The organism is Algoriphagus lutimaris (assembly GCF_017051705.1).
Classification (GTDB): Bacteria; Bacteroidota; Bacteroidia; order Cytophagales; family Cyclobacteriaceae; genus Algoriphagus; species Algoriphagus lutimaris.
This window is the reverse complement of record NZ_JAFIDJ010000003.1, coordinates 1-230,686: the sequence shown is the minus strand read 5'-3', so window position 1 is coordinate 230,686 and position 230,686 is coordinate 1. Positions and strand designations below refer to the sequence as shown.

Annotated in this window: 190 protein-coding genes, 4 tRNA genes, 1 other RNA gene, 1 pseudogene and 1 riboswitch (1 of these 197 cut by a window edge); of the genes and pseudogenes, 110 read left to right on the top strand and 86 right to left on the bottom strand. The window is 38.0% G+C overall.

All coding sequences use genetic code 11. The features are described 5' to 3' along the window. Positions 1 to 977 carry the 5' portion of a glycoside hydrolase family 10 protein gene (locus JYB62_RS18300; protein WP_243431635.1) on the bottom strand. It extends 466 nt beyond the left edge of the window, so only the first 977 of its 1,443 coding nucleotides appear in the window; its start codon is at positions 975 to 977; its stop codon lies off the left edge, out of view. 200 nt (positions 978 to 1,177) lie between these two features. Next, positions 1,178 to 1,843: an N-acetylmuramoyl-L-alanine amidase gene (locus JYB62_RS18295; RefSeq protein ID WP_205646845.1), complete on the bottom strand. Its 666-nt coding sequence runs from the start codon at positions 1,841 to 1,843 to the stop codon at positions 1,178 to 1,180. Positions 1,844 to 2,147: 304 nt separating this feature from the next. Between JYB62_RS18295 and JYB62_RS20140 the strand changes: the two genes are divergently transcribed. From JYB62_RS20140 to JYB62_RS19945, 3 genes are read left to right on the top strand one after another with little or no spacing between them, the layout of a single operon-like run. Beyond that, the gene (locus tag JYB62_RS20140; protein WP_394369701.1) at positions 2,148 to 2,291 is read left to right on the top strand and encodes a DeoR family transcriptional regulator; all 144 of its coding nucleotides are present in this window, start codon (positions 2,148 to 2,150) and stop codon (positions 2,289 to 2,291) included. A 26-nt stretch (positions 2,292 to 2,317) separates the two neighbouring features. Next, complete coding sequence (locus JYB62_RS19950) at positions 2,318 to 2,539, top strand: DeoR/GlpR family DNA-binding transcription regulator (RefSeq protein WP_243431633.1); 222 nt, start codon at positions 2,318 to 2,320, stop codon at positions 2,537 to 2,539. A gap of 54 nt (positions 2,540 to 2,593) precedes the next feature. Next, on the top strand, positions 2,594 to 2,770 hold the full coding sequence (locus JYB62_RS19945; RefSeq protein ID WP_243431631.1) for a DeoR/GlpR family DNA-binding transcription regulator: 177 nt from the start codon (positions 2,594 to 2,596) through the stop codon (positions 2,768 to 2,770). Positions 2,771 to 2,844: 74 nt separating this feature from the next. Here the strand turns inward: JYB62_RS19945 and JYB62_RS18285 are convergent, their stop codons facing one another. Beyond that, complete coding sequence (locus tag JYB62_RS18285; protein WP_205646844.1) at positions 2,845 to 3,834, bottom strand: c-type cytochrome; 990 nt, start codon at positions 3,832 to 3,834, stop codon at positions 2,845 to 2,847. Between the two features lie 237 nt (positions 3,835 to 4,071). On the opposite strand from JYB62_RS18285, the gene JYB62_RS18280 reads away from it, so the two are divergent. Beyond that, complete coding sequence (locus JYB62_RS18280; RefSeq protein ID WP_205646843.1) at positions 4,072 to 5,493, top strand: amidohydrolase; 1,422 nt, start codon at positions 4,072 to 4,074, stop codon at positions 5,491 to 5,493. 14 nt (positions 5,494 to 5,507) lie between these two features. Further along, the gene (locus JYB62_RS18275; RefSeq protein ID WP_205646842.1) at positions 5,508 to 7,856 is read left to right on the top strand and encodes a patatin-like phospholipase family protein; all 2,349 of its coding nucleotides are present in this window, start codon (positions 5,508 to 5,510) and stop codon (positions 7,854 to 7,856) included. Here JYB62_RS18275 and JYB62_RS18270 read toward each other — a convergent pair. Continuing rightward, entirely contained in the window at positions 7,837 to 8,937 is a 1,101-nt protein-coding gene (locus JYB62_RS18270; protein ID WP_205646841.1) for a glycoside hydrolase family 43 protein, read from the bottom strand. The two genes, JYB62_RS18275 and JYB62_RS18270, sit on opposite strands and share 20 nt — an antisense overlap. 176 nt (positions 8,938 to 9,113) lie before the next feature. Here JYB62_RS18270 and JYB62_RS18265 point away from each other — a divergent pair. From JYB62_RS18265 to JYB62_RS18255, 3 genes and pseudogenes are all read left to right on the top strand, one after another. Continuing rightward, a pseudogene (locus JYB62_RS18265) lies at positions 9,114 to 9,263 on the top strand (GMC oxidoreductase); the annotation flags it as partial. Between the two features lie 37 nt (positions 9,264 to 9,300). Beyond that, positions 9,301 to 10,161, top strand: coding sequence for a sugar phosphate isomerase/epimerase family protein (locus JYB62_RS18260; RefSeq protein WP_205646840.1), 861 nt, complete (start codon positions 9,301 to 9,303; stop codon positions 10,159 to 10,161). Positions 10,162 to 10,262: 101 nt separating this feature from the next. After that, complete coding sequence (locus JYB62_RS18255) at positions 10,263 to 11,681, top strand: sulfatase (RefSeq protein WP_205646839.1); 1,419 nt, start codon at positions 10,263 to 10,265, stop codon at positions 11,679 to 11,681. A gap of 13 nt (positions 11,682 to 11,694) precedes the next feature. On the opposite strand, the gene JYB62_RS18250 is transcribed toward JYB62_RS18255, so the two are convergent. Together JYB62_RS18250 and JYB62_RS20075 are read right to left on the bottom strand one after the other, a co-directional pair. After that, positions 11,695 to 12,378, bottom strand: a complete 684-nt coding sequence (locus JYB62_RS18250) for a response regulator transcription factor (protein ID WP_205646838.1) — start codon at positions 12,376 to 12,378, stop codon at positions 11,695 to 11,697. Further along, a complete protein-coding gene (locus tag JYB62_RS20075) occupies positions 12,375 to 13,898 on the bottom strand; it encodes a sensor histidine kinase (RefSeq protein ID WP_205646837.1) in 1,524 nt (507 codons plus the stop codon). Before JYB62_RS20075 ends, JYB62_RS18250 begins: the two co-directional genes overlap by 4 nt. A 112-nt stretch (positions 13,899 to 14,010) precedes the next feature. Between JYB62_RS20075 and JYB62_RS18240 the strand changes: the two genes are divergently transcribed. The 5 genes from JYB62_RS18240 (at position 14,011) to JYB62_RS18220 (ending at position 21,170) form a co-directional block, all read left to right on the top strand. Beyond that, a complete protein-coding gene (locus JYB62_RS18240; RefSeq protein WP_205646836.1) occupies positions 14,011 to 14,844 on the top strand; it encodes a GLPGLI family protein in 834 nt (277 codons plus the stop codon). 30 nt (positions 14,845 to 14,874) lie between these two features. Next, positions 14,875 to 17,553 carry a carboxypeptidase-like regulatory domain-containing protein gene (locus JYB62_RS18235; protein WP_205646835.1) on the top strand — a complete coding sequence of 893 codons (2,679 nt, stop codon included), beginning with the start codon at positions 14,875 to 14,877 and terminating at the stop codon, positions 17,551 to 17,553. A 129-nt stretch (positions 17,554 to 17,682) separates the two neighbouring features. Then, complete coding sequence (locus tag JYB62_RS18230) at positions 17,683 to 18,780, top strand: Gfo/Idh/MocA family protein (protein ID WP_205646834.1); 1,098 nt, start codon at positions 17,683 to 17,685, stop codon at positions 18,778 to 18,780. A gap of 272 nt (positions 18,781 to 19,052) precedes the next feature. Further along, on the top strand, positions 19,053 to 20,036 hold the full coding sequence (locus tag JYB62_RS18225; RefSeq protein WP_205646833.1) for a c-type cytochrome: 984 nt from the start codon (positions 19,053 to 19,055) through the stop codon (positions 20,034 to 20,036). A 144-nt stretch (positions 20,037 to 20,180) separates the two neighbouring features. Beyond that, a complete protein-coding gene (locus tag JYB62_RS18220; protein ID WP_205646832.1) occupies positions 20,181 to 21,170 on the top strand; it encodes a cytochrome c family protein in 990 nt (329 codons plus the stop codon). Position 21,171: 1 nt separating this feature from the next. Here the strand turns inward: JYB62_RS18220 and JYB62_RS18215 are convergent, their stop codons facing one another. Next, complete coding sequence (locus JYB62_RS18215; protein WP_205646831.1) at positions 21,172 to 22,266, bottom strand: Gfo/Idh/MocA family protein; 1,095 nt, start codon at positions 22,264 to 22,266, stop codon at positions 21,172 to 21,174. Between the two features lie 84 nt (positions 22,267 to 22,350). Here JYB62_RS18215 and JYB62_RS18210 point away from each other — a divergent pair, with 84 nt between their 5' ends. After that, positions 22,351 to 22,911, top strand: a complete 561-nt coding sequence (locus JYB62_RS18210) for an aspartyl/asparaginyl beta-hydroxylase domain-containing protein (RefSeq protein ID WP_205646830.1) — start codon at positions 22,351 to 22,353, stop codon at positions 22,909 to 22,911. A 3-nt stretch (positions 22,912 to 22,914) separates the two neighbouring features. Here the strand turns inward: JYB62_RS18210 and JYB62_RS18205 are convergent, their stop codons facing one another. Further along, positions 22,915 to 23,385, bottom strand: coding sequence for a hypothetical protein (locus tag JYB62_RS18205; RefSeq protein WP_205646829.1), 471 nt, complete (start codon positions 23,383 to 23,385; stop codon positions 22,915 to 22,917). A 121-nt stretch (positions 23,386 to 23,506) separates the two neighbouring features. Here JYB62_RS18205 and JYB62_RS18200 point away from each other — a divergent pair, with 121 nt between their 5' ends. Further along, positions 23,507 to 25,144 carry a M28 family metallopeptidase gene (locus JYB62_RS18200; RefSeq protein ID WP_205646828.1) on the top strand — a complete coding sequence of 546 codons (1,638 nt, stop codon included), beginning with the start codon at positions 23,507 to 23,509 and terminating at the stop codon, positions 25,142 to 25,144. A gap of 135 nt (positions 25,145 to 25,279) precedes the next feature. Here the strand turns inward: JYB62_RS18200 and JYB62_RS18195 are convergent, their stop codons facing one another. The 6 genes from JYB62_RS18195 to JYB62_RS18170 all read right to left on the bottom strand — a co-directional run bounded on the left by JYB62_RS18195 (position 25,280) and on the right by JYB62_RS18170 (position 36,590). After that, a complete protein-coding gene (locus tag JYB62_RS18195) occupies positions 25,280 to 25,846 on the bottom strand; it encodes a DinB family protein (protein WP_205646827.1) in 567 nt (188 codons plus the stop codon). Positions 25,847 to 25,864: 18 nt separating this feature from the next. After that, entirely contained in the window at positions 25,865 to 26,248 is a 384-nt protein-coding gene (locus tag JYB62_RS18190; protein ID WP_205646826.1) for a VOC family protein, read from the bottom strand. A gap of 5 nt (positions 26,249 to 26,253) precedes the next feature. Beyond that, positions 26,254 to 28,140 (bottom strand): DUF4153 domain-containing protein, encoded by a 1,887-nt coding sequence (locus JYB62_RS18185; RefSeq protein ID WP_205646825.1) that lies wholly within the window; start codon positions 28,138 to 28,140, stop codon positions 26,254 to 26,256. A 59-nt stretch (positions 28,141 to 28,199) separates the two neighbouring features. Further along, entirely contained in the window at positions 28,200 to 30,485 is a 2,286-nt protein-coding gene (gene tamL, locus JYB62_RS18180) for a translocation and assembly module lipoprotein TamL (protein ID WP_205646824.1), read from the bottom strand. Then, complete coding sequence (locus tag JYB62_RS18175; RefSeq protein WP_205646823.1) at positions 30,475 to 35,427, bottom strand: translocation/assembly module TamB domain-containing protein; 4,953 nt, start codon at positions 35,425 to 35,427, stop codon at positions 30,475 to 30,477. Before JYB62_RS18175 ends, tamL begins: the two co-directional genes overlap by 11 nt. Positions 35,428 to 35,990: 563 nt before the next feature. Beyond that, positions 35,991 to 36,590 carry a hypothetical protein gene (locus tag JYB62_RS18170; RefSeq protein WP_205646822.1) on the bottom strand — a complete coding sequence of 200 codons (600 nt, stop codon included), beginning with the start codon at positions 36,588 to 36,590 and terminating at the stop codon, positions 35,991 to 35,993. A gap of 513 nt (positions 36,591 to 37,103) precedes the next feature. Between JYB62_RS18170 and JYB62_RS18165 the strand changes: the two genes are divergently transcribed. Next, positions 37,104 to 37,643, top strand: coding sequence for a hypothetical protein (locus JYB62_RS18165; RefSeq protein WP_205646821.1), 540 nt, complete (start codon positions 37,104 to 37,106; stop codon positions 37,641 to 37,643). 52 nt (positions 37,644 to 37,695) lie between these two features. Then, complete coding sequence (locus JYB62_RS18160; protein ID WP_205646820.1) at positions 37,696 to 38,808, top strand: endo-1,4-beta-xylanase; 1,113 nt, start codon at positions 37,696 to 37,698, stop codon at positions 38,806 to 38,808. Positions 38,809 to 38,888: 80 nt separating this feature from the next. Here JYB62_RS18160 and bla read toward each other — a convergent pair whose 3' ends face one another. From bla to mltG, 10 genes are all read right to left on the bottom strand, one after another. Continuing rightward, positions 38,889 to 39,647: a subclass B1 metallo-beta-lactamase gene (gene bla / locus JYB62_RS18155; protein ID WP_205646819.1), complete on the bottom strand. Its 759-nt coding sequence runs from the start codon at positions 39,645 to 39,647 to the stop codon at positions 38,889 to 38,891. Positions 39,648 to 39,749: 102 nt separating this feature from the next. Then, the gene (locus tag JYB62_RS18150) at positions 39,750 to 42,758 is read right to left on the bottom strand and encodes a PVC-type heme-binding CxxCH protein (protein WP_205646818.1); all 3,009 of its coding nucleotides are present in this window, start codon (positions 42,756 to 42,758) and stop codon (positions 39,750 to 39,752) included. Between the two features lie 165 nt (positions 42,759 to 42,923). Then, positions 42,924 to 44,708 (bottom strand): hypothetical protein, encoded by a 1,785-nt coding sequence (locus JYB62_RS18145; RefSeq protein ID WP_205646817.1) that lies wholly within the window; start codon positions 44,706 to 44,708, stop codon positions 42,924 to 42,926. Positions 44,709 to 44,911: 203 nt separating this feature from the next. Beyond that, positions 44,912 to 47,575 carry a DUF7133 domain-containing protein gene (locus JYB62_RS18140; RefSeq protein ID WP_205646816.1) on the bottom strand — a complete coding sequence of 888 codons (2,664 nt, stop codon included), beginning with the start codon at positions 47,573 to 47,575 and terminating at the stop codon, positions 44,912 to 44,914. Positions 47,576 to 47,799: 224 nt separating this feature from the next. Continuing rightward, complete coding sequence (locus JYB62_RS18135) at positions 47,800 to 49,182, bottom strand: purple acid phosphatase family protein (protein WP_205646815.1); 1,383 nt, start codon at positions 49,180 to 49,182, stop codon at positions 47,800 to 47,802. A gap of 289 nt (positions 49,183 to 49,471) precedes the next feature. Then, positions 49,472 to 49,556, bottom strand: a tRNA-Ser gene (locus JYB62_RS18130). Positions 49,557 to 49,769: 213 nt separating this feature from the next. Continuing rightward, entirely contained in the window at positions 49,770 to 51,590 is a 1,821-nt protein-coding gene (locus JYB62_RS18125; RefSeq protein WP_205646814.1) for a DUF885 domain-containing protein, read from the bottom strand. 103 nt (positions 51,591 to 51,693) lie between these two features. Further along, positions 51,694 to 52,677, bottom strand: a complete 984-nt coding sequence (locus JYB62_RS18120) for a YihY/virulence factor BrkB family protein (protein WP_205646813.1) — start codon at positions 52,675 to 52,677, stop codon at positions 51,694 to 51,696. A gap of 12 nt (positions 52,678 to 52,689) precedes the next feature. Beyond that, positions 52,690 to 53,094 (bottom strand): acyl-CoA thioesterase, encoded by a 405-nt coding sequence (locus tag JYB62_RS18115; protein WP_074226439.1) that lies wholly within the window; start codon positions 53,092 to 53,094, stop codon positions 52,690 to 52,692. A 1-nt stretch (position 53,095) separates the two neighbouring features. Then, positions 53,096 to 54,139, bottom strand: a complete 1,044-nt coding sequence (mltG, locus tag JYB62_RS18110; protein WP_205646812.1) for an endolytic transglycosylase MltG — start codon at positions 54,137 to 54,139, stop codon at positions 53,096 to 53,098. Between the two features lie 89 nt (positions 54,140 to 54,228). On the opposite strand from mltG, the gene JYB62_RS18105 reads away from it, so the two are divergent. The 4 genes from JYB62_RS18105 to JYB62_RS18090 all read left to right on the top strand — a co-directional run bounded on the left by JYB62_RS18105 (position 54,229) and on the right by JYB62_RS18090 (position 58,583). Further along, on the top strand, positions 54,229 to 54,660 hold the full coding sequence (locus JYB62_RS18105) for a (deoxy)nucleoside triphosphate pyrophosphohydrolase (RefSeq protein WP_205646811.1): 432 nt from the start codon (positions 54,229 to 54,231) through the stop codon (positions 54,658 to 54,660). A 3-nt stretch (positions 54,661 to 54,663) separates the two neighbouring features. Further along, positions 54,664 to 55,293, top strand: a complete 630-nt coding sequence (locus JYB62_RS18100; RefSeq protein ID WP_205646810.1) for an L-threonylcarbamoyladenylate synthase — start codon at positions 54,664 to 54,666, stop codon at positions 55,291 to 55,293. A 50-nt stretch (positions 55,294 to 55,343) separates the two neighbouring features. Further along, a complete protein-coding gene (locus JYB62_RS18095) occupies positions 55,344 to 55,964 on the top strand; it encodes a WbqC family protein (RefSeq protein WP_205646809.1) in 621 nt (206 codons plus the stop codon). An 84-nt stretch (positions 55,965 to 56,048) separates the two neighbouring features. Continuing rightward, a complete protein-coding gene (locus JYB62_RS18090) occupies positions 56,049 to 58,583 on the top strand; it encodes an ATP-dependent Clp protease ATP-binding subunit (protein WP_205646808.1) in 2,535 nt (844 codons plus the stop codon). 74 nt (positions 58,584 to 58,657) lie between these two features. On the opposite strand, the gene JYB62_RS18085 is transcribed toward JYB62_RS18090, so the two are convergent. Continuing rightward, the gene (locus JYB62_RS18085; protein WP_205646807.1) at positions 58,658 to 58,945 is read right to left on the bottom strand and encodes a hypothetical protein; all 288 of its coding nucleotides are present in this window, start codon (positions 58,943 to 58,945) and stop codon (positions 58,658 to 58,660) included. A gap of 53 nt (positions 58,946 to 58,998) precedes the next feature. Next, positions 58,999 to 60,666, bottom strand: coding sequence for a DNA polymerase/3'-5' exonuclease PolX (locus JYB62_RS18080; RefSeq protein ID WP_243431629.1), 1,668 nt, complete (start codon positions 60,664 to 60,666; stop codon positions 58,999 to 59,001). 149 nt (positions 60,667 to 60,815) lie between these two features. Here JYB62_RS18080 and JYB62_RS18075 point away from each other — a divergent pair, with 149 nt between their 5' ends. Genes JYB62_RS18075 through JYB62_RS18060 form a run of 4 tightly spaced genes read left to right on the top strand, consistent with a single transcriptional unit; the run spans position 60,816 to position 64,345 of the window. After that, on the top strand, positions 60,816 to 61,214 hold the full coding sequence (locus JYB62_RS18075; protein WP_205646805.1) for an EVE domain-containing protein: 399 nt from the start codon (positions 60,816 to 60,818) through the stop codon (positions 61,212 to 61,214). Continuing rightward, positions 61,211 to 62,833, top strand: coding sequence for a transcriptional regulator (locus JYB62_RS18070; protein WP_205646804.1), 1,623 nt, complete (start codon positions 61,211 to 61,213; stop codon positions 62,831 to 62,833). Before JYB62_RS18075 ends, JYB62_RS18070 begins: the two co-directional genes overlap by 4 nt. 34 nt (positions 62,834 to 62,867) lie before the next feature. Next, positions 62,868 to 63,416, top strand: a complete 549-nt coding sequence (pyrR, locus tag JYB62_RS18065; protein WP_205646803.1) for a bifunctional pyr operon transcriptional regulator/uracil phosphoribosyltransferase PyrR — start codon at positions 62,868 to 62,870, stop codon at positions 63,414 to 63,416. Between the two features lie 2 nt (positions 63,417 to 63,418). Then, positions 63,419 to 64,345 carry an aspartate carbamoyltransferase catalytic subunit gene (locus tag JYB62_RS18060; protein WP_074226449.1) on the top strand — a complete coding sequence of 309 codons (927 nt, stop codon included), beginning with the start codon at positions 63,419 to 63,421 and terminating at the stop codon, positions 64,343 to 64,345. Positions 64,346 to 64,430: 85 nt separating this feature from the next. Here the strand turns inward: JYB62_RS18060 and JYB62_RS18055 are convergent, their stop codons facing one another. Continuing rightward, on the bottom strand, positions 64,431 to 65,042 hold the full coding sequence (locus JYB62_RS18055; RefSeq protein WP_205646801.1) for an outer membrane beta-barrel protein: 612 nt from the start codon (positions 65,040 to 65,042) through the stop codon (positions 64,431 to 64,433). Between the two features lie 104 nt (positions 65,043 to 65,146). On the opposite strand from JYB62_RS18055, the gene JYB62_RS18050 reads away from it, so the two are divergent. From JYB62_RS18050 to JYB62_RS18035, 4 genes are all read left to right on the top strand, one after another. Next, positions 65,147 to 65,863: an ABC transporter ATP-binding protein gene (locus JYB62_RS18050; protein WP_205646800.1), complete on the top strand. Its 717-nt coding sequence runs from the start codon at positions 65,147 to 65,149 to the stop codon at positions 65,861 to 65,863. Continuing rightward, positions 65,856 to 67,487 carry a putative ABC exporter domain-containing protein gene (locus JYB62_RS18045; protein ID WP_205646798.1) on the top strand — a complete coding sequence of 544 codons (1,632 nt, stop codon included), beginning with the start codon at positions 65,856 to 65,858 and terminating at the stop codon, positions 67,485 to 67,487. Before JYB62_RS18050 ends, JYB62_RS18045 begins: the two co-directional genes overlap by 8 nt. Positions 67,488 to 67,588: 101 nt before the next feature. Continuing rightward, a complete protein-coding gene (locus JYB62_RS18040; protein ID WP_205646797.1) occupies positions 67,589 to 68,956 on the top strand; it encodes a pyridoxal-phosphate dependent enzyme in 1,368 nt (455 codons plus the stop codon). Between the two features lie 9 nt (positions 68,957 to 68,965). Continuing rightward, complete coding sequence (locus JYB62_RS18035; RefSeq protein ID WP_205646796.1) at positions 68,966 to 69,625, top strand: hypothetical protein; 660 nt, start codon at positions 68,966 to 68,968, stop codon at positions 69,623 to 69,625. 105 nt (positions 69,626 to 69,730) lie between these two features. On the opposite strand, the gene JYB62_RS18030 is transcribed toward JYB62_RS18035, so the two are convergent. Continuing rightward, positions 69,731 to 70,450 (bottom strand): lysophospholipid acyltransferase family protein, encoded by a 720-nt coding sequence (locus tag JYB62_RS18030; protein ID WP_205646795.1) that lies wholly within the window; start codon positions 70,448 to 70,450, stop codon positions 69,731 to 69,733. 312 nt (positions 70,451 to 70,762) lie between these two features. Here JYB62_RS18030 and rpsA point away from each other — a divergent pair, with 312 nt between their 5' ends. Beyond that, positions 70,763 to 72,538, top strand: coding sequence for a 30S ribosomal protein S1 (gene rpsA, locus JYB62_RS18025; protein ID WP_205646794.1), 1,776 nt, complete (start codon positions 70,763 to 70,765; stop codon positions 72,536 to 72,538). Between the two features lie 871 nt (positions 72,539 to 73,409). Here rpsA and JYB62_RS18020 read toward each other — a convergent pair. Further along, positions 73,410 to 73,483, bottom strand: a tRNA-Cys gene (locus JYB62_RS18020). Between the two features lie 364 nt (positions 73,484 to 73,847). On the opposite strand from JYB62_RS18020, the gene JYB62_RS18015 reads away from it, so the two are divergent. The 21 genes from JYB62_RS18015 (at position 73,848) to JYB62_RS17915 (ending at position 100,582) form a co-directional block, all read left to right on the top strand. Next, the gene (locus JYB62_RS18015) at positions 73,848 to 75,110 is read left to right on the top strand and encodes a c-type cytochrome (RefSeq protein ID WP_205646793.1); all 1,263 of its coding nucleotides are present in this window, start codon (positions 73,848 to 73,850) and stop codon (positions 75,108 to 75,110) included. Between the two features lie 39 nt (positions 75,111 to 75,149). Continuing rightward, positions 75,150 to 78,236 (top strand): TAT-variant-translocated molybdopterin oxidoreductase, encoded by a 3,087-nt coding sequence (locus JYB62_RS18010; RefSeq protein WP_205646792.1) that lies wholly within the window; start codon positions 75,150 to 75,152, stop codon positions 78,234 to 78,236. Between the two features lie 17 nt (positions 78,237 to 78,253). Beyond that, positions 78,254 to 79,618 (top strand): NrfD/PsrC family molybdoenzyme membrane anchor subunit, encoded by a 1,365-nt coding sequence (gene nrfD / locus JYB62_RS18005; protein WP_205646791.1) that lies wholly within the window; start codon positions 78,254 to 78,256, stop codon positions 79,616 to 79,618. Between the two features lie 2 nt (positions 79,619 to 79,620). After that, positions 79,621 to 80,151 carry a DUF3341 domain-containing protein gene (locus tag JYB62_RS18000; RefSeq protein WP_205646789.1) on the top strand — a complete coding sequence of 177 codons (531 nt, stop codon included), beginning with the start codon at positions 79,621 to 79,623 and terminating at the stop codon, positions 80,149 to 80,151. A 13-nt stretch (positions 80,152 to 80,164) separates the two neighbouring features. Continuing rightward, positions 80,165 to 80,794 carry a c-type cytochrome gene (locus tag JYB62_RS17995; RefSeq protein WP_205646788.1) on the top strand — a complete coding sequence of 210 codons (630 nt, stop codon included), beginning with the start codon at positions 80,165 to 80,167 and terminating at the stop codon, positions 80,792 to 80,794. A 2-nt stretch (positions 80,795 to 80,796) separates the two neighbouring features. Continuing rightward, complete coding sequence (locus JYB62_RS17990; RefSeq protein WP_205646787.1) at positions 80,797 to 82,089, top strand: quinol:cytochrome C oxidoreductase; 1,293 nt, start codon at positions 80,797 to 80,799, stop codon at positions 82,087 to 82,089. A 23-nt stretch (positions 82,090 to 82,112) separates the two neighbouring features. Beyond that, on the top strand, positions 82,113 to 83,132 hold the full coding sequence (locus JYB62_RS17985) for a cytochrome c oxidase subunit II (protein ID WP_205646786.1): 1,020 nt from the start codon (positions 82,113 to 82,115) through the stop codon (positions 83,130 to 83,132). 28 nt (positions 83,133 to 83,160) lie between these two features. Continuing rightward, positions 83,161 to 85,047, top strand: coding sequence for a cytochrome c oxidase subunit I (locus JYB62_RS17980; protein ID WP_205646784.1), 1,887 nt, complete (start codon positions 83,161 to 83,163; stop codon positions 85,045 to 85,047). Next, positions 85,031 to 86,107, top strand: coding sequence for a COX15/CtaA family protein (locus JYB62_RS17975; RefSeq protein WP_205646783.1), 1,077 nt, complete (start codon positions 85,031 to 85,033; stop codon positions 86,105 to 86,107). Before JYB62_RS17980 ends, JYB62_RS17975 begins: the two co-directional genes overlap by 17 nt. A gap of 2 nt (positions 86,108 to 86,109) precedes the next feature. Further along, entirely contained in the window at positions 86,110 to 87,015 is a 906-nt protein-coding gene (gene cyoE / locus JYB62_RS17970; RefSeq protein ID WP_205646782.1) for a heme o synthase, read from the top strand. Position 87,016: 1 nt separating this feature from the next. Next, complete coding sequence (locus JYB62_RS17965) at positions 87,017 to 87,598, top strand: cytochrome c oxidase subunit 3 (RefSeq protein ID WP_074226468.1); 582 nt, start codon at positions 87,017 to 87,019, stop codon at positions 87,596 to 87,598. A 27-nt stretch (positions 87,599 to 87,625) separates the two neighbouring features. Beyond that, positions 87,626 to 88,402, top strand: a complete 777-nt coding sequence (locus JYB62_RS17960; protein ID WP_205646781.1) for a cytochrome c oxidase subunit 3 — start codon at positions 87,626 to 87,628, stop codon at positions 88,400 to 88,402. 19 nt (positions 88,403 to 88,421) lie between these two features. Then, on the top strand, positions 88,422 to 88,751 hold the full coding sequence (locus JYB62_RS17955) for a cytochrome C oxidase subunit IV family protein (protein WP_205646780.1): 330 nt from the start codon (positions 88,422 to 88,424) through the stop codon (positions 88,749 to 88,751). A gap of 72 nt (positions 88,752 to 88,823) precedes the next feature. After that, entirely contained in the window at positions 88,824 to 89,492 is a 669-nt protein-coding gene (locus JYB62_RS17950; protein ID WP_205646779.1) for an SCO family protein, read from the top strand. After that, positions 89,479 to 90,033 carry a DUF420 domain-containing protein gene (locus tag JYB62_RS17945; protein ID WP_205646778.1) on the top strand — a complete coding sequence of 185 codons (555 nt, stop codon included), beginning with the start codon at positions 89,479 to 89,481 and terminating at the stop codon, positions 90,031 to 90,033. The genes JYB62_RS17950 and JYB62_RS17945 overlap by 14 nt, the downstream gene beginning before the upstream one ends. A 32-nt stretch (positions 90,034 to 90,065) precedes the next feature. Continuing rightward, positions 90,066 to 90,317 (top strand): hypothetical protein, encoded by a 252-nt coding sequence (locus tag JYB62_RS17940; protein WP_205646890.1) that lies wholly within the window; start codon positions 90,066 to 90,068, stop codon positions 90,315 to 90,317. Positions 90,318 to 90,373: 56 nt separating this feature from the next. Continuing rightward, the gene (locus JYB62_RS17935; RefSeq protein ID WP_205646777.1) at positions 90,374 to 94,075 is read left to right on the top strand and encodes an ATP-binding protein; all 3,702 of its coding nucleotides are present in this window, start codon (positions 90,374 to 90,376) and stop codon (positions 94,073 to 94,075) included. Positions 94,076 to 94,121: 46 nt separating this feature from the next. Next, positions 94,122 to 97,586 carry a hypothetical protein gene (locus tag JYB62_RS17930; protein WP_205646776.1) on the top strand — a complete coding sequence of 1,155 codons (3,465 nt, stop codon included), beginning with the start codon at positions 94,122 to 94,124 and terminating at the stop codon, positions 97,584 to 97,586. 63 nt (positions 97,587 to 97,649) lie between these two features. Further along, a complete protein-coding gene (locus JYB62_RS17925) occupies positions 97,650 to 98,354 on the top strand; it encodes an SDR family oxidoreductase (RefSeq protein WP_205646775.1) in 705 nt (234 codons plus the stop codon). Positions 98,355 to 98,356: 2 nt separating this feature from the next. Then, positions 98,357 to 100,339 (top strand): (E)-4-hydroxy-3-methylbut-2-enyl-diphosphate synthase, encoded by a 1,983-nt coding sequence (ispG, locus tag JYB62_RS17920; RefSeq protein ID WP_205646774.1) that lies wholly within the window; start codon positions 98,357 to 98,359, stop codon positions 100,337 to 100,339. Between the two features lie 48 nt (positions 100,340 to 100,387). Beyond that, positions 100,388 to 100,582 carry a DUF6728 family protein gene (locus tag JYB62_RS17915; protein WP_205646773.1) on the top strand — a complete coding sequence of 65 codons (195 nt, stop codon included), beginning with the start codon at positions 100,388 to 100,390 and terminating at the stop codon, positions 100,580 to 100,582. 62 nt (positions 100,583 to 100,644) lie between these two features. Here JYB62_RS17915 and JYB62_RS17910 read toward each other — a convergent pair whose 3' ends face one another. Together JYB62_RS17910 and JYB62_RS17905 are read right to left on the bottom strand one after the other, a co-directional pair. Beyond that, positions 100,645 to 101,748, bottom strand: a complete 1,104-nt coding sequence (locus JYB62_RS17910) for an acyltransferase family protein (RefSeq protein ID WP_205646772.1) — start codon at positions 101,746 to 101,748, stop codon at positions 100,645 to 100,647. Positions 101,749 to 101,857: 109 nt separating this feature from the next. Further along, positions 101,858 to 102,748 carry a sterol desaturase family protein gene (locus JYB62_RS17905; RefSeq protein ID WP_205646771.1) on the bottom strand — a complete coding sequence of 297 codons (891 nt, stop codon included), beginning with the start codon at positions 102,746 to 102,748 and terminating at the stop codon, positions 101,858 to 101,860. 145 nt (positions 102,749 to 102,893) lie between these two features. Here JYB62_RS17905 and JYB62_RS17900 point away from each other — a divergent pair, with 145 nt between their 5' ends. Then, positions 102,894 to 103,244 (top strand): MmcQ/YjbR family DNA-binding protein, encoded by a 351-nt coding sequence (locus JYB62_RS17900; RefSeq protein WP_205646770.1) that lies wholly within the window; start codon positions 102,894 to 102,896, stop codon positions 103,242 to 103,244. Beyond that, positions 103,241 to 104,200 (top strand): ABC transporter ATP-binding protein, encoded by a 960-nt coding sequence (locus tag JYB62_RS17895; RefSeq protein WP_205646769.1) that lies wholly within the window; start codon positions 103,241 to 103,243, stop codon positions 104,198 to 104,200. Before JYB62_RS17900 ends, JYB62_RS17895 begins: the two co-directional genes overlap by 4 nt. 58 nt (positions 104,201 to 104,258) lie before the next feature. On the opposite strand, the gene JYB62_RS17890 is transcribed toward JYB62_RS17895, so the two are convergent. From JYB62_RS17890 to JYB62_RS17875, 4 genes are all read right to left on the bottom strand, one after another. Further along, positions 104,259 to 104,678 carry a c-type cytochrome gene (locus tag JYB62_RS17890; protein WP_243431628.1) on the bottom strand — a complete coding sequence of 140 codons (420 nt, stop codon included), beginning with the start codon at positions 104,676 to 104,678 and terminating at the stop codon, positions 104,259 to 104,261. A gap of 86 nt (positions 104,679 to 104,764) precedes the next feature. Beyond that, positions 104,765 to 105,289: an FKBP-type peptidyl-prolyl cis-trans isomerase gene (locus tag JYB62_RS17885; RefSeq protein WP_205646768.1), complete on the bottom strand. Its 525-nt coding sequence runs from the start codon at positions 105,287 to 105,289 to the stop codon at positions 104,765 to 104,767. 7 nt (positions 105,290 to 105,296) lie between these two features. Further along, positions 105,297 to 106,013, bottom strand: a complete 717-nt coding sequence (locus tag JYB62_RS17880; RefSeq protein ID WP_205646767.1) for a class I SAM-dependent methyltransferase — start codon at positions 106,011 to 106,013, stop codon at positions 105,297 to 105,299. After that, positions 106,000 to 108,411 carry a YfhO family protein gene (locus tag JYB62_RS17875; RefSeq protein ID WP_205646766.1) on the bottom strand — a complete coding sequence of 804 codons (2,412 nt, stop codon included), beginning with the start codon at positions 108,409 to 108,411 and terminating at the stop codon, positions 106,000 to 106,002. Before JYB62_RS17875 ends, JYB62_RS17880 begins: the two co-directional genes overlap by 14 nt. Positions 108,412 to 108,572: 161 nt before the next feature. Between JYB62_RS17875 and ffh the strand changes: the two genes are divergently transcribed. After that, positions 108,573 to 109,907, top strand: a complete 1,335-nt coding sequence (ffh, locus tag JYB62_RS17870) for a signal recognition particle protein (protein WP_205646765.1) — start codon at positions 108,573 to 108,575, stop codon at positions 109,905 to 109,907. Between the two features lie 30 nt (positions 109,908 to 109,937). Here ffh and JYB62_RS17865 read toward each other — a convergent pair whose 3' ends face one another. Together JYB62_RS17865 and JYB62_RS17860 are read right to left on the bottom strand one after the other, a co-directional pair. Beyond that, on the bottom strand, positions 109,938 to 110,687 hold the full coding sequence (locus JYB62_RS17865; protein WP_205646764.1) for a LytR/AlgR family response regulator transcription factor: 750 nt from the start codon (positions 110,685 to 110,687) through the stop codon (positions 109,938 to 109,940). Then, positions 110,684 to 111,766, bottom strand: coding sequence for a sensor histidine kinase (locus tag JYB62_RS17860; protein ID WP_243431626.1), 1,083 nt, complete (start codon positions 111,764 to 111,766; stop codon positions 110,684 to 110,686). Before JYB62_RS17860 ends, JYB62_RS17865 begins: the two co-directional genes overlap by 4 nt. A gap of 257 nt (positions 111,767 to 112,023) precedes the next feature. Between JYB62_RS17860 and JYB62_RS17855 the strand changes: the two genes are divergently transcribed. Next, positions 112,024 to 114,552, top strand: a complete 2,529-nt coding sequence (locus JYB62_RS17855) for a TonB-dependent receptor domain-containing protein (protein ID WP_205646763.1) — start codon at positions 112,024 to 112,026, stop codon at positions 114,550 to 114,552. A 134-nt stretch (positions 114,553 to 114,686) separates the two neighbouring features. Here JYB62_RS17855 and JYB62_RS17850 read toward each other — a convergent pair whose 3' ends face one another. The 3 genes from JYB62_RS17850 to JYB62_RS17840 form a co-directional block, all read right to left on the bottom strand. Beyond that, a complete protein-coding gene (locus tag JYB62_RS17850; protein WP_205646762.1) occupies positions 114,687 to 115,664 on the bottom strand; it encodes a pyruvate dehydrogenase complex E1 component subunit beta in 978 nt (325 codons plus the stop codon). 82 nt (positions 115,665 to 115,746) lie between these two features. Continuing rightward, entirely contained in the window at positions 115,747 to 117,117 is a 1,371-nt protein-coding gene (locus tag JYB62_RS17845) for an NAD-dependent succinate-semialdehyde dehydrogenase (protein ID WP_205646761.1), read from the bottom strand. After that, positions 117,114 to 117,515, bottom strand: coding sequence for a rhodanese-like domain-containing protein (locus JYB62_RS17840; protein WP_205646760.1), 402 nt, complete (start codon positions 117,513 to 117,515; stop codon positions 117,114 to 117,116). The genes JYB62_RS17845 and JYB62_RS17840 overlap by 4 nt, the downstream gene beginning before the upstream one ends. Before the next feature lie 67 nt (positions 117,516 to 117,582). Between JYB62_RS17840 and JYB62_RS17835 the strand changes: the two genes are divergently transcribed. Continuing rightward, positions 117,583 to 118,086: a metallophosphoesterase family protein gene (locus tag JYB62_RS17835; protein ID WP_205646759.1), complete on the top strand. Its 504-nt coding sequence runs from the start codon at positions 117,583 to 117,585 to the stop codon at positions 118,084 to 118,086. Positions 118,087 to 118,439: 353 nt separating this feature from the next. Next, on the top strand, positions 118,440 to 119,807 hold the full coding sequence (gene hisS / locus JYB62_RS17830) for a histidine--tRNA ligase (RefSeq protein WP_205646758.1): 1,368 nt from the start codon (positions 118,440 to 118,442) through the stop codon (positions 119,805 to 119,807). Here the strand turns inward: hisS and JYB62_RS17825 are convergent. Continuing rightward, entirely contained in the window at positions 119,804 to 120,085 is a 282-nt protein-coding gene (locus JYB62_RS17825) for a hypothetical protein (protein ID WP_074226493.1), read from the bottom strand. The two genes, hisS and JYB62_RS17825, sit on opposite strands and share 4 nt — an antisense overlap. A gap of 194 nt (positions 120,086 to 120,279) precedes the next feature. Here JYB62_RS17825 and JYB62_RS17820 point away from each other — a divergent pair, with 194 nt between their 5' ends. Together JYB62_RS17820 and JYB62_RS17815 are read left to right on the top strand one after the other, a co-directional pair. Then, entirely contained in the window at positions 120,280 to 120,615 is a 336-nt protein-coding gene (locus tag JYB62_RS17820) for a YbaB/EbfC family nucleoid-associated protein (protein ID WP_205646757.1), read from the top strand. 88 nt (positions 120,616 to 120,703) lie between these two features. Continuing rightward, positions 120,704 to 121,711, top strand: a complete 1,008-nt coding sequence (locus JYB62_RS17815) for a glycosyltransferase family 2 protein (protein ID WP_205646756.1) — start codon at positions 120,704 to 120,706, stop codon at positions 121,709 to 121,711. On the opposite strand, the gene JYB62_RS17810 is transcribed toward JYB62_RS17815, so the two are convergent. After that, complete coding sequence (locus tag JYB62_RS17810; RefSeq protein WP_074226496.1) at positions 121,708 to 121,926, bottom strand: PspC domain-containing protein; 219 nt, start codon at positions 121,924 to 121,926, stop codon at positions 121,708 to 121,710. The two genes, JYB62_RS17815 and JYB62_RS17810, sit on opposite strands and share 4 nt — an antisense overlap. A gap of 80 nt (positions 121,927 to 122,006) precedes the next feature. Here JYB62_RS17810 and JYB62_RS17805 point away from each other — a divergent pair, with 80 nt between their 5' ends. The 4 genes from JYB62_RS17805 (at position 122,007) to JYB62_RS17790 (ending at position 132,946) form a co-directional block, all read left to right on the top strand. Beyond that, positions 122,007 to 123,773, top strand: a complete 1,767-nt coding sequence (locus JYB62_RS17805; RefSeq protein WP_205646755.1) for a tetratricopeptide repeat protein — start codon at positions 122,007 to 122,009, stop codon at positions 123,771 to 123,773. Between the two features lie 474 nt (positions 123,774 to 124,247). Next, positions 124,248 to 127,502, top strand: coding sequence for a SusC/RagA family TonB-linked outer membrane protein (locus JYB62_RS17800; protein WP_205646754.1), 3,255 nt, complete (start codon positions 124,248 to 124,250; stop codon positions 127,500 to 127,502). A gap of 52 nt (positions 127,503 to 127,554) precedes the next feature. Continuing rightward, on the top strand, positions 127,555 to 129,285 hold the full coding sequence (locus tag JYB62_RS17795; RefSeq protein ID WP_205646753.1) for a RagB/SusD family nutrient uptake outer membrane protein: 1,731 nt from the start codon (positions 127,555 to 127,557) through the stop codon (positions 129,283 to 129,285). 139 nt (positions 129,286 to 129,424) lie between these two features. Then, positions 129,425 to 132,946, top strand: a complete 3,522-nt coding sequence (locus tag JYB62_RS17790; RefSeq protein ID WP_205646752.1) for a VCBS repeat-containing protein — start codon at positions 129,425 to 129,427, stop codon at positions 132,944 to 132,946. Between the two features lie 47 nt (positions 132,947 to 132,993). Here the strand turns inward: JYB62_RS17790 and JYB62_RS17785 are convergent, their stop codons facing one another. Continuing rightward, positions 132,994 to 133,383, bottom strand: coding sequence for a creatininase family protein (locus JYB62_RS17785; protein ID WP_317194686.1), 390 nt, complete (start codon positions 133,381 to 133,383; stop codon positions 132,994 to 132,996). A gap of 486 nt (positions 133,384 to 133,869) precedes the next feature. Between JYB62_RS17785 and JYB62_RS17780 the strand changes: the two genes are divergently transcribed. From JYB62_RS17780 to JYB62_RS17770, 3 genes are all read left to right on the top strand, one after another. Beyond that, a complete protein-coding gene (locus JYB62_RS17780; RefSeq protein WP_205646751.1) occupies positions 133,870 to 137,079 on the top strand; it encodes a SusC/RagA family TonB-linked outer membrane protein in 3,210 nt (1,069 codons plus the stop codon). A 12-nt stretch (positions 137,080 to 137,091) separates the two neighbouring features. Continuing rightward, positions 137,092 to 138,831: a RagB/SusD family nutrient uptake outer membrane protein gene (locus tag JYB62_RS17775; RefSeq protein ID WP_205646750.1), complete on the top strand. Its 1,740-nt coding sequence runs from the start codon at positions 137,092 to 137,094 to the stop codon at positions 138,829 to 138,831. Between the two features lie 83 nt (positions 138,832 to 138,914). Beyond that, positions 138,915 to 142,472 carry a VCBS repeat-containing protein gene (locus JYB62_RS17770; RefSeq protein ID WP_205646749.1) on the top strand — a complete coding sequence of 1,186 codons (3,558 nt, stop codon included), beginning with the start codon at positions 138,915 to 138,917 and terminating at the stop codon, positions 142,470 to 142,472. A gap of 1 nt (position 142,473) precedes the next feature. On the opposite strand, the gene JYB62_RS17765 is transcribed toward JYB62_RS17770, so the two are convergent. Next, positions 142,474 to 143,235, bottom strand: coding sequence for a creatininase family protein (locus JYB62_RS17765; RefSeq protein WP_205646748.1), 762 nt, complete (start codon positions 143,233 to 143,235; stop codon positions 142,474 to 142,476). Positions 143,236 to 143,324: 89 nt separating this feature from the next. Here JYB62_RS17765 and JYB62_RS17760 point away from each other — a divergent pair, with 89 nt between their 5' ends. The 4 genes from JYB62_RS17760 (at position 143,325) to JYB62_RS17745 (ending at position 147,183) form a co-directional block, all read left to right on the top strand. Beyond that, positions 143,325 to 144,302, top strand: coding sequence for a N(4)-(beta-N-acetylglucosaminyl)-L-asparaginase (locus JYB62_RS17760; protein ID WP_205646747.1), 978 nt, complete (start codon positions 143,325 to 143,327; stop codon positions 144,300 to 144,302). A 1-nt stretch (position 144,303) separates the two neighbouring features. Then, positions 144,304 to 145,050 (top strand): copper homeostasis protein CutC, encoded by a 747-nt coding sequence (locus JYB62_RS17755; protein ID WP_205646746.1) that lies wholly within the window; start codon positions 144,304 to 144,306, stop codon positions 145,048 to 145,050. After that, complete coding sequence (locus JYB62_RS17750) at positions 145,047 to 146,600, top strand: FG-GAP repeat domain-containing protein (RefSeq protein WP_205646745.1); 1,554 nt, start codon at positions 145,047 to 145,049, stop codon at positions 146,598 to 146,600. Before JYB62_RS17755 ends, JYB62_RS17750 begins: the two co-directional genes overlap by 4 nt. Before the next feature lie 121 nt (positions 146,601 to 146,721). Then, positions 146,722 to 147,183 (top strand): CBS domain-containing protein, encoded by a 462-nt coding sequence (locus tag JYB62_RS17745; protein ID WP_205646744.1) that lies wholly within the window; start codon positions 146,722 to 146,724, stop codon positions 147,181 to 147,183. A 54-nt stretch (positions 147,184 to 147,237) separates the two neighbouring features. Here JYB62_RS17745 and JYB62_RS17740 read toward each other — a convergent pair whose 3' ends face one another. From JYB62_RS17740 to JYB62_RS17725, 4 genes are all read right to left on the bottom strand, one after another. Continuing rightward, positions 147,238 to 148,410, bottom strand: coding sequence for an O-succinylhomoserine sulfhydrylase (locus JYB62_RS17740; RefSeq protein ID WP_205646743.1), 1,173 nt, complete (start codon positions 148,408 to 148,410; stop codon positions 147,238 to 147,240). Positions 148,411 to 148,520: 110 nt separating this feature from the next. Then, positions 148,521 to 148,622: riboswitch (SAM riboswitch) on the bottom strand. Between the two features lie 58 nt (positions 148,623 to 148,680). Next, positions 148,681 to 149,241: an aminoacyl-tRNA hydrolase gene (gene pth / locus JYB62_RS17735; protein ID WP_205646742.1), complete on the bottom strand. Its 561-nt coding sequence runs from the start codon at positions 149,239 to 149,241 to the stop codon at positions 148,681 to 148,683. A gap of 81 nt (positions 149,242 to 149,322) precedes the next feature. After that, a complete protein-coding gene (locus JYB62_RS17730) occupies positions 149,323 to 149,901 on the bottom strand; it encodes a 50S ribosomal protein L25/general stress protein Ctc (RefSeq protein WP_205646741.1) in 579 nt (192 codons plus the stop codon). Positions 149,902 to 149,928: 27 nt separating this feature from the next. Then, positions 149,929 to 150,855, bottom strand: a complete 927-nt coding sequence (locus tag JYB62_RS17725) for a ribose-phosphate pyrophosphokinase (RefSeq protein ID WP_205646740.1) — start codon at positions 150,853 to 150,855, stop codon at positions 149,929 to 149,931. A gap of 429 nt (positions 150,856 to 151,284) precedes the next feature. Between JYB62_RS17725 and JYB62_RS17720 the strand changes: the two genes are divergently transcribed. Beyond that, positions 151,285 to 154,005, top strand: coding sequence for a M14 family metallopeptidase (locus JYB62_RS17720; protein ID WP_205646739.1), 2,721 nt, complete (start codon positions 151,285 to 151,287; stop codon positions 154,003 to 154,005). 150 nt (positions 154,006 to 154,155) lie between these two features. Continuing rightward, a complete protein-coding gene (locus JYB62_RS17715) occupies positions 154,156 to 154,875 on the top strand; it encodes an EcsC family protein (RefSeq protein WP_205646738.1) in 720 nt (239 codons plus the stop codon). 28 nt (positions 154,876 to 154,903) lie between these two features. Here JYB62_RS17715 and JYB62_RS17710 read toward each other — a convergent pair. Beyond that, positions 154,904 to 154,976 (bottom strand) — tRNA-Gln (locus tag JYB62_RS17710). 312 nt (positions 154,977 to 155,288) lie between these two features. Between JYB62_RS17710 and JYB62_RS17705 the strand changes: the two genes are divergently transcribed. Then, entirely contained in the window at positions 155,289 to 155,534 is a 246-nt protein-coding gene (locus JYB62_RS17705; RefSeq protein ID WP_205646737.1) for a hypothetical protein, read from the top strand. 56 nt (positions 155,535 to 155,590) lie between these two features. On the opposite strand, the gene rplI is transcribed toward JYB62_RS17705, so the two are convergent. From rplI to JYB62_RS17685, 4 genes are all read right to left on the bottom strand, one after another. After that, complete coding sequence (rplI, locus tag JYB62_RS17700; RefSeq protein WP_074226514.1) at positions 155,591 to 156,034, bottom strand: 50S ribosomal protein L9; 444 nt, start codon at positions 156,032 to 156,034, stop codon at positions 155,591 to 155,593. A gap of 39 nt (positions 156,035 to 156,073) precedes the next feature. Next, positions 156,074 to 156,325 carry a 30S ribosomal protein S18 gene (rpsR, locus tag JYB62_RS17695; protein WP_074226515.1) on the bottom strand — a complete coding sequence of 84 codons (252 nt, stop codon included), beginning with the start codon at positions 156,323 to 156,325 and terminating at the stop codon, positions 156,074 to 156,076. After that, the gene (rpsF, locus tag JYB62_RS17690) at positions 156,322 to 156,693 is read right to left on the bottom strand and encodes a 30S ribosomal protein S6 (RefSeq protein WP_074226516.1); all 372 of its coding nucleotides are present in this window, start codon (positions 156,691 to 156,693) and stop codon (positions 156,322 to 156,324) included. Before rpsF ends, rpsR begins: the two co-directional genes overlap by 4 nt. A gap of 125 nt (positions 156,694 to 156,818) precedes the next feature. Further along, positions 156,819 to 157,748, bottom strand: a complete 930-nt coding sequence (locus tag JYB62_RS17685) for a hypothetical protein (protein WP_205646736.1) — start codon at positions 157,746 to 157,748, stop codon at positions 156,819 to 156,821. 25 nt (positions 157,749 to 157,773) lie between these two features. On the opposite strand from JYB62_RS17685, the gene JYB62_RS17680 reads away from it, so the two are divergent. Continuing rightward, entirely contained in the window at positions 157,774 to 158,364 is a 591-nt protein-coding gene (locus tag JYB62_RS17680) for a methyltransferase domain-containing protein (protein ID WP_205646735.1), read from the top strand. Here the strand turns inward: JYB62_RS17680 and JYB62_RS17675 are convergent. Beyond that, positions 158,353 to 159,156, bottom strand: a complete 804-nt coding sequence (locus tag JYB62_RS17675) for an O-methyltransferase (RefSeq protein ID WP_243431625.1) — start codon at positions 159,154 to 159,156, stop codon at positions 158,353 to 158,355. The genes JYB62_RS17680 and JYB62_RS17675 overlap by 12 nt on opposite strands. Continuing rightward, positions 159,134 to 159,520, bottom strand: a complete 387-nt coding sequence (gene apaG, locus JYB62_RS17670; protein ID WP_205646734.1) for a Co2+/Mg2+ efflux protein ApaG — start codon at positions 159,518 to 159,520, stop codon at positions 159,134 to 159,136. The genes JYB62_RS17675 and apaG overlap by 23 nt, the downstream gene beginning before the upstream one ends. Positions 159,521 to 159,584: 64 nt before the next feature. On the opposite strand from apaG, the gene ung reads away from it, so the two are divergent. Further along, positions 159,585 to 160,247 (top strand): uracil-DNA glycosylase, encoded by a 663-nt coding sequence (gene ung, locus JYB62_RS17665; protein ID WP_205646733.1) that lies wholly within the window; start codon positions 159,585 to 159,587, stop codon positions 160,245 to 160,247. A gap of 40 nt (positions 160,248 to 160,287) precedes the next feature. Here ung and lepB read toward each other — a convergent pair whose 3' ends face one another. From lepB to JYB62_RS17630, 7 genes are all read right to left on the bottom strand, one after another. Then, complete coding sequence (gene lepB, locus JYB62_RS17660) at positions 160,288 to 161,364, bottom strand: signal peptidase I (protein ID WP_205646732.1); 1,077 nt, start codon at positions 161,362 to 161,364, stop codon at positions 160,288 to 160,290. Positions 161,365 to 161,380: 16 nt separating this feature from the next. After that, a complete protein-coding gene (dapB, locus tag JYB62_RS17655; protein ID WP_205646731.1) occupies positions 161,381 to 162,103 on the bottom strand; it encodes a 4-hydroxy-tetrahydrodipicolinate reductase in 723 nt (240 codons plus the stop codon). 1 nt (position 162,104) lies between these two features. Next, complete coding sequence (locus JYB62_RS17650) at positions 162,105 to 162,656, bottom strand: DUF5683 domain-containing protein (protein WP_205646730.1); 552 nt, start codon at positions 162,654 to 162,656, stop codon at positions 162,105 to 162,107. 57 nt (positions 162,657 to 162,713) lie between these two features. Next, positions 162,714 to 163,625 (bottom strand): ParB/RepB/Spo0J family partition protein, encoded by a 912-nt coding sequence (locus JYB62_RS17645; RefSeq protein WP_205646729.1) that lies wholly within the window; start codon positions 163,623 to 163,625, stop codon positions 162,714 to 162,716. A 2-nt stretch (positions 163,626 to 163,627) separates the two neighbouring features. Beyond that, entirely contained in the window at positions 163,628 to 164,410 is a 783-nt protein-coding gene (locus JYB62_RS17640; RefSeq protein WP_205646728.1) for a ParA family protein, read from the bottom strand. A gap of 309 nt (positions 164,411 to 164,719) precedes the next feature. Further along, the gene (gene yidC, locus JYB62_RS17635) at positions 164,720 to 166,522 is read right to left on the bottom strand and encodes a membrane protein insertase YidC (protein WP_205646727.1); all 1,803 of its coding nucleotides are present in this window, start codon (positions 166,520 to 166,522) and stop codon (positions 164,720 to 164,722) included. 45 nt (positions 166,523 to 166,567) lie between these two features. After that, on the bottom strand, positions 166,568 to 168,187 hold the full coding sequence (locus JYB62_RS17630; protein WP_205646726.1) for a CTP synthase: 1,620 nt from the start codon (positions 168,185 to 168,187) through the stop codon (positions 166,568 to 166,570). Between the two features lie 794 nt (positions 168,188 to 168,981). On the opposite strand from JYB62_RS17630, the gene JYB62_RS17625 reads away from it, so the two are divergent. Continuing rightward, positions 168,982 to 169,389: a hypothetical protein gene (locus tag JYB62_RS17625; RefSeq protein WP_074226527.1), complete on the top strand. Its 408-nt coding sequence runs from the start codon at positions 168,982 to 168,984 to the stop codon at positions 169,387 to 169,389. A gap of 47 nt (positions 169,390 to 169,436) precedes the next feature. On the opposite strand, the gene JYB62_RS17620 is transcribed toward JYB62_RS17625, so the two are convergent. After that, the gene (locus JYB62_RS17620; protein WP_205646725.1) at positions 169,437 to 169,844 is read right to left on the bottom strand and encodes a hypothetical protein; all 408 of its coding nucleotides are present in this window, start codon (positions 169,842 to 169,844) and stop codon (positions 169,437 to 169,439) included. Continuing rightward, positions 169,841 to 170,416 (bottom strand): RNA polymerase sigma factor, encoded by a 576-nt coding sequence (locus tag JYB62_RS17615; protein ID WP_205646724.1) that lies wholly within the window; start codon positions 170,414 to 170,416, stop codon positions 169,841 to 169,843. The genes JYB62_RS17620 and JYB62_RS17615 overlap by 4 nt, the downstream gene beginning before the upstream one ends. Before the next feature lie 115 nt (positions 170,417 to 170,531). Here JYB62_RS17615 and JYB62_RS17610 point away from each other — a divergent pair, with 115 nt between their 5' ends. The 4 genes from JYB62_RS17610 (at position 170,532) to JYB62_RS17595 (ending at position 173,627) form a co-directional block, all read left to right on the top strand. Next, on the top strand, positions 170,532 to 170,876 hold the full coding sequence (locus JYB62_RS17610; protein WP_205646723.1) for a DUF6249 domain-containing protein: 345 nt from the start codon (positions 170,532 to 170,534) through the stop codon (positions 170,874 to 170,876). Positions 170,877 to 170,973: 97 nt separating this feature from the next. Then, complete coding sequence (locus JYB62_RS17605) at positions 170,974 to 171,462, top strand: hypothetical protein (protein WP_205646722.1); 489 nt, start codon at positions 170,974 to 170,976, stop codon at positions 171,460 to 171,462. Next, positions 171,459 to 172,910: a CCA tRNA nucleotidyltransferase gene (locus tag JYB62_RS17600; protein ID WP_205646721.1), complete on the top strand. Its 1,452-nt coding sequence runs from the start codon at positions 171,459 to 171,461 to the stop codon at positions 172,908 to 172,910. Before JYB62_RS17605 ends, JYB62_RS17600 begins: the two co-directional genes overlap by 4 nt. 12 nt (positions 172,911 to 172,922) lie before the next feature. Next, positions 172,923 to 173,627 carry a tetratricopeptide repeat protein gene (locus tag JYB62_RS17595; RefSeq protein WP_205646720.1) on the top strand — a complete coding sequence of 235 codons (705 nt, stop codon included), beginning with the start codon at positions 172,923 to 172,925 and terminating at the stop codon, positions 173,625 to 173,627. A 412-nt stretch (positions 173,628 to 174,039) separates the two neighbouring features. Here JYB62_RS17595 and JYB62_RS17590 read toward each other — a convergent pair whose 3' ends face one another. The 7 genes from JYB62_RS17590 to JYB62_RS17560 all read right to left on the bottom strand — a co-directional run bounded on the left by JYB62_RS17590 (position 174,040) and on the right by JYB62_RS17560 (position 179,118). Continuing rightward, entirely contained in the window at positions 174,040 to 175,269 is a 1,230-nt protein-coding gene (locus JYB62_RS17590; RefSeq protein WP_205646719.1) for a S8 family serine peptidase, read from the bottom strand. A gap of 159 nt (positions 175,270 to 175,428) precedes the next feature. Further along, the gene (locus tag JYB62_RS17585) at positions 175,429 to 176,823 is read right to left on the bottom strand and encodes a S41 family peptidase (protein ID WP_205646718.1); all 1,395 of its coding nucleotides are present in this window, start codon (positions 176,821 to 176,823) and stop codon (positions 175,429 to 175,431) included. Positions 176,824 to 176,882: 59 nt separating this feature from the next. Further along, on the bottom strand, positions 176,883 to 177,593 hold the full coding sequence (locus JYB62_RS17580; RefSeq protein ID WP_205646717.1) for a cell division ATP-binding protein FtsE: 711 nt from the start codon (positions 177,591 to 177,593) through the stop codon (positions 176,883 to 176,885). Between the two features lie 3 nt (positions 177,594 to 177,596). Next, positions 177,597 to 177,800 carry a fructose-6-phosphate aldolase gene (locus tag JYB62_RS17575; RefSeq protein ID WP_205646716.1) on the bottom strand — a complete coding sequence of 68 codons (204 nt, stop codon included), beginning with the start codon at positions 177,798 to 177,800 and terminating at the stop codon, positions 177,597 to 177,599. Positions 177,801 to 177,846: 46 nt separating this feature from the next. Continuing rightward, entirely contained in the window at positions 177,847 to 178,506 is a 660-nt protein-coding gene (gene fsa / locus JYB62_RS17570; protein WP_074226539.1) for a fructose-6-phosphate aldolase, read from the bottom strand. A 182-nt stretch (positions 178,507 to 178,688) separates the two neighbouring features. Then, positions 178,689 to 178,775: signal recognition particle sRNA small type (ffs, locus tag JYB62_RS17565), an RNA gene on the bottom strand. 115 nt (positions 178,776 to 178,890) lie between these two features. Continuing rightward, positions 178,891 to 179,118, bottom strand: coding sequence for a hypothetical protein (locus JYB62_RS17560; protein ID WP_205646715.1), 228 nt, complete (start codon positions 179,116 to 179,118; stop codon positions 178,891 to 178,893). Positions 179,119 to 179,362: 244 nt separating this feature from the next. On the opposite strand from JYB62_RS17560, the gene JYB62_RS17555 reads away from it, so the two are divergent. The 13 genes from JYB62_RS17555 (at position 179,363) to hisIE (ending at position 191,349) form a co-directional block, all read left to right on the top strand. Continuing rightward, entirely contained in the window at positions 179,363 to 180,775 is a 1,413-nt protein-coding gene (locus JYB62_RS17555; protein WP_205646714.1) for an anthranilate synthase component I family protein, read from the top strand. Between the two features lie 45 nt (positions 180,776 to 180,820). Continuing rightward, positions 180,821 to 181,390 (top strand): anthranilate synthase component II, encoded by a 570-nt coding sequence (locus JYB62_RS17550; RefSeq protein ID WP_205646713.1) that lies wholly within the window; start codon positions 180,821 to 180,823, stop codon positions 181,388 to 181,390. Between the two features lie 30 nt (positions 181,391 to 181,420). Beyond that, a complete protein-coding gene (trpD, locus tag JYB62_RS17545) occupies positions 181,421 to 182,431 on the top strand; it encodes an anthranilate phosphoribosyltransferase (RefSeq protein ID WP_205646712.1) in 1,011 nt (336 codons plus the stop codon). Between the two features lie 6 nt (positions 182,432 to 182,437). Continuing rightward, positions 182,438 to 183,256 (top strand): indole-3-glycerol phosphate synthase TrpC, encoded by an 819-nt coding sequence (trpC, locus tag JYB62_RS17540; RefSeq protein ID WP_205646711.1) that lies wholly within the window; start codon positions 182,438 to 182,440, stop codon positions 183,254 to 183,256. Further along, positions 183,256 to 183,888 carry a phosphoribosylanthranilate isomerase gene (locus JYB62_RS17535; RefSeq protein WP_205646710.1) on the top strand — a complete coding sequence of 211 codons (633 nt, stop codon included), beginning with the start codon at positions 183,256 to 183,258 and terminating at the stop codon, positions 183,886 to 183,888. The genes trpC and JYB62_RS17535 overlap by 1 nt, the downstream gene beginning before the upstream one ends. A 22-nt stretch (positions 183,889 to 183,910) precedes the next feature. Next, positions 183,911 to 185,089 carry a tryptophan synthase subunit beta gene (gene trpB / locus JYB62_RS17530; protein ID WP_205646709.1) on the top strand — a complete coding sequence of 393 codons (1,179 nt, stop codon included), beginning with the start codon at positions 183,911 to 183,913 and terminating at the stop codon, positions 185,087 to 185,089. Positions 185,090 to 185,173: 84 nt separating this feature from the next. Beyond that, the gene (gene trpA, locus JYB62_RS17525; RefSeq protein WP_205646708.1) at positions 185,174 to 185,947 is read left to right on the top strand and encodes a tryptophan synthase subunit alpha; all 774 of its coding nucleotides are present in this window, start codon (positions 185,174 to 185,176) and stop codon (positions 185,945 to 185,947) included. A 70-nt stretch (positions 185,948 to 186,017) separates the two neighbouring features. Continuing rightward, positions 186,018 to 187,037: a bifunctional 3-deoxy-7-phosphoheptulonate synthase/chorismate mutase gene (locus JYB62_RS17520; RefSeq protein WP_205646707.1), complete on the top strand. Its 1,020-nt coding sequence runs from the start codon at positions 186,018 to 186,020 to the stop codon at positions 187,035 to 187,037. Between the two features lie 355 nt (positions 187,038 to 187,392). After that, positions 187,393 to 188,175 carry a phenylalanine 4-monooxygenase gene (locus JYB62_RS17515; protein ID WP_205646706.1) on the top strand — a complete coding sequence of 261 codons (783 nt, stop codon included), beginning with the start codon at positions 187,393 to 187,395 and terminating at the stop codon, positions 188,173 to 188,175. 147 nt (positions 188,176 to 188,322) lie between these two features. After that, entirely contained in the window at positions 188,323 to 188,919 is a 597-nt protein-coding gene (hisH, locus tag JYB62_RS17510) for an imidazole glycerol phosphate synthase subunit HisH (RefSeq protein WP_205646705.1), read from the top strand. A gap of 154 nt (positions 188,920 to 189,073) precedes the next feature. After that, positions 189,074 to 189,790, top strand: coding sequence for a 1-(5-phosphoribosyl)-5-[(5-phosphoribosylamino)methylideneamino]imidazole-4-carboxamide isomerase (gene hisA, locus JYB62_RS17505; protein ID WP_205646704.1), 717 nt, complete (start codon positions 189,074 to 189,076; stop codon positions 189,788 to 189,790). Positions 189,791 to 189,819: 29 nt separating this feature from the next. Beyond that, positions 189,820 to 190,575 carry an imidazole glycerol phosphate synthase subunit HisF gene (gene hisF / locus JYB62_RS17500; RefSeq protein WP_205646703.1) on the top strand — a complete coding sequence of 252 codons (756 nt, stop codon included), beginning with the start codon at positions 189,820 to 189,822 and terminating at the stop codon, positions 190,573 to 190,575. 177 nt (positions 190,576 to 190,752) lie between these two features. Continuing rightward, complete coding sequence (hisIE, locus tag JYB62_RS17495) at positions 190,753 to 191,349, top strand: bifunctional phosphoribosyl-AMP cyclohydrolase/phosphoribosyl-ATP diphosphatase HisIE (protein ID WP_205646702.1); 597 nt, start codon at positions 190,753 to 190,755, stop codon at positions 191,347 to 191,349. A gap of 80 nt (positions 191,350 to 191,429) precedes the next feature. On the opposite strand, the gene JYB62_RS17490 is transcribed toward hisIE, so the two are convergent. Both JYB62_RS17490 and JYB62_RS17485 read right to left on the bottom strand, forming a co-directional pair. Continuing rightward, complete coding sequence (locus JYB62_RS17490; RefSeq protein WP_205646701.1) at positions 191,430 to 192,749, bottom strand: S41 family peptidase; 1,320 nt, start codon at positions 192,747 to 192,749, stop codon at positions 191,430 to 191,432. Between the two features lie 58 nt (positions 192,750 to 192,807). Then, on the bottom strand, positions 192,808 to 193,200 hold the full coding sequence (locus JYB62_RS17485) for a Dabb family protein (RefSeq protein ID WP_205646700.1): 393 nt from the start codon (positions 193,198 to 193,200) through the stop codon (positions 192,808 to 192,810). Positions 193,201 to 193,355: 155 nt separating this feature from the next. Here JYB62_RS17485 and JYB62_RS17480 point away from each other — a divergent pair, with 155 nt between their 5' ends. After that, entirely contained in the window at positions 193,356 to 194,342 is a 987-nt protein-coding gene (locus JYB62_RS17480; protein ID WP_205646699.1) for an aldo/keto reductase, read from the top strand. Between the two features lie 180 nt (positions 194,343 to 194,522). Here the strand turns inward: JYB62_RS17480 and typA are convergent, their stop codons facing one another. Beyond that, on the bottom strand, positions 194,523 to 196,328 hold the full coding sequence (gene typA / locus JYB62_RS17475) for a translational GTPase TypA (RefSeq protein WP_205646698.1): 1,806 nt from the start codon (positions 196,326 to 196,328) through the stop codon (positions 194,523 to 194,525). 234 nt (positions 196,329 to 196,562) lie between these two features. Between typA and JYB62_RS17470 the strand changes: the two genes are divergently transcribed. Then, positions 196,563 to 197,477: a glutaminase gene (locus JYB62_RS17470; RefSeq protein WP_205646697.1), complete on the top strand. Its 915-nt coding sequence runs from the start codon at positions 196,563 to 196,565 to the stop codon at positions 197,475 to 197,477. Positions 197,478 to 197,501: 24 nt separating this feature from the next. On the opposite strand, the gene JYB62_RS17465 is transcribed toward JYB62_RS17470, so the two are convergent. Further along, positions 197,502 to 198,164 carry a GDSL-type esterase/lipase family protein gene (locus tag JYB62_RS17465; RefSeq protein WP_205646696.1) on the bottom strand — a complete coding sequence of 221 codons (663 nt, stop codon included), beginning with the start codon at positions 198,162 to 198,164 and terminating at the stop codon, positions 197,502 to 197,504. 241 nt (positions 198,165 to 198,405) lie between these two features. Between JYB62_RS17465 and JYB62_RS17460 the strand changes: the two genes are divergently transcribed. Continuing rightward, on the top strand, positions 198,406 to 199,521 hold the full coding sequence (locus JYB62_RS17460) for a DUF4407 domain-containing protein (RefSeq protein ID WP_205646695.1): 1,116 nt from the start codon (positions 198,406 to 198,408) through the stop codon (positions 199,519 to 199,521). 38 nt (positions 199,522 to 199,559) lie between these two features. On the opposite strand, the gene JYB62_RS17455 is transcribed toward JYB62_RS17460, so the two are convergent. From JYB62_RS17455 to JYB62_RS17435, 5 genes are all read right to left on the bottom strand, one after another. Then, the gene (locus JYB62_RS17455; RefSeq protein WP_205646694.1) at positions 199,560 to 200,315 is read right to left on the bottom strand and encodes a DUF5995 family protein; all 756 of its coding nucleotides are present in this window, start codon (positions 200,313 to 200,315) and stop codon (positions 199,560 to 199,562) included. A gap of 2 nt (positions 200,316 to 200,317) precedes the next feature. Then, complete coding sequence (locus tag JYB62_RS17450; protein WP_205646693.1) at positions 200,318 to 201,043, bottom strand: VIT1/CCC1 transporter family protein; 726 nt, start codon at positions 201,041 to 201,043, stop codon at positions 200,318 to 200,320. After that, the gene (locus tag JYB62_RS17445; RefSeq protein WP_205646692.1) at positions 201,043 to 202,206 is read right to left on the bottom strand and encodes a dipeptidase; all 1,164 of its coding nucleotides are present in this window, start codon (positions 202,204 to 202,206) and stop codon (positions 201,043 to 201,045) included. The genes JYB62_RS17450 and JYB62_RS17445 overlap by 1 nt, the downstream gene beginning before the upstream one ends. Before the next feature lie 62 nt (positions 202,207 to 202,268). Next, complete coding sequence (locus JYB62_RS17440) at positions 202,269 to 202,667, bottom strand: DUF779 domain-containing protein (protein ID WP_205646691.1); 399 nt, start codon at positions 202,665 to 202,667, stop codon at positions 202,269 to 202,271. 78 nt (positions 202,668 to 202,745) lie between these two features. Then, on the bottom strand, positions 202,746 to 204,272 hold the full coding sequence (locus JYB62_RS17435; RefSeq protein WP_205646690.1) for an aldehyde dehydrogenase family protein: 1,527 nt from the start codon (positions 204,270 to 204,272) through the stop codon (positions 202,746 to 202,748). A gap of 179 nt (positions 204,273 to 204,451) precedes the next feature. Between JYB62_RS17435 and JYB62_RS17430 the strand changes: the two genes are divergently transcribed. Further along, the gene (locus JYB62_RS17430; protein ID WP_205646689.1) at positions 204,452 to 205,375 is read left to right on the top strand and encodes an AraC family transcriptional regulator; all 924 of its coding nucleotides are present in this window, start codon (positions 204,452 to 204,454) and stop codon (positions 205,373 to 205,375) included. A gap of 831 nt (positions 205,376 to 206,206) precedes the next feature. Here JYB62_RS17430 and JYB62_RS17425 read toward each other — a convergent pair. Then, positions 206,207 to 207,232, bottom strand: coding sequence for a glycosyltransferase family 4 protein (locus JYB62_RS17425; protein WP_205646688.1), 1,026 nt, complete (start codon positions 207,230 to 207,232; stop codon positions 206,207 to 206,209). Positions 207,233 to 207,334: 102 nt separating this feature from the next. Continuing rightward, entirely contained in the window at positions 207,335 to 210,262 is a 2,928-nt protein-coding gene (locus tag JYB62_RS17420) for a leucine--tRNA ligase (RefSeq protein ID WP_205646687.1), read from the bottom strand. Positions 210,263 to 210,435: 173 nt separating this feature from the next. Here JYB62_RS17420 and JYB62_RS17415 point away from each other — a divergent pair, with 173 nt between their 5' ends. The 7 genes from JYB62_RS17415 (at position 210,436) to JYB62_RS17385 (ending at position 218,779) form a co-directional block, all read left to right on the top strand. Next, the gene (locus JYB62_RS17415; RefSeq protein ID WP_205646686.1) at positions 210,436 to 212,037 is read left to right on the top strand and encodes an amidohydrolase; all 1,602 of its coding nucleotides are present in this window, start codon (positions 210,436 to 210,438) and stop codon (positions 212,035 to 212,037) included. Between the two features lie 96 nt (positions 212,038 to 212,133). Beyond that, positions 212,134 to 212,571: a GNAT family N-acetyltransferase gene (locus JYB62_RS17410; protein ID WP_205646685.1), complete on the top strand. Its 438-nt coding sequence runs from the start codon at positions 212,134 to 212,136 to the stop codon at positions 212,569 to 212,571. 111 nt (positions 212,572 to 212,682) lie between these two features. Further along, on the top strand, positions 212,683 to 213,309 hold the full coding sequence (locus JYB62_RS17405; protein ID WP_205646684.1) for a 7-carboxy-7-deazaguanine synthase QueE: 627 nt from the start codon (positions 212,683 to 212,685) through the stop codon (positions 213,307 to 213,309). Positions 213,310 to 213,313: 4 nt separating this feature from the next. Then, positions 213,314 to 215,236 carry an OmpA family protein gene (locus JYB62_RS17400; protein ID WP_205646683.1) on the top strand — a complete coding sequence of 641 codons (1,923 nt, stop codon included), beginning with the start codon at positions 213,314 to 213,316 and terminating at the stop codon, positions 215,234 to 215,236. A 348-nt stretch (positions 215,237 to 215,584) separates the two neighbouring features. Beyond that, positions 215,585 to 216,004, top strand: coding sequence for a 6-pyruvoyl trahydropterin synthase family protein (locus JYB62_RS17395; RefSeq protein ID WP_205646682.1), 420 nt, complete (start codon positions 215,585 to 215,587; stop codon positions 216,002 to 216,004). Positions 216,005 to 216,089: 85 nt separating this feature from the next. Next, a complete protein-coding gene (gene lpxB / locus JYB62_RS17390; RefSeq protein ID WP_243431623.1) occupies positions 216,090 to 217,208 on the top strand; it encodes a lipid-A-disaccharide synthase in 1,119 nt (372 codons plus the stop codon). A gap of 41 nt (positions 217,209 to 217,249) precedes the next feature. Continuing rightward, positions 217,250 to 218,779 (top strand): glycoside hydrolase, encoded by a 1,530-nt coding sequence (locus JYB62_RS17385; protein WP_205646681.1) that lies wholly within the window; start codon positions 217,250 to 217,252, stop codon positions 218,777 to 218,779. An 85-nt stretch (positions 218,780 to 218,864) separates the two neighbouring features. Here JYB62_RS17385 and clpX read toward each other — a convergent pair whose 3' ends face one another. From clpX to JYB62_RS17365, 4 genes are all read right to left on the bottom strand, one after another. Continuing rightward, the gene (gene clpX / locus JYB62_RS17380; protein ID WP_205646680.1) at positions 218,865 to 220,091 is read right to left on the bottom strand and encodes an ATP-dependent Clp protease ATP-binding subunit ClpX; all 1,227 of its coding nucleotides are present in this window, start codon (positions 220,089 to 220,091) and stop codon (positions 218,865 to 218,867) included. Positions 220,092 to 220,094: 3 nt separating this feature from the next. Then, a complete protein-coding gene (locus tag JYB62_RS17375) occupies positions 220,095 to 220,766 on the bottom strand; it encodes a ClpP family protease (protein WP_205646679.1) in 672 nt (223 codons plus the stop codon). Positions 220,767 to 220,841: 75 nt separating this feature from the next. Further along, on the bottom strand, positions 220,842 to 222,170 hold the full coding sequence (gene tig / locus JYB62_RS17370) for a trigger factor (RefSeq protein WP_205646678.1): 1,329 nt from the start codon (positions 222,168 to 222,170) through the stop codon (positions 220,842 to 220,844). Between the two features lie 86 nt (positions 222,171 to 222,256). Further along, positions 222,257 to 222,341: transfer RNA gene (locus JYB62_RS17365), tRNA-Leu, on the bottom strand. A 165-nt stretch (positions 222,342 to 222,506) separates the two neighbouring features. On the opposite strand from JYB62_RS17365, the gene JYB62_RS17360 reads away from it, so the two are divergent. From JYB62_RS17360 to JYB62_RS17335, 6 genes are all read left to right on the top strand, one after another. Next, entirely contained in the window at positions 222,507 to 224,720 is a 2,214-nt protein-coding gene (locus JYB62_RS17360) for a RelA/SpoT family protein (protein WP_205646677.1), read from the top strand. 54 nt (positions 224,721 to 224,774) lie between these two features. Continuing rightward, positions 224,775 to 225,245 (top strand): Fur family transcriptional regulator, encoded by a 471-nt coding sequence (locus JYB62_RS17355; protein ID WP_074226581.1) that lies wholly within the window; start codon positions 224,775 to 224,777, stop codon positions 225,243 to 225,245. Further along, the gene (locus tag JYB62_RS17350; protein WP_205646676.1) at positions 225,242 to 225,589 is read left to right on the top strand and encodes an STAS domain-containing protein; all 348 of its coding nucleotides are present in this window, start codon (positions 225,242 to 225,244) and stop codon (positions 225,587 to 225,589) included. Before JYB62_RS17355 ends, JYB62_RS17350 begins: the two co-directional genes overlap by 4 nt. 155 nt (positions 225,590 to 225,744) lie before the next feature. Continuing rightward, positions 225,745 to 227,016: an adenylosuccinate synthase gene (locus JYB62_RS17345; RefSeq protein ID WP_205646675.1), complete on the top strand. Its 1,272-nt coding sequence runs from the start codon at positions 225,745 to 225,747 to the stop codon at positions 227,014 to 227,016. Positions 227,017 to 227,163: 147 nt separating this feature from the next. Continuing rightward, positions 227,164 to 229,443 carry a PKD domain-containing protein gene (locus JYB62_RS17340; protein ID WP_205646674.1) on the top strand — a complete coding sequence of 760 codons (2,280 nt, stop codon included), beginning with the start codon at positions 227,164 to 227,166 and terminating at the stop codon, positions 229,441 to 229,443. Next, positions 229,440 to 230,459, top strand: a complete 1,020-nt coding sequence (locus JYB62_RS17335; protein WP_317194685.1) for a PorP/SprF family type IX secretion system membrane protein — start codon at positions 229,440 to 229,442, stop codon at positions 230,457 to 230,459. Before JYB62_RS17340 ends, JYB62_RS17335 begins: the two co-directional genes overlap by 4 nt. The last annotated feature ends 227 nt before the right edge of the window (positions 230,460 to 230,686 follow it).

Below are 230,686 nucleotides of genomic sequence, written 5' to 3'. Positions count from 1 at the left end.
TTATCTGCATTGTCCCGGATTTTATAAGGACCATTTCCTATATAAATATTCGTTTGATGGCTATTGTTTGACCACCAATCATTCAATTTTCTATAGCTAGCCAATTCATAGTCCATGCTCCAATAGACTTGTGGGATCAAGTAGTCTATCCACCCATTTTTCATCCAAGTGATTGGGTCCGCAAAAAGATCGTCATAATTAGTTTGCCCTGCCCTGGTAGGGGAACCCTTAGGGTCTTTATCTTGATTTCTCCAAACCCCAAAAGGGGAGATTCCAAATTGAACCCAGGGTTTAGTAGCCTCAATAGTCTTATGAACAGCAAAAATTAAATCATTGATATTTTGTCTTCTCCAATCTTCTAAAGTTTGACCTGGAGATTTAAATTGATTGAACGTACTGATATCTGGAAAATACTGATTTTCCACTTTGTAAGGATAAAAATAATCATCGAAGTGAACGGCATCTAAATCGTAATTGGTAACCAATTCCTTGATGACAGAAGTTAAATGAGATTTGACCTCAGGAAGTCCCGGATTGTAATAGTATTTGGTCCCGTATTTCAGCATCCAATCCCGATGGAGATTATAATCATGCGAGGGACTTAGTAATTCTGTTTTCAAATCAAAGGTGGCGCGGTAGGGGTTCAGCCAGGCATGAAACTCCATACCTCGAGCATGTGCTTCTTTAATCATCCAAGTCAATGGATTTTCCGAAGTTTCAGGGGCTTTTCCTTCTTTCCCGGTTAGATATTTGGACCATGGAGCGAGATTACTTGGGTAGAAAGCATCTCCTGCAGCGCGAACCTGGACAATGACTGCATTGAAATTTAAGGACTTGTAGTAGTCTAGAAGTTTTAGAAAGTCAATTTTTTGCTTTGCAAAAGAATCTGACGGTGATGTAGGCCAATCGATGTTAGCCACAGTAGCGATCCAGACTCCTCTAAATTCCCTAGGGATCTCCGGTAATTGATAATTCAATGGTTGCAAATGAACTGCTATCGGAGAGGTTTTCTTTTCTGGGAATTGGTCTTTGGGGCTTGGGGTTGAAGTTCGGGGTAACTCTTTCTTAGTAGTATCAGTCCCAATTTTTTTTGATTTACAGCTAGCAAAAGCAAAGATGGAAATCAGTAAAATGTAAAGAAAATAATGGGTGTTCCGCATAAATAATCGCGAGGTAATCAAAGCGAAGGTATAGGTTTCAAATTCAAGTCAGAGAGGTTTTTTCGAAGCTTTTCCATAAACTCAACTCCCGGGTCTGTTTTCACAGTTCTATAATCAGGGTCATATTCTTTCCATAAGTCAGTTTCTTGGAAATTTTGATATTCATAATGACCTATAACATACTCGATTTCATACTTTTTTCTCAAATGCCGGATGAGCATTTCATTGGCTTTCAGTTGTTCCTTTGTTAATGGGTCATTTGGACCACCAATATTTTCTATTCCAATGGCGGTGTAATTTAGACCAATGGTATGCCTTGCAAAAGTGGTTTCTGGTAAAAGTCTAAAAATTGTGCCATCCCGATCAATTAAAAATTGACTCGAAACATTCAGATTGCTTGCTCCGGTAAGATCTGCTCTTCCTCCTAAGGTAGGAGAATCAAACACATCAAAGGTAGATTCAATGGAATTGACAGCAGTCCAATGAACGACCACCATGGTGGGATTGATAGTGGCTTCTGTTTGATCCAAGCCATGCCTTTCTTTCAAGTAGTTGAGTGAAAGCTCTTCGCGCTCCTGATTCCAAGTAATTGGTTTTTCAAAGATTCGAAAAGTAGATTTAGAGCTACAGGAAATTGAGGCGATGAGGAGTATACAAAATGGTAATTGCTTCAAAAGTCTCATAATAATCAAACTTGAAATTAGGATTAGATATTGCTTAAAGAACCGGGATTTCTGACATGAATTTAAGGATGATTGCTGATCGCCGAAATATGTAAGCTAAACTAGTAGGAAATTAGGGTAATCAGGGTATTGAGGCGCAATTATTTGCTGTATTTTTCAGATTCCTGATAATCTTGCATGGTCTTGCAGCTCTAGCTAGTTTAAGACCTCAATCCAAAAAGAATATGCTAAAAGAGGAAAGGTAAAAGTTCATCTTAGATCAAGTAAATCTTCATCAGCGGGTATTGTTGGTGGATTTATCAGAATGCTTAATGTTTCCATTAGAAGGGATGTGAAGGAACTGGCTAAGGATCGGAAATTAAAGAAAGTCCATGGTGGAGCCACTTCTTTTGGATTTATGAATTTCCGTAAGGAAGAAGGAAATGTATACTTACAATCAAAAAAATAGCCATTGCAGAGAAGACTGTTTCCCTGTTGTCCGAAGGTCAAGTGATTTTAATAAGTGGAGGTACCACTTACATGGAAGTGGCGAAAATGATTCCAAAGAAACTTCCGCTTACTGTTTTTACTCCCAGTCTTCATGTGGCCATGGAGTTTTTGGAGCATCCAGTAGTAGAAATGATTTTTTTAGGAGGGAAGTTATTACATGATGCCAAATTTGCAGTGGGAGGCATGGTGGTGAATTCCTTGTCTTAACTCAGAGTAGACCAATGTATTTTAGGTACTGGTTATTTGGATGCCGAATATGGGATGATAGAATTTGATTGGGAGGTTATTCAAGTGAAACAAGCCATGATACGTGCAGCAAAAAAGAGGGTCATTCTTTCTGTTTTTGACAAATTACATTCAGTACAAAAATACAAAGCATCCGATATGTCTACTGTTACTGAGTTGGATCCTTCGGACCAACTTTTGGATGCCTTCTGACCTTTTAAATTTAACTTTAGTAAAAAAAGCTTCTGAAGAGATCTTCAGAAGCTTAAATATGAGTTCCATAAAATTTATTCTGAAGCCATTGCTGGAGTGAATTTCACTACTTGATTGGCAATTGGCTTTATAGTTTTTAAGTAGGCATAAATCGCTTTCAAATCTTCTTCTTCCATACCTGAATACATGGTCCAAGGCATAATGGTGTTAAATTCTCCAGGTTGAATTTTAGGGATAACATATCCGGAGTCTTGGTATTGTTTAAATTGCCTTACAAATCTTGTTTCATCCCAGGATGCCAAACCGGAAAGATCTGGAGTAATATTAGATGATCTTAAGACAGATCCATCAGGATTGCCAAATTCTCTTCCTCCCGAAAATGCCATTTCTGGAATGATTTGACCTTGAGGCGTCACTGGAGTATGGCATTCAATACAGCCAGCAGCATTGGTCAAGTAAGCTCCGTAGGCTACTTGATCACTTGGATCTGGGATTTTTTCAGGAGTAGCTTCTGTTGGGATGGTCCTCAAAATTAGATTGACAGGAAAGTCTGCCTTTGAATCTGGAACCTGGTAATCTATTGGGTCTAAAGATCTGATATACGCAATGATGGAATAAATATCCTCTGGATCCATTTTTCCATAATATAGATAGGGCATTAGTGGAAACATTGGCCTACCATCATTGGTAACCCCTGTAGTGATCACACGGTATAGTTCTCCGTCGGTATAATCAGAAATGCCTGTAGGTGTGATGTTTTTAGCATAGAATACGCCGGGGAATCCCATGCTATGATCAAATTTATCCCCTCCTTTCCCAATGGTTCCGTCTGCAGGAGGTCCTGAGAATAGTGAGAAATCTCTGGTAGAGTGACAATCCATGCAGACTGTCACATGGTTTGCTAGGTAGGCTCCTCGTTCGATTCGATTCTGACTGTATTCTAAATTTAATTCTGCAGGTTCGGCCACGCTTGGAAATGCTATTTGAAGGTATGCAAGAGTCCCGATTACAAAGATGACAATGATACCAAAGAGGTATCCAATGATTTTAAATAGTTTTTTCATAAAAAGTGCTTAAGGTTGGTAATTATTAAATTATGTAAAAAATAATTTTTACAAAAAACAACAACATGAAAAGCGTTTTTATACATTTGAAATGTTTAAAAACCTCATTGATAGGTACTGAAACGGCAGAGAGCAACTTATTGAGGTAAAATGAAATTTCACTTTCTGTAGTTCCTTCATACTATTCTACTATTCAATACGTATTTTCGGAATCAAATCAACCACAACCCTTAAGAAATGAAAAATTTAATTACCCTATGTTTTTTATTCCTAGCTTTTATAGCAAATGCTCAGGAAGATGTACTGAAAAAACTGGATGAAAAGGCTTCTTTTTATTCTGAAGTATCCCAGCAGATTTGGGATTATGCAGAATTGGGATACTTGGAAACAAAGAGTTCTGCTTTATTACAAAAAACGCTATCTGATGCTGGATTTAAAGTTACCACAGGAGTAGCTGAGATCCCAACTGCCTTTGTTGCGGAATACGGTTCAGGGAAACCTGTAATAGGAATCATGGCAGAATTTGATGCTTTGCCTGGTGTATCTCAAAAGGCAGTTCCTTTCCGTGAGCCAGTTGTAGAAGGTGGTGCAGGTCATGCTTGTGGACACCATTTATTTGGCACTGCCTCCGTGGCTGCAGGAATCGCTGCAAAAGAATGGATGATAGAAAATAACATTCAAGGTACGATCAGAGTTTATGGAACTCCAGCTGAAGAAGGGGGTGGGGGAAAAGTATATATGGCAAAATCGGGTATAATGGATGATGTAGATGCCATGCTTCATTGGCACCCTTCTTCTGCAAATAATGCAGGTGCAAATTCCTCTTTGGCTAATATTTCTACCAAATTTAGATTCTATGGGGAAGCTTCTCATGCTGCTGCAGCTCCTGATCGCGGCAAATCAGCCTTGGATGCCGTAGAGGCCATGAACTTTATGGTGAATTTGATGCGTGAACACGTACCAATGGAAACCAGAATGCATTATGTTATTACTCGAGGAGGAGAAGCACCTAATGTGGTGCCGGCATTTGCAGAGTCTTATCATTATGTAAGACATCCTAATGCCATGAAAGTAAAGGAAATTTTCGCTAAAATGATTGATGCTGCAGAAGGCGCTGCTTTAGGTACTCAAACCAAAATGGAATATGAAATTATCAATGGGGTTTATAATTTACTTCCTAACGAAACACTAGCTTCTGTGATGCATAAAAACCTTGAGGCAGTAGGAGGTGTTGAATATAATGCCGAAGAAACCAAGTTTGCTGAAGATATCATTAAAACTTATCCCGCTGGTGTGATAGTTTCTCCGGAAGATGCCAAGAAGATTGCTCCTTTCGAAGTAAATGAAAAAGGTTCAGGAGGATCAACAGATGTTGGGGATGTAAGCTGGCTAGTTCCCACTGCAGGATTAGGAACGGCAACTTGGGTTCCGGGTACTTCTGCACATACCTGGCAGGCTGTAGCCGCAGGAGGAACTAGTATTGGTAAGAAAGGAATGATGGTAGCGGCAAAAACACTTACCTTGACTGCGATTGATATTTTCAAAGACCCTTCTATAGCTGAAAAAGCGAAGGTTGAGTTGGATCAAAGAAGAGGAGCTGATTTTAAATATGAGGCACTAACAGGAGAACGAAGTGCGCCTTTAGATTATAGAAAATAATTAAAATTACAGAGATGAATAAGCAAAGAGTTTGTTTACTTTTTTTCACGATCATTTGTTTTCATTTCTCTGTAGGTAAATTACTTGCCTTTCAACAAATTCCCACGGACGAAACCAGACCTAAAATAGGTCTGGTTTTGAGTGGTGGAGGAGCCAAGGGAATGGCTCATGTTGGAGTTATTCGATATTTAGAAAAAGCTGGGATTCGACCCGATTATGTGGTGGGTACCAGTATGGGGTCGGTAATTGGGGGCTTGTATGCATTAGGATATAATGCGGATGAACTAGAAAAAATTATTCTCAGTATCGATTGGGATTTGTTGATTTCCAATAGAGTAGAATTCAACTCCATCTCTTTTGAGGAAAAGGAGTATTACAATAGATACCTCTTGGAGCTTCCATTAAAAGATGGTAAAATATCCATTCCTTCTGGGTTGATTGAGGGGCAAAAATTATCAGAAGTTCTCCATTATTACACTTGGCCCGCCAATGAATACAAAAGCTTTGATGAATTTCCCATCCCATTTAGATGTATAGCAACAGACATCTCTACTGGAGAACCCATTATTTTTGACAAAGGGTATCTACACGATGCCCTAAGGTCCAGTATAGCGATTCCAACTGCCTTTACCTCATTTTCATTGGACTCAACTCAAGTGGTTGACGGAGGTGTTGTCAATAATTTCCCCGTGGATATAGCCCAAGAGATGGGTGCAGATATTATCATTGGAGTAAATGTTTCTGATGAAGATTTTTCAAAAGCAGATGAGCTTGGTGGCTTTGGAGGTATTTTGATGCAAGTAGCTATGGCAAGATCACTTGCAAAAACAAAGGGTGCGATTGAAGAATGTGATATTTACATCAAACCTGATTTGGGAGAATATTCCACAGGTAGCTTTGGGAATTATAAGGAAATTTTAGAATTAGGAGATCAGGCTGGTCAACTTCATTTTGATGATTTCAAGCAGTTGGCAGATAGTCTTGGAAGAAAAGATGTGATGTCTGGTTTGGGCTTCGAGCCCTCTCCGATTTTGGTAAATGACATCGAGTTTGTAGGGAATAAATTATTCTCTGATAACCTACTTCAATTAAAGTTAAATATCAGAAAAGGTTCGAAAGTAAACAGGGACCAATTAGAAGATGGCATAGAACGCGTATATGGGATCAATGGCTTTTACAAAGTTGATTATACCTTGATTCCTTTAGGTGAGAATAGGTACAATCTGAAAATTAGACTCAAAGAGAAACCCTCATCCTTGATTAGTACGGCCGTACATTATGATAATCAGTTTTCGGCTGGAATTCTATTTAACTTTACTAAAAGGGACCTGATCGGGCGAAATAACAGGACGGTGTTTTTGCTCGACGTTTCGGAAAACCCGAAAGCAAGGGTAGATTATTATAAATATTTTTCAAAAGAAAATAACTTGGCCTTTAACGTTCGATTAAATCTCCTTAGGCAACAATTGCCTGATTATGAAGAGGGGGAAGAATTGGATGTTGTCATCGCCAGGAATAATAAATTAGTGGCTCAAGTAATGACTACTGGCTCACTGAAACAATCTTTTGCTATTGGAGCAATGTATGAGGAGACCAAATCAAGATTCCGTTTTAATGTTGGAATTTCTGATGGATTGAAAAATGCTAAACAAAGCTCTTTGGCGGTTAGGTTTCGATATTTCCGAAACTCACAGGATAACAGAAATTACCCCACCAGAGGTGCAGAGGGTATTGTGGAAAGTAAATTTCATTTTAATAACCGATTGGCTTTTAACTTGAGGTCCGGGGTAGATACATTATTTATTGATACTGAAAATGGGCAAATTCCTATCACCAAAGAGCAACTAGATCTATTGACAGATATTTTCAACCCAGATCCCTATCTATCTTTATTTTTTAAATATTCCAAATTTCTGCCATTAGGCCCGAAATTTCAGTTTAGACCTGAAATAGCCTCCGGAGTTGTTTTAACTAGTTCGTCTGGAAAAGTTCACCAAGACTTTTTAGTTGGGGGATATCAAACGATTCGATTCAATGATATTAAATTTTGGGGGTTAAATTACGCTGAAGTACAAAGCCCCAATTTTTTAAAGGCTGGACTTGATCTTCAAGTAGTCCCTTTTAAAAAAATCTATCTTAGAGCTGGGGTTAATGTATTAGGATTTAGTTCCAGCTATTCATATAAGGGAAATGAATACCTCAAGAGTGTTTTTAGTGATGACCAATATGCAGGATATGGAGCTGATTTGACATACCAGTCCTTTATTGGACCTATAACAGTAGGGATATCAAGTAATACCCAAGATAAGCAACTTAGGTCTTACATTTCTTTGGGATACTCCTTTAATTATTCGGATCGATAGTCTGAATAGACCCGTCAGGCAAATGTGTCAGAGGAGTCATTTTGATATTTCTCAGATGCGTTTCTCCAGACAATTGGGTGTCATGATAGAAGAGATACCATTCACCATTCACTTTTACGATAGAATGATGGTTTGTCCAACCTTCCACAGGATTCAGCACGATGCCTTGGTAAGTAAAAGGCCCATAAGGATTGTCTGAAGTAGCGTAAGCAATGAAATGGGTGTCACCTGTAGAATAAGATAAATAATACTTACCACTGTTTTTGTGAACCCAAGCGGCTTCAAAGAACCTTTTCTCATGGTCTCTACTCAAAATTGGATCTCCATTTTGATCCAAAATCTGGATTTCTTTGGGAGTCTCAGCAAATTCCAATAAGTCCTCGCTCATTTTAGCGATGATTGGACCTAGAGCAGGTTCCTCAGCTGCTGGAATTCCATCTGTAGGAGCTGGGCCTTTGTCATCAAATTTATTGTTTCTATATTTTTGCAATTGACCTCCCCAGATTCCTCCAAAATACATGTAATAAGCACCATCAGTGTCCTCAAAAACTGCTGGGTCTATACTATAACTGCCTTTGATCGGGGCAGGCTGAGCAGTGAATGGACCAGTTGGTGAGTCGGCCACTGCCACACCTATTTTGAAGATATCCTGCTCATCTTTCGCAGGAAAAAATAAATAATACTTCCCGTCTTTTTCTGCAGCATCCGGGGCCCATAGTTGTCTCTTTGCCCAAGGAATATCTTCCACACCCAATATCTTTCCTTCGTCCACTACAGAGGATGTAGGAGAGTCCATGGAATACACATGGTAATCCATCATATTAAAGTGGGAACCTAAATCATCTTGAGGTACGTCCGATTCGATGTCATGGGAGGGATAGATATATATTTTCCCTTCAAAAACATGCACGGAAGGGTCAGCGGTGAATTGATCTGTAATCAATGGTTGGGAAAGGTATTTGGAAGTGGATTCTTCTGACTGAATCTCCTCCACCGAATCTGCAGGATTGGTGGATTTATTGCAAGAGGCAAAGGTGAATACAAGTATTAATGCTAAATAAAATCGAAATAGGTTATTCATAATTAGGTTGGTTTGAAAATCAAGACTTTAAGATAAATTGAAATAAAGATATTTCAAGTATTCCATGAGCAAATAAGGGTTCTGGGGTAGACAGATCTTTGGGAAGACCACTGATCCAAAGGTTTAACGACAGAAAGTATTGTCTGTTTTTATATTGCCATAGTGATTGGTTCAGGAACCAGCTACATCATTGCAAAAATGTATTTGTTACAGATGGTGCTTGTATGACTAGTACCCATACTCAAAATCCGACCTTAACTTTGATGGCATTAACAGTAAGAGCTGCCAACTATGCGGTAGAAGAATTGAATAAACAAAACCTTTGATTTATTTCCTTTGACTTTTAAGAACTTAAATTGATTTATGAAAAATAAACCTATTATGCTGATCCTTGTCTTCATTGGGATAGCAATTTCTTTTGATTCCTTTGCCCGGAAAAAAGGTGATCCTTTGTTTCAAGCTCCTTTGGGTATTGCCGCATATACTTTTAGAAATGAATTTCCTAAAGGAGTGGAGCATACCTTAGATATCATCCAAGAAATGGGATTTACAGAATACGAAGGTGGAACGGCAGGACGTGCCCCAGAGGAATTCAAAAAACTATGTTCAGAAAGGGGAATAAGTATTCCTTCCACAGGTACTGGTTTTGAACAATTGGAGGAAGATCCTCAGGCGGTAGCTGATCGGGTGAAGGCTCTAGGAGCGAAGTATGTCATGTGTGCATGGATTCCACATAAAGGAGATTTCACAAAAGCCAATGCTGATCGGGCTATTAAAGCCTTTAATGAAGGAGGAAAAGTCTTAAAAGAAAATGGGATTATTTTCAAATACCATGTTCATGGGTATGAATTCCAACCCTATGGAAATGGGACTTTATTGGATTACATCATTGAAAATACGGACCCAGCATACGTCTCTCTTCAAATGGATGTCATGTGGACGCATTTTGGAGGGGGAGATCCTGTTGCTTTATTAAAGAAGTATGGAAACAGATGGGTGTCCTTACACCTAAAAGATTTTAGGAAGGGTACTCCAAAAGATATGACGGGATTGACAGGTTCGGAAAATGATGTTCCCTTAGGAACCGGTGAATTGGATATCCCAGGGATTTTGAGAGAATCTAATAAGATTGGGATCAAACATATGTTTATTGAAGACGAAAGTGATCATGAGCTTGGGAACCTCCCAAAGAGTATTGCCTATTTAAAAAGCTTGAAGTACTAGCTGAGTATTTATGAAAGGTTTTTGATACTGACTTTGAAAAGAATAATCATGAATTCCGGGTTTTCACTCGGAATTTTTACTTTTAGGTAAATTTTACCCTAATGAATAAAATAGTACTGATTGCCACTCTTTTAGTTTTTCATGCCTTTTCTTCTTTAGCCCAAGAAGCTAGAGATTTCAACGTTTTGATCATTCATGTAGATGATTTGGGTTGGGCCGATATTGAACCCTTAGGCAGTGATTTTTATGAAACACCTCATATCAATGAACTTGCTTCTAACGGGGTTTTATTTACAAATTCGTATGCAGCAGCAGCGATTTGTTCACCGACAAGAGCCGCCATGCTCACTGGTAAATATCCGGCCAGATTAGGTATAACTGATTGGATTCGCGCTAAATTTCAAGGAGTAACTACCTCAGGTTTACCTGGTGAATATGAAGTCTTTGAAGGCAGACCTTTAAAAACCCCTAAAATTCAAGGCTTTTTGCCTTTGGAAGAAGTGACTATTGCTGAAAGGATGAAGTCAAAGGGATATGCTACCATGCATGTCGGAAAATGGCATTTAGGAGAAGAGGGATTTTATCCAGAAGATCAAGGTTTTGATGTCAATGTAGGTGGGAATGATTTGGGACAGCCCCCTAGTTATTTCGATCCTTATCTTCCAGAAAAACCAAGGAAGTTTTATGAAATCACTACGTTGAAACCAAGGAAAACTGGTGAATTTTTGACAGACAGAGAAGGGGATGAAGTAGTATCATTTATGAAGGCTAAGAAAAATGAGAAATTCTTCATTCACTGGGCTCCTTATGCGGTACATACTCCAATCATGGGTAAACCGGATTTGGTAGAGAAATACAAACAAAAAGAACCAGGAAACCAGCGAAATCCTACCTACGCTGCTTTAGTAGAAAGTGTAGACCAAAATGTGGGAAAAGTAATTCAGGAGCTGGAACGATTAGGTTTAAGGGAACAAACATTAGTGGTTTTCACCTCGGATAATGGTGGATTGATCGGGAATTATGATAATCACATCACCAATAATTACCCCTTAAAATCGCAGAAAGGTTATCCTTACGAGGGCGGAATCAGAGTCCCCACCATTGTGAGTTGGCCCGGTACCCTGCCAGAAGGAGTCATCAATGAAAACCCAATTATCACCATGGATTGGATTCCTACCATATTGGATTTTATGGATGAAAATCCTGTTCAGAATGGCTTGGAGGGCATTTCCCTGAAGGAAACACTGATGAATCCTCAATCAAAACTGGAGCGGGATTTGTTTTGGCATTTTCCCCATTACCGTTTGGATGATATTGTCCCCTATGCTATTGTGAGATCTGGGGGTTATAAACTGATCCATTATTTTGATGGAAGCGAAGGAGAACTTTACAATTTGAATTATGACATGGAGGAAAAAGTAAATGTCATCTCTACCCGAAAAGCCATTGCAGAGGAATTGCAAAGCAAGCTAGAACATTGGTTAGAAGAAACGGGAGCTAGATTACCTGTGGGAAAATAGCCTTTACTCAGATTTAGCAAACTAACTTGTAGCCATACCCTCTGATATTTAAGATTTGAATTTCGGGATCATCTTGAAGTTTTTTTCGAAGTTTTGTGATAAAAACATCCATACTTCTAGCATTGAAAAAGTCATCTGCTCCCCAGATTTGATTCAAGATTAAACTTCTGTCAGTAATGTCATTACAGTTTTCCAATAGGATTTGTAGTAATTGGGATTCTCTTGCGGTAAGTGGAGATTCAGTGGTTCCAAATTTCAACAATTGCCGGGTTGGATGAAATTCAAATTTTCCCAATTCCAACCAGTCACTTTGTTGGGTTTTTAACTGTTTTCGATTCAATTGGGCTTTGATTCTTACGATCAACTCCTCCATACTGAAAGGCTTTCTAATGTAGTCATTGCCTCCTTGTCCAAATCCTTTGACCACATCTTCTGTTTGACCTTTCGAGGTCAAAAATATGATGGGAGTGAATGGATCAATTTTTCGGATTTCCTCTGCAAGAGTAAACCCATCCTTCTTGGGCATCATCACATCCAAAACCAAGATTTCAGGTTTGGTGGCTTTGTATTTTTCCCATGCGATCTCTCCGTTGGAACAAAGAACTACTTCAAAATCTCTACTTTCCAGACTTTCCTGAATAATCATTCCCAGGGAGATTTCATCTTCAGCTAATAGTACTTTTGTTTTGGTATTCATGGCCAAATGGTTGTAAATGAAGTGCTTTTTGGAGCGGTGTCCAGTTCGATGACTCCTCCATGTTTTTCGATAATCTTTTTGACATAATAGAGGCCAATTCCAAAGCCCTTCACGTCATGAACATTGCCTTGAGGAATCCTGTAAAATTGCTCAAAGATTCTTTCTTTTTGACCTGAAGCTATTTTCCCACCGCTGTCCCAAATTTTAATTTTGGTTTGGTTGCTTTGATCTAAACTGATTTTAATATGATCTCCCCCGTACTTGATAGCATTATCCAGTAGGTTAGACAAGACATTCTCAAAATGAAAGGTGTCTACTAAAATAGGTTTAATGTGAGCAGGAAGCTGGAGTTCTATTTCCTTTTCAGGAGCCAAAGTCTGGTATTTCTGCAGGAGAGAACGGAGAATGGGTTCGGGATCGATTTCTTCCATTCTTAAAATCAATTGTTCAGAATCCAGGGTAGCTGTTTCCAATAGTTTTTCTACCATCAAATTCAATTTGTGCAATTGAACTTTTGAAATACCCAGATAGCGTTTATTCTTTTCTGGATCGTTGGTAGGATTGAATTGCTCTATTCCTTCAATTGCTGAAAGGGTAGTAGCAATAGGGGTTTTGAATTCGTGGGTAATATTGGAAATCAAGTCCTGTTTGATCTCCGCCACTTCTTTTTGGTTTTTGATGGTGTGATAGAGATAATAAAAAGCGTATGAAATGATACCTAAAAACAAGAGGGAGGTAAGGAGTTCAAAGACACCTCTTTTTAGAATATTGAGGGCTGTATTCTCAAAATACAATTCCAGGTATTGACCTCTTGGCAAAAAGGTGGATTTGGTAACGGTTTTGAAAGGCATGTCCAACAGTGCCGGATAATTATAGGAGCCGGAAATGGTGTCTTTGGCAAATTGAAGTAAACCATAATTGATACTGATTCCTTTTCGATCTAAATCAGATTGGAAAAGCTCGTTGATTTTTCCGAAATCCAAAGAATCCCTGGTTATAGAAATGATGATGGTGTGAGTCAATGCCTTGAGCCGATGAATACTGTCTGCAGACTCTAATCCTCGAAAAATATTGATCTGGTGCTGTTCATCTACTGCCAGGTTAGTAGCTGAATCAAACTTTAAATTATTGTATAAATGAATGGATTTAGAGGAATCAGAAAAAGACCAGGAGGAAGAATTGGAGTCTATGCCTTCTAAAGTTTCAAAGGATTTATAAACCATTTTACTTTTTCCTACGCGATGAAAAAAACTGCTCTCCAAACTGTCTGTTTTTAGGGAATCAGATACTGTGAAATCGAGTTGAAGGGGCTTTCCATCTGTCAAAGTGACCACATCTGTTTTGGCCAAATCTGCAAAATATGCTTCTAGTGCATTGTCTAAACTGACCTGAATATCCTTGGTCAGTTGAGTTTCTATTTGTTTGAATTGAGAGATATTTCTATAAATCTGTACACCGATGGAGACCAACAGTGTAAAGCCTATTAAAATACCTATCCGCTTGAATTGTAGCTTTTTCACAATGCTAAATTAGTAGCTAATGAATTGAAAAAACCGAATGTTAACACACGTTAACACTGCTTAACTTAGTTATTTAGGCTGTTTTTATTGGTTTGCATCAAAGAAAATACATATGAAAACCAAAATTTTACTCCTCGGATTTATTGTTTTTATGGGCTTGGTAAGTACTACCAAAGCTCAAGGATTAACTGGGATTGCCCACTACAAATCCTCTTCAAGTATCAAATTTTCAATGGATAGTTCGAAAATGGCTCCAGAGGCCATGGCTGATATTCAAAGGCAGTTGAAGAAACAACTGGAAAAAGAATATCTGCTTACTTTTAATCAAGGTGAGTCTAATTGGAAACAAGCAGAAAGCCTAGGAGCCGGGCCAGTTACCGCTTCCTCAGGAGGTGCTACTATTGTTATTAACACCGGTGGAAGCGATTTAGTCTTGTATAAAAACTTGGCAGAACAGAAATACCTGGAAGAGAAGGATTTGATGGGGAAAGAGTTTTTGGTCAAAGATGACCTGAAAGTATTTGACTGGGAACTTACTGGAGAGACCAAGACCATTGGTAATTATACCTGCCAAAAAGCGACCTATACCAAAATTGTAGACAGCAAAAGATTCTCTACAGGGATGGAAGAAATGGAAGAATTCAAGGATACCGTACAAGTGGTCGCATGGTATACCGATCAAATTCCTGTTAGTCATGGACCTTCTGAATACTGGGGACTTCCCGGATTGATTCTCGAGTTACAAAACAATGGTACTACCCTGATCTGTGAAAAGATTGTGTTGAACCCAGAGGAAAAGTTCGAGCTCATTGTTCCTAAAAAGGGAAAAGAAATGACTGCTGACGAATATAGGACCCTTTCAGATGAGAAGATGCAGGATATGATGAAAAAATACCAAGGAAAGCCAGGAGGAGAACATCAAATGACCATTAAAATCGGTAATTGAAACCATTTGTTTCAAGAAAACTAAACCAACATGAAATTGATTTTTAGGATTTTTGTAGGATTCTTCCTTTTGACGTTCCTTTCTACTTCTTCTTACTCCCAAACAAAAAATCTGGTGGGACAGGTGCTGGATACATTAAATCAGCCGATCGGTTACACAAATGTAGTAGCGGTAAATCAGACTACTCAAAAGATTGGAGCATTTGCTATCACCAATGGGGATGGACGATTTAAACTGGCCTTAGCTCCGGGATCTGAGTATTTACTCAGAATTTCATTTGTTGGGTATAAGAAATTTGAACGTACCATTTCAGATTGGTCTCCAGACGAGTCTATACAAGTGATTTTATCCACTGACGAAACCATGTTGGAACAGGTGGAAGTCGTTACTGAACTTCCTGTTACCATGCAGGGAGATACACTGACCTATAAGACAGATGCCTTTACAACCGGAACAGAGCGTAAGTTAAAAGATGTCCTGGAAAAACTTCCCGGTTTTGAAATAGATGAGGATGGAGGGGTGAAAGTTCAGGGGAAGAAAGTAGATAAAGTCATGGTAGATGGGAAAAACTTTTTTGATGGGGATACAAAATTGGCCTCCAAAAATCTTCCTGCAAATGCAGTAGATCGGGTTCAGGTCTTGAAGAATTTTAATGAAGTGGCTCCTGTCAGGGGATTGGATACAGACGAATCCCTGGCTTTAAACATCCAATTGAAGGATGGTAAAAAGCAGATGGTATTTGGAGATTTGACAGGAGGAGCTGGTCCTAAAGAAAGATATTTGGGGCATGCCAACGCTTTTTACTACTCTCCCAAGTTAAACTTGAACTTAATAGCTGATGGTAATAATGTAGGAGAGTTGCCTTTTACGCTTCAGGATTATTTTCGATTTAGTGGCGGAATGGCAGGACTTGGAGGAAGGACAGGATCTTCAATTTCCTTAAGCGGTGATGATATGGGTATACCCATGGCTCAACGAAATAATGCGGCCTCTTTAGAGACTGCGTTGGGAGCATTTAATTTCAACTTTCATCCTAGTCCTAGATGGAGGCATTCCGGATTTATTATTGGTTCGGGCTCTAAAAACAAATTGGGAAGTAATTCTCAGAGGACCTATTTACGGGATGATGAAAATAATCAGGAGATTTTGACCTCCGCGAGTACTGTGGAAAATGCCTCTGGGTTAATGAAATATGCAGCAACTTATACTCCCAGAGAAGAGACGTATGTAAAGTATTCGATTTTTGGAAAATCGTCGGATATCCAGAATAGAAATATCATGGATTCGGATTTTGGAACCTTCAGGCAACAACTAGATAATATTCAAACTCGAAGGCCTTATAGTATTCAACAGAAAGGAGAGTGGTATCATGCTCCATCTGAGAAACGCGTTTTTTCTATGGAAGTAAATTGGGAAAAGAAATACCAAGACCCTTTGTATGATTTGACTACCAATCAAAAGCCGTTTGTCAATCTACTCCCCATCATGGATCAAGAAAAATACCGCTTTTTGCAACAGCTGGAAGTTCATTCAAGAACCATGGAAGGAGCTTTTAACTATTACCAAATTTTAAATGCGACAAATCATGTGAATTTGAGCTTAGGCTATTCAGATACCAGGCAGGATATGATTTCCAGCTTAAGTCAAGTTGCTACGGGAGATAGTTACTCCGAATTTGAAAATGATAATCGATTTGGGATTCAGGATCTTTATTTAGGTTTGACTTATAAAACCAAATGGAAAGATTTTATTATAAGTCCATCTTTATTTACCCATCGATATGCTTGGCAGGACAGACAATTTGAGGACCAGTCAGAGCAGGATAAGATTCTATTCTTACCTGGAATGTATGCCAAGTGGGAAATCAAGTCCAATAAATCTTTGACTTATAGGTACCAGGCAACAGCCAATTTTATGGATGTACAGCAATTGGCAGAAGGCTATATCATTCAGGACTATAATTCAATTTTTACTGGAAATAGAATGCTTGACAATGGGTTTTATTCTAATCATTCCTTAAACTATAATCATTATGATTATTTCTCTTCAATGAATGTTTATGGTTCCTTAAACTGGCAGAGAAAAAGGAATGATATGGTGACTACCACTGATTTTAGAGGGATCAATAGATTTCTTACCGTGCTGAATATTGATCCAGTGAATGAAACAGTGAATGGGAATATTAATCTGGATAAGAAGTTCAATACTTTCAAAATTAGCGGTGGAGGAAGATGGAATGCATTTACAACTAATAATTTGATCAACGATGTAGTCAATCAAAATAGACAGTTTTCCCAAACCTATGAAGGAAAGGCAACTACGACTTTCTTTAAAAAAGTGGAAGTGGATTTAAGTTATACTTTCTCTACTAATCAATACAAAGGGCAAAGTACCCAAAACACCTTTAATACCCATACTCCAAAAATTGAATTGGATTGGGATATATGGAAAGGATTGAAATTAAACACTGATTATGCTTTGAATACTTACAAAAATAAAGGAGCAGGAACAAGAAGTGAATTTGATTTTTTGAATGCGTTTATCAGCTATCAAGCTAAATCCAGTCCGTGGGAATTTAGATTGACTGTTTGGAATATTTTGGATACCAGGTCTATTCGAAGAGATAGCTTTACAGATAACTTAATCAGTACTTATTCCTATTTAGTACAACCAAGATATGGTCTCATTACGGTCAAGTGGGATATTTAAAAAGGAGAGATTGGAGTAATTTCCAATCTCTTTTCTTTGATTAATTCAATTCTCGGAATTTTTGTGGAGTTAGTTTTTCTCTTAACTTAATGAAAAACAAAATTTTACCTCCAACCCTAATCTATTTTTATGAACATTATTTCGAGAAGAGATGCGATCAAAGGTTTGTCTATTGTAACTGGGGCAAGTTTAGTTTCTCCAAATTCATTATTCGCGGGAAGCGCAAAAGCTGAACCACTTGGAGTGGCACTTGTTGGTCTGGGATATTACAGCTCAGATTTACTGGCCCCTGCATTACAAAAAACGAAGAATTGCTATTTAGCGGGAATAGTGACTGGTACCCATTCTAAAATTCCCGTTTGGAGAGGGAAATATAATATTCCTGCATCCAATGTTTATAACTATGAAAATTTTGATTCCATTGCTGATAATCCTGATATCGATGTGGTTTATGTGGTTTTACCCCCTTCTATGCATAAAGAATATGTGATTCGAGCTGCCAAAGCAGGTAAGCATGTATGGTGCGAAAAACCGATGGCTGTTACTGCCGAAGAATGCCAGGCCATGATTGATGCTTGCAATGAAAATAAGGTGAAACTTTCAATAGGATATCGATGTCAACATGAGCCAAATACAATTGCTTTTCAAAAAATTGTGGAAGAGAAGCAGCTAGGTAAAGTGATGCACGTGGACTGTGCCGCAGGTTATAGAGAGGATAGAACCAATCATTGGAAACAAAAACGGGAAATGGGAGGTGGAGTGATTTATGATATGGGCGTGTATTCTATTCAAGGTGCCCGGCTAGGAACTGGGATGGAGCCAATCGCAGTGACCTCTGCAAAAATTTGGGCAGAAAGACCAGAGATTTACAAAAATGGTTTAGGGGAAATTGTGGAGGCAGAATTGGAGTTTCCTAATCAAGTTAAGGCGCGAATAAAAACCTCATTTTATAAGCAGACCAATTTTTTAACTATTCAATGTGAAAATGGATCAATTGAAATGGAGCCTTTTTCAAGTTATAGTGGGATTAAAGGTAATAGTCCGCTCGGAGAGATAAATTTTCCATATAGAGTTCCTAATCAACAAGTTTTACAAATGGACCATGATGCTCAATGTATAATGGATGATGTTCCGGTGTTAGTTCCTGGAGAGGAGGGACTTAGGGACATTAAGATTGTTCAGGCAATTCTAAAATCAGCAGATACCGGAATGCCTGTCTTTATTTAGGAATATTTCTTTCATGTATTTTAAAAGCGGTTTCTTTAAATAAGGCCGCTTTTTTTGTTGTCTTGTAATTTTTTTTCGAATAACTAAAAATAGTGCAATGTTTTATCTAAAAATTATATTTAACTTATAAACGCTGAAAAATGAATTTCAAGTATTTAAAAGTGTTTTTCAAGATTCAGTTTTTAGTTACTCGATAGGGCTGTAAGATTTTTTGGATTTGGGCCTCTTGAGAGCAGAGTGAAAAAAATAGTAGCCATCAATTTTATACTCGTATGAATAAATTAGTTAAGTTTTTAGGATGGGTGATCGGGATTTTAGGTCTGGTAATTTTAGCTTTTGTGAGTTTTGTGTATCTGACTTGGGATAAAAAATATGAAGCCCCTTATCCTGAAGCCAGGGCAAGTACTGATTCTGCCATGATAGCTAGAGGTAAATATTTAGTTTTTGGCCCTGCTCATTGTGCGGGTTGCCATAATACACCAGAAAGGTCTTCTCAAGTGGATTTGGGGATGGATCTAGAGTTAATAGGAGGAGCTGAGTTCGTATTTGAACCAGGGGTTTTAAGATCTAGGAACTTGACCCCTGACAAGGAAACAGGAATAGGGAACTTAACAGATCAAGAAGTTGCAAGGGTGATGAGATATTCCATAGGGCATGATGGTAGACCAATTTTTCCATTAATGCCATTTCAAAATATGTCTGATGAGGATGTCAATGCTGTAATTTCTTATTTGAGATCCCAACAGCCAGTGAATAATTATATTCCACCCACTGAATATAATTTTATGGGGAAGGCCATCTTAGCCTTAGGGTTAATTAAACCGGAAGGTCCCGAGGGAACTCCTCCAAAAAGAGTGAAAGTAGAAGCATCTGAAGTTTATGGAAAGTATTTAGCGAATTCAGTCGCAAACTGTGTGGGGTGTCATTCTCCTAGAGACTTGATGAGTGGGGAATTTATTGGTCCAAAATTCAGTGGAGGACTCTTGTTTGAAGAGTCTCCTGGAGCAAGCTTTATAACTCCAAATCTTACTCCAGACCCTGAAACAGGATACATTGCAAATTGGACCGAAGACACTTTTGTGGAAAGGTTCAAAACAGGAAGAATTTATGAACATTCTCCAATGCCTTGGGGAAGTTTTTCGAGAATGGATGAGGTAGATTTAAGAGCATTGTACCGGTATTTAATGTCCTTAGATCCCGTATCCAATAAAATTGAAAAGACAGAGTATATGCTTCAAGCTGCCGGTTCCAATTGATAAAATGGAATCTGATTTTTAAAAAGTAGACCAACCTATTTTTAATTGAACATGTTAATTTTCGTTTTTGGATCCTTATAGAAATGAGGTGAAGGGATGAGTCTTGCCACAATGATTTCAATAACGTTTTAAACCCAAGACCTCATGAAAAAATTGATTATTGTATTATCGGGAATTGTGATAATAGGAATAGTTTCCTTGTTTGTTTTTGTAGAATCTAGATGGGATAGAAAGTATGATTTACCCTACCCGGAAATCACTCATAGTTTGGATTCAGCTGTAATCGAACGAGGAAGGTACCTGGTGTATGGTCCAGCGCATTGTGCCTCATGTCACATTAGCTTAGATGATTATGAATCGATGGAAGCAGGAGAATTGGTTCCTTTGCGTGGTGGGGAGGTTTTTAATTTGAATTATGGAGTGGTAGTTTCTTATAATCTTACTCCAGATGTAGAGACAGGTATTGGAGGTTTTACGGATGGGGAGATTGCCAGAGCAATGCGTGAGGCTGTTGGGCATGATGGTAGAATTCTACCGAATTTTATGCCATTCAAATTGATGACAGATGAAGATGTTATTGCAGTAATTTCTTTTTTGAGATCTCAAAAGCCAGTAAAAAACCCAATACCAAAGCCAGTTTACAATTGGAGCGGTAAATGGAAAATAAGTACTGGAAAGATACGTCCTAGAATTATCCATGGTACTACCCTGCCTTCTATCAAGCGAGAGGCATCTGTAGAATATGGAAATTATTTGGTGAATAATGTTGCCAATTGTGTGGGATGTCACTCTATGGCAACCGTTGAATATGGGGAAAAGAAATATAGATTTGGTCCCCTTTCCGGAGGAGTAAGATTTGGTGGGAATAATGTAAATAATACCCGATATGTAACGCCTAATTTAACTCCCGAAAAACAGACAGGCATGATTGCCAATTGGGATGAAGATACATTTGTTAATAGATTTAGACAGGGGAGGGTGTATGAAACGTCTCCTATGCCTTGGGGGAGTTTTGCCAGAATGGATGAAGTGGATATTCGTGCGATATACCGTTATTTAAAATCCATTAAACCTATCGCAAATAAGATTGAAAAAACAGTATATCAGCCTGGAGAAGAAATTGAAGGAAGCTAATTTATTGGAGGAAAACAGTTTGATGGGTTTTTGAACTTTTGACTGCTGCGTCCAGGATTTCGACTACTATCAAATTGTTTTCCAAAGAGCTTAAATCATAAGGCTTTACTTCGATTTCATTTCTAATTACTGCAATTAGGTATGAAAAAGGATCATCAAAAGGAGCTTCTCTAGATTCAAAAGAAAGTGTTTCTTCATCAAAGCCATCGTAGCCTTCTGCCATTCGAATTCTTAATGTTCGTCCGTTGTCAGCGAAAATAGCTCCGGTGAGACCGTAGATTTCCATGTCTTTTCTTCCAATTGGCCAATTCCAGGAAGGTTCCAGTATGGTTTGGGAATCCTCATAGGTTAAGATGATTGTGGCATCGTCATCTACTTTGGGGTTGTTTTCAGATTGTAATTGCTGGGTGACAGCAGTGACGGAAATTGGCCTTTTTCCACCCTGTAGCCAAGTAGAAAGGTTTGCACCATAACAACCAAAGTCAATAATCGCTCCTCCTCCATTTAATTTTGGATCGGTCAACCATTCCAAAAACTCAGGATTAACCCCAATTTTCTTTGGCCCCCGATGTCCATCTCTGACAATTAGTTTTCTCATTTCTCCTACTTTTCCTTCTTCCAATAACTGCTGGGCTTTTTCTACGGAGGGGTACCATGTGGTTTCATAGTTGGTAAGAAGATGGATTCCATGTTTTTGGGCTAATTCTGCCATTTTTTTTGCGTGGTCTAAATTCACCGCCAATGGTTTCTCCACCATCACGTGAATTCCTTTGGGAGCAGAAGCCTCTACCACGGACAAATGATCAAAAATATTTCCAAAGGCGGTAACTGCTTCAGGTTGGGTAGTAATCAACATCTCCTCCAAATCATCAAATACCAAATCCATGGAAATACCGTATTGGGAAGTTAGTCTCTCTGCCAATTCTTGGTTCGGCTCGGCAATTCCAACAATTTCAATGTCCGCTCTTTTGTTGGCATCTAAAATCCAACCTACATGTCCATGCGTCAGCCCTGCAACTCCAATTTTTAATTTGTTTTGAGAAAAAGATGGAAAGGTCTGGAATAGGACCATCAAGAAAAATAAATAGCGTAACATGAGATCAAGAGTTTATTCAATTGGAAATTGACCATAACTAATGTTAATTACAAATTATTTTTTTTAGAGGAATTCAAATAAAGGATGTTTCAAAAAGATAGGATCAAGTTGCCCTTTCAATTTGATGTGCAAAAATTACAACAAGAGGTAAAGGCGCTAAACCATATAGAATGGATTGGACATTTTGTAACTTCTAATTACGAAGGGGACTGGTCGGTGATCCCATTGACTGCTCAGGAGGGACGAACTCACCCTATTCTTATGGCCTCAGCCATTCCAGGAGATTTTAAATTTATTCCTACTCCTTATTTAGCTCATTGTCCTTATATCGCATCAATTTTAGAAGAGTTTAAATGTGAGAAAAGCTCCATTCGTTTGATGAAATTGGCTGCGGGATCTGAGATAAAAAGGCATCAGGATTATGATTTGGATGATCAGGAAATCCGAGTACATATTCCAATATTTACCAATGAAAAAGTTAAATTTTTGGTAAATGACCTTGCCGTGAAGATGAAGGAAGGAGAGTGCTGGTATTTGAGGCTATCAGATCCACATCAAGTCAAAAATCAAGGGGAATCGGACCGAATTCACTTGGTAATGGACTTAAAAATTAATGATTGGTTGAATCGTTTGCTGATCCAATAATCCTCATTCTCGAACCCATTTTTTCATAGTTGGAAAACCTTCATAATCACATAGTCCCATCCAAACCAACAAGGGTAATCCAATGTATTGACCATTTTGAAACCCCATGATTAAGGTTTGGGAATCTCCTTTGTACCCATCTGGATGGAACACAATTTCAGGTGGGATTCCCAAGTGAGTCAGGGCTGCAAAAGTCCAACATAAAACACCCATTTCATCCTCATTGCCCGGTTCTCGGAATTCGCTTACACTTCCTACGATTGTCTTCTTTTCTTCCGTCGTCATTAGGGCAATATGTCCTGCTTCATGTAGGATGTCTCCTGGGTATTTTAATTTTTCCGGATCATAATAAAGAGTTCCTCTGTCGATTTTTAATCCTGGTAGAAAGCAATCGTCATTTAGATTTTTTTGTTTTAATGGAATGCCAATTTCGTTTAGGAAGGATTTAATGGATTCGAAATAGGGCGTGTTCATAAATAAAAATGGTTTCTGGACTAATTTATCAGAATATTTTATTGTAAAAAACTATCTCAGTCTAAAGGGTATTTCTTATTCACAAATTGGGTAAATTTAGAATCATCCAACCTTAATAAATATGCATTCAAAACTGCTTTTCTTACTTCTTTTTCTTGGAATCTTAGGAAGTTGTCAGACAAAAGAGAGAGATACTTACAAGTTTGAAGTTTCTGATTTGGAACCCCAGTTAGCCAAACTTGCTTCCGATGAATTTATGGGTAGAATGCCCTTTACGGAGGGAGAGAGGGTTACTGTCAATTATTTGGAAAAAGAATTTAAGGCGATGGGCTTGGAACCAGGAAATGGAGATTCCTATTTTCAGGATGTTCCTTTGGTATCCATTCAAACCCTTCCCGCAGACCAAATGACGGTAAGTTCATCTAGCCAGACCATCCTGTTAGAAGGGCTAAAAGATTATGTTCTATGGTCTCAGAGAACAGATCCTGAAGTCAGTTTCCAAGATGCCGAAATGGTATTTGCCGGCTTTGGAATTATCGCTCCAGAGTATGGTTGGGATGATTATAAAAATATAGATGTCAAAGATAAAATTGTGGTTGTTCTCGTGAATGACCCTGGTTTTGGAACAGATGATGAAAGCTTTTTTAAGGGCAATACCATGACCTATTACGGTCGATGGACCTACAAATATGAAGAAGCAATCCGGCAGGGAGCTTTAGGTTGTTTGATTGTTCACAATACCATCCCTGCAGGATACGGCTTTAATGTCATCCAAAATAAATGGGATGCTTCCTTATTGTATTTAGACGACAGGGGGAATGATTCCTTCAAAACAGCATTTGAAGGATGGGTGACCTTACCAACAGCGAATAAACTTTTTGAAATGGCAGGCTTAGATGGGAGGAAGCTTTTGGCTGATGCGAGAAAGTCGGATTTCCAGGCTATACCGATGAATCTTAAAGCAAGCTCTTCTATGCAGGTAATTGCTAAATATGATGTCTCTAAAAATGTTGTAGCCAAAGTTACTGGTTCCACCAAACCAGAAGATGTGATCATATATACTGCTCATTGGGATCATTTTGGTTATGGAGCACCTGATGAAACGGGCGATAGTATCTACAATGGTGCTTTGGATAATGCATCGGGAACTGCAGCATTGTTGGCATTGGCAAAAGCTTTTAAAACGGACCCGCAACCTGAGCGTACAGTTTTGTTTTTGGCCGTAACTGCCGAAGAACAAGGACTATGGGGCTCTGCATACTATGCCCAAAATCCTATTTACCCGAAAGAGCATACTGTAGCCAATATCAATATGGATGGAATCAATCCTTATGGTAAAATGAAAGATGTTTCTCTGATTGGCATAGGACAATCCGAGATGGAAGATTTGCTGAATGTGGAACTGGAGAAAGTTGGAAGGTATTCCGCTCCAGATCCCACTCCATCTGCAGGATATTATTTCAGGTCAGATCATTTCAATTTTGCTAAAATCGGTGTTCCCGCGCTTTATTTCAGTAATGGTATTGACCATGTAGAAAAAGGAAAGGAATACGGGAAGGAATTGGAAGATTTGTACGTTCAAAATTATTACCACAAGCCTTCTGATGAATACGATCCCAGCAGATGGAATCTAGATGGAGCGGTGGATGATGTTCAGGTACTTTATGAGGTAGGAAGAAGCCTGGCCAACTCAGATAATTGGCCCAAGTGGAAGCCAAATTCAGAGTTCCGGGCAATCCGTGAGTCCTATATGAAATAAGATAAGTACCGCTCAAAACGAAGTTTAAGTCCAAGCTGCCTATATATAATCTGACCGCAGTAGTAACAAACAGCAAGAGCTCTCAAAGGCAATTTGGGAGCTCTTGCTGTTTAATGGTCTTGTATTACGCATTTTTTATTGAGGAAGTCTGGACCTTAGTAAGGCAATTTGCCCCATATGGTTTGATTGATGCTCCATTACGTGGAACCAAGCCCAGTAATTATTCATCTCAGTTCCTGCTGCCTTTGAAGTAAACCATTTATCGTCTTTTTCCTTCAGCAAAGCTTTGGTTTGTTCCCTTACTTCATCCCAAATTTCGAAATAATATGAAATTGGCTTTCCTTTATACTCTTCCCGGGCATCCTCTCCAAGCATTAACCCTTTCATCCATTTGGCCTCTTCGGATTCATTAAACTCTCTATTTTCAAATGTATAAACCTGATAGAATGCTTCGGTTGCTGCCAAGTGCAAAATCATGGCTCCGATTCTATTGGCTTTATCATCCAAAAGAAAATCTACCTGTTCCTGATTCATGGAACTAGTGATCCTATAAATTCTCCCTTTGATGTCGTCTAACATGGCGACCATATTTCCAATGTCATGGGAATATCCTTTTGGAGGTTCGATCACTTGAGCATTGGAAACAGCTGGGAGGAAAAACAGCGTGAAAAATGTGAGGGTAAGAATTTGTATTCGTTTCATAGTGGATATAATTAAGTGTTAGATAGTGAGTTCAATATGATTTCCTTCCGGATCTAAAATGACACTTTCAAAATAGCCGTCGCCGGTGGTACTGGGTTCGCCGACGATTTCAAAACCATCATTTCTCAACTTTTCTGTTAAACTAAGAACCTTTTCTTTACTTCCTGTTGAAAGGGCAATATGAGTATACCCAAAGGAATGATTTCGTTGTTCTGGAGTAAATACTTCCTGTTTGTGCATCAGTTCAATTCTTGCCCCTGATTCAAATGATAAAAAGTAGGACGTGAAGTTTTTAGAAGGGTTATGGTATTTTTCTCCTGCGGTCATGGCAAAGTATCTACAATAGAAATCCTTCATCTTTTCCAGGTTTTCAACCCAAATTGCCAAGTGCTCAAGTTTCATAAAAATTATTTTTTACCTAAAAGTATGATGCCATGAAGCTGGTCCACCACCTTCTCAGATTCCGGGTTTTTTGATACGCTTTGAAATACTATTTGAATCCTCATAGAGTTATTTGGGATTTCAAAACTCATGTCTGCCGGACTTATATTTTGGACATAACCTTGCCCATATAAATTTTCAATTTCGTTTTTAAATTCGATTAGATCCACTTGACTCTTTACATTCCCAATTTCTACATGAAAGGTTGAAAGGTCTTCGTCTAACCAAATTTTTGCTATCCCGATCTCGGGAATCGGCCAAGTCTTATCCCGATCGGTTTCCAAATTCAAATCAAAAGCCAGTTCATAATCATATCCAGAAATCGGTCTAACCTCTTGAAATTGAATTTCCCAAGTAAAATGAATAGGTAATTTATCGTTCAATTGAATTTGGAGTTCATTGGCATAAGTTAATCCCATGGATTCCACTATGAATTTGCTATAGTTTAAGGAGATATTTCTTTTTTGAGGGTCATCAGCTTCCTGAAAAAGAGTGGCTAAATCTTGCTCGAACCAAGGTAGAATAGAGTTTAATCCATGATAGGTTTCCAAGTATTGAATGATGGAATTAACATCATTTTGTTCCTTTGGAGGTATTCTATTTGTGTTTTTTTGGACTATAGGTCGTAGCGTTCCTTTCTCAGAAATTTCCCAAAAAACTTCATTTTGGATTTTTCCATTTTGAAGAATTTCTGATTGGGTCAAAATTTGCTCAAGTCTTTTGATTTGGTTGGACTCACTCAAACTAAACATGCCCCAAGGACCGAAGGAACCCAAAATCATAAAGATTGCAAGAGATATGGGGATGGTCTTAATTTTTCCAGGTCCAATTATAAAATAACCTGCTATAAATGTGAGCCAGACCCCCAGAAGTAGCACAATATACCGGTTGACCGTCAATCCATATTCCTTCACTCGTATTCCGATGGCTAGGAATAAGATGATAATTAAAGGGATGACCAAAAAATAAAATGCTTTGTAGAATGTCCTGATCCAGCTACTTTCTTTCTGGTCTTGTATAGGGAATAATAGAAGATTGGTAAATATCCCCAATACTGAAATCGCAATGATCATATAGCTGACGATTCCTTTTGGCCAGTCCCATGTGAAAATGATTTTTCCTCCATAGAGATAGAGAATGGTCATGTAAACGAGCAGTAGGGGGATCAGTATAAACTGGGTGAAGATTTTTAATCCTTTTGGATAGTTGCTCAGGGAAACTCCGGCCTTAAAATCTTTGGGTGCACCTGCTAAAAAGTACCAAGTATTAAAAATCCCAATGGATAGAATAAAAATGTAAAAGTAATTTTTAGGATCAATCTCGATGGAAAAAAGAAGAGATACAGCTCCTAAAGCCAATGAGATACCCGTATGGATCACCAAAGAATAAAAGATTCCAGTAACTAAGCGGAGGAAAATATTTTCATTGTATTTCCAAAAAGACTCATCGCTTTGATCATTCCAATAAGATAGAAAGGCCACCAATAAATGGGCTGTAAGATTATAAACCAGGTAGCGTATATATGGGATTCTTGTATTGGTAAATGTGTTTTCAGAAGGAAATGAAAAATAGACAAGGCCTAACAAAATGATCACTACAATCCAGCTAATCTTTCTTTTTATTGGAGAGAATAGATGTTTTTCACCATAAATGTCTACACAGAAGAAAAGAGGGATTCCCAGCATCAATACCAGAAGGAGATTGATAAGCTGTATTTCTTGGTCGAAACGGTCTATTTCAATTAAATAGATCAGTAAAGTAGAAGCTAAAAAAGCCGTGACTAAGCTCAACGGGAATCTCTTAGCACTCCGGATTGCATCCTCACTTAATTGTTGTAGTGATGGAAATTTCATGCTGAGGAAGTTTTAAAAGTAAGTTACGGATAATCCTTTCTATGGGAAAGTCTAATTGGTTAGAAAGGATATCCTATGGCAAAATTGAAAATAAGGTTTTCTCTTCTCCAAGTTTTACTGCCTATATCAAAGGTGTTTCCCCATCTCTGGCCTTCTGGTAAAAATGGCTTTCTTAATGGCGTAGCAAAATCAAATCGTATCACAAAGAATTGAATGTCAATTCTAAACCCTATCCCGGTTCCTACCGCAATTTCATTCCACCAGCTAGAGCTGAATTTACCTCCTGGTAAGGCTTCATTTTCATTCATTAACCAAATATTTCCTGCATCCAGAAAGAGAGCACCTTTTAGGAGAGACACCATAGGGAATCGATATTCCAAATTACCTTCTAGTCGAATATCACCTGATTGATCAAAGTAGGAATTTAAGTTAGTTTCTTCAGGCGCATAACTCCCAGGTCCAATCGATCGGATTCTAAATGCTCTTATACTGTTTGGACCACCAGAGAAATACTGTTTTACATAAGGCAAGGACGAAGAATTTCTGAAGGGTACACCCACTCCAGCAAAAAGCCTTGAAGCGATGGTTTGGTTTTTATTTATATTAAAATGATACCTAAAATCAAGGTCAGCCTTACCATACTGGGCATATTCCAAACCAAAGATCTTTCCATTGCCTTCTCCTACCCATTTGTCAATTCCATAGACTAAGTTTCCTGCGAAGTCTAAACCTAAACCAAAGAAGTAGCCATGCTTCCGGATAGGATCATTGATTTTATTGTAATTGAAAATATAATTGATTCCAATGATGAAGTTTTGTTCGAAACTCCGTCTTAAAAATGGGTTTTTATCCAGAATTTCTTCAAACTCCGGAGATGATTTAGCGAGGTTGGTAATGTTGATATTGATTGGGTTAATCTCGTGGTAGGCAAACCTGTTGGCATTCCAGAAATAGCCATAGCTGGTATAAAAGGAATTAAGTGTATATAAGCCACCTCTGCTCAGATAATCTGTACCCAAACTGATTTTGGTTTTAGGAACTGAATAACTGAATTTCTCTTCTATTGGAACAAAAAAGATTACCCTTGGGAATATCAAATCTCCTCTCAGTCCTAATTCAAGGGAGTGCAATCCTGTCAAGTCTCCGCCGGCAATCTGAAATTCGTAGCCGATTTTTGCAGAAATATTGAAATTTTCACCTCCCTTAAATAAGTTCCTGTTTCTATATACCAGGTTGAGTGCCGGACCTGCAAAGTTGTTGGATTTGGATACTCCCAATAATTCTGCCCTTACAGATCTTTTAGTCATGGGAGAGAGTAAAAAACTGGCAGCAAGATGTCCTAAACTATCTTCATTGATCAGTTCATCGTATCGTAAATTGACATATTGGTAATTACCTATTGAACTTAGACGGTTGCTTGAAAGTCTGGATTTATTGGGGTTATAATATTCCCCGTTCTCAATTAAAATGTATTGGTTTAACAATTCTGGTTTGAAAACGACACCGTTTTGAATAAACTCTTTTCCGTCAAGTTGAACGGTGTCTGCTTGGTCGGTATTTTCATCTAAGGAATAATTGGGGAATACCTGAATCTGGTCAATTTGATATTTTACCAAGCTGTTTTTTGGGACGTTGGTTTTTAGCCGAAGGTAAAGGTTAAACTGCCGGGCACTGTCGGAGATATTGGTGTCCGCTTCAAATATTAAGAAGTCGTTATTGAAATTGTAATACCCTTTTTGCTTTAGGCCTTGGTCAAGCCTTTCCCTTTCGGAGTTCAAGGTGTTTAAATCAAATCGGTTGCCTGGTTGAAGTAAAGTTTCTCCTAGTAGACTTTGAATTTCATGTTCAATCTCCAGTGAATCTCTTTCCAGTTGGAGTTCTTTCAAGACATAAGGTTGGCCTACTTTAGCAGTGTATTTTACTTCAGCAAACTTTTCACCTCTTATACTTTCAGAGCTAGCCTGTCCATAAAAAAAGCCTCTGTTTTCCAATCTATTCAAAATCAACTCTTCCGTGCGCTCCGTATTTACCTGGCTAAAATAAATGGGCTCTTGACCAAATTTTTTATTGAGAAAGCGATTGATGAATCCAGGTTTTTCTTTTTCTCCTTTGTAGTGGGCCCAGAGGCCAAAATACATTCCGAGAAACTTCGAATTAGGCTCTGGTCTGAGCAAGTCATTTAATTCAGATTCAATTTTCTTTAAGTCTTGAACTTCTGGAGCCTCTAGGTCCAAAGTGGCTCCCGTATAAAGTAGCTCCCCTTCGGGAATATGTTTCTTTATTTGACAACCAGTAATGGAGATCAGGAAGGCTAAAAAGAAGAAAATGCTTTTATTATTTTTCATTTTCCTCCTTTCCTTTATTGGTAGAATCCATTGTTTTTGACTCCTCTGGCATTTTCTCGGCTTTTTTCCATAGTTCATAAAACTCATTGAACTCCCGGTTGAAAATTAATCCTCCTCCAGTCACTACAAGCTGCCCATCAATAATACTTTCATATTGATTCTTTCTAAAGACTCTAATCCTCCATCTACCATCTTCGGTGAGTATATATTCGAAACTGACATTCGCCAAAATAGCGTTGGATTGCTCTGGTTCTTGTGAACTTCCTTCCAGTCCAACTTGACTACCCACTTCCACGATCAGTCTATCATTGAAGAGAGTTTGTTGTGCATTGATATTAAGATCGGTTCGGTTTTGACTACTTCCTGATTGGTAATCCTCATAAGTGTCCACATCAAATCCCAATTGAAAACCACTATCCCCGAATAGCTTGCTGGATAATGCATTCATCTGATCGGATAGTATTTGGCTTGCGCTACTTCTAGCAATTGTTTCTGCACCTCCATTGGAACCATCACTTCCTCTGGAAGGGAAGAATCTATTCAATACCAAGAGTGAAAAAACTTGTTTGTTTAATTCGTCTTCCTGGTCATTGATTTGAAGTACTTGGGAGTAAACATTTCCTCCAAATGCTCCCCGTTCGTTTTCAGGCATATCCAATGCAAATGAAATTTCAGGCCTCAATAACTCCCCATCCACATTTAAATACACTAAAAATGGTAATCTTCTTTGGTACTGGGATTTGGTACTTTGGCTACTGCCTGTCAACTGGGAAGACATCAATGCTGAGGCGGAAGCATCAACTTCATAAATGGCTCGAATGTCCATATTAGCATCCATAGGATCCCCATTCCAAGTTATTCTACTTCCAGGGTTGATTAGGAATTTTTTACTGATCAGGTTATATAAAGACATTTCATAATGTCCATTAGATATTTCATAATCTCCAGAGAGTGTGATTCTTCCATTTGGAGTAATGTCCATTCGCAAATTAGCACTTCCTGATATCAATAAATTATCCCCGGTTTTAGGATCTATGATTACTGTAAATTTTGCTTTAGGGTCTGTTTTAAGGGAAGCTTGTATATCATACCCTAAAAATGCAGTGGTGGATTGCTCTGTTTGGGAAGTAAGAATGTCATCTGGATTTTCCTTGTTTACAAATAACACCACTCCGTCACGCTCCACCAGATCCAGTTGAGACTCTGGAATCAGCATGGTCAAATTGGTATTTTCCTTGACGTTTAAATTAGCTCGAACGATAGGTAAATTTAGATCTCCTTCGATGGTCACATCTGCATCGATGGTACCTCTTCCATATAGCAGCTCATTGTCTTGATTTGTGGAATTGACCACCATAAAGTTTTTGGCTATTAAGTGAAGATCAAAGCCAGGGTTGCTGATGTCAGTGGTAGTCACCGTCCCATCAATTATAAAAGTATTGTCGTCGGTGTCTTTGACGGTAAATTGGTCTAGATATATTCCATCATTATCTGCTTGGATTTTCTCGTCGGAAAGTATGTATTTGGTGCTCAGTTGGGCTGGCACAAAGGAAGTTTCGTGGAATTGAAATTCACCTTGATAACTAGGACTACTGGTGGTACCACTGGCACTGATTGTGCCTTGTAAATAGCCAGATGCATCTAAAATCTGATCGTGAGAAAGTGCAGCTATTTTTTTCATTTCAGCTTTTATCAAGTCCAATTTTAAGTCAATTTCTCCACCAGACTCATTCGCTACAAATTGACTATTGACATCCAGATCAATACCGTCATCTCGTAATTTCAAAGCTAAATTGTAATTTCCTAAACTTTCTGCAGTTGCGTCTAAGGATAAGTTTCCTATGGAAACCCCCACTGCTTGTAGGCTGTCAATTTTTAAATTACCCATTAATCCTATCGCTCCAAATGGGTTTTCGACAACTAGCTGCCCATTCATTTTACCACCTACAAGAATTTCTTCAGGATTTAGTAAACTGGTAAATGTGGATAGTCTGAAGTTTTGGAAAAGCACTGCAATATTTTCATCCGTAAAACCCTCAATGTTCTTTTTAATACTAAGCTCTTGTCCGTTCTGAGAGAAGCTGAAATTTTGAAAATCAAGATTGTTGTTAGCGTATAAGACTTGGTTGTTTTCCGGAATTACCCATAGGTTTTTTTTCAACAATAAATTCTCTGGGTTTATATGAAAACTAATGGTATCTCCCAAGAGTCCCAGGTCGGAGGAAATGTGAAATACTTGTTCGGTTTCGTTATAAGATGCGAAATCAAAGTATATTCTTGAATCCTCCATTACTCCAGTTAATGAAGTCTTATCCATATTTAACGGTCCTGCAATCAAATTGAGGAAGCCCAATTCCATGTTTAAATTGGATAAATTGGAATGGACATTGAATTCCAAACTATCGACTTCTGTGCCTGAAAAATTAATATATGGGAAGCTTACAAGGGCATCTAAAGAGTCCAGATCTTGAAAAAAAGCTAATTGCACCCGACCGGAATCCAGCTGCTCCAGTCCTTGTAGCAGTACCTCGTTCAACAAGGGAGATTCAAAAATGGAAAGATCCATATTCATGACTATCCCACTGTCCAGTTCTGTATTGGAACTATCTTTGACGGCTATATAATTCAAGAAATGATTTTCTAGCGCAACCCCTAAGGAGGAAGGGTTGGTATTGGTTTGGACAAATCCTCTAACGATATCACTTTCTATGGTCAGACTGGTGGAGTCTGGTTTTACTAGGCTTTCTAAATTTAAGAAGCCGATAGGATAGGTTTTTTTGTCATAAAGTACCAAGCCATTACTTAATGCGATTGTTGTTTGAAATTCATCAGGATTTCCTTCAAAATTTCCTTCTATTTTTAATCGCGCCCGGAATTCTTTGGAAGAGAAACCTAACTTATAAAAATCAGCTCCTTTTAAATCTAAATTCAATCTAACTTTTGAGTTTATGGAATCGAGCTGGATGGAACTGATTAAATCAAAATCCAGGTATTCAGAATCCAAGATTAAGTTGATATCTCCATCTCCTTCCACCAATTGTCCATTGAGTTGAAGGCCTGAATAGTCCGACCCATATAGGTTTAATTGGTCAAAATGGGATTCAAGTTGGGCGGTTAGATCATATATGGAACTTCCCTGACCCTTGGCATTGATTTCCATGGATAAGGTGTCCAAATCAGAGTTTTGAAGTAGGGTTCCCAATAAGAGTTTTTCAACTTGGAGATTCACATCAAATTCCAATAACTCTTGATCCTTATAAGCAGCATCCAAAAGCACTTGTCCTAAATCAGTTTGCAAATCCAAAGAGGCAATGAGTTCGTTCATAAACCCTTTTGCATGAGCCGTAATATCAATCTTATTTGGGAATGCAATGCCGAAGTCGGACTCACTGACAAAAAGTTGAAGGGAATTCTTATTGGTACTCAATTCAATTTGAGGGAAATCTACATAGAGTGAGTCTAGCTCGAGTGGTGAACGCACAGTTCCCTTGGTATAAAAATCGGTTTCACCCCAATTCAGTTGGAAGGATGGAATTTCTAAATTTGAAAGACCTCCGTTGATAGCTAAATTTCCTACAAACGGTGCTTTAGCCAATTCCTGAATTAAAGTGTCTTTAGCAAGATCGGGAACAAAAAAGTAGCTGTCCCTTACATCCAAAGAGAATTGATCAACAGAAAGGTTGACTAGTACTTCTTCTGGAAAATCTATGAGCTGCTGGATGGAACGATAAGTAAAATTCCCTGTAGATTTAAGTTGACTGTTATTTGTAGAAACAAAGAATTGATTGATCTCAGCCCCATTATTTCCTACGGAACCATTCAGAATCAAATCCCTAACTCGGAAACCACTCCCTTCCAGAAAAGAAAGTGATTTCACATTCAAGCTTACTTTCTCATTTTCCAATAAAATATCGGAGATTTCTAAACCTAAGTCTTCAAGTAGAAGGACTTCAGGATTGAAGACTCCTTTGGTGATTTTACTATCTGAGGTTTTATAATCGATGGTATTATTCTCCAGAACCAACGAGCTTAATTTCACTCTCCAGTCTGGCCAAGAAAATGGGGCAGAATCTTGCGGCTTATCTGAAGAAGCAGTGCTTGGAGAAAAATCATGGAAGAGTACTTTTGAATCAGATAACTGAATAGACTCGACCAAAATATGGTGGTTTACCAAGTCAATAAAAGGGGCCGAAATTCCAAAATCATCGATTTCCAATTCTGCAAATTGCTGGTTCACTTGATTATCATAAATAAGTGAAATCTCATGTAGACCAAGATTTTTAATTTTTATTATGGGCAAGGTTGAATCTTCTGAACTAGCTTCTGAGGGAGGAAAGACTTTGGTTTGTTTATACTTGATTTGTGTTTTGGAAAGCTGAATGTCTTCTATCCCAAATGAAAATGCATTTAGATCTAATTCTGGAATGTTTAATTTTAAATCTCCAAGTACTAAGGAAGTTTCAATACCGAGAACCTCATCTTGATACATAATGTCAAAATCCTGGAAGCTAATCGGAGATAAAGTAATGTTGAGGGAAGTGGAGTCTGATTCAGAACCCGCTATAGTGCTACTATCTGCTTCGGTAGAAGCAAAGGAATTGAGAATGTAATCAAAGTTGAATGCGCCAGTATCCTCAGATCTTTTAATTCTAGCTTTGAGACCTTCCCATTCAAATTTGCTGACATGGATAGCCCCAGTTTGAATCAAAGGAATAAATGCAACCCCTGCTTCAAGATTTCTGGAGTAGACTAAAGTGTCTCCATTGACATCTGAGATGTAGAAGTTTTCTAAAAAGATGTTTCCTGAAAATGTGACAAATAATCGGTCAATGCCTACTTGGGCTCCTGTTTTATCCTCAAGATAAGAGATTGCCTTATCCACAAGAATCCCCTGACCCCAAGGGCTCCGAATAAATAGGATCACTGCTAGTAAAAGAATCATTAGACCTGCTAATGAAAACCCAATGACCTTTAAAAATTTTATTAGAATTCGTTTAATAATTACCGGTTAAAGAATTGGTCAAAGACGAAATTTGAATATCCTAGTTTAATGACCAAGAAGTAGGCCAGAATGTTACAGATATAATAGATGGAAGTCCATTTTCCCTTATAAAAGTTAAAACAATCATAGGAATAACCATGTAATTCTCAAGAAATTAACTGGGGGAAATAAAGTCCTTCAACAAATAGGAAATGTTTTTCCTTCATCTATTCAGGTTATATTGGACATGATTCGCGTTTAATCGATGTTTTGTCGAATTACTAAGGAGCTATTATCAGTATCCCTAAAAAAGATAAACTTATCCATAAATCCTTCGCCGGACTTATTGGTAAGGATGTGACTATCTCCTGCTTTATCAATACTTTCTTGATTTTCATGAAAAAAAGCGAGTGTGGACTCAATGTCCTCTTGTAAAAATTCATTGCTTCTTTAGCTTGATTGTCAAAATTTAAATTAGGCTGAATTTTCATGATATTTTGACTTAGTATTTAAAAATGAATGCATTACATTTTCGTGGTTTTGCTTGTGTTTTGGTCTGTTTTAAAACTCAAATATGACAACACCAGTCCTATAATGACTACCGTACAAGCTAAGATCCAATTGAAATAAGAAATCTGAATAGAGATAATTTGTAAGGCTAAACCTGCTAGCCAAACTAAATGTCCAACCCGGGTTTTTTGCGGTCTCTTTTTCACATCATATCGGGTATTGCCCTCATCAATTATAGGGCGAAAAAAATCTTTGTATTGGACCAATAAAATTAAATCCATCAACAGTAAAAATGCTAAAACCAATGGAGTCCCTTTCCAATTCAATGAAATAGTAATCATCAATATGTTACCGATCATAGGAATCATCATGATGCTACCCAAAAGTTTATAGCGTGTGGTTACTAAAAGATACCCAATAATAATTTGGCAATAGGCAATAAAGACCCCATATAACCCCAGACCATATTTTGCTAATTCATCAATTAACCAAACTGGACCAATCCATCCAAAAAACTGGTGTTCATGATAAAGTTTTGCCATTCCGGCTCCCCAAAAAGTAAAGCCGAGAAAAATGGAAATTCCTTGAATGAGGTAGTAGGGTATTCTTTTCATGGAAGTCAATGTCATCCTTCTAATAAATATAGTGTTTGTTAGTGAGGAGTGCTTTAAAATGATAAAAGATTGATGGAGAGGAAGTTTGGTTTTTGATCCTGAAAATACCAATCAATATGAATTTGGATTCAAAACCAATTTACTGGAGGATAAATTGTAGCAACAGCAAGTTATTACAATCTCACATAAGTAAACGAGTCATGACTGATCAAACCAACGTAAACAATTCTGTTCAGGAGAAGTCTTGAGCATTGGAATCGAACTGAGTGTGATCATTGCTTCCTTGCCAGTGATAAGTTTTTGATTTGGTGGGGGAGGAAGAAAAAGGATAAAAGAGGACAAACGAAAGCAAGAAAGGAAGTGGGATTAACGAATGTTTAAATCGGTTTTGATCTACTTTTCCATAGACGAGCCTAAAATACGACGAAGGATTTTTTTCTTCGCCGTTTGTAATTTTTCCACCTGACTAATTCTTCTAAAATCATTATTTTGATTTCCTAAATCTTTTAAAATATGGCATTAGCAAGTGAACTAGCTCCAGGAAGTAAACTCAATCATCCTAAGTTTGGAACAGGAATGATTTTATCAGTGGATGAAACCTATTACAAAATCTATTTTTACAACACAGAAGAAGTTAAAACTTTGGCAAGGGAGTATGATGGGTTTACCGTAGAAGAAGCGAAAGTTCCTGATTTTCCAATGTTGACTATGAAGGATGTGGAAAAAGCCATTCGAGAGGCTTTGATTCAAACTTCGGAACGAGCTCCTATTGTCCCTCTAGGAGGAAAATGGATGGGTGGAAATGTGGTTTTTGAACCTAATGATAAAAACCTCCAGGCCAAAGAGATTCCAATGGCTACTTTCTTTCATAAAATTGTGATGGTCAGGGAGAAACTACGGGTATTAGAACAAAACATCAATAATCATCCTAAATTGGATGATGAAGACCGGGTACATTTACAGCAATACATCACTCGTTGCTATGGTTCTTTGACGACATTCAATGTGCTCTTTGCTTACAAAGAAGACCAATTTAAGGGTAGTGGATCTTAGGTGGTAGGATTTGTGAACCAAGATTTTAAAAAAACATTAAACCTATTAAACCATGATTAAAAATACCTTTGTTTTTTTAGCAATGGCTATGCTTTTGACATCTCAAAAGCCCAATGAGCAAGGTTTGAAAGATATTTTTAAAGATAGCTTTTATATAGGAGTAGCATTGAATTCTCGGCAGGTTGCTCCCGAGGCAACTCAAGAGTTTGGCTTGATTAGTTCCCATTTTAATAGCTTAAGTCCTGAAAATGGATTGAAATGGGCTTTGGTTCACCCCCAATCTGATACGTATAACTTCCAGTTTGGAGATGAATATGTGGCATTAGGAGAAAAACTTGGAGCTTTTACCATTGGGCATTGCTTGGTTTGGCATCAGCAGATTCCGGAGTGGGTTTTTGAAAGCGAGTCTGGGGTATCACTGGGCAAAGATGCTTTGATCAGCCGAATGGAATCGCATATCGAAATAGTAATGGGTCGATACAAGGGAAAGATAAAAGGGTGGGATGTGGTCAATGAGGCTTTTAATGAAGATGGCTCTTTCAGACAATCTAAATGGTATGAAATTGCCGGGAAGGATTTTATCAAAGCTGCATTTAGGAAGGCGCATGAAGTAGATCCGAAAGCCGAACTTTATTACAATGATTACAATGTTTGGAAAGCTTCCAAGCGAAAGGGAATTCTCGATTTTGCAAATGAAATGAAAGCGGAGGGAATTCAAATTGATGCCATTGGAATGCAAGGTCATTATACTGTAAATGGACCATCCATTGAAGAAATTGAAAAAGGAATTTTAGAGATTTCCGAGGCTGGTTTTCAAGTAGCAATTACCGAATTAGATGTGGATGTATTGCCTAGACCAAGAAATTCCGAAGGGGCAGATTTAACTATCAATTATGCTAATTCTCCTAAATTCAATCCCTACAAAGAAGGGATCACACCGGAAGGAAAGGCGCAACTTGCGAAACGATATGAGGAACTGTTCAAGTTATTTGAAAAGCACAAGGATAAAATCAGTCGGGTTACTTTTTGGGGATTGTATGATGGTAGATCCTGGTTGAATAATTTTCCGGTGCGTGGTAGAACCAATTATCCCTTACCATTTGATAGAGATATGAAATTGAAAGAGGATGTATACAATGGTATCAAAAAGGCTGTTGAACACTGATTTTGTTTACTATGCTTCCATATCTGCCCAAAATGTAATTACCTAAAGATTAGAAGAAAAATTGAGTCCTTTCATGTTTTTTATTTATCCGTAGTCGTGATTTTTTTCGAGAAAAGTTCAATGGTATAATCCAGCAATTCAACTCCTCCGATTTTGCCATGGCCTGGAATGACAATCTGAGTTTTCGGGAATGTGCTTTTAACTTTCTTTACTGTTTCAGGCCATGAAGGAACATTAGCATCTTCCAAATTTCCATTCCCTGCTCCAAGGGTTTTGATCATGCATCCTCCAAAGATGACTTGATCCGAAGGAACGTAGGCAACAAAGTTGTCCTTTGTATGACCTTCTCCAAGGTATTGATTGGTGACTTTCTGATTTCCAACCTGAAGTTTTAATTTATTCTTAAAGCCATTTTCTGGGATAGGATAAGCAGCTTTTTTTGCCAATTCGATGTTTTTTTCGGATGCATAAGAAGGAATTCCTTTGTTATGAAACTCATTAAGTCCTCCCAGACAATCCCAATGAAAATGAGTAGCAACTACCGCTTTTACTTTTACTTTTTGCTCATTTTCTAACCAGTTGATTAATTCATCGCTTGCTTCTCCATTAGCTGGCGTGTCGAATACTAAGGCTTCATTTTGGTTAATCACCATCATTCCATTACAGGACACCTTTCCAAAATCATCTGTGTTGAGGTAACTGGTATGGACGAAAGTATGGGGTGCGATCTGTTCGATCTGTAGCGTCTCGGATTCGTAAATAAAGTTTTTCTCTTGGCTTTGTCCGCTGCTTATTTCAAAGAGTGCGAAAAAGAAGAAGCTAAAAAGTAGCGTTTTCATAGTGGTGTAAGATTGACACGGATTTGAATTGAATCGATTATTCCAAAACAAAATCCCAGCCTATTTTTATAAACTGGGATTTGAAAACCGTTTTTTGGAAACTTATTTCCGCAATGTTTCCAGGTAACTAACCAAGTCTACTAATTCTGTTTCAGATAGTGGGAATTTTGGCATCAATGATTCATCCAATTGGGAGACACTTTCTACCTCAGCCAGCTTATAAATTTTTTGTTCATTGCTACCCACCAATTTTACAATCAGGTCATTTTCCGTCTTGGAATTGACGATGCAAGTGAATTCAGTTCCATCTTTCATTTTTACTAGTTGGGTTTCATAGCCAAAACCCATTCCTTCAGAAGGATTAATGATGGCATTGAAAAGTCCCTCTTTAGAAAGCTTATCTCCAATTTCGGATAAACCTGGGCCAAAATCAATTCCTTCGTTTCCTATTTTATGACAGGCCACACAATAATTGGAAGCTATTGTTTTTCCATTTTCAATTGATCCGTCTGAGGCAACTAATTTGGCCATATCATATTCCGATCCAGCAGCATTTCCAAACAATTCATTGGCCTCCGCCCGAAGATTTCCATTCCATGAGGAAAGCAGAATTTTCTGGGCAATCGGCAGAACATCCGAAGGTATTTTTCCCGCCTTAGCCAATTCCATCAAATAAGGTTCGGAATTGTATCCTTTTGCAGATTCCATTGCAGCCGTTCTAATTTCTATGGGCTTGGATTCATCGGTATAATATTGAGCTAATAGTTTGGCCATGTTTTCGTTGTCTATGGTTCCAAACTTCTCTATTGCGGAGCTGATTTTTACCTGATCTCCATTGTCAAACTCCTTTTTGATATCATCCAATCCATAAAGCGATGCATAAATATTTGCCGCCATTTGAGAATGTCGGTTGTTGTTGGATTGATAGACCAGGGATTTCAATCTCTCTTTTTGGTCTGTTATCCCATATTTGCTGAGGATATCCAGAAAGTCGCGATCATCAACGATGTCTCCTGAGGTTTTCTTTGCTAAAGCAAGAAGTTCTCGGTCAGGAGATTTAGGGTCAAAATTGATTTGTCTTAAGATAATTAGCTGGTCTTCTTCAGGTGCAGAGGCTAATAGAGATTTCAATACTCTGGTTTTACTAGTTGGATCTTGAAAGTCCAAGGCTCTATAGTAGCGCTGATTATTTCTCCCAGGTTGTGAGAGAATAATTTTTCCTAACAATTCAGGAGTTTGGCTACTTCTAGATCTCCATACTATATCTGTTGCCTCAGGGATTTTCATCCAAGAATCCTCTTTATTTTCTAAGTAAGCATTTAAATATTCGTCCCAGAATCCATCAGCGGCAATTCCCAATGCTTCCAAAAACCAGCGATCTCCAGACTGATATGAATTAGCAAGTTTAAGCCAAACATCCTCATTATTTTGATAGCGAATAGCCAAAGCCACCTCTCTTCTTACTTGAATATCATTATCTTCAGCCATTCCTACTAAGAAATCAGGATCGTTAAGCTGATTGATTCTTGAGGCCCTAACAGCTGCTACACGGATAGTTGGATCCGGATCTGTAGAAGCTAATTGAATGAAATTGTTTCCCCCTGGAAATTTAGTCAACACCCAGAATGCTCTTGCTCGCATTCTGGAATCCCCATTGGTATATAATTTTTCCAATGCTTCTTTCGCCTCTTCCCCTTTTTCTATCAAGGCCATAAATGCTTTGAAATGAGTAGCCCTATTTGGGTTTTGAAGAAGGAAAATTAAAGATTCGATGCTGTTATAATTATGTTTAGGCAGATTATAATCCACTCCATGTGGTGCCAGTCGATAAACTCTTCCTCTTTCCTGATCTCCCATGGCATGACCACCTACTCCTGGATCGTACCAATCTGATATAAATAGGGAACCATCAGGTGCTACGGTTACATCAGAAGGTCTAAACCAGTTGTCTCTTGAATTGCCATCCATTAAATTTTTGATTGTCGCTGAAAATCCAGCACCATCAGGGGAGGGGATATATGCTCTTACTATGTTTGGGCCGGCATCGGAGTGAATAAGTTGGTTTTGATATTCTTCTGGCAATAAATCACCTTCATATACGAGAATTCCTGTTGGAGAACCTGCGTAGGTTTGAAGCATATTGGGAACTACTCCAGGGTCATTTAAATGCCAATGTTGGAGAGGAATAGAGTCTTCCATGTTGATTCGACGGGTTCTCCAATCTGCACCAGTCATTTCATCTTTGAACCCATAATTCCCGTAATCCATCACGTAATTTATTCTAGTCCCTCTGTTTCCATCATCATCATTATCTGACTGCCACATTCTTCCATAACTATCCACTGCTACTTCGTAGTTATTTCGAAAGTTCCAGGCCAAAACTTCTACATCTGTACCGTCAGGATTCATTCTGAAAACCATTCCTTCACGGTAGGGGTGTGTTTTACTATTTACCGGTCTTCTAAGTGGGTCCAAAATCGGTGAGCCATCTGCATAATGAATACCTTTTCCTTCATTTCCATAGTTGAAATAGAGTTTGCCATCTGGCCCAAAGGTGAAAGCATGGATTCCATGATCATGTTGAACTCCACCTACTCCTTCAAATAGGATTTCTTTTTTCTCGGGCACATCATCTCCATTCGAATCAGTAAAAACATAAACATAAGGACTAACAGAAACGTAAACTTTCTCTCCCAATACAGCAATCCCTAATGCGGCATTGATGTCATTTCCTTGGTAAAACACTTTTGATTCGTCTGCCACACCATCTCCATTGGTGTCTGTCATGATTAAAATTCGGTCCCCTTCTTCTTTGGTCGGGTTTCTAGGGTTTAAGTGGGATCTATAATTATAGGCTTCCGTGATCCAAACTCTTCCACGATCATCTACATCCATATTGGTAGGGTTGATCATCATGGGTTCAGAAGCAAATAAAGTCAACCCGAGTCGCTCATCTTCTACCACAATGCCATCGAGGGCGTGTTCATAAGATCTTTTTTCTTCTTCCGTCAATTGAGCGTATTGGGCATCTGTAAGTTTGGAATTTTGTGTCTTTGAGCAAGAAAAAATAAGACTCCCTGCAAACAGGATGCAATAAATAGGTCTTTTCATTTTGAATAGGTATATGGGCATCTTTTTGGATTAAATCTAATCCAACTTCTAAAGTAGAATTTTTAGGTAGGTTAGCCAATCTACTTGCAGGTTTTTAGAAGGTTATGAAAAAAAATATAGTGAAAAAATATCCCTGTTTAAGGTAAACAGGGATATGATATTCAATTAGGCTACTGTGGGTTTTAATACACTGAGTTCCTGCTGAAGGTTTTTTAATTGAACTTTCATTTTTTCAAGCATTTCTTCTGAATCTAGCTGTACAGTTTGGATTAAGTGTTGGTAATACTCAATTCCTTGGTCTAGATTTTTTTGAAACTTATCTAGGTAATTTTCTTGCTTGCTGGAAGGACTAGCGATGAGATTTTGAAATTCCTTTTTCAAATGGCTGACATACAATTGGGCTTCTTTCACAAATACATGAGGTCTTTCTGAATCCAGATTAAGGCTTAATTTTCCGTAGATATGAGAGGCCATTTCTTTTAAGCTAAAGGTGCCTTTGAAGTATGCAAGGTTAGGGCCAGGACAAATAGTCACTGCATTTAGGTTTCTCCTTGGAGTGGACCCGTTTGATAAAATAGCAGGAGCACTTAAGCCTTCACACAAACAGTCTTTTTCAGCTACTTCATTCCATTCTTTTTCTGAAATTTCACCATTATGAAATTGCTTACTTTTCAGATTTTGGTATTGTCTGGAAGCAGTGCAAATAGGTTTCTCGGTAAACTCTGTACTAAAGGACAAGAACTTTTTATAACAAGGGCTTCCAGGTCTATTTCGCTCCAATCTTTCTTTGCGTTGGTCTTCTCCACTGCTGGTTTTTAGATTGTTGAAAGGAACTCCAAGTGGTGATGCATTGCTCAGGTAAAAGTCAGATTTTTTCGCTTTTAAGATTCTTTGAAGCGTGTCTTCATCGACTGAGGTTGCCTCAGGAACCAATAAAAATGGGCTTCCCCAACCTGTTCCATCTAATTGATAATAATTTCTCAAGAAACTATCCTCTTTGGATGTTCCAATTCCTCCTTGATAAGTGATTTTTATGCCAGGTGTTTGTTGTAAGCTTATTCCTTTTGCTTCCAGGGCTTTTTCGTAAACCTCCATCAATGAGGATTGCAGTTCTTTTTTGTTGGCTTTGAATTCTTCTAAAATAGGACCGACCAATAACCCGTCTGTGGCAAATGCATGACCTCCGCAATTTAATCCTGATTCAATCCTAAATTCAGAAACCCAAAGCCCTTTTTTAGCTAGAAATTTACCTTGTATCAAGGCCGATCTGTAATCAGAAACTTTTAGAATAATACTTTTTGAATTTGGTTGTTCAGGCGTAGGAAAAAAGCAATCAAATTGCTCTGCATAGCTATAGAGTGCTGGATTAAGTCCAGCAGAAAAAATCACGGAGCTAGATAATTTACTGTTAGCAAAACCTCTTAAAGCTGCCAAAGCATCTGAGAATTCCCTTGGAAGCAAATCACCGTTTTGGTCATAATTCATCTTGTCTACCTTGGTCATGATGTTAACATCAATTGCTCCTGGAAGAATCATAGATTGTATGGTTTCTACCTGTTGAGAGGTAAAGTCTTGATGCATTAATTCCTGAGCTAAGTACTTCAAAGGATGGGCTTCAGGAAGTAGATCGATGTAATTTTGGAATAATTGGCCTTTCTCGGGAATAGCATTTTTGATTTCCTGGATTTGTTTATCCACCAGCAATTGGGTCAGGTCTAAAAATGCGGTTGTTCTTTTGGCTTTGAAGTCATCTTCTTTTTCGGAAATAGGAGAATAGGGAAGATCGAATTTTTCAGAATAAATTCTTCTCATATCTTCCAAAAGATGGTCATCCATGATGGAAATGACACTGGAGATACCAAACTTGGCAACTTTGATCGGACTGTCCACAGTAAATCCTAATCCCATCACAGGAATATGAAAAGAATGAGGAGAGATAGCTTGATTCATATTATTTCCAATAAAATTTAGGTTCAAAAATACCAAGGAAATCTCCTGTAATGGTGTGATAAGGGGGTGCCATTAATCAGCGTCAGATGTGATTTAAATCATGTTTTTCAATAGTAGTATTGAAGAAATATCCTCAAGGAAATAAAAAAGGTCTCAATTAGCTCTTGCTATTGAGACCTTTAAAAGTGAAATAAACTTGAAGTTTATTTTTGCTGCTGAAGATAAGTTACCAAAGAAGCTAATTCCTCAAAAGAAAGTGAATTGGCCAGACCAGCTGGCATAATTGAATTTTCCATCTCTTTTCTACTTCTGATATTATTCTTTATGATGGTCGTTGCCTTTCCTGTAATATCTCTAAGAGTTAATTCATCTGCAGATTCAGCAGTGATAAAGCCCATATAAGTTTCCCCATCTTTGGTGTCAATCATAAAGGAAGCAAATCCTTGCGAAATTGATGCATTTGGTTTCATGATGGATTCAGTGATCTGATCACGATTCATGATCGAACCAATTTGTCCCATAAACGGACCTTTCATCACCTCACCTTTTTCGACGCTATGACATGCAATACAGCCTTGGCTAGTGAACAATGCTTTTCCTTTTACTGGATCACCTTTGACAGCCGCGACAGCTAAAATCACGTCTTCGATAGAAGATTCTCCTACCTGACCTTTTTTGTTTTTGATAGCTTCAAAGTCTACTTGTGCGTTTTCTTCGACAATTACTTCCTCCGACACTGTGCCTAGTTCAGAGATTTCCATTCTATTTCGATCATTTAATCCTGCAAAGAAATTCTTTTTGGAAGGGTTAGACTTTTCAAATTCCTGAATCAGGAAGGTTTTGATTTTATCAGAAGATTCCCAAGTAATTCCTTTATAATAAGGACCATGTGTGTCAGGTCTAGTACTCCACCACCAGCTGCCATCATAGGGAGCTTCTTCCATATAAAGTCTAGCTAAAGTGCTTAGGATTTCATCTTTTAATTCTTGGTCATTTGAACCTTCATAAGCATCCATCAAGCCTTCTATGGCCTTCGAATCATGCATGTATCTTAAGGCCCAAAGCGCCAATTTTGAGTTTGTTTTGATGGCATCTACCGTTTCGTCCACTGCGTCTAGTTCTACCAAAGACTTCACAGCCAAGTGTGACAAGATAATATCTGAATTTGGGGTAGCATGTGGACCTTCTATTCCTGGTTGAGGTATTTTGGCAGAAGCAGGAACAGCAATTTCGAGCAATGTTTTCGCTGCATCTTTCTTGCCTAATCTGCCTAAACCTACAATTGCTGCCACTTGTACTCTTGGGTTAGCATCATGCACCGCAGCGAGGAACGGTTCCTCTGGTACAGAGCTCAAACATGACTTTCTATCAGTCAGGGCTCTTAATGCGAATTCGCGGATTTTATCTTCTTCGCTAAGCTTCAATAATTCTTCTGCCCCGTTTACACATGCCGCCTGGGCATAAGTGAAAATACCAGCCACACGGTTTTGAAGCGGTAGGGATTTGTCTTGCGCGATTTTCAAAGCTTCCATGGCTGCTTCTTCCAAAGGTCTTTTTAAAAGCTCTTGCTGCGCATGGAAACGAGTTACAGAATTGCCTGCTTTCAACAATTCTCCAAGTTCAGCGACTGAGGCAGCTTTCAAATCAGGAAATGCTTCGTAGGTCCAATCTTTAGGAACTACTTTCACTACATATCCTTTTTCAGGGCTTCCTTTATAGCCAGCGCCATCCCATGCCGCCATGAACATTCTTCCCGAACCATCTACATCCACATCAGTGATCTGTGAAAGCTTGATAAATCGTTCATCTTGCTGGGTGAAACCTGGGCCATCCATGGTCACTCTGTGGATGAAAAGTTGGCTTCTACCCCAATCAGCCATCATCGGTACATGATTGAATTCCGCTGGCCAACGGTCATCATCCATGAAGTAGGAACCGGTTCCTGAACCACCTCCTAGATCAGCTAATGCAGGAATGATTTCGTCTGTAAAGTTTTTGAATAAGCTAGGATAGCCATACTCACCACTTTGCACATAATGGATAAAGCGAATGTTCCATCCACCACCATCATTTGTATTTCCTCTAGTATAAATATTCATAAATGGGTCAATGGCCACATCGTAAATATTTCTGGTACCGTGCGCATACACTTCCATCTCTGTTCCGTCAGGTCGTACTCTCACGATCCCGCCCCCAAGCATGGTCATCTTTTTACCGCTTCTATCTTCTGCTTCATGGAAACCAAAGTCGCCCACCGCAACATAGATCCATCCATCAATACCCATTCTGATACCATTGGTGGCGTGGTCCGTCCCTCTGCTTCTCAAGGATGCTGGGGAACAAATATTTTTGATTAAGGGATTAGCAGGTCCATCCGCAATTCCATCATGATCTTTATCTACAAATTCTACCAAATCCATTCGTTCGGCTTCACCGGTGGATTCGTTGAATACTGTATGCAAGACAAAAACCTGATCCCCAACAGGCATGATACCACGAGGATTGTCTGTTTTTGCGAACTCAGTCACGGTTTCATAAACACCATCATTATCTGAATCAACTAGCTTGACAATACTTCCTTTACCAGGTTCTTTTCCTAATGAACCCATCATATCCACACCCACGAAAACTTCTCCAGTTGGCAATACTGCCAAGCAAGCAGGACTTGGTACGATATCTGGCCCTGCAATATTGGACATGTCCAACACGGTGCTGTCAGCAGGGATATTGTTGGGGTCGAAATTGGTAGGGCTGAAATAGGCTTTCAGTTCCTCATTATCCACTGTGGTGGCAGGTTTGTATTTATTACAACTAAAAAGCAGCCCAAGAGCTAGGACGCTCAATAGGGGGGTCTTTATTTTAGACATGCTAAAATCTGGGTTAGGTTTAAATATTGAAATTAGGCTTCAAAAAGCAACTTCAAATATAGACTTTTCAAAACCTTTAAGACCTAAAATCCCGATTATCATAATAAAATCTGATCTGGCTTTTTGATGAATGGTGAAAGATTAGGAGGACTTTTCTTTTGAAAACAAACTAAAGTTTTATCACTCCACTTAATTTGGGGATTGAGGTGATTTAGACTTTTGAATTATTGATCTTTTGTGACTCGCTCATCGATCGCCTTAGCTCTTAACTCAATGAATTTATTTGGTCCGTCTTCGGTCTTGATCAATTCAAAAGAATCATACAATTCGCCTACTGCGGTATAGCTTTCAAAAAGAAGATGATCTCCCTCTATTGTGATGACCTGAAATAATTGGGTGTTTTCCCCACTTCGATCTTTGGTGGCTCCTAACTCGGTCCAGTCTCCTCCCACGTTATACATTTTTCCTCCACTGACGGAAACCACGTAAACAGTTCCTGTTTGATCTCTGAGATTTACCCCTTCTAACACATTTTCTCCAGGGGACACCCTTCCTCTAGCATAGCTATGGTCATGTCCTTGTAAGGCAAGGTCGACCTTGTATTTGTCAAAAATTGGTTTCCAGATTTCTCTCAAGGTGGGGTTGTCTCTTCCTGAAGAAGCTGAATACATGGGGTGATGGTAGGTGACAATGATCCACTTTTGAGTGGTTTTTTGAAGTAAATTTTCTAACCATTCTGCCTGGATCTCGAGTTCACGATTGCTGTTTAAAGAAATGATTCTTGCATCTTGGTAATCCATGTAATAGACTGTTTCTTCTAACCCTTCAGGACCGTTTTGAGGGAGAGTAAACTGTGGATTCCATTGAATGGATAAACTTCTTTCTTTTGCAGCATTTTCTAAGGAATCTTTGGCTCGATATTCATGATTTCCCGGTGTAGGGACTGCAGGAATCATACTATGGATGAAACCTCCTGCGGTAAACCATTCGTGCCAATCTTGCTCTTTATGAGCGGTATTAACTAAGTCTCCAGCATGTATAAAAAATTTGGCCTCAGGAGCAGTTTTAAATCCCTCTCGAATAAGCCTGGACCATAATTCCAAAATGTAATTTTGGGCATCGCCTACATATAAAAAGGAGAATTTATCATCCAATTGGTCGGAGGCAGTTTCAAACTGGAACCATTCACTCCATCGCTCTCCATCCCCAACTCGATATCCATAGATTGTTTTAGGTTCTAGGTCTTTTATTTCCAAGGAATGGTAATGGGCCAATACTTCTGCAGTTTCGATGGTGTCGGCATCTAGAACCTCCGTGTTGGCTAATAGAGTCTCTTTGTTTTCCCAAAATTTGGGATCACCTGTGGCTTTAGCAATTTCAACATAAGCAGTATCGATTTCTTCATTGGTTCTCCAAGTAACACTGATTTCGCTGGCTGGGTTAGCTCCGAAATTAATAATGATTCGATCAGGATACAGATTGGGTTTGCTCCAGTCTAAATCAAATATTGGGGCTGTGTATGGAATAGGCTCTTGAGAAAAGGATTCGAAAAATAAAAAAGAGAAAAGAAGTGAAAAGAATAATGGTTTTAATTGGGAATGGTTCATACAGTAAAGCTTTTAAATAATTGTTTCCCAAGATAAAAGTTTCTTTTAGTGAAAGAGACTTTCTCAAAAAGAAATAGCAATCTCCTAACCATGGGTTAATATGAATTAAGGGATGGATCGTTTGTTAAAAAAAGCCTGACACTTTTCAGTATTAGACTTGGTGTAGAGGAGTAGAGGAAAAAGCGTTAATTGACAGTCCAGTGGACTGTTTCAGCCAAGGGCCAGATAGCGGTTAGCCCCGACGACTTAAAACAAAAAAGCCTGACACTTTTCAGTATCAGGCTTAGTGCAGAGGAGGAGGGATTCGAACCCCCGGTACCTCGCGGTACAACGGTTTTCAAGACCGCCGCATTCGACCACTCTGCCACTCCTCTATGTGGACTTAAATTGACTTTGAAGTTTTCAGAACGCCGCTCCACGATAGCTATCGGGACGTACACTCTGCCACTCCTCTAGGTCGGTATCAGGTTTTATTCCCTGATTAGGATTGCAAAAGTAGGGGAATTCATGTGTTTTGCAAAACAGATTCTTTCTTTTTGTTCTAAGATGCTGATTATTTGAGAGAAAAATTTTCTTAACATCAAAAGTTATTTGCCTGACTGTGTTTCGGTAATCCAAAGATTGATTTCTTCTTCTAGCAAATTCAGAGGAAGGGCTCCTTGTTCCAAAATCTTATCATGGAATTTTTTGATGTCAAATTGATTTCCTAACTGACTTTCTGCCTTTGCTCTGAGTTCCTGAATTTTTAGCATTCCGATTTTATAACCGGTAGCTTGACCTGGAATTACCATATATCGACGTACCTCTGCTTGGATAGCTCCTGGGGCAATAGAAGAGTTTTCTGCAAAATAGTTGATGGCATCTTCTTCTGTCCAACCTTTGGCATGTAGCCCCGTGTCTGTAACCAATCGAATTGCTCTCCAAATCTCATTGACTAAGCGACCAAAATCGTAGTATGGATTTTTATATTGCCCCATTTCCTTCGCTAAAGCTTCTGAATATAAGGCCCAACCCTCCACGTATGCATTGAAAAAGAACTGTGTTCGGAATTTTGGAATACTTTCCAATTCTTGCTGAATCGAAATCTGCATATGATGCCCTGGATTTCCTTCATGATAGGCGACACCTTCCATAGTGGATTTAGGCATAGATTTCATATCGGAAAGGTGAACATAATAGGTTCCTGGTCTACTTCCGTCTGGAGTTCCTTGAGAGTAATGTTGTGGAGCCCCATCTTGCTCCCGAAATGCTTCTACTCTTTTTACTTCCAATTGAGCTTTAGGAAGGATTCCAAAGTAGTCAGGTAGTTTTTGAGTAATGGTGTCCAAAAATGCTTTTGAATCATTAAGATACCCCATTCTGCCCTCATCTGTATTAGGATAAAAAAACTGTGGGTCGGTATTAATAAATTCAAAAAACTCTCTCAAATCTCCTTCGAAGCCAACTTGGTCTTTGATGGCAAGCATCTCCTTTTGAATTCTAGCCACTTCTTGTAATCCGATCTCATGGATTTCTTCCGCAGTAAGATCAGTGGTGGTGGAGGTTTTCAAACGGAAAGCATAATATTCCTTCCCGTTATCATGCCGGCTAAGACCAGTAGGCTTATCTTCAAGGTATTCCAGCTCTGATTTTAACCAGGAAATCAATTCTTCGTAGGCAGGTTTGAAGCCATTTATTAGAGATTCTTTTGCCTCACCCAAAAGTTTTTCTTCCTGTTCTTCATTAATTTTTCCCTCTTCCTTTAATTTTGAAATTTTTGAAATGGCGTCATTCCATAAGGCAGAGTTTTTATCACCTTCCATGAAAGGTTGTCCCTGAATTAGGGATTCAGATTGTTGAATTACATATTCATAAGCGAATTTGGGAGGCCTGTATCCTGATTCTGCTTGAAGCTTGGCTCTTTGTATCAGTTGTTTGATTGCTCGGCCTACTTCCGTGTACCTAGTAAACAAGGCTTCCGCATCTGCAATGGAATCTACCTTGTGAAAATTGATGAGCATCTGAGGCAGCGTAGAATGCATGCTATTCATTTGATTGAAAATGTAGCCCGATCTTCTAAACTCCCAACTCAACACAGCCTGTTCATATTGGTATTCCCATAGTTTCCAAGAAAGTTGAGCCTCTTTGTTTAGCTGATCGAAAGAAAATTGCTCATGCATTTCTTCCACACTATTCTTCAACCATTCCAATGTTTTGTTTTCTGCCTCTTCGCTCATATCATCGATTTCAGAATAATGATCTTTTCTTCCTTGAGCAGTCAGTTGGAGAGGGCTCATTTGTAGAAGTTCCTCATATTCCTCGTCAAACCAAGCATTGATTTGGTTAGATTGATCTAAGGGTACATTGTTTGTTTCGCAGCCTGCTAGCAGTAGGCAGGTGATAATTGGAATAAAGAAGTGGGGTTTCATTGGAATTTGATTGGTGATGGGCCTTAAAACATGATTAACTATCTAAATATAGTCAATCAAAATAAAAGGAAACTTTTACTCATATAGAAAGGGGGCTACAAGGCTAATCTTTATTCTTAGTGATGATAGGCTCATATGCCTCTTCCTCCTCAAATTCCCTGAGTTTCTTCTCCTCCTCGACTAAGTCTAGACTGACGTTGACTTCAAAACAAACCAATACAATCAGAGAAGTAATTAATAACCAAAGCATCAAGGCAATCAAGGTGCCGATGGAGCCATATAGTTTATTATAGCTAGCGAAATTATTTAGGTAAAAAGTAAAACCATAGAATCCCAGCGTAATCAATAATCCGCCCAATATTGCTCCTATAGAAGAGAATTTCCATTTATCATGTACTACTGGAGCAAACCTAAAAATAAATGCAGTTGCTATGTAAAACATAAATAGTAAAACCAGAAACTTTAACGTCGAAAAAAGGAAGATCATAAATCCAGAATCAAACATCTGGAGCTCATCTACCCGTTGAATGATCACGCTGCCTAGAATCATAACCGTACTCGCCGCTACAATGGTCAAAACCAATAGAAAAACGATACTGGCAGCAATAATTCTGGATTGAAAAAAACCTCTATTTTCCTTGGTTTGATATACTGAGTTGAAAGAATTCATCATGGATACTACCCCTTGAGTGGAAGAGAAAAGGGCAAAGAAAAAACCCAAGGAAATCAAGCTTTGTCTAGGTCTGGATACAATATCCATAATCGTGGTTTCCGCCTGGGAATACAGTTCTCCAGGTAATATTTCCTGAACAAAAGTCAGGATGTTTTGAGTAGTAACAATGGGGAAGATGTCCTGTAAATAAGGGACAATGTTTAAAAGAAACAGTATTAGAGGGAAAAGCGCCAAAGTAAAGCTAAATGCTACTGAGCCTGCTCTTTCCACAATGTCATCTTTTTGAAGCTGTTGTATGAAAATCCGTCCTACATCGTATAGGTTTTTATCGGGATCTCCAAAATGGACCTTTTGAAAATACTTAGCCTTTTTTTCCAGGCGATTCTGAAATAGTCGAATCTTTTCTTTGACCACAAGTTGCTTTTTCTAAAAATATGGATTTAATAAAGCTAATAAATTCTGTGGAGGTCTTGTAGGCTGATGGCTGTCTTTTTTTAAAAAGGCCAAAGAAGTCCAACCTTTGGTAATCAGTTCGTTTTGTTCATTAAATACTTCGTACTCAAATTTGATTTTTACACCAGGCATTGTTGGGATGGTGGTACGAATGGTTAGAAGTTCATCGTATTTTCCAGGTTTAAGATAGGTGTAATGACTTTCCAGTACTGGCATCATAACTCCATTTTCTTCCATTTCCTTATAGCTAAACCCAATATTTCTCATGGCTTCAACCCGACCTACTTCAAAATACATGGCATAATTCCCGTAATACACATAACTCATTTGGTCAGTTTCGGCGTATCTAACTCGAACTTGTGTTTCTGAAGTATACATCCTAATAAATTTTGGCAGCGTTCAGTGCGGCTTGGTACCTTCTCGCATTGGCATTATGTTGTGCTAAATTAGTTGCGAAGGCATGGTATCCGGAAAAATCTTCTTTTGCACAGAAATAAAGATACTTGTGGTCTTCAGCATTCAGTACAGCTTCTAAAGAGTTAATATCTGGCAAATTGATAGGCCCAGGAGGAAGGCCCACGTATTTGTACGTGTTGTAAGGACTTTCTATTTCTTTGTGCACATTCAGCACTCTTTTGATCGTGAAATCTCCTAATGCAAAAACCAGAGTAGGGTCTGCCTGAAGGGGCATATTTAAGCGAAGTCTATTTAAATAAACTCCGGCAATCTTTGGTCTTTCATCTGATTTTTGACTTTCAGACTGGACGATTGAAGCCAATGTGCTAACCTCCTTTGGACTAAGTCCAATGGCTTCGGCTTTGGATTTTTTTTCTGCAGTCCAAAACGCTTGATACTCCTTAAACATTCGATCAAATAAAGACTCAGGGCTTGTGTTCCACCAAACTTCATAGGTATTTGGGATAAACATGCTCATGATGGTTTCTTCATCGAAATCAAATTTTCGAATATAAACAGAGTCCTCTAGCAGGCTCAAAAACCGGTCTTCGTTAATTTCCAGGTTTTTGGTGATCCTTTCTGCAAGATCTTCTTTGGTTCTGATATTGTTAAATGTAATTCTAACCGGAGCCTGGTTACCTGAGCGCAGATGTCTCACCAATTCTATATTGGTCATCTTTGGACTAATGATGTATAATCCTGGCTTCACGGCTTCTTGATACCCCATTACTTTAGAAACAAATGAAAAGCTTACTACGTCATTGATTACTTTGTCATCATACAGCTGATTACTCACTTGTTTGAAAGTGGAATTACTAGGTATTTTTAGTGTATAGCTTTGATCGGTTTCCAATAAAGCATTAGGACTGAAAAATACCTGATAAAAGTAAAAGGACATAGAAATGGCCAACACCGAAAAGGATATGATCAGTACCAGGAATAGTTTGTTCTTTTTATCTGTTTGCATTTGGCTTCAAAAATAGGGAAAAATCCTTTCCTAGGAATTACCTGTCAATTCCTACTTTGAATCTTTTTCCTTACTTTATATTTAACTTCATGAAAACCATATCAGTTTCTTGTGCGATTATAATTCACTTAAATAAAGTGCTTGTAGCCAAAAGGTCTTCCTCCATGAGCCAACCCGGGATGTGGGAATTTCCTGGAGGAAAGCTAGAGGAAGGAGAAAGTCTAGAAGAAAGCTTAATCCGGGAAATTAAAGAGGAATTGGGTATAGAGATTTCTGTAGGTTCCCAATTGACAGTTTCTAAGTTTACTTATTCCGAGGAAAAAATAGTAGAATTAACTCCTTTTATATGTGCTTGGGAATCAGGAGATATTCGTGTTTTAGAGCATGAAAGAGTCGTTTGGATGGAAATAGGAGATTTAAGTGTATTAAATTGGGCACCTGCTGATATTCCAGTTTTTAATGAACTTTTAGAAAACTGGCAGGCTTTTCGAAGTAGGAATACTAACAAGGCTAAAAATTAACCGATGGCTGCTGAATTTATTCGTTTGTATGAAGAAAATCCTGATCCCAGAAGGATAAGTCAAATCGTAAATATCTTAAGGGATGGGGGAGTGATTATCTACCCAACAGATACTGTTTATGGATTGGGTTGTGATATCACAAATTTGCGAGCGGTAGAAAAAATCTGTCGAATTAAAGGAATCAACCCCAAGAAGCATAATTTCTCTTTTATTTGTGCAGATCTCAGTAACATCGCCCAATACACAAAAGTGATTTCCAAGCCGGTTTTCAAAATGATGAAAAAAGCTTTCCCGGGCCCTTTTACTTTTATTTTGGAAGCGAATACCCAAGTTCCTAAGATCTTACATAGCAATAAAAAGACCGTTGGAATCCGGGTGCCAAATCATTCGGTACCAAAAATGATCGTGGAGGAGTTAGGACAGCCCTTATTATCTACCTCTATTAGAGATGAAGATGAAGTGATTGAGTATAGCACCGACCCAGAGTTGATATTTGAAAAATATGAGCATTTAGTAGATGTAGTGATTGATGGAGGGTATGGTCAAAACGTAGGTTCCACGATTCTTGATTGCTTGGGAGACGAAGTGGTAATTGTCAGACAGGGACTAGGGAATGTGGATGATATCATCTAAATCCTATTAAAGGTTTCCTGTTCAAAATTAGAAAAAGCACATCCAGATTTATGAAGAGAGTCGCAGTTGACTTACATTTTATACCTTGTTTAGAGTTTTTTACAGCTGTCGTAGATGCAGATGAAATCCTCGTTTCTCCCTTTGAATTATACCAACGGCAATCCTATCTTAATAGGACCAGAATTCGTTTGGCAAATAAAGTTGAAACCCTGAGTGTACCTATTCAAGGTAGGAGGCCACGTGTTGCTTTAAGCAAGGTTTCAATAGATTATTCTCAGAATTGGCAGAAAATTCATGTGAGAGGAATCCAGTCTGCCTATGGAAAAGCACCTTTTTTTGAATTTTTTTTTCCATATATCGAACCTGTTTTTGGGAAAAAACATGCCAGTTTATGGGATTTAAACTTAGAAATGCTGACAATATGTCTCAAGCTATTAAGGTGTTCTGGCAAGCTGACTGTGTGCCAAAATATAAATGAAGAACAGGTGGATTTGGACTTAAGAGGGCAAATTAAGCCCTCAGGCTCGTTTTTAGAGCGGGAACTTTACTCGCCAGTACCATATAACCAACTTTTTGGCTCAGACTTTGAGCCAAATTTGAGTGTTCTGGATCTGTTGTTTTGCATGGGAACAGAAGCAAAAAAGCTTTTGTTAAGTTCTGTAAAAAATTAATGAACAATCCTCAAAAGGATTGTGTTTTTAAAACAAATTCGGTAACATACGTACAGGAATATTAAACAATCAGAAAGGAATTAAATGGAAGCTAAATTTTCAAACAGAGTTAAAGAGGTGATCTCTCTCAGCCGTGAAGAAGCGCTTCGCCTGGGACATGATTATATTGGTACAGAACACCTCTTACTGGGGATGATACGCGAGGGAGAAGGTGTAGCTGTTTCCATTCTAAAAAAACTAGGAGTGCCTTTGGATGAATTGAGAGGAGCGATAGAAAGAGCCGTAAAAGGTACCGCAAATCACAATGTGAAAAATATGGCCAACATACCGCTGACCAGACAGTCGGAAAAGGTGTTGAAGATTACCTATTTGGAAGCCAAAATATTTAAAAGCCAACTTATTGGCACAGAACACCTATTGCTTTCCATTCTTAGAGATGAGGATAACATTGCCACTCAGATATTAAATAAATTTGATGTCAATTATGACTCTGTGAAAGAAATGTTGGAGATGCAATCCGATGGAGGTGCCTCACCAAGAGCAAGAGCTGAAGCAGAAGATGGTGATGAGGATGGATCCAAATTATTTGGTTCTACAGGAAGTGGTTCTGGAAGCTCCAAAGCGGGGGCTGAAAAATCCCGAACTCCGGTATTGGATAACTTTGGCCGTGATCTTACTAAGATGGCGGAAGACGATAAATTAGACCCAATTATCGGTAGAGAAAAAGAGATTGAGCGAGTAGCTCAAATTCTTTCCAGAAGAAAGAAAAACAATCCAATCCTAATCGGTGAACCAGGAGTAGGTAAAACTGCTATTGCAGAAGGTCTTGCACTTAGAATTGTGCAGAAGAAAGTTTCTAGAGTCTTATTCAATAAGCGAGTAGTTACTTTGGATCTAGCTTCTTTGGTAGCAGGTACCAAGTATAGAGGTCAATTTGAGGAGAGAATGAAAGCAGTGATGAACGAGCTGGAAAAATCCCCAAATGTGATCTTATTTATTGATGAGCTTCATACCATAGTAGGAGCTGGAGGAGCATCAGGTTCATTAGATGCGTCAAATATGTTCAAACCTGCTTTGGCCAGAGGAGAAATCCAATGTATCGGAGCAACTACTCTGGATGAGTATAGACAATACATTGAAAAGGATGGAGCCTTGGCACGTCGTTTCCAAATGGTTATGGTAGATGCTACTTCACCTGAAGAGACGATCCAAATCCTGAATAATATCAAGGATAAGTACGAGGATCACCACAATGTGAATTATACCGATGCGGCTATTGATGCTTGTGTGAAATTGTCCGATCGCTATATCTCAGATCGTTTCTTGCCGGATAAAGCAATTGACATTTTAGATGAAGCGGGTGCAAGAGTGCATATCAACAATATTCATGTTCCAGAAGAAATCCTAAAACTGGAAGCTGAAGTAGAAGATATCAAAACAGAAAAGAACCGTGTTGTTAAATCTCAGAAATATGAAGAAGCAGCACAGTTGAGAGATAAAGAGAAGAAGTTGTTAGAGCAACTTGATGCAGCTAAGATCAAATGGGAAGAAGAAAGTAAGTCAAAAAGATTTACAGTCGATGAGGAGCATGTTGCAGAGGTGATCGCAATGATGACTGGTATTCCAGCGAAGAGAATCGCTCAAAATGAAGGAGCAAAACTGCTCAACATGAATGAGGAATTGGCTGGAAAAGTAATAGGTCAAGATGAAGCCATCAAAAAATTAACGAAGGCAATTCAGCGAACTCGAGTAGGACTTAAAGATCCTAAAAAACCAATTGGTTCCTTTATTTTCTTAGGACCAACAGGTGTAGGTAAAACTGAGTTGGCCAAAATGTTGGCTACCTACCTATTCGATAAAGATGATTCCTTGATTCGAATAGATATGTCTGAATACATGGAGAAATTCTCCGTATCCAGATTAGTAGGAGCGCCTCCGGGATACGTCGGCTATGAAGAAGGCGGTCAGCTTACTGAAAAAGTAAGAAGAAAGCCTTATTCCGTAGTATTGCTGGATGAAATTGAAAAAGCGCACCCAGATGTGTTCAATATCCTTCTACAAGTGTTGGATGATGGAATATTAACAGATGGATTGGGTAGAAGAGTAGATTTCAGAAATACCATCATTATCATGACTTCCAATATTGGGGTTCGTGACTTGAAGGATTTCGGAGCAGGAATTGGCTTTGCCAACAAGGCTAAGCAAGATAACATGGATGATGTGGTTAAATCTACCATCCAGTCTGCTTTGAAAAAGGCCTTCAGTCCAGAGTTCCTGAACCGTTTGGATGATGTTGTTGTCTTCAATTCATTGACTCAGGAGCATCTGTTCAAAATCATCGATATCAGTTTGAACAAGCTGTTCTCCAGAATAACTGATTTGGGCTACCAAATTGAGTTGACGGAAAAGGCGAAAGCGTTTTTAGCCGAAAAAGGATATGACCAGCAGTATGGTGCACGTCCATTGAATCGAGCCATTCAGAAATATCTGGAAGATGCCATCGCAGAAGAAATTCTAAAAGGTGATTTGTCGGAAGGGGATATCATTACAGCTGATTATCCTGGAGAAGGTTCTGAATTGATTATTTCAGTAAATAAAAAGAAAGAAAAGGCAGATTAATTTTGCCATGAGTATAAAATAAAACCCCGACTCAGAAATGATTCGGGGTTTTTTAGTTTTGTTGAAATTTGAGGTTACATAGAAAGAATAAAAAACAAAAATGCGGCAGCTAATACCACAATCATTTTTTGAGCTTTCTCTTTTATGTTAGGGTCGACTTTTCTTTTTCTTAATACCAATATAGCCAAGCTTATCGCTACCAGCTGTAATGAAAAGCTCACCCCATTTAATGGGCCCATGGGGGCGTCAACCAAATAAAACTTGCTATTTAATATTGATAAAGTTCCCAGAACAATTCCTACTATTCCAAAAAGGAATGACCTTTCCAATAATACAGAGTCCGGTTGATTTGTCCACTTCATAATTGATTTCTTAACTGAAAGGCGAAGATAGGTAAAGAATGCGAAGACTGAGATTATTTGCTTTTAGATTTAATCGAAGCCTTTCTTTTGGAAAAGTAAGAGTCAACCTCTTCTCTCGAAAGCGCATTTAAGGTCATGTCTTTTGTGAGGCCACCTTTTCTACCTGTCAATACCCCGTATTTCATGTCTGAATACCCATCCATTTCATGTGCGTCTGGGTTGATTGAAAGCATGACGCCTTGGTCCATCGCGTATCGTACCCATCTCCAATCAAGATCTAATCTCCAGGGGTTGGCATTGATTTCGATGACCACCTTATTCTTTGCACATGCATCGATGATGGTTTTATGGTCAATAGGATATCCAGCTCTTCTCAATAATAATCTGCCAGTAGGATGACCCAAGATGGTAGTATATGGATTTTCTATGGCTGTCAACAATCTATTTGTAGCCTTTTTAATATCCATGTTTAAAATAGAATGAATAGAAGAAACGATGAAATCAAAACTCTCCAAAACATCATCAGGATAATCCAGACTTCCATCAGGCAATATGTCACTTTCTATCCCTTTGAAAATTTTGAATGGGGCCAATTCCTTATTTAGTTCATCGATTTCTTGATGCTGCTTGATGATCCGTTCTACCTCCAGTCCTCCTGCATAAAAAGCAGTTCGGCTATGGTCAGAAATTCCCAGGTATTCATAACCTAAGTCTCGGCAATATTCTGCCATTTGTTTCAAGCTATGCTTTCCATCGCTGTAGGTAGAATGATTATGAAGAATTCCTTTTAAATCCGAGTCCTCTAATAGTACCCCAATCTTATGTTCTTTGGCCAGAGCTACTTCCCCAAAACCTTCCCGCATTTCAACTGGGATAAATTCCAACTTGTGATTTTTGAAAAATTCTTCCTCACTTGAATAGTCTTTTTTATTCAGTAGATCACCCACATTTTCTTTTTCGGTGATCAGTTCACCTAAGAAAGCGGGGGAGGAGCTGAGTAGTATTTTTTTCCAGAGAAATTCTTTTTTGCTACAAAAGTGTACCGTAACCATGAGGTCCAGATCATTGACTTTCCCTCTCCAAGCAAATGGTCCGGAAGCTGACATATCCCAAGTAATGGTTTTCCAATTTTTTAGCTTTTCCTTGCCACCAAATAAAGATTCCATCCCAATTAGCCATTCTGCACTGGATATGATTTCCATTTTTCTGGCAAAATCTGCTACAATCGCAATTTCAGATCCCTGATAAAGAACTTCCAGTTCTTTCGTTAGTGTAAGAATGGTAGCTTCAACATCTGCATACAACCATTTACCTTCGTTTGAGGCCTTAAACTCCAAATTTTCAATGATGGTCTGTTGTGTTTTTTCTCCAAATCCTTTGGTTTTGGCAACTTTACCGGATTGACAGGCTTCCATTAACTCATGGGTGCTGGTGATTCCTATTTCCTGCCAGAGCACTTTTACTTTTTTAGGGCCTAGTCCTTTTATTTGAAGGATTTCCAATACCCCTGAAGGAGTTTTTTCCAGAAGTTCTTCTAAGGCAGGGAAAGTTTCTGTCTCCTTTAACGAAAGAATCGCTTCCAGAATACTTTTTCCAACTCCGGGTATTTTTTGTAATTCGTCTTCGCTTAGGTCCATCAAATCTTGGTCTCCACGCTCGAGGGAATTGAGTGCACTTTGGTAACTTCTTATTTTAAATGAGTTCTCCTCATGAAGCTCCATGAGTTGAATACACAACTTTAATTTTTTCAGGATAGTCTTGTGGTCCAAAATCTTTTCTTTATATGTTGGAATGAGACAAATGTCTTTAATTATTGTTTCAAATTAAAGGTCGAAACCTTAACTTAAAATTGAAATTTAATTCTAAAGAAATGAATTATTGGATGGTAAAATCAGAACCAGGGGCATATTCCTGGGAAGATTTCAAAAAAAAGAAAGAAGATGTTTGGGATGGAGTGAGGAATTATCAAGCCCGTAACTTTTTACGTGATATGAAGTTAGGTGATTTGGTTATGTTTTATCATAGTGGGAAAGAAAAAGCAGTAGTAGGGATAGCGGAAGTTTCAGAAGAAAGTTTTCCTGACCCTACGAATAAGGATTGGTTAGCTGTGAGATTGAAAGTGAACAGGGACTTGAAAAATCCCGTTTCATTAAAAGAAATCAAATCAGAAGATGCTTTATCCCAAATGTTAATGCTTCGGCAATCAAGGCTTTCTGTGATGTCTCTACAAAAAGATGAATTTGACATTATCCTTAAGATGAGTTCATGAAATTATCCCTTACAAGTATCTTTTTTTTATTCCTCGTTGGTTCGCTGTGGGCACAGGTAAAGTTCATTGAACGGGTTGAAGTGCCTTCGGAAATGTATGAGCCAAATTTTGAAATGACCAGACTTGATGATGGCCTTGTGGCTTTTCGTACCGTTCCCGAAAAAGGTCTGAATTCCAGGAGGAAGTTGCAGTATTTCAAAAGCGATTTCGATTTAAATAGTACCGGAGTCGTTGAATTCCCGGTAAAAGAGGGCTTTGATATTGTTGGATTTGATGTGGATCAGGATTTTTTGTTCCTTCTATTACAAAAAGGGTCTTCAGTAAATTCAGACAAGTATATTTTTAAGATCAATTTGGAGACCAATAAAGGTTTGGAGGTAGATGCCAATAATTTATTGGATATGGAATTGGTGGAGTTTTTAGTACTGGAGGATAAGGCTTTGTTTTTAGGGATTTCAGAAAGAAACCCAGTGCTTCAGATTTTCGATCTCAATTTAAATTCAGTTCAGACAGTGCAAGGGATTTATAATCCTAATACCCAGGTATTACAACTTCGAAAAATCCCAGAGTTGAAGGAAATAGAACTTGTGATCAGTAGAGAAGTAAAAAATAGAAGGAAGGAGATTTTGCTGAATACCTATGATCTTCAAGGGAATTTGATGCGGGAAATCAAAGTGGATAATTTTGGAGATTCGGAGGAAGATATTATGGATGGTTTGTTGTTGCCTATGTCCGGATACCAACAGGCCATGATTGGCGCTTATGGGTATGATAAAAGGGGTGTGTATTTAGGGATGTATATCATGGATATCAACGAGTTTGGTGAGTATCAATTCAAGAAATACACATTAGAGGATTTTCCGAATTTTTTTAACTACCTCGATGAGAAGGATAAAGAAAGGAGAGATGCAGAAGTGATCAAAAATCTTGAGAAGGAAAAAGTGCCAACGATTCGAAATATCTATTCCATTCGGGATGTTTACTCTACAGAGGACTCCTATGTGGTTTACTTCGATCATTACAACATAGTCAATTCTCGGGGTAATACTCGACCTGGCGTTTACTCAGGTTCGAGTGCTTACCGATATGATCGATTAAATAGGATGGGTTATACTCCTTATTTCGCGGATCCTTTTTACCAAACCACCTATCCCTATAGCAGTAATTTTCAAGTGTCTACTGAGTTTAGATATGTGTCAGCTCATTTTGCGAAGATTGCAAAAGAGGGGAATGTACTATGGGATAATTCAAATACCTACGATGATTTTACTACCACCTATTCGGAGCCATTTGGAGAAATGGCGGTGGTAGGAGATGATGTTTACCATGTTTATGTAGAAAATTTGGACGTGGTGTTAAGTTTTTTTAGGAAAGGTGAAAAAATACTTGAGAATCAGCACTTTGAATTAGAGCTGGTCAATGAAAATGAACGCATAAAAGATACTGATCCGGGAAGCTTGAAATTTGTCTACTGGTATGATCGGTATTTTTTACTGAGTGGAAATCAGAGAATTAGATATCAAGATGAAAGTGGGAAAGAACAGGTTCGAGATGTTTTCTTTGCTACAAAAATTTTGGTGGATGGTGATTTGTACCAGCCAGAAGAGTCTCTGGACTAGAATTTCTTCCTATATTTACCTCCAAATCTTACCCATGCAAAAAAGGCTAGTCTTAGACGAAGGACAGATTGCCATCACCCTGAGGAGATTCTGTCATCAACTCATCGAAAATCACGACGATTTCGAAAATACGGTACTTTTAGGATTACAACCCAGAGGCACATTGCTGGTTGATAAGATTGTTTCCTTGCTTGAAGAAATTTCAGGAGTAAAAGTACCATCAGGTTATTTGGATGCTACATTTCATAGAGACGATTTCCGTAGAAGGGATTTACCTCTAAAGGCCAATGAAACCAAAATTGACTTTTTGGTAGAGGGCAAAAAGGTGATTGTGGTAGATGATGTGCTTTACAAAGGTCGATCAGTGAGAGCAGCCATGGATGCAATGATTGCTTTTGGCAGGCCTCAAAAAGTAGAGCTGATGGTGCTTGTCGACAGAAAACTTACCCGGGATTACCCCATTAGGCCAGATTACTACGGTGTTCGAATCAATACCCTTGAAAGCCAATATGTAATCGTAGAATGGAAGGAGCAAGGGCACGAAAAAGACGCAATTTGGATCACAGAGAAAGATAAAAATTAATCATGTCTCAACTCAGCACCAAACACCTGTTAGGAATTAAAAACATCACAGAAAGTGATGTTCAATTGATATTAGAAACAGCGGCAAATTTCAAAGAAGTGATCAATAGGCCCATTAAAAAGGTGCCTTCATTGCGTGATATTACCATCGCTAATGTTTTTTTTGAAAATTCGACCAGGACCAAACTTTCCTTTGAATTAGCAGAAAAGCGCTTGTCTGCCGATGTGGTGAATTTCTCCTCCAGTAATTCTTCAGTAAAAAAAGGGGAAACCCTGGTAGATACTGTGAATAATATCTTGTCTATGAAAGTAGACATGGTAGTAATGAGACATTCCAGTCCAGGTGCCCCTCATTTCTTGAGTAGAAATGTAAAGGCAAATATTGTAAACGCCGGAGATGGTACCCATGAACACCCAACCCAGGCATTATTGGATTCTTTCTCTATCAAAGAAAAACTTGGAGACGTTGCGGGGAAGAAAGTGGCTATTATTGGAGATATTCTTCATTCTAGAGTAGCCCTTTCCAATATTTTCTGCCTTCAGAAACTTGGAGCTGAAGTCATGGTTTGTGGTCCCATTACTCTTTTGCCAAAATATGTAGAAAGCCTAGGTGTTAAGGTGGAATTGGATGTAAGAAAAGCACTTCAATGGTGTGATGTTGCAAATGTCTTGAGAATTCAGTTGGAACGTCAACAAATCAAATACTTCCCAAGCTTAAGAGAATATTCACTCTACTATGGGATCAACCGAAAAATGTTGGAGGAGCTGGATAAAGAGATTGTAATCATGCATCCAGGCCCTATCAATAGGGGAGTGGAGCTTAGCTCAGATGTTGCTGACTCGGAGCACGCTATTATATTGGAACAAGTTCAAAATGGTGTGGCAGTTAGAATGGCTGTACTCTATTTACTCGCTGGAGCTAGAAATTAAACGTTATTCTTCAAAAATAAACGGCTGTCACCCACTAGGGGACAGCCGTTTATTTTTTTCAGCTTTTAAACTTTGCTTTCAACCTTTACATTCCTCTCCATCTTCCTCCACCTACATAGAATCCAAGCGTAAATCCAAAATATTGGTTGACTGCTTCGCCAATGATATTTCCTGAAGCGTTTTGCAGGTTACTTTTTGGGACGAAGTTATATTCTGCTCCCATTCTAAATTTACCTAATTCCACGCCTGCTCTGACCATAGGAGCCCACTTAAAATCAGCCTCCAGATCACCGAAATTATCAGGCATATCAAAATCCCCATTATTAATTTGGACACTGCTCAACGTATAATATCCAAAACCAGCTCCTATGTAAGGAGCCAATTGAGTCCCTCCTTGATTGAAATAATAATCAAAGGTGCCTGAAATAGAGAGGTTGGCAGATATTTCTCCCTCATAATCTTCTGTGAAATCATAATAGGTCACATCTTTTGCGAGCGCAGCAATGCCAAACCGAATTCCAACATTTATGTTGTCCTTTAAATTGATTTTGGGTTCTAAGCTTACCAATGCGCCTAAGCCGCTTCCTTTTGGAATAGCAGCACCTAAATCCATCCCCATTCTAAATCTTCCGGCATGCTGAGCCATGGCGTATTGGCAGAGGGTTAGCAAGAGTGCGATTACAAAAAGTTTTTTCATTGTCTCTGGTTTAATTGAATGTGATTTCAAAGAATAACAAAAAAGATTCCAAATTTTAGAAACCTAGCCTAGTTCGCATTAGTTTTAAGTTCAAATTCACTTTTATGCTAATAGTCAATAATCTGGTAAAAAAGTACGGCAAACAGAATGCAGTGGATGATCTCTCTTTTGAATTGCAGGGGGGGGAAGTAGTAGGCTTGTTGGGTCCAAATGGCGCAGGGAAAAGCACCACTATGAAATGCATAGTTGGGCTATTGAGGAAAACTTCTGGAGAAATTACGATCGGTGGGTATGACCATTTATCAGTAGAGGCTAAGAGACTATTTAGTTATATTCCTGAGACCCCTTATGTATATGATCTTTTGACTGTGAAAGAACATTTTCAATTCATTGGGCAAGCCTATGGAGTACCTAACTGGAAAGAAAAAACAGATGAGTTGGTACAGCTATTTGAACTTGAAGATAAACAGGACAAGCTAGGAAGGGATCTTTCTAAAGGAATGAGGCAAAAAGTGTCTATTGTTTGTGCTTTGATTCCTGACCCTCAAGTTTTGTTTTTCGATGAACCAATGATCGGTCTGGATCCAAAAGCCATTAAAAATACCAGGCAAATTTTCAGGAATCTGAAGGAAGCAGGAAAAACCATTTTAGTGAGTACCCATTTGATTGATAGTGTGGAGTCTATTGCAGATAGAATTATGATCCTGAAAGAGGGGAAAATTGTAGGGAATGATACGATTGCCAATCTTAAGCAACAGTTTGTTCAAGAGGAAGGGACTTCATTAGAGGATTTGTTTCTAGAACTTACCAAAGATGTTTGAATTCCGAATACTCCTTAGAAAGGATATTTTAATCCTACTCAACAATATCAAACTAATCCTGAGAAATCCTCTTAGGCTTCTGCCATACGGAGGATTGTTGGCGTACTTCTTTTTTATTTACACTATGCGGATGAGAAGAAGAACAGAGGAGTCTGGAATGCAAGCTCCAGATTTGGAGGGTATTCCGGAAGTGAATTTTGCCATGCAAAATGTGGTCGGAGGAATTACAATTCTAGCCTTGTCGTTTTTTGTTTTCCAGCTTTATCGCGCGACGAAAAAGAACATCAGTTTCTTTAAAATGGCGGATGTGAATTTATTGTTTACCGCACCAGTCAAACCGGAAAATATTTTGATTTACTATATGGCAAGATCAATACTTCCTGCATTGGGAGGTAGTGTGTTGTTTTTGTTTTATGGAGCTAGCCAACTAGCTGATCAATTTGAACTCACTGCGGGCAACATCATTTTCTTGATTTTGGGATTTGCCCTCTTCTTTTTTATGATTTTCCCCCTGAGATTTTTGATCTATACACTGCATACCAAGTATGGAATCATGAATTACATCAAAACCGGAGTATCTATACTAGGTGTGGCTTTAGGTTTGATGATTTTAATTCCTGGTCTTATGGCAGAGAAATTCTGGCAAGGGATGTTTTCATGGGTGAGTTCCCCTTGGTTTAACTTCTTTCCAATTGTGGGTTGGAGTAGGGGAATCATGAGCTACGTATGGGATCAGAATCTCATTTTATCGTCATGCTTTTTGGTGCTTTATGCACTGGCTTATTATACCATAGTGAAATTGGTGATTCAGTTTTCTGGTTATTATTATGAAGATGTACTGGAAGCTACCAAATCCAATGAGGAAAAAATTGAGAAAGTAAGAGGGAAAAAGCAAGCTTCTGAAGCTTCCTTTAGTATGAATACAAAGAAGCAATTGGCATTACCTGATTTTGGAGTAGGGGCAAAAGCATTTTATTGGAGGAATTATGTGCATAGTTCCAGACAGGATTTTCATCCTCTTTTTGGAATCTATTCAATCATCATGACTGGATTGGGAATCCTATTTGCCGTCCTTTCTCGGTTTGATTGGTTTTCGCACAAGATGTTTTATGGATACTTGATGGTGCTTTTTGTGTTTTACTTTATGGCTGGTATTGGAAGAGCTTCTGTTGGAGATTTGAAAAAGCCATTTTTCATATTAATTCCTGCTAGCTGGTCAGCAAAATTCTGGAATATGATCAAACTAGATCTCTATCAGATTTTGCTGTTTTCTGGATTAATGATCATTCCTTCGGTATTTATTGCCGGGTTAAATTGGGCTTTAATCCCTTTGTTTTTATTGGGGATGTTAGGGTTTTATTTAATCGGTTTTTCCATTAATCTGATTCCTCAAATCGCTTTGGATGAAAGTTGGGATAGGATTTTAATCAAGCCTTTGCTCATTGGAGGAATATTCATTTTTGGGATCATTCCTTCAGGAGTAGCCAGCATTCTAATTTTTGTTCTGACAAAAAAGTTTGTGTTTGGTTTATTGACATTGGTACTGGGATTGGCATTTGTTACCGCTATTTTACTTCATGTAACCTTGGATGTGATTAAAAAGGTGGAATTTAAAGAAGTCTAGAAAAAAGAACTTTTTAGCTCAGAATTTTATTTTGTTTTTAGGTGAAGCGGACAGGAGGGCAAGAAATTTCCTGTATTTTTGAATACCAAATATAACTGACTATGATCTATAATTCCATCATTGAAACCATCGGGAATACCCCGATGATCCGATTGAATAAACTTGCCAAAGGAATCAAAGGCGATGTTTTAGTAAAGGTTGAATATTTTAATCCTGGCAATTCTATGAAAGATAGAATGGCTGTGAAGATGGTGGAGGATGCTGAAAAAGCAGGGCTATTAAAACCGGGAGGTACGATTATAGAAGGTACCAGTGGAAATACGGGGATGGGATTGGCCTTAGCTGCTGTGGCAAAAGGCTATAAATGTATTTTTACCATGGCTGACAAGCAGTCAAAAGAAAAGATAGATATCCTCAAGGCGGTAGGAGCAGAGGTAATCGTATGTCCCACTAATGTTTCCCCAGAGGATCCTAGGTCTTATTATTCGGTCGCGAAGAAATTAAATCAAGATATACCAAATTCTTTTTACCCGAACCAGTACGATAACCTTTCCAATACTGCAGCGCATTATGAAACAACAGGGCCTGAAATATGGAAAGATACAGAGGGTAAAGTAACCCATTATGCTGCTGGAGTAGGGACAGGAGGATCTATGTGTGGTACCGCTCAATATTTAAAAGAACAAAACCCAGATATTGTTACAGTAGGGATTGATACCTATGGTTCAGTGTTTAAAAAATATAAGGAGACAGGGATCTTTGATGAGAAAGAGGTGTATCCATATTTGACGGAGGGAATTGGAGAAGATATTCTCCCAAAGAATGTCAACTTCGATGTGATAGACCACTTTGTGAAAGTAACAGATAAGGATGCAGCAGTAATGACTCGTAGGTTGGCCAGAGAAGAGGGGCTTTTTGTTGGTTGGTCTTGTGGATCAGCTGTTCACGGAGCATTGGAATGGGCCAAAGAGAACTTGAAAAAAGGAGATCAAATGGTGATCATCCTTCCAGACCATGGGACTCGATACCTAGGGAAAGTCTATAATGACGAATGGATGAGAAACCATGGTTTCTTGGAAGATAAGATATTCGCTACAGCAAGAGATATTATTTCTGGAAGAAAAGGCAGCTACCATTTGGTGTCTACCCTCAAAACAGATTCAGTGAGAAACGCCATTGGTTTGATGAATAAAACCAGTGTTTCCCAAATCCCTGTCATGGAAAATGAAGAGGTAGTTGGATGTCTTACCGACAATAAATTATTGGCAAAAATTATTGAGAACCCAGAATTGAAGGATGCCAACGTCTCAGATGTAATGGAAGAATCCATGCATTTTGTGGCATTAGATAGCACGCTGGATGTGCTGTCTTCCATGGTAGAAAAGGAAAAAGCAGTTTTGGTGAGAGATGAGAACAATCAGATTCACATCATCACCAAACATGATATTTTGGAGGCGTTTACGAATTAATTACCTAGAATGGACCAACTTAAACTTCAAAGAATCATTGATTCTGGAGTAGATTTTAATATTTCGAATATCATAGATAAGGCCTGGGAAATGTTCAAAGCCCGGGCTATATTTCATATTGGTTTTGCTTTTCTAATTTCTACTATACAGCTGATTTTCACCCTATACCTGGAGGATTTTGCATTTATTTATTCTATATTTCTATCCCCTCCTTTGGTTGCTGGATTTTATTTGGTTGCCAACCGAATGAGTCAAAAAGAGTATGTGGATTTCCAGAATTACTTTGATGGCTTTAAATATATTTTGCCTCTAATCATCGTAAACCTCATCACTGCGATTTTTATTGTAGCAGGTCTTGTAGTGTTTATTTTGCCTGGGATTTACCTGGGGGTGGGATATGTGTTCAGCTTATTGTTTGTTCTATTCGGAGGATTTGATTTCTGGCCGGCAATGGAGTACAGCCGAAAATTAGTACACACCAATTGGTGGAAATTCTTTGGATTTTTGTTGTTGCTTTTGCTTATCAACATTGGCGGTTTCCTTTGCTTGATTGTAGGCTTATTGGTAACTATTCCGTTGACTTACTTGTCTATTTATATCCTTTTTGAAGAGTTGACCATTGATGCTGCAGAGGAGGAGGGAGATGGTTTTGTGGTGGATAAGGAGTAAGTGAGATTCTTTTAAATTCGCTCGCTTAGGGAATCATTTTTAGTATTGTTAAAATCAGGGGTTTCTAAGCTTTCACTTTTTCAGTTCTTTGGAAGGGAATTCTTGTTATTCATGACTTAGAATAATAGCTTCTAATCTATTTCTGCATTTCTCAGTTAATTCATCTATTGAGTTTTGATCAGTGGGATAAATCGGTTTTGAGAAATAGACTTTTACTTTTCCAGGGCTCAATAAAAAAGACCCTCTTTTGTGAATCGTGTCTGCACCGATGATCGCAAAAGGTAAAATAGGGATGTCCGTTTCAATAGAAAGCCTGAATGCCCCTTTTCGAAATGGTAACAATACATTTTCGCTATTATTCCTGGTGCCTTCGGGAGCTACCACAATAGAGATTCCTTTTTGGAGAAACTTGATAAGTTTAGGGATGCTTTCTTTTCGAGATTCAGGATTGTCCCGGTCTACCCATATGGCAAATTTGGCTACTACCCAACCAAAAATAGGGATTTTGGATAGTTCTTTTTTTCCAAGTGCTCTCACTTGCTGTGGGATTGCAAGGGGAATAATTGGAGCATCAAAAAAAGATCGGTGATTAAAAATATAGATGTAAGGCTGATTGGGGTTGATGTACTCCTTCCCACGTATTTCAAACCTAAATCCCGAAAGCCCGGACCAAATCCTTGCCCATAGCCTGATAAAGAAAAAAGATAGGTTTCCGGCCCGATCACTGATTAACACGGGAATGATAATAAACAAAGCGAAAACCAGCATTAAAACAGCAAAGATTACTAGTGAGTAAATGGTAAAAATTACTTGAAGGATTTTCATACTACCTGAATATTGGTAATTTTGAATACAAATTTAATCTTAACTCTTTGCTTGCATAAGCCCCGGAGCGTTCTGGGGCTTTTTATTTCAATTTAAGCTTCCATATTTTATTTTTCTAATTCCTCATGAATTAAGGAGCTTTTATATAATTCATTTTTTAACCAAGCATTTACGAAATAAAAGAAAATACGTACCTTTGCAGTCCGTTCGGGTGATCGGGGTGTTTTAGAACTATCTAAAGCATTGATTTACAACTAAAAACCCTTAGTCTCCTGACTCGAGGACTGATGGGATTTCAGAGTCAATACTATTATGTCTAATAAAGAAGATTTTAACTGGGACAACTTCGAAACCAAAGGTTTTGGAGAAGGCTATTCCAAAGAGCAAAAAGCTCAGATGGAAGCAATGTATGCTGGTACACTAAATGAAATCACTGAGAAAGAAGTGATCAAAGGTGTAGTAGTAGGAGTGAATGACAAAGATGTGATCATCAACATTGGCTTCAAATCTGACGGTTTGGTTCCTTTAAGTGAATTCCGTGATCTAGATGGCATTAAGCCAGGTGATGAAGTAGAGGTATTCATTGAGGAGCAAGAGAATGCTTTGGGTCAATTGATCCTTTCCCGTAAGAAAGCCAAGATCGTACGTGCATGGCAGGACATCGAAGATGCGCTTGAGCATGACAACGTGATCGAAGGTTTGGTGAAGAGAAGAACCAAAGGTGGTTTGATCGTAGATATCTACGGTGTAGAAGCTTTCTTGCCAGGTTCTCAAATCGACGTGAAGCCTATCAGAGATTTTGATATCTATGTAGGTAAGAAGATGGAAGTGAAAGTGGTGAAAATCAACCACGCTAATGATAACGTTGTAGTTTCTCACAAAGTATTGATCGAAAAAGATCTAGAGAAGCAAAAGGCGGAAATCCTAAACAACCTAGAAAAAGGACAAGTATTGGAAGGTGTGATCAAGAACATGACCAATTTCGGTGTATTCATCGATTTGGGTGGTGTAGATGGTCTACTTCACATTACAGACATTTCTTGGGGACGTATCAATCATCCAGAGGAAGTATTGCAGCTTGATCAGAAAGTTCAGATTGTGGTTCTTGACTTTGATGATGATAAGAAGAGAATTTCTTTGGGCATGAAGCAATTGACTGCTCATCCATGGGATTCTTTGGCTTCTAACCTTGAAGTTGGTTCTAAAGTAAGAGGAAAGATTGTAAACGTGGCTGATTACGGTGCATTCTTGGAGCTTGCTCCAGGTGTAGAAGGATTGATCCACGTTTCTGAAATGAGCTGGTCTCAGCACTTGAGAAACCCTGCTGACTTTGTAAAAGTTGGTGACGAAATCGATGCAGTAGTATTGACTTTGGATAAAGACGAAAGAAAAATGTCTTTGGGTATCAAGCAATTGACTGAAGATCCTTGGACTAAGAATGATATGGGTACTAAGTATGCCGTGGGTACTAAGCACACTGGTGTAGTTAGAAACTTGACTAACTTCGGTCTATTCCTTGAAATGGAAGAAGGTATCGATGGTTTGGTTCACGTATCTGATCTCTCTTGGACTAAGAAAATCAAGCATCCATCTGAATTCGTTAAAGTAGGAGATGAGCTAGAAGTAGCTGTTCTTGAACTTGATGTTGATAACAGAAGATTGGCCCTAGGTCATAAGCAATTGGAAGAGAATCCATGGGATACTTTCGAGAATGTGTTCCCAGTAGGATCTGTTCACAAGTGTACTGTAGTTTCAAAGAATGATAAAGGTGCTGTTCTTGAGCTTCCTTACGGTTTAGAAGGTTTCGCGACCATCAAAAACTTGGAGAAAGCAGATGGCTCTTCTGTAGAAGCAGGTGACTCTGAAGACTTCAAAGTGACTGAATTCTCTAAAGACGATAAGAGAATCGTTCTTTCTCATACTGCTACATTCAAAGAAGAGGCAAAGCCAGCTAAGAAAGAGGCGAAGAAAAAATCTGAAACTTCTTCATCTTCTTCTTCTTCTTCCGCTCCTGCTGAGAAGTCTACCCTAGGTGACTTGGATGCTTTGACTCAATTGAAAGAGCAAATGGAAGGTGGGAAAAAGTAAGAAATTGATTTCTTAACTTATTCATATTGAAAACGCCGGCTGTAAAGTCGGCGTTTTTTTTCTTTAATATTTTTGGAGGGTTTTATTTTTAGTTTCGTAATAAATTCGGCTGATGTTTCGACTATTATACTTTTTAATTAGTTTTCTTTCTTATGAAAAAACCTACTTTTTATATTCTTCGTTTTTTGTTGTTTTAATTCTGTTTGGACTCAATCTTGAATAGAGCTCAAATGTTAGTTTTGGATTTCTGGTACTCAGTTAGCAAAGTATTTCTTGCAGGATCGAGTTTGGTGAGCATGGAAAACCTATCTGAATTTGGGTGGGTATTTTCAAAGGGTTTAGGATCAAAAATTAGGCCTAACGAATGTGAATTATACCTTAGTCCAGGTAGGTTATAAGCCTGCTCCTTATCCTAACTGTGAAATGGAGAATAATTCATCCTCCGTTCATAATGTGGATTTTGAAATATTTACGACTCCAGTTTAAGTAGCGTATACATTTTTGAAATTCCCATTTGCGGCAGAGGTCCCTTTATTAGGTTTCCAGGCCTCTCATAACCATAATTTCACATATCAAAGCGGGGTAAGGTATGTGGAGGAGCGGGGGCTAAGTATACGACAAATAAGATGGTGTTTTCAGTTTCCCCTCGTTATAAGCGGGGCAATATTATTCCTTTTGAAGAAAGGAATAACAAGTATTTGCCGGAGGAATTCGGACTTTAGTTTGGGATAGCTTATCGGTTTTAAGATATACCTAATTCTTTCCAAAACCTTTGGGATTTTAAAATTTCAAAGGGTTTTTAATTTAAGGCAGCCTAGTTTTGAAAACTGTTTTAAAATAAAAAAGCATTCGCAAACGCGAATGCTTTTTGTGGAGGTCGCGAGCGGATTCGAACCGCTGTACAAGGTTTTGCAGACCTCTGCCTAGCCGCTCGGCCACGCGACCATTTATGAAATGGAATGCAAATTTAGAGATTATCTTTCTCGATGCAATAGAGACTTCATTTATTTTCTGGATTTAAGGTAAGGTATTCCTCAAAGTATTGATTTACACCTTAAAAAAAATCTAGTAACGACGAATTATTTTTAAGTTCTATCCAGAATTTATTTCTAACTTATTTATAACGATTCTAAATAAAATAACTTCAATAAAAAGTGATGTAAAATATTGAAAATCAGTCAGGTAAACTGGGTTTTAGCCCTTAGTTCCCCCGGTTATTTGAATTGAATTCTTGTTTGAAAAATTGAGCCCGGGTAGTACCTTTGCAAGGGTTATTGAAAACCGCATAAACTATTTAATTAGCTATAATATGTTATCCAAACGCTCGTTAGTAGGGGTTCGATGGAATTTCCACACACTGGCAGTGCTGTTTTTCATGCTGATAGGAATTCAGGCTTTTGCCGCGGATCCTGCAGTTGATAGTAGCGATGAAGCAGTAGCAGCAGGTAAGGCTGTATTCAATGCAAATTGTAAAACATGCCACAAATTAGATCAAAAATTAGTTGGTCCCGCATTGAGAGGTGTTTCTGATAGAAGAGAAATTCCTTGGATCAAATCTTTCATTAAAAATTCACAGGCATTAATCGCATCTGGGGATAAAACCGCAAATGATCTCTACAAGGAGTACAATAATACTGCGATGCCGGCGCATGAATTTTTATCAGATGATGATTTAAATAATTTACTGTCCTACATCGAATTTGGTGACAAGGTAGATCCGGCTGCAGCTGCAGCTGTAGAAGGTGGTGCTGAAGGTGCTTCCGCTGCAGGAGGGGGGATACCAAGTGAGTACCTGACAGTGATTCTTGCTGTTTTGGTAGTTGTATTGTTATTGATCTTGGTAGTATTGGGATTGATTATCTCTGTTTTAACCAAGTACTTAAATAAGCAGGAGCTAGATGAGGATGATAAAGAGTTTGTTACTCAGAAATTCAACTTAGGTAAAGTATTTAAAAGTGACGGTTTTATCATCATTGTTACTGCCTTGGTAGTAGCGGTAGTTGCTAAAACAGCCATTGACGGACTTTATTCAGTTGGTGTTCAGCAAGGTTACGCTCCAACCCAGCCGATAGCTTATTCTCATAAATTACACGCTGGTACCTTAGAAATCGAATGTCAGTATTGCCATACTGGGGTTGAGATTGGTAGATCAGCGAACATTCCTTCTCCTAATATCTGTATGAACTGTCATACGCACGTGCAGAATGTACAGGGTAAAGAAGGTGTTTCTCCAGAAATTCAGAAAATCTATGATGCTGTGGACAACAATACTCCTATTGAATGGGTGCGTGTTCACAACCTTCCGGATTTAGCTTACTTCAACCACTCTCAGCACGTGAAAGTGGGTGGAATTGAGTGTCAAACTTGCCACGGCCCTATTCAGGAAATGGAAGTGGTAGGTCAGCATAGTGCTTTGACTATGGGCTGGTGTATTGATTGTCACAGACAAACCGAAATTGCTACTGAAGGCAATGCCTATTATGATAAGTTGGTACAGATTCATGTGGATTCAAAAGATGCCCTAAAGGTGAAAGACATCGGTGGGCTTGAATGTGCTAAGTGCCACTATTAATTCATTATCCTTTTTGCAAATTCATTCCTAGATCATAAAATGAAGGAAAATAAAAAAACCTACTGGAAAGGGCTAGAGCAACTTAGCAACGATCCGGAGTTTGTAAAGCATGCCGATAAGGAGTTCGCAGAACTTCCATCTTCTTTGAATGAAGACGGTAGTGCCTCCAGAAGAGATTTTCTCAAGTTGATGGGATTTAGCTTAGCAGCTGCATCTTTGGCAGCTTGCGAGGCTCCGGTAAGAAAGGCGATCCCTTATGTTAACAAGCCGGTTGATATCAATCCGTCTATCCCTAATTATTACGCATCAACCTTCTCTTCAGGAGGTGATTATGCGTCAATAGTTGTAAAAACAAGAGAAGGTCGTCCTATTAAAATCGATGGAAACGAACTTTCTCCTATTAATAAAGGTAAGGTCAACGCGATCGTTGAGGGATCTGTCCTTTCGCTATACGACAAGCAGAGACTAACTGGACCTTATATAGCTGGTGAGAAAACTGACTGGGCAACACTTGACTCTCAAGTAAAGTCTAAACTTGCTTCTGCTGGTTCTGTTAAGATTGTTTCAAATACCATTCTTTCTCCTACTACCAATAAAGCACTTCAGCAGTTCTCTGAAGTATTTGGTGGGGCTGAAGTGATCCAGTACGATCCAATTTCCAATTATGGTATTTCAAAAGCTGCGGAGACTTACTATGGTACTGCAGTCATTCCTTCTTACTCATTCGATAAAGCAAAAACCATCGTTTCTTTTGGAGCTGACTTCTTAGGAACTTGGATTTCACCAATTGAGTTTGCAGGTCAATATGCCAAGACCAGAAAGATTTCGAAGGAAAAGCCTGAAATGTCCAGGCATTATCAGTTTGAATCCAACCTTTCTTTAACTGGTGCCAATGCAGATTATAGAACTCCAATCAAAGCTTCTCAAAGTGGATTAGCAGTTTTGGCATTGTATAATGCCATTGCAAAAAAAGCAGGTGCAGCTACTGTTTCAGCTCCAGCTGTAGAAATAGCACATTTAGAAAAAGCAGCAAACGACCTTTGGGCAGCTAAGTCTGCTGGTTTGGTAGTTTCTGGTTCTAATGATCCTAATGTTCAGGTTGTAGTAAATGCCATCAATGAGCTTTTAGGAGCAAATGGAACTACAGTTGATTTCAATGCGCCAGTTCATTTCCGTAAAGGAGATGATGCCCGCATGAATCAATTTGTGAATGAATTGAAAGCTGGACAAGTTGGAGCAGTAATTTTCTATAACTGTAATCCGGTATATGACTTCGCTAGAGGTGCTGAGATCGCTGAAGGTATCGCAAAAGCCAAAGTGAGTATCTCCACTAACGGAACGATGGATGAGACCGCTTCTTTGGTACAAATGGTTGCTCCAGATCACCATTTCTTGGAATCCTGGAATGACTTCGAGCCTAAGAAAGGTCATTATTCTTTGGGCCAGCCGACCATCTCTCCTCTTTTTGATACTAGACAAGCGCAGGATTCATTCTTAACCTGGTCTGGATCCACTTCCAATTTTTATGAATTCCTTCAGCTTAACTGGGAATCTGAGATTTTCACTCAAGTTGAAACTGGAACTGATTTCCAAGAATTCTGGGATCGTTCTTTATATAATGGTGTTTTTGCAATTACACCTGCGGCTACTGAGGCTTTGGCTCCTATTGGAGATGTAAGTGCTGCTGCTGCAAGTGTAGCAAAAGCCTACTCCGCTTCTAATACTGGTGCTGAATTGGTATTGTATACCAAAGTAGGTATCGGTAGTGGTGCATTTGCAAATGTGCCTTGGCTTCAGGAAATGTCCGATCCAATCACCAAAGCTACTTGGGATAACTATTTGACAGTTTCTCAAAAATGGGCTTCTGAAAATGGAGTGACCATGATTGAAGGTGAAACTTCAAAAGCTTCCATTACAGTGAATGGAAAATCTTTACTAGTTCCTATTTTGGTTCAACCAGGTCAAGCAGAAGGTACTTTTGGACTTGCTGTAGGTTATGGTAGAACGAAGGCTGGTCGGGTTGCAAATGGTGTGGGTGTGAACGCTTATGAATTGGCGGATACATCTAAAGGATTTGTGAACTTTGATATTACAGCGGGTGTAGAAGTAGCCGCTACTGGTGAGGCATATAGAATTGCTAGAACACAAACTCACCAGACCTTCATGGGTCGTGAGAACGTGATCCAAGAAGCCACTCTTGCAGAGTATAAAACTGATGCAAGTGCAGGTAGATACCATCCCGAAATATACAAAGACGGTGAATTTGTTAAACCAAGCAAAATCTCTCTTTGGTCAGGTCACCAATATTCCCAGCATCATTGGGGACTTGCAATTGACATGAACTCTTGTATTGGATGTTCAGCATGTTCTGTTGCTTGCCAGGTTGAAAACAACGTGGCAGTAGTAGGAAAGCAAGAAGTATTGAACAGAAGAGAAATGGCTTGGATCAGAATTGATCGCTATTATTCTTCTGATGCTCCTGCAGATGATTTGAGAGGTATGGAAGTAGCTTCTGAGAATCCAGAGGTGACATTCCAACCAATGATGTGTCAGCAATGTAACAACGCTCCATGTGAGACAGTTTGTCCTGTTGCTGCTACGACTCACTCTTCAGAGGGTCTTAACCAAATGACTTACAACAGATGTATTGGTACAAGATATTGTGCAAATAACTGTCCTTATAAAGTACGTCGATTCAACTGGTTCAAATACCATGACAACAAAGATTTCGCAGGTGTAAACGTTGCACAAAACGATGATTTGGGTAAAATGGTCTTGAATCCAGATGTAACTGTAAGAGCACGTGGTGTAATGGAAAAATGCTCAATGTGTGTGCAAAGAATTCAGGCTGGTAAACTAGCTGCTAAACGTGAGAAGCGTAAAGTTCAGGATGGAGAAATCAATGTGGCTTGTGCAGTCGCTTGTCCTACTGACGCCCTTGTGTTTGGTGATATGAATGATGCTAACTCTAAAGTTTCTCAGTTGTTGAAAATCAAAGAGAACAATACTTCTGCTTTGAAAGAAGTAAATGAGGAAAGAGCATACCACGTATTGGAAGAGATCAACGTGAGTCCAAACGTTTGGTACTTTACCAAAATCAGAAATAAAGACAAAAACGAAGCGTAATCATAATTTTATAAACTATGCAGGTTACTTCATCCGTACGTGAGCCGTTAGTTACCGGAGGTAAAACCTACCATGATGTGACACATGATGTGTCCCGTCAGGTGGAAGGAAAACCAACTTTACTTTGGTTTCTTGCCTTCTTAACAGCCGCCGGTACTTTGGCTATAGGATTAATTGCAGTGACGGCCACCGTTTGGGAAGGCATCGGGATGTGGGGATTGAACAAGACAATAGGTTGGGCTTGGGATATCACCAACTTCGTTTGGTGGGTTGGTATTGGTCACGCAGGTACTTTGATTTCAGCAGTATTGCTACTTTTCAGACAGAAGTGGAGAACTTCTATCAACAGAGCAGCTGAAGCAATGACAATTTTTGCGGTTATTTGTGCGGCAATGTTCCCGGTTCTTCACATGGGTAGACCATGGTTGGGAGCATATTGGGCGCTTCCGCTACCAAATACCTTTGGTTCGCTTTGGGTAAACTTTAACTCTCCTCTTCTTTGGGACGTATTTGCGATTTCTACTTATTTCTCAGTTTCATTGGTATTCTGGTATATAGGTTTGATTCCTGATTTTGCTACCATTAGAGATAGAGCAACAGGATTAAGAAAAGTGATTTATGGAGGCCTTTCTTTCGGATGGGACGGAGCGGCAAAAACTTGGATGAGATATGAGTCTGTATCCTTGATTTTGGCTGGTTTGGCAACTCCATTGGTACTTTCGGTTCACACGATTGTATCCTTTGACTTTGCTACCTCTGTTATTCCAGGTTGGCATACGACTATCTTCCCTCCATACTTTGTGGCTGGTGCGATTTTCTCCGGTTTCGCGATGGTACTGACGCTAATGATCATTACCAGAAAGGTGTTCAAATTGGAAGATTACATTACCATGACCCACATTGAATTGATGAATATTGTAATTATCATCACAGGTTCAATTGTAGGTATTGCCTATATCACTGAATTCTTTATCGCTTGGTACTCTGGCGTTGAAGCAGAACAATATGCATTTATCAATCGTGCTACTGGACCTTATTGGTGGGCTTACTGGTCAATGATGACTTGTAATGTGATCTCTCCACAGTTATTCTGGTTCAAGAAAATTAGAACTTCTATCATTGCGACTTTTGCCTTGTCCATTGTTGTAAATATAGGTATGTGGTTTGAGCGTTTCGTAATTATTGTAACCTCGCTTCACAGAGATTACTTGCCATCTTCTTGGGCAATGTTCTACCCATCCATTACTGATATTGGAGTTTACTTATTCACCTTTGGTTTGTTCTTTACTTTATTCTTCTTGTTTGCCAAATTCTTCCCGGTAATCAACATGGCTGAAGTAAAATCAGTATTGAAGTCTACATCTGAAAAAGTTCGTAAATAATCATGGAAAGAGATAAGAATTTTATTTTGGGAGTTTACGACGATGAAGACGTATTGCTCCATGCTGTTTCTGAAGTAAGAACTAGCGGTGTCAAAATACATGAAGTATATACTCCTTATCCAGTTCACGGATTGGAAGATGTACTAGGTTATAAAAGAAGCCGATTACCGATCGCTGCATTCCTTTTTGGATTGCTCGGTACTACCTTGGCTTTGACCATGCAGTTGTATATGATGAGATTTGACTGGCCAATGATTATTGGAGGTAAGGATTTCGCTGCGATTCCTGATTTTATACCAGTTACATTTGAATTGACTGTATTGCTTGCAGCATTTGGAATGGTGGGTGTATTTATGATCAGTTCTGACTTGAAGCCATGGGCTCAGCCTCGAATCTTTGATTTGAGAAGTACTGATGATAAGCATATCATGGCAATTGATATTGCAAATAACACGAGTATGGAAGTAGCAAAAATTCAGGAGATCCTTAAGTCTTCCGGTGCTACAGAGGTGAATAATAAAAGTTTTGAATAGTAATTCTGGAAAAATGAAGATTGCTAAAGCACTAAGTTTATTGGGGTTTGCTGTTGCTGGAATCACTTTAGCTGGTTGTAGAGCCGGTGGTGATAACCAGGGATTGGAATATGCTCCACAGATGTATCACTCTGTAGCATACGAGCCATTGACTCAAATCAAAGACGAGTCTCAAGGAGATTGGTTATCTAATAGAGAAGATGAGAAAGGTGAGTTTTTCAACAGTAACGTTCATAATCCTCATGGAATGAACATGAGAGAGCCAGTTGAAGGAACAGTTCCTAGAAATAAAGGTGGATATCTTCCATACAGATACAAAGCTTTCGAAGTAGAAGCTGCTGCTACAAATTTGACAAACCCAGTTGAATTGACAGATGAAGTGTTGGAAGATGGAGAGAGATTGTTTTTACAATATTGCTCTGCTTGCCATGGAAAAGGTGGACAAGGAGACGGTAAAGTAGGAGAAATTATTGGTGGTGTGGCTAACCTTACTGGTGGCGCTTACATCAACCTGCCGGAAGGACATATTTACCATGTAATCACTAAAGGAAAAGGAAGAATGGGAGCTCATGCTTCTCAGATTTCTCCTGAGAGAAGATGGAAAATTGTTCACTATGTTAAACAAGTAATTCAGAAGCAATAATCATGGCTCACGACGTACAGCATTATAATTTGGATCAAAAATTTGATTTTACCGCTGCGACTAAGAAGTCGGTTTTCACGGTATTGATCATTGGTGCAGCATTGTTGGTCATTGGTATTGTGATGGCAATGTTTGGTGGACACCACGAAGAAGCTGCTGAAGCAGGAGGACATGCATTTCATTGGTACGAGCGTTTATATGCTAACCTTTGGATCAACAATGTCTACTTTACAGGAATAGCAATTATCGGAGTATTCTTCTTTGCAGTTCAATACGCTGCACAAGCAGGTTGGTCTGCTCCTATTTCTAGAGTGATGTTATCATTTGGTAACTGGCTTCCATATGCAGGGATTTTAATGATTGTTACCTTCTTCGTAGCAAATCATGATTTGTTCCACTGGACGCATGCTTATTTATTTGATACCAATTCTCCAGAATATGATAAAATCATCGATGGAAAGGGATCTTTCTTCTATTGGCCAATGGCAAAAGGAACTTTCCCTGCATTCTATATCTTGAGAATGGTTTTATTCTTTGGTTTTTGGGTGTTCTTCTTCACAAAATTCAAAAAAATCTCTGCTCAAGAAGATCAGTTAGGAGGAACTTCTCACTGGTTTAAAATGAGAAGCTGGTCTGCATACTTCATTATTTTCTTTGCAGTATCTTCTTCCGTAAGTGCATGGGATTGGGTGATGTCAATTGACACGCACTGGTTCTCCACCTTATTTGGATGGTATGTGTTTTCTTCTTGGTTTGTATCTGGTCTTTCTGCAATTACTTTATTGGTAATTTTCTTAAAGAGCAAAGGTTACCTTGAAATGGTCAATGAAAACCACGTTCATGATATGGGTAAATTCGTATTCGGATTCACTATTTTCTGGACTTATTTATGGTTTTCTCAGTTCCTTTTGATCTATTATGCAAACATTCCTGAAGAATCCGTGTATTTCATAGAGAGACTTTCAAGTGATATCTATGGTCCATATATCTTCGTGAACTTAATCATGAATTTCTTCTTGCCTTTCTTGATTTTGATGACAAGGGATGCAAAAAGACATGGAATTTTCCTTAAAGTAGTTTGTACCTTGATCATTGCAGGCCATTGGGTAGATTTCTTCTTAATGGTTCAACCAGGTACCTTGGGTCATAACGGAGGAATTGGATTTATGGAAATAGGAATGTTCTTAGTTTATGGTTCCGCTGTAACATTTGTTGTACTTACAGGGTTATCTAAAGGAAACTTGATTCCTAAGAATCATCCAATGCTTGAAGAAAGCTATCATCATCACATTTAATTATTAGCCGAAAAAATTAAGCTATGTACGGATTTCTGATCGGAGTAGGAGTTCTTTTATTACTATCCATTATTTGGATGGTTTACAGAATTCAAACCTTGGTATCTGTAGTAAAAGGATCTGATAAAAAGATCGCTACAGGTAGTAATAAGGTAAATGCTATTTTATTTATTCTCTTTATGCTGGGTACTGGTTTCTTAATGTTCTGGTATTCCATCAAGGAATTTGATACCTATCAATTACCCATTGCTTCTGAGCATGGAGTTGTGACGGATCGTTTGTTTTGGATCACAATGGCGGTAACTGGAATTGTATTCCTGATTACGCATGTGCTATTGTTTATCTTCCCTTACAAGTACCAATACAAGGAAGATAGAAAGGCATCTTTCTATCCTGATAATAATAAACTGGAAATAATCTGGACTGCTGTTCCTGGTGTGGTATTAGCATTATTGGTTATCTCTGGTTGGATGGCATGGTCAGATATTACTGCTCCAGCGCCTGAAAAAGCCCATGTAGTTGAAATTATGGGGTCTCAGTTCCAGTGGGATGTAAGATATCCAGGTAAGGACAATGTGTTAGGAGATTACGATTACAGATTAACTTCTGCAACCAATGCACATGGTATTGATTTTACAGATAAGAACTCAATGGATGATTTTCCATCTCCTGTAGTAGTAATTCCTAAAGGAGAACCTGTTCTTTTCAAAATTAGAGCTAGAGATGTACTTCATTCAGTTTTCTCTCCACATATGAGATTGAAAATGGATGCGGTGCCTGGAATGCCAACTCGTTTCTGGTTTGTTCCGACAAAGACTACAGCCGAAATGCGTGAGGAAACTGGAAATCCTGACTTCCAATATGAAATTGCTTGTACTGAGATTTGTGGCCGTGGTCACTTCTCTATGAGAAAAATTATTGAAGTAGTTGAGCCAGGTGAATATCAGAAATGGTATGCAGAACAAAAGTCTTTTATTCAGATGAACCCTGCTTTAGCAGAAGGTACTCAAGCTGAGACAAAGGAACTTGCAGAAAATAATTAAGCGAAGGTAATTAACAAAATTATAGATTATGTCTACAGCATCTGTCGCAAATCATGATACCTCAGCGCACGATCATCACGATCATGAGCATCATGGTAATTTTGTAACAACATATTTATTTACTACTGATCATAAAATGATCGGTAAACAGTTCTTGATCTCAGGTATCTTCTGGGCTTTGATAGGTGGACTCTTGTCTATTCTATTCAGATTACAACTTGGATTCCCTGATATGAGTCTTGAATTCCTTCGGCCAATCTTAGGTGGTTGGTTGGATGATGCAGGTCATTTAGATCCTACATTTTATCTTGCCTTAGTAACAATGCATGGTACCATCATGGTATTCTTTGTATTGACAGCTGGTTTGAGTGGTACTTTCTCCAATTACCTAATTCCACTTCAAATTGGTGCACGTGACATGGCATCTGGCTTTATGAACATGCTTTCATTCTGGTTCTTCTTCATGGCCGGGGTGCTTATGTTTATTTCCTTATTTATTCCAACTGGTCCTGCAGCAGGTGGATGGGTTGTTTACCCTCCTTTATCAGCTTTGGAACAAGCAATTCCTGGTTCTGGATTAGGGATGACCTTATGGTTGACTTCCATGACTTTGTTCATTGCCTCTCAGCTGTTAGGTGGTATCAACTACATTACTACGGTTATTAACCTTAGAACGAAAGGGATGTCGTTTTCAAGACTTCCACTTACTATCTGGGCATTCTTCTTGACAGCTGTAATCGGTTTGTTATCTTTCCCAGTATTGGTAGCAGCAGCATTGTTGTTGATCTTTGATAGAAGCTTCGGTACTTCATTCTACTTATCTGATATTTATATCAATGGGGAAGCTCTTCCAAATACTGGAGGTAGCCCTGTACTTTATCAGCACTTATTCTGGTTCTTAGGTCACCCAGAAGTATATATTGTGTTATTACCTGCATTGGGTATTACTTCTGAGGTAATAGCTACCAACTCAAGAAAACCAATCTTTGGTTACAAGGCGATGATCATTTCTATGTTGGGAATCACTATTCTTTCCTTCATCGTGTGGGCTCACCACATGTTCGTGTCAGGTATGAACCCTTTCTTAGGCTCGATTTTCATGTTCTTGACTTTGATTATTGCGGTACCTTCAGCTGTAAAAGTATTTAATTACTTAACTACGCTATGGAGAGGTAATTTGATCTTTACTCCTGCGATGTTGTTTTCCATTGGCTTGGTATCGTTCTTTATTTCTGGAGGTTTAACAGGTATTTTCCTTGGAAACTCAGCTATTGATATTCAACTACACGACACCTATTTCGTTGTAGCGCACTTCCATTTAGTAATGGGGTCTGCATCTTTCTTCGGTCTTTTGGCAGGTATTTACCATTGGTTCCCTAAAATGTTTGGTAGAATGATGGATGAGAAGCTAGGTTATATCCACTTCTGGTTGACCTTTGTAGGTGTTTACATGGTTTTCTTCCCAATGCACTACATCGGAATCGCTGGCTTCCCGAGAAGATACTATTCTTGGACTAACTTCGATTTCGCCAATATGTATACTGATTTGAACATGTTTGTTTCTGCTGCCGCAATCATCACATTTGCTGCTCAGTTCATCTTCTTGTTTAATTTCTTCTATAGCATGTATAGAGGCCGTAAGGCTTCTTTGAACCCTTGGAGATCTACTACTTTGGAATGGACTACTCCATTGTACCCTGGTCATGGAAACTGGCCTGGTGAAATTCCTACTGTATATAGATGGCCTTATGATTATTCAAAGCCAGGTGCAGAGGAGGATTTCATCCCTCAAACAGTACCACTTTCAGCTACCCCTGAGTCTAACTTGCCACATGAACAAGAGCAAGTGAAATTAGAAATGGAGATTATGAAAGATGAGGAAGAGGGTTTGGTAGCTAATGAATCAAAGCACTAACAAACAAATAAACAGCTTTCGCAAAGTCAGTTTTCTGACTGTGATAGCTGTTTATTTTCTAATCTTAGTCGGTGGGATAGTCAGAACTACCGGTTCTGGTATGGGCTGTCCTGATTGGCCAAAATGTTTTGGAAGTGTTGTTCCTCCAACGAATGTGGACCAACTTCCAGACAACTATCAAGAAATATACCTTCAAAAAAGAATTGCCAAAAACGAAAGGTTTGTGGCTACCCTTGAAAAACTTGGATTTGTAGAAGCGGCCCAAGCAATTGCCAATGACAAATCTATCCTGATAGAACAAGAATTTAATCCATTGAAAACTTGGATTGAATACATCAATCGCTTAGTGGGCGTACTGATTGGGTTCTTTATCATTTTTACAGTATGGAAATCTTTTCCTATCTGGAAATTAGATAAGTGGATTCCAATTATAGCGATAGCCTCTTTGATTCTTGTTTTGTTTCAGGGATGGATAGGCTCTTTGGTGGTCTCTACTAACCTTCTTCCTTGGATGATTACATTTCATATGATGCTAGCTATTTTACTAGTATTGATGTTGATCTATTTGTATCATCGTTCAGGAAAATTAAAAGAGGGGAAAGGTGTATTGATGGATGTTCCAGCAAAGATTGAGTGGGTATTAATCACTGCTCTTATTCTAATGACCATCCAAGTTGTTTTGGGTACTCAGGTGAGGGAAGAGGTTGATCAAATTTCTTTTGCGCTAGGGAATATGTTGAGGGGAACATGGATTGAACAATTGGGCTTACCATTTATCATTCATAGGTCTTTCTCACTCATCTTATTGGGAGTACATGTGATGTATTTCTTCTGGGCATATAAGTATGTGCTGAGAGGATCCAACATTAGTTTATGGTCTCAATTATTGATGATTTTGGTGATTATTGAAATTGCCACGGGAATGGGAATGGCATATTTTGCGATTCCAGCATTTCTTCAACCCATTCACTTAGTGATTGGGACAATTATAGTAGGGATTCAATATTTCTTGATCCTACAATTGCGAGAGCACAAACAGTATCGATTAAATTCAAATTGATAATGAGGACAGTTGGATTAACTGACCAGAGTATTTACCACTTGGTTATCACTAGAGCAAAGGCTTATTATGAATTGCTGAAATTCAGATTGTCGGCTCTAGTTACATTTTCTGCTGTATTTGGTTTCATCTTAGGTGATTCTGGAAGTTCCTTTGGTTGGTCCAATTTTCTTGGATTGGCATTAGGAGGCTTTCTAATTAGTGGTGCTTCTGGTGCCGCCAATGAAATCATGGAGCGGGATTTGGATAAATTGATGAAGCGTACCAAAAACCGTCCTCTTCCTTTACAGATTATTTCTCTTACTGAGGCTTACTGGTTTACCTTTAGTATTGCCTTTATCGGTCTTGCTTTGCTTTGGATGTATACTAATCCTCTGACGACTTGGTTGGGAGTGCTAAGCATGGTGTTATATGTATTTGTTTATACACCTTTGAAAAGAGTGGGTCCTATCGCTGTTTTTGTAGGCGCAATACCAGGCGCAATGCCGCCTTTGTTAGGTTGGACTGCTGCTACAGGAGCCATTTCGTATGAAGCATTAATCATATTTGGAATTCAATTTATCTGGCAGTTCCCGCATTTCTGGGCTATCGCTTGGGTGAGTGACGAGGATTATAAAAAAGCAGGTTTTAAATTATTGCCTAGTGGTGGTGGACAAGATTTGAATACAGCTATTCAAATTATGATCTATACTCTGTTTTTATTGCCTTTAGGTTTATTGCCAAGTTATTTTGGTCTAACTGGATTGAATTCTGGAATTGTAGCCACCGTTTGTGGAGTGTTGTTTTTGGCACAAACATTTTCCTTGATGAAGGATTGTTCAAGAAAGTCCGCTTTAAAAATTATGTTTGGCTCATTCTTGTATTTGCCGATCGTTCAAATTGCTTATTTACTGGATAAATTACCGTAGGATGGAACATGAGTTGAAGTATATTGATTTAGTAGAGCAGCCTATTTCCATGCATGCCAAAAAGTTTGCTCTTTGGCTGTTCATGGTTACTGTGGTAATGATCTTTGCGGCTATGACATCCGCTTATATTGTTAGACAATCAGAAGGGAATTGGCTTGAATATGACTTACCTCAGATATTTTGGCTAACTTCTGGAATAGTAATACTAAGCAGTGTTTTTCTTCAGTATGGATATTATTCTGCCAAGAAGGATAATATGCTAGGTTTGAAAATAGGATTGGCCGGTGCAGTAATCCTTGGGATTGCCTTCCTTGTTGGGCAATGGTATTCTTGGGTAGCATTGGTTGATGAAGAAGTTTTCTTTGTAGGTAATCCTTCTGGATCCTTTCTTTATGTATTTACAGGACTTCATGCCCTTCACTTGATCAGCGGTGTGATATTTCTGATTATTGTATTAATTTCGAGTTTTAGATACCAAATTCATTCTAAGGCCATGGTCAGAATGGAAATGGCTACAACATATTGGCATTTTCTAGGTGGGCTTTGGCTTTACCTGTTTATGTTTTTGCTTTTGAATCATTAAAATAACTATAGTACAAACCGATAATTTATGTCTGCGCATTCTACTGCTATTGGAGTAAGCTCAAAAAGAGGCGTTTGGGGAGGTGGTAACGAACCTCTTAAAGCCAGCTATGGAAAACTTATGATGTGGTTTTTCCTACTCTCCGACATTTTCACTTTTGCTGCGTTCCTGATTACTTACCTGTCTATAAGGGTGAGTTATCCTGCTTATGCTGGTCCTGCTGGGGAATTCGTTGGATCCAATGAATATTGGCCAGTTCCTGAATTGGTGTTTGATGCCATTCCATTTGTACATGGTGTTCATGCCCCTTTGGTATTCGTTGGGATTATGACATTCATTTTGATTTCATCTTCTGTAACCATGGTATTGGCAGTAGAAGCTGGGCACAGAAATGATAGAAACGATGTAGTGAAATGGTTACTTTGGACCATTCTAGGTGGCGCGACTTTCCTTGGTTGTCAGGCATGGGAGTGGAATCACTTCATTCATGGTACTGAGGCTGGTAGCACAATGACCTTCATTAATTCTATGAACCAATTGGTTACAGAAGTAGTACATGGAGCTAATTTATCAGTGAATGAATATGGTCCAGGCTCATTTGCCCAATTGTTCTTCTTCATTACTGGATTCCATGGCTTCCACGTAACAATCGGTGTATTTCTTTTATTCTTATGCTTCTATCAGGCTGCTGTAGGAATTTATGATCAAAGAGGTCATTACGAAATGGTTGAGAAAATTGGTCTTTACTGGCACTTTGTAGACTTGGTGTGGGTATTCGTATTTACCTTATTCTATCTTATCTAAGCATTAAAATTTTCGAGATATGGAAATTCAACAAAATAAATCTACGCTGGAAGTTCAACCACGTAACGACGAGAAGATTAAAAAAATCTGGAAAACTGCTGCTATCCTTTTAGCGATCACAGTAGCTGAATTTATCATGGCCTTTACAATGCCTAGAGGTTTGCTATTGTACTTTCTATTTATCGTTTTGACAATTTGGAAAGCCAGATATATCATGCTTGAGTTTATGCACCTAGGAGACGAAGTGAAACCATTGTTTTACTCTATTATGGTTCCATTGGTATTTTTGATTTGGTTGCTTATCGCACTTGCTAAAGAAGGTTCTGAGATTTTCATGATGCGCTGGTAATCATAAAAAAATATAAAAAAAGTACAGGTTGAAGAGAAACACTTCAACCTTCTTTTTTGTAAATACTATACTATGAGAGGAATAAGGATTTTGCAGGGGATGGTATTGGTGTGCATCCTATTGATACCTATTTTGATATTCATGTTTCTTAAGGGTTTTGGGACAAATACCTATGAAATCCCAATACTCTATCAAAAGGGTACAGACAGCCCATTTAGCGAGTGTGTTCAAGGAGATACCACTCAACATTATATTCCGGATTTCACCTTTACAAATCAAGAGGGACAGCCAGTGGGGAAATCCCAAATGGAAGGGAAAATTACCATTGTTGATTTTTTCTTTACTTCTTGTCCAAGTATTTGTCCGGTGATGTCACAAGAGATGGAGCGGGTTTATGATATGTTTCGCGATGAACCTAATGTTCAGATTTTTTCAATTAGTATAGATCCTGAATTCGATACTCCGGAAATCTTAAAGAAGTATGCAGATGATCATCATGCCCAAGCCGGGAAATGGGATTTCCTAACTGGAGACAAACTGGAAACATATAAATTGGCACGGTGTGGATTTATTATTCCTACAATTGATGGGAATGGAATTCCTGATAACTTTATTCACAGTGATAAGTTTACTCTAGTAGATGCACAGGGTAGAATTAGAGGTTATTATAGTGGAACCTCAAGAGAGGATGTTGATTTGTTAATGCTTGAAACAAAGATCTTATTACATGGAAACAAGTAGGCCGACATTATTACAGAATGAGAAAAAGGTTAAAACCTGGATTATTGCAATTTCTATTGTAATTCCATTTGCTGTAGCGGTATTATTATTCATGCCTGCAAAAGTAGATGTAGGAAGTGAATGGGTTTATTTTCTCCCTCATTTAAATGCTGTAATTAACTCCGCAGCATCCATTGCATTGATTTGTGGATTGTTCTTTATTAAACAAAAGAATATTGCTTATCATAAAGCATCTATGAGCGTAGCCTTTATTCTGGGGGCAATATTCTTGGTTTCATATGTGATTTACCATGGTGCGGCAGAAAGCACTAGCTTTGGAGGGCAAGGCTGGATCCGACCAGTATATTATACTTTGTTGTTAACTCATATTGCTTTTGCAGCAATCGCCTTGTTTCCAATATTGTTTGCTTATTATTATGGATTGACAGATCAGCGTGAAAAACACAGAAAACTGGTTAAATTTGCCTATCCAATCTGGTTATATGTGACGATTACAGGAGTGATTGTTTACTTTATGATTAGTCCCTATTATTTACACTAAACCGAATAGGTTTAAAATCGTAAATTGGTATGATGAATCGATTATTAAAGATATTCTTCCTACTTACTTTCTTTCTGTTGACACAGGCTAATACATTTGCGCAGTGTGCCATGTGTAGGGCTTCTGTAGAAAATAATGTAGCAAATGGGGAGACGAGTATTGGTGCCGGTTTGAATGCGGGGATTCTATACTTATTTGTGATGCCTTATTTAATGGCAATGATCATTGGATTTTTTTGGTATAGAGCTGCCAAAAAGAAAAAGGCAAAATTATCATTTCATTAATGCCTAACTGAGAGCAAAGTTTGATACAGGCTTTGCTTTTTATATTTTTAGCATAAATGAGCTATGAATCCCGACGTTTGGTCATTTTGGTCAGCGTATTCTCTCTACTTGCCGTCTTAATTCTGAATTTCTTTTTTTTTCAAAAAAGCAATGAGGAACGTTTTTTGGAAACTCTACAAGAGAAAATCCAAAAAGTTGATCGTGAATTCGATGAGGATTTTATTCAAATTCTAATGAATGTCAGATCTACTGATTCCATTTCATTTGAAAATATGGAATTGTCTGGCAATATCCATCCTTACTTCTTATTGGATTCCAAGCGGGATTTAATCTATTGGTCGGACTTTACCTTTTCTTTTGATTTTGAGCAGATAGACCAGAATAAAGAATATCAGTTGATCGAAGACCCTTTTGGATCAATCTTGATTAAAATCCGACAATTAAGTAGAAATGGAGCCCCTGTTTTGATGGTGCAGGCATTGAGACTTATTTATCCCGGTAATATTGAAAATGATTATCTGGTAACAGGAGCCAATCCTGAAATTTTTGGCAATAATAGATTTACCCTTTTTACCAATTCCGAGGAAGGTAGATATCAAGTCAAAAACCCAGGTGGAATCCCTATTTTTGGGATCGATTTCTTATTTGGGTATCAACCTGCGGATCGATTAGCAAACCCTGCTATTCTCATTTTTTTTACTTCAGTATTTTTACTCTATTTCCTTCTGAGTTCTGATTTTGTAAGAAATAAATGGAACAAAAAGCATCGGTGGCGGGCCATCGGATATGCTATTACTGTATTGATCGCTTTTAGGTTAATTATGTTACTGTTGGATTTCCCAGGGAGTTATATAAATATCTCTCTTTTTGATCCGGCTAATTATGCCTCCTCTTGGTTGAACCCAAGTCTTGGTGATTTGTTGCTTAATACCATTTGTGCTGTAATCGTATTTGGTATGATCATTTACCATTTGGCCTCTCAAGAAATGAGGTATAAGGTTCAGTCTCTGAAAGAAGTGTCAGAAATAAGAGTATTTGGAGTAATTATTTTGACCATTAGCTCCATTGCCTTGTGGATGGTCTGGGTATTGCCAAGAGATATCATTTCCAATTCTCAATGGGCTTTGGATATAAGTTCTATACCATCTTTTGATTGGTTTAAGGGACTCAGCTTTTTAATCCTTTTTCTTTGGGGTGCGATTTATGTGTTGATTTCCTTGACCTTTATCAGTCTTATTTTGGAAGTTGCCAAAAAGAAATCTGAGCTATACAAAGGGTTATTCATTTTGGGCGTGCCAGTTGCAGGTGTTTTATTGATTTTTAGCGTTTGGGGAGGGGTGGTTTGGTTAATTCATTTAGTGCTGATTGCCTTAGTCATTAGGTTTGAATTATTTAGGAATGTTTTTAAGCTCGGCTTTGATACTTTCTTAACCTTCTTCTTTGCATGTTTAATAACTGCTGGAATTTGTGGGATCAGTACGTTTCAAACAGAACGGAATCAATTGATCCAGTCAAAAATCAGATTTGCCAACCAAAACCTGATTGAAAATGACGTCATGACTGAGTTTTTCCTCAGCGAAATATTTACCAGAATAAAATCAGATTTATTTATTCAAAATAGAATGGGAGATCCTTTGCTTTCCAAGGATCCAATCGAAACTAAAATCAGGAAAATATATTTAGATAATTATTTCGATCAGTTTGAAGTGAAGGTTGGGATTTATTCCTCCTCCGGACAGCAATTAGGAGGGTTAGATTTGGGAAGCCTCAATGATTTAAGGCTTAAATACATTAATAGCGATTTTGCTACCTCTGTCAAAGATCTCTATTTCATAAGGGGAAGTGATGGGAATAATGGAAATCAATTCATCGCCTTTATTCCTTTAGCAAAGGACAATGCTTCCCTGGGTACGATATTTTTAGAATTGAACCAATTGAGAGTTCAGCCTACTAGCGTCTATCCGAAGCTGCTTTTGGATAAAAAATATTCTGAAAGATTAGATCCTATCAGGTATGATTATGCATTATTTAGAGGGGAGGAGCTTCTTAGAAGCACTGGGAGCTTTAATTACTTATCCCAAGCTTTAACCTCTAGATTTGGAGAAGATAAGCTATTTGAGCAGGGGATTCATGTGGGGCAATACCATCATTTTGGAATCCGAAATGGGGAGGATTTGATCATCATTTCATCTCCAAATAGGACCTTATCTCATTTTTTCGGAAACATCTCCTTGTATTTTGTAGCCTTCGTATTTCTCACTTTTCTTACGATTTTGATCAATACCTTTCTGAAAGGCTATAAGAAATTTGAATTTAATTACTCTACCAAGCTTCAGCTGTACCTGAATTTTGCCTTCTTTTTTCCCATCATAATTATCAGCATCATTACCATTGGCTTATTGGCCAATAGTTATCGAGAAGATTTGGATAGGCAGTATATACAGAAAGCGAATTTAATTCGTGGTAATTTGACCAGTTTTTTGAATAATCAAAGTGCAGAAAACGTGGATCGAGAAGTCTTGAATGAGGAGGTGAATAACTTAGCGAATACCATTGCAAGTGATTTACATATTTATACAGGTGAAGGAAAATTACAAGCTTCCAATAGACCCAATATTTTCGATAAAAAGATACTGTCTAATTGGATAAACCCAGTCGCTATTTCAGAAATAGAGGAAAAGAACCAGTCTCGCTTTTTGGCAGAGGAAAAAATCGGGAAGCTAGTTTATAAGTCAGTTTATTTGGCCATACCTTCCACAACAAGTCAAAGCAATTTAGGGATTTTGGCTGTTCCTTTCTTTGAATCTGAAGCGGAATTGAATTCACTGATTTCGGATGTGTTGAGTAATATATTTAATGCATTCGTAGTGATATTTATCCTTTTCTTGATTGTCTCTTATTTTGTATCCAAGAACCTGACGTTTCCATTTAAGCTTTTAACCCAAAAACTAAAAACGACCAATCTGGAAAATAATGAACCCATGTATTGGGGTTCCAAGGATGAAATTGGGCTATTAGTAAATGAATATAACAACATGTTATTCAAGCTGGAATCCAGTAAAAAAGTCTTGGCATCTACAGAAAAGGAATCTGCCTGGAGGGAAATGGCGAAGCAAGTAGCCCATGAAATTAAAAATCCACTTACCCCCATGAAGTTGACTTTGCAGCATTTATTGAGATTGCAAAGTGCAGGTCAGTTAGATGATCATGAGCGTTTGAAAAAATCATTGGAGACTTTGATCCATCAGGTAGATGCTTTAAGTGGAATCGCTTCCTCATTTTCCACTTTTGCCAAAATGCCACTTCCAAAGAATGACCTGATGAATTTCAAGGAAGTATTAAATCAGGTGATCGAATTGTTTAAAAATGATGAGCGATTGGATTTGACTTTTAAGGATGATTCTTATACCGATAATATTCCGATTCTTGGGGATGATAAATTATTTGGAAGAGTCATTGCGAACCTGATTATCAATGGAGTTCAGGCTGTGGAAGCAGGTAAAAAGCCAGAAATTAGAATTTGGCTTTGGATGAGTGACCAGGCGGTATTTCTTGAAATTACTGACAATGGAAATGGAATTCCTCCGGAATTAAGGGATAAAATCTTTATTCCTAATTTCAGTACCAAAAGCCAGGGTTCAGGACTTGGATTGGCAATAGCAAAGAGTGGGGTAGAAACTGCAGGAGGAAAGATTTGGTTTGAAACAGAAATGAATGTTGGGACTACTTTTTATCTTACTTTTCCATTACTCGAATAAATTTTCCTTTTTATTACCTTGAAGGGAAAAGGGCTTTGATTTGAACATGCATAAATGGATTATTTCCTGCGTACTTTTAATTAGCTTCTTTGCGTCCGCAAAAGCTCAGGAAAAATGTCTATGGGTAAAAAGTTCGGATTATGTCCAGCCAGCCATACTTGACTCACTTTCTATTTTAGAAGAAAGTATTCGGGTAAAAGGAAAAAATGGCAAAACCTATGCCTTTCAATACGATCTCAATACCAATAAACTTCAGGTAATTTTCAAGGATGAATCCTTGCCGGATTCTGTCAACATTTGTTATCAGACATTCTCCATTCGCCTAGATCAAGCTGTGGCCAGAAGGACTTTACTTGCTGACTATGATTCTATGGCACATTTTCGGGATACTCGATTATTGGAGTCTCCAACTTTTGATTTTAGAGAAGAACTTTTTCCAAGCACAGATCTGTATAAATCAGGGAGCCTGACCCGAGGCATTTCTTTTGGGAATACCCAAAATGTCTTTGTCAATTCAGCCTTGAACTTACAGTTGGAAGGAAGTATTTCGGATAACTTGAAAATTAGAGCCAGTATAACAGACCAAAATGTTCCTTTTCAACCTGAAGGGAATACCCAGCAAATTCAGGATTTTGATAACGTTTTGATCGAGCTGTATAATGATAATTTTAGTTTGGCCGCAGGAGATGTAGTTCTTCAGCAACGGGAGTCACAGTTTTTGAGGTATTACAAAAATGTTCAAGGCCTCCAGTTTACTTCAAATTACAAAATGAAGGGTAATTGGAAGGCAAGTTCACAAGGGTTTGCTTCCATCGCTAAAGGAAAATTTGCTTCCATTCAGCTTCCGATTTTAGAAGGAGTCTTGGGCCCATATCGAATTCAAGGTCCCCAAAATGAGCGGTTTGTAATTATCATGGCAAATTCTGAACGAGTGTTTTTAGATGGGAGGCAATTACAAAGAGGGTTTAATGCTGATTATGTAATTGATTATAATCAGGCTGAAATCACTTTTACACCCAATGTACTGATTACTCAATATTCTAGAGTAAGGGTTGATTTTGAATATGCTGAACGGAACTATAGTCGCTCAATCTTAGGAGCAAATCATACACAGAGTAATGGTAATGTGGATATCTATTTGAATTATTATCAAGAAAAAGATAATAGGAATAGACCCTTGTTTACAGAATTCAGCCAAGAAGAACTGCGGTTGTTGGCCTCTGTAGGAGATCGGACAGAAAATGCATTAATTCCTAGAATTGATAGCGTAGCTTTTGATCAGAATCGAATTCTATATCAAAGAGTGCAGGACTTTGATGGACAGGGAGAACCATTCATTTATTATGAATATTCCACGGATCCAGAATTAGCTCATTTTGCACTTTCATTTTCACAAGTAGGACAGGGCAATGGGGATTACCGTCGGAAAAGCCAATTAGCGAATGGTACGGTATACGAATATATTTCTAGAGTCAATGGGCAGCCACAAGGGGATTATTCTATTTTAACCCAATTGGCAGCTCCTGATAGCAAAAGAATGGTGACGGCAGGAACACGATTAAAACTAGGAGCACACGAAAAAGTGTACACAGAATTGGCCCTGTCTTCCTTAGATAAAAATTTGTTTTCAGATCTGGACGATGCAGATAATCAAGGGCTAGGTTGGAAAATAGGGTTGGAATCGGAAAACAGGAAGCTGAAATGGCTAGATGGGTATCAATTTTCAGGTCAGGCAGAGCTGGAATATAATTCCACCAATTTCAACTTCATTGATCGATTCAGATACATTGAATTTGACAGAGATTGGGGCCTGAATCAAGAGGACTTGCAGTTCGCGGCTCAGGAACAGTTTTTTTGGACCAAAGTCTCTTTGATAAAAGACCTTTCTAATCGATTTGATTATAGGATTTACCTTAGAAATAGGAAGAACGTGCTGAATGGAAGCCAGCATACAGCAAACTGGAATTTGCAATTGGGAAAAAGAATCGATCTGCGTCAGGAGTTTTTTAAGCTGAATAGTCGGAAAGATAGTCTGAACACAGACTGGATTAGATATTTAGGGGATATTTCATTCAAGAGTAAACTGCTGGTTCCCGGATATCAATTTTCTGTGGATAGAAACACTCTTAAAGACACTAGGCGGGATTCAATCCTTAGCACAGCCATGAATTTTCAACAACATTTAATCTATTTAAAAAGTAACGACTCACTTTCCACTTCTTTTTTGATGGATGCTGCTTGGAGAGAGGATCGGGCTCCTTACTTAGGGAAGTTAGAGAATGATACCAAAGCATTTACATCGAATTTCACCTTTAAAAAGCAATGGTCCAAGCATAGTTTGAGTAGTACTTTTACCTATAGAGAATTGGAATATTTGCAAAGAGCATTGCCTTCTGAATTAAATGTCATGGGAAGAATGTTCTATGAGGGAAGTCTTGGTGAAAATGTAATTCGAAATGAGGTAAGTTATGCAATTGGGAATGGTAGGGAGCTTCAGCGTGAATTTGTTTTTCTTCCGGCACCTAATGGAGATGGAACGCATACCTGGAGGGATGATAATGGAGATGGTGTTCAGCAATTGAATGAATTTTATTTAGCGATCAATCCTGAGGAAAAGCAGTACATAAAAATCTTTGTGCCCACTGATACCTATGTGCAAGCATATACAAGTATTTTGAATTATAGAGTTCAAGCAAATTTTCCACAATCTTGGAAAGAGGCAGGTGGGTTAAAATCCATTTTGCATAGATTTTCCAATACCACCAGTATAAGCATAGAAAAGAAAGTGACCACTGATGATTTTGGAGATCGGATTAATCCATTTATAGGACATCTGGATAGAGAGGATATACTCTCATTGAGACAAGTGATCAGAACATCTTTTTTCTTTAATAGAGCCTCTGCCAATTACGGATTTGATCTCTCTCTTTTTGATTCCCAGTTGAAACAATTACTTTCTGGGGGATTTGAGGATTTAATACAAAAGGACTGGAAACTGAATACGAGATATAATTTTACTCCAAGTGCTTCTTTGAGGGTCCAAGCTAGTACAGGAAACAGGCAGTCTGGTTCTGATTTTCTAGAGAATAGAAATTACACCATTGAGCAACAAACTATCGGGCCGGAATTTGCTTGGCAGCCGTCTCCGTTTTTTCGAAGTACCCTTTCCTATTCTTTTACAGATAAAGAGAATATGGAGAATATGGAGTTTGAGGAAAAGGCTGTATTACACCAAATAGGTTTGGACTTACGTTTTGCAAAAGCAATTAAAACCACCTTGTCCGGAAATTTCAAGTTGATTCAAATAGACTATAACGGAGTGTCTAACTCGCCTGTGGGGTATGAAATGCTACAGGCATTAACTCCAGGGACCAATATGACTTGGACTTTCAATTGGTTGCAGAAAATAGGAGAAGGCCTGCAATTGAATTTAGTATATGAAGGCAGAAATTCTCAAGGCCTTGATAGGCTGGTTCACGTGGGAAGAATGCAAGTTTCAGCTCTATTTTGATAAAAAAATGTAACTTTGTGCAAGGTAGATAGTTGTCATACTAACTATTAAAACACGAAATAAATGAGTAAAAGTATCTTGGTCACAGGGGGCACCAAAGGAATAGGAAGAGCCATTATCGAGCGTTTTGCAAACGAGGGGTTTGATGTGATTACCTGTGCTAGAAATGAAGAAGAGCTAGCAGCTTTGAGGGTTTCTTTAGAGGAAAATCATGCTTTAATCCATGTTTTGGCAGTAAAAGCTGATTTATCCAAAAAAGAAGAAGTATTGGATTTTGCTGAAAAGGTCAAAGCTTTTGGCGTTCCTGATGTGTTAGTGAACAATACGGGTGTTTTTCTTCAAGGAACAATTCTAGGGGAACCAGAAGGGAATTTTGAGCTGATGATGAATACCAATTTGTACTCAGCCTATTACTTAACTCGTGCGTTAATAGATGGTATGGTTGCTAGAAAAAGTGGTCATATTTTTAGTATGGGCTCCATTGCAGGACTGACAGCTTATGCCAACGGAGGTAGCTACGCAATTTCTAAATGGGCCATGCTAGGAATGACTAAATGCCTTAGAGAAGAATTGAAAAATGATCATATAAAAGTGACTTCCATACTTCCTGGAGCTACCTACACGGCTAGTTGGGAAGGAGTAGACTTGCCAGAAGAAAGATTTATGAAAGCAGAGGACGTAGCAGAATCTGTTTGGTCTGCTTATAACCTTTCACCCCAAACTGTTGTTGAAGAACTAGTGATCAGACCCCAATTAGGAGATATTTAACTATGGAGCCAATAATAAAATCGCAGGATCAATTGTATTGCAATAGCCTTACTTCCTATTCGAGAAGGAAAACCATTCCTGTCAATGTAGGAGGGGTATTGATCGGTGGGGATAATCCCATTGTAGTTCAATCGATGACGACCGTAGATACAATGGATACCCAAGGATCTGTGGAGCAATGCATCCGTATGATTGAATCAGGGTGTCAATTGATTCGTATTACAGCTCCAAGTATTAAAGAGGCTGAGAATTTAAAGAATATAAAAGACGAGCTAAGAAAAAGAGGCTATAGTACCCCTTTAGTAGCAGATATACATTTTACTCCCAATGCGGCAGAAGTTGCTGCTAAAATAGTAGAGAAGGTTCGAATTAATCCGGGCAACTATGCGGATAAAAAGAAATTTGAAGTCATAGAATATACGGATGAATCCTACCAAGAAGAGTTGAATAGAATCCGAGAACGATTTTTACCATTGGTAAAGATTTGTAAAGAGCACGGTACTGCCATGCGAATCGGCACCAACCATGGTTCTCTATCAGATAGAATTATGAGTCGCTATGGAGATACTCCTTTGGGGATGGTGGAATCTGCGCTGGAGTTTTTAAGAATTTGTGAAGACGAAAACTATCATGATATCGTCATTTCTATGAAGTCCTCCAATACACAGGTAATGGTACAGGCGTATCGTTTGTTAGTTCAAAAATTAGTAGAAGGAGGCTTCAAGCCTTATCCTCTACATTTGGGGGTAACTGAAGCAGGAGAAGCAGAAGATGGAAGAATTAAATCTGCAGTAGGGATTGGCACCTTGCTGGAAGATGGGTTGGGTGATACAGTTCGGGTATCCTTAACAGAGGATCCGGAATTTGAAGCGCCTGTTGCCAAAGCATTGATTGATCGATATTCGAAGAGGACTCCTCACGCAGAAATTAAGAAAATAGAGGAGTATCCTATTCATCCTTTTGACCATGAGAAACGGCATACCTATGAGGTTTTCAATTTTGGAGGACATCATGTTCCTAGGGTAATCACCGATATATCTAAAATTGAGAAAATCTCGGAGAAGGAAATAAAGCAAACCGGGCATTTCTATTTGCCAGAATTGGACAAATGGAAAATGAATGACCAAGGTTGTGATTTTGTTTTTTCAGGCTCCAATCCCATTCCGTTTATGTTACCAAATGGGATGAAAGAAATTCAATATGCAGAAATCTGGAAGCAGCAATCAGACCAAATCAATAAGTTTCCTTTATTTAATTTGGATGAATATGCCAATTCTTCTGACTTTCATTTAGAACTGAATTTCCTTGAAATTTTTGATACTGAAATAGAAGAAGTCATTCCTATTATTGCTGATAGGAAGGATACGGTGTTGATTTTGAAAACTTCCAATAAGCATGCGATGCCTGCTTTAAGGCGTGCATTTGTCAGCCTTATGGAATCAAACACCGAAATACCGGTAGTGGTTAAAATTGCCTATCCAGATCAAGATCATGATTTGACTATGTTATATGCTGCTACCGATGTAGGAGGTTTGCTGATTGATGGCTTGGGAGATGGAATATTTATTTCTTTAGAAAAAGAAAACCAAACGGATCGTCAAGAGATTTTGGATCAAGTAAAATTGCATAATTCTGTCGGCTTTGGGGTGCTTCAGGCGGCCAGAACGAGAATGTCCAAGACAGAGTACATATCTTGTCCATCTTGTGGTAGAACTCTGTTTGATCTTCAGGAAACCACTGCCATGATACGAAAAAGAACAGATCATTTGAAGGGGGTGAAAATTGGTATTATGGGTTGTATTGTGAATGGACCTGGAGAAATGGCAGATGCAGATTATGGGTATGTAGGGTCTGGGAAAGGGAAAATAACCCTTTACAAAGGAAAAGAAGTAATGAAAAGATCGGTCCCTTCAGAACGGGCTGTGGATGAACTAATAGAAATTATTAAAGAAGATGGGATGTGGAACGAATCGGATTCCATTTAAATAAACTTATTATTCCATTTTCCTGTTGAACACGCAAAGTCAGAAACTATGTCAGAAAACAATAAAGTAAAAGAATTCTTTAAGTTAGGTGAAGTGGGTAATTACTTTGTAAGGGTTTTTCAAAAACCTGATCCAAGCCAAAAATCAAATTTGAATTTGAGAATGATGCATGGGATTAATAAGATTTCCATCATTGTTTTTCTTTTGGCATTGATCGTTTGGACCCTAAAAAGATTTATTTAAGTTTAATCGAATACTATAGTTAAAAGGTCATCTGAATTTCCAGATGACCTTTTTATTTAGGATTAAATCTTAAAAAAGATCTTATTTCTATAAAGAAAATAACAAAGTCCCCACATGGTAGCCAAGGTACAGAAGGCTGTGATGATTGCTAATGAATGTTCTCCAAAACCAATTGGTTCAAGAAAACCTGAGGTGAAAATCCCGATGGTTCTATTTAGCCAGCGATGTCCAAGTATTTCTGCAAAAAGGTAAATGAAGATGGAGTTCATGCCTACTATGATGAAAGGAAAAGCTTTGGATTGGTGTTTTTTTATGTCAATCAGCCAATAGGATAAAGCCAAGGCCAATAAAGCCCATCCACCAGAAGCTAAGGCAAAGGAACTGGTACTAATCCTTTTAATAATGGGAGTAATTCCGATGATGTCTAGCCCATATCCTAGAATCAAGCCAATTATTCCAGCTATTACAAACGTCTTGATCTTATCTTTCGGAAGGCTTGTGGATAAAAGGATATTTCCACAAATAGCTCCCCAAATGGTATGTGCAGCTGTAGGAATGCAGTTGATCGCTACCCAGCCACCACTATTGATCTTACTCATCAAAATCATGTCAATATAGTTGCCGAAATTTGTTCCATGTTCATAAGGAACTTCTGGGTTATACAATCTGTAAAGAACTTCAGTAAGGGCTAATAAGGCAATAGAAACTCCTAATTGAATTTGCCAGGATTTTTTAAGGAGGAAGTAGGTTACTAAAATTGTAAAGGAAAGTTGGGTCAACACATTCCAAAGTTCAAAAACAAGCTTACCCGCATAGATGCAATGGAGTCCAGTGCCAAATAGAAATAGCAATAGGCATCTTTTAAGTATATGTCGGGTTACTTTGGGCCGGTCTTCATGATTTGCTAACCGCTTATTCAAAGAGAAGGGCATTGCTACGCCTACTATAAACATGAAAAAGGGTTGGATCAAATCCCAGAATCGAAGCCCGTTCCAAGGGTGGTGAGTAAACTGGGTGAAAAAGGAATTTAAAAATCCAGGTTCCGGGAAAGCCTCTAATAAACTATGATAGACAGAAGCAGCTTCTGCTACTAATAAAAACATGGTTAGACCTCTAAAGGTGTCCAGTGAAACAAGCCTTCCAGACTTGATTAAAGTTGAATCCATTTGGTTTTAGGTTGGGTTTTACCCTAAACTAACCAAAATAGATAAATATGGCTTTGCCAATAATATAAAAAGCTTTGTCCTACTTGATCAAAATTAGAAGTCGTATTTTTTATCCTTTTTTCTTTCCAAAAATTCGTTGAAAAGGAGCAATATTTTGACCTATAAAATCTTCAGGATAGTGTTCTTCATCAGGAAGTCCAACAGGTAGATTTTCATCATCAGAAGGCCAATAATTGGTCTTAAAAATAAAGTCCCAAAGACTTAAAGATATTCCATAGTTAAAACCATTTGGATGGGATTCAGGAAGTTCTTTTGCATGGTGCCAAAGATGCATTTGAGGTCCATTGATAATATATCGAAAAGGCCCTAAAGGAATATATAAATTAGAATGTCCTAACTGTCCTATCACCAAGGTGAAAATATGGACAATGAAAAAATCGGTAATCCCTACACCAATCATGGCCAATGGGATGTATTCCAGTGTCCTATACAAGATGTTTTCCATCCAGTGGTAGCGAAGAAGTGCTGCAAAGCCCATTTCTCGAGTGCTGTGATGGACTTTATGGAATTCCCACATCCAACCGACATGATGATACATCATGTGAATCGCCCATTGCATAAAGTCTCGGACGATGAAGATGATGAATAATTGAACCCAGCCAGGAAGTTGATCGATTTTGATTGCAACGGTATTTGTAATCCCAAATAGTCCTAGGAAATCATTGAAGGCTTCTACTGCGACCATGGAAAGTGCATTGTAAGCCACAAGGGAAAAAAGAAAGTAATTCCAGAATAGGTAGAAAATGTCCAACCAAAAGTGTTCTCGGATGATGGGTTGGTTTTTCCTCCAAGGGAAAAATACTTCCAACAGCCAAATCACAAAAGAGGCTCCAATGAGCCAATAGAAGTAATTATGCCAAGAAGGATTTAATATTTCATTTACCAAATAATTCCAATAGCCATAATAGCCGTCAGAAATTGCTTTGATGTATTTTTCCATGCAACAAAGATGTTTATTTTATCCTAACCCTTACGTGACTTCGCTCACAAAAATATTGCTGAATATGAAATTGTCTTTTGCTAAATTTAAATTGATGTAAAGTTTCAGAACGAATTCTTTATTTTCATTGAATAATTTAAACTTAATGACTTTAACCTACTATAGAGATTATTGTTTATCAAAACCTGGAACTACGGAAGACACTCCTTTTGATGAGGATGCTCTTTGCTTTCGTGTGGGTGGTAAAATATTCTCCATAACCTCAATCAGTCAATTTCAATACATCAATCTAAAATGTGACCCTGAAAGAGCTATTGAATTGCGTGAGCAATACGAAGGGATAACTCCTGGATATCATATGAACAAAAAACAATGGAATTCAGTCAGTACTACTGGGAATGTTCCAGATCCTTTAATCCTTGAATTGGCAGATCAATCGTACGAACTTATCTTTGCCAGCCTGCCAAAGAAAATCCAGGCAGAAATACGCCTATGAGTTATTTTTCCGTAAGACATGTGTCAAAATCCTATGACCAGAACCCCGCCTTAAGCGATTTTTCACTAAAGTTAAATAAAGGAGATTTTCTTTCCATCGTAGGAGCGAGTGGATCCGGGAAAAGTACCTTGCTAAGGATTATGGCAGGCCTAGAGATACAAGACGAAGGAGAGGTTCATCTTGATGGAGAGTTGATTTTAAACCCCAAACACAAATTGGTTTCTGGCTATGATGAAATCAAATTGATACATCAAGATTACCATTTGTTTCCCAATTCCTCAGTAGAAGAAAATATTGCTCGTCCGCTTCTTCATTATGAAAAGGATTATGCAAAATCCAGGGTGGAAAATCTATTGAATTTATTGGGGTTAAAAGCTTTTAGGGATCGATATCCAAGGCAACTTTCGGGAGGACAGCAGCAAAAGGTAGCCATAGCCAAGGCATTGAGTGTGGAGCCTGAATTATTATTGTTGGATGAGCCATTTAGTTCTTTAGATACTATTCAAACTCATCAATTGATTTTTGAATTAAAGCAATTGTTTCAGGAATTGGGTACCACGGTGGTTTTTGTAACCCATGACCTCGATGATGCACTAAGACTAACAGATAACCTCCTAATATTACAAAAAGGGAAAACCGTTCAGCAGGGGACTTCTCAAGAATTGTGTGAACATCCTAAGTCTAAGTACGTTGCTCAGCTGTTTAGCCCTATCAACCTCATTCCAGATAGGTTTAACTCATATATAAGACCTTCCAACGTCAAGTTAAGAACCAAAGGACCACTGCTTGGACATGTAGTGGACACCCGTTATTTGGTGCATTTTAATAGCCTGCAAGTTCGGTTGAAAAATGGGGGTGAAATTTGGGAAGTAGATGATCCGCTCCGCAAATTTAAAATTGGTGACAGGGTATATCTTCAGTTTGATGAGGATAAAGTCATGGTATTGAAAAAGTAATAATCTAATATCTGATTAATCCTCAGGCCGCTGACTAATGGAGGTTTAAGATTAAAATTTAATCTCGTAAATTTTCCATTGACAATACAAAGGCAGCCATGGCCTTTGAATCTTCAACGCTTAGATTAGGATGTGCTGACATAACAGGATATCCCCATGATCCATTTCCTCCAGATATGATCCTTTGAGATAGTAAATCTATGTAAACCTCTTGGTAAGGATACCTTTTTGAAATGTCTAAAAATGCTGGTCCCTTTGCTCTATTTTCAATTTTATGGCAGTCTAAACAATCCGAATAAGCGATTAGAATTTCTCCTTTTTTAACTAAGGATGTGTCAATTTCTTCATCTTGACCCTCAATTACCCGAAAGTAATCATCTGCTTTTGAGCTGATCATTTCATTTTCAATTGATTTCTTCTTATCAATAGAAGTACACCCTATAAAAGACAAAAAAAGAAGGAGGAATATTCTAGTCATTGGCCAAAGATGTTTGTGAAAATATAATAAAGAAAGGGCATGAATTAATTTTCATGCCCTTCATATTTAATAAAATAAGAATCATTCTAATGGTCAGTTCCATGTTCTCCATGAATGTGTCCATGCTCTATCTCTTCTTTAGTTGCTTCACGTACTTCAATTACTTTTCCATCAAAGTGCAAATCAAAGCCGACTAAAGGGTGGTTGAAGTCCAGTAGCAAATCCTCTCCTAAATCCTTTAAGATTTTTGCCTGCATAGGATATCCATTTTCATCCATTAATGGAAGAAAGTTTCCTTCTTCAAGCATTTCCTTTTTAAATCCCTGCTCCCCGGAAAACTGGGATTTAGGTAGGTTGATGATTAATTCATCATCGGCTTCACCATATGCTTCCTCCACAGAAAGGGTAAATGAAAATTCCTCACCCTCGGATTGCCCTCCTAATAATTCTTCAAACTTATTTGGAAGCCCACTTTGACCAAAAAGAAAGTAAAAAGGATCTTCTGTGTCCCTGACCTCTACCGAGAAAGGAGCTGATTCAATCTCATCCTCTGTTTTACTTACCTTTAATTCGTAAGTAAGCCCAACCACTGTATTGTTTTTAATTTTCATATCTTCTTTATTTAATCCCATGTCTTAACCGGATACTTATTCTTTCCATTAGAATTTTCCATTTGTTTCTTGGAGTGGAATGTTCCAAAGGTTTTTGCGATCTAAAGACAAAATATTGGTAATCTTTTTCTTCGAAAAAGACGGAATAGGTTTCCATTTTTTCAAGGTAAAAACCACTGGAAGTAATGCTTTTGATTAAGTCTCCCGAATCCAAAGGCTGATCGATTACCTGTAGTTTTTCAGGCTCGTTTTGAATCATCCATTGCAAATACCTTGGTGCGGGGATGTGGATAAATATTACAGAATCCTGATGGGAATGTTCCTGAATAGTTTGAAATAAACGTTGGTGCTGATCCACAGGAATGTGTTCCAATACATCAGGGAAGACGAAGAAGTCAAATGTCTGCTTTGCCTTGTGAAAGTCAGACATGTCAGAAACTTCAAATTTCAAGTTGTCAAAATCCTTCCAAATCACCTTGGCTTTATCTATACTTTCGGGACTGATATCCACTGCCAACACTTCGCCTTTTTTCACCTGACCTGCAATCAAGCTACTAACCGTACCTATGCCACAACCCACTTCAAGTACGCGATGGTGTTCTTTTAAACCAGCAGCCATTACTTTATCCAGGATACTTAAATGTCTGGAGTTTATTCCTGTTTTTTCCTGTTTTTCGGAAAATTGGTCGTAGTAACTAATGATTTTGTCTTTAGGCTCTTCCATTTTCTTCTTTTATAGTGAAGTATACACCACCAATTAATCCTAAAATGATCAGGTATTGGAAGATGATCATTGGTGTTTTGGTTTTGGTATAACTGCTTGGGGCGAAATGAAATTCGATTTCATGTTGACCCGCAGGAATAGTTAACCCTCTTAACAAATAATCAGTTCTTAAAATATCGGATTCTTGCCCATCGATTGTCGCAGTCCATCCTACAGGATAGTAGATTTCTGAAAATATAGCTAAGCCTCCCTGACTCATATTTGCAGTATATGTTAGATGGTTTGGCGCATAGGAAATTAATTCAATGGTGCCAGCTCCTGCATCAACTTGGCCAAATTCATCAGTGTTAATGGTTGCTTCAGTTTTAGTGTTGATTTCTCCCAGAGTTGTGATCTCTTCCAAATTTGAATTTACACTTCTAATACTGGAAGGAATCCATGCTGGTCCATTTGCTTCTGGGTTTTCAAATACTGCATTGGCCGCTTTTCCAGCAATGATGTATTTGGTATTGAGCATATTAAATGATTGAATGCCAGAAAAATCAAAATCTCCTTCCTGAGCTTTGGTTACAAAGTTATTGAGCTCACCGGAAAGTCTGTAATCAATTAAATCCTGAAAACGTCTCAATTTGGCGCCATGATATCCTCCAATAGCGTGGAATCTATAACTTGCCTTACCCGCAGATTGTATTCCCTCTGTCAAATCTAAAACCCGGAAATAAGAATCATCCTTTAAGATTTCAGTTTCGGCTGGAGTTTCTGCAAAATAGCTATTAGTAGGATTTGGCTGAAAGGAGTCCGAATTTAAATAAGGGCGATTGATGGTCCAAAGGTCAAATAGAACCAGCATAAATAGTCCTGCTCCTAGAATGAGATCACTTACTTTGCCTTTGACCGTAAAATAGATCAAGACAAAGGCAGCTGCTAAGAACCCAAGACTCTTCAATGCACTGGATTGCAGCATGGATTTTCTGTCATCTTTCAAAGCTCCGAGTAACCAATCAGGGAGTCCCTGATCTGCCAAACCCTCAAAGCGGAACATTCCCGCTCCAAGAATAAAAAGTAAAATTAGACCTCCTGTTACGGCCCCTGCCATATACAGTGATTTCAATTTATCTTCTTTGACAAGCTTTTCTAAAGAGACCATTCCTAAAACGGGAATGGCAAACAAGGTCATGCCTAAAGCCATGGAGACTGCTCGAAACTTGTTGTATCCAGGTAAGTAGTCAAAAAGCAAGTAATTGAACCAGGACAAGTTTTTGCCCCATGAAAGCATCAAAGAGAAGATAATAATTGCACCAAATGTGATGAGGGTTTGCTTAGGTGCTGCCCAGATCCCCAAAACTGCTAAAAAGATCAGGATTACTCCACCATAGATTGGACCTCCTGTAAAAGGTTGGTCACCCCAATAAGTGGGAGCTCCCTGAACAAAACCATTGATTTGCGCTGGGTCTAACCCTTGTTGTCTCAGTACTTTTTCTGAAGCTGAATTTTTGGGTAAAGGAGTATTGGATCCGCCTCCATAAAAATCAGGTATCAAAAAGGTGAAGGATTCCATAATTCCGTTGGACCAACCGAAAGCATATTCTTTATCGAGTCCAGCTTCTTTTGTTTCAATAGTTACCTCGCCTCTTGTGGAATAGGTAGAGTACTCCAAGGCAGTGGCCAGTCTACCAATATTACCTCCAATGGCTAATATGGCACCGATGGCTAATATTCCAACTGTTTTGGCCATTGGAATAAGACCTTCTTTCTTCCATTCAAATAGGACTCTTACCAAAACATATATTCCTGCCATCAGGAAGGTGTAGTAAGTGATTTGTACGTGATTGAATTTGAATTGCAGGAGAAGCCCTAGAGCTAAAATGGATGCTCCCAGGATTCTCTTCTTTTCAAAAGCCAAATGAATACCCAGAATAATGAGGGGTATTAAACATTCTGCCCATATTTTTGCGTTATGTCCTGCCGCTAAACTGAGTAAATTGTAAGTATTAAAGGCAAAGGCAACACTGCCTAAAATGGCAAATATTGGCCTGACTCGAAAGCTTAACAATAAAATGTACATTCCCACCATTCCAAAAAACAACCCATTGACTGGGTGAGGTAACCCCAAAGAAAGGATGGAGACTAATGCGTTGGTGATGTCTCCGGGGAAATCCAGGCTTATAAAGTAGGCAGGCATCCCGCCAAACATACTGTTAGTCCAAAGAGCTTCTTCGCCGGTCGCCTTTCTGAAATCCATCGTTTCTTTTGCAGATCCTTCCCATTTCAAGATATCACCTTGAAAAATAACCTGGTTTTCAAAAACCACTGGGGAAAAATAGATGGCTACTATGGCGTAAAATAGGGCAATTCCCACTACGTGAGGGAGAATGTCTTTCTTAAAATCTATGGTCATGAAAAAGAAATTTCTAGGATTTTTTAGATGCAGCCGCAAATTAGGAATTTAAAGGCAAAGAGTCCTAATCACATTATTTGCTTGGAGGCAGTATTAGATGAAATGATGCTTTCTATCCCTGATGAAAATCATTACTTTTGCCACAAATAGCCGCAATAGGAATGTTTGATAATTTAAGTTTAAAATTAGACCGTGCTTTCAAAACGCTGAAAGGTACTGGTACGATCACAGAAATAAACGTAGCCACTACGGTTAAGGAGATAAGAAGAGCCTTAATTGATGCTGACGTTAACTATAAAGTAGCAAAGGAAGTAACTGATACTATTAAAAAAGAGGCACTAGGTCGAGATGTGTTGATCTCAGTTTCTCCAGGTCAGTTGTTAGTTAAAATCACTCAGGAGGAGCTGACCAAATTAATGGGTGGCACCAAAGTGGAAATCAACTTATCCGGAGACCCATCCGTGGTACTGATTTCTGGTCTTCAGGGTTCTGGTAAAACTACTTTTTCAGGAAAACTAGCCAGCTTACTCAAGAAGCAAGGACGGCAGGTTCTTTTAGTTGCTTGTGATATTTACAGACCAGCTGCAATTGATCAGTTGAAAGTACTCGGCGAGCAAGTAGGGGTTGAGGTGTACGCCGAGCCTGAAAATAAAAATGCATTAGAAATTGCAAATAATGCAATCGCCTATGCTAAGAAATCCGGGAAGAAAACAGTGATTGTCGATACAGCGGGTCGTTTGGCAGTGGATGATCAAATGATGCAGGAAATTGAGGAGTTGAAAAAATCACTCAATCCTTCAGAGACCTTGTTTGTAGTGGACTCTATGACTGGTCAAGATGCTGTAAATACTGCAAAAACTTTTGACGAGCGATTAGATTTCAATGGAGTAGTGTTGACGAAATTAGATGGCGACACCCGTGGTGGTGCAGCTATTTCTATTCGTCACGTAGTCAATAAACCAATCAAATTCATCTCTACAGGTGAAAAGATGGAGAATATTGACGTATTCCATCCAGATAGAATGGCCCAACGTATTTTGGGTATGGGAGATGTAATCTCCTTGGTAGAACGTGCTCAGCAATCCTTTGATGAGGAAGAGGCTAAAAGGATCAATTCTAAAATTCGAACCAACAGTTTCAACTTTGATGATTTCCTTTCTCAACTGGAGCAGGTGAAGAAAATGGGTAATATTAAAGATTTGATGGGAATGATCCCTGGTATGGGCAAGGCTATGAAGGGCTTGGATATTGATGACGATTCTTTCAAACCTATTGAAGCCATTATCAAAAGTATGACCCCTTTGGAAAGGCAACAACCTGATTTGATCGATGGAAGTAGAAGAAAGCGCATTGCAAATGGATCAGGAAGAACCATTACTGAAGTCAATAATCTGATGAAGCAGTTTAGCGACATGCGTAAGATGATGAAGCAGATGAATAAAATGGGCGGGGCTAAAGCAGCCATGAGCCGATTGATGCCAGGTGGCAAAAGATAAAAGTAAAAAGGGAGCGTCATGCTCCCTTTTTTAATTCATCCATTTACTTAGAAACTCAAGGAAAGCTTCTTTGTAATTATCTCCCACGGCTATGTGGTGTTTTCCAATCTGAATTACATTTTTTGAAACAGAATCAATATGATCTAATGAAACTATAAATGATCGGTGTACTCGCATAAAGTGAGATGAAGGGAGTAACTCTTCCATGCTTTTTAAACTAGTCAAAGAGAGTAAAGGGTTGGGTTTGGAAATCAAATGAACTTTGACATAGTCTTTGTATGCTTCTACGAAGGCAATATCTTTTAATATCACTTTCACCAATTGATACTCCACTTTTAAAAAAATGTATTCGGGAATAGCATGAGATTCAGCTGGACTACTGCTGATTGGTGCTGCAGAGTTTAATTTTTCAAAATAGCTAAAAGCCTTGGTGGCTGCATTAAGAAATTCTTCATAGCTATATGGCTTTAACAAATAATCCAAAGCTTCCACTTTATAGCCCTCAATGGCGAATTGATGATAAGCGGTGGCAAAAATGATTCTTGTCCTATCTGAATTCTTCTTTCCATCCAGTACCCTTGCAAGTTCCATTCCAGAGAGATCAGGCATTTGGATGTCCATAAATATCAACTGAACCTCGTTTTGGTTGATAAAACCTAAAGCTTCGATGCCATTACTAAACCTGCCTTCTAATTGTAGAAAAGAAGTTTGCTCAATAAACTTGCAGATCAAGTCCAGTGCTAATGGCTCGTCATCTATCGCTACACATTTCAGTTTCATGCAAGGTTGATTGTAAGATTTACCCAATACTCATTATTGGATTCATCTTTACCAAATTTAAGCCGATGTTTTTCGGGGTATAATAATGCAAGCCTTCTCTGAGTATTGACCATCCCAATCCCATTTTCCTTAGCTTCAGGGCTATCTGAGTGGACTGGAAATATTTGATTTCGAGTTTCAAAAAATAAAGTGTCACCCATAACCTCCATGCGGATGGTTATTTCACATTCCTTCTGGCTGCTGATACCATGCTTAAATGAGTTTTCTAAAAATGGAAGCAATAGCATAGGAGCAATGATTTGATCATCTTTGGGCTCTTCTATCTTCAGATTTAATTTGACATTATTCGAAAGCCTCATCTTCATTAACTCAATGTAGTCTTGAATAAAGTTGACTTCTTTTTTTAGTAGCGTTACATCCTTTTGGTTTTCATACAGCACATACCGCATCATTCGAGAAAGTTTTAATAAGGCCTCTTGCGCTTTTTTTACATCCAGGTTGGTGAGTGAATAGATGTTATTTAAGGTATTGAAAAAGAAATGTGGATTGATCTGCGCTTTTAAATAAGATAGCTCTGTGTTGATTTTCTGCTTTTCAAGATCTTGACGTTCCACTTCATCTCGCTGCCATTTTTGTACCAGTGCCAAGGAAGTACTTAATCCTATAGATACCATATATAATAGGATCTGGAAAACATCTCCAGGTAACCATCTTCCTCTTGGTGAATAGGGCTTATTTGGGTTGAAGAATTCATGCATCTTTTGGGGATACTTAATGAATTGCTCAAAATAAATAATGGAAAAGTAAAAAAGGATAGCTCCTCCCACCACCAATAAGATGTATTGGTAGTTTTTTCCTTTTAGGAGAATCCTTGGGACGGTAATGGAAACATTGGAGTAGAAAACTCCTATAAGGAATATGATGAGAAAAACCTGCTTATACCAAAATGCATCTGGCAATTCGTTATCTCCCATTCTCCAAGAAAGCGGAGATAGCAAGATTAGAATGATACAGAGCATCAACCAACCAAGTATATGGACGATAAATGAAAGATTCTTTTTTGAGCTAAATGGAGGCATTTGTTTGAATTTCGATCTGAAACTAAGGAAAAGTACCTAAACACCTAAAATAAAATCTACCAATCTACGGATTACACCTCTAGAACATCCATTTGAATAGATAAACCCGTTTATCGATTGATTTTTGGGTTTAATCCGGTGGTTTCCCTGTTTAGTCGATAAAACTAAAGGAATGGTCTATTACACCAGTATAGTTTAAAACAATAGGTGTTGTTTTGTTGTACATAACTGTGTAAAGCAACTCAGCAACAACTATCATGAAGAAATTATTTTACTTAACCTTTGTTTTTAGCACCATTATTTCGGTGGGGATTTTTGCCCAAAGTACCGATGGGGATAAAAAAACTCCTGCAAGAATAATTGGAGTAGCTAAAGATCAAAATACTGGAGAGGCTGTTCCTTATGCGACCGCCGCTCTTTACAAAGCTGGCACAGAAGAGAACATTGCCGGTGGAGTGGCTGATGATGAAGGTAAATTCTTTATCACAGGGATGAAGCCAGGATCCTATATTCTTAAAGTTAGCTTTTTGGGATTCGAAACCCAAACAGTAGATAATATCCAGGTTACTTCTCCAAATGGAGATGTGAATCTAGGAGATATTTTGATGTCTGATGAAGGAGTAGCTTTGGAAGAAGTGACTGTTCAAGGTCAACGAGAGTTAATAGAAGAGCGAGTAGATAGGACCATCTATAAAGCAGAAAATGATAAAACTACGGCTGGGGGAGATGGTACAGATGTACTTAGAAGAGTTCCAATGCTTTCAGTTGATTTGGATGGAAACGTATCCATGAGAGGAAGTAGTAATATTACCGTTTTGATTGATAATAGACCTTCAGCAATTGCAGCTAGTAGTATCTCAGATGCTCTAAGACAAATCCCTGCTGAAGAAATAAAAGCGGTGGAAGTCATAACATCTCCATCTGCAAGATTCGATGCTGAGGGTACTTCTGGAGTAATTAATATTGTTACTATGAAGAATAATCTTCAGGGTTTGACCTTAAACGTGAGAAGTGGAGTTGGTATGAGGGGGTCTAATTTAAGTTTAAATGGTTCTGCTAGAAAAGGGAAGTTTGGTTTTTCACTTGGAGGGTTTGGTAGATCAGGTTATAATATAAATGGAAGATTTGAAAACGAACAATTAATTACAAATCCTAATAGTTCAATAGCGAAAGTAATTCAATCTGCAGATACAAAAAGAACTGACATTTTTGGAAGATATAATTTTGGTGTGGATTACGAAATTGATAAATATAATTTCTTAACAGGGTCAATAAACTTTGGTATTAGAAATTCTAAGAATTATCAAAATAATTTTTTCACTGAAAACTATTTGGAGAACCAATTACTTTCTAAAGCTCTTAGAGAAACAGACGTTATAGACGAGTCGAATTCTGTGGATATTAGTGTCAACTACACTAAAACATATGAGAAAAAAGGAAAGGAATTCAGTATTCTTACTCTCTACAGTCGAGATAATCGTGAAAATTCTTTTGTTAACAGTCTTTTTGAAGATGATTTTGAAACGATCAATTCAAGGTTGAGAAATGACAATCCTAGTAAAAATGAAGAGTTTACAATTCAACTTGATTTTGTAAATCCTTTAGGGAAAGACGGTAATCAAATCTTAGAGTATGGCGCAAAAAATATTACAAGGAGAGCTGTTTCTGACTTTGCTTACTTCCAAGCTGATGGTTCAGATGGGGATTTTATAGAAAGTGAAAACCCGTCCTTAACTAATGCCTTTAATTACGATCAAAATGTAACGGCAGCTTATTCTTCTTATACTTTTAGTTTTTTGAAGAATTATACTTTGAAGGCTGGGTTGAGATATGAGTATACAATGATTAATGCAGATTTTAAAACTGAAACTACGGCTGAAATTCCTTCTTATGGTACTCTTGTACCAAGCATTAACGCGAGCAGGAAATTGAAAAACGGTAATCTGATCAAAGCAGCTTATAATAGAAGAATTTCAAGGCCTTCTCTTAGATTTCTAAATCCTAATATTGATGCTTCTAATCCACTTCAAATTACTCAAGGTAATCCAGTTTTAGATCCGGAATTGACTGATAACTATGAAATGGGATATAGTACTTTCTTTAAGAGCACTGTAATTAACTTCTCTGGATTCTATAGAAATACTACTGGGTCTATCCAAGCAGTAAGAACGATTCAAAATGATGGTGTGATTTTCACCACTTATGAAAATATAGGTAGAGAACAGGCAATCGGAACAAACATATTTGCTAACGTGTCGATAGGAAGTAAGCTTTCATTTAATGGTGGTTTTGATCTTTACTATTCTATATTGGATAATGGATTAGAAGATCCAGTTTTAGCAGCACAAAATGAAGGGTTTGTAGTAAGTGGAAGATTGTTTGGTAACTACTCACTGCCTAAAGATTGGCAAATACAATTATTTTCTTTTGCAAGGGGTAGAAGAGTTCAGTTACAAGGACTTTCTGGAGGATTTGCTGTTTATGGTTTGAGCTTGAACAAGCAGTTTAATGAAAAGAGAGGAAGTATAGGTTTCGGAGCGGACAACTTTCTTACCAAAGAGTTTATTATTAGAAATGAGCTGACAACCCCTACTATAATGCAAAATAGTTCTTCCGCTCTTCGAAACATGAATTTTAAAGTGAACTTCAGCTACAGAATTGGAAAGTTGAGCATGGATCAAAGACCAAGAAGAAAGAAATCCATTAACAATGATGACCTGAAAAGTGGAGGAGATGGAGATATGAACCAAGGTGGTGGAGCTACTGGAGTTTCAAATAATAAATAATTGAATTCACATGCTGGATTCGAGGTTGCTCAAGTCCAGCTTTCATAAAATATCAAAAAAACTATTTTAGATAGATTGGGTATAAACAAAAAAGCCAACCTTTTAGAGGTTGGCTTTTTTGTGTTTTGAAATTCTTATTTATAGCTTACTTTTTTGATTGCGTCTACTGTTCTCTGAACGTTTGGAATAGTCACATCTATATAAGTTGGAGAGTAGCTCAAAGGAATATCCATTGAATTGACTCTAATCACAGGTGCATCTAAATAATCGAATGCATATCTCTGGAAATGATAAGTTAATTCAGACGAAATGGCAGCTAACGGATTTGCTTCCTCCACAATTACTGCTCTATTTGTTTTCTTTAAAGACTCTACACAAGTGGCATAGTCGATTGGTCTTACTGTTCTTAAGTCAATTACTTCACAGTCGATACCTTCTTTTGCCATTTCTTCTGCTGCTTGAAGCGCTACTTTCATCATTTTACCAAAAGAAATAACTGTCACGTCATTTCCTTTTCTTTTGATGTCGGCTACTCCGATAGGTAATAAATATTCTCCATCAGGTACTTCTCCTTTATCACTATACATAACTTCAGACTCCATGAAAATCACTGGGTCTGGGTCACGTATTGCCGCTTTTAATAAACCTTTGGCATCGTATGGATTAGAAGGAACAATTACCTTCAAGCCAGGTGTATTTGCAAACCAGTTTTCAAAGTTGGAAGAGTGCGTAGCTCCCAGTTGACCTGCGTTTCCAGTAGGACCTCTAAATACGATAGGCACACTATAGGCCCCGCCTGTCATTGCTAGCATTTTTGCAGCTGAATTGATGATTTGATCAATGGCAACCAAAGAAAAGTTGAATGTCATGAACTCGATGATAGGTTTTAGGCCATTCATGGCTGCACCTACCCCTAATCCTGCAAAACCAAGTTCTGCAATCGGAGTGTCATAAATTCTTTCAGGGCCGAACTCATCTAGCATCCCCTGTGACACTTTATATGCACCGTTATATTCAGCAACTTCTTCGCCCATTAAAAAAACGCTCTTATCACGTCTCATTTCTTCAGACATGGCCTCTCTCAGGGCTTCACGAAACTGTAATTCTCTCATTAGTGTAAGACAAAATTTGGTTCGTAAAAATAGAAAGGAATTGGGCAATTGCAAAAATACACCGCGTGATTAATATTCTTATTTAACCCAAATAGACAGTTTTAGTATTTACGAATTCTAAAATACCATATCTACCCAGCTCTCGACCAAATCCGGATTTTTTGATGCCGCCAAAAGGAAGGTGGGGATTTGAAGCTACCATGGAATTGATAAATACAGCTCCGCTTTCAATTTTACTAGCCAATAACTCTCCCTTCTTGAGGTCTTTAGTCCAAATAGAGCTTCCTAGACCAAATTCAGAATCATTTGCCAACCTGATTGCTTCATCCTCATTTTTTACAGAAAATAGGTTGGCTACTGGACCAAATAATTCTTCCGAATAAGCTGGAGAATGTGAAGGTATATCAGTTAATATGGTAGGGTTGAAAAATGCTGTCCCTTCCTCAGGTTTTATCCCTCCTACTAGCACTTTTGCTCCTTTTTTTACACTCTTTTGTACTTGGTAATACAATTCTGAAGCTAAATCAGCTCTAGCCATACATGCATAATCCGATTTTTCATCCAAAGGATCTCCTGAATTCAGTTCTTTTAATTTGGCGGAGAAAAGTTCTGCAAATTTGAAATAGACCTCCTCCTCTATGATAAAACGCTTGGCTGCAATACAGCTTTGTCCATTATTGATCATTCTGGCTTTGACTGCAGTTTCAGCAGCTAGCGGAATGTCTGCATCTTTTAATACAATGAAAGGGTCACTCCCCCCAAGTTCTAAAACAGCTTTCTTGATGTTTTTTCCTGCTTCAGATGCTACACTCGCGCCTGCTTTTTCGCTTCCAGTAAGTGTAACTGCTTTGATGATTGGGTTGGAAATTACCTGCGTAGTGGCTTTTGAGTCAATCAATAAACTTTGAAATGTACCTTTTGGGAATCCTGCTCGTTCGAATACCTCCTCAATCGCTAATGAACATTGAGGAACATTGGATGCATGCTTTAAAAGTCCGGTATTTCCTGCCATCAAGGTAGGGGCAGCAAATCGAAAAACCTGCCAAAAAGGAAAATTCCAAGGCATTACGGCTAATATGGTTCCTAGAGGCTCATGGCTAAGTTTTGCTTTCTTTCCATCAGGTAAATCAATCGGTTCATCCTTAAGAAATTCAGATGCGTTTTTGGAATAATAGTCACAGACCCAAGCACATTTTTCCACTTCTGCAATGGATTCTTTGATTACTTTTCCCATTTCCAAAGAAATGATGTTGGCATATTTCAGTTTTTCCTTCAATAGCTGTTGTCCTGCATTTGCCATAAGTTCAGCGCGTTCAGAAAAAGATGTGTTTTTCCAATTATTGTAGGTTTGATCTGACAATTCTAACTTTTCCCGAATTTCAGGTTCATTTAAAGAGGGATAGCTTTTTAACAATTCTCCAGTGTACGGATTAATAGATTTAATTTCACTCATTTTTTTGTTGGTTTGCCTTCTTTCATCCAGTTGTCGATACCACCATCCAGTAGATAGACATGCTTAAATCCGGATTCTTTCATGTAAGTCGCGGCTTTTGCCTGCCGAATACCGGATTTACAATAGACCACATAGGATTTGCTTTTGTCTAGATTTTCTATTTGTTTTTGAAAATCATCTCCTAAAAAGTTGGTAAGCATTGCGCCATCTATGTGACCTTCAGTATACTCCTCTGGAGTTCTGACATCTAAAATAATCGGTTGTGAATTCTGAGATAATAGCTCCTCGAAATCATCGACGGAAATACTCTTTATCGGTTCGTCTGTTGATTCAGTTGAACAGGCAGCAATGATTGACATGGAGAAGAAAGCAAGGAAAATTTTTAGATAAGTTTTCATGGGTGAATTGTTTGAAGTGAACTTTTAGGGAGCCAAATTGAAAGGAATTTAAGTCCTTTATTTATAAATGTCCACTAAGATTGCACTCATTTCCGATTCACACAGTTTTATTGATCACAAAACTCTTACCTATTTACAAGATGTAGATGAGATTTGGCATGCTGGAGATATTGGAGATTCCAAAGTGATGGGTTTGCTTCCCAAAGGAAAGCAAATAAGGGCTGTTTTTGGGAATATAGATGATTTGGAAATTCAACAGCTTTATCCGGAATGGCAATATTGGGAGACGGAGGGAGTGACTGTCTTGATGACTCACATTGGGGGAAAACCTCCTCGATATGCGAAAGGGGTGAAATCAAAAATCAGGGAATATAGCCCCGATCTTTTTATATGTGGGCATTCCCATATTTGCAAGGTGGAGTTCGATCCTACTGTAAATTGTCTGTATATGAACCCTGGAGCGATAGGGCAACAAGGATTTCATCATATGCGTACCTTGTTGCTTTTTGAATTGGAACTAGGGAAGGTGAAAAATCTAAATGTGGTGGAATTGGGAAAAAGAGGAAAATAAAAAAGGCGATCCAAAGATCGCCTCTTTACCCTAAGGGGAAGGTCAATTATTTTGCAAAAGACTTTTTCAATTCTTCTACGTCCACGTTCTTAATCACTGGCTTAGCGCACAGTTGCTTGATCTTTATTACGCGAGTATTTTGAGACAATCTTTTTCTTTTCAACTTTCTCTTTAATGTAGTAACTGCCATGGTCGTATATTTTTAATGTTTTTGTTCCGAAACGAAGCGCAAAATTAAGAAAACAAATCTTTTTAGCCTAGTATAATCTTGAAATAAATTCTAATTGATTTCAATTAAGAGGGCTGTTTCCCAATTTTTAAATAAATTTGAAGTCTAAATCACCAGATTAAGCATGCAAAAACCTAGTCTTCCAAAAGGAACAAGAGATTTTGGGCCCGTCCAAATGGCTCGTCGAAATTTTATTCTAAATACGATTAAAGACACTTTTCAGCTATTTGGATACCAACAGATCGAGACTCCCGCTATGGAGAATCTGAGTACCCTGACAGGGAAATATGGGGACGAAGGAGATCAGTTACTTTTCAAGATTTTAAATAGTGGTGATTTTCTTAAGAAAGTCAATTCAGATGACATTGCTTCAGGTGCAGCTGTCACTTTACCTAAGGTAGCAGAAAAAGGGCTTCGTTATGATTTAACTGTTCCATTTGCACGTTATGTGGTGATGAACAGAAATGAACTGACTTTTCCATTTAAAAGGTTCCAAATTCAACCGGTGTGGAGAGCTGATCGTCCCCAAAAGGGAAGGTATAGGGAGTTTTACCAATGTGATGCAGATGTGGTGGGAACGGAAAGTTTGGTTTGTGAAGCGGAGATTGTTCTAATGATTCGTGATGTCTTTACAAAGCTTGGACTTTCCAGTTATGATATTAAAGTCAATAACCGGAAGATCTTGACTGGGATTTCTGAAGCCATCGGGGAGTCAGGCAAAGAAGGGCCTCTATGTGTGGCGATTGATAAACTAGATAAGATAGGTTGGCAAAAAGTAAAAGAGGAACTAGGTGAACGAGGATTTGCTTCCCAATCTGTAGATAAATTGGAGCCTCTAGTTCAGTTGGAAACGGACCTAAAAGGGAAAATTGCCTTTTTAAAGGATTTCTTGGCGACTAGTGAAGTGGGGTTGAAGGGTGTATCTGAATTAGAGGAAATGCTTGATATTCTTGATCAGATGGGGGCGAATTTAGAGCATGTGGATTTTGATATCATGCTAGCAAGAGGTTTGTCCTATTATACAGGAGCTATTTTTGAAGTAAAAGTGAAAGGAGTTTCAATAGGCTCCGTAAGTGGGGGTGGTAGATACGACAATTTGACAGGAGTATTTGGCCTTTCCGGTGTATCAGGAGTGGGATTCTCCTTTGGTGTGGATAGACTTTATGATGTATTGGAGGAATTGGATTTGTTTCCAGAGGAAAGCTTAAAAGGAACCACTCTATTGTTGACCCACTTTGACCAAAAAGGATTCCGATATGCCTTGAATGTATTGACTCAATTCCGAAATGCAGGAATCAAAGCTGAAATTTATCCTGATGTAGTGAAAGCGAAAAAGCAATTTGATTTTGCCAATAAAAAAGGTATCCCTTTTGTTGGGATTTGTGGAGACAATGAGATAGCCACTGAAACCCTTGCTTTGAAGAACTTGGAGACGGGGAATCAGGAAAATTTAAAAGTAGAAGAAGTGATTTCTTTACTTAAAGGGAATTAATCTACTTCCAAAATAGAAGAGACGGGAATCGTTAGTCCTCCTTTTAAAGAAATGTAATCATTTCCAACAGCCCAAACGGTGGTGTGAGTTTGATAAATGTTTCCGTCAGCTGCTTCAAACGTAAGGTATACTTTTGTTTGAAGGAGGTTTCCTAGCGTCTGAGATCTGAATAGTTTGGAAAGTCTCAACTTCTGTAAATCAGGATCAGGAAGAACTTCTTTTTTGCTGAAAAAGAGGTGTGCAATGTGCTCTTTTTCAATGGATTCTATGGGTTTCATGTAGGTTAAGATTAGATAGTATAAATACTAAAAAACCTATATAAAAGTTACATGTTTTTTAAAAAGGAAGAAACTTTAATTTACAAATGGTTATTATCGTTTTAAAATTGATTTAAATCGTTGATATCCGTCAAAAGCACAGATGCCAAAAATTGAGATTGAAATAAAATTTAAAGTAGAGATAAAGAAAAAATATGTTTGATATCATGGGGATGATGGGCAAGATCAAGGAAGCCCAATCGAAAATTAAAGATGCACAGGCAAAATTAGTTCACCTTACAGCAGAAGGTGAATCCGGAGCTGGATTGGTAAAGGTTACGGTCAATGGAAATCGGAAAGTTCTGAAAATCGATATTGATGAATCTTTATTGACACCAAACGATAAAGAAATGCTAAGCGATCTAGTAGTGGCAGCAACCAATATCGCTATGGATGCCATTGAGATAAAGATTAAAGCCGCGATGAAATCCGCTACTGATGGTGTGATTCCTAATATTCCGGGAATGGACCTCGGTGGCATGTTTGGGTGAAATCCGCCGGGTAAAAATGTCAGATAAAGGTATGAGTTCAACTTTGGTAGATTCCATTTGAAATGGTGAAAATTATTATATACTCATCATGAAATCCTGTGCAGTAGTCATTCTTAATTACAATGGAGAGGAAATGCTTCAAAAATTCCTTCCTTCTGTAGTAGAATACAGCCAATCGGATATTTGGATAATTGATAATTCGAGTACTGATCAATCTACCACGTTAATTTCAAGAAATTTTTCCCAAGTCAATTTAATTCCATTAAAAGCAAATTTCGGGTATGCTGGAGGATATAATTGGGGCTTAGAAGAATTAAAAGGAAAATACAAATATTACATTCTGCTCAATTCAGATGTGGAGGTGACTCCGGAATGGGATTTGGATCTGGTAGCATCAGCTGAAACAAAACCGGATTACGCTGCCCTCCAGCCTAAAATTCTTTCTTTTCAAAACCGAGATTATTTTGATTATGCAGGGGCAGGAGGAGGGTTTATTGATTCTCTAGCATATCCCTATTGTAGAGGGAGGATTTGGGAACATATTGAAAGGGATGAAGGGCAATACGATGATTTTATTGACGTAGATTGGGCATCTGGGGCATGCATGCTTGTTAATGCAGAGGCATTTCATCAAATGAACGGTTTTGATGCTCATTTCTTTGCGCACATGGAAGAAATTGATCTTTGCTGGAGAATGAGGAATAAAGGCTGGAAAATCGGATATGATGGAAATACCAAAGTATATCATGTAGGTGGGGCTACTTTGGCAAGAAATAGTTCCCGAAAACTATTCCTTAATGTCAGAAATAGTCTTTCAATGATTTTTAAGAATGAGGGAAGGCTGAATTTCGGCTTGATTTTTCTTGCTAAATTTTGCCTGGAGATGATGGCTGCCATTTCATTTTTCCTAAAGGGTGACCGGGCAAATGCTCGAGCTATCTGGAAAGGATACAAAGAGTTTATAGTCCATAGAAATATCTCTGTGGATCAAATTGTGAAAGTAAGTAAAGGGAAATCAGTTCCTGGAAAAGGGCCAGTCAGATTCTTGATATTGAGTACGGGAATTTTGAAGAAAAAAACCTTCCGATCTCTTTAATCAAACAAAATTGGATTATTACTTTTTCTAAAGTATTTCCTTATTTTCATCATCATTGCCATACTGACATAGATGATAACAGGTGACCCCATCGTGATGAAGGAGGTATAGATAAAAAATAAACGAATACTGTCGATAGGGAAATTTAATTTCTCTCCTAATCTAGAACATACTCCAAAAGCCCTTTCTTCAAAGAATAATTTTATCTTTTCCATGGTCTTGTAGTGGTTTAGTAATCTAAATTTATAAAAAATGTTGATCCAAACTATAAAGCAATATGTTTAATCGATTGTTTTTGATAACAATAACTTTATTTATTACAACTTTTTTTCTTGCAGCATGTGGTTCAAGAATAGTGCCTGAAAATAATTTTTTAGAGAATTCTGAAATTAATCCTTCTAAATTAATCTTTCAAAGAGATTCTTTAAACTTTAAGATAAAAGGAGAAATTCCTATCATTTCAGCTTTAAGTCCGAAGAACCCCAGAGTTGAAATTGAAATTAGAGGTTCCAATCAACAGGTTAATTTGGGTAACGTGGAGCTCCAAAAGGAATTAGGCAAATATACCTATGAGGAAAATTTCACTATTCAATACCAATCTTGGATGGAAGGGGCGGTGCTGGAAGCTATTTTTTATCAGGGAAAAGATCAAATTAGTCCCAGTGAAAAAAAGATATTGGCAAAAGGAGTAATTACTACTCCATTGTTGGTAAAAGTAGGGGCAGTAAGACCTGATGAACCTATTCCCCAGGTGGGATTGTATATTCCTACTGGGAGTTTAGACAAAGACTTAACACGGTATTCAGATTTTTCTTTTTTCTTTTCCGCCGGATCTTCCAAAGTAGTAGAAACGAGTCGAAATAAGGGGACTTTAGATAGGCTCAAGAATTTTATTTTACAGTACCCTTCTATTTCTGGTATAAAAATTACTGGTACTCAATCTCCCGAAAATACCGAAGGGAAAAACAGTAAGTTGGGAATGGACCGTGCCGAAGCTACTTTGGATTATTTGAAAAACTCTAATATCCGAATTTCGGATAGCTTACTGGATTTAAGTTCCAGATGGAATGATTGGTTTGATTTTAGGTTATTACTTCGGGATTATGAAAAATTATCTACACAGCGTAAGGATCAGTTTTATTCGGTTCTTTTGAATGGGCAAGACTATCTATCTCAAGCGGATGATTTGAGAAGAATTAATGGTTTTAGAGAAGTTTCCAGAGATCTATTTCCAAAACTTCGAGCTGCCAAAGTGGAAATTCAGGCTAAACCAATTGCAGGGCTTGATCAGCAGCAAGCTGCTCAGCTCAAAGCTGCATTGGAAAGTTCAGGTCTTAATTCAGGATTAAGTGCTGCGGACTGGGCTATTGCCGGAGAGTCTTCCCCTAGACTGGAAGACAAAGAAGAAATTTATAGCAAGATGACGGAGTTGTTTCGCTCTGCTTTACCTTATAATAATTTGGCAGTGGTAAAAATGAGGCAGGCGCAGCGCACAATGGATCCAAAGAAAAAGAGTTTATTATGGGAAGAAGCCAACCGTCTCCTTGATCAGGCTCTCCGAATTGAAAATAATCCTTATGTTTTACATAATCAGGGTCAGATTTTAGTCCTTCAAGGTAGAGTAGAAGAAGCTTATAAAAAATTATCAGATGCGTCAGTACTTACCAAAAACGGAGACTTTATTAGGTTAAATGAAAGTCTAAGGGGATCCATAGATATTATGAGAGGCGATTATAAATTGGCTACTTTGCGTTTTCAATATCAATATTCTACCGCACAGGATTTTTTTAATAAAGGTTTGGCTTATTTTATGAGTGGAGATTATTCAAATGCAAGTATTTCTTTTGAAGAGTCGGTCACAGCAGGACGGTCATTTGGATATGGTTATTATGGGCTTGCATTAATAGCAGTGAAAAGTGGACAGGATGAGGTAGCTTTAATCCATTTGAAGCAAGCTATAGATAAAAGTGAGGTACTTTATCAAAAGGCTTTAATTGATCCTGAATTTGAAGAATTGAGGCAGACTAAGGCCTTTTTTGAAATATTTAAGCAAGATTTTTAAAATAAATTGAGATTACATTTTCCTAATGAAAGATAGGATTTTTTGAAAATTCTATAATTTTTCAATTTGAAAAAATAGTTATGTTTAAATTTTATAAGATTTTATTAATTATATTATCATTTTAGATTATTTTTTTTTCGATAAATAATATCTATACCAAATTTTATTTTTCGCTTTTGGATTTGAATTTTGTTTTAGAATCTTTAACATTGACGATGATGAATAAAAACAAAACCCAAAACGATTGCCAATGACATATCTTTACTATAATTAGTACCTCTCTCTGCATCACCCGATGTACTCAAACCTATAGGGTAAACCCCTTTTGCAGGTATTCTTACCACGGTATAGCAACTATTAAATTTCATTGATTTAACTCAACGAGCGTTGCTGTTAACTTGCGGATTTTCGCAATCGATTGCATTAACAATTGAAAACAAGCATTTACAATTAATCTTGTTACCCAATCTATCTATGTTTATGAAAAATGTTTACAAAAGTCTAAGCGCCTTGTTTTTGCTCTTAGTTCTTTCCAGTGCGGCAACTTTTGCACAAAAAACCGTCACTGGAACAGTGTTGGACGAGTATGATGTAGGACTTCCAGGAGTTTCAGTTCTTGTGAAGGGAACTACTACAGGTACTGCCACCGATATTGATGGGAAATTCTCCCTCAATGTCCCTAATGACCAAGCTGTATTGGTCTTCTCTTTTATTGGTTACGGCTCGGTAGAGCAGGTAGTAGGCAATAGAAGTATAATTGATGTCAAATTGAATCCAGATGAGACTACACTTTCTGAACTTGTAGTTACTGGTTATACGATTGACAGCAGAAGAGAAACTACGGGCGCGATTGCCACCGTGGATCCTAAAGATTTGACAATAATTCCAACAGGTAACGTAGAACAGACTCTTCAAGGTCGTGTTTCTGGTGTTACGGTAATTACAAACGGTCAGCCAGGTACTTCTTCAATTATTCGTGTTAGAGGTTTTGGAGCATTTGGTGGTAACGAGCCACTTTATGTAGTGGATGGAGTTCCTGTAGGATCTACAGACTTCTTGAATCCAGATGATATTGCTTCTACTACCGTATTGAAAGATGCTGCTGCTGCTTCCATTTATGGTGCACGTGCTGCAAACGGTGTAATTATTTATACTACTAAAAGAGGAAGAAGAGGAAATCAAAAAATCCGAGTTGATTATAACGGTATGTTCGGTGTTACTACACCAGGCAAAGGATTGGACATGATGAATCCTCAGGATTTCGCTGAATACACTTGGTTGGCTGAAACTAACCAAGCTAGAATTGATGGTAGAGCTCCAGCTTATGGACATCCTCAATTTGGTTCCGGTACTTCTCCAGTATTGCCTTATTATATTAATGTAGGAGGAGCTTCAGGTGTTCCTGGACCTTTTACAGCTGCACAGTTAGAAGAAGAAAGAGCCAAGTATAACATTGACCCTTCTAAAGGCCCAGTATACCAAGTGGTGAGAGCTGCAACGGGTGAGGGTACCGATTGGTATGATGCTTTGACTAGAAATGCTCCATTGAACAGACATTCTATTGGTTTGAATGGTGGTTCTGAGACTTCAAGATTCTACATCGGCTTCGGATTCCAGGATCAAGCTGGTATCATGATCGCCAATAGTTTCAAGAGATACTCTTTAAGAGCAAACTCTGAATTTGATGTTACCAAAAGATTTAGAATTGGTGAGAACTTCCAAGCTACCTATCGTCAGGTCTTAGGTCAGCAAGGTGGAACTGGCGGTAGAGGTGTTTCTGATGATGAGAATGATATTCTTCAGGCTTTTAGAATGCCTTCTATTATTCCAGTTTACGATGAGTTTGGTGGATATGGTGGTACCGCCGCAAGAGGTTTTAACAACCCTAGAAACCCAGTAGCTAACAGAGATGGCCAGAGAAATAATAGAAACTTTAATGCCAATATTTTCGGTAACGTTTATGCAGAATACGATATCATTGATGATTTGACTTTCAGAACATCTATCGGTGGTCAGTATAACAACTATTATTTCTGGGGTTATTCAAGACTTCAGTATGAAAACTCTGAAAACAACTCAGCATTTGGATACAATGAAGGTGCAGGTTTCGTATTTGGATGGACTTTCACAAACACTGTATCTTGGAAACATACATTTGGAAAGCATGCGTTTGATGTGATTGCTGGTCAAGAAGCATTGAATACTGGTGCTGGTAGAAATATGAGTGCAAGTGGACAGAATCCTTTCTCAAGAGATCCTGACTTCATTAATATTTCAAACCTTCCAGTGTCTTCAAGACAGGTTAACTCAAACTTATTTAAAGGAGTAAACTTTAACTCTTATTTCGGTAGAGTGAATTACACCTTCAATGACAAGTACTTAGTAAGTGCGGTAGTTAGACGAGATGGTTCTTCAAGATTTGGTTCTAACTCAAGATATGGTGTGTTCCCAGCATTCTCTGCTGCATGGAGATTATCTTCCGAACCATTCCTTCAGAGTGCTACTTGGATTGATGACTTGAAGATCAGAGGTGGTTGGGGTCAAATGGGTAACTCCAATAACGTAGATCCTAATAACCAATATTCTCTATTCGGAGGTACTGTTGGTGCATCTTCTTATGATATTACTGGTTCTAACAGTTCTGCTCTGATTGGTTTTAGAAGAACTAGAATTGGTAACCCTAATGCACAGTGGGAAACTGCTGTAACTCAGAACATTGGTTTTGACGGTACATTCTTCAATGGTCGTTTGGATGTGATTTTTGATTGGTGGAAAAAGGATACTAAAGACTTGCTCTTTACTGTACCTATCCCATTGACTGCAGGATCTAATGCCGCTCCTCCAGCTGTAAACATTGGAGAGATGTTGAACAGAGGTTTAGATTTATTTGTGTCCACTAGAGGTAACCTTTCTAGTGAGTTTACCTATGAATTGACTGTGACTGGTAGTACTCTGAAAAACGAGATTGTTTCTCTAGCTCCAGGATTGGAGATCATTACTTCCGTAAACCCAGCCTATAGAGGTATTCGTCCTATTCGAAACCAGGTGGGAGAGCCACTTTCTACTTTCTTTGGATATGATGTAGAAGGACTATTCAGAAATGATGAAGATGTAGCAAATCATGCTACTCAAGACGGAGCTGCTCCTGGTAGATTTAAGTTTAGAGATGCAAACGGAGATGGTGTAATTACTCCAGAAGATCGTGTTGTACTTGGTAATCCAGTACCTGATTTTACAGGAGGTTTAAACTTCACTGTAGGTTACAAAGGACTTGACCTTTCTGCATATTTCTATACCTCAATTGGTAATGAGATCTGGAATCAGTCTAAGTGGTTTACTGATTTCTTCCAAACATTTGAAGGAGCCGCAATTTCAGAAAGATTAAAGCAGGCATGGACTCCAGAAAATTTGGATGCTGAAATTCCTGTTGTAGAAAAGACTTCAAACTTTTCAACCTCGAATGTTGAGAATTCATTCTATGTAGAAAATGGTTCTTATTTAAGACTTCAAAACGTAAGTTTAGGTTATACACTTCCAGCTTCTTTATTGGAAAGATGGAGAATGGAAAGAGTTAGAGTTTTTGCTTCTGCAAACAACTTGTTTACTATCTCTGGATATTCTGGATTGGATCCGGCTGTTGGTGGAGACGCGGATTTGAGCTTCGGTATTGACGTTGGTAACTACCCAGTTACACGTGGTTATACTTTTGGTGTTAATCTTAGCTTCTAAGAGAACAAAAGAATCAGAATCGAGTTATAGACAATATAATTGATTAAAAAAAATGAAGAATTATAAATTAAAAATCGGAGCACTTTTGTCCTCAGCAGTCATGATGGTGGCAGTTAGCTGTAGCGATGATTTTCTAGATGTGCCACCGACAGGTTTACTTGCTGAAGCACAGCTAACATCGCTTGGAGGTATTGATGCCTCTTTGATAGCTGTTTATTCTCAAGTCAATGGTCGGGGAAATAGATTAGGTTCTCCATCCAATTGGGTTTGGGGAAGTATTAGAGGTGGTGAAGCTAACAAGGGTACTGACCCTGGTGACTTCACTACAATCAACCCTATCCAGCGATTTGAAAATAATGCTGCTGGTGGTGATATGGGATCTAAATGGAATGTTTGTTACGAAGGTATTGCCCGAGCAAACAACGTTTTGAGACTTCTAGAAAGTGCACAAGAGGATGTGACTGATGCAGATAAAATTAGAATCTCTTCTCAGGCACGTTTCTTAAGAGCTCATTTTTACTTTGAGTTGAAAAGGGATTATAACAATACCCCTTATGTTGACGAAACAGTAGATTATGGTAGTGGCTTAGAAGAAATCAGCAACAATCAAGACTTATGGCCTTTTATTGAGGCTGATCTTAAGTATGCTGTTGATAATTTGCCTGCAACTCAATCTCAAGTAGGTAGAGTTAACTCTTGGGCTGCAAAAGCTTATTTAGGTAAAGTTTACTTGTATCAAAACAAATTCTCTGAAGCAAAATCAATGTTTGATGATGTAATTGCGAATGGTGTAACAAGTAATGGTCTAAAGTATGGTCTAGTTGATTACTATGACGATATGTTCAGAGGTGCTAATGATAACCATCAAGAGTCTGTTTGGGCTTATCAAGCTGCTGCTGGTACTGGTTCTGTATTGAATGCAAACCCAGAGTTTGACTTGAACTTCCCTTACAACACTGGTCCTTCTGGTCCAGGTAACTGTTGTGGTTTCTTCCAGCCAAGCTTCACGTTCGTGAATGCATTTAGAACAAGTAATGGTTTACCTCTATTAGATAAATCGTATAATGACCCTGCTAATCGAGTTAAAAACGATATGGGATTAGTTTCAGCTGATCCATTCACTCCAGATGCAGGTCCACTTGACCCAAGATTGGATCATACAGTAGGAAGAAGAGGTATTCCATATCTTGATTGGCAAGATCATCCAGGTGCTGCTTGGATCAGAAACCAACCAAACGGAGGACCTTATTCTCCTAAAAAATATGTATATCAAAAGGCAGAAGAAGGGACTTATCAAGATAATAGTTCTTGGACTCCAGGTTACACTGGTATCAACTTTATGATCATAAGATTTGCGGATGTTCTATTGATGGCTGCAGAAGCTGAAATAGAAACTGGTGGATTGGAAAAAGCTCGTGAATATGTGAATAGAGTAAGGACTAGAGCAATTAATTCCAAACTTATGAGAGAAAGTGGAGATATGGCTGCTAACTATGACATAAGCACTTACGATTCTCCATGGACTGATGCTGACTTAGCTAGAAGAGCAGTTAGAATGGAAAGAATGCTTGAGCTTGGAATGGAAGGTCATAGATTCTATGATCTTGTAAGATGGAATATTGCGAAAGAAGAACTTGATTTCTATTTCGCATTGGATGGTCAGCTATTAGCTGCTGCCTTGGGTGGTGCATCCTATTCTGAAAAATTCAAGTATGTTCCAATTCCACAAGATCAAATAGACTTGGTTGGAACTGATATTTTGATACAAAATCCAGGTTTCTAAATCTAGATTTGGAAATAATAGAAAAGAGAAGGTCTTTGGCCTTCTCTTTTTGTTTTTTTATCTATTTAATCACTTATATTTTTTCTCATATCTCTCAAAAATGCTAATTTGAGGCCTCTCACACCCAATTTTATCCATTATGAAATCCCAGTATTTTCTCTTTTTGGGAGCCTTTCTAATCTTAGTAAGCTCCTGTCAAAAAGAGACTAGTTTATTTGAATTAAAATCCCCAGAATCCACGGGTATTGATTTTGCAAACAATATTATAGAAACCGATTCCTTTAATATTCTTACCGACGAATACATATTTAATGGAGGTGGATTAGCCATTGCCGATTTTGATAACAATGGGTACCCAGATGTTTTTTTTACCGGAAATCAAGTGCCGAATAAGCTTTTTTTAAATCAAGGTGGGTTCAAATTTAAAGATGTTTCTTCAGAGGCTGGAATAGAAGCTGCTAATAGATGGTGTACCGGTACTACTACCGTTGACATCAATCAAGATGGATTGATGGATCTTTATGTGGCTGCAGCTATGATGAAAGGTGAAGGGGAACGTAATAATTTACTTTTTGTAAACCAAGGAGTGAATGCAGAAGGAAATGTGATCTTTAAAGAAATGGCATCCCAATATGGAATTGCTGATAGCGGTAACGGGATGGGGGCTGCCTTTATTGATTATGATTTGGACGGTGATTTGGATTTATATGTTCTCAATAATGAGCAAAGTAAAGTTACTCCAAGTAACTATAAAGAGAAAATTGTAGATGGAAGTGCTATTAATAATGACGCATTCTATAGAAATAATGGTGATGGAACATTTACCAACGTAACTCTTGAAGTAGGTATCACTATTGAAGGATTTGGGTTGGGTTTGTTGATTGCAGATATCAACAATGATGGATGGCCCGATATACATGTTAGCAATGACTATGTTACCAATGACATTCTTTATATCAATAACCAAGATGGTACTTTTTCCAATAAAATTAGCCAGGCGTTAAGGCATCAAAGCCAATTCTCCATGGGATCAGATATTGCAGATTTTAACAATGATGGATTGCCTGATATTTTCACATTAGATATGTTGGGAGAGGGGAATTATAGAAAGAAAACTACCATTGGAAATAATGTGTATCAGACCTATATAAATAATGAGCAGTGGGGGTATGAATATCAGTATGTAAGGAATATGTTACATATGAATAATGGACCTGACATGCCTTTTAGTGAGATAGGAATGATGGCTGGAGTATATCAGACAGATTGGAGTTGGGCTCCTTTATTCGGTGATGTGGATAACGATGGGATGAGAGATTTGCTAGTTACCAATGGATTCCCTAGAGATATTACTGATAAGGATTTTGCAAATTATCGTGCCGATGTAGGAAGTATTGCTACTACTAGACAATTATTGGATTCCATTCCCATAGTCAAAATTCCTAATTATGCATTTAAGAATGTTGGGAATTTGGAATTTGAAGATACTGGTGCTGAATGGGGCTTGAGTAAACCTTCATTTTCCAATGGAGCGGCTTTGGTTGATTTTGACTTGGATGGTGACTTGGATTATGTAGTTAATAATATTAATGATCCGGCTTTTGTTTTTGAAAATAGACTTTCAGAAGAAAAGGACACTTTTAATTTTTTAAGAATCCAGTTGAAAGGAACTGCTTCTAATCCTCAAGGACTTGGAGCAAAAATTACTTTGAAACTTATAAATGGAAGTTCGCTGTATCAAGAACAGCAAGTAGTAAGAGGGTATATGTCCTCCATTGATCCTGTATTACATTTTGGGTTAGGGGATGAATCTAGCGTGGAGGAGATTCGGGTAATTTGGCCAGATGGAAAACAAGAGACTATAAAAAATGTAACTGGGAACCAAGTTCTTACTTTGGATTACTCCAATGCTACTCAAGGAGCATCAAACAAAGCTATTATAGATTATAAAATAGGTTCGAAATTATTTTCTGAAGTTTCGTCAACAATAGGGTTAAACTTTACGCATCAAGAAGATGATAAAGTAGACTTTTATATTCAGCGTACCATTCCTCATAAACTTACTCAATATGGTCCAAGTTTGGCAGTGGGAGACATCAATGGAGATGGGATTGAAGATTTGTTAGTTGGTTCTTCTAGTGGCTATTTTCCCAAGGCTTATTTTCAAAATCAAAATGGTGAGTTTGAAGAAGTAGATATTTTGAAGGGAGAAAATCCAGTCTTTGAGGAAATGGGGATGTTGCTAGTAGACATCGATAATGATTCCGATTTGGATTTATATTTAGTCAGTGGGAGTAATGAATTTTTGCCGGAATCCGCAGAATATTCGGACCGATTATATTTAAACGATGGACGTGGGGGATTTACACTTGATAAGAATTTTTCGGTTGTAAAAGCAAGTGGATCCACTGTCAGGGCTGCTGATTTTGACGGAGACGGATTCTTGGATTTGTTTGTAGGCGGAAGAACCCCAGTTTCCCAATACCCCATGCCGGAAAAGAGTTTTCTCTTAAAAAACAATAATGGAAACTTGGAAGATGTGACGGATATTGTGGTTCCTACTCTAAGAGAGATTGGCATGGTGACTGATGCGGTTTGGTCCGATGTTGATTCGGATGGGCAAGTAGACTTGGTAGTTGTTGGAGAATTAATGGCTATCACCATATTCAAAAATAATAACGGAGAGTTTACCAAGCTTGAAAGCACGGGGTTAGAGAATTATTTGGGTTGGTGGAACTCCATATCTCCCGGAGATTTTGATCAGGATGGAGATACAGATTTTATAGTAGGGAATTTGGGGGCAAATAACCCGCACCATCCTAGCGTAGAGATGCCTGTTAAAGTATATGCAAAAGATTTTGATAAAAATGGGAGTGTAGACCCCGTGACTTTTGCTTACTATAAAGACCGAGAGGGTAACTATAAATCTTTTCCAAGCCATTTCTGGGGAGATTTATATGGTCAAAGCACCTTGTTTAGAAAGAAATACGAGCGTTATAAAACCTATGCTTTAAGCACAGAAGAAGATCTATTTACTCCCGAAGAGAAAGAAGGAGCATTGATCTTAACAGGTAATTATGATAACTCAGCTTATGTTGAAAACTTAGGAAACGGGCAATTTAAGTTAAAAGCATTGCCTAGAATGGCTCAGGTAGGACCGGTTAATGGAGTTGTTTCGGAAGACTTTGATCAGGATGGGAATTTGGATGTTGCCTTAATCGGGAATGATTATGGTAATGAAATTTTTATCGGAAAACTTGATGCTCATATAGGTTTGATTCTCAAGGGAAATGGACAGGGTGATTTTGAACCAATGAAAGTATTGGAAAGTGGATTTTTGGTACCTGGAGATGGGAAAGCTTTAGTGAAAATATCTTCCGCCCAAGGCTCGCCTCTGCTAGTTGCCTCTCAGAATAGAAGTGATTTACAAGTATTCCAATCCCAAAGCCCAAAAGGGAAAAGTTTCAGCCCTGGATTAGGTGTAATGGCAGTGTTATTAGAACTAGAAAACGGAAAGACTCAACGAATAGAGACGACCCTTGGTTCAGGCTTTCTTTCTCAATCTACACGTGAAATAGCTATTCCAAATGTCATCAAGGGAATTAAGACCATTGACTACACAGGTAAAATAGAATCCATTGATCTGAACTCTCTGGATTAATGATTATTTGTAAAGTTTACCCGGTTGAACCTCGCAGATTTCTACCATTAACTCAGCCACTTTATTGATGACATCTTCAAAATAAAGCCTCCCTTTTTCAGGGGAGGGTTTTTTGGATTTCCAATTCCTATATCCTCTGTTACTTCAGACTTTTTCCGTTCCGCCCAAGTCCATTTCTCTCTCAAGCCGGAAATTACTGACTTTTTTTCCACTCCATTACCTGCCTCTTTCAATGGGGTAATTAAATGAGGTTGAAGGTGCATGATTAAGGAAGTTTCCATTTCATCGGCGTGATCTCCCATTTCCTCAAAATACTTGATTTTATCCAATGCTTGAAAACAATTGCAAGTGAATAATAGTATATCGGGAAAGCTAAGTCCTAGTTCTCTGAGTATGGTTTTAAGCCCACTATCAGATGATTTTTGGTTTTTTTGCAATCTTTCAAAATAAGTAAAACAAAAAATTAAATTTTATAATAATCTTTGAAGATGATTATAAATTTTTATGGCAAAGTATTTTCTAAAATATAATAATTCAGTGTTTTATTTTGTGATTTTGAATTCGTAAAAGTTTAATGCTTAAGTTCTAGGTCAAAATCTTAATTTTATTTTTTGTATTTTGAATTATGAATTACGTTTTAGAATTTATATAATTATGTTAAAAGTGAAACTTTAAATCCCAAAATGAATGCCTATGACCTGACTTTTCTTCTAATATTGCCTGTACAATGTATCAAGCGATACGTTTAAATTTTAAGGGGTAAGCCCAGTTGCTGGTATTTTGCCGTGGTATAACGCAAATTTCGAATTCCACTTTTGGTTTTTTTTTCGCGTTATTTTTTTGCGATTTATCGCAATCAATCATGTTAACAATTGAAAAACAAGCATTTAAAACTAATCTTGTTACCCAATCAATCTATCTAAATGAAAAGAAATTATACAATTTTAAGTTTGTTTTTACTGTTTTTTGTATTTACGAGTGTCTCGGCATTCGCTCAAATTACTATAAGTGGAACAGTTACGGACGATATTGGAGAGCCCCTGCCGGGCGCCACGGTTTTAGTGAAAGGCACTACCACAGGGGTAGTTACTGACTTTGATGGAAAGTATAATATAAATGCACCTTCTGGAGATGCTTACTTAGTATTCTCTTTTATTGGTTTTGATTCAAAAGAAGAACTAATAGGAAATAGGAGTATAATTAATGTTGAACTGACTCAGTCAATAAGCAACCTTGAAGAGGTTGTTGTAACGGGTTACGGAGAGCAATCTAAACGAGATATCACAGGGGCGGTAGCAACTGTCGATACCGATGATTTGCTTTCGGTTCCAGCTACTACATTTGCTCAACAATTACAAGGTAGAGCTGCAGGTGTCAATATTGTTAATGATGCGACACCAGGAGGAGAAGCTACTGTAAGGATTCGTGGTTTTGGTACCATTGGAAATAATAATCCACTTTATATTATAGATGGTGTTCCAACTGAACGTCAGGGTAACTTAAACCCTCAAGATATTCAGACCATTCAGGTTTTGAAAGATGCTTCGGCGGCGTCAATCTATGGATCAAGAGCTGCAAATGGGGTTGTAATTATTACCACAAAAAGAGGGAAAGTAGGTAAGTCTACAATTTCTTTCAATGCTTTCGGCGGTTCTCAGACAGCTACAAATTCTGTAGAAGCTCTTAATGCGAGAGAGCTAGGTGAATATTTGTATTTAGCTGATCTGTATGCAGGAAAAACACCGAGCCATGGGCAATATAAATTTGGTTCAAATGGAGAAGTAACAATTCCTGATTACGTATTTCCAAGCGGCGCAATGGAAGGAGACCCTGGGACTGATCCGTCACTATATGCCTTGGAGCCAGGTAATATTTATGCAATTACTAGGTCTGCGGATACTAACTGGTGGGATGAGGTAACCAGATCTTCGCCAATTCAAAATTACCAAATTTCTGCTACTGGAGGAACTGAAACAAGTAAGTATGCTCTTTCGGCAGGATACTTTAATCAGGAAGGTATTGTTAAATTCATCGGTTATGAGCGATTTTCTCTCCGCGCAAATACTGAATTTAAAGGGATGAACAATAAACTCACAGTTGGTGAGAATTTATCCGTAACCTTTGATAATAGAAAAGGTGGATTTGGTAACCAAAATGAACAAAATGCTGTTTCTGGTTCTTATAAACATCATCCACTTTTACCAATTTATGACATCGCTGGAAATTTTGCTGGAAGCCGTGGGGCCAATCTAGGTAATAACTTTAACCCTTATGCTGTATTATCCCGCCAACAAGATAATAGGACTATGCGTCTAAGGGTTTTTGGAAATGCCTTCTTGTCTTATGATATCCTTGATAACTTACAAATTAAAACTAGTTTGGGAATTGATGGAAATACATCACGGGGAAGATATCTAGGAAGACCTCAGCCTGAATATGTGGAAGGTAATTTTATTAATAGCACCACAGCTACAGATTCTTATCAATATCAATGGGTTTGGACCAATGTATTGACCTATAAAAAGGTGCTCAAAGATATTCACTTTATCGACGTTTATGTGGGAACTGAAGCTATTAAAGAGTTCGGTGAATCTTTTCAAGCGGGAAGACAACGTTTTGCCTTTAATAGTACAGAGATCTTAAGTTACTTAGATTTAGGGGATGCTACTACGGCTAGTAACTCAGGAAATGTTTTCAGAGATTACAGCTTATTCTCTCTCTTTGGTAAATTCAATTATGCTTATGGTGAGAAATACTTAGCTCAGGTCATTATCAGAAATGATGCTTCGTCTAGATTTCTATCAGCCTCAAGAAATGCTCTTTTCCCTGCGTTTAGTTTAGGATGGAGAATTTCGGAAGAGAACTTTTTCAGTTCAGCATTGCCATTCATCAATGATTTTAAATTAAGATATGGTTTTGGTAAAACTGGAAACCAAGCTATTGGGGATTATAATGCTTATACCACCTATAGGTCAAATATTTTTAATGCTGGCTATCCAATTGATGGTTCCACTTCTTCTCCAACAATTGGTTTTGACGCACAAAGATTTGGAAATCCTAATGCAAAATGGGAAACAACTACCTCCAATAACTTAGGTTTTGATGCACTTTTATTCAATAGCAAAGTTAATTTTGAGTTCGATATTTGGAGCCGAGTTACTTCCGATATGCTTTTCACAATTCCAATTACCTTTTCGGCAGGTGATGCTGCTGCACCGGCATCCAATGTGGGTCAAATCACTAACAAAGGAATTGATTTGAATCTTGGGTATCAGAATACCGCTCAGGGAGGTGATTTTAGATACGGGATATCAGCAAACTTCTCCACTTATAGAAATACCGTTGATAGATTAGATGAAAATGAAGAGACTCGCTTCTTTGGTTTTAGTTCCAGAGTACCGTCTGTTACTTTAACTCAGGCAGGATTGCCTTTATCTTCCTATTACGGATTTAACGTGCTTGGAATATTCCAAACTCAAGAAGAAGCTGATTCATACCCATCTTATGGTACCTATAATGCACCTGGTAAGTTTAAAATCGAAGATGTGAATAATGATGGAGAAATTACCGATGATGATAGAACAATTATTGGTAACCCACACCCTGATTTTACTTATGGTGTTAACATTAATCTAGGGTATAAAAACTGGGAATTGACCTTGTTTGGTAATGGCTCTGTGGGAAATGATATTTTCAATTACGTGAGATATTTTGCTGATTTTAATACATTCCAGGGTAATAGATCACAAAGAGCATTGTATGATGCATGGCAACCAACAAATCCTCAGGCTCCTAAGTCACAGTGGGTAGCAGCTAATCCAAACGCGAAAGCTCCTATTATGGATGCCAATGATCAAATCAGTAGTAGACCTTCTAGTTATTTTATAGAAGATGGTTCATATTTCAGAATGAGGAATATTCAATTAACCTATTCCATGCCTAATACACTTCTTTCCAAAATTGGATTGGGTAGTGGATCTATTTATATCCAAGCTCAAAACATGTTTACCATTACAAAATATTCAGGGCTAAATCCTGAAATTCAAACAAACACGGATAATACTTTGGGATTTGATGGAGGTTATATGCCTGTTTCAAGAAATCTGTTAATCGGTCTTAACGTTAACTTTTAAATTAAAGAGTTTATGAAGAATATAATAAAGTTAATATATAGCGCATTTATCATTTTAGTGATGTTTAGCTGTTCTGATGAATTCCTCACAAATGAACCTCAAGGTCAGTTTAGTTCAAGTGTCCTTGCAACTGAAGATGGGGTGGATGGGATTTTGATTGGAGCCTATAAAATGCTTTCTGGAACAGGTTTGGATGGTCAAGCTCCTTGGGAAAATGATGTTCAAAACTGGGTGTTTGGAGGAATTGCATCTGATGATGCTTATAAAGGAACTGATGCTGGTGACCAACCAGAGCAATCTTTTATTGAAGCATACGATTTTCAGGCATTTAACAACCATATAACCAATAAGTGGAGAGGATTATTTAAGGGGATAGCCAGAGCAAATGATGCATTAAATACTTTGAAGCAAGTAGAGGAAATTAGTGATGAAAAAAGGAATAAAATTATTGGTGAAGCACGTTTCCTAAGAGGGTTTTTTCATATGGAAGCCCGTAAAATGTGGAGAAATCCTCCTTACATTAGTGACGAAGTATTCGATATCAATGATGTAGAAAGTACTAAGGTTCCAAATGATATAGAAATTTGGCCTTTAATCGAGGCGGACTTTGAAGATGCAATCAATAAGTTGCCAGAAGTACAGAATGAAATTGGTAGACCGACTAAATGGGCAGCGATGGCATTTTTAGCAAAAGCTAAAATGTATCAAGGTTGGGATGCAAGCGGAAATGCAAATAGCGCTAAGCTTCAAGAAGCGAAGCAATTGCTTGATCAGATTGTAAATAGTAATAGGTTCTCGCTAGTTGACAAATTTGAAGACAACTTCCTTGTAGCAACTAGGAATAATAGAGAATCAATATTTGAAATTCAATATGCGATTAACAGTGCGAATGATCAGGCTTCCGATCAAGGTGTAGGTCTGGCTCACCCTTATACAGATCCTTGGGGATGCTGTGGTTTTTACCAAGCTTCTCAAAACTTGGTAAATGCATACAAAACCACTAGTTCTGGGCTACCATTATTGGATAACTTTAACGAGTCTGATGTTACTTGGGAAACTGAATATACTGGGCCTTTGGATCCAAGATTAGATCATACACTAGGAAGACCAGGCATTTTGTTTAAAGACTTCAAAATTCATGGAACTGACTTTATACGTGACCTTTCCTATGCAGGACCTTATTCATCAAAAAAACATGTAGCTGAGTCTGCTGGATTTGGTGTTGGCGGATGGGGTAACCTCTCTGCAAATAATTATAGAATTATGCGTTATAGTATGATTCTATTATGGCTTGCTGAAGCTGAAGTGGAGGTTGGAAGTCTTGAAAGGGCAAGAGAGCTTGTAAATATTATCAGAGAACGAGCCGCAAACCCAGAAGGATATGTTCCTAGAGCCATTCAAGGCACAAATAGGAATGACTATACAATAGTACCCGGCGAGCCAGCAGCTAATTATAAAATATCAACGTATGATTCACCATGGACAGATAAAAACCTTGCTAGAAAAGCAGTTCGTTTTGAAACTAGGTTAGAGTTTGCGATGGAAGGACACAGGTTCTTTGACCTTCAGAGATGGGGAGCTTCTGCGGAAGTATTAAACGCTTATCTGAATGTAGAAAAAACTAAGCGTGTATATTTGAGTAATGCTGTTTTCACGAAAGGGAAAAATGAATTTTACCCAATTCCTGTACAAGCGATTGATAGATCTTTAAAGGATGGTGTGCCTACATTAGTTCAGGATCCAGCCTATTAAAATGTGAATTATAAAGAAAAACCCATTCTGTCTCAGAGTGGGTTTTTTTATTTTAAATTAAAAAATTAGTAAATAAATATCTGATGATAAGAGGTCTTCTTTGTTTTAATAGAAGTAGTATTAATGCTTTCAGCTTTTTCGGGATATTGTTCTTTTCTTTTTATGGATTTGTTTCATGTAAAGAAAAAGATAGTTTATTTGAATTAAAAGACCCTGAGGCTACAGGGATTTATTTTAATAATGAAATCGTTGAAACTGACTCATTCAATATATTAACTGATGAATACATTTTTAATGGTGGCGGTATAGCTGTTGCTGATTTTGATCAAAATGGGTTGCCTGATTTATTTTTTACCGGAAATCAGGTTTCAAATAAGCTTTATCTCAATCAGGGGGAATTCAAATTTGAGGACGTTTCTAGCGAAGCAGGTATTGAGGCGCCAAATTTTTGGTGTACAGGATCTGTGGTAGTTGATATCAATGAAGACGGCCTTTTAGATATTTATGTAGTTTCTGCCATGAAATCAGGCCCTGGATTAAGAAATAATTTGCTTTTTATTAACCAAGGGAAGAATTCAGAGGGTCAAATTACTTTCAAAGAAATGGCCTCAGATTATGGTATTGCAGATGCTGGAAATGGCATGGGAGCTGCATTTATCGATTATGATTTGGATGGAGATCTTGACTTGTATGTATTGAATAATGAACAATTAGAAATATTGTCTTCAAATTATAGAGAGAAAATTGTTGATGGTTCTTCCATTAGTAATGACGCCCTTTATAAAAATAATGGAGATAATACTTTTACCAATGTCACCACTGAGTCCGGTATAACCATCGAAGGCTTTGGGTTAGGACTTCTGGTGGGTGATATTAATAATGATGGGTGGCCCGATATCCATGTTTCAAATGATTATTTGACTAATGACTTGCTATATATTAATAATCGAGATGGAACATTTTCTAATAGGATAAAGGACAAGATAAAGCACCAAAGTCAATTTTCTATGGGCTCAGATTTAGCAGATATTAACAATGATTTGAAGCCAGATTTGATAACCCTAGATATGCTTGGGGAAAGTAATTACAGAAAAAAAACAACTGTTGGAAGAAATTCATATCTGACGTATTTCAACAATGAAAAATGGGATTACGAGTTTCAATACATGAGGAATATGCTCCATCTAAATAATGGAGGCAAAGAGCCATTTAGCGAAATTGGAATGTATGCAGGGGTCTATCAAACAGATTGGTCTTGGGCTCCATTGTTTGGGGATGTGGATAATGATGGGCAACGTGATTTGTTGATTACCAATGGTTTTCCAAGGGATATTACGGATAAAGATTTTGTTAATTACCGTGCAGATGTAGGCAGTGTTGCGACAGCTCGTCATCTTTTGGATTCAATCCCTATTGTCAAAATACCCAATTATGCTTTTAAAAATAAGGGGGATTTGACTTTTAAGGATTCAAAAAATGATTGGGGGCTGGATAAACCATCTTTTTCCAACGGAGCAGCATTAGTAGATCTAGATTTAGACGGCGACTTGGATTATGTGGTTAATAATATCAATGATCCTGCCTTTATTTTCGAGAACAAACTGAATGAAAAAAAAGAAAAGGGAGTTTTTTTTAGAATAAAGCTGCATGGGCCTACATCAAATCCACAAGGACTTGGAGCAAAAGTTGTTTTGACTCTAAGTAATGAGACCAAGTTATACCAAGAACAGCAGGTAGTTAGGGGCTATATGTCCTCAATAGAGGAAATATTACATTTTGGAATTCCAGCGGGGCAGACCGTTTCGAATATTCAAGTAATGTGGCCGGATGGAAAGTATAATGAAATACCAAGCCCCACACTAAATTCCAAGATTGAGATTTCTCATAAAACGGCTTCTTCGGGATCTAATTCAGTTGCAATCTTGGAAGAGGAATCTGGCAGTGTGTTACTTGAAGATGTATCTAAAAACTTAGGGCTTGAATTTTTACATCAAGAAAATGACATAATTGATTTTAATGTTCAACGAACCCTTCCTCATAAATTATCCCAATATGGTCCAGCTTTGGCAGTGGGGGATATCAACGGAGATGAGCTAGAAGATTTAATTGTGGGTTCATCCGCTGGATACCAGCCACAGGTATTTCTTCAAAAAAGCGATGGTACTTTCACTCAAAAGGATCTACTACCTGGAGAAAATCCAAATTTTGAAGAAATGGGGACTTTACTTTTGGATCTGGATAATGACGGTGATTTAGACCTTTATCTCGTGAGTGGGAGTAATGAATTTCCTGCAGACTCTTTTGAGTATCAGGACAGGGTTTATTTCAATGATGGGGAAGGTAATTTTATGTTAGATCAAGATTTTAGCTCTGTCAAAACCAGTGGAAGTGCCGTTAGGGGGGCTGATTTTGATCAAGATGGTTTCATCGATCTTTTTGTAGGTGGGCGAACGCCATTTGCTCAATATCCTTATCCTGAAAGGAGCTTTTTGTTGAAGAATAATCAAGGCATATTAGAGGATGTCACAGATCAAGTAGCACCTGAATTGAGGACTGTTGGAATGGTGACTGATGCGATTTGGTCTGATGTTGATTTAGACGGGCTCATAGATTTAATCGTAGTAGGTGAGCTGATGCCTATCACAGTTTTTAAAAACAATGGCTCCCAATTGAAAAAGATGAAAAGTGATTTGGAAAACTACCTAGGCTGGTGGAACTCCATCCAGTCTGGTGATTTTGATCAAGATGGGGATATGGATTTTGTGGTAGGGAATCTAGGAGCGAATAATCCTTACCACCCGACTTTTGAAATGCCTGTGAAAATCTATGCAAAGGATTTTGATAACAATGGAAGTGTGGATCCTGTGATTTTTGCCTGGTATAAAAATGAGCAAGAAGAATTTGAATCTTTTCCGAGCCATTTTTGGGATGACCTGTATGGACAAAGTATCTTATTTAGAAGGAAGTTTGAGAGATATAAGCTTTATGCGTTGAGTACAGAGCAGACCTTTTTTTCTGAGGAAGAACGTAAAGACGCTTTAGTTCTTAAAGGGAATTTTGATCGATCAGTGTATTTGGAAAATAATGGACAAGGTAAATTTAAAGTACATGAGCTTCCTACTTTGGCTCAATTGGCACCTGTCAATGGGCTATTGGCAGAGGATGTTAACCAAGATGGTTTCTTGGATATTTTGTTGGTTGGGAATGATTTTGGAAATGAAATTTTCATTGGTAGACTGGACGCCTTGAATGGGCTGCTATTGTTGGGAGATGGAAATGGAGGATTCAAAGCCGCTACTTCGGATACTAGTGGATTTTTGGTTCCAGGTGACGGGAAAGCATTGGTTAAGCTAAGTTCTCCCAATGGAAGTTCCTTATTTATTGCTTCCCAGAATAGAGGAGAATTGAAGACTTTCCGAAAGAAAACCCAAACTGGACAAGCTTTTAATCCAAGTCCAGAAGTAGTTGCCATTCTAATAGAGCTTGGCAATGGGAAATCCCAAAGAATTGAAATCAATCATGGGTCGGGTTTTTTATCCCAATCATCCAAAGAAATCACTCTTCCAAAAGATGTGATATCAATAAAAGTGATAGATTTTAAAGGCAATGAAAAGGATCTTGATCTTTCAAAAATAAATTGATTCATTCGTAAAGTTTGGAAGGTGTTGCCTGGCAAATTTCCACCATTAGATTTGCAACTTTATTGGTGACATCTTCAAAATAAAGCCTTCCTTTTTCAGGGGAGGCTTTTTTTGGATTTCCAATTCCTGTATCCTCTGTTACTTCAGACCATTTCCGTTCCGCCCAAGCCCATTTCTCTCTCAAGCCGGAAATCACTGATTTTTTTTCCGCTCCATTACCTGCCTCTTTTAGAGGAGATACTAAATGAGGTTGAAGGTGCATGATCAAGGAAGTTTCCATTTCATCAGCGTGATCTCCCATTTCTTCAAAATATTTGGTTTTATCCAATGCTTGAAACCAATTGCAAGTGAATAATAGCATGTCGGGAAAACTAAGTCCTAATTCTCTAAGCATGGTTTTAAAATCATTGCCTCCATGACTATTTACGATCAAGAGCTTTTTCACTCCCTGCCTGTCTAGAACGGTGATCAAATCTCTTAAAATAGCAAGTTGGGTACTGGGATTAAGATTCATGTCTAAGTAGATGTCAGACTGACCAGTATTCACTCCAAATGGGATAGTGGGTAAAACCATTACTTTGGCTCCTTTTTCCCAGGCTTTTCTTCCACTTTCCTCAGCGACTCCATCGGCCTCGTAAATGTCCGTACCATATGGCAAGTGATAATTATGAGCTTCGGTAGCTCCCCATGGAAGAACAGCTAGTTCAAATCGTTCGGATTTTAAATTTTTCCAATTTGCTTCTTTTAAAATATATGGTCTCATTTTGAGCGGGTTTAGCAATGAATTGACAGAAGGTTCACATTTTTAAAGGCAATTTTGATAATTTGAAGCCTCATTCGAAATTAAGTTTTATGTCTGAAAGAAGAAAGTTTATTAAGAAGTCCATTTTGGGTTCTGCAATTTTAGTTCCTGGGATTTCAGGTGCGTTTGCCAATTCCTCCAAAAAAGAATTATTAGGTGAAAAACCATTGATATTATCAACTTGGAATCATGGCTTGCCTGCCAATGCCGCTGCTATTTCAAAATTAAAAGAAACAGGAAGTATCCTCGATGCAGTGGAAGCTGGTGTAATGGATACCGAATTAGATATGGACAACCTCTCTGTCGGTCTGCAAGGATTACCAGATAGAGAGGGTATTACTACCTTGGATGCCTCTATCATGACCGGAGACGGATCTTGCGGATCAGTGGCATTTGTTCGTCAGGTGAAGCACCCAATTTCATTAGCCAGGGTTGTAATGGAGAAAACTCCACATGTAATGATCGTAGGCGAAGGGGCTAGACAGTTAGCCATTTCGGAAGGATTCCCAATAGAAAAAGAGGAGCTTAGCCCTAAGGCCAAAGAGGCTTATGAAAAATGGAAGGTAACCAGTAAATACAAGCCAGTAATCAATATTGAAAATCATGATACCATTGGAATGATCGGTATTGATAAAAATGGTCAAATGGCTGGAAGCTGTACCACAAGTGGACTCGCATATAAGATGCACGGTAGAGTGGGAGATAGCCCAATTATCGGAGCAGGATTATATGTGGATAACGAGGTAGGAGCTGCCACAGCTACCGGGCTTGGAGAAACCATTATTAGAGTATGTGGTAGTTTTTTAATTGTTGAGTTGATGAGACAAGGTAGGACTCCACAAGAAGCTTGTGAGGAGGCTGTCAGAAGACTTGTTTCTAAAAGCAAAAACATCAAGGATGTACAGGCTGGATTCTTAGCAATCAATAAAGAAGGTCAAGTAGGAGCTTATGCGATTCACCCGGGCTTTAATTTCGCTCAAGGTACCTTAAGCTCAAATGCATTGATTGATTCGAAAAGCTACTTTTAAGATGGCAACAATAACACTTGAAGCTCCCGTATTTAGTGTTGAGGCAGCATTGGAGGCCGCAACTTACGGAGTAAATAGACTTGAATTATGCTCTAATTTTCCGGAAGGTGGAGAAACACCAAGTGCGGGCATGCTCAAGTTTTTAAAATCTGAAGTGGATATCCCGATTTTTGTGATGATTAGACCAAGAGGAGGCAATTTTGCTTATACCCAAAAGGAACTGATGGTTATGAAAAGGGATGTTGAGTTGCTTGGGGAGTTGGGGGCTGATGGGTTTGTGTTTGGAGTCTTGGACTTTGAAGGGAATGTAAATGTTTCTGCTTGTGAAACATTAATCCGAACAGCCTCAGGAAAGCCTTGTACTTTCCATAGGGCCTTTGATGCATTGTCAGATCAATTTGAAGCACTTGAATTAATCAAAGGTTTGGGTTTTCAAAGAATACTAACTTCCGGCGGTAAAAACTCTGTAACTGAGGGGGTAGATGTGATTATTGAGTTGATTAATAAGGCAAATGGAGAAATTTCCATCATGCCTGGTGGAGGGACTAAGCCTGAACATGTTTCGGTTTTATCCAAAACTGGACATTTAACAGATATCCATGCCTCATGTAAAATCTGGAAAAGAAGTACAAATACCTATGTCAATCCAGAAGTTTCTTTTTCGGTTGACCCGGAAGCTTTCCTGAAAGATTTAAGAGTGGATCAAGAAACTGTATCCCGATTTTTAGATGCGATCGAATCTATATGAATTCTTTCCGTTTAATAGCCATTTATTCACTGATTCTGCTTGGAGCAGTTTTCTGTAAGCCGATTTCTGAGAGAAAACAACCCCCTCCAACTCTTGAGCAGCTAGCCTCGGAAGATTTAAATTTGAATGGAGAGCAATTAGCAAATGCTTATTGTGCAACTTGTCATTTGAAGCCAGAACCTGAGATTTTAGACAAGTCTACTTGGAAAGAGAAAGTTCTGCCGGATATGAGAAAAAGGATGGGGCTTTATTTAGAGGAGGATTTTGGTTCCATTATGCCCATTGATATGGATGTTCCAAAAGGGATTTATTCTGAAATACCTTACATAAATAAGGATAATTGGGAAAAGCTTGAGGCCTATTATCTAGACAATGCGCCTGATATTTCAATTCCACAAGCTGATAAGGCTTCGGCCAACTTAGGAATTCCTGGTTTCGAAATAGTTCGACCAAAATTTACAAACCTTTACCCTGATTTGGTCACTTTATTGAGAGTGGAGCCTGTTTCTGGTAAACTTTGGTTGGGGTATCGGTTCAAATCTATTTTTGTACTAGACCCTAGTCATGATTTTCACGTCATAGATTCTATAGAAACCGAGACAGCTCCAATTGATATTCATTGGGAGGATGATTCCAATTCATTTGAATTGTTGACTATTGGTATGATGGATACCTCTAATGATTCCTCGGGAGTAGTCAATGGGTTTTATAAATCAGGACAAGATTGGGTAAGTGGTGCGGTTTTAGAAAACTTAAAAAGACCAGTGAGTTTGGAATATGCAGATTTTAATGGTGATGGCATTTTGGATAAAGTAGTTTGCGAGTTTGGAAACCATATTGGAGAACTTAGCTTATTTAAATCGAATGGAGATCAATGGGAGAAAGTAGTTTTGAAAAATTCACCGGGAGCAAGAAGGGTTTTTATTGAGGATTTGGATCAGGATGGTGACTTGGATATTTTGGCCTTAATGACACAGGCAAATGAGGGTTTTTTTGCTTTCTTCAATCAAGGGGATGGAGAATTTAAAGAAAAGTCATTATTGAGATTTCATCCTGCTTTTGGCTCAATTGATTTTCAGTTTCTAGATATTAATCATGATGGATTAAAAGATCTCATTTTGGTGAATGGGGATCATGGAGATTTAGCTCCTGTATTGAAAAATTATCATGGAGTGAGAATTTTTTTAAATGAAGGTGATTTAGATTTTGAACCTTCTTGGTTTTATCCCATGTATGGAGCGAGTGACCTAGAAGTGGCTGATTTTGATCAAGATGGAGATCTGGATATTTTTGTACTCTCATTTTTTCCTGATCAAAATCAAAGCTCAAAACAAAACCTGTTGTATTTTCAACAGAATGGGATGATGGATTTTCTACCTTATGCACCTGATATCGAAAAGGATTCTCATTGGCTTACTATGACTAAAGGTGACTTGGGAGGTGATGGAGACCTTGATTTGGTGGTAGGAGTATTTGAATATGATGATTTAAATACATCAACTCAGAAGACATGGTCTCCTATTTTGGTTTTTAAGAATCAAAAGAAATAATATTTCGTTTTGGATATAATAATGATATCTATATATTGAATATATAGGTATTAATGATTTCTATTTTGATAAATAGTAATTTTTCAGTAAATTATTTTTCACCTTAAAAATTATTTCATCTATGGTAAAGAGTTTCCAAGGAGTAAGAATGGTGGAGCCCAAAAAATCTCCTGCAACACAAATTTTAGTGAAAGATCATATGAGTACTAACCTGGTGACTTTTCATCCAGATGATACCATTGACAAGGTATTGGACGTTTTGACCAAAAGGAAAATCTCTGGTGCCCCTGTTGTAGATGAGTCAGGTGCCTTAGTCGGAATCATTTCTGAGGTAGATTGCTTAAAAGAAATTATAAAAGGAAAATATACCAATACGCCTAAATTTCCTGGAAAAGTAAAAGAGCATATGAGTACGGATGTGATTACTTTGGGGCAGGAATTATCACTATTTGATGCTGCTCAGAAATTTTTAGAATTAAAAATCAGAAGGTTTCCTGTATTGAAAGATGGTACGCTAATTGGTCAAATTAGTTTAAGTGATGTTATAAGGGCCTTTCCCAAACTCAAACAGACTACCTGGTAGAAATAGAAAGCGCCCCCATATAGTACTTATGGGGGCGCTTTCATTTTGATTTTTTTATTTGGATAGGTGTAAGGCTCTCTCTACATCTTCAATAATATCATCCACATGTTCTAGTCCTACGGATAGTCTTACGAGTCCATCAGAAATTCCGACTCTTGCCCGTTCTTCTACTGATAATTTGCTATGGGTAGTAGAAGCCGGGTGAGTAATAATACTTCTACTATCCCCTAGATTTGCAGTAATGGAAATCATTTGAAGATGATCAATAAATTTCCTTGCACGTTCTTCTCCTCCTTTTACGGTCAAAGTAATAATCCCTCCTCCATGTTTCATTTGTTTAATGGCCAAATGATGTTGGGGATGAGATTTTAAGAAAGGGTATTTTACGTTTTCCAATTCCGAACTACCTTCAAAATACTGGGCAGTTTTTAATGCGTTTTCGCAATGTCTATCCATTCTTACACCCAGCGTTTCCATACTTTTGGATAAAATCCAAGCATTGAATGGAGAAATAGCAGGTCCAGTATGTCTGGTGAAAAACTGTACTTCTTTCATTAATTCTGCGGTTCCCAAAATCAAACCTCCTAGTACTCTACCCTGTCCATCAATATATTTAGTGGCACTATGAGTAACTATATGTGCACCCCATTTAGCAGGTTGTTGTAGATAAGGGGTTGCAAAACAATTGTCAACTACTAAAATCAGGTTATGCGCTTTAGCGAAGTTTCCTGCCCATTCTAAATCAATGATTTCTAATCCAGGGTTGGAAGGAGTTTCAATAAAAAGCATCTTGGTGTTTGGCTGAATCAGCTTTTCCCAGTTGTCAATATCAGAAATATCTCCGTAAGTAGAGGTGATCCCCCATTTAGGGAATACGCGAGTTAATAATTGGTGTGTAGACCCGAACAGAGATCTTGACGCTAAGACATGATCTCCCTGTTGTAATAGTGAAGCAATACTTCCAAACATGGCAGCCATTCCGGATGCTGTGGCAATACCCATCTCTGTTCCTTCGGCGGCACAAATTTTCTCAATTAGATCACTGGAGTTAGGGTTGGCATATCTTGAATAGATATTGCCTTGGACTTCTTCAGAAAAGGTAGCTCTAGCTTCTTCAGCAGATTCAAACGTGAAGCTGGAAGTAAGATAAATCGGAGCGGAATGCTCCTTTTGATTTGATTTAGAGGGGGTGATTCGGATGGAATTAGTTTCGAAATGCTTGCTCATCACTGAATGCCTTATTTATTGGTATGACATAGATAGGCTCTATTAGTTTGAGAAAGTCAAACCAAAAGCGGTCAAATCGAACTAAAAAGGGGGTTTTGTTTATTAAAGCCAATTTATAGTTCCCGCTAAGGGTAGGACTTGGCACCTTTCCGCAGATGGGATGGTTGCCAGAGGGTCAATGAGCCTATTCTCTCGCCTCTTCTTTATAAATCAGTTGCCTGAAGTGGTACAAAGTAAACCCGTGTTTCGGGTATTTCCAAATCTATTGATTTAATTATTATACTGATTCATGGTTCGTTCGATTCCTATCGTACAAAAAGACAATATCATTTCGATTGCTTTGTCCATGATCAGAGGCAGTTCAATAAATTCATCTTGAGTAAATTTACCTAAAACGTAATCTACCTGTCTTCCTTTTGGGTAATCATCTCCTATACCTATTCTCAATCGTGGGTAGTTTTGTCCCCCGGTTAAGGTTTCGATATTTTTCAGACCATTATGGCCAGCGGCACTTCCTTTTGGTTTCATTCGAAGACTCCCAAATGGGATCGCTACATCATCTACCAGAACCAGGACATTTTCTTTTGGAATATTTAATTCCTTCATCCAATAATTCATGGCTTTTCCACTGAGATTCATATAGGTAGTGGGCTTGATCAAGTGGATGGATCTTCCTTTGTATTTGAATTCTGATTTAAAGGCCAATCGGCTACTTTCCCAAGAAATTGATTCTTTATCTGCAAGCCGATCTACAGTGAGAAAACCGATATTATGTCGAGTCAATTCGTATTCAGGCCCGATATTTCCCAAGCCTACAATGAGATATTTCATAAGAGGGGTTGATCAATGCGTAAAAATAAAAAAATCCTGCCCGTTTTAAAGGGCAGGATTTCTGTGTTGATGCAATGAAGATTAAGCTTCTTCAGTTTTCTTTCCTCTAAGTGCTCTTGGAATACCGATGGTTACAAGAGAAACATTAGGGCTAGTTAAGATTTCGAATCCATCAGCTGATAATTCAGCTACTTTGAAAGATTTACCCAAGTCAAGGTTTGAAATATCTGCTTTGATAAAATCAGGAAGCTGAGATGCCAATCCTTTTACTTTTAGCTTTCTTGTTTTGAATTCAAGCTTTCCACCTTTAGCTATACCTGGAGAGTTACCAACAACTTTTACAGGAATTTCGAATTTGATTGGCTTGTCTTCAGTATAGGCCATGAAATCTGCATGAAGCAAAGTTTCACTTACTGGGTGGAATTGCGCATCTTTCAAAACAGCCTTTACGATTGTTCCTTCAATGTTCAATTCTACTAAATGTACTTCTGGAGTGTAAATCAAATCTCTAAACAAAATGATTGGAGAAGAGAAGTGGATTTGCTCAGGAATACCTGGTCCATAAACTACGCAGGGAACATTGCCGCTTTCTCTGATTTCATTTAGAGAGGCACTGTCGAGATTTGCTCTTTTAAACCCTATAATCTCAAGTGTTTTCATAAGATATATATTTAATAAAATTGGTTCTTAAATAAATAAAGAACTGATAGAGGTGTGACCCGTTACCGCATGTATAGCTTTGGCAAATAAGTCTGCAACTGTCAATACTTTAATTTTTGAAGATTTTTGTTTCAAAGGAATAGTATCTGTGATCACCAATTCTTCTAAAACTGAATTTTCAATATTTTCATAAGCTTTTCCTGAAAGAACGCCATGAGTTACAATGGCCCTTACAGAAGTAGCTCCTTTTTCCATAATGATTTGAGCTGCTTTGCACAAGGTTCCGGCAGTATCTACCAAATCATCAACTAAGATCACGTCCTTCCCTTCAACATCCCCGATTACCTGCATCGAAGCAATCTCATTGGCTCTTTTTCTGTGCTTATCACAGACTACCATTTCCACTTCAAAGTGTTTTGCATAAGCTCTTGCTCTCGCAACTCCCCCGACATCTGGGGCCGCGAAAATCATGTTATTTAAGCTGAGCCCGCTCAAATAGGGCACAAAGATAGCTGATCCATTTAAGTGATCCAACGGTAAATCAAAAAAACCTTGAATTTGTCCAGCATGAAGGTCACAAGTCATGATCCTGTCGGCGCCTGCTGAGGTAATCATATTTGCGATTGCCTTCGCTGCAATAGAAACTCTTGGACGGTCTTTTCTGTCTTGTCTAGCATATCCAAAGTAAGGGATGACAGCACAGACTTTGTAGGCACTCGCACGTTTAGCTGCATCTATCATCAAACAAAGTTCCAGTATATTGTCACTAGGAGGATTCGTACTCTGGATTAAGAACACAGTACATCCACGAATTGACTCGTCAAAGCTTGGAGACATTTCCCCATCGCTGAACTTTGACATGGTTAGATCGCCAAGTTTTTTACCGTAGTTTTTTGAGATTTTTTCTGCTAAAACGAGGCTGTTTCCGCCTGAGAAGATTTTGACTTCGGACATATTCGGTGGTTTATTCGGAGAAGAAAGAAAGGTTTCTGAGGCAAAAATAGTAAAATTTGATGGTAAGGCTAAATCAAATGGAATTCATTCAAAATATATGTTTGCAAAGAATTTATTTGATTGAAATTTTCATTCTTATATCAAGATGAAATCGACTTTGAGGGTCTATTTTTTAAAGGGGCTTTAATAGGGGGCTTAGATTTGCCAAATCTCATCGTTCCAAATAAAATTTAATTTTTGAGCTTGGTTGGGTGAAAAAATCAATGATTTATTTTAAAAATTTGAATTTTTTCTATTTCGATTAAAGTTCATTGACGTATAGTTCCGGTCCTGTAAAAAAAGACAGAAAGTATGTAAGTGGAATGCATACCTTTTTTTTTCATAGTATTTTAGAAATGGTTTAATCAACCATCAACCAAAAATTATCACATGAAAAAACGTTTTACGCTCTTTACTTTACTATTGAGCATTTGGTCATTTGGACTTTTTGCTCAGTCCGTCCCTACACCTAAATCTCATTTTGGGTTTGATATTGGAGATGATTATAAACTAGCTACTTTCTCCCAATCAGAAGAATATTTTAAAAAAGTCGCAGATGCTAGTGATCGAGTTAAGTTGGTCGAGATTGGAAAAACGGAGTATGGAAGATCTCATCCTATGATGATCGTGACCGCCCCTGCCAATTTCGAGAAATTGGATCGCTACAAAGAAATTTCTCAAACCCTTGCTAGGGCTGAAATCACCAAAGAAGAGGCGGAGAGTCTGGTGATTGAAGGAAAGCCAGTGGTATGGATAGATGGAGGTCTTCATTCCACGGAAGTAGTGGGCCCACATCAATTAATCGAAACCTTGTATCAGTTGGCTTCCAGAACTGATGAAGAGACCATGAAGATTTTGGATGATGTCATTATCCTTTTGGTTCATGCCAATCCTGATGGGATGGAAATTGTTTCAGATTGGTATATGAGTGAGGAAGATCCAGAGAAAAGGAATCAGAACATTCCTATCCTTTACCAGAAATATGTCGGACATGATAATAACAGAGATTTCTACATGAATAACATGAGTGAGGCGGCAAATATGTCACTTCAACAATATGTAGAATGGATCCCTCAAATCATTTACAATCACCATCAATCTGGACCAGCAGGTACGGTAGTGGCTGGGCCTCCTTATAGAGACCCTTTCAATCATGTTTTTGACCCTCTGATTATTACCAGTCTGGATGGAGTAGGAGCTGCAATGATTAATAGGTTGCATCAAGAAGATAAACCGGGTTATACCAGATTGGATGGATCGGTTTTTTCTACTTGGTGGAATGGAGGTCTAAGAACGACTCCTTACTATCATAACATCATCGGTATTTTGACAGAGATCATCGGCAGCCCGACCCCTTCTACAATTCCATTGGTTCCAGATAGATTAATTCCAAATAATGGTACTCCATACCCGGTGGCTCCACAAGATTGGCACTTTAAAAGATCTATAGATTACTCAGTATCTCTTAATTACGCTATATTAAACCATGCGGTAAGACATGGAGATGAATTGCTATACAACATCTATTTGATGGGTAGAAACTCGATCGAAAAGGGTAGCAAGGACAACTGGACCATGTATCCAAAATATGCTCAAGCGGTGCAGGATGCATTTAAAGCCTCCCAAAAGAATAAATCTGAGGAAGATGAGGATGCTGTTTATTTCGGTTTTAGATCGGGTATTCCAAAACAGTTTTATGATTCCGTTTATCAGGACCCAGCCAGAAGAGACCCAAGAGGTTATATTTTGTCTGCGGACCAGCCGGATTTTCCAACTGCGATCAAATTCTTGAATGCATTGATAAAGTCAGGGATTTTAGTTCATAAAGCTACCGCGGATTTCACAGTAAACGGAAAATCTTATCCTGCGGGATCCTATATCGTGAAGACGGATCAGGCTTTCCGACCACACGTGATAGATATGTTTGAGCCGCAAGATCATCCAAATGATTTCTTGTACCCAGGAGGACCTCCTATTAGACCCTATGATGCTGCGGGTTGGACTTTAGCGTACCAAATGGGTTCTGAAGTAGATCGAATCATGGATGACTTTGATGGACCTTTTGAGCGAATGCCGTATGGTGAATTATTAACTCCAGAACCAAAAGACTTGGTTAATGGGTTAGGGTACCTACTCGATGCAAGAGGAAATAATAGCTTTATGGCTGTAAATGACTTGCTTCAAGCCAAAGTCAAAGTATATAGAACCACCTCTCCAGTAAATGGAATGCCTGCGGGCTCATTTTATGTTGGTGGAGCGGGTAAAAAAGTCCTTGAAAAAGCTTCAAGTGAATATGGGGTTTACCCTATTGCTGCAAAGCAACCGGCAGGGGCGACTGAAATCAAGCCTGCAAGAATTGGTCTTTTTGATTATTATGGAGGCTCAATGCCTTCCGGCTGGGTAAGATGGATGATGGAACAGTTTCATTTCCCATTTGAATTAGTCTTCCCTCAAGAAATTGATAAAGGCAATTTAAATGATAAGTATGACGTTCTATTATTCATAGGTCCAGGAATCCCAAGTCAGAATTCCAGAGGTTATAATAGAAGACAACCTGATGCAGAAGAAATTCCCGAAGAATATAGTCATATGCTTGGAGGAATTTCCACTGACAAATCTATTCCTCAACTCAAGGAATTTATTTCTAATGGAGGAAAAGTAATTGCGGTGGGCAGTGCGACAGATTTGGCTTATCATTTGGACCTTCCGGTGGAGGATGCATTAACAGAGATTGGGCCAAATGGAAATGCTATTTCTCTAAGTGGTGAGAAATATTACATTCCGGGCTCTGTATTAGAGATGCATATAGATACAAATTCTCCGGCGAATTATGGAATGGGAGAAACAGCTTATATCATGTTCAACAGAAGCCCAGTATTTAAATTAGCTCCAAATGCTGCAAAAATGGGAGTAAAACCTATTGCTTGGTTTGGAGAAGAAGAACCCTTGAGAAGTGGATGGGCTTGGGGACAATCCTATCTAAAGAATGGCGTAACAGCATTTGAAGCGCAGATAGGTAATGGTAAACTATTTGCCTTTGGTCCTGAGATTACCTTTAGAGCTCAATCTCATGGTACCTTCAAACTTTTATTTAATGGATTATATAAATAGCGATATAATCAGGCGTTAAGTTTTAAAAGCTGTCCTTTTGGGGCAGCTTTTTTTTATTAAACTTGATAGGGTGATTTGTAGTAAAATAAGTAAGAGGAATTGACAGGTGATCCTGTGTCTTTCCTTTAGGAATAAATAAAGTAGAACTGAATGGATGTTTATTTGGAATACGTGAATGCTGAATTAGGCCTTTGGCTTTTTAAGATGAAAAAAAAGTCGGGTTTGTTTGGTAAAATCACTCATGGGGTACAAAAAAAAGTAAATAATTGGATCCCTGATAAAGTCCATCGAGTGATTACCACAGCAATTGAAAATATGGTAAAACTCGTTATTTCTGGTTCTACTCTAATTCGCCCAAAAATCAAAAATGAATTGAGTCTGAAAGAAAGGGAGGCCAAGGTAAGGAGTAGAATAAAATGGTATAGAAATACGGCTTCAGTGGAGGGAGCTATCACTGGAGCTGGAGGAATTTTACTCGGATTTGCAGATTTTCCGGCATTCCTTACTATCAAAATGAAAATGCTTTTTGATATAGCTTCTATCTATGGTTTTGACACCAAAGATTATCAAGAACGCCTTTTTTTACTTTATGTGTTTCAATTAAGCTTTTCTTCCCAACAAAGAAGGAATGATTTAATAGGGTTAATAGAGGATTGGGATAATTACAAGGATACTTTGCCAAACGATTTAAATGAGTTTGACTGGAAAACCTTTCAGTTGGATTATCGGGATTATATAGATCTTGCTAAGTTGGCACAACTGGTTCCGCTTGTTGGGGCGGGAGTAGGAGCAATAGCTAATTATAAACTCACAGAGCAGCTAGGTAAAACTGCTATGAATGCATTTAGATTAAGACTCCTTAAAAAATAAAAAACCTCTCGAATTTCGAGAGGTTTCGTTGGTCTACTAGGGCTCGAACCTAGACTCTTCTGAACCAAAATCAGACGTGTTGCCAGTTACACCATAGACCAGTTTTAATTGATACTCCTTGTGGGTGTCTCTTAAAGTGTCACAAAGGTAGATTTTCAATTCTTTTTTTCCAAGAAGTGTAAAAAAGATTTTTTGATTTATTGCTTAACCCTCTTGAAGTCAGGTGATAAAAATTCTGCTAGTAATGTGGTCTTCCACCTTTTATTAGAGGCTTAAAAGGTTGTTTAATGAATAAATCCTATGTTAGCTTTATTGTAGAAATGTTAAAATTTTCTATAAGTATTGTTTATTTGAAAATTAATACTGTTTTTTGATGCGAATATAAAAATCTATCCAACCAAAAATTACTAATAATGCAAATTAAAAAACTTGAAAAAACAATTCCTGAAGTAGTTCAGAAGCTAGAAAAATTAAATATCGGGGACACTTTAGCAGCAGAGCTTACCTGGTGTTGGGGAAGTTTTAAGTATGATCAAAACCCGGAAGGTGTAATAGAAAAGTCTCAAAAAGCTATAGAGTTATTAAAAGAAGCAAAGGAAATCAACAGTCGAGCAGTATCTAAAAAATTGCTTGATGATTTTGAAAAATCTTTAAGTTAAAAACAAAAAAGCTCACCATTGGTGAGCTTTTTTGTTTTTATTAATAGTGAGTAAGCTTATTCGCCTACTACCACAAATTTTACGTCAGTTTTCACTTCTCTGTGAAGATCAACTTCTGCAGCGAATTCTCCAGCACCATCAACTGGTACATTGATAGAGATTTTCTTTCTGTCGATGTCGATTCCGTTTGCAGCTAATGCGTCTGCAATTTGAAGCGTAGTTACTTTTCCGAAAATTTTGCCTGATTCACCGATCTTAGCCTTGATTTCAAGCGTCAATGCTTGTAATTTCTCAGCGATGTTCTCAGCTTCAGTTTTAATTTTTTCTGCTTTATGAGCAGCTTGCTTGATGTTCTCGGCAAGGATTTTCTTGTTTGATCCTGTAGCTAAAACTGCATATCCCTGTGGGATAAGATAGTTTCTACCGTAACCAGGCTTTACTTCAACCAAGTCATTTTTATAGCCAAGACCTTTGATGTCTGTTTTTAGAATGATTTCCATTTGTAATGATCTTTTGTGATTGGACGATACAAGACCGAATTATTTCAACCCATCGGTTACGAATGGCAACAAAGCCAAATGTCTTGCTTTTTTGATGGCATTAGCCACTTTCTTCTGATACTTTGCAGAGTTACCAGTAAGTCTTCTAGGAAGAATTTTACCTTGCTCGTTCACAAATTTCAACAAGAAGTTAGGATCTTTGTAATCAATGTACTTGATACCATGCTTCTTAAAACGGCAGTATTTTTTTCTGATTTCGCCTCTATTGATTGGCTCGTTTACTAATGTCATTTGGCTTGCTCCTCCTTAGCTTCAGATTTTTTGTTAAACTCTCCTTTTCTTCTTCTTTCGGCATAAGCAATACCATGCTTTTCCAAAACAGTAGTCAAGAATCTCATCACTTTTTCATCTCTTCTAAATTCTAGTTCGAATTTGCTGATGATAGTTGGATCGGCCTTGAACTCAACCAAAACATAAAAACCTGTAGTCTTCTTGTCAATAGCATAAGCCATCTTCTTTAGACCCCAGTTTTCCACATTAATAACATCTGCTCCCTCTTCTTTTAGCAAGTTCACAAACTTGTCTACGGTATCCTTCATCTGAACATCAGACAAAACGGGAGTTAAAATGAATACCGTCTCGTAATTTCTTTGGAACATTTTTAAATGTGTTTAAGGAATTTGAATAAACAGACCGCAAAAGTATGATAAATCATGCTGTTTTCCAAGCATATGTAAAGATGAAAAAGTATAAAAATAAAAAAGCCTCTTGGAAGAGGCGATTTTTATTTAACTGAAAATGTTTTTGATCCTATTTGGTAATTGTCAACAAAGATCCGGACTTCATGTGTGCCTGAATTATAGTCTGAACCTTTTTCGTAATAGAATGTCAATTCTTGTTCCGTATTGTCAAAGATGATGTCTTGTCTCACCGTATAGAATTCCTCAACTCCATCCATCATAAATGTTCCAGAACCTTTGGCCACATCAAAGATAGGTTGGGAGTTAGGGGCCAATATCTGTACGTAGACATTTCTAGGGCCTTTTTCTGCTACCTGATTGTCAGCAAGGTTAAAGCTTACTTTAATGCGTTCTATTTGTCTGTTGCGAAAATCCTTAGTAGTCTCTACCCGTTCTTTACCTCTGGAGTTTACTGCAGCAATATTGATGTTTTCAGCCTTTAGCATGGCGGCAATATTTACCTTGGCCTGAAGATCCTCCTTTTGGATATTCAATTGAGCTACTTCTTGTTCAATTTCAGCTTGAGTGGTCTTTAAATCTTGGTTTTCGGCGTAGAGTTGCTGATTCATTGCCCGAAGCTCTAAGATTTCTTGATCTTTCTCCTCGATTAATCCACTGTAGCTTCTGATTTTTTCATTTAACACTGCGATTTCATTCGCACTTCTTTGTCTGGAGGTGTTTCTTTCGGCAATCAATTGATCTCTTACTTCTTCCAAAGCTTTGACATTACCACCTAATTTTTCAATTTCTTGAATTCGAAGGTCCAATTGATAGGTTACAGAATCCAATCGTTTATTCAATTCGTTGTTTTCTGTAGATAATAATAGTATCTCCTCAGTCTTTTTGCTTCTATCTACGTAATCAGTATAAAGCTTAATTCCACTGATGATGACTAAAAGCACCAAAACAATGATGATAATATTTTTACCTTGGTCTTTCTTTTCTGTGGATTCTGATTCGAAATTAGTGCTCATAATAAATTGAAATAGGACTTATTTTATGGCTTATCTAGACGAAAATTATTGGTCTCAGCGTTATTTATCTGGTAATACTGGCTGGGATATTGGATATCCTTCTTTTCCACTTGTGCAATATTTAGACCAAATTGTAAATAAGCAGGTTGAAATTCTGATTCCAGGGGCTGGGAATGGGCTAGAAGTGGCTTATGCCTTTCAAAATGGCTTTAAAAACATACATCTATTGGATTTTTCTTTGCCTCCTCTTGAAGGCTTTAAAATGAAGTTCCCGTCTTTTCCGGAATCCCATATCCATCATGAGGATTTTTTCCTCCATAATCATCAATATGATATCATTTTGGAACAGACTTTTTTCTGTGCATTGGACCCTTCCTCGAGAATTGAATATGTAAACAAAATGTATGATTTACTGAAGCCAGGAGGGAAATTGGTTGGCGTTTTGTTTAATCAATATTTTGAGAAGGCAGGTCCTCCTTTTGGCGGGGAAAAGGAAGAATACCAATCCTTATTTTCTGAGAAATTTGAGGAGGTGAAAATAACGCCATGTTATAATTCAATTCCGGAAAGACAAGGGGCGGAATTATTTATTCAAATTCAAAAGTCAAAGACCTAACACGAATTCGTCTTTCTTCAATTTGGGATTAAAGAAGGCAATTCCACATTCAAAAAAATCTAAACTCAAAAAGACTCGAGGATGGTTTTTTATTTCTTTCCAAGCTAGGCTCATTTCCTTTGACCAATAAATGTCTCCAATAGCTATGATGCTGTCTTTATGAATTTTATTAAGGAGTAATCCAAAGTAATTTGTGGCACCGTAGTAGGTGTGGTTGGCATCTATCAAGGCAAAATCAACCTGATCTATGGTTGATAATATCTTAGGAAGTTTCGAGGAAATGTCTCCAAGGATATAGGAAGCGTTGGTAAGTCGGCCTGTGGAACGGGCGATTTGTAGAATTTCATCGGAACCTTCAAAAGTATATAGATGACCTTTTGTTACCTTAGCTAAATATTGAGTGGTGATCCCCATACAAGTACCTAATTCAATTACTTGCTTAGCAGGGGTTAGCTGGCAAAAATATTGGTAGAGCAATGCATATTTTTTTGGACTGGTGCTATACCGAGTAATATCCGATACTTTTCTTTGATGGGTATTAACCTTTTTGGAACCAGCTCCAAGGTCTAGTACTTGAATTTTTTGGGAGGAGGCAAGTAAAGAGTTTCTAACCTTTTCAATTTGATTACTGGAAACGCTTTCTGTTTTAAGGTAGTTTTGTAATCCCTGATAGACTTGGAATACAAATGGAGACTGTAAGGAATAACCGTCTACTTTTTTGAGCCAATGGCTTAAAAAAGAGTAAAAAGAAAAGAAATTATTGATCAAATCAATTCTGGAAGATATTTGCAATCATTTGGAATTCTGGAACTTCTACTTCAATGCTTTTGCCATCAAATAGTTTTTCCATGAAATAGATGCCTTTCATTTTTCCAAGTCCAGATTTTAAATTGCAGCCTGAAACATAACTATGGGATTCTCCGGTTTCTAGAATTGGCTGCTGGCCAACTACTCCGTCACCTTCCACTATTTTAAGCGTTTCTGCGGCATCGTAGATTTCCCATTTCCTTCTTAATAACTGAACGGTATATGGGCTTTTGTTTTGAATAGTTACTTTGTACGTGAAAACATAATGGTGCTGATGCGGACTGGAAAATTCCGCTTGATAGGTAACCTCTACGTTGACATGAATTCCTTCTGTGACAGCAGTAACCATAACTTGTTTATTTTAAAAAGAATGTAAAGATACGATCGGAAATTGGAAAATCAATAATTTGACCATGAATGTAAAAATTGAAACTAGTTGGGAAAAAGCCCTTCAACCAGTATTCCAAAGTGAATCATTTATAAATCTAACATCTTTTGTCAGAGAAGAATATTCAAAGGAAAAGATTTTTCCCGAGGGAAAGAATATTTTTAATGCTTTTTGGCATTGTCCACTGGATCAAATAAAAGTAGTCATTCTGGGGCAAGATCCTTACCATGGCCCGGGTCAAGCACATGGATTATCTTTTTCAGTAAAACCCGGAATCCCTTTTCCTCCTAGTTTGTTGAATATCTTCAAAGAGATAAAAAATGATTTAGGAAAAGACCTTCCTTCAAATGGAGATTTGACTCGCTGGGCAGATCAAGGTGTCTTTCTATTAAATGCTACTTTGACTGTGCGGGCTCACCAAGCTGGTTCCCATCAAAAAAAAGGCTGGGAAGAATTCACGGATGAGGTGATAAAAAAAATCAGTGAGAAAAGGGAACATGTGGTATTTCTTCTTTGGGGGGCTTATGCTCAAAAGAAGGCAGAACTAATAGATGTTTCTAAACATCTGATATTAAAGGCTCCTCATCCTAGTCCGCTTTCTGCTCATCGAGGATTTTTAGGATGTGGTCATTTTTCCAAATCAAATGAATACCTCATTTCTAAAGGGATTAATCCCATTGAATGGTAAATAAAAAAGGCCGGAATTTTTTTTCCGGCCTTTAGCTTTTTTATTCGATTCCTTTAAAGAATCTACTCCATCTTATTTTATTAAACATGGATTCGTATTTATCCAAGGATAACCATAAGAACCAAGCTTTTCCTACAATATGATCCTCAGGAACAAATCCCCAGAATCTAGAGTCTAGGGAATCGTGTCTGTTGTCACCCATCATAAAGTAATAATCTTGTTTGAAAGTATAGCTTTCTACTTTTTGACCATCTATCATCAATGCTCCATCATTCATTACTACAGAATCATATCCTTCATATTTTTCTATTACCAAGAAATACTTTTCTAGATTCTCTTGTGTGAGTTGGATTGTCTCGCCTGCGGCAGGAACTTTAAGAGGTCCAAAATGGTCCCTGTTCCATTTATAATTGGTATTGGTAGGGTAAATCGAAGGGTCTCTGAAATCAGCTCTTTCTATCCTTTTATTGACAGAAGTTACCACAGGGGAAGATTCAAGTCTGGCAATTACTTCCTCAGTAGCAAAGACTAAATATCCAGACCCGTCTGTAAATGCCAAAAAGCTTTCAGGGTTTACTCCGTACTCCATAAAGAAATCCGCATTCAATGGACGAGAAGTAATCACATCATAAGAAAACTGCATCTCTTCAGGTTTCATTGCAGGTTCCCCATTGATAAATAATTCAGAGCTTTTTATTTCGATTACATCTCCAGGAATTCCTACAGCTCTTTTGATGTAATTGGTCTTTAAATCTGGTGGATATTGGAATTCAACAGGGTAATTAAATACCACCACATCATATCGTTCTACATCACTAAATCCTGGAAGTCGGTAATATGGAAGTTGGATTGCATCGCTATAGGATGGAATTTCTGTCCCCCAAATTTTTTGATGGGTTAACGGAACCTGAAGTGGGGTTTTAGGAATTCTAGTTCCATAATGCATTTTGCTTACAAACAAAAAGTCTCCTACTAATAGGGATTTCTCCATGGAAGCAGTTGGAATAGTAAAAGGCTCCAACAATAACCATCTTATTAAGCTTGCCGCAACTACAGCGAAAACCAAAGCATCGACCCATTCACGGGCAGGGGATTTTTTCTTTTTAGGTTGGCTCATTTTTAATTAAATAATTTCAGAAAGATAGAAAATCATCCATTGAAAGCACTCCTTTCTTCTCAGGAATCCACTCAGCAACCAATACTGCGCCAAGTGCAAACCCTTGTCTGCTATGAGCTGTATGAGTTATCTCTATGTCGTCAATAGGGGATTGGTATCTAATAATATGGGTGCCTGGTGCTGGGTCAATCCTTTTTGAAGTGATCTCTACAGACTCTTCACTAGACGGAGTCTCTCCATTCAAGTTCCAGGTGTTTTTAGAATTTAAATTTTTAATGATTCCTTCTGCCAACGTAATCGCAGTACCAGAAGGTGCGTCCTTTTTAGCAGTATGATGAATTTCCTCTATGGACACTTCATATCCGGGAGTCTCGTTCATTAACTTGGAAAGGAATTCATTCACTTTGAAAAAGATATTGACGCCAATACTAAAATTGGAGGCATAGAAAAAGCTTCCATTTTTATCGAGGGTCAATTTTTCGATTTCAGATTTTTTGTCCAGCCATCCAGTAGTTCCTACTACTACGGGAACACCATGGGCGATTGCCCAAGAGATATTTTCAAAAGCTGCTTCAGGTTGGCTGAACTCGATGGCTACATCCACATCTTTAGGGTCTAGCTTCTGTAAATCCTCCTTGTTGTCGATATTTATTTTACCAGCAATGGAATGGCCTCTGGATTCAGCGATTTCGCCGATTATCTTTCCCATTTTGCCATATCCAAGTAATAATATGTTCATTTTAAAATTTGAGTTTTAAAGATACTCCCATTGTATTGTTGTTTGCGGATAGGGTCTCCATATAAGGCTCTAAACCCAATGCCAAATCTTCAGAAATATCAAAACCTGAAAGATGAGCATCCACATTTGCATCAATCAGATTCAATGCATAAATACCAGCCAAAAGTAAGAAACATAAGTCTCTATTTCTTCTCCAATAATCCACATTCCGTACTAATGCCTCACGATTCAAATTTGGGAAGTCATTTGAAATCCCATCATCGAAATCAAATAATGCTTGACGAAAAACTTGATATCGACGATTATTAAACTGAATGAAGTAAATGTCAGTCATAATTCCTGCATAAAGAATCGGGACTTTCCATGCTTTATTATTGTATACTTGCCCTGCTCCAGGCAGGATGGCAGACATTAAGGTTGCTTTTCTTGGGTTCTTTGGAAGATTGGAATAATCTGGTTTTTCCTTCTCTTCAGATTTTGGTCTTGACTCCACTTCAACTTCCTGAGCCACGGCTGACCAAGTTACAAATAAGGACAAAACCAAAAGTCCCATGAAGATCCATGGGGCTTTAATATTGAAAATTTTATGAAAATTTAAGGTTTCCAAAGGTCAAATGATTTCCAGTATTTCCAGAATTCGATTTAGATCTGATGTTGAAGTAAATGGGATTTTTATTTCTCCTTTGTTCTTGTCATTTGACTTAAGTGAGACTTTTGTTCCAAAATGTGAAGCCAGTCTTTGTTGAATTTTACTGATTTCGTACTTCTTTACAGGATCCAGTTCAGGAGCAGATTTTTTCTCAGATTTACCTTCATTCAAAGCTTTTACCAAGGCCTCTACTTTCCTAACACTCAATTCTTCTTCAACTGCCTTTTTGAAAATAGCTAATTGCTTGTCAACATCCTCAATATTGATTAATGCTCTCGCGTGTCCCATCGAAATTTGCTGATCTCTGATGGCAGCTTGGATGGTTGGAGGAAGTTTAAGTAATCTCAGGTAATTATTAACCGTGGTTCGGTTTTTACCAACTCTATCTCCCAATTGCTCTTGCTTCAAATCACACTCAGCAAGTAGCCTTTGGTAAGAGTGAGCAATTTCCAAAGCATTTAAATTTTCTCTTTGGATGTTTTCAATCAATGCCATTTCCAGCATTTGCTGATCATTAGCTGTCCTCACATAAGCGGGGATTTGCGTCAAACCAGCTAGCTTGGAAGCTTGAAATCTACGTTCTCCAGAAATTAGCTGATACTCATTTGTATCAAGTTTTCTAACCGTGATGGGTTGAATGATCCCTTGAACTTTGATGGATTCAGACAGTTCACTTAGCGCATCTTTATCGAAATGTACTCTTGGTTGAAAAGGGTTTACCTGAATTTGTTCCAATGGAATCTCAAAAATTCCAGTTTTCACTACTTCCGGTAAAATTTCCTCAGACTTGTGCTTAGCAGGACTATCTTCCAGTAAAGCTCCTAGGCCCCTACCAAGTGCACTTTTTTTTCGATTTGGCTTATTGTCTGACATAATTAACTATTCACTTTTTGAAGATCATTCTTTTGCGCAATTTCATTGGCCAAGTTTAAATAAGCGACAGCTCCTTTTCCTTCCGCATCAAATGCAATTGCAGGAAGGCCAAAAGAAGGCGCTTCACTCAAACGAACATTCCTAGGTATAATTGTCTCGAACACCATGTTCTTAAAATGGATTCTTACTTCCTCAACCACCTGGTTCGAAAGCCGTAATCTTACATCATACATTGTCAGCAAAATCCCTTCAATTTCCAAATCCGGGTTCAGTCTTGTCTGTATGATTTTAATGGTATTCAAAAGTTTTCCTAATCCTTCCAAAGCAAAGTATTCGCATTGAACAGGAATAATCACTGAGTTTGCTGCGGTAAGGGCATTGATGGTAATCAATCCTAGGGAAGGGGAACAATCTATAATAATAAAATCATATTGCTCCCGAACATTTGCAATTACCCCGCGCATCTTTTCTTCACGATTATCCAAATTAATCATTTCTACTTCAGCTCCCACCAAATCAATATGAGAAGGAACTAAATCCAGGTACTCAAGCTCTGTTTTAATGATGATTTCATTGATGTCGATTTCATCCACCATACATTCATAGATGCTGGTATTGATTGATTTAGGATCTTGTCCTAAACCAGATGTGGTATTTGCTTGTGGATCTGCATCGATCACCAAGGTTTTATATTCCAGTACAGCAAGGCTGGCAGCGAGATTCATCGCAGTTGTGGTTTTTCCCACACCACCTTTTTGATTGGCAATGGCAATGATTTTTCCCATGTTAATTTTTTCTAGGGTAATTGAATACCAATATTAAGCAAAATCAATTCTTTTACGGCCGATGCAGTCGGTTTTTTTGAAGAGACAATAGAATTGATGATTTTTCGTTTTGAGCCGTATTTGTTTTAGTTGAAGGTTATAAGTGTCGAAAAATCAAGTTTTTGCAAAAGGGGCGGAGAGTTTTTTCAGAGAATGTTCTGCTGGAAAATTTTAGAAATTTTATTAAACTGTCATTTAATGTCAGAACTTTTTATGGATAGCCAAAGTGCTTGAATAAAAAAAGGAGCTCTTTGAAAGCTCCCTTTAAATTTATTTCTTTCTATTAGCATCAGCAGCTTTCATAGCTTCCTCTAGCTTTTGCTGAAATTTAGATTTCTTTTTGTTGACATTTTTGGCCTTGCTTTCTTCTACTTTTGCTCTGATTTTATCATCATCTACAAACAGCTTGATTAAGGCCTGCTGACCAAATGTCACCATGTTGGATACGAAGTAATAGAAACTCAATCCAGCAGGGTAGGAGTTCAAGATAAACATGAACATTACCGGCATGATGTATCCTAGGTTTTTCATAGGTCCTTGGGCAGTGGTCAGTTGATTATTGAAATGTGTATAGATCAACTGTGAAACCGTCATCAATAAGGTGAACAAACTGACATGGGATCCATAGAATGGAATCGTAAAAGGCAAATTGATAAAGGTATCATACGTCGATAAATCACTTGCCCAAAGGAAAGATTCTTGTCTCAGTTGTATTGCATTAGGAAAGAAGAAGAACATGGCAAACAGGAATGGCATCTGTAATACCATTGGTAAACAACCTGAAATAGGACTTACTCCTAATTGACCAAAAAGCTTCATTTGCTCTTGTTGCATTTTGGTTTGATCATCTCCGTACTTTTCCTTTAACTCATCAATTTCTGGTTTGATTACCCGCATTTTGGCCATCCCTATGTAAGATTTATAGGTCAATGGAGAAAGTGCAAGCTTAATGATCAATACAATCAATATGATAATAACCCCGTAGTTGCTGAAATACTTTTCAAGGAAAGCGAAAAGGTTGACAATGATGTATTTGTTCACCCAGCTCACAAAGAAGTATCCCATGTCCACATTCTTTTCGAAGTCTTGAGTTACTTTCTTTAAAGTTTTGTAGTTATTAGGACCAAAGTAATAGGTGTAGTTCGCAGAACCATCTTTTAGAGGAATACTTAAAGAAGCTTCCATAGACCTAACGATGGAGCTGTCTTGCGGAGTGCTTTGTGCAAGACTTACATTCTGAAAAGAATCCTCAGCTATGATCCCTGCAGTAAAAAAGCGCTGACTGAAACCAATCCACTTTACTGGTTCTGCTACTTGTTCTTGTTCTAGGTCATCACCAACTCCCAAGTTTTCATAAGAACCAGAACTCAAATAATAATTGACCTGAGATTTTCTTCTGGATTCAGCTAAATCTTTCTCTTGGGCTTTGACTAAATCAGACCATGCTAATTGGATATTATCTCCCGTGAAATAGCCGTTAAAACGATCAATTTGGAATGACTTGTTTACTTCGTAGGTTCCGTCTTTAAGCTTGAAAATATGTGAAATTTTCCCGCTCTCAGTGGCAGCACTTAAAGTAAGAACATGAATGGTAACACCTTCTTCATCTTGTTCAGTACTTGCTTCAGAAGTATAGTATAGCTCATTTAAGGAAATATTCCCCATTCTACTTTCTATGCTAAAGTCCATTTTTGAACTTTCGGCATCGATAAGCATCAAGGGGCCTTCTTTCCAATTCTTAAATTCTTTTAGGTTTACTTCATCGACCAATGCACCTTTGGTCGAAATAGAAACTTGAATCAGATCGTTTTCTAAGGTGACTTGATTTTCCTCTCCAGAGGTCAAAGTTGCCAAGGCACCATATTTAGCGATTTTTTCCGATGAAACTAAGCTGTCGCTTTCTGCAAGAACCTGGCTTTGCATAGCAGGTTGTGGTTCCTGAGTTGCGCTTTCTGTTTGAACTGGAGTTTGCGTCTCTTCTACTGGAATTTCTGGGCCACTCGCAAAGAAAAAGGAGTAGATTAAAATTACTGCAGCAAAAAGGATTAAACCTGTCGCTTGATTTTTGTCCATAATAATAGGATAGAATCGGGAATTAGATCCCGCAAATAAACTGTGTTACTTTAATTTTTTATTATCGATTGCCGCTTGAATGAATTTCACAAATAGAGGCTGCGGGTTTAGAACTGTACTTTTGTATTCTGGGTGGAATTGAACGCCCACAAACCATGGATGGTTTTTAATTTCAACGATTTCCACAAGTCCTGTATCAGGGTTTTTACCAGTCGCCAGCATACCATTTTTCTCAATTTCCTCTAAGAAATCATTGTTGAACTCATAGCGATGACGATGTCTTTCCTGGATTTTGGTTTTTCCATAGGCATTAAAAGCCTTGCTTCCCTTTTTCAAATCGCATGCGTAGGATCCTAAACGCATAGTTCCTCCCATTTGGTCAATTTTTTTCTGCTCTTCCATCAAAGCAATGACTGGGTAAGGATTATATGGATCCATTTCAGTACTATTGGCTTTTGCATGGCCCAATACATTTCTGGCAAATTCTATAACTGCGACTTGCATTCCTAGGCAAATTCCAAAGAATGGGATTTTATTTTCTCTAGCATATTTTACAGTCTCAATTTTTCCCTCAAAACCTCTTTCTCCAAAACCAGGAGCTACGAGAATACCATCTAATTCCTCAAGCTTCTCAATATAATTTCCCGCATTGATCTCTTCAGAAGACATCAACTTAAGGTTGACATGGCACTCGATGGAAGCTCCAGCATGAGTAAAGGACTCAATGATGGATTTGTAGGAATCCGGTAAGGATACATATTTTCCTATTAGACCAATCGTTACTTCCTGAGTAGGGTTTTTAAGTTTGCCCAAGAAGTCTTTCCAGTTTTCTAGATCTGTATTTTCCTTGGAGGATAGCTTCAATTTGGTCATGACTCTTTCATCCAGCTTTTCCTTTTTCATCAATAAAGGAACATCATAGATGGAGTCTGCATCCATTGCCTCAATGACAGAGTTCAATTGCACGTTACAGAACAATGCCAATTTCTTCTTCACATCATTTGGTAGGTGATGCTCTGTTCTACAAACCAAGATATCTGGTTGGATACCGGCCTCAAGAAGTTGCTTGACAGAGTGCTGGGTAGGTTTGGTTTTTAATTCCTTTGCTGCTTTTAAGTAAGGAATCAGCGTAAGGTGGATTACTAGAAAATTATTAGCGCCTAAATCCCATCTAGCCTGTCTAACAGCCTCTATAAAAGGGAGGGATTCGATATCACCTACACATCCTCCTATTTCAGTAATGACAACATCGTATTTACCATCTTCACCAAGTTTATAGAAATTGGCTTTGATTTCATCTGTGATATGCGGAATCACTTGGACTGTTTTACCAAGGAACTCACCTTTGCGTTCTTTGGTAATGACATTGTTGTAGATTCTACCTGTAGTGATATTATTGTTTTGAGAAGTAGTAATATTTAAAAACCGCTCATAATGTCCAAGATCCAAATCGGTTTCAGCTCCATCATCTGTCACGTAACATTCTCCATGCTCATATGGATTTAATGTTCCTGGATCAATGTTGAGATAGGGGTCGAATTTTTGGATGGTTACTTTAAATCCTCTGGACTGTAGCAATTTGCCAAGAGAGGCGGCAATGATGCCTTTTCCAAGTGAGGAGGTAACCCCTCCTGTAATGAATATGTACTTTGTTGATGATCCCATAAGAATGGAGGCAGAATGATTTTTGGTTTAATTCTTATGGGGCTCAAAATTACGGAAAATTCCCGATTAAGGGCTTTTATCCTTTTGATTTTTCTCATTTTCCGAAAAAGGATTTTTTCGAGCTTGATCTAAAAGCCTATTTAGCTCTCGACAATATGTGACAAATCTGATTGTGTATGAAAATTGGAAATCCAAGTTCGAATGGTTTATAAAGAGTTTGCCAAGCAATTTTTGTTGATTTTTTACCGTTGTTTCAAACTGATATTTATTGATGTTTTATTGTTTTCTATTGAAAAGTATTGATTATCAATTGATTCATAGGAATTATTTATATGCTTGATGACTTTTATGTGTTAAGTATTTTAATAAGTAAGTGTTATTTACAGTTGTATATTTCTATAAAAAAAAATCGTCTTTTTATTTAAATAATTTAAAGAGTTAAGTCGTTTTGAATTGGTTAGTTAATTCAGGAAAGAAATATACTTGACCCAAATGGGTTATTCCTTCTAATTGCCGTTATGAATAATCCTTGAAGCTCTATCTAATTCCCTGAGTAAATTAATTTGAATTCTATGGGCTCTAAAAAAAATGGAATCTAAATTCATTGTAAACTTGATTTATGTGAACATTGGTTCTTTTTAAAAGGTATTCATTTTAGATCCTTTTTTGAGAAATATATATTGATATGTTTAAGTGATTTAATTATATTAAAATTTATTAGATAAGTTTTTCCTGTTTAGTTATTTATATATATTGCATCTAATTAAAAAAAAATCGGACAAACTATTCGAATTATGAAAGACTTGATTAAAGAATCTATTAGCGACCTGAAGAAAAGTGATGGCTTTGTTTATGTGACTGCTGAAGGTGAAAAAATAGATTTACATGAGGCTGCTGCAAAGGGAATAGCAGTAACTCCAGTGAACCCAAAAAGTGAGGTGATCAAAAAGCTTGAAGCTGCAGGTTTAGATTTAACAGATTCTAAATTTTTAAATGATCTAAATGAATTGATTTCCCTTTTAAGTGGCTCTGGTTCTACTAAAGGAAAGTCTGGCAAAAGAAGAACTTTTTCAGATTCCGAAAAAAGTAAAATAGTAGAAGAGTGGAAAAAAGTTGAGGCTGCTGGTAAGAAGACCAAAGCAGCTTTCGCAAGAGAGATTGGAGTAGGCTATCAAACTTTCATTAATTGGTTAAGAGATTAATATTCAATATAATTTCACAAGAAAGGCAGCCATTGAGCTGCCTTTTTTTATTGTAAATCATATTTTTTCCTTAAATAAATTATCCAAGTCCCCATTAAAAAACAAAATGCAAATAAGGAAGTATTAAATACCGGTCCCAATTGTATTTTAGGGAAGTGTAATTTAGGTAAACTAATGGAAACCGGACTTGAAATCAAATCTGATATGTTTTTCAAATAGGGTGTTGAACTTTCCTGGCCTGGTAAAAATAAAACAGTAATCAATACTAAAGAAATAATCCCCATACCTAATAATTTTAAAATTCCCGGTGAAATTAAAGGTTGATATACAATTGTTTTATTTGCTTCTATGCGAGATAGTATTCTTTGATGAAAATCCATAGAAGGGGATTCGCTTCCTGCTTCTGAGAAAAGTTTTTTCATAAAAGCATCTTCCTGGTTAGTTAGATTTTTCATAGCAAATTGATTAATTCCTGTTTGGTGATCTTTTGTAAAGAGGATAACATGTTTTTTCTACCTCTGTGCAAAAGTATTTTAATATGCGATTCAGTCAGGTCAGTTATTTGTTCTATTTCTTTTATGCTTTGCTCTTCTAAATAGAATAATGTCAATACCGCTGACTCTCTTGGCTTCAAGTTATTTAGCGCTTTTTTGATCAATTTTTTTCGTTCCTGATTATGCAATAGATTTAGTCCATTCACAAATTCAGTTGGAGTTTCTTCCGTTTCAAGAATTAGGTCTAGTTCAATGGTGTCTTTTTTGGATTTTCTCAATCTATCCAAAGACTCATGGTAGACAATCTTGTAAAGCCAAGTAGTAAATTTAGATTTTCTTTCAAAATTCTTTAGAGCACTATAAACTTTCATAAATGCATCCTGTGTTGCTTCCTCCGCTTCTTCATGGTTTCTCAAGATTCTATAGCTTAAGGTATAGGCGTACTTTTCATGCTTTTGGATCAATTGCCCAAAAGCATTTAAGTTGCCTAGTAAGGTCTCTTCTATGTAGTGGAGGTCTTCTTTGAAATGCATTTTTAACTTAGATGCAAAAACTTCCAAAGAAGTTACGAATTATTTTTTTTTAGTTTTTGTAACCTTTTGTGGTGTTACCCCCATCAAAGAAAATAAAACCTAAAAAATTATACTTATGAACGCAACCACAGTGCTTGTAAACCTGATAATCTTCTCTTCTCTATTTGGGATTGTCTATGTATACCTAACTAGTAGAAACAAAGAAAGATTGGCGCTAATTGAAAAGGGTGCAGATGCATCTGTTTTCAATTCAGGACGGAAATTTAGTTTCTCTGAGGGTATTTTGAATATTGCTTTGCTTGCAATTGGAATCGGTGTAGGAGTTCTTATTGGAGCTAGCTTGGAACAAGGTGGGATGGATTCAGATGTTTCATTTCCTGCCTGCATATTTATTTTCGGTGGGTTAGGATTGTTGGTTAGCTTCTTTGTTAATCGAAAACTCGCCAAACAGGAAAACTAAACCAACTTGATTTAAACTTGAAAACCTCCCTAAATCGGGAGGTTTTTTTGTTTGAATTGGCTAGAAAAGGGTTGCTCTCAATATTCTGATTATTTTTGTGACAAAAAAACAGACATTGGACCATTCAGAGTATCTAAAGTTATTTAGAAAAGAAGGCAAGCTTTCCATTCAAGATGGAAATGGAAATACCATAACCATCCTGTCTCAGGATCAATGGTCCCCATCTATGGGAAATGACTGGGTTTATTTATTGTTTGATCTATTCCAGATCAGAACAATCTGTGAGCCTTTTTCTGAGGTCTCCTTGGATATTGTTGAGTTTGCTTCAAAACCAACGATTTACCATAGCAAGCCAAATCGGATTTTGAAAGAGGGACCAAGAGGAAATGAACTGATCCAGTTTTCATTGATTCGAGAACCTAATTGGAATAAACTACTTTTTCAAATTTCACAACCTGTTTTGGTAAAGCTAAATTCTCAGGAGAAGCCAGAGGTCAAAACCAATATTTATTTTCCTTTATTCAGCACTAGTACAAAAGAATTGTATTTAGGGGCAGAAGGGGATGTGAAAATATTAAAAGGATGAATTTTAAAGCACATTTAGAAGGGATAGAAGTCTTTGAAAAAGTTGCAAAAGCAGCAGAAAAGCTAAATGTGGAAGCATTTGTAGTAGGAGGCTATGTTCGTGATTTGATCCTAGAAAGAAATAAAAAATCAAAAAAGGATATTGATTTCACTTGTGTAGGGAGTGGCATAGCGTTGGCAAAAGAAGTAGCAGACAGCTATGAAGAGCATGTGCCCCTATCAGTTTTTAAGAATTTTGGGACGGCGATGATCAAGTTGGATGATTGGGAACTTGAGTTTGTTGGAGCCAGAAAGGAATCTTACCGCACCGAATCCAGAAAACCTATAGTAGAGGATGGTACTCTTTTGGAAGACCTTGAAAGAAGGGATTTCACCATCAACGCCATGGCCATTTCCTTAAATAAGGATAACTACGGGGAGCTGTTGGATCCTTTTGGTGGGCTCAATGATATTAAAAGAAAAATCATTAGGACTCCTTTAGACCCTAATGTGACATTTTCTGATGATCCACTTCGGATGATGCGAGCCATCCGCTTTGCGTCTCAGTTGAATTTTGATATAGATGCGGATACATTTTACGCACTAACTCAAAATGCTTCCCGACTCAAAATAATTTCCAAAGAAAGAATTATTGACGAGTTGAATAAGATTTTATTGGAGCCTAAACCTTCTTATGGATTTAAACTTTTGTTTGTAGGAAAATTGCTCCATGAGTTTTTTCCGGAAATGGTAGACCTTCAAGGAGTAGATTCTGTAGATGATAAATCCCACAAAGATAATTTCTATCATACCTTACAGGTATTGGATAATGTATCTCAGATGAGTGATGATCTTTGGTTGAGGTGGGCGGCAGTATTACATGATATTGCAAAGCCTGCTACTAAACGTTTTAACTCAAAAGTGGGATGGACATTTCACGGTCATGAGGACAAAGGAGCTAAAATGACTCCAGGAATCTTTAGAAGGTTAAAGTTGCCAATGGACGATCGTATGAAGTTTGTCCAAAAGTTAGTCCGGCTACATTTGAGACCTATTGCTCTCGTAAAAGATGAAGTAACTGATTCAGCACTTAGAAGACTATTATTTGATGCCGGGGATGACATAGATTCCTTAATGAAGCTTTGTAGAGCTGACGTAACGTCAAAAAATAATAGGCGTGTAAAGCGGTATCTTGACAACTTTGATAAAGTGGAAAAGAAATTGCTGGAAGTTGAGGAGAAAGATCAAGTAAGAAACTTCCAACCACCGGTTTCAGGAGAGGAAATTATGCGAATTTTCGGACTTCCTCCATCAAAAATCGTGGGAGAGATAAAAGAAGAAATTAAAGAAGCTATATTGGAGGGCAAAATTCAAAATAAGCCCGAAGAGGCAAGAGCATTGATGTTTGAAATAGCCAAGTCGAAAGGCCTATTTCCAGTCAGTGAACTTCCAAAATCATCATCAAAATAAATTAATCGAAAAATGAAGCGCGTATTATTCATGCTGCTCCTGGCCCTTTGTGCCAGCCCAATTATTGCCCAAACAGCAGATTCTATCCCTAGATTGGATCAGAAAACCAAAAAAGTTTTGAATACCCAGGATCAGGCATCTTACCAATTGGCTTTACGCTATGCGGACCCACTGGTAGCCAGAACAAAACTATATGAATTAATGGTTAGGAACCCAGAGGATATGAGGTATCCAGAACTATTAGCAGGATTGTATTTTGAAAACAACTTATATACCTCTGCTGCTTTGGTGGCAATGGATGTACTTAGTGTAAATGATAAAAGTGTAGGAGCTTTAGAAATAGCAGCATACGCCTTAGAGCAAGTTGGAGCTTTGGATAGAGCATTGCCACATTTTGAAAGCTTATACCTTTTGACTGGAGATAACTTCAGTCTTTACAAGTCTGCATTTATCCAATATTCGATAAAACGATATGATGAAGCCTTAAATTCAACAAACATGTTGATTAAAAATGCAAAGGCGGATGATAAGATTGGATTTAATAACTCTGATGGAGACACTCAAGAAGTGAGTATGAAAGCAGCTGCTTTAAACTTGAAAGGGATGATTTATCTAGACCAAGGCTCAAAGCCCGAAGCTAAAACTGCTTTTGAAGAAGCTATTCAATTAGACCCTACCTATGAATTGGCCAAGGAGAACTTGAAAAAGGCACAATAAACTATAAAGTTTTGGTAAAAAAAGAGAGCTGAATTAGATTCAGCTCTCTTTTTTTGATGTCAATTCTATTTAAAAGAATAAAAAGTAAGCGATTGTGGTAGGTAAAAGAGAAGTCGTAAAGCTTAAAAGCAATATTTTGGAATAATTGGATACAATGTTTTTTTTATGAGAAACCTGATCAATTTCTATTGAGATTTTTGGTTGGATTACTTCTTGAATGAGCGAGAGTGAGCCGAAAAAGTAAACAGTAAGTAATAATAATAAACTAGCTACAAGTTCCATATCGATCTCTTTTTTACAAATTTAAAATTATGTAGAGTTTTAGAAACCAGAATATTAAAACTTAACAATTTGATAATAAGCAAAAAAGCGACTCAATTGAGTCGCTTTTTATAATTTCTAATCTTGGCTATTATTTGATGGCTACTTGATCTATGGTTCCATCAGGGTCTCCGATAACTTCTCCTCCATTTCTTGGATTGTTCCATATCAGGATTCCACAAACATGAGGAGCTGCCATGGAAGTACCGCTATAGCTAGCATATCCTCCTCCTGGAACAGTTGATAACACTGCTACACCAGGAGCTGCAAAATCTATAGGAGGATTACCATAATTGGAAAATGAAGCATAAACGTCGCTACTGTTTACTGCAGAAATAGTGTAAATGTTATTCCCATTGGCACGTGCAGGTGAAGAATTATTTGCATCAGTAGATTCATTCCCTGCAGCCAAAGCTACTTTTACATCACTTGTCCCTAATGCTTCAACAGCAGCATCGAGGGCATTAGATGCAGGACCTCCTAAGCTCATGTTTGCAACATCACCAGCAGAGGCATTGGCTGCAACAAAGTTCACTCCTGCGATGACACCAGAATAAGATCCTGAACCTCTTGAATTAAGAACTTTAACCGGAACAACAGTCACACCAGCTGCTACACCAACTACTCCAATTTCATTGTTGATTGCACCTACTGTACCAGCAACATGGGTTCCATGTCCATTCCCATCCACTAAGATGTCAGAATCTTTCCCAGAAGTAAAAGCATTATACCCTGAACTTGCATCGACATTCAGGTCTTCATGACTTGAATCAATCCCTGAGTCTATTATATAAGCTTTCTTGGTTCCTGTATAGGTCTGGCCTCCACCAACGCGGGTGATTCCGTAGGGGACTTGCTGTGCAGCAGGAGTGCCTCCTCCTCCGTTTCCTGGTCCTTTTCCTGGAGGTGGTGCCAAAGCAATTACTCTATCTGGTTCAATAGACTTGATAGAAGGATCTTTTGCTAAAATTTCAGCTTGGTCATCAGTTAAAGTAACTGAAAAACCTTCAATACTACTTCCGTATACAAAACCCAGGTTTTCATCTCCGATTCTATACTTGGCTAAAAGTTCAGAACCGGTTTTCCTCATCGCAGCTTGTACCGCATCGTAAGACATATCTTTTCTAAAGTTTAAACCGGTAGGTTGCAAAGTCACGATGAACTTTCCAGGGATCATGTCTCCATGATTATATCCGATGAATTCTACAGTGTCGGAAGATAGGGGGGATTCATCTTGGGGCTGACAAGAAAATGCTAGAATCCCCAAGGATAAGCCTGCAAATAGCAATGGCTTTCTCCAAAGTTTGTTTTGGTAACTCATAATATGTTTGGTTAAAAATTGGTGATTTAGACACCAGATTGGTTGATATTTGGTTTTAAGAGATTAAAATGTCATGAAATTTTGAGTTAAAACCAATTTTTACTATCAAAAAAATTAAGTCAAAAAAAATGGCCTCAATTTCTTGAGGCCAAAATGCATTTATTTGATGATCTTTTCTTCTATCAATTTTCCTGTTCGGACTTTTCGGTCCAGCGTACTGCCTATGTCTACTCGATCTAGGGTTTCAAACCTACCAGAAGAAGGAGTTCCAGTAATTTGGGAAATCGCCGTTCTCAATAATAGCTCAGTAATATCTCCAAGTGGTCTTAACCTTTCAGAAGACTCTTTTACAGAGATGTTAGGTGTGAATCCTGTAGTATAATCTGATTGGTCAAGACTATTGAAGCTTCTACTTACTATAGGTAATAATCCGTAAGAATTCTCGGGATTTTCTTCATCTTCAAATGGAATGGATCCTACATTCTTACCATAGGTTTTATCACCAATTAAGAAGACATCCATATAGGGTTTCAATCCATTGATTAGTAATTCAGAAGCTGATGCTGTACGAGGAGAAGTCAAAATATAAACTCTGTTACCATCCAAAATATTACCCAGATTCTGAGTTTTGGATCTAAAGGTAGTTTTGACATCACTTAACTCAGGAATCTCCGACATCAAAAAGCTATTGTATTTAGTTTTTGAGAAAATATCTGAGGTAGTGACAGCTGGAGCAATCAAACTTGCCAAATTAGTAGCAGAAGTAACATAGCCACCTCCATTATATCTGAAGTCGATTATTAAGTGATTGATGTTTTCAGATTTGAACTTCGCAAAAATTTCATCCACTTGATCATCATAGGTAGTACTTGTCCCTCCATTGCCAGGGGCAAAGAAATTATACATGAAATACCCTATTTTTTGCCCCTCTATGGTATAAATAGAATCGATGTAATTCGGGTTCTCAGCTAGTTGAACAGTTTCCAAAGTTATTGGAGGTTGTTGTTCGTAAACCAAAGTGGTAGGATTCAAGCTCAGGTAAGTGATGGAATGCTGGGATTCGATCTCGCTTAACAAATCTCGATAATTATCAGTGGTGATTTGGGTGCCATTGATCTTCGTAATGATGTCTCCTCTTACCAACCCGGCACTTTCTGCAGGACTACCTTTTTTGACATAGGAAATCTCTGCAATGACATTGTTGCTAGCTTGATTTTCTAAGTAAAGTTGGAATTCATACCCAGCTTCCAAAGTTACACCACTTAAATTATTGATTAATTCCTGATAATCAGGATAGATGACAGAGAATCTGTCGGTGGGCTTATAAAGTAAAGCATTGAAATAATCCTCAGGATCAGAATCTGCAGCTATTGGCGTCCCTAGATTGTCAAGCCAATAATATACCTCATCCATGACATCTAGAATCCAGTTATTCACAGCTGTATTTGATCCTTGATCAATTACTGGTTCAGTGTCCTCTTTATCCTTACAACTCCAACCAAATACAGTTAATGAAAGGAGTAGGGATAGTTTAAGCAATTTGGTTGATTTCATATGATTTGTATTAAAGGGCTCTATATGAACGAAATAAGGGGAGGGATGTTTGAATTTTTTTAATAAGTTGATCCAAAAGAAACATCATGGGTTTTACTATCCAATAATTTTCCGTTTTCACATTTTAAGACTCTATAAGGGTACTTACGTAATAATTCATGGTTATGGGTTGCCATGAGGATAGCCGTTCCTTTTTTATTGATCTCTTGAAATAATTTGAAGATACCATCGGCTACATCTGGATCAAGATTTCCTGTGGGTTCATCAGCCAATAATATAGAAGGTTCATTTAGTAATGCCCTAGCAATTACTACTCTTTGTTGTTCTCCTCCTGATAGTTGATGGGGCATTTTACTAGCGGCATTGTTTAATCCTACTAATAAAAGAACTTCTGCCATTCTAGCTTTGATTTTAGAAGAATCTTTCCATCCTGTCGCCTTCATGACAAAAATGAGGTTTTCGGCAACAGTTCTATCATTGAATAGTTGGAAATCCTGGAAGACGATTCCTATTTTCCTTCTTAAATAGGGGATTTCCTTAGTTTTTATTTTGGTGAGGTCAAACCCTGCGATTTCTACCTTCCCACTTTTGAGTTCTAGATCTGCATACAAGGTTTTGAGAAGCGAGCTCTTGCCACTTCCGGTTCTACCTATCAAAAAAACAAACTCATGGGGCTCTACTGAGAAGTCCACATCAGTAAGTATAGGTTCTATTCCCTGAAAGATAGTGGCATTGCTAATTTGCAATACGGGATCAGTACTGAAATCCATTGTTTAAAGATCTAATTTTTGAAGTTTACCAAAGGGCAGTCCCTGTATCAATGACTCCAATTCCTCCTCTTTTCCACCTAGACCAAATTTTTCAATATTCTTTAAAGGTCTATCTGCCCTAAAATAGGCGACCAATACGAAATTTTCATCTCGAATCTGGATGTAATCAGGGATTTTTGCTTTGCCTTTTACTTTAATGATGTACATATGGGGAAATTAAAAAAAAGACCGACAATAGTCGGCCTTCTTCAGATTATTTTCCAGCCGCTTTCGCATGATCAGCCAGAAACTGTGCCAATCCTGAATCGGTTAATGGATGATTTAATAAGCCTGTAATTACTTTCAAAGGACAAGTAACTACATCTGCTCCAATTTCAGCACATTTAATTAAGTGCATGGTATGTCTTACAGATGCTGCCAAAACTTCGGTGTTATAGCCATAAGTCTGATAGATGTGTACGATTTGCTCAATCAATTGAAGCCCGTCGAAAGAAATATCATCCAATCTTCCAATAAATGGAGAAAGGTAGGTTGCTCCAGCTTTGGCTGCTAGGATGGCTTGTCCTGCAGAAAATACCAGAGTACAATTAGTTCTGATTCCTTCGCTATGGAAATATTTTATTGCTTTTACCCCATCTTTAATCATTGGGATTTTCACTACAATCTTATCGTCAATTTTCGCAAGTTCTTTGCCCTCCTTGATCATTCCTTCAAAGTCAGTGGAAATAACTTCAGCACTGACTTTATCATCTACGATATCGCAAATCGCTTTATAATGGTCTCTAACTGCGCTTTCGCCACTGATCCCTTCTTTTGCCATTAAAGAAGGATTGGTGGTAACTCCATCCAATACGCCTAAATCATAAGCTTCTCTGATATCATTCAGATTAGCGGTGTCGATAAAGAATTTCATGTTTGATAAATTAAAATAGGTGTGAATTTGGTTTTCTTCCTTCGGGATGTTCCAAAAATCAGGAAAGTCCTTTAAAAGGCAGAAACCCAAGGTTAAATAGATTTAATTGCCTGAGCAAAGTTAGAAGATTAATCAAGATTAGGAACTGGAATTAAGATGCCTTCACAAAAAAAATGGGCAAAAAAGAAGCGGCATCGCACCGCTACAACCGCCTACCCTTGCTTCCTTCCGGACCTGGGGGATTCAGCAGGAGCTGGTCGTGCCGCTAGGCCACAAAGGTAAGGCAAAAATTACGGTTTACAATCCATAAATGCATTATTTGCTTAAATAATGTCTGGTGATACTGAATATCAGGCGAATAATTTAAGTATGCACTAATTTACATCAAGTTTTAGTTAATTGGAGTTGGAATTCCAAAGGACTACAGGCCTTAAATTCGTCCACTTCCAAATCCTCAAAAATTTCTTCGTCAAATTCCATGATGGTCTTCTCCACCTTTCCATCTGGGTGAATAATCAATTCTATTCCAGTATAATCGTTGGGATTTACTTGTACGAGCACCTGATAATCATCGAAAACTCTTTTGAAATACTGAAATAATAAAGTAGCCATGGATCAAACTGAATTTTTTTTCAAAAATAACCGTAAAATTTTGAAAAGAAGTTTTGCCATATCAGATCCGTTTCTAAATTTGTCCGAAACTTATGAAAACAATAGCAGTAAAATATTGGTGGTGGCATTTTGATTCTTTCCAAGGGGAAGCTCAGAAAGCCCGTGCCTAAAGTTTGTTGCACGAAATACTAAGGCTTGCTGGAATTCCCAGTAAGCCTTTTTTTATGATCAAAAAATCCTAACAATGTCCCAGTCAAATTTTCAAATCATCACATCTTACCGCAAGCGGTTAGCGGATACGATTACGCCGGTAAGTATCTACTTACAAATAAGAGATAGATTTGTCAACCCGATTTTATTGGAAAGCTCAGATTATCATGGTCAGGAAAACAGTTATTCTTATATCTGCTTTAATCCCTTGGCAACTTTCACTTTTAATGTAGGTCAGGTAGAAGAAAAGCTTCCTAATGGTGAAACGGAAACCTATTCAGTGGATAGTAACCTAAGGCTTATGGATAGCTTAAGGGCTTTTGGGAATAAATTCTCAAGTGAATCTGATGGCTTTAAATTTAGCACAAATGGACTTTTTGGATACATTCAGTATGATACGGTCTCTTATTTTGAGGACATCCAACTGAAAAACACTAAGCCAAGTGATGTTCCCATGCTTCAATACGCGGTCTATCAAAATATCATTGTAGTGGATCACTACAAGAATGAACTGCATATGTTTGAACATCAGATTGAAGGCCATGAGGAAGAGCCTCAATTAGATGAAATTGAAATCCTGTTAAATAATAAAAATATCCCTTCTTACTCTTTTAAAAGAATTGGAGAAGAAACTTCCAACTACACTGATGAAGAGTTTTTGAAAATCCTTAATCAGGGTAGGGAACATTGTTTTAAAGGAGATGTGTTTCAAATAGTTCTTTCAAGAAGATTTAAAACTGCATTTAAAGGGGATGAATTTAATGTTTATCGAGCGCTACGATCTGTGAACCCTTCTCCTTATTTATTTTATTTCGATTATGGGTCTTTTAAAATTTTTGGAAGTTCACCTGAAGCCCAGATTGTAGTAAAGAATAACAAAGCCACCATTTTCCCAATTGCAGGAACTTTCAGAAGAACAGGGAATGACCAAAAAGATGCGGTATTGGCAAGGAAACTATATGACGACCCAAAGGAGAATTCTGAACACGTGATGTTGGTGGACTTGGCAAGAAATGATTTATCCAGATCATCTATCCATGTCAATGTGGAGGTGTTTAAGGAAATTCAATATTACTCCCATGTGATCCACCTGGTTTCTAAAGTGAACGGTGAACTCTCCCCTGGCGCCAATCCACTCCAATTAGTAGCAGATACATTTCCGGCAGGAACGCTTTCAGGAGCTCCAAAGTATAGAGCGATGGAATTGATAGATGAATTGGAAAATACCTCCCGTGAATTTTATGGAGGGGCCATTGGGTATTTGGGTTTTAACGGAGATTTTAACCACGCCATCCTAATCCGCTCTTTTGTTTCTGAAAATAACTATTTGCGTTTTCAGGCAGGTGCTGGCGTAGTTGCAAAATCTTCTATCCCTTCAGAATTACAAGAGGTTTCTAATAAGCTTGAAGCACTTAGAGTGGCTTTAAGAGCAGCAGAAAGCATTTAATTATCAAGGGCTAATAACTGAATAGAAAAATAATAAGAAATAACAATGCGAATTTTAGTTCTCGATAATTACGATTCCTTTACATATAATCTGGTCTACATCGTGCGGCAGTTAGGGTATGGAACTCAGATGGATATATTCCGGAATAATAAAATTTCTCTAGAGGAGGTCGACCAATATGACAAAATCTTGCTTTCGCCAGGACCGGGTGTTCCGAAAGATGCAGGGATAATGCCTGAATTGTTAAAGAAATATAGTGCTACAAAATCTATTTTGGGAGTATGCTTAGGCCATCAAGCTATTGGGGAGGCATTTGGAAGCAGTTTGATTAACTTGTCAGAAGTACTTCATGGAGTAGCTTCCCAAGTGACTGTTAGACCTGATTTGCTTTTTAAAGGCGTTCCCGATACATTTAAGATAGCTAGATATCACTCTTGGGTTATTGACGAATCCACCCTTTCGTCAGAACTAGAGATCATTGCTCAAACTCCTGATAATCAAATCATGGGAGTAAGACATAAAACATATGATGTAAGAGGGCTTCAATTCCACCCAGAAAGCATTCTTACCGAGAATGGAGTACAAATAATTCAAAATTGGTTAGAGAATTCCTGATCATTCTTCTAACGCTAAATCAATCCCATCATGAAAGATATTTTAAACCACCTCATTGCCCATAAGACCCTTACCCAATTAGAGGCAAAGGAGGTATTGAAAAATATAACCAGTGGTAATTACAACCAAAGTCAAATTGCCGCTTTTATGACGATTTACCTGATGCGAAGCATCACAGTAGAAGAATTGTCAGGTTTTAGAGAGGCAATGCTTGAACTTTGTGTGCCAGTGGAAATTGCGGAGTACGATGCCATGGACCTTTGCGGGACGGGCGGAGATGGGAAAGATACTTTTAATATCTCCACCCTTTCCTCTTTTGTGGTAGCAGGAGCAGGCCAAAATGTGGCAAAACATGGAAATACTGGCGTTTCTTCTATATGTGGATCCTCTAACTTATTAGCCTATTTTGGCTATGAATTCACGAATGATATCGATAAAATCCGACAAAGTCTGGATGATGTTGGGATTTGTTTTTTACATGCACCCTTGTTTCATCCAGCGATGAAAAATGTAGCCCCAATCAGAAAAGAGTTAGGTGTCAAAACCTTTTTCAACATGCTGGGTCCTATGGTAAACCCAAGCTTTCCAAGAAAGCAGCTGGTGGGTGTCTTTAGTCTTGAATTGGCTCGTTTATATGGTTATCTATATCAAGATATGAATGGAAGGTTTTCTATTCTCCATGCCTTGGATGGGTATGATGAAATCTCCCTGACAGGACCATTTAAAATGATTTCCAATGAAGGCGAACGAGTATTAAATCCAGAGAATATTGGTTTACCTACCTTGAGCGTAGATTCAATTTTAGGAGGAAGTACTGTTCAGGAGTCAGCAAAAATCTTTGAAAATATATTAAAAGGAAAAGGGACAAAAAGCCAGAATTCGGTGGTGTTGGCCAATTCTGCTGCAGCCTTGGTTACAGCAGAAGAGGGATTGTCTTTCTCAGATGCAGTGGGAAAAGCGGAGGAAGTATTGCTTTCGGGTAAAGCACTGGAAGTATTTGAAGGTCTTGTAAATCCAAAAACCAGCATCTCATTAGCCTGATAAATCATGAATATTCTAGATAAAATTATCGCTCGTAAGCAGGAAGAAGTAGCTGAAAAGAGCAGTTTGGTGCCTGTAAAATTGTTGGAGAAAAGTGTTTTTTTCGAAGGCAAAGTGGTTTCCATGAAAAAATATGTGACTGATCCTGAAAAATCTGGGATTATCGCTGAGTTCAAAAGGAAATCTCCATCCAAAGGACTGATCAACGGAGCTGCATTGGTGGAGGCTGTAAGTATAGGCTATATGCAAGCAGGAGCTTCAGCCCTATCTATTTTGACTGATACCGATTTCTTTGGAGGGAACAATGCAGATTTAAAAGAAGCAAGAAAATTTAATTTCTGTCCAATCCTAAGAAAAGATTTTGTGATCGATGAATATCAGATTATTGAAGCGAAATCAATTGGAGCTGACTGTATCTTACTTATTGCTGCAGCTCTGGAGCCTTCCAGGTTAAAAGAGTTAGCTTCCTTTGCTAAATCTTTGGGGCTGGAAGTACTGATGGAAGTACATGATGGAGAAGAATTAGAAAGTAGCATTTGTGATGAGTTGGATTTAGTAGGTGTCAACAACAGGAACTTGAAGAACTTTGATGTTTCCTTGGACACCTCTTTGGAATTGGTAGACAAAATACCTTCCAATTTTGTGAAGATTTCCGAATCCGGAATATCTAATCCTTCTACGCTTGTGACTTTGAAGAAAGCGGGATTTGATGGGTTTCTGATTGGAGAAAACTTCATGAAGTCAAGTAGGCCGGAACAAGCAGCATACAATTTCATTAAAGAATATAAAAAATTCCTTGTGGAAGAGGAGAAGGTGGGTATCTGATGAAAATCAAAGTTTGCGGAATGAGAGATTCCGGGAATGTGCAGCAGCTTCTTCAGGAAATTAAACCTGATTGGATGGGACTAATATTCTACCCCAAATCCTCTAGGTATATTTCTTCAGAATTATCAGAAGACTTGAAAAGTGCTGAAGTCATGAAGGTCGGAGTGTTTGTCAATGATTCAATTGAGACCATACTTTCTAAAATTGAAGAATTTAATTTATCAGTCATTCAATTGCATGGAAATGAAAGTCCGGCTTATGTGACCGAATTAAAGTCAAAGACCGATAAAAAGATATGGAAGGTGATTTCTGTAGTTGAGGAAATTGATTGGGAGTCTTTGAGGGAATATGTGGACTTGGTGGAATATTTTCTATTTGATACAGCGACTCCGGCTCACGGAGGATCGGGAAAGAAATTTAATTGGGCTGTTTTGGAGAGCTATCCTTTTGAGAAAGGTTTTATTCTCAGCGGTGGATTAGACGAGAATTCAGCTTTAGAAGTGTTGGATTTAGCCCAAAGGCAGCCCCAATTAGTAGGGTTGGATTTAAACTCAAAGTTTGAAGATGCTCCGGGAGTAAAGAATATTGGAAAACTGAGAAATTTTAAAAAGAAATTAATTGGCAGTTTTTAAAAGCCAATAAACTAGAATAAAAATGATCAAAGTAGACGAAAAGGGATTTTACGGCAGGTTTGGTGGAGCTTATATTCCTGAAATGCTTCATCCCAATGTGGAAGAGTTACGGGAGAATTATGAGTCGATTATGGCCTCTCAAGAGTTTCAGGATGAATTCAGAGGGCTGTTGAAAGATTATGTAGGTCGACCTACTCCATTGTATTTCGCATCTAGACTTTCAGAGAAATACGGAGCTAAAATCTATCTTAAAAGAGAGGATTTGTGTCATACCGGAGCTCATAAAGTAAACAACACCATCGGTCAGATTATTTTAGCAAAGAAACTAGGTAAAAAGCGAATTATTGCGGAGACAGGAGCGGGTCAACACGGAGTAGCTACGGCTACCGTATGTGCTTTGATGGGAATGGAATGCACGGTTTATATGGGTGAAGTGGATATTGCTCGGCAGCATCCCAATGTGGAGCGGATGAAGATTTTGGGAGCGACGGTAGTACCTGCAACTTCCGGTTCAAAAACCTTGAAAGACGCTACCAATGAAGCCATGCGGGCTTGGATCAATAATCCCGTCGATACGCATTACATCATCGGTTCGGTGGTAGGACCACACCCTTATCCTGAGATGGTGGCCAGATTTCAGTCCGTCATTTCTGAAGAAATCAAGTGGCAATTAAAAGAAAAAGAAGGAAGAGAAAACCCTGACATCGTCATCGCTTGTGTAGGTGGAGGTTCGAATGCTGCTGGTGCTTTTTACCATTATTATAATACGCCAGAGGTGAGACTTGTGGCGGCGGAGGCAGCTGGTCTTGGAGTAAGTTCTGGCAAGTCTGCCGCAACTACAGCTTTGGGAACCCCGGGTATTTTACATGGATCCAAAACCATTTTAATGCAAACGGAGGATGGACAAGTGGTAGAGCCGCATTCCATTTCTGCTGGATTGGATTATCCAGGTATAGGCCCTGTTCACGCACATTTATTCGATGTAGGTAGAGGTGAGTTCGTTGCCGTGGAGGATAAAGATGCCATGGCAGCAGGGATTGAATTGAGTAAGCTAGAAGGGATTATTCCTGCAATTGAGTCTGCTCATGCCTTATATGCATTGAATTTAATAGAATATGCTAAAGACGATGTGATAGTAATCAACCTATCTGGGAGAGGTGACAAAGACCTAGATACTTATATTAAATGGGGAAAGTATTGAAGTCAGAAATGAGATGTAAGAAGGTTGAAGTGAACTATTACTTCAGTCACAGGTCACCTGCCATTTTTAATTATCACTAAAATCATGAACCGAATACATAAACTATTTAATACAAAAAAGGATCGGGTGCTCTCGATCTATTTCACAGCTGGTTTTCCGAAGCTAGAGGATACATTGCCTATCATGGAGGCTATTCAGGAAGGAGGAGCTGATATCATTGAAATTGGAGTTCCTTATTCTGATCCGGTTGCTGATGGTCCTACCATTCAGGAAAGTAATATGGTTGCTTTGGAAAATGGTATTTCCATGAAAAAGCTATTTGCTCAACTTGAGGGTTTTCGTGATAAAATCCAACTTCCAGTGGTATTAATGGGTTATCTCAACCCCATCATGCAATATGGGATGGAGGCTTTTTGCAAGAAATGTCAAGAAGTGGGAATTGATGGATTGATTCTTCCAGATCTTCCTATGCAGCAATATTTAGATGAATACAAAGAGTTATTTGAACAGTACGGTTTGGTGAATACATTTCTAATATCTCCTCAGACTTCTGAGTCCAGGATTCGTGAAATTGACGAGCATTCCAATGGCTTTATCTATATGGTTTCGTCTCATAGCATTACAGGGGCGAAAGCAGGAATTTCTGAGGAACAAATTGCTTATTTCAAGCGAGTGAAGGCGATGGGATTACAAAATCCTAGATTGATCGGCTTTGGAATTTCCGATTCAGAAACATTCTCAAAGGCTTCTGAGTATAGTAATGGGGCAATTATTGGTTCAGCATTTATCAAAGTATTGAAAAATTCAAAAGACCTTAAACAGGATATTCAAGCATATTTAAAAGAGGTGTTACATTAAAAACTGATTTATAGTACGAATTCCTGAATTGTTCGATTCGTACTTTATAGTTCATAATTCGTATTTAGAAATGATTATTCAATTGCAACCCGATATTTCCGAAGCACAAAAGGAAAAATTGATTCAAAAAGTCAATGGCATCGGTTATAAGACTACTGAAGTAAAAACTCAATTAGGAGATTACTTAATCGGGATAGGGAAAAAGGAATTTGATATCCGGAAAATAGGCCAATTGGATGGAATTGTTGATATCCACATCGTTTCTGATGAATATAAATTGGTTTCAAAAAAATGGAAAGCAAAACCTACTTCCATTGATTTGGGAGATAATGTGTTTATCAAAGATGGGGAAATGGCCATTATTACCGGTCCTTGTTCTATTGAGTCCGAAGAGCAGATTCGTGCCGTGGTAGCCCATTGTGTTCAAAACAATGTGAAGATGATGCGAGGTGGAGTTTTCAAACCTAGAAGCAGCCCTTATGCATTTAGAGGGTTAGGCTTAGAGGGGCTGAAACTTTGGTATGAAATCGCTCATGAAGCAGGAATAAAGATCGTCACGGAAGTGATGCAGACTTCTCAAATAGAAGAAATGTATCCATATGTGGATGTATATCAAGTAGGGGCTAGAAATTCACAAAACTTTAATTTGCTCGATGAATTGGGTAAAGTAGATAAAGCAGTAATGATCAAGCGCGGGATTTCTGGAACGATTGAAGAATTATTGCAATCTGCAGAATATGTATTTTCTGGAGGAAATGAAAAGTTGATCCTATGTGAACGAGGGATTAGAACTTACGAGAGGGCATCCAGAAATACCTTGGATTTGAATGCAATTCCAATCCTGAAAGCAAAATCACATTTACCTGTGATAGTGGATCCATCTCATGGTATTGGAATACGCGCTTATGTTTCTCAGATGGCTTTGGCTGGTGTGATGTCAGGAGCTGATGGAATTATCTATGAGTCCCATGAAATTCCTGAGAAAGCCTATTCAGATGGTCAACAAACACTTGATTTTGCCCAAAGTGCAAGGTTGATTTCTTGGATTAGAGAGAGCTTCGCGATGAGAAAGGGATTCGAATTGCTATAAGTTATTGTTTTAGAGAAAACTCTCTGTAAATTAGATGCAGTAATTGTTAATCAAGATTTACAGAAGTATTAGTAAAAATCGATCGTGAATCCGACACCAAGAACCTTTGTACACCATTCTTACCACCATTCTCAATGAAGGGGTAGGAATGCTATGGTTTTTTGGTAAAAAAATATAGAGGCCTATTCCTTCCTGGAGTAGGCCTTTTTGTTTAGGCCAATCCAGTATGAAAACTGGAAAAACAAGGTTTGGAATGCAAATATGTAATGTGATTTACTCGTTTTGTATTACTAACTAATGATGAACTTATATACAAAAGAACAGTTAAACAGAATATAGAATATACCCAAATACCATGAACATGAAACCTAAAAATTGGGTCTTTAGTGACCCGCGACTTCAAAAACTTAGGCAGGAATATGATCAGTATACCGAGGAGGATTTTAAGGTTTGGAAAATTCTCTTTGACAGGCAGATGCCTAACTTACCCAAAGCTGCTTCTAAAGCCTATTTACAAGGTGTGAAAGAAGTTGGATTTACTGCCAATAAAATCGCAAATTTTGAGGAGTTGAATGTGATTCTCGAAAAAAGCACAGGATGGGCAGTCCAAGTTGTCCCCGGTTTAATTGACGATGATTTGTTCTTTGGTTTATTAAATAATCGGAGGTTTCCATCTTCTACTTGGCTGAGAAAAATGGAGCAATTGGATTATTTGGAAGAACCGGATATGTTTCATGATGCTTTTGCCCATATGCCGATGTTGACCAATCAACCCTATGTTGATTTTTTGGAGAAGCTATCAGGAATTGCCTTAAAACATATTGATAATCCTTGGGCTATTCAGTTGTTGAGTAGGATTTATTGGTTTACCATTGAGTTTGGCTTAATAAAAGAGGGTGGAGAGTTAAAAATTTACGGGGCTGGTATCTTAAGTTCGGCTGGAGAGACTAAATTCAGCCTTTCAAATGAACCAAAGCATTACGAATATGATGTGAGGAGGATTTTGAATCAGGAATACTGGAAAGATCACTTTCAGGATAAATATTTTGTGATCGAGAATTACGAGCAGCTTTACGAATCACTTCCGGAAATAGAACGAGTGCTAGAGGAAATGCTTCTTGAGAATAAGAAAAATTAAAATAGAATGCTTCGTCATGGCTCCCTGACTGCTGTCGGGGAGGTTCGTAATGACGTCGCCTTATTATAAAATCTGACCGGAGACGAGAGGAGAGAGGCTGAAGACCATTGCTTCTGTTTTCTGTCTCCTATCTTCCTCCTTCTAAAAATGAAAATAGCAGTCATTAAATATAATTCAGGTAATGTTCAATCGGTGCTATATGCTCTGGAACGGTTAGGTGCAGATGCTGAGCTGACGGATGATCCTGAAAAAATCAGGAACGCAGATAAAGTAATTTTCCCTGGACAGGGAGAGGCAAGTACTGCCATGAAATACCTGAAAGGACGTAATCTCGATCAATTGATTAAAGTATTGAAGCAACCTTTTCTTGGGGTATGTCTCGGCTTACAATTACTTTGTGAGCATTCAGAAGAAAATGATACGGAATGCTTGGGTGTGTTTCCTGTGAAGGTAAAGCGATTTGTTCCTGAGAATTCCCAAGAATTTAAAGTGCCTCATGTGGGGTGGAATGAATTGGAGAATTTGGTACCGAATCCATTGTTGAAGGATTTGCCAGCCAATCCATTTGTATATTATGTTCATAGCTTTTATGCCGAGTTAAGTGACTTGACCATTGCACAGACTCATTATATCCATGATTTCTCAGCTATTTTACAGAGAGATAATTATTATGCTATTCAAGCCCATCCAGAGAAGAGTGGTTTGGTAGGAGAGAAGCTATTAAGCAATTTCTTAAGTATTTGAAAGTATTCTAATGGTACTTTGACTTCGTTTCGCGTGAATTCAACTTTCGATAACACACAAAGTGATTGCCAGTTGTCAGGTCGATCGGAGCCGAGAATAATAAATTTAATTCAAACCTAAAACCGGTAAGTATTGCTACTTGCTATTACAGATAATGCAAATAATCCCAGCAATCGACCTCATCGGAGGAAAATGTGTTCGCCTTAGTCAGGGTGATTATTCCAGTAAAAAAGAATACCATGACGACCCTTTGGAGATGGCAAAGAGATTTGAAGGTGTTGGGATTCGTCGATTGCACTTGGTTGACTTGGATGGTGCCAAAGCAAAGAAGATTGTCAACGGGGAGGTACTGGAGAGAATTAGTTCTGGGACTTCTTTGCAGGTTGATTTTGGTGGTGGAATTCAAGCAGACGAAGAAATTGAAAAAGCATTTACGTTAGGGGCAAAACAAGTGACGGGAGGAAGCATAGCTGTGAAGAATTCGGAATTATTTAATACTTGGATTTCCAAGTTCGGCTCCGAGAAAATCATTTTGGGAGCTGATGCAAAAAACAGAAAAATAGCCGTGGGAGGCTGGGAAGAAACTACAACAGTAGACTTGATTCCATTTATCAAAGAGTATGTATCCAAAGGAATCAGCTATGTCATCTGTACAGATGTGGCCAAAGATGGTCTATTACAAGGTCCTTCTACAGAACTGTATCAAGAAATTCTTCAAGAAATTCCAGGGGTGAAATTAATTGCCAGTGGAGGAGTATCCTCTGTCAAAGATTTGGAGGATTTGGAGAAAATAGGAGTTTATGGAACCATAGTTGGAAAAGCTTATTATGAAGGAAGAGTAAGCCTAGAGGAATTGGCAGTGTTTGTTTAAAAGGAAAGCTAAAAGCAGAAATCAATAAGATGTTAACAAAGAGAATCATCCCCTGCCTGGATATCAAAGAAGGACGGACTGTCAAAGGAGTGAACTTCGTGGAGCTACGGGATGCGGGCGACCCTGTCGAACTCGCAAAAATCTATTCCGATGAGGGAGCAGATGAGTTGGTGTTTTTGGATATCACTGCTACGGTAGACAAAAGAAAGACTTTGGCAGAGTTAGTGACCAAAGTAGCCAAAGCGATAAATATTCCATTTACCGTTGGGGGAGGAATATCCTCCGTGGAAGATGTGAAAGTACTCTTAAATGCAGGGGCAGATAAGATTTCCATCAATTCTTCAGCGGTTAAGAATCCCCAGGTAATCAACGAAATGGCTGCCGAATTCGGTTCACAGTGTATTGTGGTCGCCATTGATACCAGAAATGTAGATGGGATTGATTTTGTGCATACGCATGGAGGACGTAAAGCCACTTTGTTGAAAACCCAAGCTTGGGCTCAGGAAGTTTGTGATCGTGGGGCAGGTGAGATCCTATTGACATCTATGGACCATGATGGAACCAAAGCTGGGTTTGCCAATGAATTGCTTTCTGAGGTTTCTTCTTCACTTTCCATACCGGTGATTGCATCTGGAGGGGCAGGCACTATGGGACATTTCCGAGATGTGTTTACCTTTGGCAAAGCAGATGCAGCTCTGGCAGCAAGTATTTTTCACTTCAAGGAGATAGGTATACCTGAATTGAAGAGTTATCTAGCAGGTTCAGAAATCAGCATAAGGAAGTAAAAGAGACACTAGATATAAGTATCAAAATGCTAGAACCGAATCTTTAAAGGCAAGAAAAGGAGCTAGTGTCAGGCCGATCGTCCAGATTAGCTATCGGGATCTAGGTCCTGAAAAAACTAGTAAATAATTAACAAAACCTTCGAGGTTTCTGAAACCTCAAAGGTTAATTGAGAAGACATGAAAATAGATTTCAAAAAAATGGATGGCTTGGTGCCAGCCATCATTCAAGATGCGTTTAGCGGAACAGTTTTGATGCAGGGGTTTATGAATGAAGAGGCTTTGGCAAAAACCGAGAAATCAGGTTTAGTGACTTTTTATAGTAGAAGCAAAAATAGGCTTTGGACCAAAGGAGAAACTTCTGGCAATTTTATGGAAGTAGTTTCTATTGCCTTTGATTGCGATGGAGATTCGATTTTAATTAAAGCCAATCCAAGAGGTCCTGTTTGCCATACTGGAGCAGATACCTGTTTTGCTGAGGTGAATTCCTCTAAAACCGGATTCATAGACCATCTTAGAACCATCATAAAAGACCGTAAAAATAACCCGACCGATCAATCTTATACAGCTTCACTTTTTGCCAAAGGAATCAATAAAGTAGCTCAAAAGGTAGGAGAGGAAGCAGTCGAAATAGTCATTGAGGCGAAGGATGACAATAAGGAATTGTTTATGGGAGAGGCCGCAGATTTATTATACCATTATTTGGTGTTATTGGAGGCAAAAGGGTATGAATTGGATGAAGTGATGGATGTTTTAATTGAGCGGCATAAAAAATAAAGTAACTCGAATTGCTCTAGTCTTCCATATATGTCAAACCAATGGGAGGTAAATTAAATGCTCATCGGAACATTTTTACTTTAGTAGGCTGGGAATTCCTGCTTTAAACCAGTAAAGGCATCGATCATTTCCCATTTTGGTTTATAGTAAGAGTTCATTAACCTTCCACTAACAGTTCCATTTTGCAAATATTGAAGTGCAGTGGCAAGTCTTAAATCATTTTCATTACCCCAGTTGAATTGTGGAGAATCTCCTACTAAAAACTCGGCTGGGAATCCATCAAAATATTCTGCTTTACCTTGGGCATTTGCAGTCGCAAAAGTAATGGGTACTAATTCTACTTCATTTTCTTTCAGTATTGGGAAATAACTTGACAATGGAAAAGATCCGACTGGCTTTCCATACGTATTATCCCCAACTAAAGTGATGTCTAAATAAGGGTCCAAAGAATTAATAATAAGCTCGGAAGCTGAAGCAGTTCCTCTAGAAGTGATGAATACTATTTGATTTAGATTTATTCCTCCGGTTTTTCTAAAGTTTACACTTTTCTCATAGTTAGGTTTAAGGTAATTGAGCTTATTAGTATACATCAATTTACTACCGTTGGAAGTGTTAATTAGGTAGTTGTTGATTTGTTCTGCTACTGCAACAGATCCGCCCCCATTGTATCTAAGGTCTATGATTAAATCGCTTATGTTTTGAGATTCGAAGTATTCAAATGAATCCTGAACTTCTTGACTTCTAGTGGGATTTAAACCTTCAGTAGCCTTGAAGCTATTATAAACCCAATATCCAACTTTCTTTTCCCCTAAATCAATTACATTTTTATACAGAACTGAATTTGATTGGTATTCAGCCTTGGTATTGCTTCTTGTAGTGGTGGTTCCGTCTGGTAATTTGAAAGTAAAGGTGTTGGTAATGCCGGGATCTGCAGGTCCTAATTTGAAATCATATGCTCCGAAACTGGTTTTGTAATTGGAAATAGCTTGTCCATTTATTTCTATTATTTCCCAACCTCTTTCCCAGCCATCTTTTCCCGCAGGAGCCTCCTGAAAAACAAAGGTTAGGTAAAGTCTTTCCTCTCCATCAAATCCAAATCCAAACCCATGACCAGCATTTCTTCCAACAAATGCATTATTAAAGGCTTCTTGGGTAGTGAGGTATGAAAATCGATCAAGAGGTTTAAACTTTATAGCCTCTAAAAACTCCTCGTTGGAATCGAAATCAGTTACCGTTGGTTTTACGGGGAGATCCTGATTCCAATAATACCACTCCTCCATAGCACCATATATTGCGTCTCTTACTAATTCACCTTGAGGATTAGGTGTGGGATCATCTCCTGGATTACAAGAGAATAAACCGATACACATCAAACTGAACAGCCAAAGTTTGCTTTTCATGATTAGAGAAATTTATAAATTAGATACGTGATACTTTGGAATCAGGATGAGTTTTATTTTAAATAGCTATATCGTACACCTGAACTTTCTTCCACATGGAGGAATATTTTTCAATAAACTCCAAATGGAGAGGGTCTGATTGATATACGTCTTGATCTTCCAGACTGTCAAAGAATAAGGTACAAGAAACCTGAAAAGAGTGATCTACTACGTCTCTATCAGCAGTATCGGCAGGAGTACCTGCAATGAATTTCCCAACGGTTTTACACCTTCCTAGCATGGGCACAGCTTCTGTTAAAAACTCTTTGGTATTGGCTACATCATGAAGCCAAAAATAAACCTGGTGGATCATTTTTTGTTTTGCCATTTCGTTAGCGATTGAATTTAATGGTAATACGGCTGAAGCACTTGCTACGCCTACGGTTTTTAGGAATTGTCTTCTTGATTTCATGTTAATAGGATTGATAAGCTCTCTGGATTCCTCAAAAACTGCTTTAAGAATCGTCAAAGATTCTAAAGATAAAAATTTATATTGCTTTTTGATAGCTGTTTAAATCTTCCCTTAATCTTAGGTTTTTTATAGGCCATTCTTTATCATAAACATCCATGAATTATCGCAAATTAGGAAAAACAGGATTTGAAATATCTGAAATTGGACTAGGTACTTGGCAAGTTGGTGGAGGCTGGGGCAAGCCCTTTAATCCGAAAATTGCAGAAGAACTTTTACATTCCGCTTTCGATCAAGGAGTAAATTTTGTAGATACTGCAGACGTGTATGATGCTGGTTTAAGCGAGGCTGCAGTAGGAAAAGTCGTACGGGAAAGGTCAGAAAAAATATATGTTGCTACCAAATGTGGGCGACGTATCCAGCCTCATGTTAATGAAGGTTATTCTACAGAAAAACTAAGAAGGTATGTGGAAGATAGCTTGCGTAATACTGGGTTGGAAAGACTAGACTTAATTCAGTTACATTGCCCACCGGAATCTGTGTATAAGCGAGATGAGATTTTTGAGCTTTTTGAAGATTTAAGATCAGAAGGTAAGATTGCCGCCATGGGAGTCAGTGTAGAAAAGATCACTGAAGGCTTAAGTGCTATTAAATATGATATTGTTTCTACCATCCAAGTCATATTTAATATGTTTAGGCAAAAGCCCTATGAATTATTATTTAGAAACGCTAAGAAAAATGAAATTGGGATCATAGTAAGGGTTCCTCTGGCAAGTGGATTATTGACAGGTAAAATCACAAAAGAGTCCACTTTTTCAAAGGATGATCATAGACACTTTAACCGAGAGGGCAAAGCCTTTGACAAAGGAGAAACTTTTTCTGGTGTGCCATTAGAATTAGGATTAACTGCTGTTGAAGAATTACGATCTTTACTGAACTGGGATTATTCTTTGGCATCTTTTGCCTTAAAGTGGGTTTTGATGTTTCCAGAGGTAAGTACCGTGATTCCTGGAGCTTCCAATTTGGAGCAATTGGAAAGTAATGTTAAGGTTTCGGATTTGCCACCTCTTTCTGCAAAACAAATGGAAGTCGTAAAAACCGTATATGAAAAATATATAAAAGAAGAAGTCCATCATATGTGGTAGGGAAGCAAGCCGGATTTTTTCACGTATGAAGTTTTATTGAAAGGGAAAATTATTCCAAGTCAAGAAATTTATTTTTTAAAATTTTAGTTCATATTCCCGATTGCATTTTTAGTGAAGTAGTCAAAAAAAAATCCCGTAGACGTTTACCTACGGGATTTGATATAGTTCAAGATGCTCTAATTAAGCTTCTTTCTTAGCCATTCTAGTTCTTTCTCCTTCATCCAAATAAATTTTTCTCATTCGGATAGTTTTAGGAGTGATTTCAAGGTATTCATCCTTCTGGATGTATTCCATGGATTCTTCCAAAGAAAACTTCACAGCAGGAGCAATTTTGGTGTTGTCATCAGAACCAGAGGCTCTCATGTTCGTCAGTTTCTTTCCTTTCTGAACGTTTACAACAATGTCATTATCTCTGTTGTGAGCTCCAATAACCTGACCTCCATAAAGTTCTTCTCCTGGATTTACAAAGAAGGTTCCTCTGTCCTGAAGCTTATCAATCGCATAAGCAGTACATTGGCCGCCTTCCATGGAGATGATAGATCCTGTATTTCTTTCAGGGATAGCTCCTTTGAATGGTTCGTAAGCTGTAAATCTATGATTCATGATCGCTTCACCTTGCGTAGCGGTCAATACATTGTTTCTCAAACCAATTAATCCTCTTGAAGGAATTTTGAATTCAAGGTGTTGTAAATCACCTTTTGGCTCCATGATCAACAATTCACCTTTTCTTTGGGTAGCCAATTCAATTACTTTACCGGAAGATTCAGCAGGAACATCTACAACCAATGTTTCTATTGGTTCGCAGTTAACTCCGTCGATTTCTCTATAAATTACTTGAGGCTGACCTACTTGCAATTCATATCCTTCTCTTCTCATTGTTTCAATCAAAACTGACAAGTGAAGGATACCTCGTCCATAAACCAGAAATTTATCTTCAGAATCCGTCGGTTCCACTCTTAATGCCAGGTTCTTCTCAGTCTCTTTCATCAAACGATCTCTCAAGTGACGAGAAGTCACAAATTTTCCTTCTTTACCAAAGAAAGGAGAGTTGTTGATGGTGAAGAGCATATTCATAGTAGGCTCATCAATAGCAATTCTTGGTAGAGGCTCAGGGTTTTCTGCAGCAGCAATAGTGTCTCCGATTTCAAAGTCTTCAATACCGGTTACAGCACAAATGTCTCCAGCCACTACTTCAGTAACTTTTGCTTTTCCAAGTCCTTCAAACGTGTGAAGTTCTTTTACTTTTACTTTTTTGAATACTCCGTCAGCTTTGCAAAGCGTAACTTGCGCACCTTCTTTGATTGTACCTCTTTTTACTCTTCCGATGGCGATACGGCCTACGAAATTGGAGTAATCCAATGAAGTTACCTGCATCTGAAGAGACCCTTCGTCAATTTTTGGAGCAGGAATATGGTCTACAATAGCATCAAGCAATGGAATAATGGAATCCGTTGGTTTTTGCCAATCCGGTCCCATCCAGTTCTGCTTAGCTGATCCGTAAAGCGTTTGAAAATCCAATTGCTCCTCAGTAGCGTCTAAGTTGAACATCAAATCAAATACCGCCTCATGGACTTCATCAGGACGACAATTCTCTTTGTCTACTTTGTTTACTACAACAATTGGTGTTAATCCTAGGTCCAAGGCTTTTCCAAGAACGAATCTTGTTTGTGGCATTGGGCCTTCAAAAGCATCTACCAAAAGAATAACTCCATCAGCCATCTTCAATACACGTTCTACTTCACCACCGAAGTCGGCGTGACCAGGAGTGTCAATGATGTTGATTTTGGTATCTCTATATCGAACAGATACGTTTTTTGAAAGAATAGTAATTCCTCTTTCACGTTCCAAATCGTTATTATCCAAAATCAGGTCATCGAACTGCTGGTTCTCTCTGAAGATCTTTGAAGCATGAATGATTTTGTCAACCAATGTTGTCTTGCCGTGGTCAACGTGTGCGATGATCGCGATATTCCGAATATTCTGCATGGTTTGCCTAATTGAGCCGCAAAAGTACGAATAAAATTTGGGAATTAGGTTATGGAAATATTAATGATCATATCTAAACACTGAAATCCTTGGAATAAATGAGCCCGGTAAAGAATTGATTTAGGTAAGTTTGATTTTATACCGGCAGATTACATACTTCTTCACTTTTAAAATGATAGGTAGATTGTTTCTTCAAAAGAAATTAATCTCTATTTAATTTTTAACTTTTGTGATATGGATTACCAGCAATTAATAGAAGAAGTATATCAAGATGTACAAGCAGAGAACCTAAAAGGCAAAGTCGCAGACTTTATTCCAGAAATCGCCAACGTAGACCCAAATCAATTCGGTATTGCCTTGGTGGATCTTCAAGGGAATGTCTATGGAGTAGGGGATTACCAAACACCTTTTTCTATTCAAAGTATCAGTAAAGTGCATACACTTACCATGGTATTCCATCGATTTAATTCAAAATTATGGTCTCGTGTGAATGTGGAGCCAAGCGGAAACCCATTTAATTCTATTGCGCAGTTGGAGTATGAAAATGGAATACCGAGAAACCCATTTATCAATGCGGGAGCTTTGGTGATTACAGATGCTCTTTGCAGTAAATTTGAAAACCCTTTAGAACAGATATCCGCATTTATCAACGAGATCTCAGGCTGTGATTGTGTCAGAATTAATCAAGCGGTAATGAATTCTGAAAAGAATAATGCAGCTAGAAATACGGCATTAGCTTATTTTCTGAAGTCCTTTAATAATTTTGAAAACTCAATTGAAGAGGTATTAGATGTTTACTTTTCACACTGCGCCATGGAAATGAGTTGCGTGGAGCTAGCAAAAACCTTTTCCTTTTTAGCCAATGACGGATATTCCATCTATGCCAATAGAGAGATCTTATCAGAAAGCCATGCCCGAAGAGTCAATGCCCTGATGTTGACTTGTGGCTTTTACGATGAAGCGGGAGAATTTGCATATAAAGTAGGTTTGCCAGGGAAAAGTGGAGTAGGGGGAGGAGTAGCAGCAGTAATGCCACATAAGTTTAGCATTGCTGTATGGAGCCCTGAACTCAATGAAAAAGGCAATTCCGTTAAATCGATCAGGGCTTTGGAGCTGCTGACCGATAAATTAGCGTTTTCACTTTTTTAAGCGTTCTGCTTCATTTTATAGAAATTACTTCTCTAAGAAAGGAGTGAATACCTCTTTCCAAAGTTCATATCCCTTTTCATTCATGTGGAGGTTGTCTCCTATGAAAATATCAGCTCTGGGAACTCCACTTTTATCTAACATAATGTCCCAAACGTTTACAAAGTTGACATTATCATGCGTAGTGCAATATTGCCTCATCAAATCATTTAAGACCATATAGGAAGTTTTTAATTCCCATCTTGAAGGGCTTGGTTTAGCGGAAATCAAGTTGACTATAGTGTTTGGAAGTTGTTTTTGGATTCTAGTGACGATTTGATCCAAAGTAGCCATGATTTCTGCTGCAGTTTTACCTCCGCTGATGTCGTTGTCACCTTCATAAATAAAAACTTTGGATGGTTCCAATCTTAAAACCAAGGGGAATAACTGCTCCGATAAATCCAAGGCAGTGGATCCGCCAAAGCCGGTATTTATAATCGGTACATCGGGAAATTGCTCCTGCAGGTTTTTCCACATTCTTACACTGGAACTACCAGTGAAAACCACTTCACCCTTTGACCATCCAATGCTGTCAATTTTATGGCTGATGTTTTCAACTTCCTGATCGAATCGATTGCCTTGGGCAAACACTTGATTTATTCCTAGAAATAGGGTAAAAAGTATAGCGGCTAAAAGGGTATTTGTTTTCATAAACTAAAGATATTCGCTTTTTGGGAATGGTCAAAATCGTCCATAACATGCTCATTCTCGTACACTTCGGACAAATTGAAGATTTGTTCATCTTGAATTTCGTCACATTTTCTCCAGGGAAAAGGCCTTTAAACGCCTTTAATTCATGATTTCGTCACATTTCATAATTTGAGCGTGATGAACCAAGTTTTTTGGTGAAGTTTTAGCGTTATAAAGGCAAATCATTCCAAATACCCTTTTCATGGAGCAACTCACTCGTTTTTTTTGGTTTTGTAGTGGAGCGAATTTTTCATTGTTGAAAAGATCACCCACTGAATCGAATAAATATATAGGAATTGGTGCTACTGTTTTCTTTACAGGAGTACTAGCAGCCTTGGCAGCAGGTTATGCCTTATTTACGGTATTCCAATCAGTTTGGCCAGCAATTTTATTTGGCCTTTTATGGGGATTTATGATCTTCAACCTAGATCGATTTATTGTGTCTAGCATGAGGAAAAAGAAGAGTGCTTGGGGAGAATGGAAATTGGCGATACCCAGGTTGGTGTTGGCAGTATTGCTTGCACTTGTTATTTCAAAACCCCTTGAGCTAAAAATGTTTGAGCGTGAGATCAATCGTAAAATTGATGAGAAACGAACCGAATTCATTGCTCAATCGAAGGCAAACCTTGCGAAAGGATTTCCAGAAATACAGGAGTTGGAATTGAAAATAGAGACTTTGAAAGCAGAGGTTTTGAATGCAGAAGCTTTTAGAGACCAAGTACAAAGAGAGTATGATGCCGAACGGTTTGGAGAGAAAACTGCCAGTACCAGCGGAATAGTGGGGATTGGCACCAATGCAAAGAAAAAGGAACAACAACTGGATGCTGCTCAAATGGCATTGGATGATTTAAGAGCTAGAAATCAAGTTAGAATAGATACTGTAGAAGCTCAAATCAGGGACTTTATGGCTTTACGACAAGCTGAGTTTGAAAAACAGCAGCCTGGAATAGAAGGGTTTGATGGGCTAGCAGCACGAATGGATGCTTTATCTAGTTTGACGGAAGAAAGCGGAGCGATGGCTATGGCCAATGTTTTTATTATGCTTCTTTTTATTGCAATTGAGACTGCTCCGATTTTTGTGAAATTAATTTCGCCAAGAGGTCCTTATGATGAATATCTAGAATTGCATGAAGACAAAGTGAGACTCTTTAAGAGTGAAAAATGGACCAAAGCTATGGGTGAATCCAATGCGAGGGTGGATTACTTTCAGGAAACCCATTTTTATGCTACCGATTTGAAAAAGAAGAAAACCAATCGGAAAAATGAGGTAATGACAGAGTCAGAAATTGCTGACCTGGAATCAAAATATAGAATCTAATTTGAAAAGGGTAGTTCGGTTTACTGCCCTTATTTTTTTTAGATTGATCTATGTGCTACTATGTCTAGTTGATTCATAGTGTTGCTAACAGATTTCCATTCAGCAACGCCAATGATTTTCACCAAGAAGGAAAGAAATTTTCCTGGGCGAATCAGTTTGTTGGCCAAGTTTGAAATATTCAAATCCCGATCTTTAATTAATGATTCCCGATCCAAATCTGCATAGTATTCTCCTGCATACTTCCAAGCACCATCTCTTGCCAATTGAATACTGAAATTCAAGAGCATTTCATCACGTCCTTTTGCCAGAGGAATCAATAAGCCAAAAATCGGAGAAACTTTACTAATATTTGTTTTTACGCCGTCTACCAATTCTGCTAAGATGGAATTGATTTTATTGAAGTCTTTTTGAATTCCCTCTAGAGGCTTGCTGCCCATCGTTTCGGCAGCAGAAATGCCTAAGTCTAGGTTAATATGAGCATTGATACCCAAAAACAAGTGCTGCAATACTAAGTAAGAACTTGATTTACTAGCCTCAAATGCAATATCCCAACTTTTGGTAGGTTTTTGTCCGGATTTCCAAGTATCATATGCATCAATAAACCTACCTGCAAACAGAACGTCTAGTCGCTCCATTCTTAGATTGTCTTCAAACTCCTGAAGTTCAATTCCTTTTTTAATCCGACGGGTCACTTGTCTATATAATATAGCGAAATAGCCTATCCTTGAATTCTTTTGCTCGCATTCTGCTACAATCTCATCCATGCGCAACAAAACTTCATCGATTGTTTTCATAATTACTTAAGAAAAAAATTTTCTAATAGGTCTCCTACATAGTAGGCAACCACAGCCGCCAAAACTCCAAGAGCAAGTGTTTCAGTAATGCTTTTAAACTCTGAAGTTTGATTGACAATAGATTTTAGCCAGCCTATGATTATAAAAGCAATTCCGGTAAGAATACTTGTCCATAGGAATATGTTTATTTCAGACGGATTAAAATAGGTCCATAAGTAAACTAATAAAGGAATAAATCCTACTGATAAAAATGAAATGAATGTAGCCAGACCAATTTTAAATGGGCTTTTGGATTCCTGCATGAGGTTGAGTTCATCTTTCATCATTTCCGCAACCCACAATTCTTTGTTGGAGGTGATCTGTTCCACCACTTTTTCTAATAATTCTCCCTTGAATCCTTTTGCTTTGTAGATTTCAACAATTTCCTCTCGTTCTACTTCTGGAAGATTTTCGATTTCCCAATATTCAATGGCTTCATGTTTCTTGAAGTTTTCTTTACTACTTTTTGCAGATAGATAGGCGCCTACGGACATAGAAAACCCATCAGCAAATAGATTGGCAAAGCCTAAAATGATGATGATGCCAGCATCTAAATCTGCTCCAAATCCACCTGCGACTACTGCAAATGTGGTGACCGCTCCATCGATTCCTCCGTAGACAAACTCACTTAAATATTCTTGAAGTTTTCGAAAGTATTTACTCTCCTGATGTATTTGAGATTCGTTCATTAGATCAAATTTTTAAGAAAGAACCGCTTTACATTTTCTCCCATGATTGCCCGAATTTCTTCTTCAGTAAAACCTTCTTTTAGGAGCGCTTCTACAATAAGGGGCAAGCCAGTGATATCAAAAGGTACCTCCACTGCTCCATCATAATCAGAACCAAGTGCAATGTACTCGATACCTACCAAATCTCGAATGTGTTTCATCGTTGCCACAATTCCATCGATTTCTGGTACTCCTACAGCCATATCAAAAAAAGCAACCCCAATAATACCTCCGTTAGCGGCGATTTTCCTGATTTGATCGTCACTCAGATTTCTTTGAGAATCTAGCACGCTTTGTACGCCAATATGAGAAACCATGACTGGTTTTGTAGTCATTTCCAAAACATCTTCCACGATGGCAGGTGAGCAATGAGCCAAGTCTACAAATATGTTAAGCTCGTTCATTCTTTTGATGACAGATTTTCCAAAGTCAGTCAAACCAGTACCGTTTTCTCCATGTGCTGAGCCTCCAAGTTCGTTGTCAAAGAAGTGGGTGGGGCCGATCATTCGAATTCCAGCTTCGTAAACTTTTTCCAAGTTTTCCAATGATCCCTCCAAGGCATGTGCGCCTTCTATACCCAACATGGCACCAACTACTGTTTTATCATTGTTTCGAGCAGAGATTAATTCTTCGAAGCTTTTTTTGTCATGAACAAAAATTACTTTTCCATTCTCTTCTTCGATAAATTGATGTAGGCTTTCGGCTTGTCCTAGTGTTCTATTGATTAGGCTAAACCATTGATTGGGGGCTTCTCCCTTCGCAATTGTCAGAGGGGTGATATTGTCGAAAGTATCTGCACTATTACTTTTCATGTTTTGTCCCGAAGGGGATTTTGAAACGATCGTAAACATTTCCAAACCTACATTCGCTTCCCTCATCCTTGGGAAGTCAACATGTCCGATGGTGCCTTTTTGGGTTAAATCCCTACCCCATAATAATGCGTCGCAATGAAGGTCTGAAATAAAATCCAGTCGATCATAAATTTCCTGTGCTTCAGAGGACACAGAATAAGGTGGGGGAGATTTTACAGGGTTCCGCTGTTCTTCAATATAGGGAGGAACGAAATAAGTGGCTATAAAATAAAGGATCGTAATTACTCCTAATGCAAATAATAATTTCTTCATAGCTAATGGTTATGCTTTTGAAGATAGCGAAAAATGTAATGTCACCTGAATCCAAAATAAGTTTAGTCCTCTTTTAAGAGTTCTTCTCCACTTTTTATAGGACTAAGGTTTTTTAACTCCTCTTCGGTGAATAGTTTGGAACGAATCATAAACCGTATTCCCATTGGGATTTCTATAGAAAAACTACTTCCTCTTCCCGGTGTCACGTCCAATGTGAGCTGAGTATGTTTCCAGTATTCAAATTGGTCGGCACTCATGAAAAAATCGCAGCCATAAACTTCCCCTAGCCATACATCTTGACTGCCTACTTTGAAGTCTCCTTTTTCGAAACACATGGGAGAAGATCCATCACAGCATCCTCCACTTTGATGAAACATCAATTCAGTCCCAAATCTTTTTCTTAGGGTATCAATTACTTCTTTTGCCTGTTCGGTGATTAACACTCTTTTAATGGGTTCCATGTTATTTTGGTTTTTGGGTAATGTAAAGAAAGGCAGAAGATATTTCTCCTGCCTTTTCTGGTTTGTTTAGATTGACAATTAAAAGAATCCAAGTTTCTCCTTACTGTAGGAGATCAACATGTTTTTAGTTTGTCTGTAATGGTCTAGCATCATCAAGTGATTTTCTCTACCAAATCCAGATTTTTTGTATCCTCCAAATGGAGCATGAGCTGGATAAGCATGATAGCAGTTGACCCAAACACGACCTGCCTGAATCGCACGTGGAACTTGATACAACTCATGTGCATCTCTTGACCATAATCCTGCTCCCAGGCCATACATGGTATCATTGGCGATTGCAATTGCCTCTTCCGTGGTTTTGAAGGTGGTTACACAAGTTACTGGACCGAAAATCTCTTCCTGGAATACACGCATTTTGTTATTTCCTTTGAAAATGGTCGGTTTGATATAGTACCCTGTTTCCAGTCCACTATTCAATCCTGCTTTTTCTCCACCGCATAGCGTGATGGCTCCTTCTTGCTTGCCAATGTCTAGGTAAGAAAGAATTTTCTCGTATTGATCGTTGGATGCTTGAGCTCCCATCATGGTATCCTCAGCTAGCGGATGCCCCATTTTAATGGCTTTGGTTCGTTCAATGACGCGCTCCATAAACTTGTCATATATATCCTCATGGACCAAGATTCTGGATGGACAAGTACAAACTTCGCCTTGATTTAAAGCAAACATCACAGCACCTTCAACTGCTTTGTCAAAAAACTCATCGTCTGCATCTGCTACAGATTTCATGAAGATATTTGGTGATTTACCACCTAGCTCCATAGTTACTGGGATCAGGTTTTCAGATGCATATTGCATAATTAATCTACCTGTGGTAGTTTCTCCGGTGAAAGCAACTTTTGCTACTCTTGTGGATGTGGCCAAGGGTTTACCCGCTTCGACTCCAAATCCTGTTACTACATTAATTACTCCAGGAGGTAAAACATCAGCGATCAACTCCATCAGGACCATAATGCTGGTTGGAGTTTGTTCAGCAGGTTTTACAACGGTACAGCATCCTGCTGCCAATGCTGGTGCTATTTTCCATGTCGCCATCAAAAGAGGGAAATTCCAGGGGATGATTTGAGCAACTACTCCTAGTGGTTCGTGTAAGGCAATACTTACTGTGTGTTCATCATGCTCAGAAATCGTACTTTCATCTGCACGGATCACGCCGGCAAAATATCTGAAATGGTCAACACATAAAGGTAAATCTGCAGCTCTGGTTTCTCGAAGTGCTTTACCATTATCGACTGTCTCCAATCTTGCTAACATTTCAAGGTTATCCTCAATAATGTCTGCGATTTTATTTAAAACCCTACTTCTTTCAGCTGCTGATGTTTTAGACCAGGTCTTGAAAGCCTCATGTGCAGCATCAATTGCTTTTTCAACGTCTTCTTTATTCCCTCTTGCAGCTTTGGTAAATGGCTTTCCATCAATTGGAGAGATGTTGTCAAAATATTCCTCAGAAGCTGGAGCAACCCATTTTCCTCCAATGAAGTGATCATATTTAGCCTTGACAGTTGGGCGGTCTACAGGCTTGGATTGAGATAATGTTTGTGTTGTCATAATAGACGGTTATTTTGGTTAAAATCAAATTTCATTATAATCTTTTCTAAAAAATTACACTGAATCATCATCTCATCCACCTGAAATGATATTCTCGGGCATGTTGGAATTCCATATAAACAGGTGAACTATAAACTTTACTTTATTAGAAGCGTTGAATTATTAGTATTTTTATTGTCATGACCCAAAATAACTTTGTAGCAGGTGTACCTTGGAGAAATGCAAGGGATTTAAAAACGCTGGTGGAGAACCGTACCACCTACACCCTTGAAAACTGTGAATTGAATATTTTTGAAACACATCAACAAGCCGATGATGTGAATTTGGTTTTTGGAGACTTGGTATTGACTACCATGTTGAAAGGCAAAAAAGTGATGCACTTATTCGATAAGCCGGGCTTCGATTACCTGCCTGGAGAATCTGTTATTGTTCCGCCTAATGAAGTTATGAAAATTGATTTTCCCGAGGCAAAGTTAGATAACCCTACTCAATGTATTGCTCTTTCAATTTCAAAGGAAATGATAGAGGCAACGTTCAATCTTTTAAATGAAAAGTTTCCTGATAAAATGATTTCCAAGGATTGGGGACTCGATTTAAGCTATTTTCATTTGATTAATACTAAGGATCTTTCCGAGATTATTAATCGTTTCATTCGAATTGGTGTGAAGGATGGATCCAAAGAAAAAGACTTGATCGCGACCTTGGCATTGAAAGAATTACTAATTCGATTGAGCCAGACTCAAGCCAGAGATATGATGGAAAAAACCTATAAGGAGCTTGCTACAGGAAATCGAATGGCTCATGTGGTAGACTATATTAAAAAGAATATCCGGGAAACCATTTCCCTGGATGAATTGGCCAAAGAAGCCTGCATGAGCAAAGCTCATTTTTTAAGAACCTTTAAACAAGATATGGGATTGACACCCATGGAATTTGTGCTACATGAAAGATTGAAACTAGCCAAACAATATCTCCAACTTGGTCAATTCCAAATTCAAGAGGTATGCTATATGGCAGGCTTTCGGAATATTACTTATTTCATTAGGGCGTTTAAGCAGGAATATGGACTAACGCCTAAAGTCTTTCAGTCTTCGGCAGGTTAAAATCAAGAGAAAATATTCAAAAAATTTTTGTTTGTTTTTGTGTGATTTAATTCATTTTTATTAAGTTTAAGGAATTATAAAAGTCATAAAAACAGATTAACAGGCATCTTTGCCAAACTTTATTTGGTTTTAGACGATTGACAATGGACCCACTGCGGGGGCTTTTTTTTAAAAGCCCCCTTTTTTTTTGAAGTGGTTAATTAACTAAAATGTAAAATCTGAAAAAACCGGTTAAAAAAATCGGTGTTTTTGCCTTGGAAAATGTAAAATCTGAAAAAACCGGTTTTTATTTTCTAAATCTTTCGAAATATCACAAATGACTCTTTTCTTTTGAAAAATGATTGAATTCTTCTTTAATATTTTGATTTTTCAAAATCGAATCAAAAAAGAGGGATTAATGAAAAATTAATTTCAAAGAGTTTTAAAGATTTTCTACATCTTTTTTGATCTGTGTCAAATGGTCGAGGGCTTTTTCTTTATGGGAAGAATCAAAAATTTTAGGTAGCCCTTGTTGATTAGAGAGGAAATGATGGAAATTGGATAAAAAAAACCTTCCTATAGTTAAGAAGGTCTTTTTGGTCTATAAACCATTTTCAACAACTTAAAAAAATCCATTTCTCTTTTTGATGGTTTTATAGAATCTCAATCAAAGGCTTTTGATCATCCTGACAGGAAAAAACCCATAATAATCCATAGAAATAGCATGAAATTTTTCATGACCTTGAAGTTTTATCTTCAGAAAGGTCTGTTAAAAATCCACGTAAATCAGTGATATGTATCACTTTAAATTAGAACCATTTCAATTCTTGCCTTACACTAGTATGAGCTGATTTATCCTGAGAGTACTGAAAGGAGCTCCATTTTTCTTCTGGAATAAGGGTACACCGTTTGAATTCGTTGAGAAAATAAATCCTGCATAGATAGGTAGTCGCTTGAAAGAATGTTGCCAATTAATAGCTCAAGCTTTTTAATATCTTTTTGAAACAATATGAATTCTTTTCTTTCTATAATTTCTGGAATAGCACCTACTGCAGAACCTATTGGGATGCAGCCACAAGACATGGCTTCTCCTAGTGAATTTGGAAACCCTTCTGAACCTGAAAGTTGTAGATAAAATTGATGTGTATTGTAAAGTTCTAATAGCTCAGAAGCTGTTTTTTTTCCTAATACGGATACGTTGGGATTTTTAGTTTGATAGCTTGAATCTCCCACTAAGGTGAACTTCCAGTCTGGATGATTTGTAGCCAACTCTTCAATTAGATCATAGCCTTTTACTTTTGCTCTGGAAGGGTTGGAGGTGCCAGTAGCTACAGTGATGAAAGAATAGGGGACTCTTTTTAATTGAGTATCCTTCCAAAAATCGGTGTCAAAACCATTTGGTATTACCTGGATCGGAGTGGTCAGGTTTGGGATTAAATTGATCAATCCTTGATTAGGGGAAATTGATGAGTCATACTGATAATGCTGTTTGACTAATGCTTGGGCGACAGGAAGAATTAATGTGCAGTTTTTAAAACTATAGATGGTGGCTTTCCGAAGCCATTTTTTTCTAAAGTTACCATAACCAATTTCAGGCATGTTGATGCAATCCATTCCTCCAGCCTGAATTGTGCATTTCTTTTTGAATACTTTCCCAAACCAAACAGGTAACACTGAATGGTATCCTCCGAAAAAACAAAGGTATTGGGTGGTATTGGGTAAGTACCATAGTAGTTGAAAAAACTGAAAGATAAAGAAAAATGGAAGGTGGGTTGGATTCTGGGTAAATTCCAACGCCTTGATTTTCATTTCTGGGCGGATCATCTCCAGATCACGATCTGTGAAGGCAGTACGTACAGGATAGGTATAGATGATCATAGATGGAATTGAAACAAAAATAAAAATAGGCCTTAAAATAGAAAAGGAGCAAAGAAAACCAGGGGTTTGTTTCTTTGCTCCTTACTAACTTCTTAGCAGAACTTATATGACTACATTGACAATTTTGCCAGGTACTACGATCATTTTCTTAGGAGATTTTCCATCCAGCCATTTTTGAACGATCTCGTCTGCCAACGCAGCTTTTTCTATTTCCTCTTTGGAAAGTGAAAGGTCTAAATTGATTTTAGCTCTCATTTTTCCATTGATCATCACGGGGTATTCAAAAGCACTTTCTTTTAAATAGCTTTCATCAAATGCCGGGAAGGAGGTTTCGGTGATAGAAGTAGTATGTCCTAATAAACTCCAAAGTTCCTCCGCTATATGCGGTGCATATGGGGATACCAAAATCGCCAATGGTTCTAGAATCTTGCGCTTATTGGATTTTAATCCACTCAATTCATTCACACAGATCATAAAACTAGAAACAGATGTGTTGAAGGAGAAATTAGTCATGTCTTCCTCCATCTTTTTAATGGCTTTATGTAGGGCTTTGTATTCTTCTTTACTTGGTTCTGCATCCGAAACTTGGAATTCTCCCTTATTATTATGGTAAAGGTTCCAAAGCTTTCTTAAGAATTTGAAAACTCCGTCGATTCCATTGGTGTTCCAAGGCTTGAATTGCTCCAAAGGACCTAAGAACATTTCATACAATCTTAAGGTGTCAGCTCCATATTTTTCAATGATATCATCTGGGTTGACCACATTGTATTTGGATTTAGACATTTTTTCTACTTCCGCTCCGCAGATATACTTTCCGTCCTCCAAAATGAATTCCGCATCAGCCAAGTCTGGCCTCCAAGCTTTGAATTTTTCAAGGTTCAATTGATCGTTGTAAACGATGTTGACATCGACATGAATATCTGATAATTTTATTTCAGATAGTGGTTCGAAATCAATTCCTGGGTTCAGTTCAATGAATTTTGTATTGACTAAATCAAGAATTTCATTTTTCTCAAAATCTGAAATTTCCCCATTTATAACTTTATCTCTTTTCCCTTTAGAGACAAAAACTTGAGGCCAATTGGGTTTTAGATTTTCATCATCTGTATGGATAATTAATTTAGGGAAGACTCTATATACAAAATTGGATCGTCCTTGGATCATTCCCTGGTTGATCATCTTTTGGAAAGGTTCATCGATGCTTACCACACCCAGATCATAAAGGAATTTGGTCCAGAACCTTGAATACAACAAGTGTCCTGTTGCATGCTCAGATCCACCAATGTATAAATCTACCGAACCCCAATAATCTGTTTTTGTTTGATCTGCAAACACGGAGTCATTTTGAGAATCCGTATATCTGAAGAAATACCAGCTTGATCCTGCCCATCCTGGCATCGTGCTTAATTCTAATGGATACTCTCCCTCAGAAGTTTTGTATGTCCAGTCTTTGGCTCGTCCTAAAGGTGGTTCTCCATCTTCAGTAGGTAGGTATTTGTCCACTTCCGGCAATACCAATGGAAGGTCTTTTTCATCTACCAAATATGGAAGTCCATCTTTGAAATAAACAGGAAGAGGCTCACCCCAATACCGTTGACGAGTAAAAATCGCATCACGCATTCTATATTGGATTTTCCCTTTTCCAATGCCTTTTTCTTCCAGAAACTCAATAGCCTTGGTCATGGCTTCCTTCATATACATGTTGGAAATGAACCCAGAATTAATAATGAATCCATTTTTGCCTGGGAAAGAGCCTTCTTCCATCGATCCTTCGATCACTTGTCTGATTTCCAGTCCGAAATGTTTGGCAAAATTGTAGTCTCTTTCGTCGTGAGCCGGTACTGCCATTACAGCGCCTGTACCATAACCAGCCAAAACATAATCAGCTACCCATATTTGGATTTCTTCTCCGTTGAATGGATTAATAGCATATGAACCAGTGAATGCTCCAGAAATCGTTTTTACATCACTCATTCGCTCTCTTTCTGAACGATTTTTAGCTACTTCAATATAAGCTTCTGCTGTTTCTCTTTGATCTTCTGTAATCAATGAAGCAGCCAAATCAGATTCAGGAGCCAAGGCTAAATAAGTAACACCATATATCGTGTCTACTCGAGTTGTAAACACTTTAATGGTTTCATCAGAATCTTTGACTTTAAAAATTACTTCAGCCCCAATGGATTTTCCAATCCAATTACGTTGCATTTCCTTTACTGGTTCGGACCAGTCAATTTTATCCAATCCTTTTAATAGTCTGTCTGCATAAGCAGTGATTCGCATAGACCACTGCATCATTTTCTTGCGTTCCACAGGATGTCCGCCTCTTTCTGAAAACCCGTCTTTTACCTCATCATTGGAAAGTACGGTTCCCAAAGCTGCACACCAGTTGACAGTAGTTTCAGCAAGAAAAGTCAATCTATATTTCAAAAGCATTTCCTGCTTTTCCTTTTCAGAAAAAGCATTCCAGTCATTTGCAGAAAATATTGGAGTCTCGTCGTCACAGACTGCCTTTACTTGACTGTTTCCTTCTACTTCAAATCTTTCGACTAAGGAATCAATGGGAAGTGCTTTGTCTGCATCTTGATCATAATAGCTATTAAATAGCTGCATGAAAATCCATTGAGTCCATTTATAATAGGAGGGATCAGAAGTTCTTACCTCTTTACTCCAGTCAAATGCAAAACCAATATTTTTAAGTTGCTCGGTATAGCGAGCGATATTTTGTTCTGTAGTTATTGCAGGGTGTTGGCCTGTTTGAATGGCATATTGTTCTGCTGGTAGCCCAAAGCTATCATAGCCCATTGGATGCAATACATTGAATCCCTTTAATTTTTTGAAACGTGAAACAATGTCCGAAGCAATATATCCCAGCGGGTGGCCCACATGAAGTCCAGCTCCAGATGGATAGGGGAACATGTCCAAGGAATAAAACTTTGGTTTGTCAGGATTTACTTTAGCCAGGAAAGTTTGGTTCTTTTCCCAGTATGCCTGCCATTTTTTCTCGATTTCCTTAAATGTGTATTCCGCCATGATTGAAATATTCGTGTTTTTTTAGCTAAACGCCTGCAAAAATAGGAAAATTGACTGGGTTTGGAATGAAAATCTGTAATTCCTCTTGTCTATAAATTATATCCACTGGTCATTTTTTTTAAATCAACTCGGTACTTTTTAGTATTTTCCAACTTAACCAAACCACCAATCCTATGAAAATTTCTACCCTATGGCGGTCAGCCCTTTCGGTTTGTGCTGCCTTATTGATCTCTCAATTTGCTTTTGGCCAGAAAAAGTATTCTGCCAAACAAAAAGAAGCATTAAAAGAGGAAGCTCTAAATCTAGTTCAGGCTGATGCTAAACTGAGTCAAGTCATGGTTGATAAGATTTTCAGTTTTGCGGAATTAGGGTTCCAGGAGATTGAATCCTCCAAGTACCTAACAGGTATCCTGGCAGAAAATGGTTTTGAAATCAAAATGGGAGTATCTGGTATTCCCACTGCTTGGTTTGCCACTTGGAGTAATGGTGAAGGTCCTGTCATTGCTTTGGGCTCAGATGTAGATGATATTCCAAAAGCCTCTCAATATCCAGGAGTAGCTTACCATAAGCCTATTGTAGAAGGAGCTCCAGGTCATGGAGAAGGGCATAATGCAGGGATACCTTTGAATATTACGGCGGCTTTGGCCGTGAAGAAAATCATGGAAAGAGAAAATATTGGAGGAACCTTGATCTTATGGCCAGGAATTGCGGAGGAGCTGGTAGCTTCTAAAGCCTGGTTTGTGAGAGATGGACTTTTTGATGATATCGATATCTGTATTTTCACCCATGTGGGAAATAATTTGGGAGTAAGCTATGGTCAGGCTTCTGGTACAGGCTTGATTTCTGTAGAATATACCTTTAGTGGAGAGGCAGCTCATGCGGCTGGAGCACCATGGAGAGGGAGAAGCGCCTTGGATGCTGCAGAATTGATGAATGTTGGCTGGAATTATAGAAGAGAGCATTTAGATCCCTTAAAAAGATCTCATTCCATTTTTACTGATGGAGGAGACCAACCTAATGTAGTTCCTTCAAAAGCATCTATTTGGTATTATTTCAGAGATGTGAAATACGATGGGATAATGGAAATGTATGAAGTTGCCAATAAAATGGCTGCAGGTGCAGCCTTGATGACTGATACTGAAATGACTTCCAAAATTTTAGGAACAGCCTGGCCTAGACACTTTAACAAGGTGATCGCAGAAAAAATGTATGCCAATATCTTGAAAGTTGGTTTACCTGAATGGTCTGAAGAAGATCAGACTTTGGCAAAAGCGGTGCAAAAGGAAGTGAACTCTACCAGAGTGGAGGGGCTTCCCACTAAATTGGATACGTTGGGCTTGCCCGTTACTACTCCTCGTTCTGGAGGCTCTGATGATATAGGAGATGTGTCTTGGGTGCTACCAACGGTTACCTTGAGATTTCCTTCAAATATCCCTGGACTTCCAGGTCACCATTGGGCAAATGCCATTGCAATGGCTACTCCAATTGCTCATAAAGGGGTGACTGCAGGCGCAAAAGCGGAAGCCATGACCATTTTGGATTTCTTGTTAAATCCTGAATTGGTGGATGAAGCTTGGGATTACTTTAAAAACGTGCAGACAAAAGAGGAGCAGTACAAGCCAATGATCTCTGACAGCGATGAGGCACCTATTTATCTTAATAAACAGATTATGGACTTATACCGTCCTATGTTGGAGAAATATTACTTTGATGAAACCAAGTATGATACGTATTTGGAACAATTGGGAGTGACCTACCCTACAGTGAAAAAGTAAACGTTTTAAGCTTTTATTATTAAGGTGGCAAGAATCGGTTTAATCCCCGGATTTTGCCACTTTGATGTTTTTAAGGACGATTGAATTTACTTTCCTATGGAATTAGTAGTTAGAGAAGGAAGCATCGAAGAGATTTTTCAGATTCATCAGGGGATTCCTGAATTTTATGAAAAGGTTGAGTTTGAATTTTATAAAGAGCGGCTCAAAGATAATATGTACTTAGCCTTGGTTGCGGAGCAAAACGGAGAGTTAGTAGGGTTTAAAGTAGGGTATCAAAGTCAGAAACCAGAAGTCTTGTATTCTTGGATAGGAGGAGTGAGGCCAGCATTCAGGAAAAGTGGTGTGGCGACTGCATTGGCAGATTATCAAGAGGAATGGGCTAAAAAGAATGGGTTCAAGAAAGTGTTTTTTAAAACTCGAAATAGATTTCCTGAAATGATCAAATTTGGTCTGGGTAGGAATTTTAAAATAGTAGAGGTGATTCGAAAGGACTCTGTTGAAAATTTTAGAATAGTCATGTTGAAAAAGTTATGAGAAGAGTGTCATACGCTAAGCTTTTGATATTCTTTCTATATTCCAATACAAAGACGTACCTTTGCACTTGATTTTCACCAGCGGTTCAATTGCCCGCTTCATCAAAAATTCATGAAGACAAAAGATTTAATTGCAAAAGGCGTTTCGCTTCCAGTGATGGAAGCATTTTATACCATTCAGGGCGAGGGGAGATTTACTGGACATCCTGCTTATTTTATCCGGCTTGGTGGCTGTGATGTGGGTTGCGTTTGGTGTGATGTAAAGGAGTCTTGGGAAGCGGGGAAATGGCCGGTTTTATCCATAGATGAAATAGTAGAAGAAGTAGAAAAGTATCCTGGTAAATTAGTTGTAATCACTGGTGGAGAACCATTGATGTACGATTTGGGTCCTTTAACTGCTTTGCTGAAGAAAAAAGGATTTTCAACTAATATTGAAACTTCAGGAGCGCACCCTTTCTCTGGAAATTTTGATTGGGTATGTTTTTCGCCAAAGAAGTTTAAAGCACCTCATCCTTCCATATATGATCATGCAGATGAATTGAAAGTAGTTATTTTTCATGCAAGTGATTTTGACTTTGCTGAAAATCACGCTCTTAAGGTGAAGGCTAGTTGTGAATTACGACTTCAGCCTGAATGGAGTAAAGCAGAAAAATTCACTCCTTTGATTATTAATTACTCGAAAAGTCATCCAAATTGGAAAATTTCGCTTCAAACTCATAAATTTATGGACATCCCATAGGTTTATGCACCGTTTTCTATTAGGAATAACCTTTTTCTTTGTTTTTAGCCTGAGCCAAGCTCAAACCTATTCCATAATAGATGGAAAGGCAATAAAATTGTATCAAGAAGGAGAAGAACTAACTCTTTCCCGACAATACGATTTGGCTATAGCAAAATACAAAGCGGCCATCAATAGAGAGGCTTCTTTTTTGGAAGCCTACATCAAAATGTCCCAGCTCTATATTACTCAAGGTAATTTAGATCAAGCGGAAGAAGTGGCAATAGCTGGAAAAAAAAGATTAGCAGGGAAAAATGCCACAACAAAGAATAAGGCGGATTTTGGATGGCTTTTTACTAATCTGTATATGGCTCAGGGAAGATTCCAGGAAGCCTATGAAACTTTTCAGGAAGCAGACCCCTTGTTCGATGAGTCTTTCAAAAAGAGCATCTACTATGTTCAGATGAAAACAAGCATGGATTTTCTAACTGCACAGTTGGATAAGTCAATGGAAATAGAAAAAGAAAAGCTGGAAGATCCGCTCAATAACTTTCAATTGCAGTATTTCCCAGTACTCACAGCCGATGGAGAACAAATCCTGTTTACAAAAAGAGATGGGACTGGGAATTTTGATAAAGAGGATATTTATACTTCTTATGCGGAACCGGATGGCGCTTGGACCAAACCTGTAAGTATCGCTCAAACGATTAACTCTCAATACAATGAAGGTACCTGCTCAGTTACTGCGGATGGGAATATTCTGATTTATACTTCCTGCGATGCTCCAGACTCTCAAGGTAGTTGTGATCTTTACATCGCTTATAAAGTCAACGGCAATTGGCAGCGACCAAAAAATATGGGGAAAGAGGTGAACTCAAGATCTTGGGATTCTCAGCCTTCTTTATCAGCAGATGGACGAATTTTGTTCTTTTCCTCCAATCGAAGAGGAGGATATGGAGGCAATGATATATGGTATAGTGTTCGTCAATCGGATGGATCTTGGGCTGAAGCAAAAAACCTGGGAAGTGTGGTGAACACTGCGAAGGATGAGATTTCTCCTTTTATGTTTTTTAATAATGAAATCTTGTTTTTCGCCTCAGATGGTCATCAAGGTTTTGGGGGGATGGATATATTTCTTTCCAGGGTGAAAAATGGTGAGTTTTCTGAACCGGAAAATCTTGGCTTACCGATTAACGATCATTTAGATCAAGTGGCCCTATTTATTACAGCTCAGAAAGATTATGCCTACTTCACAGAGCTTACATCCGGTGAAAATGGAAAAGATCGGTCTATTTTATATCGATTCAGGTTTCCTCAAGAAATCTACTTAGGGGAAAATTTAACGGTAACAGGAGGGAAAGTCTTTAATGAAAAGACCGGAGAGCCTATTGATGCAACCTTGTCATTAGTCTCTTTGACCAATGATAGTACGCTGTATGAATTTAAGTCAGATGGCAAGAATGGAGAATTTATGATGCTGTATCCCAATAAAGGAATTTCAGGCTTATATGTGGAGAAAAAGGGATTTTTGCCAAAGATTTATAATGTAGAGCGTGATAAGCTTCAAAATGTCAAGGATTTGAATGTGGAGCTTGTTCCGGTGGCTTCAGGAGAAGAGTTTGTTTTTGAAAACATATTCTTTGACTTTGATAAATATGAACTGAAGCCTCAGTCTATGTCCTCCTTGAAAAGGCTTGTGAAATTTCTAGAAGAAAATCCTAATGTCAATATTTTAATTACTGGTCATACAGATAACGTAGGTTCTCCTGGTTATAATCTGCAATTGAGCCTTCAAAGAGCCAAAAGTGTACAACAATACCTCGTAGGAGCGGGAATGCATCCTGGGAGAGTGATGGTGGAAGGAAAAGGAGATAAAGAGCCTGTTGTTCCGAATACGACAGCAGAAAATCAAGCTTTAAACAGGAGGATTACTATTAAAGTGCTATAAGTACTGGTTATCATTATTTTGCCAAAAAAGCTTCTCCAATACTTAAAAGACTTAGATTTTTTTTCTCCCTCTTATTATCAATGGTTTTTCTGATAGTTTTAATTTTTGTAAGCTGTCTTAAATAAAATTTAATTATAGCTAGATTAATTTTAATTTATTGAAAAGGTTGGCTTTTGAAATTTCAATATAAAACCTTAAGGACTATGTTTTTTTATTAATAAGTTTAATAGGTAGGAGGTGATCTATTTCTATTCAAGCCAGATTCATCCTCCTTTTTGATTGGTAAATTCTTCTGAATTCCATTATTTTCTTTCTTTTAGCTACCTTTGCGTCCTATTTAAGAAAGCTATGATTTACGTTTGCCGAAAAGAACACTTTAATGCTGCCCACAAGCTGTGGAATCCAAAGTGGACTGATGAGAAAAATGTGGAGGTTTTTGGACCTTGTGCCAATGTGAATTGGCATGGTCACAACTTTGAGTTAATTGTGATGGTGAAAGGATTGCCTGATCCTGACACCGGATTTGTAGTGGATTTAAAAAAATTAAGTACCATCATTAGGAAGCTAGTGATTGAAAAAGTAGACCATAAGAATCTTAACGTAGACGTGGATTTTATGGAGGGGAAGTTGGCTAGTTGTGAAAATCTAGTGATGGAGTTCTGGAAGATTCTAGAGCCTGCAGTGAAAGAAATCACCAATAAAGGAGGCTTGCATAAATTGACTTTGTACGAAACTCCACGGAATTTTGTGGAGTATTATGGAGATTGAATTCGATCGAAATAAAAATTAAATGGAAAAGTAGGTTTAGAAAACCTACTTTTCTTTTTTTAGATAAAATTTAGAGAAAGCTGAAATGCCCGGGAAATCATTGAAATTGTATATCATCTCAGGAGAGCGATCAGGAGATATGCATGCATCCAATTTGGTGTTGGCTCTTAAACACAAAAAACCAAGTATTGAAGTAAGAGGCATGGGAGGGAAGTTTTCCAAAGAAGCCGGAGTGGAATTGGCAGTAGATTATGCTGAAGTAGCGCTAATGGGTTTCTTGGAGGTGGTCCTGGGTTTTAGAAAAGTACTTAAGTACCTCAACTTGGTGAAAAAAGATATCCTTCAATATCGTCCTGATGGAATTATTTTGGTGGATTATGGTGGCTTTAATATGAAGATTGCGGAATTCGCGAAAGGACATGGTATTCCTGTTCATTATTATATCCCTCCTAAAGTCTGGGCCTGGAACCAAAAAAGAGCTTTTAAACTGAGAAAGTTTACGGATCATGTGTATTCAATATTACCTTTTGAACCAGCTTTTTTTAAAACCTATGAGATGGATGTCAACTATGTAGGAAACCCTTTATTTGACGAAATCAAAAAGTTTACCCCCCACGATTTTTTCTTTCAAAAGAATGAAATTAACTATCAGCCTATCATCGCATTGCTTCCGGGGAGTAGAACTCAGGAAGTTAAAGCCATGTTGGATAAAATGATTGCCTTATCTTCCTCATTTCCTCAAGCTCAATTTGTAATCGCAGCTGTGGATACTTTGGATGAATCAGTTTATGCACCTGCTATTCGGGCTGGGTTGAAGGTTGTCTATAATCAAACCTATGATTTACTTTCTCATGCTGTCGCGGCAGTTGTGACTTCAGGGACTGCCACTTTGGAAACAGCCTTATTTAGAGTTCCCCAAATCGTAGTATATGAAACCAGTCCAGTGACCTATTTCTTTGCAAAACGCCTAGTGAAAATTGATTTTATCTCCTTAGTGAATTTGATTGCAGAAAAGGAGGTGGTCAAAGAATTGATACAAGATGATTTTTCAATTGAAAATTTGAAGAAGGAACTCAATTTAATCTTGTCGAATCCAGTTTATAAAGGTCAGGTACTGCAAGGATATAATTTGATTAAAGAGCGTTTAGGAGAGACTAGTGCGTCTGAAAATACTGCGGATTTGATTTTGAATACACTTAATTAACTCCTGTAAAGGAATTTGGAGGGTATGTTGTATTTTTAAAAATGTATCAACTTTTACCCTTGTTCAGACATCTCTGTTTATTTGTCCTCACTAGTATTGGCTGCTTATTTTTAAGTAAAAGTAGCTTTGCTCAAGGGGAGGAATCCGTTATTCTTACCATAAATTCAAATAATCAATTTCAAACAATTGATCATTTTGGAGCTTCCGATGCCTGGTCTATTCAATTTGTAGGACTCTGGCCAGATGGGAAAAAAAATGCAATCGCTGATTTACTTTTTAGCACAAAGTCAGAAAGTGGAAAGCCTAAGGGAATCGGTTTGTCCATGTGGAGGTTCAATTTAGGTGCCGGCAGTGCAGAGCAAGGAAAAGAAAGTGGAATCAAAGACGAGTGGAGAAGGGCAGAGTCCTTCCTAAATTCTGAAGGAAAGCTTGACATGTCAAAAGCAAAAGGCCAAGTTTGGTTTGCCCAGGCAGCTAAAGATCGGGGAGTGGATAAATTGTTACTTTTTTCAAACAGTCCATTAGTTCAATTTACTAAAAATGGGAAAGCATTCTCCAGCGATGGAAAGTCCAATCTTGATCGAGATAAGGCAAAGGATTTTGCGGATTATATAAGTTCTGTGGGAATTGGGCTTCAGAACATTGGTCTTCACCCTAAGTATATTAGTCCGGTCAATGAACCCCAATGGGACTGGTCTGATGGTGGACAAGAGGGAAACCCTTATACCAATGATGAAATAGCATCTTTTATAAAAATTCTTGATCAAAGTCTTTCTGAACAAGGGTTTGAAGCCAAAATTGATGTGGCGGAAGCAGGGAAAATAAACTACCTTTTTGAATTGGCTGATAAGCCTGATCGAGGTGAACAAGTGAAAGCTTTTTTTGATCCATCCTCTGAGAATTATCTGGGGAATTTGAGCCATGTTTCTCAAGTGATCTCTGCTCATAGTTACTTTACCACTAGCCCTTCAACTGTTTCCGAAAAACTAAGGTCCCAAGTTTTGTCTGAATTGGAAGCAATACCGGGACTCAACTACTGGATGACGGAATATTGTATACTCGGAGGGAATGAAGGTGAAATAAATGGGAATGGAAGGGATTTAGGAATGGAATCAGCACTTTACTTGGCTAGAGTGATTCATCAAGATTTAACGATTTCAAACGCATCTGCATGGAATTGGTGGCTAGCAGTATCACCCTATAATTATAAGGATGGATTGGTTTATATAGATAAGGATAAGAGTGACGGGGCTTTTTATGAAAGTAAAATGCTATGGACTTTAGGAAATTATAGTCGGTTTGTCCGACCGGGATTTGTGAGGGTAGAGGCCTCCATCAATTCGGGTAAATTAATGGTGTCTGCCTATTTAGATCCTGGAGGCAAACAAAAAGTGGTCGTTTTGGTGAATCCCGAGCCTAAGGCTATTCAAGTCTCATTGAATGGTGATAGCTCCAAGATTACTTCGATTCAAAGTTACCTGACCAACGAGCAGTCAAATTTATCCCCTTTATTAGTTTCAACTGATTTTCAAGTACCTGCAAAATCGATAATGACTTTGGTGCTGGACTAAAATGAAGGTTTTACAGGTAGAAATTTTAGTATAAAAAAAGCCCTGCAAAGTTAATTACAGGGCTTTTGTCTATTTTAAGCTTAAATTATGCAACCTGAAGTCGTTTGAATTTCGACTTGTCAAATTTACTTTGAGCATATTTTCCATCAATGATCAATTCAGTGATTGATTCATCAGATGGGATTTCATACATCGCATCGGTAACAATCGCCTCACAAATGGATCGCAATCCTCTTGCTCCCAAATTGTACTCTACTGCTTTGTCTACAATAAATTCGATGGCACTATCCTCAAACACAATATTCACTCCTTCCATAGCAAGAAGTTTTGAGTATTGTTTTACCAATGCATTTTTAGGTTCGGTAAGGATTCTTTTCAAGGAATCTTTATGCAATGGATCTAAGTGAGTCAGCACAGGAAGTCTTCCGATTAATTCAGGAATCAATCCAAAGGCTTTTAAATCCTGGGCAGTAACATATTGCAATAAATTCTCTCTATCCGCAGAAGGGCCAGCATTATTCTTACTGAATCCCATCGGTTGAGTATTGAGTCTTTTTCCAATATGTCTGGCAATCCCGTCAAAAGCACCACCGCAGATAAATAAGATATTTTCCGTATTCACGGCAATCATCTTTTGATCTGGGTGTTTCCTGCCTCCTTGTGGTGGTACATTTACTACTGTTCCTTCCAGAAGCTTTAACATGGCCTGTTGTACACCTTCTCCGCTGACATCTCTTGTAATGGACGGATTATCTGATTTTCTGGAAATTTTATCCAGTTCATCAATGTACACAATACCTCGCTCAGCCGCTTCCACATTGTAATCTGCTGCCTGCAATAACCTAGTAAGAATACTTTCTACATCTTCTCCCACATACCCAGCTTCCGTCAATACCGTTGCGTCTGCAATACAAAAAGGTACTTCAAGAATTTTTGCCAAAGTTTTAGCTAAATAAGTCTTTCCGGTACCTGTATCACCCACCATGATGATATTTGATTTCTCAATTTTGACATCATCTTTTTCGTCTTTCTGGGAAAGCCTTTTATAGTGGTTGTATACCGCTACGGTTAGCACTTTTTTTGCTTCATCCTGTCCAATAACAAATTGATCCAAGAAGGAAGTTAGTTCCTTTGGCTTTTTTAATTTGAATTTAGGTTGGGCTCCTTCTGATTTTTTGGTTTTATCTTCTTCACCAAGAATCAAATGAGCTTGTTCGATGCAGAAATTACAGATATGGGCAGATATACCCGAAACCATCAGGTCTACATCTTTTTTATTTCTACCGCAAAAAGAGCAGGTAACTTGAGCCATTACTTAAGGTTTTTTTACTAAAACTTCATCAATCAGACCATATTCCTTGGCCTCTGGAGCTTTCAACCAATAATCTCTATCTGAATCTCTTTCGATTTCATCAAAGGATTTACCGGTATGATTTGCTAAAATCTGATACAATTCCTGTCTCATGGAAAGAATCAATTTCAAGGAAATTTCCATGTCTCTAGACTGTCCTTGCATTCCCCCGGAAGGCTGGTGAATCATTACTCTTGAATGTTGCAAAGCTGATCGCTTATCTTTTGCTCCTCCTGCTAGTAACACAGCTCCCATAGATGCAGCTATACCTGTACAGATAGTCGCTACGTCAGGTCCAATGTACTGCATCGTATCATAAATTCCCAAACCTGCTGTTACAGAGCCTCCTGGACTATTGACATAAAGCAACACATCTTTTTTGGAGTCTACTGATTCCAAGAATAAAAGCTGAGCAACAATGATGTTTGCAATGTGATCGTCGATGCCTGTTCCAAGGAAAATAATACGATCCATAATCAATCTAGAGAAGACATCAATTTCACGGAAATTCTGTGGACGCTCCTCGATCACAGATCGAGTCATATTTTCAATATGCTGGGTGTATTGGTCAAATGCCGTACCATTTACGCCTTGATTATGGATGGCGTATTTTCTGAATTCTTCTTTATTGATCATATTCGAGTTTGTTGTGGTAAACAAAAATAAAAAAAGCCCTTAAATAAGGGCTTTTTTATGATAGCAATAATCAAATTAGTTTTCTAAAAGTTCCTTGAACTGATCGATAGAAATTTCTTTTTCTTTCATATCAACAGTTTCTTGAACAAAAGCAAGTACTTTATCATTCTGAACTGAAGTAAGCATATTCATGTAGTTCTGTCCTTCTTCACCTTTAAGGTAATTGTCTACAAACATGTCCATGCTGTCTTCCATTTGAGAACCTAATCCAGAAGAAGCAAATTGCTCACGGATCATTTCTTTGGTCTTAGCAATTACATCTTCATGCTCAGCTTGAATCTTGTTTTCAGTAGCTAATTGATTGGAAATCAATGACCAAACAAGTTGTTTCGCATACATAGGGAATTCTTTCTCTACATCCTCAGCAGAAACTTTTCCTTCATTGGCACGGATCAACCATTCTTTTAAGAACTCCTCTGGCAATTCAACTTTTGCAGACTCAGTTAAAGTTTTTTTCAGCTCTTCTTCGGTGAATACTTTAGATTCCCTGTCGTAATTACCTTGAAGAGTTTCCTTCACTTTAGCAACAAATTCTTCTTCAGACTTCACTACATCTGGACCAAAAATTTTATCGAAAAATTCTTGATTCATTTCTGCAGTTTCAGTTCTATTAATGTTTTTTACTGTGAAAGTAAGAGTTCCTTGTGCAGATTCAACTTCCTCATCAGACATACCAAAAGCATCTTTCCATTGTGCTTTCTTCACATCTTTAGAATCAAATTCTATTACGGCATCTTTGCTGATGCCAATGAATTTGCCTGCAAGCTTTTTAGTGATTTTAGATAAGTCCAAAGAAAGAGTTTTGGTAAAACCGCCTTCTGTAGCAGTCAAATCACCATAGATGTGATCACCTGCTTCACTTACCTCAGGATTGGTACTTTTTCCAGATTGGGATTTCAAGTTTTCGATCGTTTCCTCTACTAACTTGTCATCTACTTTGATGGAATATTTTGTTGCTTTGAATTTTTTGTCCAAAGGTACTTTAATGCTTTCTACAAAACCGATTTTGTAATCAAAATCAAATTCTTTTTGAGTTTTCCAATCAATAGAATTGTCTTCTTTTTCTACTGGAAGAGGCTCACCAAGAACTTTAAAAGTTTGTTCTTTTAGGTAGTTATTTAATGACTCTCCTAAGATTGAATTGATTTCCTCAACCAAAACAGAAGTGCCATAGATGTTTTTCACCATGGAAACCGGTGCTTTGCCAGGTCTAAAACCTTTGATATTGGCTTTCTTGGCATAGTCTTTCAGTTTCGCATCTACCTTTGGTTGGTAATCTGCTTCGTTTAGTTTAATTTTAATTAAAGCTTGATTTGCTGAATGCTTGTCTATTGAGATTTCCAAGGCGTTTGAATTTATTATGATGATTAACTAAAAACCCTCAATCTCCTTCCTGTTGTCAAACAGTAGAGTGATTGAGGGTTCGGTATTGGTGCGGATAGAGGGACTCGAACCCCCATGCCTTGCGGCGCTAGATCCTAAGTCTAGTGCGTCTACCAATTTCGCCACATCCGCTAATGGTACAATCGGAGCGAAAATCATGGATATTTCATTCCGTTTCCTGATTGTGGATGCAAAGGTAAATAGTAATTTTCAAAATGCAACAAGTCTCGAAAAAAAAATAAAAGAATTAGGCAAATAATTTCATAGCATACATTTTTGAAATAAAAATAGGTTTGTATGATCCAAGTGGATGTAGAAGAAGAACGAAAAGAAATTCTCAAGCGCTATCGACGTTTGTTGAGACAGGCTAAACCTGTGCTCAAGCCTGGGGATACAAAAATTATAAAAAAGGCTTTTAATGTATCCCAGGAAGCGCATAAGGAAATGAGGCGGAAATCTGGTGAGCCTTATATATATCACCCTTTAGAGGTAGCCTTGATATGCGTAGAAGAAATTGGGCTTGGGACCACCTCTATCGTTGCAGCACTCTTGCATGATGTTGTAGAAGATACAGAGTGGGAATTGGAGGATATTGAAAGGGAGTTCGGCCCGAAAGTGATGTCCATTATTGATGGGTTAACCAAAATCTCAGGAGTCTTTGATTATGGTAGCTCGCAGCAAGCAGAGAATTTCAGGAAAATGCTATTGACCCTATCTGATGATGTACGGGTTATCCTGATTAAATTGGCCGATCGACTCAATAATATGAGGACGCTTCAGAGTATGCCTCGACACAAACAATTGAAGATAGCTTCAGAGACCATGTATCTCTATGCTCCTTTGGCGCACCGTCTGGGTTTGTATTCCATTAAATCTGAACTGGAAGACCTTTATCTGAAATACACAGATACTGAAACCTATATGGATATAGTTCAGAAAATCAATGAGTCTAAAAGTATTCGGAATCGATTTATCAAGTCGTTTATACAGCCTATTGAAGATGAGTTGATTAGGCAGAAATTTAATTTTGTCATCAAAGGGAGGCCTAAATCTGTTTATTCCATTTACAGCAAAATGAAGAAGCAGGGGATTCCATTTGAGGAAGTGTATGACTTATTTGCCATTCGTATTATTTTAGATAGTGATCTTGAGAATGAGAAAGCAGATTGTTGGCAAGTGTATTCCATCGTAACAGATTTTTATCATCCAAACCCAGATAGACTTAGGGATTGGATCAGTACTTCTCGCTCCAATGGATATGAGTCTTTACATACCACTGTGATGAGTAATACCGGGCAGTGGGTAGAAGTTCAAATACGATCCACAAGAATGGATGAAATTGCAGAGAGGGGGTATGCCGCTCATTGGAAATATAAGGATAGCAGCACCAAATCTACAGCAGGTTTGGATGATTGGATATCTCAGGTCAGAGGTTTATTGGAGTCTAATGATGGTTCTGCCATCGAATTTATGGATGACTTCCGGGGAAATCTTTTTCATGAAGAAGTCTTTGTTTTTACTCCTAAAGGAGATTTGAAAGTATTGCCATTTGGATCCACTGCGTTGGATTTTGCCTTTGAAATCCATACTGAGATCGGGGCGAAATGTATCGGGGCAAAAGTGAATCAAAAACTGGTGCCTATTTCACACAAACTAAAGAATGGAGATCAGGTAGAGATTTTAACTTCCAATAAGCAGCGGCCTACAGAGGACTGGCTCAATACGGTAGTTACATCCAGAGCAAAGGCAAAGATCAAAGATGCGCTGAGGGAGGAAAAGAAATCCGCGATTTTGGATGGAAAAGAGATTTTGCAGCGGAAGCTGAAACAGATGAAAATGGAATTCAATTCTGAAGCGGTCGATAAACTTCGGGCCTATTTTGAATTAAAAACCGCCAATGAATTTTATTACAGATTGGGTAAGGGAATAATAGATCCCAAATCTATTAAGTCTTTTAAAACTTTTAAAGAAAACCAGAAACTCAAGAGCAAAGCGATTCAGGAAAAGGTGAAAGATGAATCGACTTTTACCAAAGAAATCAAAAGTCTGAAGGGACCCGATCATGATCAGTTATTGATAGGGGAAGACATGGATGTAGTGGATTATATTCTTGCAAAATGCTGTAATCCAATTCCAGGTGATGATGTTTTTGGTTTTGTGACCGTCAATGAAGGAATAAAAATTCATAGAACTTCTTGTCCCAATGCTTTGGAACTTTTGTCTAATCATGGAAATCGAGTGATCAAAGCGAGATGGACCAGTCAACAAGAAATTGCTTTCCTCGCGGGACTCAGAATTATCGGAACAGATAGAGTAGGGTTGATCAATGACGTTACTAAGGTGATTTCCAATGAATTGAAAGTGAATATGAGATCCATTACGGTAGATTCTGATGCAGGAATTTTTGAAGGAACGATCAAGTTATATGTGCATAGTACCGAACATTTAGATGAACTCATGAAAAACTTGTCCCAAGTAGAAGGAATCCACAAGGTTTCAAGGTTTGATTAAGCATTTGAATTATTTCTACCGTACAAAAGTTATATTTGAAAAAATTAGCTCAAAATGCCTTTGAATACCACGCATTTCGAAGAGGTGAAAAAGATATTTACCGCGTATCTGGAGAATCAAAAACTCCGTAAGACGCCGGAAAGATATGCGATCCTCGAAGAAATTTACACCCGAACTGGACACTTTGATGTAGAGTCTCTTTATATCAGTATGAAGAATAAGAATTACCGAGTTAGTAGAGCCACTGTATATAATACCTTGGATTTGCTGGTGGAGTGTGATTTGGTGACCAAACATCAGTTTGGAAAAAATTTAGCTCAGTTTGAAAAATCATACGGATATAAGCAGCATGACCATTTGATTTGTGTTGAATGCAATAAAGTGTTGGAATTTTGTGATCCACGCATTCAAAATATTCAAAATACCGTTGCTGATATTTTAGATTTTCAGGTTCTACACCACTCCTTGATTCTATATGGCAATTGTAAAAAAGTCAATTGCGAAAATAAAAAAGCTGAAGAATGAAATTAACCTATACAACCAGCAAGGATGATCTTGCCACTTATCTCTTTATTAAAGGGGATTTAATTGGGGATGAAACAGGGCCTCAATTAGTAGAGGTCGTATCAGATGCTATTGAGGATGGCGTAAAAACGTTTGTAGTCGACTTAAGCGAAGTGAGATATATCTCTTCTAGTGGTATTGGCCTATTAATCACTATGTTGACCAAAATGAGAAATGTGGGAGGAGAAGTGTATTTAGCTGCCCCTTCCGAGCATGTCAAAAAATTGTTGATCATTACCAAGCTGAATAATATTTTTACGGTATATGAATCGGTAGAGGCTTTTAAAAAGGAGAAAGCTTCTTAAATCTTTTACTTTTAAAGTAGTAGGATTTTATTTGAAAACCCCTGAAATATGAGAGGCTGCAATAATAAATTGTGTCTAAGTCTTGGTTTTCTATGGGCTTATTGCAAATTTCACGCCTCAAAAAGTTTTAGCATAAACGATAGACCGCACATCAAATGAAGATGGATGTACTTCTGGGGCTCCAATGGGGAGACGAAGGTAAAGGAAAAGTTGTAGACGTTCTCGCACCACAATATGAAATAGTAGCTAGATTCCAAGGAGGACCTAATGCAGGTCATACACTTGAATTTGATGGAATAAAGCATGTTTTACACCAGATTCCTTCTGGTATTTTCCGTTCCCAGATATTAAATATTATTGGCAATGGGGTAGTTCTAGACCCTATTGTGCTTAAAAAAGAAATTGATGGATTGGCCAAATTCAAAATTGATTACAAAAAGAATTTAGTAATCTCTAAAAAGGCTACCATTATTATTCCCACCCATAAATTGCTCGATGCAGCCTATGAGCAATCCAAAGGCGATAAGAAAATCGGATCTACCTTGAAGGGTATTGGCCCGACTTACCAAGATAAAATTGGAAGATCTGCTTTACGGGTAGGAGATATTTTGAGTGCTGATTTTAATGAGAAATACACTGCTTTAGTAGAAAAGCACAAAAACACTCTTTCCCACTTTAATCATCCCATTGATGCCTTAGCGGAAATGGAGGAACAGTTCTTTGCAGCAATTGAATTCTTCAAAACCTTGAATTTGATTGATAGTGAGTACGTAGTCAACGACGCATTTGCAGAGAATAAAAAGATTTTGGCTGAAGGAGCTCAAGGATCATTATTGGATATTGATTTTGGTTCTTACCCTTATGTGACCAGTAGTAGCACTATGACAGCTGGCGCATGTACTGGTTTGGGAGTTTCTCCTTCCAAAATCGGAGAAGTATTCGGTATTTTCAAAGCATACTGTACAAGAGTAGGAAGTGGTCCATTCCCAACTGAACTATTTGATCAGACTGGAGAGGCTATGAGAAAAGAAGGGAATGAGTTTGGAAGTACTACGGGAAGACCTAGAAGATGTGGTTGGTTAGACCTTCCTGCATTAAAATATTCGATCATGATCAATGGAGTCACTCAATTATTCATGATGAAAGCTGATGTGCTGAATATCTTCGAAGAGATTCAAGTTTGTACCCATTATGAATTGCCATCTGGAGAGAAAATTGATCGTTTAAGTTTTGAGATTTCGGAACAAGATGTGAAGCCGATTTATAAAACCTTAAAAGGTTGGAACTGTTCTTTGGAAGGAATTGATTCATATGAGAAATTCCCAGCAGAATTGAAGGAATATGTTAGCTATCTTGAGAAGGAACTAAATGTCCCAATTAATTTAGTATCAGTAGGGCCAGACAGAAGTCAGACCATTCTTAAATAGCCATTCAAATAAAGATTTGGAAGCCTTCAGTTTAAAACTGGAGGCTTTTTTATTTCTGAGATTTTTTAATCTTATTTTAGAAACACAAATGATCGTGTTTTGAGAACCAAAATTGCTTTTTTTACTCTTTTATTATTTATAGCTAAGATGAATGTCTTTGCTCAATCGGGGTTTCCGTATTGCGAGACATTTGACTCAAAAATAACTCAGCCTACTACCATATTGGGTGCAGATGCTCAATTAGTGGAAGGCGCTTTGAGGCTTACCAATAACCAGGTTGACCAGAGAGGTTATGTTTATATAGATATTCCCTTTTCTTCAGCTTATGGAATTAAGACTTCTTTTGAGTTTTTTAGTTATGGAGGAAATGGGGCGGATGGGCTGGCTTTTTTCCTATTTGATGCCGAGGTTCCAAATTTTTCTATAGGAGGGTTTGGTGGTTCCTTGGGCTATTCAAAAAGATTTGACGAACCGGGGCTTGCCGGAGCTTATATGGGGGTGGGTTTTGATGAGTTTGGTAACTTTGGAAATACTGCAGAAGGTAAAAACGGAGGCTTTCTTGGAGCAGGAACAAGCTATGTTCCCAATAGCATCGTCATACGAGGTCCTGGAAATGGATTTTCTGGATATGAATTTATAAAAGGTAAAAAGACCATGGATTCAGGACCGGATGGATTGGCAGAAGACCAGTTTTTCCCAATTAGTTCTGGTGGTATAGGTACGACCAGAGTAACTGACTTGAATCAGCCAGGATATAGAAAAGCAAACATCAGCTTGACTCCAAACCCGAGTGGGATAGGGTATTTAATCACCTTAGTGATGGATTATACGGTCGAACAAAATAAGCACCGGACCATTACTATTTTTCAGGATGTTCCATTCCCTTATATAGCTCCTCAGAATTTGAAACTTGGTTTTTCTGCTTCTACGGGAGGATTTACAAATTTCCATGAGATAAGAAATTTGATAGTGGAAGTTGCAAATGATGAAGATTTATTGAATCCGGAAGGTTCTGATATTTCAGATTGGGAATCCTGCGCAGCTACCGAAAATTCATTTTATATCACGGAAGAGCAGGTGGAGTTGTTAAATGATAATTCTTCTATTTCCTGTCTTCAGTTTTTTAGGACCTTGGAAGAGATAGAAGGTATCTCTGAGGATATTTGTGAACAAGCAAAATGCAATGAAGAAAACAGGTTGCTTGTGATGCCTGAAGGAATATTTCAGGCAACTGATGAGTCGGGGGGATTTTTATTTACCCCTAATTTAGAATATGTAGGGGAAGAGGTTTCTATTTATTATACCGTTACTGATAATTATGGAAAAAGATCTCAAGGGAATTCATTAACTATCAAAATTCTTGATTCACCTCCTCCTATGGAATTGGTTCAGGCAGAAGGAGAAGAGCGAGTAGAAGATATTTTTCTTTGTGGAGGAGAGACGGTTTTACTGAAGGGGATAAATGAAATTGATTATTCACAAATAGAGTGGAGGAAGGACGGAGTTAAAATTCCCGGGGCAGAAGGGTTAGAATATATTGTTAAAGAGTCGGGGATTTATACCATTGTAGGTTTTAATGAAAGAGGCTGTTCTATTTCATCCAATGAAATTGAAGTTACCTATCCCGAAGCTCCCACCTATGATATTGAAAATCCAATTGTAGGATGTATACCAGGTGAACCAATTGATTTGACATCTTACTTGGAGGGCTTTGATCTGTCCATCTATGATTACTTGCTTACTGGAAATGGGATTTCATTTAAAAACGAACAACTGAAGGAAGTTGCAGTTTCCGGAAACTATGATTTAACAGTGAAGCCAAAAAGTCTGGATTGTTATTCCAATCCTATTTTAATAGAAATAATCATATTGGAAGAAGAGCTCGTTTCCGATTTTGAGTTTGAAGTACAGGGTTCTGGAATTACTGGGGATATGGATGGAGGAATTTTTCCAGACGATGTGATCCAATTTAATAATCTGTCAGATGATTCATCGGTGATTTGGAGTTGGGATTTTGGTGATGGAAGTACCAGTAAGTTGGAAAATCCAACACACGTGTATGGAGCAAAAGGCGAGTATGATATTGTTTTGACAGTGGAAAACGAATTGGGTTGTTTGGCTACATCCACGAAAAGGCTTTCAATAACCAGAAGTTATAGAGTCATGTTTCCTTCAGGCTTCACCCCCAATGAAACAGAAAACATCACTTTTGTACCCAAGTTTAAAGGTATAGAAAGTATGGAACTTCTAATTTTCAATACTTGGGGGGAATTGATTTTTCAAACAGATGCCATAGACACCGAAGGCTGGGATGGAAAGTTGGATGGGAAATTACTGGATGCCGGCATCTTCATATATAGATTTAATGGAATAGCCATTGATGGTGAAAAAGTAACAAAGACAGGTAAATTCAGATTAATCAGATGATGAGAAGGTTACTTTTTTTACTAATGGTTTTACAAATGACTTCTGCATGGGCGCAGGATGTTCAGTATAGTCAGTTTTATGCAAATCCACTTTACCTAAACCCTGCATTTGTGGGAAGCACGGGGTTGACAAGGCTTGGGGTAAACTTTAGAAGTCAATGGCCTTCATTAGACCAAAGCTTTATTGCTTATACTGCCTATGCTGATCATTTCGTTGAAAAATATAATTCCGGGATTGGAATTAGTATTTCGGGGGCAAGGGAATCTTTTACTCAAAGTCAAGTGCATGAAATTGGACTTTTGTATAGTTATAGACTTCGTTTAGGAGACCGTAGGTTTTTACATGCAGGCTTTCAAGGTTCTTTTGTAGCAAGAGATGCATTATTTGATCAGGTAGTCTTAGGTACCCAGTTGGATATCGATCGAGGAGTGATTCTTGGTTCGCCGGGAAATGGTTTTGAAGGGGATAGTAGGTTAAGAGATGTTGATCTTCATACTGGTCTGCTTTATTATGATGACAAATTTTGGTTTGGGGTTTCTGCTTTTCATTTATTAGGACCGGAAATCAGTTACCTGGAAATGGATGGAAACAAACTTGCGTTAAAATATTCTCTTCAAGGAGGAGTTAAATTTGATATGGCTCCTGGGGATATCAATGATTATTTTAATAATACGGATCAGGAACGCTCCCTTTCGTTTGCGTTTAATTATAAAAAGCAGGGGCAATTTTCACAATTAGACATAGGGTCAGAGTTTTATTTTGAACCATTAGTCCTCGGAATTTGGTATAGAGGGCTTCCTACAAAGTATAGTTTACCTAATAATGAGTCTATAATTTCATTGATTGGTGTTCGTTTAGATAATAGAATGGAGTTTGGATACAGCTTTGATTTCTCTATTTCTAAGCTGGGTCAAAAATATTCTGGAGGTGCCCATGAAATTTCGATTAGGTATGTTTTTTCCAGTAAAGACCCTTCCAAAAAGTACTATCCGGAGCTTCCTACCTTCAGATATTAGTGATTAAATAGCTCGAATAAAATTATAATTTGTTTTATTAATCATTATCAAAATTAAATATAAATCAGGTCATCTGATTTTATACAAATGCAATAGAATGTATTTCCTAAAATTTTTATTCTTCTTTTTCAGGGGTTTATGTTAGGGGGAGATATTTTTTGAGGAATGATATTGTTGTTACGGATAAAAGTAGGATATTTGCACTCCCAAACGACGCGAACGGCGGA

Bases quoted from the DNA above. Each gene is read 5' to 3' on its own strand.
- JYB62_RS17725 (WP_205646740.1), bottom strand. From the start codon at position 150,855: ATGTCCGAAGTCAAAATCTTCTCAGGCGGAAACAGCCTCGTTTTAGCA.
- JYB62_RS17400 (WP_205646683.1), top strand. From the start codon at position 213,314: ATGCACCGTTTTCTATTAGGAATAACCTTTTTCTTTGTTTTTAGCCTG.
- JYB62_RS17940 (WP_205646890.1), top strand. From the start codon at position 90,066: ATGAATCGATTATTAAAGATATTCTTCCTACTTACTTTCTTTCTGTTG.
- JYB62_RS17945 (WP_205646778.1), top strand. From the start codon at position 89,479: ATGGAAACAAGTAGGCCGACATTATTACAGAATGAGAAAAAGGTTAAA.
- JYB62_RS17825 (WP_074226493.1), bottom strand. From the start codon at position 120,085: ATGAAACCCATAGAATCCATTGAAAAAGAGCACATTGCACACCTCTTT.
- ung (WP_205646733.1), top strand. From the start codon at position 159,585: ATGAATGTAAAAATTGAAACTAGTTGGGAAAAAGCCCTTCAACCAGTA.
- JYB62_RS17350 (WP_205646676.1), top strand. From the start codon at position 225,242: ATGAAATTAACCTATACAACCAGCAAGGATGATCTTGCCACTTATCTC.
- JYB62_RS18205 (WP_205646829.1), bottom strand. From the start codon at position 23,385: ATGAACACGCCCTATTTCGAATCCATTAAATCCTTCCTAAACGAAATT.
- hisH (WP_205646705.1), top strand. From the start codon at position 188,323: ATGAAAATAGCAGTCATTAAATATAATTCAGGTAATGTTCAATCGGTG.
- JYB62_RS19945 (WP_243431631.1), top strand. From the start codon at position 2,594: ATGATAGAATTTGATTGGGAGGTTATTCAAGTGAAACAAGCCATGATA.
- lepB (WP_205646732.1), bottom strand. From the start codon at position 161,364: ATGAGCCAACCTAAAAAGAAAAAATCCCCTGCCCGTGAATGGGTCGAT.
- JYB62_RS17550 (WP_205646713.1), top strand. From the start codon at position 180,821: ATGCGAATTTTAGTTCTCGATAATTACGATTCCTTTACATATAATCTG.
- JYB62_RS17360 (WP_205646677.1), top strand. From the start codon at position 222,507: ATGATCCAAGTGGATGTAGAAGAAGAACGAAAAGAAATTCTCAAGCGC.
- JYB62_RS17590 (WP_205646719.1), bottom strand. From the start codon at position 175,269: ATGAGTTACCAAAACAAACTTTGGAGAAAGCCATTGCTATTTGCAGGC.
- ispG (WP_205646774.1), top strand. From the start codon at position 98,357: ATGGAGCCAATAATAAAATCGCAGGATCAATTGTATTGCAATAGCCTT.
- JYB62_RS17775 (WP_205646750.1), top strand. From the start codon at position 137,092: ATGAAGAATATAATAAAGTTAATATATAGCGCATTTATCATTTTAGTG.
- JYB62_RS17960 (WP_205646781.1), top strand. From the start codon at position 87,626: ATGTCTGCGCATTCTACTGCTATTGGAGTAAGCTCAAAAAGAGGCGTT.
- JYB62_RS18015 (WP_205646793.1), top strand. From the start codon at position 73,848: ATGTTATCCAAACGCTCGTTAGTAGGGGTTCGATGGAATTTCCACACA.
- trpC (WP_205646711.1), top strand. From the start codon at position 182,438: ATGAATATTCTAGATAAAATTATCGCTCGTAAGCAGGAAGAAGTAGCT.
- JYB62_RS17840 (WP_205646760.1), bottom strand. From the start codon at position 117,515: ATGAAAACTTATCTAAAAATTTTCCTTGCTTTCTTCTCCATGTCAATC.
- dapB (WP_205646731.1), bottom strand. From the start codon at position 162,103: ATGAACATATTATTACTTGGATATGGCAAAATGGGAAAGATAATCGGC.
- JYB62_RS17395 (WP_205646682.1), top strand. From the start codon at position 215,585: ATGATTTACGTTTGCCGAAAAGAACACTTTAATGCTGCCCACAAGCTG.
- rplI (WP_074226514.1), bottom strand. From the start codon at position 156,034: ATGGAAATCATTCTAAAAACAGACATCAAAGGTCTTGGCTATAAAAAT.
- tamL (WP_205646824.1), bottom strand. From the start codon at position 30,485: ATGAAAAATAATAAAAGCATTTTCTTCTTTTTAGCCTTCCTGATCTCC.
- JYB62_RS17595 (WP_205646720.1), top strand. From the start codon at position 172,923: ATGAAGCGCGTATTATTCATGCTGCTCCTGGCCCTTTGTGCCAGCCCA.
- JYB62_RS18195 (WP_205646827.1), bottom strand. From the start codon at position 25,846: ATGAAACGAATACAAATTCTTACCCTCACATTTTTCACGCTGTTTTTC.
- JYB62_RS17850 (WP_205646762.1), bottom strand. From the start codon at position 115,664: ATGAGAGAATTACAGTTTCGTGAAGCCCTGAGAGAGGCCATGTCTGAA.
- JYB62_RS17975 (WP_205646783.1), top strand. From the start codon at position 85,031: ATGAATCAAAGCACTAACAAACAAATAAACAGCTTTCGCAAAGTCAGT.
- JYB62_RS18275 (WP_205646842.1), top strand. From the start codon at position 5,508: ATGAATAAGCAAAGAGTTTGTTTACTTTTTTTCACGATCATTTGTTTT.
- JYB62_RS17905 (WP_205646771.1), bottom strand. From the start codon at position 102,748: ATGGAAAAATACATCAAAGCAATTTCTGACGGCTATTATGGCTATTGG.
- JYB62_RS17865 (WP_205646764.1), bottom strand. From the start codon at position 110,687: ATGAAACTGAAATGTGTAGCGATAGATGACGAGCCATTAGCACTGGAC.
- JYB62_RS17855 (WP_205646763.1), top strand. From the start codon at position 112,024: ATGAAGAAATTATTTTACTTAACCTTTGTTTTTAGCACCATTATTTCG.
- JYB62_RS17555 (WP_205646714.1), top strand. From the start codon at position 179,363: ATGTCCCAGTCAAATTTTCAAATCATCACATCTTACCGCAAGCGGTTA.
- JYB62_RS17465 (WP_205646696.1), bottom strand. From the start codon at position 198,164: ATGAAAACAAATACCCTTTTAGCCGCTATACTTTTTACCCTATTTCTA.
- clpX (WP_205646680.1), bottom strand. From the start codon at position 220,091: ATGGCTCAAGTTACCTGCTCTTTTTGCGGTAGAAATAAAAAAGATGTA.
- JYB62_RS18175 (WP_205646823.1), bottom strand. From the start codon at position 35,427: ATGATTCTTTTACTAGCAGTGATCCTATTTATTCGGAGCCCTTGGGGT.
- JYB62_RS17345 (WP_205646675.1), top strand. From the start codon at position 225,745: ATGAAGATGGATGTACTTCTGGGGCTCCAATGGGGAGACGAAGGTAAA.
- apaG (WP_205646734.1), bottom strand. From the start codon at position 159,520: ATGGTTACTGCTGTCACAGAAGGAATTCATGTCAACGTAGAGGTTACC.
- yidC (WP_205646727.1), bottom strand. From the start codon at position 166,522: ATGGACAAAAATCAAGCGACAGGTTTAATCCTTTTTGCTGCAGTAATT.
- JYB62_RS18240 (WP_205646836.1), top strand. From the start codon at position 14,011: ATGAAAACCAAAATTTTACTCCTCGGATTTATTGTTTTTATGGGCTTG.
- JYB62_RS17650 (WP_205646730.1), bottom strand. From the start codon at position 162,656: ATGGGACTTTTGGTTTTGTCCTTATTTGTAACTTGGTCAGCCGTGGCT.
- JYB62_RS17730 (WP_205646741.1), bottom strand. From the start codon at position 149,901: ATGAAAACACTTGAGATTATAGGGTTTAAAAGAGCAAATCTCGACAGT.
- JYB62_RS18255 (WP_205646839.1), top strand. From the start codon at position 10,263: ATGAATAAAATAGTACTGATTGCCACTCTTTTAGTTTTTCATGCCTTT.
- fsa (WP_074226539.1), bottom strand. From the start codon at position 178,506: ATGAAATTCTTTATCGACACCGCTAATCTGAATGATATCAGAGAAGCT.
- JYB62_RS17745 (WP_205646744.1), top strand. From the start codon at position 146,722: ATGGTAAAGAGTTTCCAAGGAGTAAGAATGGTGGAGCCCAAAAAATCT.
- rpsF (WP_074226516.1), bottom strand. From the start codon at position 156,693: ATGTTCCAAAGAAATTACGAGACGGTATTCATTTTAACTCCCGTTTTG.
- JYB62_RS18185 (WP_205646825.1), bottom strand. From the start codon at position 28,140: ATGAAATTTCCATCACTACAACAATTAAGTGAGGATGCAATCCGGAGT.
- rpsR (WP_074226515.1), bottom strand. From the start codon at position 156,325: ATGACATTAGTAAACGAGCCAATCAATAGAGGCGAAATCAGAAAAAAA.
- pyrR (WP_205646803.1), top strand. From the start codon at position 62,868: ATGCAAAAAAGGCTAGTCTTAGACGAAGGACAGATTGCCATCACCCTG.
- JYB62_RS17810 (WP_074226496.1), bottom strand. From the start codon at position 121,926: ATGGAAAAGATAAAATTATTCTTTGAAGAAAGGGCTTTTGGAGTATGT.
- JYB62_RS17890 (WP_243431628.1), bottom strand. From the start codon at position 104,678: ATGACTAGAATATTCCTCCTTCTTTTTTTGTCTTTTATAGGGTGTACT.
- JYB62_RS17915 (WP_205646773.1), top strand. From the start codon at position 100,388: ATGTCAGAAAACAATAAAGTAAAAGAATTCTTTAAGTTAGGTGAAGTG.
- JYB62_RS17640 (WP_205646728.1), bottom strand. From the start codon at position 164,410: ATGGGAAAAATCATTGCCATTGCCAATCAAAAAGGTGGTGTGGGAAAA.
- JYB62_RS17385 (WP_205646681.1), top strand. From the start codon at position 217,250: ATGTATCAACTTTTACCCTTGTTCAGACATCTCTGTTTATTTGTCCTC.
- JYB62_RS17445 (WP_205646692.1), bottom strand. From the start codon at position 202,206: ATGAAGAAATTATTATTTGCATTAGGAGTAATTACGATCCTTTATTTT.
- JYB62_RS17575 (WP_205646716.1), bottom strand. From the start codon at position 177,800: ATGTACATCATTAAAGTAAAAGGCAAAGCAAAAATCCCTGATTACATC.
- JYB62_RS18190 (WP_205646826.1), bottom strand. From the start codon at position 26,248: ATGAAACTTGAGCACTTGGCAATTTGGGTTGAAAACCTGGAAAAGATG.
- rpsA (WP_205646794.1), top strand. From the start codon at position 70,763: ATGTCTAATAAAGAAGATTTTAACTGGGACAACTTCGAAACCAAAGGT.
- bla (WP_205646819.1), bottom strand. From the start codon at position 39,647: ATGAAAACGCTACTTTTTAGCTTCTTCTTTTTCGCACTCTTTGAAATA.
- JYB62_RS17995 (WP_205646788.1), top strand. From the start codon at position 80,165: ATGAAGATTGCTAAAGCACTAAGTTTATTGGGGTTTGCTGTTGCTGGA.
- JYB62_RS18095 (WP_205646809.1), top strand. From the start codon at position 55,344: ATGAAGAGAGTCGCAGTTGACTTACATTTTATACCTTGTTTAGAGTTT.
- JYB62_RS18045 (WP_205646798.1), top strand. From the start codon at position 65,856: ATGTTTGAATTCCGAATACTCCTTAGAAAGGATATTTTAATCCTACTC.
- JYB62_RS18280 (WP_205646843.1), top strand. From the start codon at position 4,072: ATGAAAAATTTAATTACCCTATGTTTTTTATTCCTAGCTTTTATAGCA.
- JYB62_RS17645 (WP_205646729.1), bottom strand. From the start codon at position 163,625: ATGTCAGACAATAAGCCAAATCGAAAAAAAAGTGCACTTGGTAGGGGC.
- JYB62_RS17435 (WP_205646690.1), bottom strand. From the start codon at position 204,272: ATGACAACACAAACATTATCTCAATCCAAGCCTGTAGACCGCCCAACT.
- JYB62_RS18140 (WP_205646816.1), bottom strand. From the start codon at position 47,575: ATGTCTAAAATAAAGACCCCCCTATTGAGCGTCCTAGCTCTTGGGCTG.
- JYB62_RS18115 (WP_074226439.1), bottom strand. From the start codon at position 53,094: ATGTATACTTCAGAAACACAAGTTCGAGTTAGATACGCCGAAACTGAC.
- nrfD (WP_205646791.1), top strand. From the start codon at position 78,254: ATGCAGGTTACTTCATCCGTACGTGAGCCGTTAGTTACCGGAGGTAAA.
- JYB62_RS18145 (WP_205646817.1), bottom strand. From the start codon at position 44,708: ATGAATCAAGCTATCTCTCCTCATTCTTTTCATATTCCTGTGATGGGA.
- JYB62_RS17990 (WP_205646787.1), top strand. From the start codon at position 80,797: ATGGCTCACGACGTACAGCATTATAATTTGGATCAAAAATTTGATTTT.
- JYB62_RS17680 (WP_205646735.1), top strand. From the start codon at position 157,774: ATGGCTTATCTAGACGAAAATTATTGGTCTCAGCGTTATTTATCTGGT.
- JYB62_RS18270 (WP_205646841.1), bottom strand. From the start codon at position 8,937: ATGAATAACCTATTTCGATTTTATTTAGCATTAATACTTGTATTCACC.
- lpxB (WP_243431623.1), top strand. From the start codon at position 216,090: ATGCCCGGGAAATCATTGAAATTGTATATCATCTCAGGAGAGCGATCA.
- JYB62_RS17705 (WP_205646737.1), top strand. From the start codon at position 155,289: ATGCAAATTAAAAAACTTGAAAAAACAATTCCTGAAGTAGTTCAGAAG.
- JYB62_RS17615 (WP_205646724.1), bottom strand. From the start codon at position 170,416: ATGCATTTCAAAGAAGACCTCCACTACATAGAAGAGACCTTACTAGGC.
- trpA (WP_205646708.1), top strand. From the start codon at position 185,174: ATGAACCGAATACATAAACTATTTAATACAAAAAAGGATCGGGTGCTC.
- JYB62_RS18285 (WP_205646844.1), bottom strand. From the start codon at position 3,834: ATGAAAAAACTATTTAAAATCATTGGATACCTCTTTGGTATCATTGTC.
- JYB62_RS18170 (WP_205646822.1), bottom strand. From the start codon at position 36,590: ATGAAAAGAATACCCTACTACCTCATTCAAGGAATTTCCATTTTTCTC.
- JYB62_RS17600 (WP_205646721.1), top strand. From the start codon at position 171,459: ATGAATTTTAAAGCACATTTAGAAGGGATAGAAGTCTTTGAAAAAGTT.
- JYB62_RS17420 (WP_205646687.1), bottom strand. From the start codon at position 210,262: ATGGCGGAATACACATTTAAGGAAATCGAGAAAAAATGGCAGGCATAC.
- JYB62_RS18060 (WP_074226449.1), top strand. From the start codon at position 63,419: ATGTCTCAACTCAGCACCAAACACCTGTTAGGAATTAAAAACATCACA.
- JYB62_RS17335 (WP_317194685.1), top strand. From the start codon at position 229,440: ATGATGAGAAGGTTACTTTTTTTACTAATGGTTTTACAAATGACTTCT.
- JYB62_RS17985 (WP_205646786.1), top strand. From the start codon at position 82,113: ATGTACGGATTTCTGATCGGAGTAGGAGTTCTTTTATTACTATCCATT.
- hisIE (WP_205646702.1), top strand. From the start codon at position 190,753: ATGAAAATAGATTTCAAAAAAATGGATGGCTTGGTGCCAGCCATCATT.
- JYB62_RS17520 (WP_205646707.1), top strand. From the start codon at position 186,018: ATGATTATTCAATTGCAACCCGATATTTCCGAAGCACAAAAGGAAAAA.
- JYB62_RS18165 (WP_205646821.1), top strand. From the start codon at position 37,104: ATGGCATTAGCAAGTGAACTAGCTCCAGGAAGTAAACTCAATCATCCT.
- JYB62_RS17910 (WP_205646772.1), bottom strand. From the start codon at position 101,748: ATGGATTCAACTTTAATCAAGTCTGGAAGGCTTGTTTCACTGGACACC.
- JYB62_RS17535 (WP_205646710.1), top strand. From the start codon at position 183,256: ATGAAAATCAAAGTTTGCGGAATGAGAGATTCCGGGAATGTGCAGCAG.
- JYB62_RS17450 (WP_205646693.1), bottom strand. From the start codon at position 201,043: ATGAACGAATCTCAAATACATCAGGAGAGTAAATACTTTCGAAAACTT.
- JYB62_RS18220 (WP_205646832.1), top strand. From the start codon at position 20,181: ATGAAAAAATTGATTATTGTATTATCGGGAATTGTGATAATAGGAATA.
- JYB62_RS17625 (WP_074226527.1), top strand. From the start codon at position 168,982: ATGAAAGACTTGATTAAAGAATCTATTAGCGACCTGAAGAAAAGTGAT.
- JYB62_RS17630 (WP_205646726.1), bottom strand. From the start codon at position 168,187: ATGGGATCATCAACAAAGTACATATTCATTACAGGAGGGGTTACCTCC.
- JYB62_RS18135 (WP_205646815.1), bottom strand. From the start codon at position 49,182: ATGAACCATTCCCAATTAAAACCATTATTCTTTTCACTTCTTTTCTCT.
- JYB62_RS18035 (WP_205646796.1), top strand. From the start codon at position 68,966: ATGGACCAACTTAAACTTCAAAGAATCATTGATTCTGGAGTAGATTTT.
- JYB62_RS18215 (WP_205646831.1), bottom strand. From the start codon at position 22,266: ATGTTACGCTATTTATTTTTCTTGATGGTCCTATTCCAGACCTTTCCA.
- trpB (WP_205646709.1), top strand. From the start codon at position 183,911: ATGATCAAAGTAGACGAAAAGGGATTTTACGGCAGGTTTGGTGGAGCT.
- JYB62_RS17980 (WP_205646784.1), top strand. From the start codon at position 83,161: ATGTCTACAGCATCTGTCGCAAATCATGATACCTCAGCGCACGATCAT.
- hisS (WP_205646758.1), top strand. From the start codon at position 118,440: ATGCAAAAACCTAGTCTTCCAAAAGGAACAAGAGATTTTGGGCCCGTC.
- JYB62_RS17860 (WP_243431626.1), bottom strand. From the start codon at position 111,766: ATGCCTCCATTTAGCTCAAAAAAGAATCTTTCATTTATCGTCCATATA.
- JYB62_RS18105 (WP_205646811.1), top strand. From the start codon at position 54,229: ATGAAAACCATATCAGTTTCTTGTGCGATTATAATTCACTTAAATAAA.
- JYB62_RS18000 (WP_205646789.1), top strand. From the start codon at position 79,621: ATGGAAAGAGATAAGAATTTTATTTTGGGAGTTTACGACGATGAAGAC.
- JYB62_RS17875 (WP_205646766.1), bottom strand. From the start codon at position 108,411: ATGACCATAGATTTTAAGAAAGACATTCTCCCTCACGTAGTGGGAATT.
- JYB62_RS17965 (WP_074226468.1), top strand. From the start codon at position 87,017: ATGGAACATGAGTTGAAGTATATTGATTTAGTAGAGCAGCCTATTTCC.
- JYB62_RS17820 (WP_205646757.1), top strand. From the start codon at position 120,280: ATGTTTGATATCATGGGGATGATGGGCAAGATCAAGGAAGCCCAATCG.
- JYB62_RS17765 (WP_205646748.1), bottom strand. From the start codon at position 143,235: ATGAGACCATATATTTTAAAAGAAGCAAATTGGAAAAATTTAAAATCC.
- JYB62_RS18040 (WP_205646797.1), top strand. From the start codon at position 67,589: ATGATCTATAATTCCATCATTGAAACCATCGGGAATACCCCGATGATC.
- JYB62_RS17815 (WP_205646756.1), top strand. From the start codon at position 120,704: ATGAAATCCTGTGCAGTAGTCATTCTTAATTACAATGGAGAGGAAATG.
- JYB62_RS17405 (WP_205646684.1), top strand. From the start codon at position 212,683: ATGAAGACAAAAGATTTAATTGCAAAAGGCGTTTCGCTTCCAGTGATG.
- JYB62_RS17355 (WP_074226581.1), top strand. From the start codon at position 224,775: ATGCCTTTGAATACCACGCATTTCGAAGAGGTGAAAAAGATATTTACC.
- JYB62_RS17485 (WP_205646700.1), bottom strand. From the start codon at position 193,200: ATGAAATCAAGAAGACAATTCCTAAAAACCGTAGGCGTAGCAAGTGCT.
- trpD (WP_205646712.1), top strand. From the start codon at position 181,421: ATGAAAGATATTTTAAACCACCTCATTGCCCATAAGACCCTTACCCAA.
- JYB62_RS17885 (WP_205646768.1), bottom strand. From the start codon at position 105,289: ATGAAAATTAAAAACAATACAGTGGTTGGGCTTACTTACGAATTAAAG.
- JYB62_RS17935 (WP_205646777.1), top strand. From the start codon at position 90,374: ATGAGCTATGAATCCCGACGTTTGGTCATTTTGGTCAGCGTATTCTCT.
- JYB62_RS17425 (WP_205646688.1), bottom strand. From the start codon at position 207,232: ATGATCATCTATACCTATCCTGTACGTACTGCCTTCACAGATCGTGAT.
- mltG (WP_205646812.1), bottom strand. From the start codon at position 54,139: ATGCAAACAGATAAAAAGAACAAACTATTCCTGGTACTGATCATATCC.
- JYB62_RS17430 (WP_205646689.1), top strand. From the start codon at position 204,452: ATGACCCAAAATAACTTTGTAGCAGGTGTACCTTGGAGAAATGCAAGG.
- JYB62_RS17740 (WP_205646743.1), bottom strand. From the start codon at position 148,410: ATGAGCAAGCATTTCGAAACTAATTCCATCCGAATCACCCCCTCTAAA.
- JYB62_RS17720 (WP_205646739.1), top strand. From the start codon at position 151,285: ATGAAAAAACGTTTTACGCTCTTTACTTTACTATTGAGCATTTGGTCA.
- JYB62_RS17900 (WP_205646770.1), top strand. From the start codon at position 102,894: ATGACTTTAACCTACTATAGAGATTATTGTTTATCAAAACCTGGAACT.
- JYB62_RS18080 (WP_243431629.1), bottom strand. From the start codon at position 60,666: ATGGAGCTTCATGAGGAGAACTCATTTAAAATAAGAAGTTACCAAAGT.
- JYB62_RS17950 (WP_205646779.1), top strand. From the start codon at position 88,824: ATGAGAGGAATAAGGATTTTGCAGGGGATGGTATTGGTGTGCATCCTA.
- JYB62_RS17760 (WP_205646747.1), top strand. From the start codon at position 143,325: ATGTCTGAAAGAAGAAAGTTTATTAAGAAGTCCATTTTGGGTTCTGCA.
- JYB62_RS18295 (WP_205646845.1), bottom strand. From the start codon at position 1,843: ATGAGACTTTTGAAGCAATTACCATTTTGTATACTCCTCATCGCCTCA.
- JYB62_RS18230 (WP_205646834.1), top strand. From the start codon at position 17,683: ATGAACATTATTTCGAGAAGAGATGCGATCAAAGGTTTGTCTATTGTA.
- JYB62_RS17375 (WP_205646679.1), bottom strand. From the start codon at position 220,766: ATGATCAATAAAGAAGAATTCAGAAAATACGCCATCCATAATCAAGGC.
- JYB62_RS17770 (WP_205646749.1), top strand. From the start codon at position 138,915: ATGATAAGAGGTCTTCTTTGTTTTAATAGAAGTAGTATTAATGCTTTC.
- JYB62_RS17715 (WP_205646738.1), top strand. From the start codon at position 154,156: ATGGATGTTTATTTGGAATACGTGAATGCTGAATTAGGCCTTTGGCTT.
- JYB62_RS18210 (WP_205646830.1), top strand. From the start codon at position 22,351: ATGTTTCAAAAAGATAGGATCAAGTTGCCCTTTCAATTTGATGTGCAA.
- JYB62_RS17340 (WP_205646674.1), top strand. From the start codon at position 227,164: ATGAATGTCTTTGCTCAATCGGGGTTTCCGTATTGCGAGACATTTGAC.
- JYB62_RS18260 (WP_205646840.1), top strand. From the start codon at position 9,301: ATGAAAAATAAACCTATTATGCTGATCCTTGTCTTCATTGGGATAGCA.
- JYB62_RS17930 (WP_205646776.1), top strand. From the start codon at position 94,122: ATGCATAAATGGATTATTTCCTGCGTACTTTTAATTAGCTTCTTTGCG.
- JYB62_RS18070 (WP_205646804.1), top strand. From the start codon at position 61,211: ATGAAATTATCCCTTACAAGTATCTTTTTTTTATTCCTCGTTGGTTCG.
- JYB62_RS17610 (WP_205646723.1), top strand. From the start codon at position 170,532: ATGAACGCAACCACAGTGCTTGTAAACCTGATAATCTTCTCTTCTCTA.
- JYB62_RS17560 (WP_205646715.1), bottom strand. From the start codon at position 179,118: ATGGCTACTTTATTATTTCAGTATTTCAAAAGAGTTTTCGATGATTAT.
- JYB62_RS18150 (WP_205646818.1), bottom strand. From the start codon at position 42,758: ATGAAAAGACCTATTTATTGCATCCTGTTTGCAGGGAGTCTTATTTTT.
- JYB62_RS17925 (WP_205646775.1), top strand. From the start codon at position 97,650: ATGAGTAAAAGTATCTTGGTCACAGGGGGCACCAAAGGAATAGGAAGA.
- JYB62_RS17455 (WP_205646694.1), bottom strand. From the start codon at position 200,315: ATGAAAACAATCGATGAAGTTTTGTTGCGCATGGATGAGATTGTAGCA.
- JYB62_RS18100 (WP_205646810.1), top strand. From the start codon at position 54,664: ATGGCTGCTGAATTTATTCGTTTGTATGAAGAAAATCCTGATCCCAGA.
- JYB62_RS18050 (WP_205646800.1), top strand. From the start codon at position 65,147: ATGCTAATAGTCAATAATCTGGTAAAAAAGTACGGCAAACAGAATGCA.
- JYB62_RS17515 (WP_205646706.1), top strand. From the start codon at position 187,393: ATGAACATGAAACCTAAAAATTGGGTCTTTAGTGACCCGCGACTTCAA.
- JYB62_RS17440 (WP_205646691.1), bottom strand. From the start codon at position 202,667: ATGGAACCCATTAAAAGAGTGTTAATCACCGAACAGGCAAAAGAAGTA.
- JYB62_RS17580 (WP_205646717.1), bottom strand. From the start codon at position 177,593: ATGGATTTCAGTACTGATCCCGTATTGCAAATTAGCAATGCCACTATC.
- hisF (WP_205646703.1), top strand. From the start codon at position 189,820: ATGTTAACAAAGAGAATCATCCCCTGCCTGGATATCAAAGAAGGACGG.
- JYB62_RS17880 (WP_205646767.1), bottom strand. From the start codon at position 106,013: ATGGAAGAGCCTAAAGACAAAATCATTAGTTACTACGACCAATTTTCC.
- JYB62_RS17685 (WP_205646736.1), bottom strand. From the start codon at position 157,748: ATGAGCACTAATTTCGAATCAGAATCCACAGAAAAGAAAGACCAAGGT.
- JYB62_RS18250 (WP_205646838.1), bottom strand. From the start codon at position 12,378: ATGAATACCAAAACAAAAGTACTATTAGCTGAAGATGAAATCTCCCTG.
- JYB62_RS17490 (WP_205646701.1), bottom strand. From the start codon at position 192,749: ATGAAAAGCAAACTTTGGCTGTTCAGTTTGATGTGTATCGGTTTATTC.
- hisA (WP_205646704.1), top strand. From the start codon at position 189,074: ATGCAAATAATCCCAGCAATCGACCTCATCGGAGGAAAATGTGTTCGC.
- JYB62_RS18075 (WP_205646805.1), top strand. From the start codon at position 60,816: ATGAATTATTGGATGGTAAAATCAGAACCAGGGGCATATTCCTGGGAA.
- JYB62_RS18160 (WP_205646820.1), top strand. From the start codon at position 37,696: ATGATTAAAAATACCTTTGTTTTTTTAGCAATGGCTATGCTTTTGACA.
- JYB62_RS17790 (WP_205646752.1), top strand. From the start codon at position 129,425: ATGAAATCCCAGTATTTTCTCTTTTTGGGAGCCTTTCTAATCTTAGTA.
- JYB62_RS17585 (WP_205646718.1), bottom strand. From the start codon at position 176,823: ATGAAATCAACCAAATTGCTTAAACTATCCCTACTCCTTTCATTAACT.
- JYB62_RS18235 (WP_205646835.1), top strand. From the start codon at position 14,875: ATGAAATTGATTTTTAGGATTTTTGTAGGATTCTTCCTTTTGACGTTC.
- ffh (WP_205646765.1), top strand. From the start codon at position 108,573: ATGTTTGATAATTTAAGTTTAAAATTAGACCGTGCTTTCAAAACGCTG.
- JYB62_RS18125 (WP_205646814.1), bottom strand. From the start codon at position 51,590: ATGAAACCCCACTTCTTTATTCCAATTATCACCTGCCTACTGCTAGCA.
- JYB62_RS17835 (WP_205646759.1), top strand. From the start codon at position 117,583: ATGTCCACTAAGATTGCACTCATTTCCGATTCACACAGTTTTATTGAT.
- JYB62_RS17800 (WP_205646754.1), top strand. From the start codon at position 124,248: ATGTTTATGAAAAATGTTTACAAAAGTCTAAGCGCCTTGTTTTTGCTC.
- JYB62_RS17410 (WP_205646685.1), top strand. From the start codon at position 212,134: ATGGAATTAGTAGTTAGAGAAGGAAGCATCGAAGAGATTTTTCAGATT.
- JYB62_RS17780 (WP_205646751.1), top strand. From the start codon at position 133,870: ATGAAAAGAAATTATACAATTTTAAGTTTGTTTTTACTGTTTTTTGTA.
- JYB62_RS17470 (WP_205646697.1), top strand. From the start codon at position 196,563: ATGGATTACCAGCAATTAATAGAAGAAGTATATCAAGATGTACAAGCA.
- JYB62_RS18055 (WP_205646801.1), bottom strand. From the start codon at position 65,042: ATGAAAAAACTTTTTGTAATCGCACTCTTGCTAACCCTCTGCCAATAC.
- JYB62_RS18010 (WP_205646792.1), top strand. From the start codon at position 75,150: ATGAAGGAAAATAAAAAAACCTACTGGAAAGGGCTAGAGCAACTTAGC.
- JYB62_RS18200 (WP_205646828.1), top strand. From the start codon at position 23,507: ATGCATTCAAAACTGCTTTTCTTACTTCTTTTTCTTGGAATCTTAGGA.
- cyoE (WP_205646782.1), top strand. From the start codon at position 86,110: ATGAGGACAGTTGGATTAACTGACCAGAGTATTTACCACTTGGTTATC.
- JYB62_RS17750 (WP_205646745.1), top strand. From the start codon at position 145,047: ATGAATTCTTTCCGTTTAATAGCCATTTATTCACTGATTCTGCTTGGA.
- JYB62_RS17620 (WP_205646725.1), bottom strand. From the start codon at position 169,844: ATGAAAAATCTAACTAACCAGGAAGATGCTTTTATGAAAAAACTTTTC.
- JYB62_RS17955 (WP_205646780.1), top strand. From the start codon at position 88,422: ATGGAAATTCAACAAAATAAATCTACGCTGGAAGTTCAACCACGTAAC.
- JYB62_RS17895 (WP_205646769.1), top strand. From the start codon at position 103,241: ATGAGTTATTTTTCCGTAAGACATGTGTCAAAATCCTATGACCAGAAC.
- JYB62_RS18225 (WP_205646833.1), top strand. From the start codon at position 19,053: ATGAATAAATTAGTTAAGTTTTTAGGATGGGTGATCGGGATTTTAGGT.
- JYB62_RS18030 (WP_205646795.1), bottom strand. From the start codon at position 70,450: ATGAAAATCCTTCAAGTAATTTTTACCATTTACTCACTAGTAATCTTT.
- JYB62_RS17460 (WP_205646695.1), top strand. From the start codon at position 198,406: ATGGAGCAACTCACTCGTTTTTTTTGGTTTTGTAGTGGAGCGAATTTT.
- JYB62_RS17795 (WP_205646753.1), top strand. From the start codon at position 127,555: ATGAAGAATTATAAATTAAAAATCGGAGCACTTTTGTCCTCAGCAGTC.
- JYB62_RS17845 (WP_205646761.1), bottom strand. From the start codon at position 117,117: ATGAGTGAAATTAAATCTATTAATCCGTACACTGGAGAATTGTTAAAA.
- JYB62_RS20140 (WP_394369701.1), top strand. From the start codon at position 2,148: ATGCTTAATGTTTCCATTAGAAGGGATGTGAAGGAACTGGCTAAGGAT.
- JYB62_RS18090 (WP_205646808.1), top strand. From the start codon at position 56,049: ATGGAAGCTAAATTTTCAAACAGAGTTAAAGAGGTGATCTCTCTCAGC.
- JYB62_RS17415 (WP_205646686.1), top strand. From the start codon at position 210,436: ATGAAAATTTCTACCCTATGGCGGTCAGCCCTTTCGGTTTGTGCTGCC.
- JYB62_RS17480 (WP_205646699.1), top strand. From the start codon at position 193,356: ATGAATTATCGCAAATTAGGAAAAACAGGATTTGAAATATCTGAAATT.
- pth (WP_205646742.1), bottom strand. From the start codon at position 149,241: ATGAAATATCTCATTGTAGGCTTGGGAAATATCGGGCCTGAATACGAA.
- JYB62_RS18085 (WP_205646807.1), bottom strand. From the start codon at position 58,945: ATGAAGTGGACAAATCAACCGGACTCTGTATTATTGGAAAGGTCATTC.
- typA (WP_205646698.1), bottom strand. From the start codon at position 196,328: ATGCAGAATATTCGGAATATCGCGATCATCGCACACGTTGACCACGGC.
- JYB62_RS17755 (WP_205646746.1), top strand. From the start codon at position 144,304: ATGGCAACAATAACACTTGAAGCTCCCGTATTTAGTGTTGAGGCAGCA.